General features: G+C 72.4%; 194 protein-coding genes and 3 pseudogenes (2 of these 197 running past the window's edge). 93 read left to right on the top strand and 104 right to left on the bottom strand.

The window, feature by feature from the left end:
• On the top strand, window positions 1–450 hold the 3' portion of the coding sequence (locus tag ACWDRB_RS08710) for an amino acid ABC transporter permease (RefSeq protein ID WP_449892504.1). Its footprint begins 360 nt before the window's first position; the window shows 450 of its 810 coding nt (coding positions 361–810); its start codon lies off the left edge, out of view; its stop codon occupies window positions 448–450.
• 192 nt (window positions 451–642) lie between these two features.
• On the opposite strand, the gene ACWDRB_RS08715 is transcribed toward ACWDRB_RS08710, so the two are convergent.
• On the bottom strand, window positions 643–1,908 hold the full coding sequence (locus ACWDRB_RS08715; RefSeq protein ID WP_449892506.1) for a hypothetical protein: 1,266 nt from the start codon (window positions 1,906–1,908) through the stop codon (window positions 643–645).
• A gap of 101 nt (window positions 1,909–2,009) precedes the next feature.
• Here ACWDRB_RS08715 and ACWDRB_RS08720 point away from each other — a divergent pair, with 101 nt between their 5' ends.
• On the top strand, window positions 2,010–3,338 hold the full coding sequence (locus ACWDRB_RS08720) for an amidase (protein ID WP_449892507.1): 1,329 nt from the start codon (window positions 2,010–2,012) through the stop codon (window positions 3,336–3,338).
• A 52-nt stretch (window positions 3,339–3,390) separates the two neighbouring features.
• On the opposite strand, the gene ACWDRB_RS08725 is transcribed toward ACWDRB_RS08720, so the two are convergent.
• Window positions 3,391–4,761: a 6-phospho-beta-glucosidase gene (locus ACWDRB_RS08725; RefSeq protein WP_449892508.1), complete on the bottom strand. Its 1,371-nt coding sequence runs from the start codon at window positions 4,759–4,761 to the stop codon at window positions 3,391–3,393.
• A gap of 10 nt (window positions 4,762–4,771) precedes the next feature.
• Window positions 4,772–5,560 (bottom strand): DeoR/GlpR family DNA-binding transcription regulator, encoded by a 789-nt coding sequence (locus ACWDRB_RS08730; protein WP_350727803.1) that lies wholly within the window; start codon window positions 5,558–5,560, stop codon window positions 4,772–4,774.
• A gap of 135 nt (window positions 5,561–5,695) precedes the next feature.
• Here ACWDRB_RS08730 and ACWDRB_RS08735 point away from each other — a divergent pair, with 135 nt between their 5' ends.
• The 7 genes from ACWDRB_RS08735 (at window position 5,696) to ACWDRB_RS08765 (ending at window position 15,447) form a co-directional block, all read left to right on the top strand.
• Window positions 5,696–6,892, top strand: a complete 1,197-nt coding sequence (locus ACWDRB_RS08735) for a carbohydrate kinase family protein (protein ID WP_350727802.1) — start codon at window positions 5,696–5,698, stop codon at window positions 6,890–6,892.
• 4 nt (window positions 6,893–6,896) lie between these two features.
• Window positions 6,897–8,261, top strand: coding sequence for an extracellular solute-binding protein (locus ACWDRB_RS08740; RefSeq protein WP_449892509.1), 1,365 nt, complete (start codon window positions 6,897–6,899; stop codon window positions 8,259–8,261).
• A complete protein-coding gene (locus ACWDRB_RS08745) occupies window positions 8,258–9,154 on the top strand; it encodes a carbohydrate ABC transporter permease (RefSeq protein WP_357739964.1) in 897 nt (298 codons plus the stop codon). Before ACWDRB_RS08740 ends, ACWDRB_RS08745 begins: the two co-directional genes overlap by 4 nt.
• A complete protein-coding gene (locus ACWDRB_RS08750; protein ID WP_449892510.1) occupies window positions 9,151–9,951 on the top strand; it encodes a carbohydrate ABC transporter permease in 801 nt (266 codons plus the stop codon). Before ACWDRB_RS08745 ends, ACWDRB_RS08750 begins: the two co-directional genes overlap by 4 nt.
• Before the next feature lie 16 nt (window positions 9,952–9,967).
• On the top strand, window positions 9,968–12,634 hold the full coding sequence (locus tag ACWDRB_RS08755; protein ID WP_449892511.1) for a sugar-binding protein: 2,667 nt from the start codon (window positions 9,968–9,970) through the stop codon (window positions 12,632–12,634).
• Between the two features lie 69 nt (window positions 12,635–12,703).
• A complete protein-coding gene (locus ACWDRB_RS08760) occupies window positions 12,704–13,432 on the top strand; it encodes a DUF6882 domain-containing protein (RefSeq protein ID WP_449892512.1) in 729 nt (242 codons plus the stop codon).
• Between the two features lie 77 nt (window positions 13,433–13,509).
• Window positions 13,510–15,447: an alpha-glucuronidase gene (locus ACWDRB_RS08765; protein WP_449892513.1), complete on the top strand. Its 1,938-nt coding sequence runs from the start codon at window positions 13,510–13,512 to the stop codon at window positions 15,445–15,447.
• Here the strand turns inward: ACWDRB_RS08765 and ACWDRB_RS08770 are convergent.
• From ACWDRB_RS08770 to ACWDRB_RS08810, 9 genes are all read right to left on the bottom strand, one after another.
• Window positions 15,409–17,952 (bottom strand): hypothetical protein, encoded by a 2,544-nt coding sequence (locus tag ACWDRB_RS08770; protein ID WP_449892514.1) that lies wholly within the window; start codon window positions 17,950–17,952, stop codon window positions 15,409–15,411. The genes ACWDRB_RS08765 and ACWDRB_RS08770 overlap by 39 nt on opposite strands.
• A gap of 87 nt (window positions 17,953–18,039) precedes the next feature.
• Window positions 18,040–18,726 carry a hypothetical protein gene (locus tag ACWDRB_RS08775; protein WP_449892515.1) on the bottom strand — a complete coding sequence of 229 codons (687 nt, stop codon included), beginning with the start codon at window positions 18,724–18,726 and terminating at the stop codon, window positions 18,040–18,042.
• Complete coding sequence (locus ACWDRB_RS08780) at window positions 18,723–19,703, bottom strand: GH39 family glycosyl hydrolase (RefSeq protein ID WP_449892516.1); 981 nt, start codon at window positions 19,701–19,703, stop codon at window positions 18,723–18,725. Before ACWDRB_RS08780 ends, ACWDRB_RS08775 begins: the two co-directional genes overlap by 4 nt.
• The gene (locus ACWDRB_RS08785) at window positions 19,700–20,098 is read right to left on the bottom strand and encodes a GH39 family glycosyl hydrolase (RefSeq protein WP_449892517.1); all 399 of its coding nucleotides are present in this window, start codon (window positions 20,096–20,098) and stop codon (window positions 19,700–19,702) included. The genes ACWDRB_RS08780 and ACWDRB_RS08785 overlap by 4 nt, the downstream gene beginning before the upstream one ends.
• A complete protein-coding gene (locus tag ACWDRB_RS08790) occupies window positions 20,098–21,735 on the bottom strand; it encodes an ABC transporter substrate-binding protein (RefSeq protein WP_449892519.1) in 1,638 nt (545 codons plus the stop codon). Before ACWDRB_RS08790 ends, ACWDRB_RS08785 begins: the two co-directional genes overlap by 1 nt.
• Window positions 21,736–21,762: 27 nt before the next feature.
• Window positions 21,763–22,638 (bottom strand): carbohydrate ABC transporter permease, encoded by an 876-nt coding sequence (locus tag ACWDRB_RS08795; protein WP_449892520.1) that lies wholly within the window; start codon window positions 22,636–22,638, stop codon window positions 21,763–21,765.
• Window positions 22,635–23,618, bottom strand: coding sequence for an ABC transporter permease (locus tag ACWDRB_RS08800; protein WP_449892521.1), 984 nt, complete (start codon window positions 23,616–23,618; stop codon window positions 22,635–22,637). Before ACWDRB_RS08800 ends, ACWDRB_RS08795 begins: the two co-directional genes overlap by 4 nt.
• Entirely contained in the window at window positions 23,615–25,981 is a 2,367-nt protein-coding gene (locus tag ACWDRB_RS08805) for a beta-xylosidase/alpha-l-arabinosidase (RefSeq protein ID WP_449892522.1), read from the bottom strand. Before ACWDRB_RS08805 ends, ACWDRB_RS08800 begins: the two co-directional genes overlap by 4 nt.
• Before the next feature lie 212 nt (window positions 25,982–26,193).
• Window positions 26,194–26,904, bottom strand: a complete 711-nt coding sequence (locus ACWDRB_RS08810; protein WP_449892523.1) for an IclR family transcriptional regulator — start codon at window positions 26,902–26,904, stop codon at window positions 26,194–26,196.
• Between the two features lie 200 nt (window positions 26,905–27,104).
• Here ACWDRB_RS08810 and ACWDRB_RS08815 point away from each other — a divergent pair, with 200 nt between their 5' ends.
• Genes ACWDRB_RS08815 through ACWDRB_RS08825 form a run of 3 tightly spaced genes read left to right on the top strand, consistent with a single transcriptional unit; the run spans window position 27,105 to window position 32,507 of the window.
• Entirely contained in the window at window positions 27,105–28,247 is a 1,143-nt protein-coding gene (locus ACWDRB_RS08815) for a pyridoxal-phosphate-dependent aminotransferase family protein (protein WP_397366796.1), read from the top strand.
• Window positions 28,244–31,027 (top strand): FAD-binding and (Fe-S)-binding domain-containing protein, encoded by a 2,784-nt coding sequence (locus ACWDRB_RS08820; RefSeq protein ID WP_449892524.1) that lies wholly within the window; start codon window positions 28,244–28,246, stop codon window positions 31,025–31,027. The genes ACWDRB_RS08815 and ACWDRB_RS08820 overlap by 4 nt, the downstream gene beginning before the upstream one ends.
• Window positions 31,028–31,052: 25 nt before the next feature.
• Window positions 31,053–32,507, top strand: a complete 1,455-nt coding sequence (locus ACWDRB_RS08825; protein WP_449892525.1) for an SLC13 family permease — start codon at window positions 31,053–31,055, stop codon at window positions 32,505–32,507.
• Window positions 32,508–32,579: 72 nt separating this feature from the next.
• Here the strand turns inward: ACWDRB_RS08825 and ACWDRB_RS08830 are convergent, their stop codons facing one another.
• Entirely contained in the window at window positions 32,580–33,773 is a 1,194-nt protein-coding gene (locus ACWDRB_RS08830) for an aminotransferase class I/II-fold pyridoxal phosphate-dependent enzyme (RefSeq protein ID WP_449892526.1), read from the bottom strand.
• A 204-nt stretch (window positions 33,774–33,977) separates the two neighbouring features.
• Here ACWDRB_RS08830 and ACWDRB_RS08835 point away from each other — a divergent pair, with 204 nt between their 5' ends.
• The 4 genes from ACWDRB_RS08835 to ACWDRB_RS08850 are packed head-to-tail and all read left to right on the top strand — an operon-like array spanning window position 33,978 to window position 37,052.
• Window positions 33,978–34,520: an LGFP repeat-containing protein gene (locus tag ACWDRB_RS08835; protein WP_449892527.1), complete on the top strand. Its 543-nt coding sequence runs from the start codon at window positions 33,978–33,980 to the stop codon at window positions 34,518–34,520.
• A gap of 51 nt (window positions 34,521–34,571) precedes the next feature.
• A complete protein-coding gene (locus ACWDRB_RS08840) occupies window positions 34,572–35,510 on the top strand; it encodes an ABC transporter ATP-binding protein (protein ID WP_449892528.1) in 939 nt (312 codons plus the stop codon).
• Window positions 35,507–36,262 carry an ABC transporter permease gene (locus ACWDRB_RS08845; RefSeq protein WP_449892529.1) on the top strand — a complete coding sequence of 252 codons (756 nt, stop codon included), beginning with the start codon at window positions 35,507–35,509 and terminating at the stop codon, window positions 36,260–36,262. Before ACWDRB_RS08840 ends, ACWDRB_RS08845 begins: the two co-directional genes overlap by 4 nt.
• On the top strand, window positions 36,255–37,052 hold the full coding sequence (locus tag ACWDRB_RS08850) for an ABC transporter permease (protein WP_449892530.1): 798 nt from the start codon (window positions 36,255–36,257) through the stop codon (window positions 37,050–37,052). The genes ACWDRB_RS08845 and ACWDRB_RS08850 overlap by 8 nt, the downstream gene beginning before the upstream one ends.
• Before the next feature lie 21 nt (window positions 37,053–37,073).
• Here the strand turns inward: ACWDRB_RS08850 and ACWDRB_RS08855 are convergent, their stop codons facing one another.
• Window positions 37,074–38,240, bottom strand: a complete 1,167-nt coding sequence (locus tag ACWDRB_RS08855; protein ID WP_449892531.1) for a globin domain-containing protein — start codon at window positions 38,238–38,240, stop codon at window positions 37,074–37,076.
• A gap of 44 nt (window positions 38,241–38,284) precedes the next feature.
• A complete protein-coding gene (locus ACWDRB_RS08860) occupies window positions 38,285–38,746 on the bottom strand; it encodes an RrF2 family transcriptional regulator (RefSeq protein WP_449892532.1) in 462 nt (153 codons plus the stop codon).
• Between the two features lie 74 nt (window positions 38,747–38,820).
• Between ACWDRB_RS08860 and ACWDRB_RS08865 the strand changes: the two genes are divergently transcribed.
• Both ACWDRB_RS08865 and ACWDRB_RS08870 read left to right on the top strand, forming a co-directional pair.
• Window positions 38,821–40,746, top strand: a complete 1,926-nt coding sequence (locus tag ACWDRB_RS08865) for a hypothetical protein (RefSeq protein ID WP_449892533.1) — start codon at window positions 38,821–38,823, stop codon at window positions 40,744–40,746.
• 149 nt (window positions 40,747–40,895) lie between these two features.
• On the top strand, window positions 40,896–41,762 hold the full coding sequence (locus ACWDRB_RS08870) for an alpha/beta fold hydrolase (protein WP_449892534.1): 867 nt from the start codon (window positions 40,896–40,898) through the stop codon (window positions 41,760–41,762).
• On the opposite strand, the gene ACWDRB_RS08875 is transcribed toward ACWDRB_RS08870, so the two are convergent.
• Together ACWDRB_RS08875 and ACWDRB_RS08880 are read right to left on the bottom strand one after the other, a co-directional pair.
• Complete coding sequence (locus ACWDRB_RS08875) at window positions 41,733–41,951, bottom strand: ATP-binding protein (protein WP_449892535.1); 219 nt, start codon at window positions 41,949–41,951, stop codon at window positions 41,733–41,735. The genes ACWDRB_RS08870 and ACWDRB_RS08875 overlap by 30 nt on opposite strands.
• A 144-nt stretch (window positions 41,952–42,095) precedes the next feature.
• The gene (locus ACWDRB_RS08880) at window positions 42,096–42,674 is read right to left on the bottom strand and encodes a TetR/AcrR family transcriptional regulator (RefSeq protein WP_449892536.1); all 579 of its coding nucleotides are present in this window, start codon (window positions 42,672–42,674) and stop codon (window positions 42,096–42,098) included.
• A 123-nt stretch (window positions 42,675–42,797) separates the two neighbouring features.
• Between ACWDRB_RS08880 and ACWDRB_RS08885 the strand changes: the two genes are divergently transcribed.
• Window positions 42,798–43,376, top strand: a complete 579-nt coding sequence (locus tag ACWDRB_RS08885) for a TIGR03086 family metal-binding protein (RefSeq protein ID WP_449892537.1) — start codon at window positions 42,798–42,800, stop codon at window positions 43,374–43,376.
• A gap of 55 nt (window positions 43,377–43,431) precedes the next feature.
• Here the strand turns inward: ACWDRB_RS08885 and ACWDRB_RS08890 are convergent, their stop codons facing one another.
• From ACWDRB_RS08890 to ACWDRB_RS08905, 4 genes are read right to left on the bottom strand one after another with little or no spacing between them, the layout of a single operon-like run.
• Window positions 43,432–44,136, bottom strand: coding sequence for a crotonase/enoyl-CoA hydratase family protein (locus ACWDRB_RS08890; RefSeq protein ID WP_449892538.1), 705 nt, complete (start codon window positions 44,134–44,136; stop codon window positions 43,432–43,434).
• Between the two features lie 25 nt (window positions 44,137–44,161).
• The gene (locus tag ACWDRB_RS08895) at window positions 44,162–44,989 is read right to left on the bottom strand and encodes a PIG-L family deacetylase (protein ID WP_449892539.1); all 828 of its coding nucleotides are present in this window, start codon (window positions 44,987–44,989) and stop codon (window positions 44,162–44,164) included.
• A 39-nt stretch (window positions 44,990–45,028) separates the two neighbouring features.
• Window positions 45,029–46,462, bottom strand: coding sequence for a tetratricopeptide repeat protein (locus ACWDRB_RS08900; RefSeq protein WP_449892540.1), 1,434 nt, complete (start codon window positions 46,460–46,462; stop codon window positions 45,029–45,031).
• Window positions 46,463–46,517: 55 nt separating this feature from the next.
• On the bottom strand, window positions 46,518–47,612 hold the full coding sequence (locus ACWDRB_RS08905; protein WP_397366781.1) for a glycerophosphodiester phosphodiesterase: 1,095 nt from the start codon (window positions 47,610–47,612) through the stop codon (window positions 46,518–46,520).
• Between the two features lie 122 nt (window positions 47,613–47,734).
• Between ACWDRB_RS08905 and ACWDRB_RS08910 the strand changes: the two genes are divergently transcribed.
• Window positions 47,735–48,463, top strand: coding sequence for an SDR family NAD(P)-dependent oxidoreductase (locus ACWDRB_RS08910; protein ID WP_449892541.1), 729 nt, complete (start codon window positions 47,735–47,737; stop codon window positions 48,461–48,463).
• Here the strand turns inward: ACWDRB_RS08910 and ACWDRB_RS08915 are convergent, their stop codons facing one another.
• The 4 genes from ACWDRB_RS08915 to ACWDRB_RS08930 are packed head-to-tail and all read right to left on the bottom strand — an operon-like array spanning window position 48,464 to window position 52,273.
• Window positions 48,464–49,474 (bottom strand): LacI family DNA-binding transcriptional regulator, encoded by a 1,011-nt coding sequence (locus tag ACWDRB_RS08915; RefSeq protein WP_350727768.1) that lies wholly within the window; start codon window positions 49,472–49,474, stop codon window positions 48,464–48,466.
• Between the two features lie 24 nt (window positions 49,475–49,498).
• Window positions 49,499–50,311, bottom strand: coding sequence for an ATP-binding cassette domain-containing protein (locus ACWDRB_RS08920; protein ID WP_397366779.1), 813 nt, complete (start codon window positions 50,309–50,311; stop codon window positions 49,499–49,501).
• The gene (locus ACWDRB_RS08925) at window positions 50,308–51,270 is read right to left on the bottom strand and encodes an ABC transporter permease (RefSeq protein WP_449892542.1); all 963 of its coding nucleotides are present in this window, start codon (window positions 51,268–51,270) and stop codon (window positions 50,308–50,310) included. The genes ACWDRB_RS08920 and ACWDRB_RS08925 overlap by 4 nt, the downstream gene beginning before the upstream one ends.
• A 10-nt stretch (window positions 51,271–51,280) precedes the next feature.
• The gene (locus tag ACWDRB_RS08930) at window positions 51,281–52,273 is read right to left on the bottom strand and encodes a sugar ABC transporter substrate-binding protein (RefSeq protein ID WP_355195768.1); all 993 of its coding nucleotides are present in this window, start codon (window positions 52,271–52,273) and stop codon (window positions 51,281–51,283) included.
• Between the two features lie 148 nt (window positions 52,274–52,421).
• Between ACWDRB_RS08930 and ACWDRB_RS08935 the strand changes: the two genes are divergently transcribed.
• Window positions 52,422–53,378 carry a carbohydrate kinase family protein gene (locus tag ACWDRB_RS08935; protein WP_449892543.1) on the top strand — a complete coding sequence of 319 codons (957 nt, stop codon included), beginning with the start codon at window positions 52,422–52,424 and terminating at the stop codon, window positions 53,376–53,378.
• Between the two features lie 59 nt (window positions 53,379–53,437).
• On the top strand, window positions 53,438–56,623 hold the full coding sequence (locus tag ACWDRB_RS08940) for an NACHT domain-containing protein (RefSeq protein WP_449892544.1): 3,186 nt from the start codon (window positions 53,438–53,440) through the stop codon (window positions 56,621–56,623).
• A 15-nt stretch (window positions 56,624–56,638) separates the two neighbouring features.
• Here the strand turns inward: ACWDRB_RS08940 and ACWDRB_RS08945 are convergent, their stop codons facing one another.
• The 3 genes from ACWDRB_RS08945 to ACWDRB_RS08955 are packed head-to-tail and all read right to left on the bottom strand — an operon-like array spanning window position 56,639 to window position 63,518.
• The gene (locus tag ACWDRB_RS08945; protein WP_449892545.1) at window positions 56,639–60,715 is read right to left on the bottom strand and encodes a TIGR02680 family protein; all 4,077 of its coding nucleotides are present in this window, start codon (window positions 60,713–60,715) and stop codon (window positions 56,639–56,641) included.
• Window positions 60,712–61,920, bottom strand: a complete 1,209-nt coding sequence (locus ACWDRB_RS08950; protein WP_449892546.1) for a TIGR02678 family protein — start codon at window positions 61,918–61,920, stop codon at window positions 60,712–60,714. Before ACWDRB_RS08950 ends, ACWDRB_RS08945 begins: the two co-directional genes overlap by 4 nt.
• On the bottom strand, window positions 61,917–63,518 hold the full coding sequence (locus ACWDRB_RS08955; RefSeq protein WP_449892547.1) for a TIGR02677 family protein: 1,602 nt from the start codon (window positions 63,516–63,518) through the stop codon (window positions 61,917–61,919). Before ACWDRB_RS08955 ends, ACWDRB_RS08950 begins: the two co-directional genes overlap by 4 nt.
• 310 nt (window positions 63,519–63,828) lie before the next feature.
• Between ACWDRB_RS08955 and ACWDRB_RS08960 the strand changes: the two genes are divergently transcribed.
• The 7 genes from ACWDRB_RS08960 (at window position 63,829) to ACWDRB_RS08990 (ending at window position 71,615) form a co-directional block, all read left to right on the top strand.
• Window positions 63,829–65,235 (top strand): alpha/beta hydrolase, encoded by a 1,407-nt coding sequence (locus tag ACWDRB_RS08960; protein WP_449892548.1) that lies wholly within the window; start codon window positions 63,829–63,831, stop codon window positions 65,233–65,235.
• A gap of 138 nt (window positions 65,236–65,373) precedes the next feature.
• Window positions 65,374–68,100, top strand: coding sequence for a Na+/H+ antiporter subunit A (locus ACWDRB_RS08965; RefSeq protein ID WP_449892549.1), 2,727 nt, complete (start codon window positions 65,374–65,376; stop codon window positions 68,098–68,100).
• Complete coding sequence (locus ACWDRB_RS08970; protein ID WP_363974616.1) at window positions 68,097–68,906, top strand: Na(+)/H(+) antiporter subunit C; 810 nt, start codon at window positions 68,097–68,099, stop codon at window positions 68,904–68,906. Before ACWDRB_RS08965 ends, ACWDRB_RS08970 begins: the two co-directional genes overlap by 4 nt.
• A gap of 87 nt (window positions 68,907–68,993) precedes the next feature.
• Window positions 68,994–70,544 (top strand): Na+/H+ antiporter subunit D, encoded by a 1,551-nt coding sequence (locus ACWDRB_RS08975; RefSeq protein ID WP_355195753.1) that lies wholly within the window; start codon window positions 68,994–68,996, stop codon window positions 70,542–70,544.
• The gene (locus tag ACWDRB_RS08980) at window positions 70,541–71,044 is read left to right on the top strand and encodes a Na+/H+ antiporter subunit E (RefSeq protein WP_449892550.1); all 504 of its coding nucleotides are present in this window, start codon (window positions 70,541–70,543) and stop codon (window positions 71,042–71,044) included. Before ACWDRB_RS08975 ends, ACWDRB_RS08980 begins: the two co-directional genes overlap by 4 nt.
• On the top strand, window positions 71,041–71,301 hold the full coding sequence (locus ACWDRB_RS08985; protein WP_350727755.1) for a monovalent cation/H+ antiporter complex subunit F: 261 nt from the start codon (window positions 71,041–71,043) through the stop codon (window positions 71,299–71,301). Before ACWDRB_RS08980 ends, ACWDRB_RS08985 begins: the two co-directional genes overlap by 4 nt.
• Window positions 71,298–71,615, top strand: coding sequence for a cation:proton antiporter (locus ACWDRB_RS08990; RefSeq protein ID WP_350727754.1), 318 nt, complete (start codon window positions 71,298–71,300; stop codon window positions 71,613–71,615). The genes ACWDRB_RS08985 and ACWDRB_RS08990 overlap by 4 nt, the downstream gene beginning before the upstream one ends.
• Here the strand turns inward: ACWDRB_RS08990 and ACWDRB_RS08995 are convergent.
• From ACWDRB_RS08995 to ACWDRB_RS09010, 4 genes are read right to left on the bottom strand one after another with little or no spacing between them, the layout of a single operon-like run.
• Entirely contained in the window at window positions 71,564–72,064 is a 501-nt protein-coding gene (locus tag ACWDRB_RS08995; RefSeq protein WP_357739825.1) for a DUF6328 family protein, read from the bottom strand. The two genes, ACWDRB_RS08990 and ACWDRB_RS08995, sit on opposite strands and share 52 nt — an antisense overlap.
• A 51-nt stretch (window positions 72,065–72,115) precedes the next feature.
• Window positions 72,116–74,146 carry a xanthine dehydrogenase family protein molybdopterin-binding subunit gene (locus ACWDRB_RS09000; protein ID WP_449892551.1) on the bottom strand — a complete coding sequence of 677 codons (2,031 nt, stop codon included), beginning with the start codon at window positions 74,144–74,146 and terminating at the stop codon, window positions 72,116–72,118.
• A complete protein-coding gene (locus ACWDRB_RS09005) occupies window positions 74,143–75,111 on the bottom strand; it encodes an FAD binding domain-containing protein (RefSeq protein WP_350727751.1) in 969 nt (322 codons plus the stop codon). The genes ACWDRB_RS09000 and ACWDRB_RS09005 overlap by 4 nt, the downstream gene beginning before the upstream one ends.
• Window positions 75,108–75,596 (bottom strand): (2Fe-2S)-binding protein, encoded by a 489-nt coding sequence (locus tag ACWDRB_RS09010; protein ID WP_350727750.1) that lies wholly within the window; start codon window positions 75,594–75,596, stop codon window positions 75,108–75,110. The genes ACWDRB_RS09005 and ACWDRB_RS09010 overlap by 4 nt, the downstream gene beginning before the upstream one ends.
• A gap of 96 nt (window positions 75,597–75,692) precedes the next feature.
• On the opposite strand from ACWDRB_RS09010, the gene ACWDRB_RS09015 reads away from it, so the two are divergent.
• The 3 genes from ACWDRB_RS09015 to recD2 are packed head-to-tail and all read left to right on the top strand — an operon-like array spanning window position 75,693 to window position 80,274.
• Window positions 75,693–76,838 carry an acetate/propionate family kinase gene (locus ACWDRB_RS09015; protein ID WP_449892552.1) on the top strand — a complete coding sequence of 382 codons (1,146 nt, stop codon included), beginning with the start codon at window positions 75,693–75,695 and terminating at the stop codon, window positions 76,836–76,838.
• A complete protein-coding gene (locus ACWDRB_RS09020) occupies window positions 76,835–78,100 on the top strand; it encodes an erythromycin esterase family protein (protein ID WP_449892553.1) in 1,266 nt (421 codons plus the stop codon). Before ACWDRB_RS09015 ends, ACWDRB_RS09020 begins: the two co-directional genes overlap by 4 nt.
• 32 nt (window positions 78,101–78,132) lie before the next feature.
• Window positions 78,133–80,274, top strand: coding sequence for an SF1B family DNA helicase RecD2 (gene recD2, locus ACWDRB_RS09025; RefSeq protein WP_449892554.1), 2,142 nt, complete (start codon window positions 78,133–78,135; stop codon window positions 80,272–80,274).
• An 84-nt stretch (window positions 80,275–80,358) separates the two neighbouring features.
• Here recD2 and ACWDRB_RS09030 read toward each other — a convergent pair whose 3' ends face one another.
• The 5 genes from ACWDRB_RS09030 to ACWDRB_RS09050 form a co-directional block, all read right to left on the bottom strand.
• Window positions 80,359–80,709, bottom strand: coding sequence for a hypothetical protein (locus ACWDRB_RS09030; RefSeq protein ID WP_449892555.1), 351 nt, complete (start codon window positions 80,707–80,709; stop codon window positions 80,359–80,361).
• Window positions 80,709–84,557, bottom strand: coding sequence for a hypothetical protein (locus tag ACWDRB_RS09035; RefSeq protein ID WP_449892556.1), 3,849 nt, complete (start codon window positions 84,555–84,557; stop codon window positions 80,709–80,711). The genes ACWDRB_RS09030 and ACWDRB_RS09035 overlap by 1 nt, the downstream gene beginning before the upstream one ends.
• A gap of 122 nt (window positions 84,558–84,679) precedes the next feature.
• A complete protein-coding gene (locus tag ACWDRB_RS09040) occupies window positions 84,680–85,540 on the bottom strand; it encodes an FG-GAP-like repeat-containing protein (RefSeq protein WP_449892558.1) in 861 nt (286 codons plus the stop codon).
• 145 nt (window positions 85,541–85,685) lie between these two features.
• On the bottom strand, window positions 85,686–88,613 hold the full coding sequence (locus ACWDRB_RS09045; RefSeq protein WP_449892559.1) for an FAD-binding and (Fe-S)-binding domain-containing protein: 2,928 nt from the start codon (window positions 88,611–88,613) through the stop codon (window positions 85,686–85,688).
• A 31-nt stretch (window positions 88,614–88,644) separates the two neighbouring features.
• Window positions 88,645–89,184, bottom strand: coding sequence for a DUF892 family protein (locus tag ACWDRB_RS09050; protein ID WP_449892560.1), 540 nt, complete (start codon window positions 89,182–89,184; stop codon window positions 88,645–88,647).
• A 133-nt stretch (window positions 89,185–89,317) separates the two neighbouring features.
• Between ACWDRB_RS09050 and ACWDRB_RS09055 the strand changes: the two genes are divergently transcribed.
• Complete coding sequence (locus ACWDRB_RS09055; RefSeq protein WP_350727740.1) at window positions 89,318–89,860, top strand: RNA 2'-phosphotransferase; 543 nt, start codon at window positions 89,318–89,320, stop codon at window positions 89,858–89,860.
• On the opposite strand, the gene ACWDRB_RS09060 is transcribed toward ACWDRB_RS09055, so the two are convergent.
• Together ACWDRB_RS09060 and ACWDRB_RS09065 are read right to left on the bottom strand one after the other, a co-directional pair.
• Window positions 89,839–90,423 carry an NADAR family protein gene (locus ACWDRB_RS09060; RefSeq protein ID WP_449892562.1) on the bottom strand — a complete coding sequence of 195 codons (585 nt, stop codon included), beginning with the start codon at window positions 90,421–90,423 and terminating at the stop codon, window positions 89,839–89,841. The two genes, ACWDRB_RS09055 and ACWDRB_RS09060, sit on opposite strands and share 22 nt — an antisense overlap.
• Window positions 90,424–90,434: 11 nt before the next feature.
• A complete protein-coding gene (locus tag ACWDRB_RS09065) occupies window positions 90,435–91,397 on the bottom strand; it encodes a helix-turn-helix transcriptional regulator (protein WP_449892563.1) in 963 nt (320 codons plus the stop codon).
• A gap of 63 nt (window positions 91,398–91,460) precedes the next feature.
• Between ACWDRB_RS09065 and ACWDRB_RS09070 the strand changes: the two genes are divergently transcribed.
• The gene (locus ACWDRB_RS09070; RefSeq protein WP_449892564.1) at window positions 91,461–92,609 is read left to right on the top strand and encodes an epoxide hydrolase family protein; all 1,149 of its coding nucleotides are present in this window, start codon (window positions 91,461–91,463) and stop codon (window positions 92,607–92,609) included.
• Here the strand turns inward: ACWDRB_RS09070 and ACWDRB_RS09075 are convergent.
• Together ACWDRB_RS09075 and ACWDRB_RS09080 are read right to left on the bottom strand one after the other, a co-directional pair.
• Complete coding sequence (locus tag ACWDRB_RS09075; RefSeq protein WP_449892565.1) at window positions 92,606–93,262, bottom strand: potassium channel family protein; 657 nt, start codon at window positions 93,260–93,262, stop codon at window positions 92,606–92,608. The two genes, ACWDRB_RS09070 and ACWDRB_RS09075, sit on opposite strands and share 4 nt — an antisense overlap.
• A complete protein-coding gene (locus ACWDRB_RS09080; RefSeq protein WP_449892857.1) occupies window positions 93,255–94,595 on the bottom strand; it encodes a TrkH family potassium uptake protein in 1,341 nt (446 codons plus the stop codon). Before ACWDRB_RS09080 ends, ACWDRB_RS09075 begins: the two co-directional genes overlap by 8 nt.
• 224 nt (window positions 94,596–94,819) lie before the next feature.
• Here ACWDRB_RS09080 and ACWDRB_RS09085 point away from each other — a divergent pair, with 224 nt between their 5' ends.
• The 4 genes from ACWDRB_RS09085 (at window position 94,820) to ACWDRB_RS09100 (ending at window position 97,869) form a co-directional block, all read left to right on the top strand.
• Entirely contained in the window at window positions 94,820–95,263 is a 444-nt protein-coding gene (locus ACWDRB_RS09085; protein ID WP_350727734.1) for a CBS domain-containing protein, read from the top strand.
• Between the two features lie 26 nt (window positions 95,264–95,289).
• The gene (locus ACWDRB_RS09090) at window positions 95,290–95,889 is read left to right on the top strand and encodes a TetR/AcrR family transcriptional regulator (RefSeq protein ID WP_397366751.1); all 600 of its coding nucleotides are present in this window, start codon (window positions 95,290–95,292) and stop codon (window positions 95,887–95,889) included.
• A gap of 109 nt (window positions 95,890–95,998) precedes the next feature.
• Window positions 95,999–97,432, top strand: coding sequence for an MFS transporter (locus tag ACWDRB_RS09095; protein WP_449892566.1), 1,434 nt, complete (start codon window positions 95,999–96,001; stop codon window positions 97,430–97,432).
• An 86-nt stretch (window positions 97,433–97,518) separates the two neighbouring features.
• Window positions 97,519–97,869, top strand: coding sequence for an STAS domain-containing protein (locus ACWDRB_RS09100; RefSeq protein ID WP_363974675.1), 351 nt, complete (start codon window positions 97,519–97,521; stop codon window positions 97,867–97,869).
• A 49-nt stretch (window positions 97,870–97,918) separates the two neighbouring features.
• Here the strand turns inward: ACWDRB_RS09100 and ACWDRB_RS09105 are convergent, their stop codons facing one another.
• The 5 genes from ACWDRB_RS09105 to ACWDRB_RS09125 all read right to left on the bottom strand — a co-directional run bounded on the left by ACWDRB_RS09105 (window position 97,919) and on the right by ACWDRB_RS09125 (window position 104,044).
• Window positions 97,919–100,471: a CHAT domain-containing protein gene (locus ACWDRB_RS09105; RefSeq protein WP_449892567.1), complete on the bottom strand. Its 2,553-nt coding sequence runs from the start codon at window positions 100,469–100,471 to the stop codon at window positions 97,919–97,921.
• A gap of 55 nt (window positions 100,472–100,526) precedes the next feature.
• Window positions 100,527–101,030, bottom strand: coding sequence for a hypothetical protein (locus ACWDRB_RS09110; RefSeq protein WP_355195705.1), 504 nt, complete (start codon window positions 101,028–101,030; stop codon window positions 100,527–100,529).
• A complete protein-coding gene (locus tag ACWDRB_RS09115; protein ID WP_449892568.1) occupies window positions 101,027–101,632 on the bottom strand; it encodes an RNA polymerase sigma factor in 606 nt (201 codons plus the stop codon). The genes ACWDRB_RS09110 and ACWDRB_RS09115 overlap by 4 nt, the downstream gene beginning before the upstream one ends.
• Window positions 101,632–103,227: a S8 family peptidase gene (locus ACWDRB_RS09120; RefSeq protein WP_449892570.1), complete on the bottom strand. Its 1,596-nt coding sequence runs from the start codon at window positions 103,225–103,227 to the stop codon at window positions 101,632–101,634. Before ACWDRB_RS09120 ends, ACWDRB_RS09115 begins: the two co-directional genes overlap by 1 nt.
• 79 nt (window positions 103,228–103,306) lie before the next feature.
• Complete coding sequence (locus tag ACWDRB_RS09125; RefSeq protein ID WP_449892571.1) at window positions 103,307–104,044, bottom strand: phytanoyl-CoA dioxygenase family protein; 738 nt, start codon at window positions 104,042–104,044, stop codon at window positions 103,307–103,309.
• 102 nt (window positions 104,045–104,146) lie between these two features.
• On the opposite strand from ACWDRB_RS09125, the gene ACWDRB_RS09130 reads away from it, so the two are divergent.
• Window positions 104,147–104,623 (top strand): MarR family winged helix-turn-helix transcriptional regulator, encoded by a 477-nt coding sequence (locus ACWDRB_RS09130; RefSeq protein WP_355195699.1) that lies wholly within the window; start codon window positions 104,147–104,149, stop codon window positions 104,621–104,623.
• On the opposite strand, the gene ACWDRB_RS09135 is transcribed toward ACWDRB_RS09130, so the two are convergent.
• From ACWDRB_RS09135 to ACWDRB_RS09150, 4 genes are all read right to left on the bottom strand, one after another.
• A complete protein-coding gene (locus tag ACWDRB_RS09135; protein ID WP_449892572.1) occupies window positions 104,583–105,734 on the bottom strand; it encodes an MFS transporter in 1,152 nt (383 codons plus the stop codon). The two genes, ACWDRB_RS09130 and ACWDRB_RS09135, sit on opposite strands and share 41 nt — an antisense overlap.
• Window positions 105,735–105,818: 84 nt before the next feature.
• Window positions 105,819–106,397: a TetR/AcrR family transcriptional regulator gene (locus tag ACWDRB_RS09140; RefSeq protein ID WP_449892573.1), complete on the bottom strand. Its 579-nt coding sequence runs from the start codon at window positions 106,395–106,397 to the stop codon at window positions 105,819–105,821.
• Between the two features lie 48 nt (window positions 106,398–106,445).
• Complete coding sequence (locus tag ACWDRB_RS09145) at window positions 106,446–106,817, bottom strand: hypothetical protein (protein ID WP_449892574.1); 372 nt, start codon at window positions 106,815–106,817, stop codon at window positions 106,446–106,448.
• A 42-nt stretch (window positions 106,818–106,859) separates the two neighbouring features.
• Window positions 106,860–107,378, bottom strand: coding sequence for a hypothetical protein (locus ACWDRB_RS09150; protein ID WP_449892575.1), 519 nt, complete (start codon window positions 107,376–107,378; stop codon window positions 106,860–106,862).
• Window positions 107,379–107,464: 86 nt separating this feature from the next.
• Here ACWDRB_RS09150 and ACWDRB_RS09155 point away from each other — a divergent pair, with 86 nt between their 5' ends.
• From ACWDRB_RS09155 to ACWDRB_RS09170, 4 genes are all read left to right on the top strand, one after another.
• Entirely contained in the window at window positions 107,465–108,787 is a 1,323-nt protein-coding gene (locus ACWDRB_RS09155) for a cytochrome P450 (protein ID WP_449892858.1), read from the top strand.
• Window positions 108,780–112,322 carry an SDR family NAD(P)-dependent oxidoreductase gene (locus ACWDRB_RS09160; RefSeq protein ID WP_449892576.1) on the top strand — a complete coding sequence of 1,181 codons (3,543 nt, stop codon included), beginning with the start codon at window positions 108,780–108,782 and terminating at the stop codon, window positions 112,320–112,322. Before ACWDRB_RS09155 ends, ACWDRB_RS09160 begins: the two co-directional genes overlap by 8 nt.
• Before the next feature lie 107 nt (window positions 112,323–112,429).
• Window positions 112,430–112,687: an acyl carrier protein gene (locus tag ACWDRB_RS09165; protein WP_350727714.1), complete on the top strand. Its 258-nt coding sequence runs from the start codon at window positions 112,430–112,432 to the stop codon at window positions 112,685–112,687.
• 7 nt (window positions 112,688–112,694) lie between these two features.
• Window positions 112,695–113,909 carry a wax ester/triacylglycerol synthase domain-containing protein gene (locus ACWDRB_RS09170; protein ID WP_449892577.1) on the top strand — a complete coding sequence of 405 codons (1,215 nt, stop codon included), beginning with the start codon at window positions 112,695–112,697 and terminating at the stop codon, window positions 113,907–113,909.
• Window positions 113,910–113,931: 22 nt separating this feature from the next.
• On the opposite strand, the gene ACWDRB_RS09175 is transcribed toward ACWDRB_RS09170, so the two are convergent.
• Window positions 113,932–115,998 carry an alpha-galactosidase gene (locus ACWDRB_RS09175; protein ID WP_449892579.1) on the bottom strand — a complete coding sequence of 689 codons (2,067 nt, stop codon included), beginning with the start codon at window positions 115,996–115,998 and terminating at the stop codon, window positions 113,932–113,934.
• A gap of 72 nt (window positions 115,999–116,070) precedes the next feature.
• Between ACWDRB_RS09175 and ACWDRB_RS09180 the strand changes: the two genes are divergently transcribed.
• Together ACWDRB_RS09180 and ACWDRB_RS09185 are read left to right on the top strand one after the other, a co-directional pair.
• The gene (locus ACWDRB_RS09180; protein WP_449892580.1) at window positions 116,071–117,231 is read left to right on the top strand and encodes an ROK family protein; all 1,161 of its coding nucleotides are present in this window, start codon (window positions 116,071–116,073) and stop codon (window positions 117,229–117,231) included.
• Window positions 117,232–117,269: 38 nt separating this feature from the next.
• Window positions 117,270–119,024, top strand: a complete 1,755-nt coding sequence (locus tag ACWDRB_RS09185) for a glycoside hydrolase family 36 protein (RefSeq protein WP_449892581.1) — start codon at window positions 117,270–117,272, stop codon at window positions 119,022–119,024.
• A 57-nt stretch (window positions 119,025–119,081) separates the two neighbouring features.
• Here the strand turns inward: ACWDRB_RS09185 and ACWDRB_RS09190 are convergent, their stop codons facing one another.
• Genes ACWDRB_RS09190 through ACWDRB_RS09205 form a run of 4 tightly spaced genes read right to left on the bottom strand, consistent with a single transcriptional unit; the run spans window position 119,082 to window position 124,777 of the window.
• The gene (locus ACWDRB_RS09190; protein ID WP_449892582.1) at window positions 119,082–120,656 is read right to left on the bottom strand and encodes a hypothetical protein; all 1,575 of its coding nucleotides are present in this window, start codon (window positions 120,654–120,656) and stop codon (window positions 119,082–119,084) included.
• Window positions 120,657–120,663: 7 nt separating this feature from the next.
• Window positions 120,664–121,881, bottom strand: coding sequence for a hypothetical protein (locus ACWDRB_RS09195; protein ID WP_449892583.1), 1,218 nt, complete (start codon window positions 121,879–121,881; stop codon window positions 120,664–120,666).
• Window positions 121,878–123,035 (bottom strand): CBM35 domain-containing protein, encoded by a 1,158-nt coding sequence (locus ACWDRB_RS09200; protein ID WP_449892584.1) that lies wholly within the window; start codon window positions 123,033–123,035, stop codon window positions 121,878–121,880. The genes ACWDRB_RS09195 and ACWDRB_RS09200 overlap by 4 nt, the downstream gene beginning before the upstream one ends.
• Window positions 123,032–124,777, bottom strand: a complete 1,746-nt coding sequence (locus tag ACWDRB_RS09205) for a glycoside hydrolase family 97 catalytic domain-containing protein (protein ID WP_449892585.1) — start codon at window positions 124,775–124,777, stop codon at window positions 123,032–123,034. The genes ACWDRB_RS09200 and ACWDRB_RS09205 overlap by 4 nt, the downstream gene beginning before the upstream one ends.
• Before the next feature lie 270 nt (window positions 124,778–125,047).
• Here ACWDRB_RS09205 and ACWDRB_RS09210 point away from each other — a divergent pair, with 270 nt between their 5' ends.
• The 10 genes from ACWDRB_RS09210 to ACWDRB_RS09255 all read left to right on the top strand — a co-directional run bounded on the left by ACWDRB_RS09210 (window position 125,048) and on the right by ACWDRB_RS09255 (window position 134,083).
• Entirely contained in the window at window positions 125,048–126,469 is a 1,422-nt protein-coding gene (locus tag ACWDRB_RS09210) for an ABC transporter substrate-binding protein (RefSeq protein WP_449892586.1), read from the top strand.
• Window positions 126,466–127,365, top strand: a complete 900-nt coding sequence (locus ACWDRB_RS09215) for a carbohydrate ABC transporter permease (protein WP_350727704.1) — start codon at window positions 126,466–126,468, stop codon at window positions 127,363–127,365. Before ACWDRB_RS09210 ends, ACWDRB_RS09215 begins: the two co-directional genes overlap by 4 nt.
• Window positions 127,366–127,373: 8 nt before the next feature.
• A complete protein-coding gene (locus tag ACWDRB_RS09220) occupies window positions 127,374–128,282 on the top strand; it encodes a carbohydrate ABC transporter permease (RefSeq protein ID WP_350727703.1) in 909 nt (302 codons plus the stop codon).
• A gap of 3 nt (window positions 128,283–128,285) precedes the next feature.
• Window positions 128,286–129,260 carry an aldo/keto reductase gene (locus ACWDRB_RS09225; RefSeq protein WP_350727702.1) on the top strand — a complete coding sequence of 325 codons (975 nt, stop codon included), beginning with the start codon at window positions 128,286–128,288 and terminating at the stop codon, window positions 129,258–129,260.
• 82 nt (window positions 129,261–129,342) lie between these two features.
• On the top strand, window positions 129,343–129,798 hold the full coding sequence (locus tag ACWDRB_RS09230) for a hypothetical protein (protein WP_449892587.1): 456 nt from the start codon (window positions 129,343–129,345) through the stop codon (window positions 129,796–129,798).
• A gap of 46 nt (window positions 129,799–129,844) precedes the next feature.
• On the top strand, window positions 129,845–130,894 hold the full coding sequence (locus ACWDRB_RS09235) for an aldo/keto reductase (protein WP_449892588.1): 1,050 nt from the start codon (window positions 129,845–129,847) through the stop codon (window positions 130,892–130,894).
• A 123-nt stretch (window positions 130,895–131,017) separates the two neighbouring features.
• Complete coding sequence (locus ACWDRB_RS09240; protein WP_449892589.1) at window positions 131,018–132,151, top strand: sensor histidine kinase; 1,134 nt, start codon at window positions 131,018–131,020, stop codon at window positions 132,149–132,151.
• Window positions 132,152–132,212: 61 nt separating this feature from the next.
• Window positions 132,213–132,905, top strand: a complete 693-nt coding sequence (locus tag ACWDRB_RS09245; RefSeq protein WP_449892591.1) for a response regulator — start codon at window positions 132,213–132,215, stop codon at window positions 132,903–132,905.
• 42 nt (window positions 132,906–132,947) lie between these two features.
• The gene (locus ACWDRB_RS09250; protein ID WP_449892592.1) at window positions 132,948–133,661 is read left to right on the top strand and encodes an FkbM family methyltransferase; all 714 of its coding nucleotides are present in this window, start codon (window positions 132,948–132,950) and stop codon (window positions 133,659–133,661) included.
• Between the two features lie 173 nt (window positions 133,662–133,834).
• Complete coding sequence (locus ACWDRB_RS09255; protein WP_355195657.1) at window positions 133,835–134,083, top strand: hypothetical protein; 249 nt, start codon at window positions 133,835–133,837, stop codon at window positions 134,081–134,083.
• Here the strand turns inward: ACWDRB_RS09255 and ACWDRB_RS09260 are convergent.
• The 5 genes from ACWDRB_RS09260 to ACWDRB_RS09280 are packed head-to-tail and all read right to left on the bottom strand — an operon-like array spanning window position 134,056 to window position 141,836.
• Window positions 134,056–135,375 (bottom strand): hypothetical protein, encoded by a 1,320-nt coding sequence (locus tag ACWDRB_RS09260; protein WP_449892593.1) that lies wholly within the window; start codon window positions 135,373–135,375, stop codon window positions 134,056–134,058. The two genes, ACWDRB_RS09255 and ACWDRB_RS09260, sit on opposite strands and share 28 nt — an antisense overlap.
• A 47-nt stretch (window positions 135,376–135,422) precedes the next feature.
• On the bottom strand, window positions 135,423–138,815 hold the full coding sequence (locus tag ACWDRB_RS09265) for a hypothetical protein (protein ID WP_449892595.1): 3,393 nt from the start codon (window positions 138,813–138,815) through the stop codon (window positions 135,423–135,425).
• Window positions 138,812–139,624 (bottom strand): carbohydrate ABC transporter permease, encoded by an 813-nt coding sequence (locus ACWDRB_RS09270; RefSeq protein WP_449892596.1) that lies wholly within the window; start codon window positions 139,622–139,624, stop codon window positions 138,812–138,814. Before ACWDRB_RS09270 ends, ACWDRB_RS09265 begins: the two co-directional genes overlap by 4 nt.
• Entirely contained in the window at window positions 139,621–140,532 is a 912-nt protein-coding gene (locus tag ACWDRB_RS09275; protein ID WP_449892597.1) for a carbohydrate ABC transporter permease, read from the bottom strand. The genes ACWDRB_RS09270 and ACWDRB_RS09275 overlap by 4 nt, the downstream gene beginning before the upstream one ends.
• Window positions 140,529–141,836, bottom strand: coding sequence for an extracellular solute-binding protein (locus ACWDRB_RS09280; RefSeq protein WP_350727692.1), 1,308 nt, complete (start codon window positions 141,834–141,836; stop codon window positions 140,529–140,531). Before ACWDRB_RS09280 ends, ACWDRB_RS09275 begins: the two co-directional genes overlap by 4 nt.
• Window positions 141,837–142,008: 172 nt before the next feature.
• Here ACWDRB_RS09280 and ACWDRB_RS09285 point away from each other — a divergent pair, with 172 nt between their 5' ends.
• The 3 genes from ACWDRB_RS09285 (at window position 142,009) to ACWDRB_RS09295 (ending at window position 145,359) form a co-directional block, all read left to right on the top strand.
• Window positions 142,009–142,794 (top strand): DeoR/GlpR family DNA-binding transcription regulator, encoded by a 786-nt coding sequence (locus tag ACWDRB_RS09285; protein ID WP_350727691.1) that lies wholly within the window; start codon window positions 142,009–142,011, stop codon window positions 142,792–142,794.
• A gap of 93 nt (window positions 142,795–142,887) precedes the next feature.
• Window positions 142,888–144,444, top strand: coding sequence for an alkaline phosphatase D family protein (locus ACWDRB_RS09290; protein WP_449892598.1), 1,557 nt, complete (start codon window positions 142,888–142,890; stop codon window positions 144,442–144,444).
• A 15-nt stretch (window positions 144,445–144,459) separates the two neighbouring features.
• The gene (locus ACWDRB_RS09295; RefSeq protein ID WP_449892599.1) at window positions 144,460–145,359 is read left to right on the top strand and encodes a discoidin domain-containing protein; all 900 of its coding nucleotides are present in this window, start codon (window positions 144,460–144,462) and stop codon (window positions 145,357–145,359) included.
• A 43-nt stretch (window positions 145,360–145,402) separates the two neighbouring features.
• Here the strand turns inward: ACWDRB_RS09295 and ACWDRB_RS09300 are convergent, their stop codons facing one another.
• From ACWDRB_RS09300 to ACWDRB_RS09340, 9 genes are read right to left on the bottom strand one after another with little or no spacing between them, the layout of a single operon-like run.
• Window positions 145,403–146,128: an SDR family NAD(P)-dependent oxidoreductase gene (locus ACWDRB_RS09300; protein ID WP_449892600.1), complete on the bottom strand. Its 726-nt coding sequence runs from the start codon at window positions 146,126–146,128 to the stop codon at window positions 145,403–145,405.
• 1 nt (window position 146,129) lies between these two features.
• Window positions 146,130–147,365, bottom strand: coding sequence for a sialidase family protein (locus ACWDRB_RS09305; RefSeq protein WP_449892601.1), 1,236 nt, complete (start codon window positions 147,363–147,365; stop codon window positions 146,130–146,132).
• Entirely contained in the window at window positions 147,362–148,144 is a 783-nt protein-coding gene (locus ACWDRB_RS09310; RefSeq protein ID WP_449892603.1) for an HpcH/HpaI aldolase family protein, read from the bottom strand. The genes ACWDRB_RS09305 and ACWDRB_RS09310 overlap by 4 nt, the downstream gene beginning before the upstream one ends.
• A 28-nt stretch (window positions 148,145–148,172) precedes the next feature.
• Window positions 148,173–149,174: an aldo/keto reductase gene (locus ACWDRB_RS09315; protein WP_449892604.1), complete on the bottom strand. Its 1,002-nt coding sequence runs from the start codon at window positions 149,172–149,174 to the stop codon at window positions 148,173–148,175.
• On the bottom strand, window positions 149,171–150,046 hold the full coding sequence (locus tag ACWDRB_RS09320; protein ID WP_449892605.1) for an ATP-binding cassette domain-containing protein: 876 nt from the start codon (window positions 150,044–150,046) through the stop codon (window positions 149,171–149,173). The genes ACWDRB_RS09315 and ACWDRB_RS09320 overlap by 4 nt, the downstream gene beginning before the upstream one ends.
• Complete coding sequence (locus ACWDRB_RS09325; protein ID WP_449892606.1) at window positions 150,043–150,939, bottom strand: ABC transporter ATP-binding protein; 897 nt, start codon at window positions 150,937–150,939, stop codon at window positions 150,043–150,045. Before ACWDRB_RS09325 ends, ACWDRB_RS09320 begins: the two co-directional genes overlap by 4 nt.
• Window positions 150,936–151,883: an ABC transporter permease gene (locus ACWDRB_RS09330; RefSeq protein WP_449892607.1), complete on the bottom strand. Its 948-nt coding sequence runs from the start codon at window positions 151,881–151,883 to the stop codon at window positions 150,936–150,938. Before ACWDRB_RS09330 ends, ACWDRB_RS09325 begins: the two co-directional genes overlap by 4 nt.
• A complete protein-coding gene (locus ACWDRB_RS09335) occupies window positions 151,880–152,815 on the bottom strand; it encodes an ABC transporter permease (RefSeq protein WP_363974798.1) in 936 nt (311 codons plus the stop codon). Before ACWDRB_RS09335 ends, ACWDRB_RS09330 begins: the two co-directional genes overlap by 4 nt.
• Window positions 152,816–152,818: 3 nt before the next feature.
• Window positions 152,819–154,345, bottom strand: a complete 1,527-nt coding sequence (locus ACWDRB_RS09340) for an ABC transporter substrate-binding protein (protein WP_350727680.1) — start codon at window positions 154,343–154,345, stop codon at window positions 152,819–152,821.
• A gap of 291 nt (window positions 154,346–154,636) precedes the next feature.
• On the opposite strand from ACWDRB_RS09340, the gene pdxA reads away from it, so the two are divergent.
• Together pdxA and ACWDRB_RS09350 are read left to right on the top strand one after the other, a co-directional pair.
• Complete coding sequence (pdxA, locus tag ACWDRB_RS09345; protein ID WP_449892608.1) at window positions 154,637–157,072, top strand: 4-hydroxythreonine-4-phosphate dehydrogenase PdxA; 2,436 nt, start codon at window positions 154,637–154,639, stop codon at window positions 157,070–157,072.
• A 38-nt stretch (window positions 157,073–157,110) separates the two neighbouring features.
• Window positions 157,111–157,932, top strand: a complete 822-nt coding sequence (locus ACWDRB_RS09350) for a DeoR/GlpR family DNA-binding transcription regulator (RefSeq protein WP_350727678.1) — start codon at window positions 157,111–157,113, stop codon at window positions 157,930–157,932.
• A 51-nt stretch (window positions 157,933–157,983) separates the two neighbouring features.
• Here the strand turns inward: ACWDRB_RS09350 and ACWDRB_RS09355 are convergent, their stop codons facing one another.
• The 5 genes from ACWDRB_RS09355 to ACWDRB_RS09375 form a co-directional block, all read right to left on the bottom strand.
• Complete coding sequence (locus ACWDRB_RS09355; RefSeq protein ID WP_449892609.1) at window positions 157,984–158,349, bottom strand: hypothetical protein; 366 nt, start codon at window positions 158,347–158,349, stop codon at window positions 157,984–157,986.
• Window positions 158,350–158,389: 40 nt separating this feature from the next.
• Window positions 158,390–160,390 (bottom strand): zinc ribbon domain-containing protein, encoded by a 2,001-nt coding sequence (locus ACWDRB_RS09360; protein WP_449892610.1) that lies wholly within the window; start codon window positions 160,388–160,390, stop codon window positions 158,390–158,392.
• A 380-nt stretch (window positions 160,391–160,770) separates the two neighbouring features.
• A complete protein-coding gene (locus ACWDRB_RS09365; protein WP_449892611.1) occupies window positions 160,771–161,148 on the bottom strand; it encodes an SDR family NAD(P)-dependent oxidoreductase in 378 nt (125 codons plus the stop codon).
• A 1-nt stretch (window position 161,149) separates the two neighbouring features.
• A complete protein-coding gene (locus tag ACWDRB_RS09370; RefSeq protein WP_449892612.1) occupies window positions 161,150–161,329 on the bottom strand; it encodes a hypothetical protein in 180 nt (59 codons plus the stop codon).
• A gap of 219 nt (window positions 161,330–161,548) precedes the next feature.
• Complete coding sequence (locus tag ACWDRB_RS09375) at window positions 161,549–163,033, bottom strand: IclR family transcriptional regulator domain-containing protein (protein WP_449892613.1); 1,485 nt, start codon at window positions 163,031–163,033, stop codon at window positions 161,549–161,551.
• A gap of 99 nt (window positions 163,034–163,132) precedes the next feature.
• Here ACWDRB_RS09375 and ACWDRB_RS09380 point away from each other — a divergent pair, with 99 nt between their 5' ends.
• The 5 genes from ACWDRB_RS09380 to pcaG are packed head-to-tail and all read left to right on the top strand — an operon-like array spanning window position 163,133 to window position 166,933.
• A complete protein-coding gene (locus tag ACWDRB_RS09380) occupies window positions 163,133–163,882 on the top strand; it encodes a CoA transferase subunit A (protein ID WP_350727671.1) in 750 nt (249 codons plus the stop codon).
• The gene (locus tag ACWDRB_RS09385; protein ID WP_364249171.1) at window positions 163,879–164,508 is read left to right on the top strand and encodes a CoA transferase subunit B; all 630 of its coding nucleotides are present in this window, start codon (window positions 163,879–163,881) and stop codon (window positions 164,506–164,508) included. The genes ACWDRB_RS09380 and ACWDRB_RS09385 overlap by 4 nt, the downstream gene beginning before the upstream one ends.
• On the top strand, window positions 164,505–165,653 hold the full coding sequence (locus ACWDRB_RS09390) for a thiolase family protein (RefSeq protein ID WP_449892614.1): 1,149 nt from the start codon (window positions 164,505–164,507) through the stop codon (window positions 165,651–165,653). The genes ACWDRB_RS09385 and ACWDRB_RS09390 overlap by 4 nt, the downstream gene beginning before the upstream one ends.
• Window positions 165,654–165,659: 6 nt before the next feature.
• Window positions 165,660–166,412, top strand: coding sequence for a protocatechuate 3,4-dioxygenase subunit beta (gene pcaH, locus ACWDRB_RS09395; protein ID WP_449892615.1), 753 nt, complete (start codon window positions 165,660–165,662; stop codon window positions 166,410–166,412).
• Window positions 166,409–166,933, top strand: coding sequence for a protocatechuate 3,4-dioxygenase subunit alpha (pcaG, locus tag ACWDRB_RS09400; protein ID WP_449892616.1), 525 nt, complete (start codon window positions 166,409–166,411; stop codon window positions 166,931–166,933). The genes pcaH and pcaG overlap by 4 nt, the downstream gene beginning before the upstream one ends.
• A 5-nt stretch (window positions 166,934–166,938) precedes the next feature.
• On the opposite strand, the gene ACWDRB_RS09405 is transcribed toward pcaG, so the two are convergent.
• From ACWDRB_RS09405 to ACWDRB_RS09420, 4 genes are all read right to left on the bottom strand, one after another.
• On the bottom strand, window positions 166,939–167,604 hold the full coding sequence (locus tag ACWDRB_RS09405) for a hypothetical protein (RefSeq protein WP_449892617.1): 666 nt from the start codon (window positions 167,602–167,604) through the stop codon (window positions 166,939–166,941).
• 68 nt (window positions 167,605–167,672) lie between these two features.
• The gene (locus tag ACWDRB_RS09410; protein ID WP_449892618.1) at window positions 167,673–168,098 is read right to left on the bottom strand and encodes a hypothetical protein; all 426 of its coding nucleotides are present in this window, start codon (window positions 168,096–168,098) and stop codon (window positions 167,673–167,675) included.
• A gap of 76 nt (window positions 168,099–168,174) precedes the next feature.
• Window positions 168,175–169,869: a sensor histidine kinase gene (locus ACWDRB_RS09415; RefSeq protein ID WP_449892619.1), complete on the bottom strand. Its 1,695-nt coding sequence runs from the start codon at window positions 169,867–169,869 to the stop codon at window positions 168,175–168,177.
• A gap of 78 nt (window positions 169,870–169,947) precedes the next feature.
• Window positions 169,948–171,807 carry a serine hydrolase domain-containing protein gene (locus ACWDRB_RS09420; protein ID WP_449892621.1) on the bottom strand — a complete coding sequence of 620 codons (1,860 nt, stop codon included), beginning with the start codon at window positions 171,805–171,807 and terminating at the stop codon, window positions 169,948–169,950.
• Window positions 171,808–171,932: 125 nt separating this feature from the next.
• Here ACWDRB_RS09420 and ACWDRB_RS09425 point away from each other — a divergent pair, with 125 nt between their 5' ends.
• Window positions 171,933–172,538, top strand: coding sequence for a response regulator transcription factor (locus ACWDRB_RS09425; RefSeq protein ID WP_449892622.1), 606 nt, complete (start codon window positions 171,933–171,935; stop codon window positions 172,536–172,538).
• A 7-nt stretch (window positions 172,539–172,545) separates the two neighbouring features.
• Here ACWDRB_RS09425 and ACWDRB_RS09430 read toward each other — a convergent pair whose 3' ends face one another.
• On the bottom strand, window positions 172,546–172,737 hold the full coding sequence (locus tag ACWDRB_RS09430; protein WP_449892623.1) for a DUF5708 family protein: 192 nt from the start codon (window positions 172,735–172,737) through the stop codon (window positions 172,546–172,548).
• A gap of 123 nt (window positions 172,738–172,860) precedes the next feature.
• Window positions 172,861–173,280: a DUF7144 family membrane protein gene (locus ACWDRB_RS09435; RefSeq protein WP_449892624.1), complete on the bottom strand. Its 420-nt coding sequence runs from the start codon at window positions 173,278–173,280 to the stop codon at window positions 172,861–172,863.
• Window positions 173,281–173,570: 290 nt separating this feature from the next.
• Between ACWDRB_RS09435 and ACWDRB_RS09440 the strand changes: the two genes are divergently transcribed.
• Together ACWDRB_RS09440 and ACWDRB_RS09445 are read left to right on the top strand one after the other, a co-directional pair.
• A complete protein-coding gene (locus tag ACWDRB_RS09440) occupies window positions 173,571–175,946 on the top strand; it encodes an ATP-binding protein (protein WP_449892625.1) in 2,376 nt (791 codons plus the stop codon).
• Complete coding sequence (locus ACWDRB_RS09445) at window positions 175,943–178,111, top strand: ATP-binding protein (protein ID WP_449892626.1); 2,169 nt, start codon at window positions 175,943–175,945, stop codon at window positions 178,109–178,111. The genes ACWDRB_RS09440 and ACWDRB_RS09445 overlap by 4 nt, the downstream gene beginning before the upstream one ends.
• Here the strand turns inward: ACWDRB_RS09445 and ACWDRB_RS09450 are convergent.
• Window positions 178,053–178,970: a LysR family transcriptional regulator gene (locus tag ACWDRB_RS09450; protein WP_449892627.1), complete on the bottom strand. Its 918-nt coding sequence runs from the start codon at window positions 178,968–178,970 to the stop codon at window positions 178,053–178,055. The two genes, ACWDRB_RS09445 and ACWDRB_RS09450, sit on opposite strands and share 59 nt — an antisense overlap.
• 101 nt (window positions 178,971–179,071) lie before the next feature.
• Here ACWDRB_RS09450 and ACWDRB_RS09455 point away from each other — a divergent pair, with 101 nt between their 5' ends.
• Window positions 179,072–180,157, top strand: coding sequence for a 1-aminocyclopropane-1-carboxylate deaminase/D-cysteine desulfhydrase (locus tag ACWDRB_RS09455; protein ID WP_449892628.1), 1,086 nt, complete (start codon window positions 179,072–179,074; stop codon window positions 180,155–180,157).
• A gap of 8 nt (window positions 180,158–180,165) precedes the next feature.
• Here ACWDRB_RS09455 and ACWDRB_RS09460 read toward each other — a convergent pair whose 3' ends face one another.
• The 3 genes from ACWDRB_RS09460 to ACWDRB_RS09470 all read right to left on the bottom strand — a co-directional run bounded on the left by ACWDRB_RS09460 (window position 180,166) and on the right by ACWDRB_RS09470 (window position 181,868).
• On the bottom strand, window positions 180,166–180,684 hold the full coding sequence (locus tag ACWDRB_RS09460; RefSeq protein ID WP_350727655.1) for a nitroreductase family deazaflavin-dependent oxidoreductase: 519 nt from the start codon (window positions 180,682–180,684) through the stop codon (window positions 180,166–180,168).
• Between the two features lie 66 nt (window positions 180,685–180,750).
• Window positions 180,751–181,296, bottom strand: a complete 546-nt coding sequence (locus tag ACWDRB_RS09465; protein WP_449892629.1) for a GNAT family N-acetyltransferase — start codon at window positions 181,294–181,296, stop codon at window positions 180,751–180,753.
• Window positions 181,296–181,868, bottom strand: a complete 573-nt coding sequence (locus ACWDRB_RS09470) for a CGNR zinc finger domain-containing protein (RefSeq protein ID WP_449892630.1) — start codon at window positions 181,866–181,868, stop codon at window positions 181,296–181,298. Before ACWDRB_RS09470 ends, ACWDRB_RS09465 begins: the two co-directional genes overlap by 1 nt.
• An 87-nt stretch (window positions 181,869–181,955) precedes the next feature.
• Here ACWDRB_RS09470 and ACWDRB_RS09475 point away from each other — a divergent pair, with 87 nt between their 5' ends.
• Complete coding sequence (locus ACWDRB_RS09475) at window positions 181,956–182,555, top strand: TetR/AcrR family transcriptional regulator (RefSeq protein WP_355195591.1); 600 nt, start codon at window positions 181,956–181,958, stop codon at window positions 182,553–182,555.
• A 13-nt stretch (window positions 182,556–182,568) separates the two neighbouring features.
• On the opposite strand, the gene ACWDRB_RS09480 is transcribed toward ACWDRB_RS09475, so the two are convergent.
• Together ACWDRB_RS09480 and ACWDRB_RS09485 are read right to left on the bottom strand one after the other, a co-directional pair.
• Complete coding sequence (locus tag ACWDRB_RS09480; protein WP_449892631.1) at window positions 182,569–183,738, bottom strand: hypothetical protein; 1,170 nt, start codon at window positions 183,736–183,738, stop codon at window positions 182,569–182,571.
• Between the two features lie 67 nt (window positions 183,739–183,805).
• Window positions 183,806–184,492: a DivIVA domain-containing protein gene (locus ACWDRB_RS09485; protein ID WP_350727650.1), complete on the bottom strand. Its 687-nt coding sequence runs from the start codon at window positions 184,490–184,492 to the stop codon at window positions 183,806–183,808.
• A 300-nt stretch (window positions 184,493–184,792) separates the two neighbouring features.
• On the opposite strand from ACWDRB_RS09485, the gene ACWDRB_RS09490 reads away from it, so the two are divergent.
• From ACWDRB_RS09490 to ACWDRB_RS09510, 5 genes are read left to right on the top strand one after another with little or no spacing between them, the layout of a single operon-like run.
• Window positions 184,793–185,362, top strand: a complete 570-nt coding sequence (locus tag ACWDRB_RS09490; protein WP_449892632.1) for a dihydrofolate reductase family protein — start codon at window positions 184,793–184,795, stop codon at window positions 185,360–185,362.
• Between the two features lie 11 nt (window positions 185,363–185,373).
• The gene (locus ACWDRB_RS09495; RefSeq protein ID WP_350727648.1) at window positions 185,374–185,712 is read left to right on the top strand and encodes a YciI family protein; all 339 of its coding nucleotides are present in this window, start codon (window positions 185,374–185,376) and stop codon (window positions 185,710–185,712) included.
• 3 nt (window positions 185,713–185,715) lie between these two features.
• Window positions 185,716–186,879: an RNA polymerase sigma factor gene (locus ACWDRB_RS09500; RefSeq protein WP_449892633.1), complete on the top strand. Its 1,164-nt coding sequence runs from the start codon at window positions 185,716–185,718 to the stop codon at window positions 186,877–186,879.
• 39 nt (window positions 186,880–186,918) lie between these two features.
• Window positions 186,919–187,341 (top strand): thioesterase family protein, encoded by a 423-nt coding sequence (locus ACWDRB_RS09505; RefSeq protein WP_364249129.1) that lies wholly within the window; start codon window positions 186,919–186,921, stop codon window positions 187,339–187,341.
• Window positions 187,338–187,460 (top strand): hypothetical protein, encoded by a 123-nt coding sequence (locus ACWDRB_RS09510; protein WP_449892634.1) that lies wholly within the window; start codon window positions 187,338–187,340, stop codon window positions 187,458–187,460. The genes ACWDRB_RS09505 and ACWDRB_RS09510 overlap by 4 nt, the downstream gene beginning before the upstream one ends.
• Window positions 187,461–187,689: 229 nt before the next feature.
• Here the strand turns inward: ACWDRB_RS09510 and ACWDRB_RS09515 are convergent, their stop codons facing one another.
• Window positions 187,690–188,331 (bottom strand): nucleoside/nucleotide kinase family protein, encoded by a 642-nt coding sequence (locus ACWDRB_RS09515; RefSeq protein ID WP_449892635.1) that lies wholly within the window; start codon window positions 188,329–188,331, stop codon window positions 187,690–187,692.
• 194 nt (window positions 188,332–188,525) lie between these two features.
• Between ACWDRB_RS09515 and ACWDRB_RS09520 the strand changes: the two genes are divergently transcribed.
• Window positions 188,526–189,014, top strand: a complete 489-nt coding sequence (locus ACWDRB_RS09520) for a DUF4396 domain-containing protein (RefSeq protein WP_350727644.1) — start codon at window positions 188,526–188,528, stop codon at window positions 189,012–189,014.
• A gap of 4 nt (window positions 189,015–189,018) precedes the next feature.
• On the opposite strand, the gene ACWDRB_RS09525 is transcribed toward ACWDRB_RS09520, so the two are convergent.
• Both ACWDRB_RS09525 and ACWDRB_RS09530 read right to left on the bottom strand, forming a co-directional pair.
• Entirely contained in the window at window positions 189,019–190,797 is a 1,779-nt protein-coding gene (locus ACWDRB_RS09525; RefSeq protein ID WP_449892636.1) for an ABC transporter ATP-binding protein, read from the bottom strand.
• A 28-nt stretch (window positions 190,798–190,825) separates the two neighbouring features.
• Entirely contained in the window at window positions 190,826–192,535 is a 1,710-nt protein-coding gene (locus ACWDRB_RS09530) for an ABC transporter transmembrane domain-containing protein (protein WP_449892637.1), read from the bottom strand.
• Between the two features lie 115 nt (window positions 192,536–192,650).
• Here ACWDRB_RS09530 and ACWDRB_RS09535 point away from each other — a divergent pair, with 115 nt between their 5' ends.
• Window positions 192,651–193,133, top strand: coding sequence for a hemerythrin domain-containing protein (locus ACWDRB_RS09535; RefSeq protein ID WP_449892638.1), 483 nt, complete (start codon window positions 192,651–192,653; stop codon window positions 193,131–193,133).
• Here the strand turns inward: ACWDRB_RS09535 and ACWDRB_RS09540 are convergent, their stop codons facing one another.
• From ACWDRB_RS09540 to ACWDRB_RS09550, 3 genes and pseudogenes are all read right to left on the bottom strand, one after another.
• Window positions 193,134–194,384 carry a cytochrome P450 gene (locus ACWDRB_RS09540; RefSeq protein ID WP_449892859.1) on the bottom strand — a complete coding sequence of 417 codons (1,251 nt, stop codon included), beginning with the start codon at window positions 194,382–194,384 and terminating at the stop codon, window positions 193,134–193,136. It lies immediately after the preceding gene.
• Window positions 194,381–194,983 (bottom strand): annotated as a pseudogene (locus tag ACWDRB_RS09545) (aldehyde dehydrogenase family protein); the annotation flags it as partial. The gene ACWDRB_RS09540 and the pseudogene ACWDRB_RS09545, both read right to left, overlap by 4 nt.
• A 58-nt stretch (window positions 194,984–195,041) precedes the next feature.
• Window positions 195,042–195,290 (bottom strand): annotated as a pseudogene (locus ACWDRB_RS09550) (alcohol dehydrogenase catalytic domain-containing protein); the annotation flags it as partial.
• Window positions 195,291–195,445: 155 nt separating this feature from the next.
• On the opposite strand from ACWDRB_RS09550, the gene ACWDRB_RS09555 reads away from it, so the two are divergent.
• Window positions 195,446–196,663 carry a CaiB/BaiF CoA transferase family protein gene (locus ACWDRB_RS09555; RefSeq protein WP_449892639.1) on the top strand — a complete coding sequence of 406 codons (1,218 nt, stop codon included), beginning with the start codon at window positions 195,446–195,448 and terminating at the stop codon, window positions 196,661–196,663.
• Window positions 196,664–196,697: 34 nt separating this feature from the next.
• Here the strand turns inward: ACWDRB_RS09555 and ACWDRB_RS09560 are convergent.
• Window positions 196,698–197,890: pseudogene (locus tag ACWDRB_RS09560) on the bottom strand (RNA-guided endonuclease InsQ/TnpB family protein); the annotation flags it as partial.
• Window positions 197,891–198,005: 115 nt separating this feature from the next.
• Here ACWDRB_RS09560 and ACWDRB_RS09565 point away from each other — a divergent pair.
• A complete protein-coding gene (locus ACWDRB_RS09565; protein ID WP_449892640.1) occupies window positions 198,006–198,866 on the top strand; it encodes a citryl-CoA lyase in 861 nt (286 codons plus the stop codon).
• Between the two features lie 67 nt (window positions 198,867–198,933).
• Window positions 198,934–199,689: a GntR family transcriptional regulator gene (locus tag ACWDRB_RS09570; RefSeq protein WP_449892641.1), complete on the top strand. Its 756-nt coding sequence runs from the start codon at window positions 198,934–198,936 to the stop codon at window positions 199,687–199,689.
• 37 nt (window positions 199,690–199,726) lie between these two features.
• On the opposite strand, the gene hglS is transcribed toward ACWDRB_RS09570, so the two are convergent.
• Window positions 199,727–201,133, bottom strand: coding sequence for a 2-oxoadipate dioxygenase/decarboxylase (gene hglS, locus ACWDRB_RS09575; RefSeq protein ID WP_449892642.1), 1,407 nt, complete (start codon window positions 201,131–201,133; stop codon window positions 199,727–199,729).
• 67 nt (window positions 201,134–201,200) lie between these two features.
• On the opposite strand from hglS, the gene ACWDRB_RS09580 reads away from it, so the two are divergent.
• The 4 genes from ACWDRB_RS09580 (at window position 201,201) to amaB (ending at window position 207,758) form a co-directional block, all read left to right on the top strand.
• The gene (locus ACWDRB_RS09580) at window positions 201,201–204,026 is read left to right on the top strand and encodes an FAD-binding and (Fe-S)-binding domain-containing protein (RefSeq protein WP_449892643.1); all 2,826 of its coding nucleotides are present in this window, start codon (window positions 201,201–201,203) and stop codon (window positions 204,024–204,026) included.
• Between the two features lie 9 nt (window positions 204,027–204,035).
• On the top strand, window positions 204,036–204,992 hold the full coding sequence (locus tag ACWDRB_RS09585) for a LysR family transcriptional regulator (RefSeq protein ID WP_449892644.1): 957 nt from the start codon (window positions 204,036–204,038) through the stop codon (window positions 204,990–204,992).
• Between the two features lie 65 nt (window positions 204,993–205,057).
• Window positions 205,058–206,212 carry an NAD(P)/FAD-dependent oxidoreductase gene (locus tag ACWDRB_RS09590; RefSeq protein ID WP_449892645.1) on the top strand — a complete coding sequence of 385 codons (1,155 nt, stop codon included), beginning with the start codon at window positions 205,058–205,060 and terminating at the stop codon, window positions 206,210–206,212.
• Window positions 206,213–206,225: 13 nt separating this feature from the next.
• Window positions 206,226–207,758 carry an L-piperidine-6-carboxylate dehydrogenase gene (gene amaB, locus ACWDRB_RS09595; RefSeq protein WP_449892646.1) on the top strand — a complete coding sequence of 511 codons (1,533 nt, stop codon included), beginning with the start codon at window positions 206,226–206,228 and terminating at the stop codon, window positions 207,756–207,758.
• Between the two features lie 112 nt (window positions 207,759–207,870).
• Here amaB and ACWDRB_RS09600 read toward each other — a convergent pair whose 3' ends face one another.
• Both ACWDRB_RS09600 and ACWDRB_RS09605 read right to left on the bottom strand, forming a co-directional pair.
• On the bottom strand, window positions 207,871–208,236 hold the full coding sequence (locus ACWDRB_RS09600; RefSeq protein WP_350727630.1) for a darcynin family protein: 366 nt from the start codon (window positions 208,234–208,236) through the stop codon (window positions 207,871–207,873).
• Window positions 208,226–209,143 carry an NAD(P)H-binding protein gene (locus tag ACWDRB_RS09605; protein ID WP_449892647.1) on the bottom strand — a complete coding sequence of 306 codons (918 nt, stop codon included), beginning with the start codon at window positions 209,141–209,143 and terminating at the stop codon, window positions 208,226–208,228. The genes ACWDRB_RS09600 and ACWDRB_RS09605 overlap by 11 nt, the downstream gene beginning before the upstream one ends.
• A 115-nt stretch (window positions 209,144–209,258) precedes the next feature.
• Between ACWDRB_RS09605 and ACWDRB_RS09610 the strand changes: the two genes are divergently transcribed.
• The 3 genes from ACWDRB_RS09610 (at window position 209,259) to ACWDRB_RS09620 (ending at window position 211,536) form a co-directional block, all read left to right on the top strand.
• Entirely contained in the window at window positions 209,259–210,197 is a 939-nt protein-coding gene (locus tag ACWDRB_RS09610) for a LysR family transcriptional regulator (RefSeq protein ID WP_449892648.1), read from the top strand.
• A 212-nt stretch (window positions 210,198–210,409) separates the two neighbouring features.
• Window positions 210,410–211,009 carry a TetR/AcrR family transcriptional regulator gene (locus tag ACWDRB_RS09615; RefSeq protein ID WP_397366658.1) on the top strand — a complete coding sequence of 200 codons (600 nt, stop codon included), beginning with the start codon at window positions 210,410–210,412 and terminating at the stop codon, window positions 211,007–211,009.
• A 23-nt stretch (window positions 211,010–211,032) separates the two neighbouring features.
• A complete protein-coding gene (locus tag ACWDRB_RS09620) occupies window positions 211,033–211,536 on the top strand; it encodes a cupin domain-containing protein (protein ID WP_350727626.1) in 504 nt (167 codons plus the stop codon).
• A gap of 3 nt (window positions 211,537–211,539) precedes the next feature.
• Here ACWDRB_RS09620 and ACWDRB_RS09625 read toward each other — a convergent pair whose 3' ends face one another.
• From ACWDRB_RS09625 to ACWDRB_RS09635, 3 genes are read right to left on the bottom strand one after another with little or no spacing between them, the layout of a single operon-like run.
• Window positions 211,540–212,328: an enoyl-CoA hydratase/isomerase family protein gene (locus ACWDRB_RS09625; RefSeq protein ID WP_449892649.1), complete on the bottom strand. Its 789-nt coding sequence runs from the start codon at window positions 212,326–212,328 to the stop codon at window positions 211,540–211,542.
• A 16-nt stretch (window positions 212,329–212,344) separates the two neighbouring features.
• Entirely contained in the window at window positions 212,345–213,376 is a 1,032-nt protein-coding gene (locus ACWDRB_RS09630) for an acyl-CoA dehydrogenase family protein (protein WP_449892650.1), read from the bottom strand.
• Window positions 213,373–214,518, bottom strand: a complete 1,146-nt coding sequence (locus ACWDRB_RS09635) for an acyl-CoA dehydrogenase family protein (protein WP_449892651.1) — start codon at window positions 214,516–214,518, stop codon at window positions 213,373–213,375. The genes ACWDRB_RS09630 and ACWDRB_RS09635 overlap by 4 nt, the downstream gene beginning before the upstream one ends.
• Window positions 214,519–214,648: 130 nt before the next feature.
• Here ACWDRB_RS09635 and ACWDRB_RS09640 point away from each other — a divergent pair, with 130 nt between their 5' ends.
• Window positions 214,649–215,479 (top strand): trypsin-like serine protease, encoded by an 831-nt coding sequence (locus tag ACWDRB_RS09640; protein ID WP_355195542.1) that lies wholly within the window; start codon window positions 214,649–214,651, stop codon window positions 215,477–215,479.
• A gap of 204 nt (window positions 215,480–215,683) precedes the next feature.
• On the opposite strand, the gene ACWDRB_RS09645 is transcribed toward ACWDRB_RS09640, so the two are convergent.
• Complete coding sequence (locus tag ACWDRB_RS09645) at window positions 215,684–217,906, bottom strand: arylsulfatase (RefSeq protein WP_449892652.1); 2,223 nt, start codon at window positions 217,904–217,906, stop codon at window positions 215,684–215,686.
• Complete coding sequence (locus ACWDRB_RS09650) at window positions 217,903–219,240, bottom strand: MFS transporter (RefSeq protein WP_449892654.1); 1,338 nt, start codon at window positions 219,238–219,240, stop codon at window positions 217,903–217,905. Before ACWDRB_RS09650 ends, ACWDRB_RS09645 begins: the two co-directional genes overlap by 4 nt.
• A gap of 73 nt (window positions 219,241–219,313) precedes the next feature.
• Between ACWDRB_RS09650 and ACWDRB_RS09655 the strand changes: the two genes are divergently transcribed.
• On the top strand, window positions 219,314–220,255 hold the full coding sequence (locus ACWDRB_RS09655; RefSeq protein ID WP_449892655.1) for a LysR family transcriptional regulator: 942 nt from the start codon (window positions 219,314–219,316) through the stop codon (window positions 220,253–220,255).
• Between the two features lie 7 nt (window positions 220,256–220,262).
• On the opposite strand, the gene ACWDRB_RS09660 is transcribed toward ACWDRB_RS09655, so the two are convergent.
• From ACWDRB_RS09660 to ACWDRB_RS09670, 3 genes are all read right to left on the bottom strand, one after another.
• Complete coding sequence (locus ACWDRB_RS09660; protein ID WP_363964984.1) at window positions 220,263–221,222, bottom strand: hypothetical protein; 960 nt, start codon at window positions 221,220–221,222, stop codon at window positions 220,263–220,265.
• Window positions 221,223–221,306: 84 nt separating this feature from the next.
• Window positions 221,307–222,725, bottom strand: coding sequence for an amidase (locus ACWDRB_RS09665; protein ID WP_449892656.1), 1,419 nt, complete (start codon window positions 222,723–222,725; stop codon window positions 221,307–221,309).
• Between the two features lie 251 nt (window positions 222,726–222,976).
• Window positions 222,977–224,380: an alkaline phosphatase PhoX gene (locus tag ACWDRB_RS09670; protein WP_449892657.1), complete on the bottom strand. Its 1,404-nt coding sequence runs from the start codon at window positions 224,378–224,380 to the stop codon at window positions 222,977–222,979.
• A gap of 224 nt (window positions 224,381–224,604) precedes the next feature.
• On the opposite strand from ACWDRB_RS09670, the gene ACWDRB_RS09675 reads away from it, so the two are divergent.
• The 4 genes from ACWDRB_RS09675 to ACWDRB_RS09690 all read left to right on the top strand — a co-directional run.
• Window positions 224,605–224,964: a luciferase domain-containing protein gene (locus tag ACWDRB_RS09675; protein WP_350742907.1), complete on the top strand. Its 360-nt coding sequence runs from the start codon at window positions 224,605–224,607 to the stop codon at window positions 224,962–224,964.
• A gap of 90 nt (window positions 224,965–225,054) precedes the next feature.
• Window positions 225,055–225,285, top strand: a complete 231-nt coding sequence (locus tag ACWDRB_RS09680) for a three-helix bundle dimerization domain-containing protein (RefSeq protein ID WP_449892658.1) — start codon at window positions 225,055–225,057, stop codon at window positions 225,283–225,285.
• Window positions 225,286–225,368: 83 nt separating this feature from the next.
• On the top strand, window positions 225,369–226,139 hold the full coding sequence (locus ACWDRB_RS09685) for a DUF2267 domain-containing protein (RefSeq protein ID WP_449892659.1): 771 nt from the start codon (window positions 225,369–225,371) through the stop codon (window positions 226,137–226,139).
• Window positions 226,140–226,190: 51 nt separating this feature from the next.
• Window positions 226,191–227,041: the 5' portion of an FkbM family methyltransferase gene (locus ACWDRB_RS09690; RefSeq protein ID WP_364249057.1), read on the top strand. 133 nt of this gene lie beyond the right edge of the window; the window shows 851 of its 984 coding nt (coding positions 1–851); it begins with the start codon at window positions 226,191–226,193; its stop codon lies off the right edge, out of view.

Raw genomic sequence — 227,041 nt, forward strand, 5'->3', positions numbered from 1 at the left:
TTCTTCGCCTTCTTCGGCTCGTACATGCTGATCGGCGTGAACATCTCGGCCTTCGCCGCCGTCGTCTTCGGGCTCACGCTCTACAACGGCTCGGTGATCGCGGAGATCATCCGGGCCGGGGTGCAGAGCCTGCCGCGCGGCCAGTCCGAGGCGGCCCACGCCATAGGCATGCGCAAGGGGCAGGTGATGCGCCTCGTCCTGCTGCCGCAGGCGTTCCGGACCATGATGCCCGCCATCGTCAGCCAGTTCGTGGTGCTGCTGAAGGACTCGGCGCTGGGGCTCATCGTGGGCTTCGACGAGCTGGTGAACCGGGGGTTGAACGGGATCGCCGCCAACTTCAAGAACACCATCCCGGCGGCGATCCTCATCGCGGCCATCTTCATCCTGATCAACATCTCCCTCGACCGCCTCGCCACCCGGCTCTCCACCCGCCTCGGCACCACCCGCTGACCCGCCACCCCTCCCCTTCAGCCCGGCCCCCGCACGGCCCACCCCCTCGCCGTGCCCGGCCGTCGCGCCCATCGCGCGCCTCGCCCACCGGCGAAGCGCGGGGCGCCCACCCGCGGCCCGGACGGTGAACCACCGTCCGGGCCGCGCTCCCATCACGGGCTACAGGTCCTCGGGCGCCCCCAAAGGGGGACCTCAGCCACGGTCGGAGGGACGGAGACGGCGGCGGAGGGCCGGGAGCCAGGGGGCCGCGGCGAGGGCGGCGAGCAGGATCAGCAGTGGCGTCCGCCACCACCACGAGACGGTCGCGGGCGGCGGCGACGGCGGCCGGGCCACCCACGGCCGGGCCGTCTTCGCCCAGGCCAGGAACGCGTCACCGATGGGCAGCAGCCCGAAGGCGTACCGCTTGGTCCAGGGGGTGTCCACGGGCAGCCCCGCCAGCTCCCCGTAGCCGGCCAGCGCCGAGGCCAGCGGAGCGTCGGAGTGCGCCTGCGCCGCGCCGAGGGTGACCACGGTCGCCGACAGGCTCACCCCGAGCGGCAGCGGCCCGGAGTCCACGTCGGCCGGTCCGTCCACGCCCTCCGGGTACTCGCGCACGGCGGGCCCGAGCCCGAGCGGGGTGGCGACGTACAGCTCGCGGAAGCGCGCGTACTGCTCGGCGGCGAAGGCCGGATCCACGTCCACCAGAAACCGCTGGATCATGCTCTGCGAGCTGCCCCGCGCCACCTCGGCCGGCGCGCCGTCGCCGGGGTCGGCGCGGTGCGGAAGCAGCCCGGTACGCGGGTCGAGCCGCCGCCTGACCTCCCGCAGCCAGCGTTCGACGGTCCCGCCGAACCGGGGCGGGAGGATCGCGTCGTGCAGCCGCAGCGACGCCACCGCCACGGTCGAGTCCACCGGCCAGGCCTGCCCCGGGTACGCCGCCAGGTACGGCGAGGCCGACGCGTCGAACGCGGCCCCGAGCGCGGCGGAGTCCTCCGCGAACCGGCGCACCTCGGCCGGATCACGCTGCCCGGCCGGCTCCAGGCTCAGCGCCCCGCCGCGCAGCCAGTTGGACCATCCCCGGTAGAAGACGCCGTAGGGCGGGGTGAGGCCGGGGCTGAACGGGGCCCGCCCGGCGGGCGAGTCCAGCCGGCTCAACGCCCAGCGCACCTCGCGCAGCGCCCGCGACCGTTCGCCCGCCGGCGCGCGCATCCCGAGCTCGACCCAGCTCAGCCCGTACAGGGCGTGCAGGAAGAAGTACCCCTCGGGGAACAGCGCCTGGGCCTCGTCGCCCGCGCCCGCGTCCAGGGCCGCGCGCAGGAACGCCAGCTGCCGCCGCACCCCGGGCGGCTCCCCCGACGTGCCCGCGGTGGCGGGCACGGTCAGCCGTACGACGCCGGCCAGCGCGCACGCGCTCACCACGACGGCGAGGACCAGCCGCGCCCACTTCCATGCCCGGCGGGCGGCTGACGGCTGGGACATCCGACGATCTTAGCCCCGTGAGGGGGAGCCCTGCGGTGGAAGGTCCGATGTGCGTGGTGTTCAGTGGGATCCGTCAGCCGACGACCGCTCGAAAGGACCCCATGCCGCTCTCCCCCGGCCCCTTCACCGGCCGTACCATCACGAGCCTCGCCCAGGACCTGCGCGAAGGCCGGACCACCGCCGTCGAGCTCGTCGAGCAGGCGCTCGAAGCCATCGCCGAGCGCGACCCCGCGCTCGGCGCGTTCGTCACCGTGGACGCCGACGGGGCGCTGGCGGCGGCGCGGCGGGCGGACGCCGAGCTGGACACGGGCACCTACCGGGGTCCGCTGCACGGCGTGCCGGTGGGCGTGAAGGACCTCTTCATGGTCGCGGGGCTGCCCGCGACCATGGGTTCGCGGCATTTCGCGGGGTACGTCGCGGACTCCGACGCCGAGTCCGTGACCCGGCTGCGCCGCGCGGGCGCCGTCGTCGTGGGCAAGACGACCACCCACGAGTTCGCGTACGGCCCCACGGGCGACCGCTCGGCCAACGGCCCCTCGCGCAACCCGTGGGACCCCGAGCGCATGTCGGGCGGCTCCAGCGGCGGCAGCGCGGCGGCCGTGGCGGCGGGCCTGGTGCCGCTCGCGCTCGGCACCGACACGGGCGGATCCGTCCGCATCCCGGCGGCTCTGTGCGGGATCGCCGGGTTCAAGCCGAGCTATGGGGCGATCTCGGCCGAAGGCGTGTTCCCCCTGGCACGCAGCTTCGACCACGTCGGCGTCCTGGCCGGTGACGAGCAGGACTGCCTGCTCGCCTACCGCTGCCTGGCCTCCGCCCAGTTGCGCGAGGACCCCGGTCCCGCGCGGGTGGCCTGGCTCGATCCGTCCGAGCTGTTCGACGGAGATCCGCACGTGGTGGACGCGGTACGCGCGACCGCGGAGTCCCGCCTGGCCCGCTCGGAGTTGGAGGAGGTGCGGCTGCGGGCGGGGCTGGGCGAGGAGTTCCGCGAGACGTACACGGTGATCCAGAGCTGCGAGGCGGTGGCCGTGCACGCGGCCCGGATCGCGCAGGCGCCCGAGCTGTTCGACCCCGAGTTGCTCGAACGCCTCCGCACGGCCGCCGAGATACCCGGCTGGCAGTATGTCGCGGCCGTGGCCGCGCGCTCCCGGCTCGCCGAGGCCGCGGCGACGCTGTTCGAACGGCACGACGTGCTGGCGCTGCCCACCGTGCCGATCATCGCCCCGCTGCTCCTGGAGCGCGAGACGGAGGTGGAGGGCCGGACCGTCGCCGTGCGGCCCGCGCTGCTGTCCATGACGAGCCTGTGGAACGTGCTGGGCCTGCCCGCGCTGACCGTGCCCGCGGGCACGGTGGACGGGCTGCCGGTGGGGCTGCAGCTCGTGTGCCGCCCCGGGCGCGAGCTGCGGCTCTTCGAGGCGGCCGGCATGGCGTGAAAGCGACCTCAAGGCGGGGGCGCGGCGTGGAAGCGCCCCCGAGGAGAGCACGCTAGATCGTCGTGCCCCCGCCCGCGTCGGAGGAGCCCGGGATGGCGGCGGCCAGCTCGGGGATGCGCGCCCGGTAGCCGTCGAGCAGCTTGCGGGCCGTCGCGACCGAGTCGACCAGCGGGTGCAGCGCGAACGCCTCGACCGCCAGCCGGGCCGAGCCGGACCTGGCGGCCTCGATGGCGGCCTGCTCCACGGCCTTCACCTGCTGCACGAGACCGAGGAAGCGGCCCGGCAAGGGGCGGGTGGCCAGCGGCCGGACGCCGGCCCCGTCCACCGCGCACGGGATCTCGACGACCGCGTCCGCGGGCAGGCCGGGCACCGCGGCGCCGTTGCGCACGTTGAGGATCATGGAGGTGGGCTCGCCGCGGGCGATGGCGGCCATGAGGGCCAGGGCGATGCCCTCGTACCCACCGGCCTCCAGGTCGGCGGCGTCGCGCGCGCCCGCGGCGGTGGGTTCGCGGGCCTCGGCCATGTACGACTCGTCGCGCAGCCTGCGCGCCCTGACCCACTCCGCCAGCGCCTCCTCGGGACGCGCCCGCACGGCGGCGTAGAAGTCGTCCTGCTGCCGGACCAGCGACTCCCCGCGGGTCTGCCCGGAGATCGCGGCCACGGACTCCCGGGTGAAGTAGTAGTAGTACAGGTATTCGTTGGGCAGCGCGCCCAGCGTGCGCACCCAGTCGCCGCCGAAGATGCGCGCCTCCTCGACCTGCCGCAGCGCCGCGTCGTCGGCCAGCAGGTCGGGCAGCACGTCGCGCCCCTGATAGGTGAGGCCACGCAGCCAGCCGAGGTGGTTGAGGCCCACGTAGTCGGGCGACACGCGCGCCGGGTCGAGCCCGAGCGCGACGGCGGCCCGGCGGATCAGGCCGATCGGGGAGTCGCAGATGCCGATCACGCGGTCGCCGAGCACGTGCCGCATGGCCTCGGTGATCATGCCGGCGGGGTTGGTGAAGTTGATGACCCACGCCTGGGGCGCGAGCGCGGCCACCCGCTCGGCGACGTGGAGCGCGACCGGGATGGTGCGCAGGCCGTAGGAGATGCCGCCGGGACCGGTCGTCTCCTGGCCGAGCAGGCCCAGGTCGAGCGCGACCCGCTCGTCGGCGGTGCGCCCGGCCAGGCCGCCGACGCGGATGGCGGAGAAGACGAACGAGCTGTCGCGCAGCGCGGTGTCCAGATCGGTGGTGGTCAGGACCTCCGGCGGGTCGTCGTGCCCGGCGGCGAGCTGGCCGAGCACGTGCCGGATGGCCTCCAGCCGGTCCTGCGACACGTCGTACAGGACCACTTGCTCCACACGCGGCTTCGCGGTCTCGCGCAGCAGCGCGCCGTACACGAGCGGGACCCGGAAGCCGCCGCCCCCGAGAACGGCCAGTCTCATCGATACCCTTTCACGTGAGCAGGATCTCGGCGCCTGCGGCGGCGCAGTTGCGCAGCGTCGCCTCGTCGGCGCCCTGGTTGGTGACGATCACGTCGATGTCGTCGGGCCCGCACACCCGCAGCGCGCCGGTGCCCGGGAACTTGTGCCGGTCGACGAGCAGCACCACCTGGCCCGCCGCCGCGATCATGGCGCGCTTCAGCGGCACCTCGGCGAGCGTGGTGTCCACGAGCTGCCCGTCCGGCCGCAGGCCGCTGGCGCCCAGGAAGACGCGGTCGGCGACCACCTGGCTCAGGGCCGCCTCGGTCAGCACCCCGACCAGCGAGTGGTACGGCCGCCGCAGCGCGCCGCCGAGCAGCAGCAGCTCGACCTCCGGGTCGGAGCGCAGCACGTCGAGCACGGCGAGGCTGGAGGTGACCACGGTGACGCGGCGCCCGCGCAGCCGCCGGGCCAGCCGCATCGTCGTCGTGCCGATGTCGAGCAGGACCACGTCGCCGTCGCGGACCAGCTCGGCGGCGCGGACCGCGACCGCCTCCTTGTCCTGCTCGTCCACCGCAGCGACCTCGGCGAACGGCCGGTCGGCGTCGGCGTCGACGCTGACCCCGCTGTCGAGGAGCCCGCCGTCGAGGAGCAGGGCCCCGCCGCGGACGCGCCGCAGCGTGCCGTCGCGGTCGAGCACCTCGAGGTCCCTGCGGATGGTGGACGGGCTCACGCCGAGCTGGCTGGCGAGATCGCTGACGCTGGTGGCGCCTGAGAGTCGGACCCGGCGCATGATCTCGGCATGCCTGAGGCGCTGAAGCACGGCGCGAGTGTATCAGTCAAAATCGCGCAGGAGTAGGCAGCTTCAGCCAAAAACTCCCAGAAGAAGACTTGAAGTGCGTGAGCAAACGTGCAAGATTGCGCAGAGCTGGATACGTGTCGGGGAGGACTCATTCCCGTGTCTAATCAGGTGTACGACCCTCTCGCCGCCGAGCGCACCCCGGACGGGCCGCAGTTCGATGTCTTCCTGGCGGGCACGGTCTTTCTGGACATCATCTTCACCGGTCTGCCCGCGATGCCCGCGGCCGGAACCGAGATCTGGGCCGAGGGCATGGGATCGTGCCCCGGCGGCATCGCCAACCTCGCCATCGCGACCAGCCGGCTGGGCCTGCGCACCTCGCTGGCCGCCGCGTTCGGCGACGACGACTACGGCGACTTCTGCTGGCGCACGCTCGAGGAGCAGGAGTCGGTGGACCTGTCCAGGTCGCGGCGGTTCGAACACTGGCACTCGCCGGTGACGGTCTCCATGGCGGTCGACCGCGACCGCAGCATGGTGACGCACGGCCACCCCTCGCCCATGCCGGCCTCGGAGATGATCGGCAACCCGCCGCGGTCCAAGGCGGTGATCGTGTCGCTGTCCACCGATGATCCGCTCGACTCGCCGGACAGCCCGTGCAACTGGGCCGAGCTGGCGCGCCGCGACGGCGCGCTCATCTTCGCCGACGTGGGCTGGGACCCGTCGGGTTCCTGGTCGGCCTCCTTGCTGGACCAGCTCGCGCTCTGCCACGCGTTCATGCCCAACGCGGTCGAGGCGATGGCCTACACCGGCGCCGACACCCCGCGCGACGCGCTCTACGCGATCGCCGACAAGGTCCCCGTGGCCGTGGTGACCGACGGGGCCAACGGCGCCATGGCCATCGACTCCACCAACGGCGAGGAGGCGTTCGTGCCCGCGCCGCGGGTGACGGCGCTCGACCCGACCGGCGCGGGCGACGTCTTCGGCGCGGGGTTCGTGCTCGGCACGCTGTCGCGCTGGCCGCTGGCCGACCGCCTGGCATTCGCGCAGCTGTGCGCGGCGCTGGCGGTGCAGCAGTTCGGCGGCTCGCTCGCGGCGCCCGGCTGGGGCGACATCGCCGACTGGTGGCACGAGGTCCGCGACTCGGCCGACCACAGCGGCGCCTACGGCAACTCGCTGGCCCGCCGCTACGCCTTCCTCGACAAGCTGGTGCCCGCCGTGCCGGTGGGCGCCGTGCGCCGCGCGGCCGCGACCATCGCCCGGTACGCCGACGTCGGCCCCAAGGTTCCCACCACGCGGCCGAACCCACCCGAGGACGAGGGCCCCGACACGCCTCGCGTGCCCGCGCAAAAGGAGTAACACCATGAACCCCCCGCTCCGAGCGCTCGCCGTGCTCGCCGCCAGCGCCCTTGCCATCACGGCGTGCGCCCCCGGATCCTCCGCCCCGCCCGCGGCCACCTCCGCGCAGCCCTCCGCCTCGGCGGTGCGCACCGACGCCGCCGCGCTCGGCAACGTCACCCTGACGATCTGGGACCAGGAGGTACGCGGCGGGCAGGCCGCCCAGATGAAGCAGCTCAACGACGCCTTCCAGGCGAAGTACCCGAACATCAAGATCAACCGGGTGAGCCGCTCCTTCGACGACCTCAACACGACCCTGCGCCTGGCCCTGAGCGGAAACGAGCCGCCCGACATCGTGGAGGCCAACAACGGCCGCTCGTCGATGGGCGCGTTCGTCAAGGCCGGGCAGTTGCGCCCGCTGGACGCCTACGCCGAGGCGTACGGGTGGAAGAAGCGCTACCCGCAGTCGGTGCTGCGCTATTCGAGCTACAGCGCCGACGGCAAGGCCTTCGGCGAGGGCAACCTGTACGGCCTGCCGCAGGTCGGCGAGGTCGTCGGCATCTTCTTCAACAAGGCCAAGCTGACCAAACTCGGCCTGCAGCCGCCCGCGACGTGGGCCGACTTCGACGCCGCGCTGGCCAAGGCCAAGGCCGCCGGCGAGGTGCCGATGCAGCTGGGCAACCTCGACAAGTGGCCGGCCATCCACGTGTTCGGCACGGTGCAGAGCCGCGGCGTGCCCGCCGACCAGATCAGCACGCTGGCCTTCGGCCGCAAGGGCGCCTCGTGGAACACGCCGGAGAACACCAAGGCCGCCGAGGAGCTCGTCGGCTGGGTGGACAAGGGCTACTTCAACAAGGGCTTCAACGGCCAGGGCTACGACCCGGCGTGGCAGGCGTTCGGCAAGGGTGCGGGCGTCTTCCTGATCGGGGGCACCTGGCTGCTGGCCGACGTGCAGAAGGCGCTGGGCAAGGACCTGGGCTTCATGCTGCCGCCGGGCGCCACGGCCGACGCGCCGCCCGTCGCGACCGGCGGGACCGGGCTGCCGTTCGCGATCACGGCCAAGAGCCCCAACCCCGACGCCGCGGCGGCGTACATCGACTTCATCACCAACGCCGACGCGATGAAGGTGCTCACCACCACCGGCAACCTGCCGGTCGCCGACACCGCGCAGCAGAGCGTCCCGGCGGGGCCGCAGCAGGACGTCTTCACCGCGTTCGGCACGGTCACGGCGAAGGACGGGCTGGTGCCGTACCTCGACTACGCCACCCCGACGTTCGCCGACACGCTGGGCGCGGCGCTGCAGGACCTGCTGGCCAAGAAGCAGACCCCGCAGGAGTTCCTGGCCACGTTGGAGAAGGACTACAAGACCTTCGTCGAGAGCAACGGGTGAGCCGACCGATGACCGGGGGCCGGCCTCCGGGAGAGCCTCGCCGCGTCGCCTACCTCTACCTGCTGCCGGCCTTCGCCGTCTACGCGGTGTTCCTGCTCTATCCGATCGGGCGCGCGGTGCAGCTGTCGCTGTACGACTGGGACGGGCTGTCGCTCGGCCGCTGGGTCGGCCTGGACAACTACCTCGCGATCGTCTCCGACGAGGGGCTGCGGGCGGCCTTCGGCCACGCGCTGGTGCTGGTCGTGTTCTACGCGGCCGCGCCGCTGGCCATCGGGCTGGGGCTGGCCGCGATCCTCAACCACGCCAAGGTGCGCGGCCTCGGCTTCTTCCGCACGGTCGTGTTCCTGCCGCAGGTGGTGGCCATGGTCGTGGTGGCCGTGGCCTGGCGGCGGGTCTACGCGCCCGACGGCACGCTCAACACCCTGCTCGGCGCGCTCGGGCTCGACTCGCTGACGCGGGGCTGGCTGGGCGACTACACGTTCGCGCTGCCCGCGGTCGGGGTGGTGGGCACGTGGTTCGAGACCGGGCTGGTGACCGTGCTGCTGCTGGCCGGGATGAGCCGCATCCCCGGCGAGCTGTACGAGGCGGCGCGGCTGGACGGGGCGGGCGCGGTCAGGGAGTTCTTCGCGGTCACGCTGCCGTCGGTGCGCGGGGAGATCGCCGTCGCGCTGACGCTGACCGTGATCGCCGCGCTGCGCACGTTCGACCTGGTGTACGTCACGACGCGCGGCGGGCCGGGCGACTCGACGTCGGTGCCGTCGTACGAGGTCTACCACCGGGCCTTCGGGCTCAGCCAGATCGGCTCGGCCGCGGCCATCGGCGTCACGCTCACCGTGGTCATCTTCGTGATCTCGTTCGGGATCAACCGGTTCGCCGACAGGAGGGTGTCGTGATCTCGCGGGGCGAGCGGGTGGGCAACTACGTGATCCTGTCGGCGTTCGCCGCCTTCGCGCTCTTCCCCATCGTGACGATCCTGGCCGCCGCGCTCGGCCCCGCCGACAGCGGGGAGACCTCCGGGCTGGGCAACTTCGCGGCGGCGTGGGAGATCGGGCGGTTCGGCACGTACCTGCGCACCAGCCTGGCGGTGTCGTCGTTCGTCGTGGTCGTGAGCGTGGTGCTGTCGATCCTGAGCGGGTACGCGTTCGGCACCATGCGCTTCCGCGGCCAGTCGGTGCTGTTCTACCTGTTCATGCTCGGGATCATGATGCCGAGCGAGGCCATCGCGGTGCCGCTCTACTTCGACCTGCGCTCGCTCGGCCTGATCGACACGTTCTGGTCGGTGGCGCTGCCGCAGGTGGCGCTGTCGGTGGCGTTCGGCACGTTCTGGATGCGGGCCTACTTCCGGGCCTCCAACCGGGCCATCGTCGAGGCCGCCCGCATCGACGGCGCCTCGACGTGGCGCATCCTGTGGCAGGTGCTGGTGCCGCCGGCCCGGCCCGCCGTCGTCACGCTGACCGTGCTGGTCTTCATGTGGACGTGGAACGAGTTCCTCATCCCGCTGATCATGGTCACCAGCGAGTCGCTGCGGACCGCGCCGCTGGGGCTGGCCTTCTTCCAGGGCCAGTACACCTCCGGCTTCACCCTGCTGGCCGCCGGGTCCGTCATCGTCGCGACCCCGGTCGTGATCTTCTACTTGTTCCTCCAGCGTCACTTCGTCCGCGGCCTGCTCCAAGGGGCGGTCCGCGAGTAACTGTTCCGGAGGTTCCATGCGTAAACGCCTGTCATTGGTGCTGGCCGCCACGGTCGCGCTCGCCCTCTCACCCGCCGTTCCCTCCGAAGCCTCCACAGCCTCCACCGCCGGCGCCCCCGTGGACCTCGACGCGCTGTTCGTCGGGGCCCACCCCGACGACGAGGCGTTCAGCCTGTCCACGCTCGGCCAGTGGAACGAGGACCACCGCGTACGCACCGGCGTCGTCACCGTCAGCCGCGGCGAGGGCGGCGGCAACGCCGTCGGACCCGAGGAGGGCCCGGCGCTCGGGCTGCTGCGCGAGTCCGAGGAGCGGGCGGCGGTCGGCAAGGCGGGCGTGCGCGAGGTGTTCAACCTCGACGACGTCGACTTCTACTACACGGTGAGCGCGCCGCTGACCGACCAGATCTGGGGCGCGGACACCCTCGAGAAGGTCGTGCGGGTGGTCCGCCAGACCAGGCCCGAGGTCATCCTGACCATGGACCCGGCGCCCTCCCCCGGCAACCACGGCAACCACCAGCAGGCGGCGCGGCTGGCCGTGCAGGCGTTCTACGCGGCGGCCGACCCCAAGGTGTTCCCCGAGCAGATCACCCGCGAGGGGCTCCGCCCGTTCGCGCCGGCCCGGCTGCTGCTCGGCGGCGGGCGCGGCACCTCGCAGACCGGCCCGTCCTGCGCCTCGACCTTCCGCCCGAACAACCCCGCGCAGAACGTGTACGGCGTGTGGAGCGGGCGCCCCTCCCAGGCCCAGGGCAAGACGTGGGCCGCGATCGAGCGCGACGCCCAGCGCGCGTACGCCTCCCAGGGCTGGGCCGTCTTCCCCGACGTGCCGTCGGACCCGAACCAGCTCGGCTGCGACTTCTTCACGCAGGTGGACTCGCGGGTGCCGTTCCCCGAGCCGGGCAGCGCGGCGGCGGTCGCGCCCACGGCGATCCTCGACGGCGCGCTGACCAGGGCGAGCGGGGCGGTCCCGCTGGGCACCCTGTTCGAGCTGCGCGCCGGCACGTTCGACGTGCGGCCCGGCACGCCGTTCACCGTCAAGGTCAGCGCGACCGCGCCGGCCCGCGAGCCGCTGGGCCGCTCGTCGGTGACGCTGGGCGTGCCCGCGGGCTGGCAGGTCAGCGGCTCGGGTGACCTGGGCAGGCTCTCCGCCGGGCGCACCGGGACGGCGACGTTCACCGTGACCCCCGCCGCGGGCACCGGGCGGGCGCGCGTGTCGGCCGCGCTGACCACCGAGCGGGGCCGCGGCTACACCGACCGGCAGGTCGAGATCAGCCCGCCCGTACGGGCCGGGCAGCAGCTCCTCCCCCAGGTCGCCCAGTACGAGAAGTGGACCTCCGAGGTCGGCGTGCCGCAGCTGCGCGGCATCGTCACCCCCGTGCTCACCCTGCCCTCCGGCGGCTCCCGGCAGGTCGGCGTCGTGGTGACCAACGTCAGCGACGCCGCCAAGTCGGGGACCGTGCGCGTGGACCTGCCCGCCGGGTTCACCGCGGACCGCGTGGAGGCGCCCTACAGCGACCTGGCCGCCGGGGCCTCGACGACGGTGCCGTTCACCGTCACGAACTCCGACCCCTCGTTGAAGACGTCCAACCAGGGCGGCGACTACGCGTACACCATCAGCGTGGACGGCGCGGTCGCGAGCAAGCCGGCGCTCGAACTGGTCCCGGCGGCCTCCGTGCCGCAGGCGTCGCCCACCGTGGACGGCGTGGCGGGCGACGGCGAGTATCCCGGGCCCGCCCTCGACATCTCGCGGCTGTGGGAGGGCACGGCCTGCTCGTCCGCGGCCGACTGCTCCGGCACCGCCAAGCTCGCGTGGCACGACGACACCCTCTACCTGCTGGTCCAGGTGCAGGACGACGTGCTCGGCACCCGGCTGGCCGCCGCCGACTGCAAGCGGCACTGGCGTACCGACTCGGTGGAGGTCACGCTCGACCCGCGTGGCACGTCCGAGAACACCTCGACGACCTTCAAGACCGCGGTGCTGCCGGTGACTGCCGAGGGACCGCCGTGCTTCCTGCGCGACGCCGACAACCGCCAGGGCCCGGGCGAGCAGACCGCTCCCGGCATGCGGGTGGCCTCCAAGGTCGCCTCGGGCGGATACACCGTGGAGATGTCGATCCCCCTGGAGCTCCTGCCCGGCTCCATCGATCCCGCCCACCTCGGGCTGAACATCCTCGTGTACGACTCCGACACCCAGGACAAGACTGGCCAGACCCGGATCGGCTGGTCGACGTGGGGCGGCGTGCAGGGCGACCCGTACCGGTGGGGCGTCGCGGCCCTGACCGGCTACCAGCCGCCCGCGGACCGGCCGGTGCCCGACCCGGTGATCCCCGACACGGCCCTGTCCAGCCTGGACTCGCCGCAGTCGCTGGAGCAGGCGGTCCGGGTGCACGTCCCGCTCGCGGGTGGCCCGGCGGCCAAGGAGTCGGAGAGCGGCCAGGCCGTCTCCGCCGCCGCCGGCCAGAAGGAGGTGAAGGTGACGCTGCGGGCGGAGGCGCCCGGTAAGGCCCACCTGTTCGTCCGCGACGACCAGGGGACGGCGGGCAGCCGCGTCGTCACGGTGTCCCGCAAGGGCGTCACGACCGTCACCGTGCCTGTGACCCGCGCCCTGGCCGCCCACCCGGCGGTGGTGGCGGGCTGGGAGGCGCCCGGCGGCGGCACGGCGGCCTCGCAGGTGAAGGTGCGCTGAAGCCGGGCTGCCCGCCCTCCTCCCCGGAGGGCGGGCAGCCCTGTCGGACGCATCCCGTAGTCTGCCGGGATGCCGGAATCCCTCACACTCACGAACCTGCTCGACGACGCGGCCATCCTCTCCCTCGAGCACCAGATCCACCTCGAAGAGGTCCTCGGCGAGCACAGCTGGAGCGTCGACCTGCGGGAGCAGCGCTTCCAGTTCACCGGGAGCCGCACGATCACCTGCACCCGCTTCCACCTGCTCGGCAGCGCCGCCCCAGGGCCGGAGTCGTGGCTGTGGGCCTGGGCCAACCCGTCCGGCTTCCCGGAGCCGGTGACCGCCCTGTCGGGGACGCTGCGGGACTTCGGGCAGCGGTTCGGCATCGCGGAGCTGGCCTCCGCGGAGGTCCCGTTCGCCGCGCTGCCCACCTCCCCCGCCGAGCCGCACTTCGCCGCCGCGATCCTCACCGAGGCCGCCAAGGCGGTGACCGGCCACTGGACGTCCTACAGCGGCGACGCGGGCGGCGGCACCCGGGCCGCGTTCCTCGTCGAGCACCCGGACTTCCAGCTGCCGCCCCCCGAGCCGGTCCGCGTCATGCGCGTCCTGCAGCAGGCGCTCTCCCTGCCGCTGCTGACGGACCACCGGCGCGCGATGCACGGCTACGCCGCCCGCCGCGGGCTCGGCGCGTCCTACGGCGACGCGGGCGGCGACCGGCTCATGCTCACGGGCCCCGGTTTCGAGGCGGCCGTCGACTTCGACGGGCACGGCCGCGTCGGCAACATCAGCGCGACCCTGTCGGCACCCCGCGGCGCCTGAGCAGCGCCACCCCTGATCGCTCGCGGCGGGTGCCGTTTCGATAGATTCATCCCTCGGTGACCGACCGAAGGAGCCTCGTGACCATTCCCGAACTGACCGACGTCCACGCGGCGTGGCTGCCGCCCGAGGCGTTCCGGGCGATCGGTTCCCGCCGTACCCTCGTGCGGGCCGACGGGCCGCTCGCCGAGACCGTGCGGGCGGAGGTCACGCGGGCCCGCGCCCGGTACGGCGACGGCGCGGAGGGCCCGTACGACCTGGTGCTGGGCCTGGACGCGGCCGAGGGCGCGGACGGGTACGCGATCGCGCGGCGGGACGGCGTCACGACCGTGACCGGCGGCGATGAGGCCGGCATGCTGTACGGGTTCTTCCACGTCGTGCGGCTCGGCGAGGCCGCGTTCGGGGCCGACAGGGAGACGGAGCACCACCGGCCCGCGATGCGCCGGCGCATGCTCGACCACTGGGACAACATCGACGTGCACCCGGTGATGGGCCAGGTCGAGCGCGGTTACGCGGGCGGCTCGATCTTCTGGGACAAGGGGGCGCCGCGCCCGGATCTGACGCGGGTGCGCGCCTACGGGCGGCTGCTGGCCGCCTCCGGCGTCAACGCGGTCGCGATCAACAACGTGAACGTGCACGCCACCGAGGCCCACCTGCTGACCGACCGGCTCGGCGAGGTGGCCGCGATCGCGGCCGAGCTGCGCCCGTACGGGATCCGCGTGCACCTGTCGGTCAACTTCGCCTCCCCGATCGCGCTCGGCGGCCTGCCCACCGCCGACCCGCTCGACGAGGGGGTGCGGGCGTGGTGGGCGCGGACCACCGAGCAGGTGTACGCGACGATCCCCGATTTCGGCGGGTACGTGGTGAAGGCCGACTCGGAGGGCCAGCCGGGCCCGTTCGCGTACGGGCGCACCCACGCCGACGGCGCCAACATGCTCGCCGAGGCCCTGGCCCCCTTCGGCGGGGTCGTGCACTGGCGGGCCTTCGTCTACAACCACCGCCAGGACTGGCGCGACCGCTCGACCGACCGCGCCCGCGCCTCCTACGACCACTTCGCCCCGCTCGACGGCCGGTTCCTGGACAATGCGATCCTGCAGGTCAAGCACGGCCCCATGGACTTCCAGACACGCGAGCCGGTCTCCCCGGTGATCCTGGAGATGCGGGGGACCCGCCTGGCGGTGGAGCTGCAGGTGACGCAGGAGTACACCGGCCAGCAGCGGCACGTCTGCTACCTGGCCCCCATGTGGAGCGAGATCCTCGCGTTCGAGAACGTCGCCGAGGCGGGCGACCTGGTCGCGGTCTCCAACGCGGGCGACGACCGCTACTGGACCGGTCACCCGCTCGCGCAGGCCAACCTGTACGCGTTCGGCCGCCTCGCCTGGGACCCGGGCCTCGACCCGGCCGCCGTCCTCGACGAGTGGATCGACCTCACCTTCGCGTGGCCCGGCGAGTCGCTGCGGCGCACCCTGCACGCCATGATGGACGGGTCGTGGCGCACGTACGAGCGCTACACCGCGCCGCTCGGCGTCGGCTTCATGGTGCGCCCCGGCCATCACTACGGCCCGGACGTGGACGGCTACGAGTACACGCCGTGGGGCACGTACCACTTCGCCGACCGTGACGGCGTGGGCGTGGACCGCACGCGCGCCACCGGCACCGGCTTCACCGGCCAGTACCCGCAGCCGTGGTCGGACGTCTACGAGTCGCTGGAGCGCTGCCCCGACGAGCTGCTGCTGTTCTTCCACCACGTCCCGTACGGGCACGTGCTGCACAGCGGCTCGACGGTCATCCAGCACATCTACGACACGCACTTCGCGGGGGCGGAGGAGGCGGCCGAGACGCGGCTGCACTGGGAGAAGCTGGCCGACACCGGCGCGGTCGACCCGGACCTGTACGCCCGGGTCAAGGAGCGGCTCGACGAGCAGGTCCGCTGCGCCGAGGAGTGGCGCGACCAGATCAACGCCTATTTCTTCCGCAAGTCAGGCGTCCCCGACGCGCGCGGCAGGCGCATCCCCTAGGGAGCGCCCGGCGAACGACCGCGCGACGGCGATCACAGCCGCCACCAGCACGGGCAGGGCGACGATCGCGGGCCACGGCACGTCCGGCACGACGTCGGGCGTGACGGGCCCGCCCTGCCAGGCACGCACGAGCCGGGGCATCAGGACATAGCAGAGCCCCAGCCCCAGCAAGGCGCCCGCGGCGGCGTGCCACAGGGCCGCCCAACGGCCCGCGGCGGCGGCGCGGAGCAGGAGGCCGGACGCGGCCACCAGCCCCAGCGCGATCGCTCCGCCCAGCAGAACGGGCGATGGGACCGCCAGATCCGGCGAGCCGATCACTGTGACGTCCCACCGGGATCCGGCCACCGCCGCGCGGGCCGCGTTCCCGTCGCCGTCCACGGCGAGCCACCAGTCGGTGGCGGGCAACGGCGGCCGTGCCGCGGCCAGGTTCCAGGCCTGCAAGGTCTGCCAGTCCATGAGGACGGCGGCGGAGTCGAGAGCGACGCCGGGCATGCGCTCGACGACACCGGCGAGCTCGACCTGGAGCGGTCGCCGTCCGAGCGAGATGGAGCCGGTCCGGCCCGTGGCGAGCTTCGCCGAGGCGGCCAGCTCGGGGGTGAGCACGATCGGCACCGGCCGGGCGGGGGCGGCGCTCAGCGGTACGGGCCGCACGACGGAGGCACCGTCCTTCACCTTCAGCGAGAAGATGCCGCCTCCCGTCCCTTCCGACCATCGCTGACCCGCAGGCAGGGCCAGTTCCCCGCCGTCGGCGCGCAGCGCGGTCACGGTGATCACGTGCGCGGAGTCGTCGGTGGCGTCGCCCAGGAAACCCCGGACGGCAAGCGGGTAGGCGATCTTCCCGTCCGGGCCGGCCAGGCCGGCGAGGTCCACGTCCACCTTCGCGGAGCCTTCGCGCAGTGGCGCGACCGGCAGGTCGTGCCAGACTCCGAGGGCGTCGGAGACCACCACGCGCAGCCGCACGGAGCCGTCGGGCCGCTCGACCTCGACGGTGAGCGTGCGCGGCTGACCGGGCAGCGGCAGGGCGCCGAGCTGGGGACGGCCGGCGACCATCGCGGCCGCCAGCTGCGCAACCGTCCGGTCCGACAGATCGGGCCGCAGCCGGAACACCTCGCCGAGGCGGTTCGCGTCGACGCCGAGGAGGGTGCTGTAGCGGAGGTCGACATCGACGCGATCGCGGTGTCCGGGCACCGCGGCGGTGACACCGGGCAGCGCGGTGAAGGCGGTGCCACGGCCGAGGACGCCCGGCTCGCCTCCCGCCGGCGGGCCGGTCAGCCGCACGTCGGCACCGGCCTGGTGACGGGCCTGGTCCGCCTGCGAGGAGCGCCAGGTCGTGGCGCCACCGAGCGCGAGAACGGCGACCGCGGCGGCGATCCCCGCGGAGAGCGCCCGTATCCCCGGCCTCGGTGCCTCGGCGACCAGGCACGCCACCGCGACCAGCGCCATCGGGATCGCCACCAGGAGTGTTCCCGACAGGTCCGGCAGCCGTAGTCCCGCGGCCCGCCACCACGGCGTGGCCTCCGCCAGGGACAGCAGCAGGCGGGCCACGAAGGGGGCCAGGAACGCGCAGCCCATGACCACCGCCGCCGTGCCCAGGACCCGGCCGGTCCGCCTGGGCCCGGGCGTGAGGAGCAGCGCCAGGGCCAGGAGCGCCGCCAGCCCCAGGACGGTCCAGCGGGCCGCCTGCGCGGCGGCCTCGATCCGGGCCAGTGTGCCGGGGAGAGCACTGGCGGGCGTGCAGTCGGGGCAGCCGTTCGCCTTGAGCCGTTCCCGCAGGTCCGGCAGCCGGGCGGCCGCCGTACGCAGCCGCTCGACCGGCATGCCGCGCAGGTCGGGCACGACGGTCCAGGTGGCGTCGACCGTTTCGGCGAAGCGGTCGAGGAAGGTGGCCTGATCCACCATGAGCGGGCCGTAGGTGGTGTATCCCTCCCTCTCGACGCCACGGCCGAGCATCAGGTCGCCGGCCCAGCGCGGCCCGTAGGGGTCGTCGGGCACGAACACCCCGGTGATCTTGACCTTTACCGGCTCGGCATCGATACGGCCGATCGTGGTGAACACCTGTCCGGCCGTGAAGCCGGTGAACGAGGCGGCGGCCTGGGAGATCGCCGCCTCGACCGGCTCGGTGCGCGACCGGGGCCAGGACCCGCTGACCAGTCTCGCGTGCTGCTGGAATCCGTCGAGACTGCCGAACCTGAGCCGCTCCGGCCGCCGGTACCTCAGCTTCTCCTGGCCCGGCATCGTGTAGCCGTCCGAGCGGAGCAAGGTGGTCACTTCGGTAGGCGCACCGCCGAAGGCCAGGGCCGTCTGTTCCCGTACGGCCCGGTCGAACCCGGCGAAGTTCCCGGCGTTGATCACGCCGGCGACCGTGACGCCGACGGCCTGAGGCGGAGCCGTCTCCACGGCATGCCGCACTTCCGCGTCGCCCAGAGCCGCGGCACACATGCCGAGCCCGGCGAACACGGTGGCGACCAGCAGGCTCACCACGCCCAGCCTCAGCACTGACGGCATGCCCCGCCACCTTCCGCAGCTCTCATCTCCCGGTGATCACCGGGAGATCATGCTGAGGATAGTGGCTCGATCCGCGCCCGCGACTCCTCAGGCGGTGAAGCGCTCGCGGACCTCGGCGATCACCGGGCGGCTGTTCCACAGCAGGGCCGCGGCGAACGCCGAGGCCAGCAGGGCGGGCGCCAGCTCGGTGGCGACCATCGTGATGCCGCCCGCCACGATCAGCAGCGACGCGTTGCCGAGGGCGGCCTTCGGGTGGCGCATGAGGAAGTACGACGCCAGCCGCGCCACGTCCACCGCCCGGAACGCGAACAGCGACGTGATCACCAGCGCGTTGGCGGCCCACAGCAGCGCCGCCAGCGCGACGAGCACGAGCAGCACCGCCCACCACCCCGGGACGCCGGCGACGGCGAAGTTCGCCAGGTTCGTCCCGACGACGGCCAGCGCGACGAGCCACGGCACCCAGATCTTCAGCACGCCGCGCACGTTGGCCTGGTAACCGCGCCAGAACGCCGCCGCCGGACGCAGGTCCGTCATGTCCCGGCTGCGATGGCGCAGCGCGTAGAGGGCTGCGGACAGCGCGGGGCCGAGCGGCAGCGCGCAGGCCGCCACCAGCGGCACGTTGGCGGCGTCGCCGCCGAGCAGGGTCAGCGCGATCAGGCCGGGCGCGGTCGCGACGAGGAACAGGCCCTCGACCACCAGCAGGCTGTAGATCAGCGTGGCGGCGCGCGAGAGCGGGCCCTCGCCGAACCGCCGCCCCGCCGACACCTCGCTCATGGGCTCTCCTCTCCCAGGCCGAGCAGCCGCCTGTCGTCCCACCACGCCGGCGTCCGGTCCACCACCGGTGTGAGCTCGACCAGCGTAACCTCGTGGCGGTCGAGCCGGAGATCCAGGTCCACGCGACCGTCCGCGACGGGCAGGCTCCGGTGGGAGCGCACAGGCTCGGCCGCCTCCCGCAGCGCGTCGAGCTCCCTGGGCCGGGGCGAGCGCGGGCGGCCCAGCTCGCGCCACGCCGCCCACGCGTTGCCCTTCTCCTCGCTCACCGACGAGCGCAGCTCGAACGCCGAGGCGGCCTCCCCGATGGGGATCGACAGCCGCAAGGCGTGCCCGTCCACTGGGGTTGCGCCGGTCACGTCCGCCGGGGCCCAGGCCAGCACGGTGACCCGGCCGTCGCCGTCCCGGGTGACCAGGTGGTCCTCCCCGCGCGCCAGGACCTGGTCACCCATCCGGGCCATGAACGCGTACAGGTGGTAGGTGGGCTTCTTGATCTGCCGGTGGGTCAGCAGGCCGAAACCGCCGTGGAAGAGCGAGGTCGGGATCCCCTGCTCCTCGAACATGTCGCTGAAGGTCCAGTAGGAGAAGGAGTCGACCAGGTCTCCCCCGGCCGCCAGCACCGGGGCGAGGTAGGCGGCGTGGAAGGCCGTGTCGTGGACGGGGTTGTCGGGCCGGTAGGAGGAGTTGAACTCCGTGATGTGCACCGGCAGCCCCTCCAGCGAGCCGCCCGTGAGCTGCCGCCGCGGCGTGGCGAACTGCTCCAGCAGCTTCGACGCCGGCGCGAGCGTCTGGTGCACGCCGAACGGCACGTGCTGGGCCGGGCCGGAGGTGTACGCGTGCCGGCTGACGAAGTCGATGGGCAGCGAATGCTCGGCCACGAAGTCGGCGAAGCGCACGAGGAACTCGTCGGAGCCGGGCGAGATGGCCGGGCCGCCGACCTGGAGCGAGGCGTCCACCTCCTTGACCGCGTGCGCGCTCACCGCACCGGCTCCGCCCACTCCCGCCAGGAGCGGGGCGGAGTGACGTTGCCCTGCCACCAGAACACGGTCTGGTCGCCGGGGGCCAGCCCGGAGGGCATGAACCCCAGCTCCACGAAAGGGCGGATGCCGAGTTCGAGGTAGGCGTCGATCACCTGGTCCACGTACGTGAACGAGTGGCGCACGTGCCGCGCGCCCGCGTACTCGTACGGCTGGTGGACGCCCACCCCGTCGCTCAGCAGCCCGTGCCCCCGGATGTGCCGGAAGCCGATCTCCCGCTGGATCAGCGCCGGCGAGTCCTGGTAGTCGCGGCGCAGCGCCAGCTCGAAGCGGCCGGTGCCGACACAGAACCGCCAGGCGTCGGACAGCCGCCCCCAGGCCTCCGAGGGCACTCGCATCAGCCGTGGTCCTTCTTGAAGCGCTCGTAGGCGGAGTTGACGAGGTTCATGTAGGAGGTCATGTTCTTGGCCTCCAGCTCCTTGACGTAGGCGTCCCACTCGCTCAGGTCACGCTCGCCGAGGACGAACTTGAGCGTCTGCTGGGTGACGTAGTCCTTCAGCGGCGTCTCCCACAGCGTGGCCTGCTCGCGCTCCTCGTCGTTGAACGGGTGCGGCGGCTCGACCGGCCAGTCCTTCCTGGCGTTCATCACGTCCTGGAAGGCCACCTCCTCCTCGGAGAAGGTGGAGTTCAGCAGCTTGGTGGTGCCGCCGTAGGCGAACACGCCGTTGGAGAAGCCGAAGTCCTTCTGCAGGTGCTTGGGCGCGCCGGGGTTGAGGCCGACGAAGTCGATGTCCTTGGCGATCTTGTAGTCGCCCGAGGCGTCCTTGGTGTACGTCGTGCCCTCGACGCCCCACTTGGCGAACTCCTCGCCCTGGTCGGAGTACCAGAGCCAGTCGACGAACTGCATCATGGCGACGAAGTTCTTGTTCTCCAGCGCCTTCTTGGAGATCATGATGCCGTTCTCGAGCCGAGTGTCGATCTTGTACTCGCCGACCGGGCCCACGGGCACCGGGATCTTGGCGACCTTGGCGCCGGGGACGAGCTTGCTCAGCGTCGGGCGGTAGTCGTTGACGATCGACTGCGCGTTCGCGCTGATCACGAACGACTTGCCGGAGTTGAACTTCTGCTTGGCCTGCTCGTCCTGCTGGGTGAAGCTCTCCGGGTCGAGCAGCTTCTCCTTCACCAGCTTGTTCAGGTACTCCAGCATCTGCTTGTACTGCGGCATCGCGCCGGTGTAGACGAACTTGCCGGCCGTGGCGTCGAAGGTCGCGTGCTGGTACTGCCAGCCGCCCTTGGCGCCGTAGGCCTGGGCGACGAGCTTGAACAGGTTGCCGCCGGGCGTGGGGACGCCGAACCGGTCGGTCATCGGGTAGAGGTCGGGGTATTCCTTCTTCAGCGCCTTGAGCAGGGTGTAGAGATCATCCCAGGTCTTCGGGACCTCCAGCTTGTGCTTCTCGAGGATGTCGGTCCGCACGGCCAGGGAGTAGTCGATCCAGATCTCCTCGTGGAGGCCGGGCAGCAGGTAGATGCGGCCGTCGGCCTGGCGCAGCGTGTCCAGCTCCGGCTCCATCTTCCACTTGGCGACCTTGTCCTTGAAGTTGGGCATCAGGTCGAAGTAGTCGCTGACCGGCAGGATGGCGCCGGAGGAGACGAACGCCTCCTCGGCCGGGTGGTAGGTCTTCGGGATGATGAGCGGGGCCTGGCCGGAGCCCACCAGCAGGCCGCGCTTCTTCTCGTAGTCGCTGAGCGGCACCTCCACCGGCTTGATCGTCACGTTGGTCCGCTTGGTCAGCTCCTGCCAGAACAGCCAGTCGCTCTTGTCCGGGTAGAACGGGTGGTTGTTGTAGAGCGCGTCGAACGAGACCGGCTCGGTGGCCTTGAACTGCTGGTTGACTCCGTAGTTGGCCATCGCGCCCGCCTTGTTCGCGGACACGTCGGCGGCCTTCTTCGGAGCCTCGTCCTCGCCGCAGCCGGCGACGGCAAGAGTGAGCGCACCCAGCCCGAGGAGTGCCTGACGGCGGGAGATGTGCTGCATGGGGGGATCCTTTCGGGAGGACAGTGGTTAACCCTTGACCGCGCCGAGCATGACGCCCGAGACGAAGTACCTCTGCACGAAGGGGTAGACCGCCAGGATGGGGAGGACGGTGAGCATGATCGTCACCGACTGGATGTTGGCCGCCGCCGCCGACGCCTCGCTGAGCGACGCGCCCGCGGACTCGGCGCCGGTGGCGCCCGCGATGAGGTTGCGCAGGTAGATGGTCACGGGGAACAACTCGGTCTTGTTCAGGTAGAGGAACGCCGTGAACCACGAGTTCCAGAACGAGACCGCGTAGAACAGCACCATCGTGGCGATGACCGCCTTCGACAGCGGCAGCACCACTCGCCACAGGACGCCGTAGGTGTTCAGGCCGTCGATGGCGGCGGCCTCCTCCAGCTCCTGCGGCAGGCCCTCGAAGAACGCCTTCATGACCAGGAGGTTGAAGACGCTGATGGCGTTGGGCAGGACGATGGCCCAGATGGAGTTGGTCAGCCCGAGGCCGTTGACCAGCACGTAGTTGGGGATCAGGCCGCCGGAGAAGATCATGGTGAAGACGGCGACCCAGATCAGGAACGTGCGGCCCCTGAGGTGCTTCTTGGACAGCACGTACGCGTAGCACGTCGTCAGCAGCATGGCGATCGCCGTGGCCACGACGGTGTAGACAATCGTGTTGCCGTAGTTCGTCCAGAACATCGAGTCCGACACCACGAGCTTGTAGGTCGTGATGTTGAACCCGCGCGGGATGAGGTTGACCTGCCCGCCGACGATGTAGCGCTCCTCGCTGAACGAGCGGGCGAGGATGTTGAGGAAGGGGTAGAGCGTCACGATCACGACGCCGCTCAGGATGACGGCGTTGACCGCCTGGAAGGCGCGGTAGCCACGGGTCTTCTCGAGGGTCACCACAGGCTCGTCCCTACTGTGCGGCGGGAGATCAGGTTCGCCGAGAGGATCAGCACCACGCCGACCAGGGCCTCGAACAGGCCGATCGCGGCGGCGTAGCTCAGGTTGCTGGACTCCACGCCCATCCGGTACAGGTACGTGGAGATCACGTCCGCCGTCGGGTAGGTCAGCGGGTTGTACAGCAGCAGGACCTTCTCGAAGCCCACGGCCATGAACGTGCCGATGTTGAGGATCAGCAGCGTGATCGCCGTCGGCCGGATGCCCGGCAGGGTGACGTGCCAGATCTGCCGCCACCGGCCGGCGCCGTCCATCCGGGCCGCCTCGTAGAGCTGCTCGTCGATGGTGGTCAACGCGGCCAGGTAGAGGATGGTGCCCCAGCCGACGGTCTGCCAGACCTCCGACGAGACGAAGATCGTGCGGAACCACTCGGGTTTCTGCAGGAACGCGGTGGGCTCCCCGCCGAACACCTTGACGATCTGGTTCACCGGCCCGTCGATGGCCAGCATCTGCATGACGATGCCGGCCACGATGACCATCGACAGGAAGTGCGGCAGGTACGACACCGACTGCAGGAACCGCTTCACGCGCCGGTTGCGCACCTCGTTGAGCAGCAGCGCCAGCACGATCGGCAGCGGAAAGCAGAACAGCAGGGTCAGCGCGCCGAGGATGAGCGTGTTGGCGAACACGGTCCAGAACGACGGGTCGTTCAGGAACATCTTCACGTACCGCAGGCCCACCCAGGTCTCGCCGAAGATGCTCCCGCCGGGCTCGAACTTGCGGAAGGCGATCACGTTGCCGAGCATCGGGAGGTACCGGAAGATCGCGAAGAACAGCAGCGGCAGGATCGCCAGCGAGTACAGCTGCCAGTCGCGGCGGATCGCGTGCCGCCAGGTGCCGGGTTTGGCCCGTCTGCGCCGGCTGGGCGCCGACCCCGCCGCCCGCGCGTCTCGCGGCGGATTGTCCAACGACGTTGTGCTCATCCCGCTCCTTCCCGTGTGATACGAGCCGTGACCAGCAGGTTCCTGTCGTGCCCTAGCTCGCGCTCGGCGCCGGTCAGGCGCAGCGGCACGGCCGCCACCATGCCCGCCACCATGCCCGCCACCGTGCCCGTCGCCGGGTCCGTCGCGGCGTCCCCGCTGGAGCGCGCGAAGCGCAGCTCGACGTCGCCGGGCTCGACGATGCGCCGGCCGCGCACGCCGGTGAACGACGCGGCGTCGGCCGGGACGGTGAACTCCACGCGGGCGGCCTGCCCGGCCTCCAGCGGGACGCGGGCGTAGCCGACCAGCCGCACCACCGGCCTGGTGGTCTGCGCGACCGGGTCGTGCAGGTAGAGCTGGACGACCTCGGCGCCGGCCCGCGATCCGGTGTTGCGGACGCTCACCCCGACGGTGACCTCGCCGTCCACCGGCCACTCGGCCGCGCCCGTGTCGAGGAGCTCCCACTCGAACGTGGTGTAGCTCAGCCCGTGCCCGAACGAGTACGCGGGCGTCGGGTCCACCGACGACACCTGCGTACGGCGCCCGAGCCACGGCGACAGGTAGGTGGCGGGCAGGCCGCCGGCGTCGCGCGGCACGCTGACCGGCAGGCGACCGGTCGGGTTGACGGCGCCGGTGAGCACCTCCGCCAGCGCCTGGCCGCCCCGCTGGCCGGGGAAGAAGCCGTAGACGACGGCCGCGGCCGCGTCGAACTCGGGGCCCAGCGCGTACGGCCGCCCGGCCAGCAGCACCAGGACCACCGGAGTGCCGGTCGCCAGCACCGCCCGGACCAGCTCGGACTGCACGCCCGGCAGGCGCAGGTCGGCGGCGTCACAGCCCTCGCCGGAGGTGCCGCGCCCGAAGAGCCCCGCCCGGTCGCCGACGGCGAGCACGCACACGTCGCTCTCCGCCGCCGCGGCGACGGCCGCCGCGATCCCGGAGGTGTCGTCGCCGGTGATCTCGCAGCCCGGCTCGTACGCGAGATCGGGGACCAGCGCGCCGAGCGCCTCGCGCAGCGACGGGAGGTCGAGCCCCAGCCCGTGCTCGGGGTGCGGGCCCACGTGCGCGGGGAAGGCGTAGCAGCCGAGCATCGCCATCGGGTCGTCGGCCACCGGCCCCACGAGCGCCACCCGCCGGCCCGGCGCGAGCGGCAGGACGCCGCCGGTGTTGCGCACCAGCACGATCGACTCGCGCGCCAGGCGCAGGGCGAGCTCCTGGCTCTCCTCGTCGTCGAGCCGCACGTCGGCGGCGTCGCCGGGAAGCGGCCGCCAGTCCTCGTCGAGCAGCCCCAGCTCGGCCTTCTGCGCCAGCACCCGGGCCAGCGCGCGGTCGATGAGCGCCTCGTTCACCTGTCCCGACTTCACGGCCTCGATCAGCGGGGGGCCGAAGGTGTCCACCGTGGGCAGCTCGACGTCGATCCCGGCCCGCAGCGCGAGCCCGGCCGCGTCCGCGGCCTCCGCCGCGACGCCGTGCAGCTTGTGCAGGAACCGGATGGAGAAGTAGTCGGCGACCACCGTGCCCGCGAACCCCCACTCCTCGCGCAGCAGCCCGGTCAGCAGCTCCTCGTCGGCCGCGACGGGGACACCGTCGATCTCGGCGTAGGAGTTCATCACCGACCGGGCGCCGCCCAGGCGCAGGGCCATCTCGAACGGCGGCAGGATCACGTCCGCCAGTTCCCTGCCTCCCATGTGGGCGGGGGCGAGGTTACGGCCGCCCCGGGAGGCGGAGTAGCCGGCGAAGTGCTTCAGGGTGGCGACGAGGCCCGCGCCCTCAAGCCCGCGCACGTAGGCCGCGCCGACCGTCCCGACCAGGTAGGGGTCCTCGCCGATCGTCTCCTCGGTGCGGCCCCAGCGGTAGTCGCGGGTGACGTCGAGGACCGGGGCCAGGCCCTGGTGGACGCCGGCGGCCCGCATGGACCGGCCGATCCGCCCGGCCACCTCCTCGATCAGCTCGGGGTCGAAGGAGGCGCCCCAGCTCAGCGGCGCCGGGTACACCGTCGCCCGCCAGGCGGCGAAGCCGGTCAGGCACTCCTCGTGGACCTGCGCCGGGATCCCGAACCTGCCGGCGGCCACGATCTGGGCCTGCGAGGCGGCCAGCGAGCGCGCGCCGGCGACGGGATCGACCGGCGCCGTGCCGAACGGGCGGGTCAGCTGGCCCAGCCCGTGGGCGATGACGTCGCTCCACTCCACGCCCGCCATGTCGGCCTGGTGCGGGGCGACGCCTCCCCCTGACGCGTCGGCGCCGACCCAGACGCCCACGAGCTGGGCGATCTTCTCCTCCAGCGTCATGAGCGGGATGAGCACCTCGGCCCGCTCGGCGGCAGTCAGCCGCGTGTCCCGCCACTTGTCGATTGGTACCTGGCCCCTCATGCCACCCTTTCGGCTCTTAGCCGGCCTGCCGCCGAAACTTTCGAGGAATTCCCGTTAATATTGCGGCAACTTATGGGTCCAGGTTTCGGCGTGTCAAGAGGGTGCAAACTGTTATATTCGTGCTGATCACCGCAGGGTCAGGCCAGCATTCGACGCCCGCATTTCCAGAAAGTTTCCGGATGCTCAGATGACAAGTTGCCGTTCAGCCACGCTCAGGTCAGGGACTCCGTCAGAGTGCGGGCCGCCTGGGTGACCAACTTGCCGTACTCCCCGCGCAGTTCCTCCGGCATGCGGCTGGCGGGGGTGGAGATGCTGACGCTGGCGACCGGGCCGTCCGGGCCCAGCACGGCGGCGGCGACGGCCGCGATGTCGGAGCGCCACTCACCGCGGTTGTCCGCGTAACCCCGCGCCCGGACCGCAGCCAGCTCGGCGGCCAGCGCCTCGGGGTCGATGATCGTCGTGTCCGTGTACGACGCGAGCTCCGGCAGCGGGGCGGACCTGTGCGCGAGCACGGCCTTGCCGTTGGCCGAGGCGTGCAGCGGGAGCCTGATGCCGAGCGGCAGCACGATGCGCAGCGGCTTGTCGGTCTCCAGCCGCTCGATCAGGACGACCGCGTCGCCCTCCGGCACCATCAGGTGGATCGTCTCCCCGGTGCGCTGCCGCAACTGCTCCATGACCGGCATCGCCGCGTCCCGCAGGCCCAGCTCCGTCCTGCGGCCGACCTGGAACGCCTTGCTCGTCACCTGCCAGCGCGTGATCTCGCCCGCGGCGGGCCTGATCCACCCGGCCTCGTGCAGCGTCCTCAGCGAGCGCTGCACCGTGCTCTTGGGCAGCCCGAGCACCCGGGCCAGCTCCCCGACTCCGGCGGGCTGGCGGGCGGCGACCTCTTCGAGCACCCGGAGGGCGTTGATCACGTTCTGCATCCATTGACTCCTCTGCGGACCGATTTTAATGTTAGTGAACCGCAACACGGCACACCGTGCCGTGACACGGCACGCGTGAGGGAGCGCCTGTGTCTGGACTGAGGAACGCAGGGAGCGAAGCGACCGGAGAGACGAGGGAAGACACAGGACCCCAGCGACCGAACCGCGATCCGAAGGATCGCCATGAGGCGCGTCAAGACGTGGGGCGTCATTTCCTGCAGATCCCAGGACCGACCAACGTTCCCGACCGGGTGCTGCGCGCCATCGCCCAGCCCACCGTCGATCACCGCGGCCCCGCCTTCGCCCGCCTGGCCGGCGAGGTCCTGGAGCGGCTGAAGGCGGTCTTCCGGACCCGCCATCACGTGATCGTCTACCCGTCGTCGGGGACGGGCGCGTGGGAGGCGGCGCTGGTCAACACGCTCTCGCCCGGGGACAGGGTACTGGCGTACGAGACCGGGCACTTCTCCGCGCTGTGGTGCGAGATGGCCGCCCGGCTGGGGCTGGTCGTGGACCTGGTGCCCGGCGACTGGCGGCACGGCGCCGACCCCGACGCGATCGCCGGCCGCCTCACCGCCGAGCACGCCGCCGTCATGGTCGTGCACAACGAGACCTCGACCGGCGTGCGCAGCCGGATCCCGGAGATCCGCGCGGCCGTCGACCGGACCGGGCACTCCCCGCTGCTGCTGGTGGACACGATCTCGTCGCTGGGCTCCATGGACTACCGCCACGACGAATGGGGCGTGGACGTGACCGTCGGCTGCTCGCAGAAGGGGCTCATGCTGCCGCCCGGCATCGGGCTCAACGCGGTCAGCCCGAAGGCGCTGGCCCACCGGGGGCGGCTGCCCCGCTCGTACTGGGACTGGGAGCCGATCATCGCGGCCAACCGCGGCGGCTTCTACCCGTACACGCCGCCGACCAACCTGCTCTACGGGCTGCGCGAGGCGCTCGTCATGCTGCTGGAGGAGGAAGGGCTGGCGGAGGTCTTCCGCCGCCACGACCGGCACGCCGAGGCGACGCGGCGCGCCGTACGGGCGTGGGGGCTCGAGGTGCTCTGCGCCGACGAGCGGGAGCACTCGAGCTCGCTCACCGCGGTGCTGATGCCGGACGGGCACGACGCCGACGCGGTCAGGAAGCTCATCCTCGATCGGTACGACATGTCGCTCGGCACCGGGCTCGGGCGGCTCGCGGGGCGCGTCTTCCGGATCGGCCACCTCGGCCACTTCAACGACCTGACGCTGGCCGGCACGCTGAGCGGCGTCGAGATGGGGCTGAGCGCGGCCGGGGTGCCGATCAAGGAAGGCGGGACGCGCGCGGCGCTGGCGTACCTGGAGGGGGCCGAATGACCCTGGCCCGGACCCTGTCCCGGCTGCTCGAAGGAGACGTCAGGGACGATCCGTACACCAGGCATCTGTACGCCTCCGACGCCAGCATGTACGCCATCGAGCCGCTCGCCGTCGCCTTCCCCCGGCACGCCGGCGACGTCCAGGCGCTGGTCGCGGCCTGCGGCGAGCTGGGGGTGCCGGTGCTGCCGCGCGGGGCGGGCACCAGCCTGGCCGGGCAGACGGTCGGGGCGGCGGTGATCGTCGACTTCTCCCGCCACATGAACCGCATCCTGGAGATCGACGGCAGGAGCGCCCGCGTGCAGCCGGGCGTCGTGCAGGACCAGCTCAACCGGGCGGCCCGCAAACACGGGCTGATGTTCGGGCCCGACACCTCGACCAGCAACCGGGCCACGATCGGCGGCATGATCGGCAACAACTCGGCGGGCAGCCACTCCGTGCTCTACGGGTCCACCGTGGACCACGTCGAGTCGCTGCGGGTGGTGCTCGCCGACGCCACCACTCCCGACCTGCGCTCCGACGCCCGCCTGGGCGCGGCCGTGGCCGGGGCGCTGCAGGGGGTGGACCTGTCCGGGTTCCCGCGCTTCTGGCGGCACTCGGGCGGCTACCGCCTGGACCTGGCCGCCCGTGACCTGCCCGACCTCACCAAGCTGGTCGTCGGCTCCGAGGGCACGCTGGCCGTGGTGACCGAGGCCACGGTCGGGCTCGTGGACCGGCCCCGGGCCAAGGCCATCGCCGTCGGCCACTTCACCTCCACGCCGTCCGCCATCGCCGCCACCGCGGACGCGCTCTCCTTCGAGGCCGCCTCGGTCGAGCTGATCGACAAGGCCATCCTCGACCTGTCCAGGCGGCGCGTGGACTACGCCGGGCTCGGCGACATCCTGTCCGGCGACCCCGAGGCGCTGCTGTTCGTCGAGTTCTTCGGCGACAGCCCGGCCGAGGTGGCCGACCGCGTGGACAAGCTCGCCGCCACCTGGAAGGCGAACGGCCACGGCTACCACACCCTGCGGGCCGTCACCGCCGGGCAGCAGGCCGCCGTGCTCAAGGTCCGCAAGGCGGGGCTCGGGCTGCTGATGGCCTCCAGCGTGGGCAGCCGCAGGCCGCTGGCGTTCGTGGAGGACACGGCCGTGCCGCCGGAGCGGCTGCTGCCGTACGTCGAGGAGTTCGCGGAGATCCTCTCCCGGCACGGGCTCTCCGCGGGGTTCTACGGCCACTGCTCGGTCGGCTGCCTGCACATCCGCCCCTTCGTCGACCTGCGCGTGCCCGACGAGATCGGCACCATGCGCGCGGTCGCCGAGGAGATCGCCGAGCTGGCCGCCCGGCACGGCGGCGTCAACTCCAGCGAGCACGGCGACGGGCTGGCGCGCTCCGAGTTCAACCGGCGGCTGTTCGGCGACGCGGTCTACGAGGCGATGCGGCGCATCAAGCACGCCTTCGACCCGCGCGGGCTGCTGAACCCCGGCAAGATCGTGGACGCGCCCCCGATGACGGAGCACCTGCGCGATCCCGCGATGCCCGCGCCGCGCCCGCTGCGCACCACTCTGTCGTTCGCGGACGGCATGCACGCCGCCGCCGACCGGTGCATGAACGTCGGGGTCTGCCGCAAGGACGACACGGGCGTCATGTGCCCGTCGTACATGGCCACCCGCGAGGAGGAGCACTCCACCCGCGGCCGCGCCAACGCCCTGGTCAAGGCCCTGTCCTCGGACGACCCCCGGCAGGCCCTCGGCGACGAGAGGCTGCACGGGATCCTCGACCTCTGCCTGGAGTGCAAGGCCTGCCAGTCGGAGTGCCCGCTGGGCGTGGACATGGCGGCGATGAAGAGCGAGTTCCTGCACCAGTACCAGGAGACCCACGGCGTGCCGCCGCGGTCGCGGCTGTTCGGGGCGATCCGGACGCTCAACCGGCTCGGCTCGGCCACCGCGCCCCTGTCGAACTGGCTGGCCGCCCCCCTGCGCGGGCCGCTCGGGCTGAGCACCCGGCGGCCGCTGCCCCGCTTCCGCCGCGACAACCTGCTCCGCTGGTTCGCCCGCCGGCCGCCCGCCGCCGGGCGGCGTTCCGGGCGGCGGGAGGTGATCCTGCTCGCGGACTCCTTCACCTCCTTCAGCGAGCCCGGCATCGGGCGGGCCGCCGTCGAACTGCTGGAGCGCGCCGGCTATCAGGTGCGCCTGGAGTCCGAGGGCTGCTGCGGCCGATCCAGCATCTCCAAGGGGCTGCTGGACCGGGCCCGCTCGATGGCCGAGGCCCTGGTCGGCCGGCTCGCCGGCTCGGACGCGCCGATCGTCGGGCTGGAGCCGTCCTGCCTGCTCACGCTCAAGGACGAGTACGCCGCGCTGCTCCCCGGCGACCCCCGGGTGGCGGCGGTGGCGGCGCGGGCCAGGCTCATCCCCGAGCTGCTGGCGGAGGCCGTCGACGACGGCTCGCTGCCGCTGAACGGCGGGCTGAGCGGGCGACGGATCCTCCTGCACGGCCACTGCCACGAGAAGGCCGTCGTCGGCACCGCGGCCACGCGCGAGCTGCTGTCCAGGATCCCGGGAGCGGAGGTGGAAGAGATCGACGCCGGCTGCTGCGGCATGGCCGGATCGTTCGGATTCGAGAGCGAGCACTACGACCTGTCCATGAAGATCGGCGGCCTCCGGCTCTTCCCGGCGATCGCCGCATCCTCGCCCGACACCCTGCTGGCGGCCACGGGGGTCTCGTGCCGCCAGCAGATCGCCCACGGCGCGGGACGCGCTGCCCGCCATCCGGTCGAGCTCCTTCACCAGGTGGTCGACCTGCCATAACGCTCGGGGGAGATCGGAGTACGCAGTGTCCGCAGAGCTCCTGTCCATTCTCGCCCTCATCGTCATGTTCGTCATCGCGACCGTCTTCCCCGTGAACCTGGGTGCGCTGGCCCTGGTCGGCGCCTTCCTCGTCGGCACGCTGGCCGCCGGGATGAGCACGGACGACATCCTGGGGGCCTTCCCCGGCAGCCTGTTCGTGATCCTGGTCGGGGTGACGCTGCTGTTCGCGATCGCCACCAACAACGGCACGGTCGACTGGCTCGTACGGGCCGCCGTGCACCTGGTACGCGGCCGGCTGGCCGCCATCCCGATCGTGGTGTTCGCCATCTCGGCGCTGCTGACGGCCGTGGGCGCGCCGGCCCCGGCGGTGGCGGCGATCCTGGCGCCCATCGCTTTCGGGTTCGCGGCCGACTACCGGATCCATCCGATGCTGATCGGGCTCATGGTGGCGCACGGCACGCAGGCGGGCGCGTTCTCGCCGATCAGCGTGCTGGGCGGGATCGTGAACGGGGTGACCAGGGACGCGAAGCTGCCCGTCGACGACCTGGTGCTGTTCCTGTCGAGCTTCGCGTTCAACGCGGGCGCGGCGGCGGTCGTGTTCTTCATCTTCGGCGGCCGTCACCTGGTCAATCGCGGCGCCGTCTCCCCCGACGCGCCCGCCCCTTCGCCCGCCACCTCCTCGCCCGCCGCCTCTTTGGCCGCCTCGCCTTCGGGTGGGGCCGCTACCGGCCCGTCGTCCGGCGCGTCCGCCGCCGGTTCGTCGTCCGGCGGGTCCGCCCCCGGAGCCGCGGCCACGTCCGTCTCCGTGGAGACCGCCGACGATGCCGCGGCTCCGGAACCGGTCCCCGACGCCTCCGACGCGGGGTCCGGCGGCCTGCGCCTCACCCCGCACCAGGCGCTGACCCTGACCGGCATCGTCGCCCTCTGCCTGGCGGTGCTGGTGTTCAAGCTGGACGTCGGCCTGACCGCCGTCACCGTCGCCGTCGTCCTGTCCCTCACCTCCCCCAGGACGAACAAGGGCGCCGTCGAGCGGGTGGCCTGGCCGACCGTGCTGCTGATCTGCGGCGTCGTCACATACGTGGGCGTGCTCCAGGAGATCGGCACCGTCGACTACGTGGGCTCGGCGGTGGCGGCGATCGGCATCCCGCTGCTGGTCGCGCTGCTCATCTGCTACGTCGGAGGCGTGGTGTCGGCGTTCGCCTCGACGGTGGGCATCCTGGGTGCGCTGGTCCCGCTGGCCGTGCCGCTGCTCAACCAGGGCACCCTGGGCCCGGTCGCGATGATCGCGGCGCTGTCGGTGTCGTCGGCCATCGTGGACGTCAGCCCGTTCTCGACGACGGGGGCGCTGCTGGTGGCCAACGTCAGGGGCATGGAGCGGGACGCCTTCTACCGCAAGCTCCTGGCGTACGGCGCGGCGATCGTCGTGGTGGGCCCTCTGGCGGCCTGGGCCGTCCTGGTGGCGCCGGGCTGGCTCGGCTGACCCCGCCTCATGCAAGCCCCGCAACCCGGGGAGCGCGGGCCTCTTCGGGTTGCGGGCCGCTCACTCCTGGCGCTACCCCTCACGGACGAGCCGCAGGCGGCGTCCGGCCGTGGCGAACGCCGACACGATGCGTTCCTCCTGGGCCTCGGTGTGGGCGGCGGTGATGCTGACCCGGATGAGCGCCTCGCCGGGCGGGACTCCGGGCGAGATCATGGCGGTGGTGAAGACGCCTTCGTCGAACAGCTCCCGCCACAGCCGGAAGCACAGGAGGTCGTCGCCGACCGGCACCGCGATGACCGGCCGATCGGAGGGGACGACCGCGTAGCCCATCGCGGCCAGTTCCCCGCTCAACCGCTGTGCCGCCGCCCGCAGCCGGTGACGGCGCTCCGGCTCCGCGATGATGATCTCCAGAGCGGCCAGCGCGGCCGCGGCGCACGCCGGGGACAACGCGGCCGTGAACACCATGGACCGCGCGTAGTGCCGCAGGTAAGCGATGATCTCCTCGGGGCCGGCCACCGCGCCCCCGAGGGTGCCCAGTGCCTTGGAGAAGGTGATGGTCTGCAGATCGACCGCGCCCTCCAGCCCGTGCTGCTCGGCCGCCCCTCGCCCGGTCGCACCGAGCAGGCCGACGTCGTGGGCGCTGTCCATGACCACGCGGGCGCCGTACGCGCGGGCGAGCTTGGCGATGCCCGGCAGGTCGCACACGCTGCCGGAGGTGGAGAACATGCCCTCGGTGATGACCAGCCGCCCGGCGCCGGGGTCGGAGGCGTCGAGCAGCCGCTCCAGATGGTCCATGTCGTTGTGCCGGTAGCGCCGTAACCGTGCTCCGCCCAAGCGTACGGCGTCGATCAGGCAAGCGTGGACCAGCCGGTCTCCGATCACCGTGTCACCGTGCCCGATCAGCGCCCCGAGGGCGAGATTGGCCAGATAGCCCGCGCTGGTCACCATGACCGCCGCCCGCCCCAAGAAGGCCGCCAGTCGCGCTTCGAGCTCCTCGTGCAGCGCGAGCGAGCCGTTGCTGAGGCGTGAGCCACCGCTGCCGGCGCCCAGCCGCCGCGTCGCCCGGACCGCGGCCTCCTTCACACGTTCGTCGCCCGACAGGCCGAGGTAGTCGTTGGAGCCCGCCTGCACGAGCACCCGCCCGTCGATCACGACCTCGCCCCTGTCCGACCGCTCCTCGATCGCCTGATAATAGGGATAGACGCCGAGGTCCTTCACGAACTGATACGTCTCGGGCAGCCGGCATTTCGCGAACACATCGACCATGGCTTCTCGCCTTCCGAGCGGTTTCGTTGCACGGGCTCTCGTGAAAAAGTCTGCTCGATCGGCTGCCGTCGCCGTCCGCGTTGCGGCCCAGGACATGGCGGGAAATGGACCGCCGGCGGGAGGGGGTCCGGCGGTCAGCCGCACCTCAGCACATGAGTAGGCCCTACTCATGTCCCCCTGCCCGGTCCTGCCTACCTTCAAGGCATGAACAAGACACTGCGCATGACGGCGACCGCGGTGATGGTCGTGGCCGGGGCGGCCTTCGCCGCCCAGCCGGCCTCCGCGAGCTCGTGCCAGATCCAGCCGTACGGGCTGATCGGCGACTACTGGAGCTCGCTCGGCGGGGAGAACGCCATCATCGGCTGCCCCACCGACGAGGAGCGGGGCGTGCCGAACCGCAACGGCCGCAGGCAGAACTTCGACGACGGCCAGATCGCCTGGTCTCCGGACCAGGGCCCGAAAATGATCGTCGCGGCCTACTCCGTCAGGATCAACGGCAGGAACGGGCTGGTCTTCCGCTGGGGGCCGAGCACGCCCTTCAACTACGACTACTACCGGGTGACGCTCAGCGGCGGGCTGAAGGGCGAGCTGAAGCTGAAGGACCAGCCGCGTACGCGCGGCCGTCTCGTGGTCTACCCCGGTGCGGGCAAGCGGGTCAGTTTCAGCGTCATGGGCTGCGACAACAAGTTCCCCTCCGACACCTGCCGCCAGGGATGGACCATCTGGGTCTCGGCCACCTCCAGCTAGGTGCCGTGAAAACAAGTTGCAGCGTGCGCGCCCCGAAGAAAGTATTCGTGCATGATCCGGGTCGAGGGATTGACCAAGGTATTCCGCCGGCCACGCACCTTCCCCGGCCCCTTCGGGGCGTTACGCACACTGGTCACCCGGCAGTACGAGCACAAGACCGCCGTCGACGACGTCAGCTTCGCGATCGACGAGGGCGAGGTCATCGGCTACCTCGGACCGAACGGCGCGGGCAAGTCCACCACCATCAAGATCCTCACCGGCATCCTCACCCCGACGAGCGGCACCGTGCGGGTCAACGGTCTGGTGCCCTGGCGCAGCCGCTCGGCCAACGCGCGCAACGTCGGCGTGGTCTTCGGCCAGCGCAGCCAGCTGTGGTGGGACCTGCCGCTGATCGAGTCGTTACGGCTGGTGGGCTCGCTCTATGACGTTCCCGCCGCGCGCTTCGAGACGTCGCTGAAGAAGGTGCGCGACCTGCTCGGGCTCGACGAGTTCCTCGACACCCCGGTGCGCCAGCTCAGCCTGGGCCAGCGGATGCGGGGCGACCTGGCCGCGGCCGTGCTGTACGAACCTCCGCTGCTCTATCTCGACGAGCCGACCGTCGGGCTGGACGTGGTGGCCAAGGAGGCCGTACGCGAGTTCATCGTGGAGACCAACCGCGCCGGCCGCACCACCGTCATCCTGACCACGCACGATCTGGCCGACGTCGAGGCGTTGTGCAAGCGGATCATCCTCATCGACCACGGCCGGGTGCTGTTCGACGGTGCCATCGACGCGCTGGTGAACCAGCCCCGGCGGCTGGTGGTGCTGCTCGAGTCCGGGCCGGAGGAGGTGCGTGGCGTGCCGCGGGACGCCGAGGGGCGCTACGTCTTCGAGATCCACGACGACCTGCCGGGCATGATCGCCTCGATCTCCGCCGAACACACCATCCGCGACCTGTCGATCGAGGAACCCGACCTGGAGAGCGTGATCAAAGGGATCTACACCCGATGACGCGCATCGGCTTCCTCCTCGCCCTCGCCTACCGCAGCAACATCATCATGACCTGCGTGACGATGGTCGCCCAGGTGTTCCTGCTGCGCATGATCTGGACCGCCGTGTACGGCTCGCGCCCCGTGGCCGCCGGGCTCACGCTGGAGGCGCTGCTGGCCTACCTCACCTTGGTCAACCTGCAGGCCTTCGCCACCCAGACGCTCGTCTCCCGCACCGTCCATCACCGCATCCGTACCGGGATGGTCTTCTTCGACCTGGCCCGCCCGGCCGGCTACCTCCGGCAGATGGCCGCCTTCCAGGTCGGGAACACCGCCGGCGGGCTGCTGCTGCTCGCCCCGGTCGTCCCCGTGGTCCTGCTGGTCGGCTCGATCACCGTGCCGGTCAACGGCCCGGGCTATGTGATCACGCTGGTGCTCGGGTACGTGATCGCCGTGCAAATGGCGCTGCTGATCAGCCTGATCGGCTTCTGGACCATGGAGACCGGGGCCATCTCGTTGCTCTACCGGCTGGTCAGTCAGTTCTTCGCCGGGACGATGGTGCCGCTCGCCTTCTTCCCCGGCTTCCTGGGCGATCTGGCCGAGGTCCTGCCCTTCAAGTACATGGGCTACGTGCCCGCCGCGATCTACATCGGCCACATTTCCGATATTTCAGGACCTGTGGTGGTTGAGGTCGCCTGGGTCGCCGGACTGTGGGGCCTGCTCGAACTGACCTGGTCCCGGGCCCACCGAAGGGTGGTGATCCAGGGTGGCTGAGCTCCTCCGCGGCCTGCGGCTGTACGTCCTGCTCCAGCGCGCCTCCGCCCGCGGCGCCCTGCAGTACCGCATGAACACCGTGATCGGCATCCTCAGCGGCGCGATCTGGCAGGGCACCGGGTTCGCCTTCGTCTGGGTGGTGATGCACACCTTCCCGTCACTGGCGGGCTGGGGCCTGGCGGAGATCGCCTTCCTGTACGGCCTGCGCCTGACCGCCCACGCCCTGGCCATGATCCCCCTGATGAGCGTGAACGACATCCAGGGGCTCGTCCTCAACGGAGAGTTCGACCGCTTCCTGCTGCGCCCCCTCAACCCCCTCGTCCAGCTCATGGGCAACAGAATGGGCATCGCCCAGTTCGGCGACCTGCTCGTGGGCCTGACGCTGTTCGCCGTGGCCGGCCAGAACGCGCAGGTCCGGTGGAACGCCTGGCTGATCGTCTTCTGCCTGATGGCGATCGTCGGCGGCGCCCTCATCGAGGCCGCCTTCTTCCTCGCCCTCTGCTCCCTGTCGCTGCGCATGATCGACACCTTCGCGCTGCGGGTCTTCGTCGACGACGTCTTCAGCAAGTTCGGCTCGTACCCGATGAGGATCTTCGGCGGCGTGGTGGAGTGGCTGCTCACGTTCGTGCTGCCGGTCGCGTTCGTGGCGTACGTGCCGGCGAGCGTCGTACTGGGCAAGCTCGGCAACCCTTGGGCACTGGCCGCCCCGCTGGTGGGAGCGATCCTGATCGTGCTGGCGTACCTCGTGTGGCGGCGTCAGCTCGACCACTACCAGAGCGTCGGCCATTGAGCCCCGCCCCGAGAGCCGCTTTCAGGCCGCGCCGAGCCACAGGTCCGGGCCGAACACCTCGTAGTGGATGTCGCGCGGGGCGACCCCGGCCGTGATGAGCTCGCCGCGTGCCGTCCGCATGAACGGCACAGGCCCGCACATGTAGACGACCGCGCCCGCCGGGATGTCCACCTCGTCCAGGGACATCCTCCCGGTACGGGGGTGGCCTTCCTCGTACCAGAAGATCCGCTCCCCGCCGGGCAGGGCGTCGGCCAGGCGTTCCATGTCCGAGCGCAGGGCGTGGGCGGCCGGAGAACGGTCGGCGTGCAGCACCAGGACCCGGCGGGTGTCGCCGGTGAGCGCCAGGTGCTCCAGCATCGCGGTGATCGGGGTGCAGCCGATGCCCGCCGAGACGAGCACGAGCGGGGCTTGGCCGCCGTCGAGCGCCACGTCGCCGAACGGCGCGGACAGGGTCAGTTCGTCCCCCTCCTTGGCGGTGGCGTGCAGGAGGCTCGACACCTCGCCGTCGCCGACATGCTTGACCGTGATGCGGCGCAGGCCGTCCGCGCCGTTCCCCGAGAGCGTGTACTGGCGGAGCTGGCGGACGCCGTCGGGCATCCGTACCCGTACGCTGACGTACTGGCCGGGCCGGGCGGGCGGGGCCGGTGCGTCGCCGACCGGCCGCAGCACCAGCGACATGGCGTCCGCGGTCTCCTCGCGCCGCTCGACCACCTGCCACTGCCGCCAGGTGTCGCCGTGCCGGGCACCCGCGTCGGCGTACAGGCGGGCCTCGATGGCGATGAGCGCGCCGGCCATCAGCCAGTACACCTCGTCCCAGGCCGCCGCGACCGCGGGCGTGACGGCGTCGCCGAGCACCTCGGCGATCGCGCCGAACAGGTACTTCTGGACGATCACGTACTGATCGTCGGTCACCCCCACCGCCGCGTGCTTGTGCGCGACGCGCGCCAGCAGCGCGTCGGGGCGCTCGTCCGGGTTCGCGACCAGCGCGGCCGCGAACGCCGCGAAGGCGCCCGCCAGGGCCTGCCGCTGCTCGCCGTTGCGCTGGTTGCCGCGGTTGAACAGCCCGTCGAGCAGTTCGGGGCGGTCGGCGAACATGGACTCGTAGAACCTGGCCGTGATCGTCTCGAGCCGCGCCTTCACGACGGGCAGGGTTTCGCCGACGATCGCCGCGCTCTCAGCGGACAGCATGAGACCTCCCAGAAAGGACCATAAATTGGTATCTGGGATTCATATTATGCAAGGGCGGGGTCGGTCCCCTTTCCGGGGGGCGTCAACGACAGCAAAAGCGGCCCGGTCGGCGCGTCCACCAGGGAAGCGACCGTGATCGTGTCGAGCGAGGCGTAGAAGGCCTCCTGTGCCTGGCGCAGCGCGGACCGCAGCCGGCAGGCCGCCCGCAACGGGCACGGCGGGTCGTCCTCGCACCCCACCACGTCACCCGCGGCTTCGAGGGCGCGGACCAGGCCCCCGACCGTCGCCTCGCGCCCGGCCGCGGTGAGCTGCAACCCGCCGCCCCGCCCGCGCCTGGCCTCCACCACACCCAGCTCGCTCAGCCTCGCGACGGCCTTGGCGGCGTGGGTGTAGGGGACGGCGAGCAGGTCGGCGGCGGCCCGCGTGGTCAGCAGGTCGTCCGGATCCGCCACGGCCAGCCGCATCACGACGCGCAGGGAGATGTCGGTGAAGGCGGTCAGGCGCATGCACCCACGGTAGGCGCTGTCCCGCAGTGGTACGGCAGCCTGCTCGGCTTCGACTTCGTCTATCCTCGCCAGCTATGGATCTTCGAGGCAGAACCGTGGTCGTGGCGGGCAGCTTCCGTACCGAGTCCGTCGCGAAGCTGAAGGCGCGGCTCGAGGCGGCCGGGGCGAGCGTCGTGGACGAGGTGTCGCGTTCGGTGGACGTCGTGTTCGACGGGTACGACGGCGGTTACCCGAACGAGCACGTCCGCGCTGCGGAGCGACTGGGCGTGCCGGTGTTGCCGGTGACGGAACTCCTGGCGCCGGCCCCGCGTAGCGGGTCCGGGGAGTTCCCCGATCTGGAAGCGGCGCGGGACGATCCTGCTGCCCTGCTCGAACTGCTGGAGGACGCCGACTGGTCGGCGTTCGAGCCGGAGCGGGACCTGCTCCCGCTGCGTGACCTGCTGGCCGGGGTGGAAGAGCGGCACGGCGTCACCGGCGCGCACCTGCTGGCCACCGAGCGCCTGCGCGAGCGGGGGGCGCGGCTGCGGCACCCGTACACCATGTTCGGGGGCGGCTTTCAGGACTACGCGCTCAGCCCGTGCGGCCGCTACCTCGCCACGGGCCGGGGCCTGACGAAGGACAACTACGACGGCACCGGTCCCCTGCAGGTGTGGGAGATGGCCACGGGGCGCCTCGTCAACACGATCGACATCATGTACGGCGTCGGCTGGCCCGGCCGCCGCGACACCGTGCAGTGGTCGGCGGACGGCACCCGGGTCGCGCTGGCGTTCTGCACGAACAACGTCGGAGTGTGGGACCCGTTCGGCGCGCGTACCAATCCGTACGGGAGCGCGGACGTGACGGACGGGTACGACGCCGCGGCGATCTTCACCCTGGCCCCCGACGGCCGCCGGGCCTACGTCTCGATGAGCAGCGAGCACGAGATGATGGGCTGCGTCGCGGCGCTGGACGAGGGCAAGGTCTTCTACAACGACTACCGCCACCACAACACGGGCCCCGAGCCGGCCATGCTGACCGAACCGCTGCCGGAGGAGGCGAAGGAGCGGCTCAAGGACGACTACTTCTCCTTCCGCCGGGTGCGCTGGTCCCGCGACGGCGGGCGGCTGCTCGGGGACAACGACACGTGGGCCGCCGTGGTCGATCTCCCGGGCGGGCGGATGCGCTGGCTGGCGCTGACCGCCGGCCCGGTCGCGTGGAGCCCGGACGACCGGTACGCCGCCGCGCTGACGCCGGGTCGCCCGCGCCGGCTGACCGTCTTCGACGCAGACACCGGGCGGCCGGTGGGCGACCCCGTGGCCCAGGCCGAGGGGTCGCTGCACTGGGGCATGCGCGGGGCCGAGGCCCGGCTGGCGGTCGTGGTGGAGGACGGCGGCGGTGTCGACGTTCACGACGCGCACGGCCGCCCCCGGTACCACCTGCCCATCGCCACCACGAGGCGCGTCGGCCGGTACTTCTACGACGGCCAGGAGCGCCCCTGGGCCTGGGAGAGCGCCGGGGACTTCGGCGCCTGCCTGACCGCGGACGGGCGGGCGGAGGTGTGGTCGCTGGGCGACGAACCGGCCCGGGTCGGGTCGATCGAGGCGCCGGACGGGACGGAGGCGGTGCTGTGGGGCGCGGACGGGGTGCTCGCGCTGATCGGCGCGCAGACGCTCCGCTTCGTCGGCGCCTTCACCGGTGCCGTGCTGGGCGACTTCGTGTTCGGCCGTTACTTCGACAGTGAACGGAGTCCGCTCGACGACGATTACGCGACCTTGCACGGGATGTTCCGGTCGGACGCCTTTCCCCTGGCGGACTCCTCGTGGTGCGCCATCGCCGACCCCGCAGTCGGCCCTGCCGCGGCCCTGGTGATCGCCGACGAGGACCGCCTGAACTCCCCGGGCGACCTCGACGCCGTCCTGGCCTGGACCGTCGACCGCCGCTTCTCCTGGCCTGTCCGCTGGGGCCGGCTCGACGTCGTCGCGAGCGTCGAGGCGGCGTCCGCGCTCCTTCGCCGGACCTGAAGAACGGCAGGCAGGCCCCGCTGAGCCGGCCGCGTCCGCCACTACGTGCCCTGTGCGGTTCGCGCGGACGCCTGCCCGGCGGGGCCCGCCGATGCCGGACCGGTGAAGTCGCGGATGCGAGCCGGCGGCGTCCCGGGCAGGATTGCCCGATGCGGCATGACGAGACGGTGTGCACGGTGTCCGGTTCGCTCGTCCGGGCCTACAGAGCGGGCGACGGCCCCGAACTGGTGCTCCTGCACGGCGGCGGGCTGGACAGCGCCCGCCTCACCTGGGAGCCGGTCTGGACGGCGCTCGCCGCGCACGCCCGGGTGACCGCACCCGACCTGCCCGGTTTCGGCGGCACCCCGCTGGGGACGACCGAGCCCACCTTGATCGGGTACGCGGCCTGGCTCCGGGAGTTCCTCGACACGTGCACCACCGGCCAGGTCGCCATCGCCGGGCTGTCCCTCGGCGGGGGGATCGCCCTGCGGGTGGCGCTCGACCAGCCGGACCGGGTCGCCAAGCTGGCACTCTGCGCGCCGTACGGGGTGAGCCCGTCCGTGGCCGGCGGCCGGGCCGGCTACCTCGCCGTGCACGCCCCGTACGCGCCGGCCGTGTCCAACGCGCTCATGCGACGCAGCGACCGGCTGCTCCGCGCCGGCCTCCGGGCGGTGCTCCACCGCCGGGACGCGGTGACGGCCGGCCTTCTGGCCGACGTACGAGCGGCGTTGTCCGGCCCGGACGCCGGTGTCGCGTGGTCGGCGTTCCAGCGGGACGAGGTGCGCTGGAACGGCCCGCGTACGTGCTTCGGCGACGAGCTGACCCACCTCGCCTGCCCGGCGCTGCTGCTGTGCGGGGGGAAGGACACGCTGGTGCCGCCCGGCGACGTACGCGCGGCGGCGGCCCTCATCCCGGCCGCCCGCTTCGCCCTGGTCCCCGATGCCGGCCACTGGCTGCCCCGCGACGCGCCGGAGCGGGTCGCGAAGGAACTGGTGTCCTTCCTGACCTCAACCGCACCGACACCTCCCGCCCCGTGACCCGTCACCCTGGAAAGACCCACCCCTCAACACCCGCAGGTCGGACGCCTGCGTGGCGGCGAAGTCGAGCAGTGCCGACTTGCCGATCCCCGCCTCACCGCGAATGACCAGCGCCCCGCTGCGGCGCGCCCGCGCGTCGTCCAGCAGCCGCGCGACGAGCCCGCACTCCCGTTCCCGGCCATGCAGCATGAGCCGATCGTACGACCCGGCTCCGGAGCGGGATCCGGGTCAGTGCTCGGCGATGTCCCTCAGGTGCTCCGCCGGGCGCCCAGCGATCCGGCCGGCGCGGCGCTCATGCCCTCGACGCCGGCGCGCACGCACCTGTAGGAATCATCACTTGTGGGACAGGAGGCGGTCGACCAGCGTGCCGGCGTAGTCGGGGGTGAGCGGGCCCGCTCCGAACAGGATCCGGATGTACATCGGGGCCAGGATGTGGTCGAGGACGTCCAGGACGTCCGGCGGGTGTTCGCCCCGGTCGCGGGCCCGGTCGAGCATGACCTGGAGTTGGCGGGAACGTTCGGCGAGGAACGCGTCGCGCGCCCGCAGGCCGTCCTGCCCCGCCGTGGACAGGGCGATGACCAGGCGCAGCACCGCCGGCCCGTCGGGGCCGGTGACGTCGCGGGCCACGTTGGCGGCGTAGGCGCGCAGGTCGCCCGCCAGGCTGCCGGTGTCGGGGATCGGCGACTGCGTGGTCAGCCAGGTGATCGCCACGTCCATGAGCAGGGCCTCGAGGTTGCCCCAGCGGCGGTAGACGCTGGTGTCGGCCACGCCGGCGCGGGCCGCGACCTCGCCGACCGTGAAGTTCCCGTAGCCGCGTTCGGCGATGAGGTCGGTGACGGCCTGGTGCACCGCTGCCCGGACGCGGGCGCTGCGACCACCGGGCCGGCGGGCCGCCTGTCGCTCTTCCTCCATGCCGCCACCTTAACGCAGTTGCGACTTGCGTTTGCGGCTTCTGCGGCTCTAGATTGCGCTTTAACGCAGTCGCGGCCTGCTTTAGAGCGCGACGGTAGGCCCCCGCATCCCTTGGAGAACGGCATGAGCAGCGTCATCGAGCAGATCGACCGGGCCATCGACATGACGGCCGCCATCGTCAAGGGAATCGGGCCCGACCGGCTCGGAGCCGGCACGCCGTGCCCGGAGTGGGACGTACGCACCGAGCTCAACCACCTGGTGGGCGGCATGCGGATCTTCGCCGCCGAGCTCACCGGGACCGAGGCTGGGGCCGATCACGAGTCCGACTGGCTGGGCACCGATCCGCAGGGGGCCTTCGCCGTCGCGGCCGACCTCGACCGCGCGGCCTGGCACCGGCCCGGCGTCCTGGAGACGAGCGTGCGTCTGGGGTTCGGCACCGTACCCGGGCCGATGGCGGCGCTCATCCACCTCACCGAGGTGCTCGTGCACGGCGTCGACCTGGCACTCGCCACCCGCCAGGAGCACCTCGTCGACCAGCGCTCCTGCGAGGAACTGCTGGCGGTCATGCGCGGCATGGACTTCGACGCCTTCCGCCGGCCGGGCATGTTCGGCCCCGAACTGCCCGCCCCGGCCGACGCCACCACTCACCAGCGGCTCCTCGCCTTCCTCGGCCGCGCCGTCACTTCCGAGGCCGCGCGCTGATCACCCCACTGGCCCACCCGCGCTGACAAAGGGCCTCGCAAACAAGAGCGTCCCATTACGCTGGCGGCCAGCTTGCCCCCGGGCCCAGCTCCTCCGCGATCCCGGCCCGCATCGCCTCCAACGTCCGCCGCCGCGCCCGCGCCTTCGTAGCCGCATGCGCCCTCATGTTCAGGCCGGTCAGCGCCTCGGCCGTCTCGCGGGCCACGTCGGACACCCGGGCCGGCTCCACCACCCGGTCCAGGAACCCGGCCGCCACCCCGTCGTCGGGCGAGAACGTTTCGGCCAGCAGCACCGCCCGCGTGAAGCACGCGGGCGTGAGCCGCTGCCGGAGGATCTCGACCGCCGCGTACGGCATCGTGATGCCCAGCGCCACCTCGTTGGCCACCAGCCGGTACGGCCCGGCCGCGCCCACCCGGTAGTCGGTCGACAGCAGCAGGAACGCGCCCATCGCCACCGCGTGCCCCGTGCAGGCGGCCACCACCGGCGTCGGGAACGACAGCAGCCGCTCCGCCAGCTCGAACCCGCCCCGCACCAGCGCCAGGGCCCCGTCGCCGCCCGCCGCGAGCGCCTTCAGGTCGAACCCGGCCGAGAAGACCCCCTCCCGGCCCTCCAGCAGCACGACCGCCGAGTCGGCGGCCGCCCGGTCGAGGGCGGCGCCGAGCTCGGTCAGCATCTGGACCGAGACCGCGTTCACTTTGCCGTCGTCCATGGTGATGGTGGCGACGGAGTCCTTGAGCTGATAACTGACGAGGGTGCCCATAGGGCTCAGAATAATGTTCTGGAGGCTAGCCGTCACGCAGTCCCGCGAACAGGTCCTCCTCATGATCGGGCGCGTCCACCTTGCACAGCTTCCGCTCGAACGCCTCGTGCGAGAACGCCTGCTGCTGCACCTCCTCGGGCATGCGGAGCAGGAAGATGTTCTCGCCCTGGCTCTCGTGCGCCCTGAGCGCCTTGAGCTTGCGTTCGACGAACGGCGCGATGTCGACGATGCTGGTGACCCGCTCGTCGGGGGTGCCGAAGTCGTCGGACGGCTGGAAGTCGCCGAGATCGACCCCGTTGGCCCGCATCATCTCGAACATCTGCTTGATGCCGGACCGAGGCATGGCCGTGTAATAGAACTTGTCGGGAATGCCGGTCTGCTCGACGGCCGCCACCGTGACGCGGTGGGCCTGGACGTGGTCGGGATGGCCGTAGCCGCCACCGCCGGTCTCGTCATAGGTCACCACCACCTGGGGCCGGTAGTGCTCCATCAACGCGGCCAGCTTGGCGGCGGCCGTCTCGACCGGCACGTTGGCGAACGCGTCGGGGTGGGCGTTGGCGTCCCAGCCCTCCATGCCGGAGTCACGGTAGCCGAGCAGCTCCAGGTGGTCGATGCCCAGGTGGGACACCGACTCGCGCAGCTCGGCCAGCCGCTGCTCGGCCACCGCCGCGTCGTCGTGGCCGTCCTCGCCCGGCTTCACGCCGCCCTGGCCATCACCCTGCTCACCGTTGGTGCAGGTGACCAGGACCGTGCGGATGCCCTCGTCGGAGTAGCGTGCCAAGATGCCGCCGGTGCTGAGGCACTCGTCGTCGGGGTGTGCGTGTACGACCATCAGGGTGAGTTGGCGTTCCATGGCCGGAAACACTACCCGCCGGCTCCGACAGTTCCGCAGCTAGGACCGGCCGCCGTCCGAGGCAGGATCGCCGACACGCAGGCCGCCGTTGCGGGCCAGCTCCCCGGCGCGCAGGCGGGCGGCCGCGGCGGCGCCCCGTTCGCCCAGCTCATCGGCGAGGGCGGCCTGCTTGAGCCAGTTGTACGGGCTGCACGGCCGGACGTTGACGCGCTCGCTCACCAGCACCCGCGCGACATCCCGCCGCCCCGCCCGCAGGGCCGCCTCCAGCAGGGTCTTCTGCACGGCGTCCCGCTGTGCGTGGCTGCCGCCGAACTCGTTCACCCGGTGCCTGATCGGATGGAGCAGGTCCACGACCGCGTCGTAGTCGCCCCGTCCGAAGGCCACCAGCGAGCGGCACACCGGCAGGCCCACCCTGAGCGTCATGTCCCGGTTGGTGACGCCCGGACGCGGCTCCAGCACGTACGCCTCGCGCGTCGCGATCAGCTTCTCCGCCTCCCCGATCCGCCCGGCGCCCACGTACGACATGACCGCGTGCATGTCGTTGAACGCGTAGAACGGCTCGGCCACCCTGACCGGCCACGCGTCGGCCAGAGCGCGCCAGCGCTCGTGCTGCTCGGAGCCCTCCAGGTGGAGCCGCCAGAGCAGGGCGGCGGCGTCCAGCAGCTCCATGCAGGTCTCCCCGCCCGCGAGCACCGAGTCGTAGATCGCCAGCGCCCGCGCCTCGTCACCGGACTCCAGCGCGAAAAGGCAGTAGTGCCACCAGTTGTGGATGTTGAAGAACGTTCCGGTGGACCAGTCCGGGACCCGCGCGTCGAAGTAACGCAGCCCCTCCCCGAACCGCCCCTGCATCTCGTACGTGTGCACGACCGCGTGAATGCCCCACACGTCGCGCGCGTTCAGCTCGACCGCCCGCAGCCCGGCCTCCTCCGACCGGTCGTAGTGCCCCGCCTCCTCCAGGCCGAAGGCGTACATCCCCAGCACGTGGCCGAAGTGCGGGTCGTCCTCCCGCCAGGCGTTCAGGGCCCCGCCGATCCGGTCGCGCAGTGAGCGCGCGTCGCCGGTGAAGAAGTCGACCTGGTGCCCGGCCGCCAGCGCCAGGGCGTCGCGCGGGTGCTCCACGGTGATCTCGCCGAGCAGCCGCCCGCACGTCAGCCAGTCACCGTCGAGCAGCGCCTGCACGGCCGCCACGTGGGCGCGCTCGCGGGGCAGCAGCGACGACTCGTCGATCCTGTCCCGGAACGCCCCGAACCGCGCCCGCGCCTTCCGCGCGTCATCGACCTCGGTGGTGAGCAGCCCGAGGTACGCGCTCAGGACGTTGCCCATCGGGAAGCCGGGCGACTCGGCCAGCGCCGCCTTGGTCTCGGTGGCGACCTCCACCCGCAGGTGCAGCAGTTCGTCGATCGCGCGGTCGTAGTGCCGCGCCGCGGCGGCGCCGGCCCCGGTCATCGCCAGGCCGTGCTGGTCGTTCCTCACCGGACCAATGTACCCACTGATCCGGTGGGGAATAGGGCCGACGCCCCACGAGTCCCTACGCCTGCCGTCCGCTCACCACGGCCCTGCCCATGGCGGGGTCGTCGCAGAAGGCGCCGTCGATGCCCAGGTCGATCAGCTTCGACAGCCACCCCATCACGTTCCCGGTGGCCCGGGGGTAGACGGGGCTGGCCGGGTTGCCGAGCCGGTAGTCGGCGGGCAGCTGCGAGTTCTCGTTGCGTACCGTCCAGACGTGCACGTCCAGCCGGCGCCGGTGCGCGTCGGCGACCAGCGTGGTGGGTTCGAGGGTCTTGCCCGAGGCGTCCTGGGGCACCACGCGCCGGGTGTCCACCCCGATCCCGTTCGCGTACGAGGCCACCTCGCGCAGCCCGTCCGGCTTGACCATGTCGTCGTACGTGCGGGTGCTCCCGGAGGCGACCCAGTCGTACGGCGCGCCCCCGAACGTGATCAGCTGGATCAGCGGCAGGCGGGTCTTGCCGCGCAGCTCGCGCAGGTTCGCGGTCTCGAAGGACTGGATGTACGCCTTGCGTACGCGATACCGGTTGAGCACGTCCAGCAGCGGCTCCTCCAGCGACAGGCCGATGGAGTCGAAGTACGTCGGGTGCTTGGTCTCGGGGTAGACGCCGACGCCGTGCTCCTGCGCCAGCTTCACGACCTCCTCGAACGTCGGGATCTCCGGCAGCCCGTCGAACGCGGTGTTGTCCGGCCGCAGGTCGGGGACGCGCTCCTTGGCGCGCAGCGTCTTCAGCTCGGCCAGCGTGAAGTCCTCGGTGAACCAGCCGGTGATCGGCCGGCCGTCCACGGTCTTGGTGGTGCGCCGGTCGGCGAACTCCGGGTGCGCGGACACGTCGGTCGTCCCGGAGATCTCGTTCTCGTGCCTGGCGACCAGCACGTGATCCTTGGTCGAGACGAGGTCGGGCTCGATGTAGTCGGCGCCCATGGCGATGGCGGTCTCGTACGACAGGAGCGTGTGCTCGGGCCGGTGGGCGCTCGCGCCCCGGTGGCCGATCACGATGGGTGCCTGGCCGCGGCGCTCGGCCGTGGCGGGAGTCGTCTGGGTCAGCACGACCGCGACGGTACCGCCGGCGACGACTCCGGCCAGCACACTCGCGAGTAACCTGCGCATTCTCATGCGCGCACCGTAGACCGCCCAGGTGGACCGCGAGTTACGCGTGAGCACACAGTGGAAGACGTACGGAAACGCCCCATTCCAACGTGCCGTCAACGCCTCTGTCACGGGGAAGATTGGGTGACATGACCCAACTCACTGGCCGCGTTGCCCTGCTGACCGGCGCGTCGGGCGGCATCGGGCAGGCGATCGGGCGCCGCCTCATCGCCGCGGGAGTCAGAACCGCCTTCACGTACGGCACCCGCTCCGAGCACGCCGACGACCTGGTGGCGCGGGCGCGGGCCGCCGGCGTGGACGCGATCGCGCTCCCGGGCGACCTGGCCGACCCGCAGGTCCCGGTCGCCCTGCTGCGCGCCACGACCGAGGCGCTTGGCCCCGTCGACCTGCTGATCTCCAACGCAGGCTACGCCATCCAGCAGGAGTACACGGCGGTGAACGCGGTGACGTGGGACCGCACGATGGCGGTCAACCTGCGCGCCCCGTTCCTGCTGGCGCAGCACGCTCTGCCGGGGATGGCGCAGCGGGGGTTCGGGCGGGTGCTGTTCATGTCGTCGATCGCGGCCTTCACCGGCGGCATCGTCGGCCCGCACTACGCCGCGTCCAAGGCGGGCCTGCACGGCATGCTGCACTTCCTGGCCGCCCACGTGGCCTCCCACGGCGTGACGGTCAACGCCCTGGCGCCCGCCCTGATCGAGGACACCGCCATGCTCCCGGCCACGGCGAGCCCCAGCCACCTGCCTGTCGGCCGCTTCGGGCGTCCGGAGGAGGTCGCCGACCTGGCCCTGGCCGTCCTCCGGAACGGCTACCTGACCAGCCAGGTCCTCAGCCTGGACGGCGGCGCCTACCCCCGCTAGCTACCTGGGGGCGGGCAGCTCGCCCGAGCCCCGGACGACCAGCCGGGTGGGCACCAGCGTCCTGCGGGCCTTGGAGCGGTCGCCGTCCAGCCGCGCCAGCACCTGCTCGGCCGCCGCGGCCCCCATCCGCGCCGGGTCCTGGGCCACGACCGTCAGCGGCGGGTCCAGGCACTCGGCCAGGGGCAGGTCGTCGAAGCCCACCAGCGCCACGTCCCTGCGGCGGGCCCGTGACAGCGCCACCACCGCGCCCGTGGAGGCGAGGTTGTTGCCCGCGAACAGGGCGGTCGGCGGATCGCCGAGGGCTAACAGCCGCATCGTGGCCCGGGCCGCGGCCTCCTGGTCGTGACCCGTCTCCACCAGGCCCCGGTCGAACGGCAGCCCCGCGCCTTCGAGCGCGTCGCGGTAGCCCTGGAAGCGTTCGCGGCGCGTGTAGAGGGCGGCGGGCACGTCGCCGACGAAGCCGATCCTGCGGTGGCCGTGGGCGATCAGGTGGGCGACGCCGGCCCTGGCGCCCTCCCGGTTGGCGCTGACCACGCTGTCGGCGGTCAGGCCGACGGCCGGCCGGTCGAGGAAGACGATGGGCAGGCCGGCCACGCGTTCGTTGCGCAGGTGGCGGTGGTCGCTGGTGGCCGAGGGGACCACCATGAGCGCGCTCACCCTGCGGGCCAGGAACGTCGCGATCAGCGACTGCTCCAGGTCGGCGGTCTCGCTGGAGTTGCCGACGATGAGGGTGAGGCCGCGGGCGCGGACGGCGCTCTCGATGCCGCCCGCGACCGTGCCGAAGAACGGGTTGCCCATCTCGGGGATGACCAGGCCGATCGCGGCGTCGCGCGCGCCGACCCGCATGTTGCGGGCCATCAGGTTGGGCTGGTAGCCCAGCTTCCTGACGGCCTCCATGACGCGCTCGCGGGTCTCGACGGCGACCGGGCCGTCGTCGTTGAGCACCCGCGAGACCGTCTTCGCCGTGACGCCGACCTCACGCGCCACATCTGTCATCGTCGGACGCCGCATTGCGCCCATGTTAGTGGCCGCTCATCAGGTCAACCCGATAGCCTCCGCCGCGCCCTGGTCCGCCACCACCGCCTTGCCTTCCGAGACCTGGAGGGCGCCGGTCATGATGGCCACCACCTCGGCCATGCTGTGGTCGCCCGGCTTGATCTGGGCGACCCGGCGGCCGAGGCGCTGGACGTGGATGCGGTCGGCGATCTCGAACACGTGCGGCATGTTGTGGCTGATCAGCACGACCGGCGTGCCCCCGTCGCGGACCCGTTTGATCATGTCGAGCACCTGGCCGGACTCCTTGACACCGAGCGCGGCGGTGGGCTCGTCCATGACCACGACGTGCGTGGCCCACGCCACCGCCCTGGCCACGGCCACACCCTGCCGCTGGCCGCCGGACAGCGACTCGACCGGCTGGGTGAGCGAGCGCAGCCCGATCTTGAGCTCGGCCATGTGCCGGGCGGACTCCTCGCGCATGCGCTTCTTGTCGAGCATGCGGAAGACGCTGCCGAGGATGCCGGGCTTGCGGATCTCGCGGCCGAGGAACATGTTCGTGGCGATGTCGAGCGAGGCCGCCACCGCGAGGTCCTGGTAGACGGTCTCGATGCCCTGGCGGCGCGCCTCCAGCGGGTCGCGGAAGCGCACCGGCTTGCCGTCGAGCAGGATCTCGCCGGTGTCGGGCTGGAGCGCGCCCGTGAGCGCCTTGATGAGGCTGGTCTTGCCGGCGCCGTTGTCGCCGATGACGGCGAGCACCTCGCCGGGCATCAGCTCGAAGTCGGCGCCGTCGAGCGCGGTCACGTGGCCGTAGCGCTTCACCAGGCCGCGGGCCTGGAGCACGGGGGTCGTCATCGGTTCCTCCTGCGGGAGAGCTGGTCGACCGCGACGGCGAGGATCACCAGGATGCCGGTGATGAGCGTCTGATAGATCGACGGTACGCCCATCAGCTGCAGCCCGTTGCGGAACACCCCTACGATGAGCGCTCCGACGAGCGTGCCGATCACCAGTCCGCGGCCGCCGAACAGGCTCGTCCCGCCCAGGACGACCGCGGTGATGCTGTCCAGGTTGTCGGTCTGGCCGGCCTGCGGGTCGCCCACTCCGGTACGCGAGACCAGCAGCAGGGCGGCGATGCCGTACACGAAGCCGGCCAGCGTGTAGACGCCGATGGTCAGCCGGCTCGTCCTGATGCCGGTCAGGCGGGCCACCTCGGGGCTGTTGCCGAGCGCGTACACGTGGCGGCCCCATGCCGTGGAGCCGAGCAGGTACGCGAACAGCAGGAACAGCAGGATCGTCAGCAGCGAGCCGTAGGTGACGTTCGTCTGCCCGACCTGGAACGTCTGGCCGAGGAACGTGAGCACCGGCGGCAGGTCCGTGACCGTCTGCTCGTTGGAGTAGATGTGGGTCAGGGCGAAGACCACGTTCAGCATGCCGAGCGTCACGATGAACGGCGGCAACGAGATCCGTGTCACCAGCAACCCGTTGACCAGCCCGAACAGCGAGCAGACGACGAGCCCGGCGGCGACCGCGAGGACCGGCGGCAGGCCGCTGTCCACGGCCAGCTTGGTCATCACGATGCCGCCGAACGCCATGATCGCGCCGTTGGACAGGTCGATGCCCGCGGTCAGGATGATCAGCGTCTGGCCGATGGCCAGCGTGCCGACCACCATGACCTGCTGGATGATCAGCGAGAAGTTCGGGCCGGTGAAGAACTGGTCGGTCCTGAGCGCGAAGAACACGCAGGCCAGGACGAGCGCGGCCAGCGGGCCCGCGACGGGTGTGGAGATCAGGCGGCGCGGCAGCGTCGCTTCCATGACGGCCATGTCAGCCCCAGCAGTTGGCCAGGCCGAAGGCCGTGTCCTTGGCCTCGACGCCGGAGACGGACTTGTCGGTGATCAGGGTGACGCCGGTGTCGGTGTAGCCGGAGGCCTTCTTGCCGGTCTTGGCGAACTCCGACACCGCCTTGACGCCGTCCTCGGCCATCTTCAGCGGGTACTGCTGGCTCGTGGCGGCGATCTCGCCCGACTTCACGGCCTTGGTGCCGGTGCAGCCGCCGTCCACGGAGACGATCAGCACGTCCTTCTCGCGGCCCTTGGCCTTCAGCGCCGTGTACGCGCCCAGCGCCGCGGGCTCGTTGATCGTGTAGACGAGGTTGATGTCGGGGGCCTTCTGCAGGCAGTTCTCCATGGCGGTCTGGCCCTTGGCCTGGTCGCCCCTGGTGTCCTGGGAGCAGACGACGGACGGGTCGCCCTCAGCGATCCCGTACCCCTTCAGGAAGCCGTCGTGCCTGAGCTGGCCGACGGTGATGCCAGGGGCCAGGTCGAGGGTGGCGATCTTGGCGGGCTTGCCGGCCATCGCGGCCTTGGCGTACTGGCCGATCAGCTCGCCGGCCTTGAGGTTGTCGGTGGCGAACAGCGCGTCCGTGGCGTCCTGCGGGTCCGTCGGCGTGTCCAGCGCGATGACGAGCACGCCCGCGTCGCGGGCCTTCTTGACGGCGGGCACGATGGCCTTGGTGTCGCTCGGCGTGATGAGGATGCCCTTCACACCGGCGGCGACCATGTTCTCGATGGCCGTGATCTGGGAGGCGTTGTCGCCGTCGAACTTGCCGGCGGCGGTCATCAGCTCCATGCCGTTGGCCTGGGCCGACTTCTGGGCGCCCTCCTTCATCTTCACGAAGAACGGGTTCGTCTCGGTCTTGGTGATGAGGCCGACCTTGGGCGTCGCGGAGGAGCTCTGCCCGGCGCCTCCGCCCCCGCCGCCACATCCGGTGACGAGAAGGGCGGTGACCAGGAGTCCGGCCGAAATCTTTGCATTCATGGGCGGTTCCTATCAGGGGGGACCCGATGTCATCGTTGACATATGTCAACGTTGACATCCGCTGTGCTGCGATGATGGACTCCCATCCGAGAAACGTCAATGCCCCCCTGCCGTAACAAATCGGCAACGTGCCTGAAAGGCAGGCTCGATGATCGCTGTCCTGGGCGAGTGCGTCGCCGACGGCTTCACCTCCCGCTCCCCCGGCGACCACCCCCCGACCGAGAACGGCGGGGAGGCGATGGAGCTGGGGTTGCGGGTGCTGCCGGGCGGCGGGCCCGCGAACACGGCGGTGGCGCTGGCCCGGCTCGGGACCCCCACGCGCTTCCTCGGCCGCGTCTCCGGCGACGTGTTCGGCGAGCTGTTCCGCCGCCACCTCGCCTCCTCGGGCGTGGACCTCTCGGCCTCCGTCGACGCCAAGGAGCCCAGCACGCTCGCCGTCGCCGCCCTCGACGCCGGCGGCCAGGCCGAGTACACCTTCTACGCCGACGGCACCGCCGACTGGCAGTGGACCCCGTACGAGCTGGACCTGGACCGCCTCGGCCCGGTCTCTTGCCTGCACACCGGATCGCTCGCCCTGGCCAGGGAGCCGGGCCGGACGGCGGTGGAGGCCTTCGCGCGGGAGGCCGCCGGGCGCGCCACGATCTCGATCGACCCGAACGTCCGCCCCAGCCTCGCCTCCCTGGCCGACTACCCGGTGTCGCGCTGGTGCGAGTGGACCGACATCCTCAAGCTCAGCGCGGACGACCTCGACTTCCTGCTGCCCGGCGTGCCGATGGAGCGTGCCTGCGACACCTGGCACGCCGCCGGCGCCCGGCTGATCGTCGTCACGAGGGGCGCGGCGGGCGCACTGGTGTCCCTGGACGGCGAGCGCGCTTCGGTGCCGGCGCCGGAGGTGAACGTGGTGGACACGGTCGGCGCGGGCGACTCCTTCACGGCGGGCCTCCTGCACAGCCTCGCCGCCAAGGACCTCCTGGGCGGCCGCCTGGACGGCCTGGATCTGGGGACGGCGGTGGAGGCGGCCGAGTTCGCGGTAAGGGTGGCGGCACTGACGTGCTCGGTCGCGGGCGCCAACCCGCCCTGGACCGATGCTCTCCGAGCAACCTGAGGGGCGAGGCAGGCGGCGATCGGCCACACTTGGCCCATACACGCAGCAGTGGAGGTGTCATGCGCCGCGACCCGGACCTGACCTATCGCGGCGCGCTGGCGATCCTCGGCCATCATGACCGCCCCCGGATAGACCGACTGAACAAGCTCCTGGGCGGCGCCATCCTGGCCGCCGGAGCCGTGGCTCTCGGCGGGGCGGCGCTGCCGCCGCTGGCGGCGTTCGCGGCGGTCTGGGGCTGGGTGGACCAGAAGAACGAGGCGGTCTCGCTGCTTCGTGCGGCCCTGGACAGCGCCGCTGACCGACTGCTGAGGCTCTCCGGCTACGAACGGCATCGGCTGATCTGCGCCGCCCACACCACGATCGTCGCGGCGGCGGTCTTCGAGGCGTGGCGCGAGCACCTGAGGGCGCCGCTCGCCAAGCGGCCCCGCCTCACGGACGCCGAAAAGCTCCAGCTCATCACGCCTACCGCCCGCGACGCCCACGAGCACCTGATCGACGCCCTTTATGACATCGAGGTGCCCGCGCCCTCTCCCGCCCGGGGATTCGAGGAGAACATCCCAGCACTGCGGGATTGGATGATCGCGCCTCACCTGCGCTTCCTGGGGCTCCTCACCGCGCAGGCCGGCACCTCGCTGCAGGTGAACCTGGAGACGGTCCTCGATGCCGCGATCGAGCGTTACCGGTCCCACTACCTGTCGCTCTGCGCGACCGTGCCGGAGTTCCTCGTCTGGGCGAGCCTGGGCGAGCACGCCGCCACGAGGACCGCGGTCACCGGCGTCCGCGAAGACGTCCGCACCGCGTTCGACAGCCACTCCGCCGCCCTCTCCCGTCTGGAGCAGGTGCTGGAGTCGATGGCCGGCGACCGCCGGGAGGAGCCCGACCTGTGCGCCGTCATGAGCCGGGCCAACCGGGGCGCGTTACGCGAGCACATCGTCGCGGAGGACGCGGTGCTGGCCACCCCCGAGCTCACCTTCCCCGCGCTCGAGGAGTCCTTCGTCGATCCCCGCTACCGGATCAGTCTGGGCGGCAAGGACCAGAAGCTGGCCGACGAGAGCTGGTGGCGTGAGCAGCCGGTGTTCGGCGACCTCGACCTCCGCTTCGCGGCGCACCTCACCTCGCCCCAGGCCACCCGAGCGCCGTTGCTGCTGCTCGGGCACCCGGGAGCGGGCAAGAGCTCCCTGACCAAGATGCTCGCCGGACGACTGCCCGCCTCCGCCTTCACCGCGGTGCGGGTCCCGCTGCGCCGGGTCGGCGCCGAGGCACCGGTGCACGACCAGATCCAGGAAGCGCTCGACCTGGCCACCCATCGCCGGGTCGACTGGTGGGAGCTGGCCCACCAGAGCCGCGACACCATCCGCGTCGTCCTCCTGGACGGCCTCGACGAGTTGCTCCAGGCGGCCGGTCACCGAGGCGGCTACCTGCAGGAGGTCATGGCGTTCCAGCGTCAGGAGGCCGATCAGGATCGCCCGGTCGTGGTGATCGTGACGTCCCGGACGGTGGTCGCCGACCGGATCACCGTTCCGGACGGGACGGTGGCCGTCAAGCTCGAGGAGTTCGACGAGGACCAGATCTCGGCCTGGTTGCGGGTGTGGAACTTCGCCAACAGGGGCGGCACCTCGCGTGCGCTGACCCACGGGGCGGCCATGCGCCATCCGGAGCTGGCCGGACAGCCGCTCCTGCTGCTCATGCTCGCTCTGTACTGCGCCGATCCCGGGGCGCCCGCGCTCGACGACGGGCTCTCGACCGCCGACCTCTACAGAAGGCTGCTGGACACCTTCGCCCGCCGGGAGATCGAACGCACCAACAAGAAGCTCTCCGGCCATCGGCGTGAGGAGCTCGTCCGCGAACAGCTGTGGAGACTGGCCGTGGCGGCGTTCGCGATGTTCAACCGTGGCAGGCAGAACGTGACGGACGCCGAGCTGGGGGCGGACCTCCTGGCGATGGACGAGCAGGCCTCCTCGTCGAGTCGCACCGACGAGGTCGGCAGCCGGCTGATCGGACAGTTCTTCTTCGTCCACACCGCCGAGGCCCGCGCGCCCGGTGCCGACCCGCGGCAGAGCTACGAGTTCATGCACGCCACCTTCGGCGAGTACCTGATGGCCGCACAGACCATCGAGCTGCTCGGCGAGCTGGCAGCCGAGTCCCCGGTCCGGCGTGGAGCCCGCGACCTGAACGACAACCTCCTCTTCGCGCTGCTGTCGCACCAGCCGCTGTCGAACCGGCGGACCATCCTGACGTTCGTGGAGGAGTTGGCCGACGAGTTGCCGGCGGAGCAGCGGGGGCGGATCGCCGGCGCTCTCACGGCACTCATCGCGGGCCATCGCAGAAGGTTCGGCTCGGAGCGGTACGCCGACTACCGGCCGACCCCGACGGACCGGGTGCGGCAGCTGGCGGCCTACTCGGCCAACCTGGTCACGCTGCTCGTCCTGGTGCGGAATTTCGTGTTGCTCGACGATCTCTGGCCGGAAGGAGAGAACGAGCGGGCCCGGTGGCGATCCATGGTGATGCTGTGGATGTCGGGCCTCGACACGGCCGGAAGGCAGTCGATCCTCAGCACGTTGAGGTTCGACGGCGACTCGGTCGAGATTTCGGCGCAGCCGAATGCACAGCTGGTAGCCGATGCCCCGGATGTCATGTACGCACGCCTCATCGGGGACACCGCCCTGGAGAGGCGGCTTCGGTTCGGCCACAGCTCGGTCGGGGGCCTTCAGTACTCCAGTCCCGGCGACTCGTGGGCCGACATCGTCAAGAGCTCCATCAGCGCGCTGCTCACCAGCCCCGGCCGGCAGGGACACCTGGTTCTGGTCGACCCAGGCGACGATGTCGGCGACGAAGAGCTGGAGAAGGTGCTGGATCAGCTGGCGACGCTGCTCAAACAGTGCAGCCGCCTGCTGACGACCGCGTCGGCGGCGGACGTCGTCCGGTGGACGGACCGGGTCGGCCGCGGCAGGAGACCGGACCCGTACGCGATGGCGGCCGTGCTGTGCGCGCATCCGGCGCTTGCCGACGAGATCCCCTGGCTCGCCGAACCCGAGACCTATGCCGACGCGGCCGGCGTCGCCTTGCTGTTCAGGCTGGCAGGGCCGGAATCTCCGGCCCTGGCCTCGCTCGGCGCACAGCTCGATCCCGGGGTTGCGGGCGCCGACGACGCACTCCGGCAGTTGCTCGCGGCCTACCGGTTGGACGGCACGCTCGACGGCGCCGACCTCGAGCAGACCCAGAGCGTGATCATTCAGAATGATTAGCACCCTCGGGAACGGTCATTCCGTCGGGACCGTACGGTAGCCGTTCCAGACGAAGCGGGCGGTCGTCACCGCGTCGTCACCGTCGCCGGTGATGAGCTGGTGGACGGCGATCCCGTCGAGCTCGCGGTACTCGCACCACTCGTGGTCGGACGTGAGCACCAGGTCCAGCCCCAGGTTCACCAGCAGGTCGAACACCTGCCCCCGGTTCGTCCTGTCCACCCCCACGAACACCTCGTCCAGCAGGATGAACCGGGGACAGCCCGGGTCGCTCTGGTAGTGCGCGGCCACGGCGGCGAACAGTGGCAGGTGCAGCGCGATCGCCTTCTCCCCGCCGGACAGCGCCCCGTGCAGCTTCCTGGTGAGGTCCTGCCAGCCCTGCCCGTCGCCGCGGTCCAGCCTGACCACGAACCGGTGCCAGGCCGTGTAGTCGAGCACCTTCATGAGCTGGTCCTCCCAGCTCGCCGACGAGTTGTCGGCCCGCGCCTCCTCCACCCGGTCCCTGAAGAAGACGTACAGGGCCTCCCTGTCGGCCTCGTCCAGCCCGGCCGGGTCGCGCAGCAGCAGGTCGCGGGCGGCCCGGGTGCCGGGCGACTGCGTGGGATCGACCTGCCACACCAGGCGGACGGCCACCCGGGAGGCGGTGCGGACGCGTTCGAGGCGCTGGTTCATGCCCTCCACCAGCGCGGTCGCCTGCCTGATCCGGTCGGCGAGGTGCCGCCGCGTGTCGCCGGCCAGCGTCCGGTCGAACAGGTCCCGCTCCGCCTCCGTGATGTCCGAGCGCCGCTCGTCGCGCTCCTTGCGCAGCGCCTCGTTGAGGGCGGCGGCCCCAGCCCGGACGCCGGCGACGGTGGCGGTCAGCAGCTGGACGTCCTCGTCGGGCGTCAGCTCCAGGTCCGCGCGGTCGGCGAGGATCTCCCTGGCGTGGTGGAAGGCGTCCAGCAGCCGCGCCTCCGCCTCCTTGACGTTCTTCTGCTCGTACGGCACCGCCGCGAGCTGCTCGGCGACGTCCCTGGCCGAGACCAGCACGGCCCGCACCCCGGCGTCGCGCGCCAGCTCGATCGTCGCCCGCGCGTCCGCCGCCAGATGCCCGGCCGTCAGGCCGCGGAAGCGTTCGGACACCTCGTCCCGCACCCGCCCCGCCTCGGCGTGCTTCTCCTCGGCCGTGCCCAGCTCGCCCCTGAGCTCGCCGAGCCGGGCGTGCATGCGGGCCAGGTCGTCGTTGACCGAGCGGATGAGGCGGCGGCAGGTCTGGTACGCGGCCTGCGTCTCCTGGAGACGCTCCAGCACGCGCAGGTGCTCGGCGCCGACCGTGGACTCGACGGCCGCGAGCTTCTCCGCCAGCGTGACGGCGCCCGCCGCGGCGTCCTCGGCGCGTTCGACGGCCCTGACGGCCAGGTCCTGGTATTCGCCGGCGGTCTCGGCGGTGTGCTGGGCGCGCTCGGCGGCGGCGCGGGCGTCGGCGCGCCGGTCGTGCCAGGCGGTGCCGGTCGTCTCGGCGGTGCGCAAAGCCTCTTCGAGGTTGTCGAGCGCGGGCGGCGCGGTGGGCAGGGCGTGGCCGGCCGCCAGCTCGGTGAGCCGCCGCAGCGTCCTGCCGACCTCCTTCTCCCGGTCGTGCAGGCGCTGCTCGTAGGCCCTGAGCTGGTCCTCGAGCAGCGCGACCTTCTTCACCGCCCCGTCGAGCGCGTCGAGCGCGTCCGCGTACGGCCGCCGGGCGGGCCGGCGCCGCAGCTCGGCGGCCAGCGTGTCGCGGTCGGCGTCGACCACGGCGAGCAGGTGGTCGCACTCGGCGACCGTGCCCGCGAGCTCGCCGAGCCGGTCGTCCAGCTCGGCGACGCGGCGGCGCCTGGCACGCTCGCGGGCGGTGGCGCCGATGTAGGAGGGTTCGGGCTTGACCCAGCGGCCCGCGGCGGGTCCGAGCCGCCAGGTGCCGTCGGCGCCGACGACCGCGGGGTGGTCGACGCCGATCGCGCTGGGCGCGAACGCGATGCCCGCCAGCACCGTGTCGGCCTTGACCGGGGAGTCCGCCTCCGTGAGCAGCACGTGGGCCAGGCTGTAGCCGGGCGCGGGCTTGGCCAGCGCGGCCACCGCGAACGCGTCGTGCTCCCCCGCGTCGAACCCGCCGTCCGGACGCAGCCACAGGTCCAGCAGGCCCGCCGCCTCCAGCGCCGCCTCCACGCCCGCCTGGGCGACGGGGTCGAGGCCCGACCTGAACGCCACGGCCCGCCACAGCGGGGCCCCCGGGCGTCCCTTCCTGGCGGCCATGTCGCGGGCGTGCGTGGCGCGCGGGTCGAGGACGGTCCGGTCATTGAGGCGTTCGCGTTCGCGGATCAGCTCGCCGCGCTCGGCCAGCAGCTTGTCGCGCAGGCCGGTCAGGTGCTGCTCGCGGGCGGCCAGCTTGACGGCCGCCGCCGTACGCGCGGCGCCCACCAGCTCGTCGGCCTGCTCGAACCGCTCCGCCAGACCCGCCGGCTCGTCCGCGTCGAGCTTGAGCTGCGCGCAGCCGGCCGCCCATTCGGACAGGGCCGCGGCCAGGTTGGCGGCCCGCTCGTCGCGCAGGCTCTCGGCCGCGTCGTGGGCGGCCTGGGCGGCGGCGAGGTCGTCGCGGGCGCGGTCGCGGTCCTGCTCGGCCGCCGTGCGGCGGTTGATGGCCTCCTGATGCTCGACGGCTCCGGCGCGTACCTCCCGGATCTGGGCGGCGCGGCTGGTGACGGCGGCCCGCAGCAGCTCCCGGGCCCTGTGCACGGCGCCGGCCCCGTCAGCGGCGCGGACGGCCTGATCACCCTCGTCCGGCTCCGGGCCGGATCCGGCCCGGTCGGACTCCTCGTGGGCGGCCAGCAGCCCGGCGCGTTCGGCCGCGTGGCGGGCCTCCGTCCTGGAACGTTCCGACAGCGCGGCGGCGGTGCGGGCGGCGGCCTCGGCCAGCGCCGACAGCTCCTGCTTGGCGGCGGCCGAGCGGGCCGCCGCCCCCGCCTGGTCGCGGAGCAGGGCAGCCGTCTCGTGGGCGGCCTGCGCCTCCATGCGGAGCCGGTGCAGCTCGGACCCCGCCCGGTACGCCTCGCTCTCCTTGAGCCCGTCGATCTGCGCCGCCAGCGCCAGCTCCTGCGCCTCCTCCTCCCCGAGCCGCACGGTCGTGGCGTTCAGCTCGCCCTCGACCTCCTTGAGCGCCTCGCGCTTGGCCTTGGCCTCGGCCGCCAGCGAGTCGAGGGTGTGGCCCGCGGACGTCACCGCGGCCGCGGCGGCGCGCAGGACGCGCTGCGCGTAGCCGCGCTGGCGGCCCGCCAGCCGGTCGGCCTCCTCGACGTCGCGGTCGAGCAGGCGCAGCTCCTCGCGCTGCCGGTCGAGCCGCTCGAACCCCTCGGCGATCTCGTGGATCTCCCCCTCGCCGAGCGGCGGCAGAGCGCTCGACAGCAGGTCGGACAGCAGGCCCGGGTCGAGGCGTTCGGAGAGCTTGGGGGTGCGCAGCTGGCGCAGGGCGGTGAGGAGCGAGTCGTAACGCTGCTCGTTGAGCGCGCGGTAGAGCGTCTGGCGCACGACGGCGCGGTAGGCGTCGGCGGACTCGTGGACCTGGCCCGACGTGCCGAGCTCCTCGGCGAGCTGGGCCTTGGTCAGGGGCTGGCCGCCTTCGCCGGTGAGCCGGATGCCGTCGGGGGCGTCGACGCGGGCCTCGGTCGTGAAGTATGTGGCGGTGACGTTCTTGGTGTGGACGGTGGCCTGAAGCCGGGCGCCGCACGTGAACCAGCGCCCGTCGGCATGCCGGAACTCCAGCCACACGTACCCGACCCGGGTGGTGCCGGTGGCGCCGTCGCCCATGAGGTTCCAGTGCATGGTGCGCTCGGTGCCGCCGAACGTGGACAGCCTGCTCGGCTTGAGGCTGGCGTCGAGCACGTACGGGAGCAGCAGCTCCAGCACCTTGGACTTGCCGCTGCCGTTGGGCCCGCGCAGCAGCAGCCTGCCCCGGTGGAACTCGAACACCTCGTCGTAGTAGCGCCACACGTTCAGGATCCCCGCGCGTACGGGCACCCAGCGGGCGTCCATGCCCTGCGCGGCACGCGTGCCGGTGGTGAGTGCGGCGGTGAGCTCCGTGACTGTCATGAATCCTCCTGGACGGCCGAGCCGCGATCGACCCGGTAGCGGGCCGCGGCAGGCAGGGCGGCGACCCGGTCACCCGTGCGGCGGGCCAGCCCGAACAGTTCGAGCACCTCCAGCGCGTCGGCGGCCAGCCGCGGCCCGCCGCCGTCGGACTGGTACGCCTTGGCCCACTGCGGGAAGCGGCGCAGCAGCTCCGTGGCCTCGGCGTCGACCCGGGCGGCCCGGACGGGACCGGCGGAGACGAGCAGGTCGAGCAGGAGCAGGGCGGCCACCTTGGCGTGGCTTCCGTCGTCGGGGAACTTGGTGTCCGTGGCGGTGGCGTCGGCGTCGATGAGCAGGAAGCCCTCGGACCGTTCCTCCAGCACGAACCCGGCCTCCTCCGCGGCGCGGCGGATGATCCGGCGGCCGGTGAGCGAGGCGGCGTAGGCCGACTGCTCGGGGGTCAGCTCGTCGCGGTAGACGACGGGCTCGTCGAGGAGGCGGCGCATGAGGGAGTGCCTGGCCCACAGGTTGCGCTGGGTCTCGGTCGGCTCGTCGCCGCCGTAGCGGGGCTCGGTGGTGAGCGTGCCGAGCACCCGGCCCATCGGGTCGTCGCCCTCGGCGGCGATGCGGGACGGGGGCACCGGGGCGGCGAGGAGCCTGATCACGCGGGTGGTGTCGACGCGGTAGAGCACCTTGGCGTCCTCGTCGTCGAGGTAGGAGTCGGTCGCGCCGTCCATGGCCGTGATCACGCCGTAGTGCTCCAGCTGTTTGAGCGCGTCCACGAACGCGGCCCGCTCCTCGCTCCTGACCGGGTCGAACGCGGGCACCCCCGCCTCCACGGCGGCGGCCTGGACCACGCGCTGGGCGAGCATGCCGATCGTGGTGACCGGCGAGGTGAGCAGCTCGGCGGCGCAGAGGCAGAGCAGCGTGTAGCGGCGGCGGTCGAACGGGGCCCTGGTGGTGCGGCGGCGCCGGGCGGGCCGGGTGGCGCTCGCCTCGGATCTGACCTTGACGAGGCGGGCGTACCCCTGGCGCGGCTCCACCACGAGCCGCCAGCCGCAGAAGTAGTCGAACCACTGGATCAGCGGCTGCCGCCGCTTCCTGATCAGGTCGAAGGCGGCGGCGTCGTCGTGCAGGGACACGAGCGGCCGGCCGAGCAGGGTCCTGATCGCCCGCGCGATCTCCTCCTTCTCGGCTCTGACGAGCTGGTTGGCCAGGCTGCTCATGCGCCCGCCGCCTGCTCGTGGTAGGCGGGGGAGCCGCCCACGCGGGCGAGCCCCAGGGAACGCACGTCGATGAGGTAGTCGGGCCCGCGGAACCAGCCGTCCGACGTACGCAGCACCGCCACCGCGCCGTCCTCCGGGGCCCGCAGCACGATCTCCACCCGCCCGTCCGAGGTCACGGCCCGCCGGAACCCGGTCGAGTCGGGCCGCTCGGCCAGGGCCCTGCCGAGCAGGTCGAGCAGGCGTCCGAAGGTGTCGTGGTCGAGCTCCCCCAGCTGCGACAGCCGGGTCGCCCCGGTGGTGGCCAGCGCCGACCAGGCGGCCTCCAGTTCGGCCCGCTCCTTCCCTGCCAGTTCCTGGCGCTCGGCCCGCAGGGCGATGACGTCGCGCACCTTGCCCGTGCGGCCCATCCGCTCGGTGCGCCCGCGCGAGCGCAGCAGCGCCGACACCTCCACGGGCTCGGCCTCCCGCCACGGCACCCCGGCCGGGATCAGCTCCGCGTCCGCGTGCCCCAGGTGCGCGTGCCGGGCGGGACCGAGCCCGAACGCCGCGTCCCACAGCCGGTGGGCGTCATCCTCGCTCGGGGCGCCGGCGAACCAGCGGGCCAGCGTACGGAAGTCGGCGGCGGCGCTGGAGGAGCGTCGGCGGGAGTCGGTGATCCGGTCGAGCACCTGCAGCAGCGACACGATGGCCTGCCGCGCCACGTCATGGAGCCGGCGGATCCGCGGCTCCCCCCAGTCGTCCGGCCCGCCGTCCGATCCGTCGGTCGGCCTGTCCTCGGGCGCGAACCACCGGCACAGGCCCTCCCACCTGGCCGCCCGCGCCGCCAGCCACGGCGTGACGTGATCCGTGCCCGGCGCCTCCGGCAGGTCGGCCCCGTCGAGCGCCCGCGCGTGCAGCACGGCGACCCCGTGCCCGGCCACTCCGCGCAGGGCCGCGGCGATGGTGTCGCCGCGCTGCTCCAGATTGCTCACGAACTCCTGCAGGTAGGCCACGGTGGCCCCCTTGACCTCGTGGAACGTGGTGAGGTCGGTCCCCTCGACGCGCAGCAGCCGCTGCAGCTCGCCGTTGAACTGCCTGGTGTTGTCGCGCAGCCCGTCGAGGTGGCCTTCGAGCTCCCGCAGGCTCGCGAAGATCCGCCGGTTGCGCCCGGGGTCCGGATCACGCAGCAGCGACTCCAACTCCCCCAGCCGGTCGGCGATGGCGTCGAGCACCGCGGTCTGCAGCGCGCCGGCGGAGGCCAGCACCGCCATCGCGTGCCGTACGCCGGCGAAGGCCGCCTCGCCGCGCCTGGTCAGCGAGTACTGCAGGTTCTTGCGCTCGTACTCCTCGGCGGTCGCGAAGCTCCCGGCGTGGTTGAAGATGACGTCGAGCAGCCCCCACCCCGCGAGCTGCTTGAGCGTCGCGGTCAGCTCCTGCTCGCCGACCGGCGCGTACCAGCCCACCGCCCGCAGCCGCTCCCGCGCCGCCTCCACGGTGAGCGCCGTCTCCAGCCGCTCGCCGGCCTCGCCGAAGGCGTAGAGGACCGCGGTGTTCAGGTCTGCCCGGTCGGTGGTGGCGAACCGGAACATCTCCGGCGGCACCCGTGGCGGCTCAGCCATCGCCCCGCTCCCCTCGCCGCACGATTTCCACGCGCGCAACCGTAGCGGGAAGCCCTCATGACCCGACCCCGGTTTGCGCGAGGATCACCGAGGGCACGGCGCGCGCATGGGAACGGGGGCCGGGATGGCGGAGTTCGGTACGACACGTCCCCGCGCCTGACGCGGGATCGGCGCGTTTCGGCGCCCGAGCACTACCATCCGATTACCTTGTCGAGGGCGGCGCATGGGCGAGCCCCGGATTCGCGCTTGCAGACGATCTATTCCAGCGCCCTTAAAGGCCGCCGCAAGCTTTCACATTCACGTTCTATTCATGCGACGTCTAATCACCATCATTTCGCCCGCCATCGCAGGCTTGATCGCCGCCGCCGGTCTCGCCGGGCCGGCGCGGGCGACCGGGCCCGGCGGGCTCGACGCTTATTACGGTCAGCGGGTGGCCTGGTCCTCCTGTGGCAACGGATATGAATGCGGGAAATTGCGGGTCCCGCTCGACTATTCGAAGCCCGGCGGCAGGCAGATCAAGATCAGCCTGGTCCGGTTGCGCGCCACCGGAAAGAAGATCGGGTCGATCGTGCTCAACTTCGGCGGCCCGGGCATCTCCGGCGTCGATTCGTTGAAGGCCGCCAAGACCATGGTGTCCCCTTCTCTCAGGCAGCGGTTCGACGTGGTCAGCTTCGACCCGCGGGGCGTGGGCGCCTCGGCTCCCGTGCGCTGCCTCGGCACGCTGGGCCTCGACGCGCTCTTCGCCACCGACCCGACGCCCGACAACCGCACCGAGGTCAAGCAGGCCAAGCAGTGGGCCAAGGCGTTCGCCGGCGCCTGCGCGAAGAACGCGGGCAAGCAGCTCCTCGCGCACGTCGGCACCGGCGAGGCCGCCAGGGACATGGACGTGATGCGGGCCGCGCTGGGCGAGCGGCGGCTGACGTACCTCGGCTGGTCGTACGGCACCTACCTCGGCGCCAGGTACGCCGACCTGTTCCCCACGAGGATCCGCGCCATGGTGCTCGACGGCGCCGAGAACCCGAACCAGACCGGCATCGAGTTCGCCCGGTCACAGGCCAAGGGCTTCCAGGTGGCGACCGAGTCGTTCATGCGCGACTGCTTCAAGGCCAAGGACTGCCCGTTCAAGAAGCACTCCGTCAGCGCGGCCTGGAAGCGGCTGGACGCGCTGTACAAGCGGGCCGACCAGGCGCCGCTGCGCAACACCTACGACGGCCGGCAGGTCAGCGAGGCCGTCGCGCGGACCGGCGTCATGAACGCCCTCTACGCGGTGGCCTACTGGCCGACGCTGCGGGTCGCGCTGGCGGACGCGTTCAAGGGCGACGGCACGAAGCTGCTGCTGCTCGCCGACGACTACAACGGCCGGCGGGCCGACGGCAGCTACGACAACCGGTACGAGGCGCTCATGGCGATCAACTGCCTCGACCACCCCGAGTCGCGCTGCCCGTACTGGCCGGTCAAGGGCACCAGGTTCGCCAAGAAGGTGCGGGCCCAGGGCTCGCCGCCGATCGTGGTGGTGGGCACGACCCGCGACCCGGCCACGCCGTACGGCCTGGCGAAGGCGCTGGCGTCCCAGCTGTCGAAGGGCGTGCTGCTGACCAACGACGCCGACGGGCACACCGCGTACAGCGGCGGTTCGAGCTGCGTGGAGAAGCAGATCGACCGCTACCTGATAACGGTCGTCCCGCCACGGCCGGGGGCGTGCTCCGCCAAGGTGTGAGTCCGCTGTTCCTCCAGTCCCACACCACGGTGTGGGACTGGTGTCGTTCGGGTCAACCACGGCCGCGCCTGCGGGGCGCGCGTGCCGTGCCGGGAGAGATTGGCGGACGTAGCCGGAAAAGTCCCTCCCGAGGAGCCCATGGAGTCGCTGCTGGTCCTGCACGCGGTGGCGGCGGTGTGCGCTCCCTGGCTGGTCAGGCGCACGTCCCTGGCCGTGCTCGCCCTTCCCCCGGGCATCGCCTTCCTCGCCGTCCTGCTGTGGCTGCCCCCGCGGGAGAGCGCGGTCTGGGCGCCCGTGCTGGGGCTGGAGCTGTCCTTCCGCGCCGACGCATTGGCCGTGCTGATGATGTCGCTGGTCACCGGCGTGGGCGCACTGGTCATGATCTACAGCTCCCGCTACTTCAGCCGGGACGACAAGGGGCTCGGGCGCTACGGCTGCTTCATGACGGGCTTCGCCGGGTCGATGCTGGGGCTGGTGGCGGCCGACGACCTGCTCCTGCTGTACGTCTTCTGGGAACTGACCACCGTCTTCTCCTACCTGCTCATCGGGTACGACCCCGAGAGCAGGCTGAGCAGGCAGGCCGCCATGAAGGCGCTGATGGTCACCACGTTCGGCGGCCTGGCCATGCTGGCGGGGTTCGTCCTGCTCGGGCAGGCCGCGGGCACGTACCGCGTCTCGGACATCGTCGCGCACCCGCCCCACGCGGGCCCCGTCGCCGTCGTGCTCATCCTGGCCGGCGCGCTGTCGAAGTCGGCGATCTTCCCGTTCAGCATGTGGCTGCCGGCCGCCATGGCCGCCCCCACCCCTGTCTCGGCCTACCTGCACGCGGCCGCCATGGTGAAGGCCGGCGTGTACCTGCTGGCCAGGCTCGGCCCCGCGCTCGGGGACCTGACGGTCTGGCGGGCGGTGGCGGTGCCGCTCGGCCTGGTCACGATGGTGCTGGGCGGGTGGCGGGCGCTGCGCGAGACGGATCTCAAGCGGCTGCTCGCCTACGGCACGGTCGGCCAGCTCGGCTTCCTCACGGTGCTGTTCGGCTCGGGCGACGGGGGCGCGGCGCTGGCCGGCGTGGGCATGCTGCTGGCGCACGCGCTGTTCAAGGCCGCGCTGTTCCTGGTGGTGGGCATCGTCGATCACGCGGCGGGCACCCGCGACCTGCGCGAGCTGAGCGGGGTCGGCCGGGCGATGCCGTGGGTGTGCGGGGTCGCGGTGCTGGCGGGGGCGTCGATGGCGGGGCTGCCGCCGCTGGCGGGGTTCGCGGGCAAGGAGGCCGCGCTGGAGGCGCTCATGGGCGCGCCGGTCGTGCCGGCGGGCGTGGTGGCCGGGTCGGCGTTGACGGCGGCGTACACGCTGCGGTTCCTGTGGGGCGCGTTCTGCGACAAGCCGGGGGTGGCGGCGCGGCGGACGCATCGCATGCCCGCGGCCATGACGGGACCTGCCGCGCTGCTGTCGCTGCTCGGGCTGGTCCTGACGCCGTTCGCCGGATGGTTCGCCTCCGCCTTTTCTGGATATATCGGGACATTTCGCATTAAGGGGCATGACGTCCATCTGGCGGCGTGGGGCGGCTTCACCCTGCCGCTCCTGCTGTCGGCGGTGTCGGTGGCGGCCGGGGTGGCGCTGTTCCTGTCCAGGGAGCCCGTGGCCAGGGCGGGGGCGGCGCTGCACGTGGTCGACTCCGGGCAGGTCTTCTGGGCGCTCGTGCAGCGGCTCGACCGCTTCGCCATCCAGCTCACCGGCTTCATCCAGCGCGGGTCCGTGCCCGACTACCTGACGCTCACCCTGCTGGCCGCGGTCGGCGTCGGCGTGTTCTCCCTCGCCTCCGGCGGCCCGCCACACCTCGGCGTGCCCGTCGTCCTCTGGCAGCGCCCCGAGCAGCCCGTCGTCGCCGTCCTGACGGTGGCGGCGGCCGTGCTGGCGCTGTTCGCCCGCGCGTTCATCCTGCTGGCCCTGGTCGTCGGCCTCACCGGGTACGGCACGGCGCTGCTGTTCCTCGCGCACGGCTCGCCCGACCTGGCGCTCACCCAGTTCCTGGCCGAGACGGTGAGCCTGGTCATGTTCGCGCTGGTGCTGCGGCGGCTGCCGCTCGGCCCGGTCAGGGGGCGGCTGCCGTTCCCGTTCAGGATGGCGCTCGGGCTGGCCGTGGGGGTGGTGGTCACGGGCGCGGGCATGCTCGCGATGGGCGCGCGGACCGCCGAGCCGGTCGGCGCGCACCTGGAGGCGGCCGCCGGGGAGGCCGGCGCCAGGAACATCGTCAGCGCCCTCATCGTCGACCTGCGCGCCTGGGACACCATGGGCGAGAGCACGGTGCTCGTCGTGCTGACCCTGGGCGTGACGAGCCTGGTGTTCCTGCGGCGCAGGTCGTACCACATCGAGCCGGTCGCGGGGCCGCCCGCCGAGCGGACCCGCTGGCTGTCGGCCACGCTGCCGCGCGGGCAGCGGGCGCTGGCGTTCGAGGTGGTGGCCCGGCTGACGTTCCACACGGTCCTGGTGCTCTCGGTGTTCCTGCTGTTCATCGGGCACAGCGAGGTCGGCGGCGGGTTCGCCGGCGGCATCGTGGCCGGGCTGGCGATCACCGTGCGCTACCTGGCGGGCGGGCGGAACGAGCTGGCCGCCGCGCTCCCGGTGCACGCCGGGGTGCTCATGGGCGCCGGGCTCACGCTGTCGGCGGGCACGGCGCTGATCGGGCTGCTGTTCGGGCGGGCGGCGCTCGACCTGCTGACCGTGGACGTGAGCGTGCCCCTGGCCGGGCACCTGCACGTGTCCACGGGGCTGCTGTTCGACCTCGGCGTGTACGTGTCCGTCGTCGGCATGGTCCAGGACATCCTGCGCTCCCTCGGCGCCGAGCTGGACCGGCAGGAGAGCATGTGACCGTCACCCTGCTGCCCTTCCTGGCCTGCTTCGCGATGGTCGCCACCGGGGTCACGCTCCTGCTGGAGCGGAGCCTGGTACGGGTGCTGGCCGGCGTCGTCCTCCTGGGCAACGGCGTCAACCTGCTGATCGTCACCGCGGGCGGCGACCCGGGCGGCCCGCCCTTCGTGGACGTCCGCGGGCGGGCCGACCCGCTGCCGCAGGCCATGGTGCTCACCGCGATCGTGATCACCCTGGGGGTGACGGCGTTCCTGCTGGCCCTGGCGCACCGGTCGTGGCAGCTGTCCGGGAGCGACGAGGTCCAGGACGACACCGAGGACCGCCGCGTACGGCTGCGCGCCCGGCGCGGCGAGCTGAGCGACGCCGTGCGCGCCCGGCGGGACGCCTACCGGCGGCTGGTCGCCGAGCAGCGCGCCGAGCTGGCCAAGCTCGCGGCCGAGCAGGCCGAGCGCGAGCGGCTGCAGGAGGCCGACCTGGAGCAGCGCATCTCCAGGGTGCACGACGAGCTCGAACGGTGGATGCACGAGCGGCGGCAGGAGGGGCTGACCGAGGAGGAGGTGCACCTGCGCTTCGAGGAGGCGGGGCGGCGCGAGGACGCGGCCGCCCTGGACAACGCCGAGCGCATCGAGCAGCTGCGCGAGCAGCACACGCGGGGGCGGGAGGAGCAGGCGGCCAGGGAGCGGGCGATGCGGAGAAAGCTCAAGGCACGGCAGCGGGAGGCGCGCAGGCAGATGCGGGCGGCCATCAGGGAGGAGCGGGAGCGCCAGGCCCTCGCGCAGGACCCCGAGCTGGAAGGCGAGGACTGACCATGAGGAGCCGCGTGCCCGGATCGGAAGGCGAGGGCTGACCGTGGAGAGCCGCGTGCCCGAGCCGGAAGGCGAGGGCTGATCCCGGTGGAGAGGCTGATCTGCGTGCCCGTGCTGCTGCCGCTCCTGGCCGCCGGCGTGAAGCTGGCGATCGGCGGGCGGCTGCGCCGGCTGCAGTCGCTCATCAGCCTGGTCACGCTCGCCATCTCGGTCGTCGTCTCGGCGCTGCTGCTGGTCGCCGCCGACACCCGCGGCCCGCTGGTCACCGAGCTGGGCGGCTGGCCGGCGCCCGTCGGCATCTGCCTGGTGGCCGACCGCCTGTCCACGCTGGTGCTGCTGGTGTCGTCGGCGGTGACGTTCTGCGTCATGGTGTACTCGGTCGCCAACGCCTACGCCGCGCAGGAGCACGACGCCCCCATGGCGATCTTCCATCCAGCGTTCCTGGTCATGGTGGCCGGGGTGGCGGACGCGTTCCTGTCGGGTGACCTGTTCAACCTGTACGTGGCGTTCGAGCTGCTGCTGAGCGGCTCGTACGTGCTGCTCACCTTCGGCGGCACCGAGTCCAGGATCCGGGCGGGCGCCACGTACACGCTGATGGCCCTGGCCTCGTCGATGTTGTTCCTGATCGCGCTGGGAGTCACGTACGCGGCCACCGGGACGCTGTCGATGGCGCAGCTCGCCGAGCGGTTCGCCACGTTGCCCGTGCAGGTGGCGCTGCTGGTGGAGCTGACGCTGCTGCTGGCGTTCGGCATCAAGGCGGCGATCTTCCCCATGTCGGCCTGGCTGCCGGACTCCTATCCCACCGCGCCCGCCCCGGCCACGGCCGTGTTCGCGGGCCTGCTGACCAAGGTCGGCGTCTACTCGATCATCCGTCTGGAGGCGCTGCTGTTCCCGGGCGGGCCGGTGTCGACGCTGCTCATGTGGGTGGCGCTGGCCACGATGCTGACGGGCGTGCTGGGCGCGGTCGCGCAGACCGACCTCAAGCGCATGCTCTCGTTCACGCTGGTCAGCCACATCGGCTACATGGTGTTCGGCGTCGGCCTGTCCACGGTGGCCGGGCTGGCCGGGGCGATCTTCTACGTGGTGCACCACATCACCGTGCAGACGACCCTGTTCCTGGTGACCGGGCTGGTGGAGCGGCGCACCGGCACCACCTCGGTGAACGGGCTCGGCGGCCTGATGACGACCGCGCCGCTGCTGGCCGTGCTGTTCTTCGTGCCCGCCATGAACCTGTCGGGCATCCCGCCCATGTCCGGTTTCCTCGGCAAGCTGATGCTGGTGCAGGCGGGCCTGGCCGACGGCCGCCCGCTGCCCGTCGCCCTCGTGGCCGGGGGCCTGGTGACGAGCCTGCTCACCCTGTACGCCGTGGCCCAGACGTGGAGCAAGGCCTTCTGGCGGGGCCCGCGGGCCGTGCGGGCGGGCACGGTCGTGGAGAGCGAGGAGTACACCGGCGAGGACCCGACCGTCACGACGACTGCCGTCCCGGGGGCGCTGACGGCGGCGGTGGCGGCGCTGGTCGCGATGGGGCTGTCGTTCACGGTGCTGGCCGGGCCGCTGTCGGCGTTCACGCACCGGGCCGCCGCCGAGCTGATGGCCCGCGAGCCGTACGTCACGGCCGTCCTCGGAGGGCGGCCGTGAAGCCGCGGCTGGCGCTGATCGCCTGGCTGGCGGTGGTGTGGGTGACGTTGTGGGGCGAGCTGTCGGCGGGCAACGTGCTGGGCGGGCTGGCGGTCGCGCTGGTGGTGACGTGGCTGCTGCCGCTGCCCGTCCTCGACCCGGGCATCAGGGTCCATCCGGTGGCGCTGGTGGACTTCCTGCTCTGGTTCGGCCGGGACCTGGTGGTCTCGACCGTGCGGGTGGTGGTCTGGGTGGTGCGGCCCGGCGTGCCGCCCACCCAGATCGTCCGGGTACGGCTGCGCACGTCGTCGGAGTCCATGACCGTGATGATCATGGTGGCGCTGTCGACCGTGCCCGGCAGCCTCGTCGTGGAGGCCTACCCCGAGGAGCGCGAGCTGGTCCTGCACGTGCTGGGGCGTCCGGGAGACGTCGCCGAGGCGGTGCGGGCGGACGTGGCCGGGCTGGAGTCGCGCATCGTGGCGGCGTTCGGCACCCGGCGGGACCGGGAGGAGCTGCCGTGACCGCGGTGTACCTCGTGACACTGGGGCTGCTCGGATGCGCGGCGGCGGCCACGCTCTACCGGGTGGCGCGCGGTCCCACGATGCTGGACCGGGCGGTCGCGGTCGACGTGATGACGTCGCTGTGCATGTGCGTCGTCGGGGCGTTCGCCGTGGTCAGGGACGACTATTCGGACCTGCCGATCCTGCTGGTGCTGTCGCTGCTGGGGTTCGTCGGGTCCGTGTCGCTGGCCCGCTTCTTCTCGGGGAGGTCCCGATGAGCTGGCTCGACATTGCGGCGGCGGCCTGCCTGCTGCTGGGCGCGACGCTGGCGCTGTCGGCCGGGGCCGGGCTCGTCCGGTTCCGCACCACGCTCGACCGTATGCACGCGGGCACCAAACCGCAGGTGCTCGGCGTGCTGCTGGTGCTGCTGGCCATGTGGCTGCACCGGCCCACCTGGGCGAACGCCGGGCCGCTGCTGCTGGCGGGCATCTCCCAGGTGATCACCGTGTCGGTCGCGGCGTACATGGTGGGGCGGGGTGCCTACTCGCGCGAGCGCGCGGACGACGACACCGAGCTCCCCTCGGAGGACTGATCGTCCGAGCGGTTGAGCGCCGCCTGGCCGAACCAGGTCCACAGGGCCAGCGCGGCCAGGATCCCGCCCGTGGTCCAGCCCAGCGCGGGGCCGAACAGGTAGTCGATCACGAGCATGGTGGCCGTCGCCATGGACACGGCCAGCGCGAGCGCGCCCACGATGCCGTAGAGGTTGGAGCGCCGTACCAGGGTCTCCTTGCGCCCCTGCCGGAACAGCACGCGGTGCTGGGCGGTCGGCGCGATGTAACAGATGGACGCGACCGCCGCGCTGACCAGCGCCAGGTAGAACAGCCACCGGTCGGGCGGGTCCAGCCTGCCGAAACCGACCGAGAAGGGCACCGTGAGCAGGAACGCGAACAGCACCTGCACCCCGGTCACCGCCACGCGCGCGCCCTGTAAGAGCTCCACGAAGTTCCGATCCGCGCGCTCCTGATCCGACTCGTTCTTCACGCCGCCTCCCGACTCCGGAACGAGAGACTTCTCCTTCCTTGGCGGGGCGCGCTAAAACCTCGCCCGCAGGATCTTGGCCGGGGTGATGGGCAGATCGCGCACGCGCTGGCCGATGGCGTGGTGCACGGCGTTGCCGACGGCGGCGGCCGTGCCGACGATGCCGATCTCGCCGATGCCCTTGCTGCCCATGGGGTTGAGGTCGTCGTCCTCCTCCTCCAGCCAGACCGCCTCGATCCGCTCCACGTCGGCGCAGGCGGGCACGTGGTACTGGGCCAGGTCGCGCCGGAGGAAGCCGCCGAACTCCTCGTCGGTGTACGTCTCCTCCATCAACGCCATCCCCATGCCCATCGTCATGCCCCCGATGAACTGCGACCTGGCCAGCTCGGCGTCCAGGATGTGCCCGGCGGCGAAGACGCCGAGCAGGCGCGACACCCGTACCTCGCCCGTCACGGAGTTGACCCGCACCTCGGCGAACTGGGCGCCGAACGCGTGCCTGGCCAGCTCCGCGTCCCGCGCGACCTCCTCGGTGGTGTCGGCGCGGCCCGCCGTGCCGTTCACCTTGAGGTGCTCGCAGGCGCGCACGACCGCCGAACCCCACGAGGCCGTGCCCATGGAGCCGCCCGCGAGCGGGGCCTCCGGCAGGTCGCTGTCGCCCAGCTCGACATGCACCCGGTCCGGCGCGACGCCCAGCACGCCGGCCGCGATCCCGGCCAGCGCGGTACGCGCGCCCGTGCCGATGTCGGCGGCGGCCACCTGGACGAGGAAGTCGCCCTCCCGCATGGTGACGACGGCCTTCGACGGGCTGCGCCTGGCCGGGTAGGTGGAGGAGGCCACGCCGGTGCCGACCAGCCACTCGCCCTCCTGGTGGCGCCCGGGCTCGGGGTCGCGCCGGTCCCAGCCGAAGCGGCGGGCGCCCTCGCGCAGGCAGGCGACCAGGTTGCGGGAGCTGAACGGCAGGCCGCTGTCCGGCTCCGTCTCCGGCTCGTTGCGGACGCGCAGCTCGATCGGGTCGATGCCGGCGGCGCAGGCCAGCTCGTCCATGGCGGACTCCAGCGCGTACATGCCGGGGCACTCGCCGGGGGCGCGCATCCACGACGGGGTGGCGACGTCCAGCCGGACCAGCCGGTGGGCCGTGCGCAGCGCGGGCGTGGCGTACATGACGCGGGTCGGGGTCGTGGTCTGCTCGGCGAACTCCACCAGCGTCGAGCTCTGCTCGTAGGCCACGTGCTCCAGCGCCGTGAGCCGGCCGTCGGCGTCCGCGCCGAGCCGCAGCCGCTGGATCGTGGGCGTGCGGTAGCCGGTGACGTCGAACATCTGCTGCCTGGTCAGCACGATCTTGACGGGCCGGCCGACGGCCCTGGCGGCCAGGGCGGCCAGCACGGCCTGGGGCCTGGAGGTGCCTTTCGAGCCGAAGCCGCCGCCGACATGCCGGGACACCACCCGCACCTGCTCACTGGACACGCCGAGGGTCTGGGCAAGGAGGTCGCGGCTCGCGGACGTGCCCTGCGTGGTGTCGTACACCAGCAGCCTGCCCTCGCCGTCCCACAGCGCCAGGGCGGCGTGCGGCTCCATCGGGTTGTTGTGCAGGACGGGGGTCGTGTAGGTCACGTCGATGACGGTCTCGGCCGCGTTGAGCCCGGCTTCGACGTCGCCCTTCACGGTGTCGGACGGGAAGCCGGGGTTCACGGTCTCCGGCTGGTACAGGTTGGGGTGGTCGGCGCGCAGGGCCACGTCGTGGATGTCCTGCTCGTACTCGACGACGATCGCGTCGGCGGCGGCGCGGGCGTTCTCGTAGGTGTCGGCCACGGCGGCGGCCACGAACTGGCCGCGGTAGGCGATCTCCCTGCTCTGGAACAGCGCCAGCTCGCCCTCGGCGGCCGGGCCCAACTGGGGCGGGTCCTCGCTGGACAGCACGGCCAGCACGCCGGGCATGGCGAGCGCGTCACGGACGTCGATGCGCCGGATGCGGCCCTTGGCGATCCGCGACTGCACGGGGTAGGCGTAGGTGACGCCCTCGACCGGGTATTCGGCGGCGTACGTGGCCAGCCCGGCGACTTTGACGCGGCCCTCGACGCGGTTCACGGCGTCAGCTCCTCAAGCGTGCGGACGATCAGATTGCGGGTCAGCGGCACCTTGAAGTCGTTGCGCGGGAGCGGACGGGCCTGTTCCAGCTCGGCCTCGGCGGCGGTGCGGAACGCCTCACCGGTCGCCGGGCCGCCGACGAGGACCTGCTCGGCGCGTTCGGCCCGCCACGGCGCGTGGGCCACGCCGCCGAGCGCGATGCGGCAGCCGGTGACGGTGCCGTCGCGGACGTCGAGCACGGCGGCGATGGACACGAGGGCGAAGGCGAACGACGCCCGCTCGCGTACCTTGCGGTAGAGCGAGGCGCCCGGCGGCGGCGCGGGCAGCTCCACGGCGGTGATCAGGTCGCCCGGCTCCAGCACGGTGTCCCGCTCGGGCGCGTCGGCCGGCAGCCGGTGCAGCCCCGGCATCGGGACGATCTTGTCACCGCCCTGTCCGGTGACGTGCACCTCGGCCTCCAGCGCGGCCAGCGCGACCGCCATGTCCGACGGATGGGTGGCCACGCAGGCGTGCGAGGTGCCGAGGATCGCCAGGTTCGTGTGGTCGCCCTCGATCGCCGGGCAGCCGGAGCCGGGCTGGCGCTTGTTGCACGGCCGGGTCACGTCCTGGAAGTACGGGCAGCGGGTGCGCTGCAGCAGGTTGCCGGCCACCGTGGCCATGTTGCGCACCTGGCCGGAGGCGCCGGACAGCACCGCCCGGGCCAGCATCGGGTAACGGGAGCGCACCAGGGGGTGGAGCGCCAGATCGCTGTTGCGCACGGCGGCGCCGACGCGGAGCCGGTCGCCGGTCTGCTCGATGGCGTCGAGCGGCAGCTTGCCGACGTCCACCAGGCGGTCCGGTTCGGCCACGCCCAGCCGCATGAGGTCCACCAGGTTGGTGCCGCCGCCCAGGTACATGGCGCCCGGCCCGAACCTGCGCACCGCGTCCGCCGCGCTGCCCGCCCTGGTGTATTCGAAGAGTTTCACGGCGCGACCTCGGCGATGGCGCTGACGATGTTGACGTAGGCGCCGCAGCGGCACAGGTTGCCGCTCATGCGCTCCCTGATCTCCTCCGGCGTCAGGCCGGGGTCCTCGCGGAGATCGCCGGTGATCGCGCTCGGGCCCTGCTCGCCCAGCATCCCCACCGCCGAGCAGAGCTGCCCCGGCGTGCAGTAGCCGCACTGGAAGGCGTCGTGCTCGATGAACGCGGCCTGCAGCGGATGCAGCTCGTCACCCTCCATCAGCCCTTCGACGGTGACGATCTCCGAGCCGTCCATCGCCACCGCCAGCGCCAGGCAGGAGTTGGCCCGCCGCCCGTCGATCAGCACCGTGCAGGCCCCGCACTGGCCGTGGTCGCAGCCCTTCTTGGCGCCGATCAGCCCCAGCCGTTCCCGGAGCAGGTCGAGCAGCGACATCCGAGGGTCCACGTGCACAGAATGTGACGATCCGTTCACCTTCAGGGTGATGTCCATGGCGCACGACTACCCGACCTCCAGACGAGGCAATCTCTGAGGGCGGTAAAGCGCGGTGTCCGTTTTGCGCCTGGGATGAGGGGTAGCCGAGCGGGCATGGGCGTGTCGATCGACGAGCAGGTGACGGAGTCGGCGGCGATACTCACCGTCAACGCCGGGTCGTCGAGCCTCCGCCTGGACCTGGTGGAGGGCGGTTGCGTGCTGGACTGCGTGCGCACCGAGCGCGCCGTCGACCCCGGCTCGGCCAGGAGGGAGCTGTCGTCGTTCCTCGGCGGGCACTTCGGGCGCGACATCCGCGCCGTGGCGCACCGCCTCGTGCACGGCGGCGATCTCGTCCGCACCCCGACCGTGGCCGACGACGAGACGGCCGAGGGGCTGCGGGGCCTGACGAGCCTGGCACCGTTGCACCTGCCGCCGGCGCTGGCCCTGCTGGACGCGGCCCGCGCGGAGCTGCCTGCCCTGCCGCACGTGCTCTGCCCGGACACCGCCTTCCACGCCGGCCTGCCGGAGGAGGCCGCGGTCTACGCGCTGCCGCTGTCCTGGCGGGAGAAGTACGGGCTGCGCCGCTACGGCTTCCACGGCCTGTCGTACGCGTGGGCGGCCGACCGGGCGGCCGAGCTGCTCGGCCGGCCGCCGGCGGAGCTGGACCTCGTGCTGACGCACCTGGGCGGCGGCTGCTCGGTGTGCGCGGTGTCGGGCGGGCGCAGCCTGGACACCTCGATGGGCTTCACCCCGCTGGAGGGGCTGCCCATGTCCCGGCGCTCGGGCAGCGTGGATCCCGGGATGCTGATGTGGCTGCTGGGGCCGGGCCATCTCACGGTGGATGAGCTGAGCGAGGGGCTGGAGCGCCGCTCCGGCCTGCTGGGGCTGTCGGGCGGCTTCTCGGGGGACACGCGCGAGCTGGTGGCGGCCGCGCGGGAGGGCGACTCGGCCGCGGAGCTGGCGCTGGAGGTGTTCAGCCACCGGGTGGCCAGGGAGATCGCCGCCGCGGCCACCTCGCTGCGGCGGATCGACGCACTGGTGTTCACCGGGGAGATCGGCTGGGACCAGCCCGAGGTGCGCGAGGCCGTCTGCGCCCGCCTCGGGCTGCTCGGCATCGAGCCTCCCTCGCTCGGTAACCGCCACGACGACGGGTCGGTCAGCGCGTACGACGCGGCCGTCCCCGTCATGGTGGTGCAGGTGCGCGAGGAGCTCCAGCTGGCCCGCGAATGCCTGCGCGTGCTCGCGGAGGAGGACGAATGACGGTTCTCGACGAGGTACGCCGCTCGGCGCTGCCGCTGACCGGCCCGGGGGACCTCGACCCGCTGATGGAACGCGTGGGCGAGGCGAGGTTCGTGCTGATCGGCGAGGCCAGCCACGGGACGCATGACTTCTACACCTGGCGGGCGGAGCTGACCCGCCGGCTGATCGCCGAGAAGGGATTCGGTTTCGTCGGGGTCGAGGGCGACTGGCCCGACTGCGAACGGGTGCATCGGGCCGTGACCGGCGACACCGATCCCTTCGAGGCCCTCTACACGTTCGAGCACTGGCCGACGTTCATGTGGGCCAACGAGGAGGTCGTGCAGTTCTGCCGGTGGCTGCGGCGCTACAACGCCGCGCTGCCGCGCGAGGAGCGCTGCGGCTTCCACGGCCTGGACGTCTACAGCCTGTGGGACTCGCTGCGCGCCGTGCGCCGCTACGCCGCCGCCCGGCTGCCGCACGAGATGGAGCCGGTCATCGACGCATTGTACTGCTTCGAGTCCTACGGCCACGACCCGCAGCAGTACGGCCTGGCCACCCGGCTGGTCCCGGAGGGCTGCGAGGACGAGGTCGTGCAGCTGCTCCAGGCCGTGGTCCGCGCGGCGCCCGGGGACGAGCAGGGCTTCAGCGCGCGCCAGAACGCCGAGGTCGTGGCCGGGGCCGAGCGCTACTACCGCTCCATGATGCGCGGCGGCCCCGAGTCCTGGAACGTCAGGGACGTCCACATGGCCGACACCATGGCCCGGCTCGCGGACTTCTCCGACGCCAAGGGCGTGGTGTGGGCGCACAACACCCACGTGGGCGACGCCCGTGCCACGGACATGGCCGCCGCGGGCATGACCAACCTCGGGCAGCTGGCCCGGGAGCGGTACGGTGACGACGCGGTGCTGGTGGGGTTCGGCACCCACCGCGGGTCCGTGGTGGCCGCGACCGCCTGGGGCTCGCAGCACCACGTCATGCGGGTGCCGCCGGCGCGGCCCGCGTCGCTGGAGGCGCTGCTGCACGAGGCCGTCGTCGAGCCCGAGGTGCTGTTCGTGGTCCCGCCCAAGTGGTCGAGACCCGCCTGGTACGACGAGCCGATGGGGCACCGGGCGGTCGGCGTCGTGTACCACCCCGAGCGGGAGCTCAGGGGCAACTACGTGCCCACGGTGGTGGGCGGCCGCTACGACGCGTTCATCTGGCTGGACGAGACCAGGGCGCTGCACCCGCTGCACGGCGAGCCGTGGGGCGACGCCGAACCTGCGACCTATCCGACCGCCATGTGACCTTGTCGGTGTCAGGTGGTTGGATCTGCGGTGTGGAGGCGTCGGTCGAGCAGCTCGTCTACGTCCGGGAGGACGAATACACCGTCGCGCGCATGAGCGCCGACGGCGAGCCCGACTTCGTGGCCACCGGACGGGCGCTGGCGGGGGCGCAGCCCGGCGAGACGCTGCGGATCCTCGGCGAGTGGGGCCGCCATCCGCGCTACGGGCGGCGCTTCGCGGTCAGCGGGTGCGAGCGCATCGTGCCCTCGTCGGTCCGGGCCATCCGGATCTACCTGGGGTCGGGGCTGATCAGGGGCATCGGGCCGCGCCTGGCGTACGCGATCGTCGACCACTTCGGCGAGGCCACGCTCAAGGTGATCGACAGCGAGCCCGAGCGGCTCACCGAGGTCGTCAACATCGGGCCGCTGCGGCAGGGGCAGATCGTCCAGGCGTGGCAGGAGCAGAAGGCGATCGCCGCGCTGATGGTGACGCTGCAGGGGCTGGGGGTCAGCCCGCTGCTGGCGGCCAAGATCTACCAGGTGTTCGGGCAGGACGCCGACGAGGTGCTGGCCACCGACCCGTACCGGCTGATCGGGCGGGTGCGGGGGATCGCGTTCCGGATCGCCGACAAGATCGCGCTGCAGTCGGGGGTGCCCGAGCGCAGCCCGCAGCGGGTCAAGGCGGCGCTGCTCGACCGGCTGGAGGCGGCGGGCAGCCGCGACGGCCACTGCTTCGTGCCGGTGCCCGCGCTGGTGCGGGAGACGGCGGAGCTGATCGAGCAGGACCAGGAGCTGGTGCGCCCGATGATCGACGCGCTCGTGGCCGACCGCCGGGTGGTCGTGGAGGCCGCGCCGGGCCAGCCGGGCCAGCCGGGCCAGCCGGTGGCGTACGCCAAGCACGTGCACGGCCGGGAGGCGGCGCTGACCGAGCAGATCGCCCGGCTCATGCGGGCCCGCTCGACGCTCCCCCTGCGCGCCTTCCCCGACGACCCCGGGCTCCACGAGGACCAGCAGGCCGCCGTCAACATGGCCCTGACCAGCACCGTCTCCATCATCACGGGTGGCCCCGGGTGCGGCAAGAGCCACACGGTGAAGGCCATCGCGACCACGGTCAGGGCCGCGGGCGGCACGGTCACGCTCACCGCGCCCACGGGCAAGGCGGCCAAGCGCCTGTCGGAGCTGACCGGGCTGCCGGCGATGACCATCCACCGGATGCTCGCCCGCCAGCCCGATCCCGACCCGGAGACGCTGTTCGACGAGACGCCGTCGCAGGCCGACCTGATCGTGGTGGACGAGGCGTCCATGCTCGACCTCCACCTGGCCACCCGGCTGACCGCCGCGGTGCCGTCCGGGAGCCATCTGCTGCTCATCGGCGACGGTGACCAGCTGCCCAGCATCGGGCCCGGCGACGTGCTCGCCGACCTGCTGCGCGTGGAGGCGGTCCCGCGGGTCCAGCTCACCCACGTCTTCCGGCAGGCGGGCGGCAGCGGCATCATCGACGCCGCCCACCGCATCCGCGCCGGCCGGCTCCCGGTCAGGACGGCCGGCGGCGGGTTCTGGTTCGAGGAGCTCGACGACCCCGCCCAGGTGGCGCGGCGGGTGGCCCATCTGGCGATGGTGGCGATCCCGCGCAAGCAGAACGTCGAGCCCGACCAGGTGCAGGTGCTGTGCCCGATGCGCAAGGGCGAGACGGGCGCCACCGCGCTCGGCCGCCTGATCCAGGACCAGCTCAACCCGGCCGCCGACGACAAGCCGGAGCACTGGTCGGGCGCGTCGGTGTTCCGGGTGGGCGACCGGGTCATGCCGATCCGCAACAACTACGACAAGGGCGTCTTCAACGGGGAGACCGCCACGGTGACGGCGGTCGTGCAGGAGGAGCGCACGATCGAGATCCTGACCGACGACGGTGAGCGGGTGCGCTACGGCTTCGACGAGCTCGACGACCTGACCCACGCCTACGCGATCAGCGTGCACCGGTCGCAGGGCAGCGAATACCCGTTCGTGGTGGCGCCCGTCGTGGCCGAGTCGGGCGGGATCATGCTGCGCCGCAAGCTCCTCTACACGCTGGTGACCAGGGCGAAGGCGTGGGTGGTGCTGGTGGGCCAGCGGGAGGCGCTGGAGCTGGCCGTCCACCGGATCGGCCAGCGGCGCAACACCGGCCTGGCCCGCCGCCTGGCCCTCGCCCTGGAAAGCTAGCCGGCGGCGGTGCCTGACCCTCACCCTGGACGGCCGGCCCGGCGGCCGCCCTCGTCCGGGACGAGGACGGCCGCCGGTCTCAGCTCAGGTGGCTCCCTTTCCGCCGGCGGAGCCGGCCACGTCCTCGGCCATGAGGGCCAGGACTTTGACGTGGCCGATGGTGAAACGCCGAGCACCTTCGGGCTGGGTGAGCGCGAGGCTCGACTCGGCAGCCGGCACCAGTGGCCCGCGCAGGGCTCGCAGGATCTGCGCGCGCCCGGCGTCCGGCAGCCCTCTCAGGTCGACGCTTCCGAGACCGGCGCTGAGGACCAGCGAGAGGTGCTCTTTGGTGGCCGCGTCCTCGATGGTTTCCAGCAGGAATTCGACCACCCACTCGAACACCCCGAACGACGCGGTCCACGCGTACTCGTCGGAGACGAAGATGTCGTTCGCCATCAACCACCCACGATGAAGACGTTGCGTCCCAGCGGTTCGATGAACGCCTTCACCGTCGCGATCTGGGCGGACGAGAGCAGAGAGACGTCGACCGGCACGAACTGCGCCTTCCCCAGATGCGACTGAATCTGACTCTGCAGGCTCGGCCAGCTCCGCTCGAAGAACTCCGCGCTGAGACCGCTGCCCACCGCGTCGTAGGACCGCCCGTACTGGTCGAACCAGTCCTCGCTCGTGCCGTTGGACCGGCTGAGCCGCACGCCGCGCTCGGACTCGATGCGGAGTGCGGTTTCCATCTCGGCTTTCCTGAATCCCTTCTGCGCCGCGTCCCAACCTAGCGCCCTGCGGCGTACCAACTCCACGAACTCGGCTCTGAGGCTGCCGAGCGAGACCTTGGCGCCCTCGAGCGCCTCGAGCTCGCGCACCGCCTGCGCTTCGAGCCCGAGCACGGTCGCCTGGTCGAGGCCGGCCTCGGCCTCCAGGCCCGCCACGGCCTCCTCGGCGCCGACTCCCGTGCGGATGGAGTTCCGGAAGGCGAACACGCTCTTCGCGATCTTGCCGATGATCACCGGGCCCAGGATCTCGCCGGCCACCCAGGCACAGCCCGAAGCCTTGAAGTTGGCGCAGTCGATGAAGTCGCCGAGCACGGCGTGCACCAGGTTGTTGAACGACTCCTGGATCACCTTCCGCACGTCCATGTGCAGCGTGCGGTGCTCGATGAAGTCGACGTCCTTGACGAGCAGGTTGTAGCGGGTGCACTCCGCTTCGGTCGCGCTCGTCATCTGGCACGTCGCTAGGTTGTAGTACACCGTCCCGTGGATGTGCAGCGGGATGTCGATGTCGCAGGTCCCGTCGCCGCCCCAGCCGGTGGTGCACGACCCGTTCCAGGAGTCCACGGTCAGGTCGGTCGCCACCTCCGTCAGCGCGAAGCCGCCGTCCCAGGTGGCGATGCGCTGGGTGTCCCGGGTCTGCTGGCGGGCCTGCGCCTCGGCCCTGATCGCCGCGGCCTGCGCCTCCTCGGCGCTCTGCCGCGCGTTCTTGGCGGCTTCCTCCGCGGCGGTCGCGTCCGCTTCCGCCTTGGAGGCGACGTCGCGGGCGGTGGCGGCGTCCTGTTCCGCGGCGCTGGCGGCGTCGCGGGCCGAGGCGGCGTCCCGTTCGGCCTCGTCGGCCGAGTCGCGGGCGTCGCCGGCGTAGCCTTCGGCGGCGGTGGCGGCCTTGTCGGCGGCCGCGGCGTCGGCGGTGGCGCGGCGGTCGTACTCGACGGTGTTGGCCTCGGCCTTCACCGCCGCCTTGGCCGCCGCTGCCGCCTCGTCCGCCGAGGCCCGCGCCTGGGCGAGGGAGGCCACGGCCTTGGCCGCGGAATCCGCCGCGTCGGCCGCCGCGATGGCGGCCGCCTTGGCGTCGGCGTCGGCCTGGGCCGCCAGCGCCGCGGCCTCGGCGGCGGCCTTCTTCGCCTGGGTGGCCTTGGCCTGGGCGACGGCGGCCTGCTGGGCGGCCAGCGTCTTGGACGCCTGCGCGGTCAGCACGGCCAGGCCCGCCGAGGCGTCGGTCTCCTTGTACGGGGAGCCGAGCTCGATGGCGTCGTTGGCCGGCTTGATGACCTGGACGGACGAGTCGCGGGCGGCCAGCGCCGCCTGGGCGGTGGCGTAGGCGAACCCGGCGGTCTTGACCGCGCTGACGTGCGCGGCGTCGGCCTCCTTGCGGGCGACGACGGCGTCCATCTTGGCCCGCACCGCGTTGGCCATGGCGGTCTTCGCGTACTGCTCGGCGTCACGGACGTTGATGGACGCGTCCCACGACGCCTTGATGGCGTCGGCCGCCGCGGCGTGGGCCTTCTTGACCGCCGCGTTGGTGATCGTCACGTCGCGCTGGGCCGCGTCGGAGGCGGACCTGGCCCGGGCCGCGGAGGCCTCGGCCCGCGTGGCCGCCTCGCGGGCGGCGGACGCGGCCGCGGTGGCCTGGTCGGCGGCGGCGCGGGCGTTGGTCGCGGCGGTGGTCGCCCGGTCGGCCGCGGAACGCGCCTGGGTGGCGGCGGTCCTGGCCCCCTCTGCGGCATCGGTGCCTTCGGCGGCCGCGGCGTACGCCTCGCGGGCGGATGCCTTGGCCTGCAGGGTGTCCCGGGTGCTCTCGGCCTCCAGGGCGGTGGTACGGGCCGCGGCCGCCTTACGCTCGGCCTCCAGCGCCACTTCCTTCTTGTCTGCCGCCGTGGCGCCGGCGCCCTGGGCGGCGCTCAGCGCGTTGGCGGCGTTGGCGCGTTCGCTCACGGCCCTGGCCTCGGCGGCGGCGGCGTTGGCGCGCTGCTCGGCGGCGATGTTCTTCTGCCGCTCCGCGTTGTCGCGCTCGGACTCGGCGATCTCCCGCTTGGCGCGGGCGTCGTCGGCCGCCGCCTTCGCCGTCTGCTCGGCGGCCTCGGCCCTGGCCTGCGCGTTCTTGGCCTTGGTCGCGTTCTCGGCCGCGAGAGCCGCCTGCGTGGCGGCGCCGTCGGCGGCGGCCTTGGCCTGCGCGGCGGCCTCCTCGGCGGCCATCCGCCGGAACTCCGCCCGCGAGGCGTGCGCCTGCGTCTCGGCCAGCGCCATCAGCGTCTTGCTGTCGGCGGCCGAGGCGCGAGTGGCGTTGCCCGCGGTCTCGGTGGCCTTGGAAACGGCCTGCGTGGCGGCGGCCGAGGCGCGGGCTACCTGGACGGCCTGCTGTCCGTAGAGCAGGCCGCGCCCCCGTGGCAGCCCGGCGGCGTCGGCGATCGCGTACGCGGCCTGCTGGGCCGTGACGGCGGCGGTGGCGTGCCGCTGGGCCGACTGCGCGGCCCGCGAGGCGACGAACACCCGGCCCAGAGCCATGGCCTGGGCCTTGACGATGTCGTTCTTGACCTTGGCGAACTCCGCCGCGCTCGGGTAGGACAGGTCGTCCGGCGACTGCTTGAGCCAGTACGCCTGCCATTCGGTCAGCCGGCTCGCGATGATCGACTGGCCCAGCGCCTCGCCCAATGCCTGGGAGGCGACCTGGAGGTCGGCGGCGGCCCCGGCCTCCTCGTTGAGGATGGTGTCACGCTGGGCGCGCTGGCCGTCGACCTCCTGCTGCCACTCCTGCGAAGCGGCGGCGAACTCGGCGCCCAGCACCTCGTGCGGGTCCGGCGGGTTGGCGGTGGTGCAGGAGGCGTAGCGGGCCTTGAGGTTCTCGACGTCGACCCGGAACTCCATGCTGTCCGGATCGGGCGCGCCGGTCGGGAAGCCGCCACGCTCCAGGAAGGCCCGCGCGTCGTCGGCGTACATGGGGTGGTCGGCGGTCAGGTCCTTCCACGCCTGCCGCCCCTCCTCGTCCTCGCCGCCGGCGGGGTAACGCTCCTCGGCGATCTTGTTGACCGCGTCCACGGACTCCTTGGCGGCCCGCGGGGTCTGATCGGCGTAGAAGTCGTCCTCGTGCTGCCAGTACTGGTTGGAGATCCAGGTGGACAGGCCCACTTTGGTGAACGGGTTGTCCTTCTGGTCGATCCGCTGGAACTGGACGTCCGTATAACCCTTCGGGGGCGGGACGGCGAGCGACCCCTCCCAGACGTAGTGCCGGTCGTTGAGCTCGTTCAGCTTGGCCCCGGTCCGCTCCTCGTCCTTGTCGAAGGCGGCGTGCAGCGGGGTCGGCGGGTCGGCCCAGTAGTCATCGGCGGCGTTGCGCAGCAGGACGTCGTCGGTGCCGCCCAGCCCGGCGCGGGCGACGGATTTGAGGTCCTGGCCGCCCCTGCGTTGCGCGGTGGTGAGCAGGCACTGGGCCGCGCGGACCGACGCGGCGCGCGCGAGGTCGTACTCGGCGGCGTCGGCGAAGGCGGCCGCCGGGGCGGCGCCGGGCAGGGGTACGACCTGCAAGGAGAGGACGGTGATGGAGGCGAGGGTCGCGGCGGCAGCGCGCAGCCATCCCGATAAAGGGCGCCGTGATGTGGTGGTGAACATGGTCAGCTTTCAGCCGTTGGTTACGGGGACGGGTGCGCTCAGAAGAAGGCGTTGAAGGCGTTCCAGCCCGCGTTGCCGATCTTCTCCTTGGCGGCGAAGGGGGCCGAGGAGACGCCGGTGCCCTTGAAGAGCCAGAGCGCGCCGGCGGAGTCGCGGGCGATCAGGTCGGCCTTGCCGTCCCCGTTGTTGTCGCCGGTCGAGACCAGCGCGGTGTAGGCGTCCCAGCCGGTGCCCGCGCTGACGCGGGCGCCCAGGATCTGGTTCTCGGTGACGCCGCCCGTTCCCGGATAGAGGTAGAGGGTGCCGGCGGTGGTCCTGGCGAGCAGGTCGTTCTTGCCGTCGCCGGTGTAGTCGCCGTATCCGGCCAGGGCGTCCATGCCGTTCCAGCCGGCGGTCCCGGCCTGGACCCGGGCCGCGAGACCGCCGTCGGAGCGGCCCGGGTACAGCCACAGGGCACCGGCCGCATCCCGCGCGATGATCTCGGGCGAGGCGCTGCTGCCCATGTTGCCCGGGGTCATGATCAGGTTGTACTGGTCCATGGTCGAGGCGACCGGCATGGTCGAGGTGCCGCGTTCGGCGGTGTAGTAGAGCTCGCCGCCCAGGCGGAAGAACAGGTCGTTGCCGGTGCCGTTCTCGGAGGTGGTGGCGCGCAGGATCGCGGTCGCCGCGGAGAAGCCGCCGCCGAGGTCGACGGGACTCTGGAGGCCGCCGGTGCCCTTGGGCTCGTAGGCGAGCAGGTGGCCGTCGCTCGCCCTGCGTACGAACAGGGGCAGCATCGGCGCGCCCGCCGCGGTGGCGGACGCGGCGGGCGCGGTGAGCAGCGAGCCCAGGACGGTGAGCAGAGCCAGCGCCGCCAGCGTTCTGGTACGGACTGGTGCCCAGCGTAAGAATGTGGACATTCGACGTGACCTCGTATGAGGAAGAGGAGAAAGGATCTTTCAGGACGGACCCGACCGTTGCGCAAAGCGCTACCGGATCGCTTCCGTTGTGCTTCCCGCGGGCGGCGTACTCGCTCTGCCCGCAGGAAGCACCACGGAGGGTGGCTCAGCCGGGTTCCGGGCGGGACAGCGACGTGGCCAGGAGCTCGGCCAGGTGGCGGGCCTGGCGGCCGCTGCGGGAGGCGGCGATCTGGGTGCGGCAGGAGAAGCCGTCCGCGAGGATCGCCTGGTCAGGGCCCGCCGCCCGGACGGCGGGCCAGACGGACTCCTCCGCGCAGGCCACCGAGACGTCGTAGTGCGAGCGTTCGAACCCGAAGTTCCCGGCCAGGCCGCAGCAGCCCGCGTCCAGGACCTCCGTGCGGATGCCGAAGCGGTCGAGAACGGCGCGGTCGGCGTCGTACCCCATGATGGCGCTCTGGTGGCAGTGCACCTGCGCCACCGCTTCCCCGCCCGGGGAGGCCGGGCGCCAGTCGGGCGCCCGCGACTCCAGCAGCTCGGCGAGCGTCAGCGTGCGCTCCGACAGCAGCCGCGTGTCCGGCGTGTTCAGCAGCTCCGGCCCGTCGGCGCGGAACACGGCGGTGCAGCTCGGCTCCAGCCCCACCACCGGGATCCCGGACTCCGCCCACGGCCGCAGCGCGCGCACGCTGCGGGCCAGCACCCGCCGCGCGACCCCGAGCTGTCCCGTGGAGATCCAGGTCAGCCCGCAGCACAGCGCCACCGGCGGCACGTGCACCTCGAACCCGGCCGCCTCCAGCACGCTCACCGCCGCCTGCCCGATGTGCGGGTCGAAGTTGTTCGTGAACGTGTCCGCCCACAGCACCACCTTGCCCCGCGTGCCGGGCCGCGCCGGGCCCCGCCGCTTGAACCAGTCGATGAAGCGCTCGTTCGCGAAGCGGGGCAGCTCCCGCTCGGCCGCGACCCCCGCGACGGCCTTGAGCAGCCGCGACAGGCCCGGCGTGTGGGCCAGGACGTTGAGCGGGGCGGGCATGGCGGAGGCGAGCGCCGCCCACATCGGCAGCCAGCCCATGGAGTAGTGCTCGCGGGGCCGGATCCGGCGCCGGTAGTGGTGGGACAGGAACTCGGCCTTGTACGTGGCCATGTCGACGTTCACCGGGCACTCGGACCGGCAGCCCTTGCAGGCCAGGCACAGGTCGAGCGCGTCGCGCACGGCGGCCGAGCGCCAGCCGTCCGTGATCAGCTCGCCGCGCACCATCTCCCCCAGCAGCCGGGCCCGCCCCCGCGTGGAGTGCTCCTCCTCGCGTGTCACCCGGTAGCTGGGGCACATCACCCCGCCCTCGAAGGTGTCCTGGCGGCACTTGCCGATCCCGACGCACCGGGTGGCGGCGTGCCCGAACCGGCCGTGGTCGCCCTGGTAGTCGAAGGACTTCTGCCGGGGCTCCAGCGGGTAGAAGTGCCGCTGGGCGAGGTCCCGGTCGAGGCGGTTGGGGCGGACGACCTTGCCGGGGTTCATCCGGTTGCGCGGGTCGAAGACGGCCTTGAACCGGCCGAACGCCTCCACCACCTCGTCGCCGTACATGCGCGGCAGCAGCTCGGCCAGCGCCTGCCCGTCGCCGTGCTCCCCCGACAGCGAGCCGCCGAAGGCGGCCACCAGGTCGGCCGCCTCCTCCGCGAACGCCCGGTATCGGGCGATCCCGTCATCGGTGTGCAGGTCGAGCGGGAGCCTCCCGTGCACGCATCCCTGTCCGAAGTGCCCGTACAGGGCCGAGTCCGCGTAGCCGTGGCGGCGCAGCAGTTGCTCGTAGTCGCGCAGGTACGTGCCCAGCCGCTCGGGCGGCACGGCCGCGTCCGACCAGCCCTCGTACGTCTCCCGCCCCTCCGGCGGGTACGCCTCCACGCCCAGGCTGGCCTCGCGCCAGCGCCACAGCTCGTCCTCCTTGGCCGGGTCGCCGAGGAAGGTGTGGGTCGCGTGCTGCCCCACGTCGCGCATCAGCCCGTGCGCCCGTTCGAGCGCCTCCTCGGCGGTGTCGCCGCCGAACTGCACCAGCAGCCACCCCCGCCCCTCCGGCAGGTCGCGCAACGCGAGATCGCCGGGGCGCTCCTGGCGGGCGAGCCGGCACATCCGGTCGTCCATGGCCTCCAGCGCCAGCGGCCGGTGCCCGGCCACGGCGGGGACGGCGTCGGCCGCCGCGAAGATGTCCTCGAAGCCGAGCACCGCCAGCGACCGCGCGGCCGGCCTCGGCACCACGGCCAGCTCGGCGCGCAGCACGGTCACCAGCGTGCCCTCGCTCCCGACGAGGGCGCGGGCCAGGTTGAAGCCGTTCTCGGGCAGGAGCTGGTCGAGGTTGTAGCCGGAGATGCGCCGCTCCAGCTTGGGGAAGCGGGTGCGCACCAGCTCCATGGTGTCGTCGCGCAGCTCGCGCAGCTGCCGGTAGAGCTGGGCCGGCCGCCCGCCCTCGGCCTGGATCCTGGCGTACTCGTCGTCGTCGGTCGGGCCGACCCACATGCGCACGCCGTCGTAGGTGAGGATCTCCAGCCGCAGCACCGACTCCGACATCTTCCCGTACGCCTGCGCGGACGCCCCGCACGAGTTGTTGCCGATCATGCCGCCGATGGTGCAGGTCGGATGGCTGGACGGCCGGGGCCCGACCATCAGGCCCTCCGGCTCCAGCACGTGGTTGACCGCGTCCAGCACCGCGCCGGCCTGCACCGTGATCCGCCTGCCCGCGACGTCCACGGACTCGACCGCGCCGCAGTGCTTGGACCAGTCGATCACCACGGCCACGTTGCAGCACTGCCCGGCCAGGCTGGTGCCGCCGCCCCGCGACAGCACCGGCACGTCGCGGGAGCGGCACGCGGCCACCGCCGCCACCCCGGCGTCGAGCGTGTAGGGCACCACGACGCCGATGGGCACCTGCCGGTAGTTGGAGGCGTCCCGCGCGTAGGCGGCGCGGCTGCCGGTGTCGAACCGGATCTCGCCGTCGACCGTCTCCTCCAGCCGCCGCTGCAGCGGCTCCACATCGATCTCGAGCGGCCGGCGCGGGCGCGCGGCCGGTGTTCTGATCAGGCTGTCCATAGCTTCGCCCGCCATCGTCCGCCGCCCGGCCCTAGACGCCGAGCAGATCGGTGAGGTCGTCGGCGTGCTCTTCTTCCTCTTCGAGGATCGACTCCATGAGCCGCCGCGTCGTCGGATCGCCCTCGCCCAGCCAGCGGATGATCTCCTGGTAGGTGGAGATGACGATGCGCTCGGCCCAGAGGTTCGCCTCCAGCAGGCCGCGCAGGTCGGTGTCGGCGGGGACCTGGTAGTCGGTGTGGGAGCGCTGCACGAGGCTGGCGGGGTCGAAGTCGGGCTCCCCGCCGAGCTGGCTCACGCGCTCGGCGGCGCGCAGCGCGTGCTGCAGCTCCTCCTGGGCGTGCTCGGTGAACTCCGCCGACACCTGCGCCCGGTCGATCCCCTTGGCCGAGATGGCGTGCCTGGTGTACCTGAGCCAGCACACCACCTCGGTCGCGATGACGTCGTTGAGGATGTTGATGACCTTCTGCGGGTCGTGCCCGAAGGTGCCGGTGATCGGACCTTCGTTCATCTTCTGGCGCACCTGGTCACGGATCCTGGTGACGTCCAGCGCGAAGTCGTCGGTGTGGCTCATGTCTGTCCTGTCCTTCCCCCGGCAAGGAGTTCCCCCAGGTCAAAGGTAACTTTGCGGGACGTCGCAGGCGGGCTGCGACACCCGGGGACAGTCACGTCGAAACCCGGTTGACGGGCGCGGGATCATGACGGTGATGGACGAACGACGCTTGATACGCGTTTCCAAATATCTGGCCAGGCACCTGCGGCACGACCCGGGGCGCATCGGCCTCACGCTGGACCCGAACGGGTGGGTGCCGGTGGACACGCTGCTGCGGGCGGCGGCCGAGCACGGGTTCCCGATCACCGCCGCGGAGTTGTGGAAGGTCGTCGAGGCCAACGACAAGCGGCGCTACGCGATCGAGGACGGCCGGATCCGGGCGAGCCAGGGGCATTCGGTGCCGGTGGATCTCGACCTGCCCGCCGTGCGGCCACCCGAGGTGCTCTACCACGGCACCGTGGGCCGGTTCCTGGCGGCGATCAAGGAGGAGGGGCTGCGGCCCATGAACCGGCACCACGTGCACCTGTCGCCCGACCGGGAGACGGCGACGCGGGTGGGGGCCCGGCGGGGCGTGCCCGTGGTGCTGGTGGTCGCGGCCGGGGCGATGCACGCCGGCGGGCACGAGTTCCGGGTCAGCGCCAACGGGGTGTGGCTGGCCGACCACGTGCCGCCCGGCTACCTGCGGTTTCCCTCCTGACGGCGGGCGCGCAGGGTGTCGCGGGCGGCCATCAGCGCGAAGCCGAGCAGGTTGGGACCCTGCCACGCGGCCGGTGACGCGGCCCGCTCGTCCGAGGCCGCCAGCCCGATGCCCCACACCCGGTCCAGCGGGCTCGCCTCCACCAGGACCCGGCCCGACGTGCCGAGCAGGAACTCCGCCAGGTCGTCGTGCGCCCCGAACTTGGCGACGTTGCCGCGCACCACGATGCCGAAGCGGTGGGCGTCCCACGTGGGCTCGTCGAAGCCCCGTACGGTCCGGCCCAGCGCCTTGGCCTCGCCCGGGTGGCCGGCCTCGAGGATCTTGTCCGCGCTCTCCCCGTCGCCGAACAGCCACGCCTTGTGCGCCATCATGTAGTGCTCGGCCGAGGCGTACCTGTGGCCGTCCTCCGTGAAGGTGACCGGCCACCACTGGCTGAGGCAGCCCGGTCCGACGCCGCCGTCGCGGGCGGGCTGGTGGCCCCAGAAGTACAGATATTTGACGCGACGGCCGGACCGCTCGGCGGCGATGGCCTCGTCCACGGTCATGGGAAGTTCGTCGGACATGTCCCCATACCTTACGCTCGCGAGCCCGCTCTCATGAGGCGGTCGGCGACCTCGCGCAGCACCGGAACCAGCTCGGGCGGGTCGAGCACCTCGAAGTCGAAGCCCTTGGCCGCGACGTGGATCGCCAGCTCCTCCAGCGAGTTGGAGCCGGCCTCGAACAGGCACGTGCGCTCGTCCACCGCCGCCAGCCGCCCGGCCCCCGGCGAGGTGCGCGGCGCGACCGCCTCCATGGGCGCGTGGAAGAGGATGCGCGCCCGGTAGCGGTAGGGCGCGGAGGTGATGGCGCGCGAGACGTACGCGGCCGCGTCCTCCTGGGGCATCGCACGCGGTGTGAACCGGGCTCCCGGCTCCCCCAGGGGATCCTCGATCCGGTCCACCCGGAACGTCCGCCAGTCCTCCTTGGCCACGTCCCACGCCAGCAGGTACCAGCGGCGCGGCGTGTGCACGAGCCGGTGCGGCTCCACCTCGCGCGCCGTGACGCCGTCCCGCCCCCGGTAGCGCAGCCGCAGGCGCCGGTGGTCGCGGCAGGCGGCGGCGAGCCCGGCCAGCACGTCGGCGTTCACCTCCGGGGCCGCCGCGCCCGCGAGCGGCACCGTCGCCGCCTGGAACGCGCTCACCCGGTGCCGCAGCCGCGACGGCAGCACCTGGTGGAGCTTGGCCAGCGCCCGCAGCGCGACCTCCTCCAGCCCGGCGACGCTGCCGGTCGCGGCCGTACGCAGGCTGATCGCCACGGCCACCGCCTCCTCGTCGTCCAGCAGCAGCGGCGGCAGCGCGGCGCCCACGCCGAGCCGGTAGCCGCCGGCCACTCCGGGGGTGGCGTCCACGGGATAGCCGAGCTCGCGCAGCCGCTCGATGTCGCGCCGCACGGTGCGCAGGCCGACCTCCAGCCGTCCGGCCAGCTCGGCGCCGCTCCAATCCATGCGCGACTGGAGCAGGGACAGCAGGCGGAGCAGCCGCGCCGAGGTCTCCAACATGAGGATGATTCTGCCGGACATCGGTGCCAGAACCTGTCACCAATCCCTCCTACTGTCGCAGACATGACGAACAACGGCATCGCCCCCTATCGCATCGACATCCCGCAGGCCGACCTCGACGACCTGCGCGAGCGCCTCCGGCGTACGCGCTGGGCCCCCGAGCTGCCCGGCACCGGCTGGGAGCGCGGCGTGCCCACCGGCTACCTGCGCGACCTGGCCGCGTACTGGGCCGACGGCTTCGACTGGCGCGCCCAGGAGGCGGCGCTGAACGCGTACCCGCAGTTCACGACCACGGTCGGCGGCGCGGACGTGCACTTCCTGCACGTCCGCTCCGCCGAGCCGGACGCCACCCCGCTGCTGCTCCTGCACGGCTGGCCCGGCTCGGTCGTCGAGTTCCTCGACGTCATCGGCCCGCTCACCGACCCGGTCGCGCACGGCGGCGCCGCCGAGGACGCCTTCCACCTGGTCATCCCGTCGCTGCCCGGCTACGGCTTCTCCGGCCCGCTGCCCGGCGCCGGCTGGACGGACGGCCGCACGGCGGCCGCGCTCGTGGAGCTGATGTCCCGGATCGGGTACGAGCGGTACGGCGTCCAGGGCGGCGACGTGAGCGCCTTCATCGCTCCCCTGATGGGCCGGGCCGCGCCTGCCCACGTCATCGGCGTGCACGTCAACGGGCTGCTCACCTTCCCCGACCCGGCCGTGATGGGCTCGCTGAACGAGGCCGAGCAGGCACGGATGGCCGGGATGCGGGAGTGGCAGGACAAGCTCGGGGCGTACATGCAGCTGCACGGCACCCGGCCGCAGACCATCGCCGCCGCGCTGCACGACTCGCCGGCCGGGCAGCTCGCCTGGATCGTGGAGAAGTTCAAGGACTGGACGGATCCCGAGGCGAAGCTGCCCGAGGACGCCGTGGACCGCGACCGGATCCTCACCGACGTCAGCATCTACTGGTTCACGCAGACGGCGGGGTCGACGGCGCACACGTACTACGAGCGCTTCAACGACTTCAGCGCGTGGGCGCCCAAGGAGCGGGGCACGGTGCCCACCGCGGCGGCCGTCTTCCCGACGGACTTCTCGGTGCGCCCGCTGGCCGATCGGGTGCACAACGTGGTGCGCTGGACGGAGTTCGGCCGCGGGGGCCACTTCGCGGCGCTGGAGACCCCGGACCTGCTGGTGACAGACCTGCGCGACTTCTTCGGCCGGCTCCGTTAGGGCAGCTCGGCGAAGCGCTCGACCTGCTCGGTCCGGCCGGAGACGAGGACGACGTCGCCGTAGGACAGCTCGGTCTCGGCGGTGGCGTAGGTGAACTCCTCGCCCGGCGCCTTGACCGCCACGATGGTGACGCCGTACTTGCGGCGCAGGTTGGAGCGGCCGAGCGGGACGCCGACGTATTCCTTGGGCGGGGTGGTCTTGGCCAGCGCGAAGTCCTCGTCCACCTGCATGTAGTCGAGCATGCGCCCGCTCACCAGGTGGGCCACCCGCTCGCCCATGTCGTGCTCGGGGAAGACGACGTGGTGGGCGCCGATGCGGCTCAGGATCCGGCCGTGCTGGGTGCTGATCGCCTTGGCCCAGATGTCGTTGATCTCCAGCTCGACCAGCAGCGACGTGGTGAGGATGCTGGCCTCGATGTCGCTGCCGACGCCCACCACCGCCTGGTAGAAGTCGGCCACGCCGAGCTGGCGCAGCGCCTCCAGGTCGGTGGCGTCCGCGGTCGCGATCTGCGTGATCCGCCCGGCCAGGCTCTGCGTGACCTTGGGCCGGTGGTCGATGGCCAGGACCTCGGTGCCGCGCCGGGTCAGCTCCAGCGCCAGCGACGTGCCGAACCGGCCGAGGCCGATGACCACGACGGGGTTGTTGTCAGCCAACGATGACTCGCTCCTCGGGTAGCTCGTAATGTCGGGAGCGCTGGTTGAGCGCCAGCGCGGAGCCCATGGTGAGCGGGCCGATCCTGCCGATGAACATCAGCACCGTCAGCAGCAGGTGACCGGCCACGCCCAGGCTCGGGGTGATGCCGGTGCTCAGCCCCGCCGTGCCGAACGCCGCGACCACCTCGAACAGCACCTGGTCCAGGCCGTGCGGGGTGAGCGCGAGCAGCACGTACGTGGACGCGGCGACCAGCGTGACGCCCAGCACCGTGATCGTGACGGCCTGGCGCTGCGTGGCCTCGGGGAGCCTGCGATGGCCGATGTTGACCCGGCTCTCGCCGCGCACCTCGGCCCAGACGACGAACGCCAGCAGCCCGAACGTGGTCACCTTGAGCCCGCCCGCCGTGCCCGCGCTGCCGCCGCCGATGAACATCAGCACGTCGGTGGCCAGCCAGCTCGACGGGTACATCTGGGAGATGTCCAGGGTGTTGAACCCGGCCGAGCGCGGCATGACCGCGGCGAAGAACGCGGCCAGCAGCTTGCCGGGATCGTCGAGCGCGCCCAGCGTGCGGGGGTTGCGCCACTCGGTCATCAGGAAGACCAGGGTGCCCAGCACCAGCAGGGTGACGCTCACGCCCACGGTGACCCGGGTCAGCACGCTCCACTTGCGCGGGTGGCGCCAGGAGCGAGCCAGCTCGAACACCACGGGGAAGCCGAGCCCGCCGACGATGACCGCGAGCGCGATGGTCAGGCAGATCCACGGGTCGGCGACGAACCGCATGAGGTTGTCCGGCCAGAGCGCGAACCCGGCGTTGTTGAAGGCCGTGACCGAGTGGAAGGCGCCCAGGTAGGCGGCCCGGCCCAGCGGCTCGCCGTACCCGATGGCGAACCGGGCGGTGAGGACGACGGCGGCGACGACCTCGCACACGAGGCTGAACAGGACCACCTTGCGCACGACGCGGCGCACGTCGCTCATGCTCAGCGTCTTGGTCTCCGCCTGCGCCGCGATCCTGGCCCGCAGCCCGAGCCGGCCGGAGACGAGCAGGGTGAACAGGGTGGCCATCGTCATGATCCCCAGCCCGCCCACCTGCACGAGCCCCGCGATCACCACCTCCCCGAACACCGACCAGTGCGACTCGGTGTCCACGATCACCAGCCCGGTGACGCAGACGGCCGAGGTGGCGGTGAACAGGGCCACGACCCAGTCGGCGGGCGCGCGCTCGGTGGTGGCGATCGGGAGGGTCAGCAGCACGGTGCCGATCCCGATGGCCAGCACGAACCCGGCGGCCACGACCTGCGCCGGGTGCCGGAAACGGGTCAAGAACGACGGCATCATGCTCATCACCTGGCCCCGCCACACAGGTCACGCATCGAGAGCGCCTCCCCCGTCGAACCCCAGTCGAAATCCGAGCCGACCAGACTTCCCGGCGCACCGCGCACTACCGTAACAGGCCCGGGTGACGCCGGCGCACTTACGCGTCCTTGACGCGAACCCCACGCGTCCTTGACGACCCGACGGAGGCGGGGGCGACGTAGGGTGGGCGCCGGAGGCCACTGATGCGCGCACGCGATCTCGCCGTCGACTTCCCGACGGTCACCCTGGACACCCCGGCGCTGGAAGCCGCGAAGCTCCTGGCGGAGCAGGACCTGCCGGGGCTCATCCTCGTCGACCCCGACGGGCGCCCCCTCAGCATCCTGCCCGGCACCCAGGTGCTGCGGCTGGCGGTGCCCGCCTACTGCCAGGACGACCCGGCGCTGGCCCGGGTGGTGGACGAGGCCCACGCCGACCTGTTCCTGCGGCGGCTCGGGGGCAGGACCGTGCGGGAGTGCCTGCCCGAGCAGCCGAAGGAGCTGCCGGTCGCCGACCTGAAGGCGACCGTGCTGGAGCTGGCGGCGTTGATGGCGCGGACGCGCAGCCCGCTGGTCGCCGTGGTCGACGGGGGCCGGCTGGTGGGGGCGGTCACGCTGCAGTCGCTGCTGGACCACGTCCTGGAGCTGTGACCCGCGCGGCGTCGTAGGCTGGTCGCATGGCCAAGACCGCGGCACGACAGCCCGTACCCGCCCGGCGCGCGGACGCCGAGCGCAACATCGCCGCGATCCTCGAAGCCGGCACCAGGTTGCTCAGCGCCGACCCCACGGCCAGCGTGGCGGACGTCGCCAAGGCCGCCGGGGTGGGCAGGGTGACGCTGTACGGCCACTTCCCGTCGCGGGAGGCGCTCGTGGACGCGGTGCTCGACCACGCGGTCGAGGTGGCGGACGCGGTGCTGGCGGACGACTCGCTCGACACGGCCCCCGCGCCCGAGGCCATGGCGCGGCTGCTGCGCTCGTCGTGGGAGGTGCTCGACCGGCACCGCCGGCTGTTCCTGGCCGCCGACCGGGTGCTGGCCACGGAGCGGATCAGGGAGCACCACGAAAGACCGCTGCGGCGGGTGGAGCGGCTCATCGTGCGCGGGCAGCGCACGGGCGAGTTCCGTACGGACCTGCCGTCGGGGTGGCTGGTGACGACGTTCTTCTCGATCATCCACGCCGCCGCGCAGGAGCGTGAGGCGGGGCGGCTCGCGCCCGAGGAGGTCGAGCTGGTGCTGACCAGGACGATGCTCTCGCTGCTCGCCCCCACCCGGCCGTAACCCTACCGGCCCTGACCGCGGGCTCTCGCGGCCCTTCAGCATGCCCTACCCACGTATGGTTCATGCGTGCTAACTTGAACATCAGTGTTCAAGTTAAGGAGGGTATCCGATGAGCCTTGATACGGCTCCCGCCGGGCGGCGCACCGGCGGATGGGGTGTGCTGGTGCTGCTGTGCCTGGCCCAGTTCATGCTGATCGTGGACATCACGGTCGTACAGGTGGCCTTGCCGACCATCGGCGTGGACCTCGGGCTCGACCGCGAGTCCCTCACCTGGGTCGTGACCACGTACACGCTCTGCTTCGGCGGGCTGATGGTGCTCGGCGGGCGGCTCGCGGACGCGCTGGGCGCCCGCCGCACGCTCCTGGCGGGCCTGGGGCTGTTCACGGCGGCCTCGCTGCTGTGCGGGCTGGCCGGCAGCGGCGCCGCGCTCATCGCCGGACGGGCGCTGCAGGGGGTCGGCGCGTCGCTGCTCTCCCCCGCCGCGCTGGCCGTGATCACCACCACCTTCACGGGTGAGCGGCGCGGCCGGGCGCTCGGCGTCTGGGCGGCCATCGGCGGCACCGGGGCGGCCCTGGGCGTGCTGGTCGGCGGCGTGCTGACCGCCGGGCCGGGGTGGTCGTGGGTGTTCTTCGTCAACGTCCCGATCGGGCTGGTGGTGCTGGCGGCCGTGCCCGCCCTGGTGCCGCCCGCGCGCGGGCGGGGCGAGCGGGTCGACGTGCCCGGCGCGCTGGTGGTCACGCTGGCGACGGCGCTGCTGATCTACGGGCTGGTGACGGCGGGCGACGCCGGCTGGGGCGCGGCGGGCACGGTGCTGCCGCTGGCCGGGTCGGTGCTGCTGTACGTCCTGTTCGTGGTGGTCGAGCGGTCGGTACGGTCACCGCTGATGCGCGCCGAGACCCTGGCCAGGCGGCCGGTGATCTCGGGGACGTTCGTCATGCTGATGGCGACGGGGCTGATGCTGGGGCTGTTCTTCCTCAGCTCGCTCTACCTCCAGCACGTGCTGAGGTTCAGCGCGCTGGCGACGGGCCTGCTCTTCCTGCCCGTGGCGATCGCGATCACCATAGGGGCGCAGCTCGGCGGGCATCTCATCGGCAGGATCGGCGGGCGGCCGGTGGCGGTGGCGTCCTTCGTGCTGACCGCGGCGGGGGCGGCGCTGATGACGCGCATCTCACCGGACGCGAGCGCGTACACCACGCTGCTGCCGGGCTTCGTCCTGGCGGCGCTGGGCATCGGGCCGGCGTTCGTGACGGCCACCACGACGACCATGGCGAACATCCCGCCCGGCGAGAACGGCGTGGCGTCCGGCGTCATCAACACCTTCCACGAGCTCGGCGGCTCGATCGGCGTGGCCGCCGTCTCGACGGTCGCCGCGTCGAGCCTCGCGCCCGGCTCGGCGGGAGGCGTCGGAGGTTTCGTCGCGGGGCTCACGCTGTGCGCCGTCGTCGCGGTGGTCGCGGCGGCCGTCTCGCTGGGGCTGGTGCCGCCGGGCCGACCGGCCGCGGCGTTCGTCGGCCACGGCCACGGTCACGGTCACGGTCACTGAAGAAAACCGGGATATCGCCAACGTCTCCGGCGCATTATCCTTCATTGATGGTCAACTTAAGCCGGGCGAGAGCGGTGAAGGCATAGATGCCGCGACTGAGGCTGGCGCACCAGCAACTGCCCGGCGTGACCGTGATCGCCGTGATCGGTGAGATGGACGCCGCCAACCGCGCCCAGCTCGAGGCGTACATCGCGCAGGTCCAGCCGGCGCCCGCGGGGAGGCTGGTGTTCGACCTGTCGGAGGTGCCGTTCATGGACAGCTCGGGTCTGCACGTGCTGCTGACCTGCGCCACCAACTGCCTCAAGGACGGCGGCGCGGTCCACCTGGCCGCCGTCCAGCGCATGCCTGCCCGGCTCTTCGAGTTGACCGGCGTCATCGCCCACGTGCCCGTGCACGACACGGTCGAGGGCGCCATCACCGCCGCCCTGGCCTCCTAGGAACGCTCCATCCGGGCGGGCTCCGGCCGCCCGGCCGAACCTCTTGTGATCAGCCGGCGCCGAAGCACATGAAAGTGGCGGCGGGCTCCCCCGCCGACGCGGCCGCCAGCGCGTCGGCCGGGGCCGCGCCCTCGGCCACGCCCCGGTGGTAGGCCGTCATGACCGCCTCGGCGACGTGGTCCGGCACCCGGGTGGGGCTGGAGATGACGGTGGACGTGCCCAGATGGAGCAGCGCCGCGGTGAAGCCGAGCAGCTCGTCCCCCGCCCGCACCACCGCCTGGCCCACGTCGCACGCCGACAGGACGACGTGCCCGGGGGCCCTGCCGAGCCGCTGCAGGTCGTACGCCATGAGCGGCCCGTCGGCCAGGTCCAGGCGGGAGAAGAACACGTTCTCGCGCTCGTGGTGTCCGTGCGCGGCGAAATGGGCGAGGGACGCGCCGTCCAGCGCCTCCAGCGTGGCCGACACGGTGGCCGGCCCGCCGCTGAGCCGGCGCGCCTTGGGGTGCACGGCCGCGAGCCGCTCGACCTCCGTCTCGGCGTGGTCCAGGCCGGGCCCGGCGACCAGGACGGGCGGGCCGTCAGGCCCGTACGGCGCCCGCCCGCGCCCGGCCGACAGCCACACCAGCGCGGACGGCGCCACCACCAGGGGCCGGCCGCGCAGGTCGGGCAGCAGGCCCCAGGGCACGGCGGACAGGCCCATCGTCGGGATGACGACGATCCCCCGCGCGCCGGACAACACCTGGCGCAGGGGCGCCATGACCGCGTCGGTGATGGTCGCCAGCTGCCGCCGGACGGACGCCTCGATCACCTCTCTCAGCGCGGGCCGCAGGGTGCGCCCGGCCTGCGCGTTGAGGTCTCCGGCGAGCCGGCGGGCGGCCTCGGCGACCGGTTCGTACGCGCTGAGCTCGTACAGGTGGCACCGGCCGCGCACGAGCACCAGCGCCAGCAGCCTGCCCCCGACGTTGAGCAGGCTGACCATGGCATCGTCGCCGGCCGCCAGCGCCTCCTCGACCGCGCCGACGGGGGCGGGGGCCAGGCCGGGGCCGACGCCGGGGAGCTGCCAGCCGCGTTCCCTGATCACCTGCTCCAGCTCCAGGCAGCGCCTGCGCAGCCCGGGCCGCCGGCGTCCCGCGGCCTCGTCGGCGCGCATCCGCTCGGCGAGCTGGCGCAGCTCGGCCAGCGCCTCGGCGGTCGCGGGATCCTCGGGGGCGCGCGTCGGCCGGTGGCGGAACGCCTGCGCCCGGCACCGCTCCGACCAGGCGAACACCTGCCTGGCCGACCCGCCGGCCAGCGCCGTGGTGAGCCCGTACGCGGCCAGGTCCGCGCCGAGCGCGGCCACGCCGGTCAGCAGGTCGAGGCTGCCCAGCCGGCCGCGGTGCGAGTGCACGAGCGCCAGCCCGGCCCGCACCCAGCGCAGCGCCGGGCCCCGCTCCCCGTGCGCGCCCGCCAGCTCGGCGGCGGCGAGATGCCGCATCAGCCGCACCTCCAACGACGCCCTCCGCGACCCCGCACCACCTCCCGACGCGGCGGCTGTTGCGTCGGAGAGACGGCCGGCGGCGATCAGGGCCCTGACCGAGACCAGCCGGGCCAGCTCGGCGTCGTCCGCCATGTCGAACGCCGCGAACCCCGCCGACAGCTCCGCCGCCCGCCTGGCCACCCGCCCCGCCGCGCCCGCCTCCTCGCCGCGCAGGCGCATGAGTGCCGCGCGCAGCGCCCACGCCGTGCTCCCCCGGCGCCTGAAGTGCGTCTCCGCCCGCCGCGCCCGGGCGCGCGCCTCGGCGAACCGGCCCGCGTCCAGCGCGCACTGGGCCCGGGCCAGCTCGGCCTCGGCGTAGTCCTGCATCAGGCGCTGCCTGCGGAACCCGTCGATGGCCCGGTCGAGCACGCGCCCCGCCTCGTCCGTCAGGCCGACCGCCAGCAGCGCCCTGGCGCGGTCGAGCGCGAGCACCGGGCGGAAGCCGGGGTTGACGTCCTCGTAGAGCCGGTCCACGCGGGCGAACACGGCCAGCGCCGCCGGCACGTCGCCGAGCAGCAGGTCGCAGTAGCCGTCGTTGTGCAGGGCCTTGGCGGCGATCACCTCGTGCCCGTGGGCGTGCGCGAGCTGCGCGCTGCGGCGCGCGTCGTCCCTGGCCAGGCGGATCCGGCCGGCCATGAGGTGGATGACCGACCGGTTGAGCAGCACCCTGGCCAGCTCGACCCGGTCGCCGTCGGCGAGCAGGGGCGCGGCGATGTCCAGCTCCCGGAGCGCCTCGGTGCCGGCGCCCATGCGCAGGTGCATCAGGCCGCGCTGGGCGTGCACGATGGCCAGCTCGGCCGGTGGCGCGCGGCGCTGGGCCCGGTCGAGCAGCTCCATCCCGAGCTCGGTCCGCCCTTGCTCGGCCTCGGCGTGCGCGAGGCTGGTGAGCACCCGGGCGACCAGGCCGTCAGACCCGCCGCGGTCCTCGGCCGCAGGTCCGCCGTCGGACGCCGATCCGCCGTCGGTCGCCGGTCCGCCTTCGGGCGCGGATTCGAGCAGGGCGAGGGCTCGGCGGAGTCTGCGGGCGGCCAGGGCCGGGCGGCCGTTGTCGGTCGCCTCGACGCTGAGCCGGTGCAGGCGTTCCACTCGCTCCCGGAGCGACGCTGCACGCCCGCTGTCCCGCAATCGCGCCTCGCGGTGGTCAGAGAATGAGTGAGGGCGTCACCGCCAGTATCGTCGCCCGCGCCGGATCGTCCAGTCCCTGGCGCACCACGAGTTGCGACAGGCCACGCGGCACCGCGTCCAGGACGAAGCGGCCCTGGTCGTCGGCCCTGACCGTGCGCGGGCCCTCGCCGGTGCGCAGCTCGACCAGGTGGTCGCCCGGCGGCGCGAGCCAGCCGTCCACGCGGACGGCGTCCTCGTCCCGCGCGGTCACGCTGATCATGATCGTGAGGACCTCGCTGTCGAAGGTGATCGTACGGCTGTCCTCGCCGCCCCGGACGCCCGCCGGCAGCGGGGCTTCCTCCTGCGGGCGGAGGATCTCGAAGTCCAGCTCGGGGGATTCGAGGGCCAGGGCGAACTGCAGGCGTTCGACCAGCGTGGCGGGGACCGGGTCGACGGTGCGGTAGACGTCGGCGATGTCCTCGATGAGGAGCTGGTCCTCGGCGGTGAAGGGGGGAGGGTCGGTCCCGTCGGCCGTGTTCATCGGGGGCTCCAATCGGGGTCCTTCGCGAGCAGGCGGCGTAGCTTCGCGAAGCACCGGCCGCGCGTGGGTCCGATGCTGCCCATCGGCATGCCCAGAGCGGCGGCCACGGCGTCGTAGTGCGGACGAGGCACGAAGGCGATGATCCTGAGCAGCTCGGCGCACCGTTGGGGCAGGCTCTCGACGGCCTGCCAGAGCGCGCGCCGCCGTTCGTCGTGCACGAGGAGCTCGTCCGGCGTCAGCACGGGGTCGGGCAGCTCCTCGAACGCGTCGTCGCCCGGCAGGTCGTCCTTGCGCGAGGAGGCGCTGACCCGCCACGCCTCGCGCCGGGCGGTGGTGACGAGCCATTCGATCAGCGCGCCCGGCGCCGAGATGGTGTGCAGGTGGCGCAGCAGGATCAACCAGGTCGTCTGGACGACGTCCTCGGCCGCCTGCGGACTGAGGCCCTGGTTCCTGGCGGTGTGCCAGAGCACGGGCGTGAGCTCGGCGACGATGGCGTCCAGCGCGCCGCTCTTGCCCTCCCTGGCCTCAACCAGCAGGGCGGCCAGCCGGTCGCGGCGCCGGCCGGGAGCGGGCGCGCTTTCGAGTGCGGGGTCGCCGGTCATCAGATGGGGACGATTTCCGGCCGTACGGCCTTGTCGTCGACCATCGCGTCGACGACCTGCCTGGCCCGCTGGACGGGATCGACGCCGACCTGGCCGAGGGTCTTGGTGAGCTCGGCGGCGATGGTGCCGGCGACGATCGGGGCGGCGAACGACGTACCGCTCCAGCCGCAGAACGGCCCCACGGCGTCGCAGTCGAGCGAGGCGCGCTCGCCCGTGGTGAGCATCGCGTTCTGGGCGCCCCTGAACTTCGGCGGGAACGTGCTGACCACCATCGCGCCCGGAGCGCGCCACCGGACGGCGGGGTGCTCGTTGCTGAAGATGGCGATCGTGCCGTCGGGGTTCTTGGCGGCGACGCCCAGCATCGGTGCCAGCGGCGGGCCGGGCACGGCCGTCTCGGACAGCGCGGCGAGGTAGAACGGCCTGGTCGTGGCGTAGTTGCCGGCGGCGTTGACCACGATGACGCCGCGTGCCCGCAGCTGGTTGACCTTGTCGAACAGCGCCTGCATGGCCGGGTCGCCCGCCTCGGAGAAGCCGCCGAAGGAGCAGCACAGCACGTCCACGGCGGTGCCGGCGGCCATGAGCGCCAGCAGCCGGTCGAGCGCCGCGTGCACGGCCTCGAGGGGGACCACGCCGTCGCTGTGCATGACCTTGTACATGAGCACGCGGGCGTCCGGCGCGATCTGCGCGATGAGGCCGGCGAGCATGAGGCCGTGCCCGGTGTGGGAGTTCAGTACGCCGATGAGCGGGTTGGGCAGCTCGCCGAGGTCCTCGTAGCCGATGAGCTTGGCGACGTCGCGGCCCTGGTAGGCGGGGTGGGAGTCCTCGATGAGCTGCTGCCCGGCCGGATCGACGGTGAGGAAGGCGTCGGGGTCGGTCACCGGCCTGAACCAGGGATGCTCCGTCACGCCGGTGTCCAGCGTGACCACCGTGATCCTGCGCCCGCCGAGCTGGGCGAGCGACCTGCGGCGCGGCGGCCCGGCCACCACGGTCACGGGCACGCGCCCGTACCCCGGCCGGGCGCTCGTCTGCGGCTCCTCGATCACGGCGTGGCCGCTGGTGGCGGGCTCGCCGCCCAGGCTGAGCGAGCCGATGCCGCTCGTGGCCGAGCCCACGAACAGGTGGTCCAGCGAGATCGTGGCGAGCACCGCCTTGAACGGCCACCCGTCGGACTCGGCGCGCAGCGCCCTGCGCACGACGCGGAGGGCGCGCCAGGCGTCGACATCGATGTCGTGCGCCTCCTTCTGGATCTCCAGCACGCCGGGCAGCCAGACGGTCTCGCGCCCGTAATCCCGCTCGCGGGCGCGCCTGACGCTGACCGGCGACAGCTCCAGCCGGATCCCGGACAGCGCCCGGTTGATCCAGGAGACCACCTCGTCGGAGCGGAGCGCCTGCCCGGGAAAGAGCAGCACGTCCGAACGGTAGACCGTGGAGTCGGGGCGGCGCTCGCCCGGGTCGAGGGGGACGCCCCAGGGGTCGAGGATCCTGGCGCCGTGCCGGTCCAGGACCTCGCGGGGAAGCGTGATGCCCTGCCAGGGCGGCCCGAATCGTTCGGAGCCGCCCGATGTAGCTGGTTCGCGGATGTAGTCGATGCTCATCTCACCGTCTCCGTTCTTCCCTCTGTGGCGTACGAGAGCGGCGCCCCCGCCTCGATACGAGAGGTCGATAACGGAATGGTCACGATCCCGTCGGGTCGATCCCGCGGAGCATCATGCCCTGGCCCCGGGAGCGGTGGACGTCGTCGGCGGGCTGGTCCTCGGGGTCGCGGTACTGGATGAGCAGGGTCGTACGCGCCTCTTCCGCCCGGTTGACCCCGGACCCGTGCACGGTGAGATAGCTGAGGAACAGCACGTCCCCGGCCTCCGCCTCGACCGGGATCGCGGCCTCCAGCGGCCACTCCGCGAGCGGCAGGTGCCACCCGCCCGCCTCGAGGTGCGGCAGCGGCCCGTACCGGTGGCTGCCCGGCACCACGCGCACACACCCCTTCTCCTCGGGCGCGGCGTCGAAGTGGAAGATCGCCGCGCCCATGGTGTGGCGGGTGTGCGGGAAGTGCGCGGCGTCCTGGTGCATGGGGAACGGCGAGCCCTTCTCGGCGGGCTTGACGAAGATCTTGGTGTGGTGGAGCTGCACGTTCTCCGAGCCCATCAGGGCCGCGGCGACGTCGGTGAAGCGCGGATCCACCATGAGCCGGGCGAAGGCGGCCGAGTGGAACTGCGCGTCGTGGCAGTGCCGCAGCTCGGTCCCCGCCCCGCCGATCTCCCGCGCGCTCCCCCACGTGGGGTCCGTCGGGCGCAGCCGCCCGAGCACCGCGTGACACTCCTCCCGGTACGCCCGCGCCTCCGCCGCGCCGAGCAGCCCTTTGACCAGCAGGTAGCCGTTGTCCTGGTAGAACCGCACCATCGCCGAATCGGTCATCGCACTCTCCCGCGCGTCCGCCCCGTGCCGTCCCTCCGAGTGATTCCCACTCCCGCGGGTGCGCTCGCAGCCGTGGCCGCGCGGGTGCGGGAGACTGGTGGGGTGACCACCGAGAACGCCGATCGCCCCGGTCCGCCCGTGACCAGCCCCTCGATCGTCCTGCTCACGCTGGCCCGCCGCATCGAGACCGAGCTGGCCGCCGCCCTGGCCCCGCTCGACCTCACGGTCAGCCGGCTGGGCCTGCTCGGTCACATATCCGGAGTGCCCGGGGTGTCGTTCAGCGAGCTGGCGCGGATGTCGGGGACGACGGTCCAGAGCGTGCACACCGCGGTGAAGGCGCTGGTCGCGGCGGGGCTGGCGCGCGACAGCACGGCCCGCGCCGGGTCGGCGTCGACGATCGAGCTGACGCCCGAGGGCGCGCGCCTGCTCGAGGCGGCCACAGGCGCGGTGTCCCGGGTGGACGACCTGCTGTTCGGGCCGGAGGCCGACCCGATCCAGCGCCAGATCGCCGACGCCGTCCACGCCGCCTTCGCGGGGGTCAGGCCGGTACGCGGGAGCGACGCCAGGCGTACGAGCTGACCGCGATGCCCGCCACCGTGACCACGGCGGCCACGACGTAGAGGGAGCGCAGCCCGAGCCCGCCGTCGATGACGCGCCCGCCGAGCCAGGCGGCGAACGCGGCGGCCAGCTGGTAGGCGGAGGCGTTCACCGCCATCGCCAGGGTGGGCGCCGCCGAGGCGGTGGCCAGCACGCGCGCCTGCATGCCGGGGATGACCGCGAACCCCGCCGCGCCCAGCACGAACACCATGACCGCCGTCACCGCCGTGCTGCCGCTCCCGGCCCACATGAGGACGAGCACCGCCGCGAGCACGCCCAGCAGCCCGAGCTGCGCGGCCATCGGCGCCCGGTCCGACAGCCGGCCGCCGAGGAGGTTGCCCACGGCCGCGCCCACCCCGTACACCAGCAGCAGGACCGCCACCGCGCCGCCGGCGAAGCCGGTGACGTCCGTGACCAGGGGCGCGAAGAAGGTGAACACCATGAGCAGCCCCGCGTTGCCCACGGCCGTGACCGCGATGGCGAGCCGCACGTCCCGGTCGCGGAAGACGCGCAGCTCGCTCACGGCCGAGCCCCCGCCGGACGGCTCGCGCACGTCCGGCACCAGCCGCGCGACCAGCGCGAACCCGGCCGCGCAGCACGCCGCGACCACCAGGAACGTGGCCCGCCAGCCGTGGGCGTTCCCGATGAACGTGCCGATCGGCGCGCCCAGGATCATCGACAGGTTCATGCCGAAGACGAGCTTGGAGACGGTGGACGCCTGCTTGCCCGGCGCGGCGGTGGAGACCGCGATGACGATCGCGTTGGCGAAGAACGTGGACGTCACCAGCGACGTGACGACCCTGGCCGCGAAGAGCACGCCGTACGCGGGGGCGAGCGCGGAGGCCAGGTTCCCGGCGATCGTGATCCCGAGCAGCACCAGGATGAGCCGCTTGCGCGGGAAGCGGGCGGTGAGGGCCGTCAGCACGGGCCCGCCGACGATCATCCCGATGGCGTACGCCGTCACCAGCAGCCCGGCGGCCGGGATCGAGACGGCCAGGTCGGTGGCGATGCCCGGGAGGATGCCGGCGATGACGAACTCGCCGGTCGTTATCCCGAACACGCACCACATCAGCGACGGCACACTGAGCCTCATCGATCTTCGCTCTCTTTCTTTACAGATCAGTACAGAACTAGGGCGGCAAAAAGGCCGCGGCTCCATGAACCGCGGCCGGGGCTGCTACAGGGCGGCGACGGCCCCGTCGACGACGTCGAGGAGGGCGGCCCGGTCGTCGGTGACCTTGGCGAGCACGCGCAGGCCGTAGTAGGCGCTCTGGAACGCCCGCGCCACCTGCCGCGGCGGCCGGTCCGACGACAGCTCGCCAGTGCTCTGGCCGATCTCGACCAGCCGTTGAAGCGCCTGCTCCAGGTCGGCGAACTGCCGCCGCACCAGCCCTGCGACCGCCTCGGTGCGCCCGCCGGCCTCGGTGGCGGCGTTGAGCGCCAGGCAGCCGCGCCGGCCCGGGTCCGCCATGTCGGCGTCGATCACGCCGAGCATGAGGTCCCTGAGCCGCGCGCGCACCGACCCGGGCTCGGCCAGCATCGCCAGCTGCGCCTCGGCCTTGGTCTCGGCGTAGCGGCGGATCGCCTCCTCGTAGAGGCGGTGCTTGCTGCCGAAGGCGTTGTAGAGGCTGCCGCGGCCGAGCCCGGTGCGCTCGCACAGGTCCTGGGTGGAGGTCGCCTCGTACCCCTTCTCCCAGAAGACCTCCATCGCGGCGTCGACGACCGCCCGATCACTGAACTCCCGTGGCCTGCCCATGGGAGGAGGCTACCGGATTTTGTACAGACCAGTAAAGAACCGTCCGGGCTAGGGCGTGGTGGCGCAGAACTCGCCGCTCAGGGTGCTGACGCGCATGCATACCTCGTCTCCGCTGACCAGCACCACAGCGGGCCGGAAGTCCCCTTCGAGCGCCGTGCCGGAGGTGGACGTCGTGAGAGAGCCGGGGGTCAGGACATCGTTCACAATGAAGGTGAAGACGGCCGTGGCCGGCGCGGGCTGGATCTCGAACCAGTAGAAGCGGTCGCCGGGCACCCCGCGGACTTCCTGGCAGACAGGCGTTTCCGGCAGGCAGGTGATCGCCGCCTGAGCCGGAGGCGATCCCCCGAGCGAGAGGATCCCGGCGGCCACCGATACGGCGAGGGCGCGGAGCATGTTCGTCACCTTTTCTTCAGAGATCATCGAAGCCTTCCAGCCGATGATCTCTGAAGAGGAGGCGGCGGGCTACCGGGCGTCGATCCGCTGGCAGAGGCCGTAGACGAACCGGGCGCGGTAGGTGGCGCCGCCGTGGGCGAAGTCGACCGCCCAATGGTGCGGGGCCTGGCCCTCCTGATGGACGGCGCCGGGGAAGCTCGCGGCGACGTCGGCGACCACGCAGCTCCAGGGCGCCAGCTCGGCGAAGGACAGCGTCCTGGGGTCCCCGGGGCGGACGAACCACTGGTTCCACGTCTCGCCGCCGGGACCGTACAGGACCTCGAACTCCAGGCCGGGCCAGGACGGCAGGGCCCAGCGGGACACGCCGCAGGTCAGGCTGCCCACGGCGGTCGTGCCCTCGTACACGGGGCGGCCGAGCAGGGGCCGGAGCGTCTTCGGCGCCCTCGGCGAGTGGAGCATCCTCGTCCATTGGGCGTGCGCGGCCCGCAGCTCCGCCCTGGTCGCGCCCATGCCCCGGAGCGCGTCCTCGACCCGCGCGGGGTTGAGATCGCGCATCCGGTGCATCAGGGACAGTTCAAACTGCCGCACGCCGAATCGCACACCCCCGTTTTACCTGCTCCCGGCGTTGCACGAGGCATCGGGCGGGCGCCCTTTCCTACCATCGGCGGGTGACCATGGCGCGCCCCGTCCCAGGCCCCGGCCGGCTGACCCCGTTGGCGTTGCCCGCGTACCTCGTGCGGGGGGAGCACCTCCTCGACCGGGCCTTCGAACGCTACGGCGACGTGTTCGCGTTCTGGGCGCCGGGCATCGGGCGGGTCGCGCTCATGCGCGATCCCGCGCTGATCGGCGAGGTCATGGCGGCGCCGCTGGACCCGTTCGAGGGCCGGCCCACGGCGGCGGCGTGGGGGCCGCGGTCGATCTTCGCGCAGCACGGGGCCGACCACCACCGGATGCGCAAGCTGGTGCTGCCCCTGCTGGGCGGCAGGGCGGTGCGGCGCCACCGCGAGATCGTGGCCGACGTGGCCGGGCGGACGGTGGACGGGTTCCCGGCCGGGATGCCGTTCGAGCTGCTGCCGCTGCTGTGGGAGGCGCTGCTGGAGATCGCGCTGCGCGCGCTGCTCGGGCTGGACCGGCGGCGCCTGGAGGTGTGGCGGCCGCTGGTGCGCGAGCTCCTGAACGTGGCGCTGACGGAGGAGCTCATGGTCCGTTTCGCGCTGCGCGGGCTGGGCGCCATCCGGCTCTGGCCGTCCGCGCAACGGCTCCGCGCCCGCTGCGTCCGGCTGGTCAGGGGCGAGATCGCCCGCCGCCACGACGGCGACACCGGTGACGACGTCCTGAGCCTGCTGATGGCCTCGCGAACCGCCGAAGGGTGGCGGCTCAACGACGAGGCGCTGGTCGACCAGGTCCTGACCATGTTGCTGGCGGGGCACACCACGACCGCGCTGGGCGTGGCCTGGGCGGTCGAGCGGCTCGTACGGCACCCGTCCGCGCTCCACCGGCTGACCGCGGAGGCCCTGCACGGCGAGGACGACCGGTTCGCCACCGCGGTCGCCTGCGAGACGCTGCGCCTGCGGCCCTCGACCTCGACCGTGCCGCTGGGCGTGGCGCGCGAGCGGCTCACGTTCGGCGGCTACCGGGTCGAACCCGGCACCAACCTGCTGGTGGCGCTGCGGGCGCTGCACCGCCATCCCCGGCATTTCGCCGACCCGTCGGCCTTCCGGCCCGAACGGTTCCTGGAGGGACGGCCCGCCCCGTACAGCTGGCTGCCGTTCGGGACGGGGCCGCACGTGTGCGTGGGCAAGCACTTCGCGCTGCTGCAGATCTCGACGTTCCTGCACGTCGTGACCCGCCGCGTGATCCTCTCCGCCGCCGACCCGCGCGACGAGGGGATGAACCGCGTCGCCATCACCCACCAGCCCGACCGGGGCTGCACGGTGGTCGCGGTGCCCCGCGGCCCGATCACCCCGCGGCCTTTCGGGGGCCGGCCCGATGCCTGACACCCGCCGATCACCCCGCGACCCTTCGACGGCCGGCGCGATGCCTGCGGCCCGCCCGCCGATCACCCTGCACCACGCCCGGCTCCGCGCCGCCCCGCACGGGCCGGACCAGCCGCTGCCCGATCCTGGGGTTGTCGTGGCCCAGCCCGATCCCGAGGTGATCGTGGCCCGCGCGAGCGAGCGGATCGAGCGGCTGCGCGAGGCGTGGCGCGAGCTCCGCTACGAACGGTTCCTCCCGGAGGCGTGGCAGGCCCAGCTCCACCGGTTCGCGACCGCCCTCGACGAGCTGGCCCGCCCCGGCCGCCTGGGTGCCGTCGTCCTCGAGCTGCTGCGGGAGCACGGGCTCGCGGAGCCCGGGCCGGACGGCCGGTGGCGGTTGGCCGGTCCGGCCAGGCCGTACGAGCTGACCCGGAGTCTGCTGCTGCGGCACCCGGCCTTCGTCACGGAGGTCGCGCTGAACAGCCGCATGTACCACCACCTGCCGGCGGTCCTGCGCGGCGAACGGGACCCGCTGGAGCTGCTGAGCCGCGACGGCGGCGGCGAGCTGACCCGCCAGCTCTACGACATCGCCCCGCTCTGCCGCTTCGCCAACCAGGTGGCCGGCGCGCTGCTCGACGAGATCGTGGCCGCCTGGCCGCCGGACCGGCCGCTCCGGGTGCTGGAGGTCGGCGCGGGCACGGGCGGCACGACGGCGGCGCTCCTGCCGCGCCTGCCGTCCGATCGCACCCGCTACACCTTCACCGACGTCTGGCCGTTCTTCTGCACCGCGGCCCGCCGCCGCTTCGCCGCCCACGACTTCCTCGACTACCGGCAGCTCGACCTGAACGCCGACCCCGCTGCCCAGGGCTTCGCGGCGGGCGGCTATGACGTGGTGGTCGCCGCCAACGCCCTGCACACCGCGCGGGACCTGGCCCGGGCCCTGCGCCGGGTCGGGCGCCTGCTCGCTCCCGGCGGTCACCTGCTGGCCGTCGAGACCCACGATCCGCGTCTGCTGATCGGCACCTTCGGCCTGCTGGAGAGCTTCTGGCAGGTCGACGACCGCGACCTGCGCCCGCACGGCCTGCTGCTGTCCCGGGACCGGTGGCCGTCGTTGCTGCGCGAGTGCGGGTTCGCCCAGGTGGTGCAGACCGGCGACGACCGGCCGCCTGCCCGGGACGGCTTCTCCGTCATGCTGGCCGCTCGTCTCCCGAGTACCGAAGCCCGGCGGCGGCTGCTGCCCGCGGCTGCCGGCGACACCCGATGGGTCGTCGCCGCGGAGACGGACTCCGAGCTGCCGCTCGCCGACGCGGTCGCCCGGTTGCTGACCTCCGGCATCGAGGGCGAGGCGACGAGCGACCAGGCCGTGGCGGCGTCGGCCCCGGCTGGGGCGGCGGGCGGTGAGGCCGTGGCGGTGCTCGCGGATGGGGATCCGGCTCGCTGGCGCGAGTGGGTGTGCGGCAGCGGGCCATCGAGCGGGCCGGAGAGCGGGCGGGTGCGCGGTGGTGGGCCGGGGAGCGGGCGGGTGTGCGTCGTGTTCGTGCTGGCCGAGCATGGTGAATGCGCCGGCACCGATGACGAGCCGCGTCTGAGGGTGCAGCAGGCCGTCGCGCGGATGGGGGTGCTGCGGGCCGTCGTGACCGCGTGCGACGAGCTGCCACCGGCCGTCGAGCGCACCCTGTACGTGGTGACGCGGCCCAGCGGCGCGTTGCCCGCTCCGGAGCTGCCTCTCGTGCCCGCCGACGCGGCGATCTGGGGAGCCGCCCGGGCCATCGCCAACGACCGGCCCGGCCTGCGCCTGCCCAGGATCAGCCTGCACCGCGAGGGGACGGTCGCCGTGGACGCCCGCCGGCTGGCCCGCGAGCTGCTGGCCGCCTCCGGGGAGAGCGAGGTCGCGTTGACCCCGGGTGGCCGCTTCGTCGCCCGGGAGGTGCCGTACGAGGGGGTCGGCGACCGGGTACGGCACTACGTCCTGGACCTCGGCCGGTCGGGGCGGCGCGGAGAGCCCGCCTGGGCGGAGGCCGACCCTCCACCACCACCCGGCCCCGGCACCGTCACCGTCGAGGTCCGGGCCGTCGGCCTGCCCGATCGCCCGCTCCCGTCCGCCGTTGATGCCCGGGCTGCCGGTGATGCCCGGGAGGCCAGGGACGCCGGGGATGTCAGGGAGGCTGGGTGGGCGTTCGCCGGGGTGGTCAGGGCGGTCGGGACGGGTGTGCGTGATGTCGGGGCCGGTCGGCGGGTGGTCGGGGTGGCGGCGGGCGTGCCGGCCTCCCACCTGCTCGCCGACGCCCGGCTCGTCGGCGCGATCCCCGACGGCATGAGCTTCGCCGAGGCCGCCACTCTGCCGATCCCGTTCATCGCCCTCGCCCGCCACGAGGCGCGCGGTGGCGCCACAGCGCTCGGGCTCGCGGCGCTGCAGGACGCGTGGCACCGCGGAACGCCGATCGCCGCCACCGCGAGGACGGCGGCGCAGCGCGAGCTCCTGCACGGCCTCGGCGTGCCGGAGGTGCTCGACGGCCCACACCCCGGGGACGGCGTGCCGGAGGTGCTCGACGCAACGCACCCCGGGGACGGCGGGCCGGGGCGGGCGGTCGAGCCCGAGGTGTTCCGTGAGGTCATGGAGCGCGTCCACGCGGGCGTTCACCGCCCGCTCCCGCACACCCTCTATCCCGCCGCCCGGGTCCGGGAGGCGGTCGCGTCCATGCGGCACGACCGGCACCTCGGCGCGGTCGTGCTCTCCTTCGACCCCCTGGACGGCCCGGTCCCGGTCAGGACGCGACCCGGACGGCTCAGGCCGGATCCCGGGGGCACGTACCTCGTGGTGGGTGGCGTGGGCGGGTTCGGGGCCGCGGCCGCGTACCGGCTGGCGGAGCGGGGCGCCCGGCACTTCACGCTGGTCTCGCGCCGGGGCGGCGACGCGCCGGAGGCGGCCGCCACGGTGGCCGGGCTCCGGTCCCGGGGCGCGCGGGCGTCCGTCCACGCCGCCGACGTCACCGACCTGGCCGCGATGGCGTCGGTGCTCAAGGAGATCGACGCCGGGGAGCATCCCCTGCGCGGCGTGGTGCACGCCGCGATGGAGCCGGACTCGGGCGACCTGCTGCGCCTGGACCCCGCGCGGCTGGCCCGCGTGCTGGGCGGCAAGATGGCCGGCGCCCTGGTGCTGGAACGGCTCACCGAGGGGCGGGAGCTGGAGCTGTTCTGGCTGTTCTCCTCGGTCAGCGGCACGTACGGAGGCACGCGCCAGTCCGCGTACGCGGCCGCCAACGTCTTCCTCGACGCCCTGGTCCGGCGGCGGCGCGCCCGTGGCCTGCCCGGGCACGCCACCGCGTGGGGCACGATCGGCGACGCCGGGTTCGTCGCCCGCCACGGCATCGCGGAGGTGTTCGGCCGCAACGGCTTCCTGCCCATGACGTCCGGGGAGGCGCTGACGGCGGCCGAGGGCCTCATCGCGGCGGGCGTCGAGGCCGGCGCCGTGTCCCGCTACGACTGGGCCCGCTGCCGGGCCGCCCTCAAGGCCGAAGCGGACGTCGCGACCCGGCTCGGCCCGCTGATCGACTAGTCCGGGGCCGTTCTTGACCGGACACGAGGAATCCGGCGCCGCACCGGCCTCCCGCGCGGCGACATGCTGGGACCCCCGACAGACCCCCGACGGAGAGGCGAGGACCCTTGTCCGAGGAAGACATCCTGCGGCTCGTACGCCAGTACTGCGCCGAGATCTACGTCGTCGACCCGGCGGCCGTCACCCCGCAGACGACGTTCGTGGACGATCTCGAGTCCGACAGCATGAGCGTGCTCGAACTGCGGGCGGCGCTGGGCGGCCACGGGCTGGACATCGACCCGTCCGACTTCACGATGGAGATGACGGTCGGGGACGTCGCCCGGCTGGCGCACCGTTCGTACCTCGCGCGGCGAACGGCCGGTTAGCCCGGTCATGCGAGCTGCTGGGGCCGTACCGCTGACCGGGTCGGACCGGCTCTTTCTCGGCGAGGTCGGCTCGGCCCGAGACCACCGGCTGCACATCGCCCTCGCGGCGCGGATGCCCGGCCCGGCCCCCGACTCCTGGGAGTTGCGGCGGCGGGTCGCCGAGGCGGCCGCGCGGGCGCCGGTCCTGACCTACCGGCTGGCCCGCGAGGGGTGGGAGCCGGATCCCGCCTTCGACCCGGCCTGTCACGTCGTGGAGTACCGGGTGGCGCCGGGCCGTGACGTGGGCGCGGCCGTGGTGGACGCCGTCAGGGAGAACCGGCTGCTGCCCGAGCACCCGCTGTGGAGCCTGATGGTCGTGCACGGGTACGCCGCGGACGAGCACATCCTGTGCTACCGCGTGCACCACGCCTTCCAGGACGGCGTGGGGGCGGCCCGGATCGCGACGCGGGCCGTGCTGCTCGGCAGGACCGTCCCGGCGCCCGATCCGAACGTGGCGGTGCGGGCGCCGGCCATGGCCTGGATGCGGCTGCTCGCCACGGCGGCCCGGCTGGCGGCCCCGTCGGCGCGGCTCAGACCGCCCCCGGGCAGGACCGGCAGGTCGGGGGCGCGGACGTTCTTCCTGCGGCTCGACCTCGCCGCCTTCCGCGAGATCGCCGCCGCGACCGGCGCGAGCATCCCGCAGGTCGGCCTGGCCGTGCTGGCCGGCGCCCTGCGGGCCTGGAACCCGGCCCACTGGCGGAAGGCGGGCCGCCGGGGCACGACCGTCTCCTTCCCGCTCAACCTGAACGGCCGCCTGCGCGACGGCGGCCTGGGCAACGGCGCGACCACCATGCCGGTCGACCTGCCCTGCGCCGAGCCCGCGGCGCACGAGCGGCTGCGCGGGGTCATGGAGCAGACGAGCTTCGAGCGGATGGCCGTCTACCGGCGCGACCGCTACCCCGTCAAGGCCCCGGCGGTGGTGTTCCGGCTGCTCAGGTGGCTCGTGCCGAAGGCGTTCCCGGGCCGGATGACGGTGAGCGTCATCGGGGTGAACCTGCCCCTGGACGGCTGCTTCGCCGTCCCGCCCACGTACGACACGGGCGGCGGGGCCGTGTCGATGGTCTACAGCGACACGACCGTGGTCGTCTCCTGCGTCCTGTCCGCCGCGCTCGCGCACGGCGACCGGCTCCCGCGCCTGATGGAGGAGGCCCTGGAGGAGCTGCGGCGGGAGGTCACCCGGTGATCCTGCCCAGTGATCCGACGGGTCAGCAGGCGCGCAGGCGGAGGAGGGCGCTGGTGTAGCCGCCCCTGGGCGTCAGCGGCGGCAGGCCGCGGGACATCAGCACCGCGCCGTGGTGCACCGCGCCGGTGTCCTCGTCCCGGTAGCGGCCGTCCGGGTCGAGCCCGGCCAGGCGGAGCGGGGCGATCGGCGTGCCGAACGCGACGGGCCCGTGCCAGGCGAGCACCACCACCCGGTCCCCGTGCACGTACTGCACCCCGTACGGAAGCCGCCACAACCGCCCGAACTGCACGACGGGCCGGATGTCCTTGTAGACGGCCACCAGCTCGGCCGCCTCCGACAGCTCGGCCTCACTCCAGCGGGCGAGGTCGCCGCCGAGCCCGAGCGCCCCGGCCATGGCCACGTGGAAGCGGAAGCGGAGCGGGACGGCCCGCCCGGTGAGGGGGTTCGGGCTGTCGGTGACCCAGGCGGCCATGGCCCGGGCCGGGTACACCTGGCTGAACCCGCGCTGGATCGCGATGCGGTCGTGGGCGTCGGTGTTGTCGGAGGTCCACACCTGGTCGGTGCGGGCCAGGATGCCCAGGTCGGTACGGCCGCCGCCGCCCGCGCACGCCTCGATGCGCAGGTGCGGGTGGTCGGCGCGGAGCCGGTCCATGATCGAGTAGACGGCCCTGACGTGGTCGATCCAGAGCCGGTCCTGGTCCGGGTCGCCGGGCCGGCCCGCCTCGGTGAAGGCGCGGTTGAAGTCCCACTTCAGGAAGTCGACGGCGTGCTCGGAGACCAGCTTGTGCAGCCATTTGTGCGCCCAGTCGGCGACGTCGGGCCGGGCGAAGTTCAGCACGAGCTGGTTGCGCAGCAGCGTGCGGGAGCGGCCCGGCATGTGCAGGACCCAGTCGGGGTTGGCGCGGTAGAGGTCGCTGTCGGGGTTGACCATCTCGGGCTCGACCCACAGGCCGAAGCGCATGCCGAGCCGGTGCACCTCGTCGATGAGCGGGCTCAGCCCGTCGGGGAAGCGCTCCTCGTTGACCCACCAGTCGCCGAGCCCCGCGCTGTCGCCGGTGCGGCCGCCGAACCACGCGTCGTCCATCACGAACAGCTCCGCGCCCGCCCGGGCGGCCAGCCGCGCGAGGTCGCGCTGGTTGGCCTCGTTCACGTCGAACCCGACGGCCTCCCAGGCGTTGTAGACGACCGGGCGCGGCTCGTCCGGCCGGGGCAGCACGTGCCTGGCGATGTGGTCGTGCCAGCGCCGGCTGACCTCGCCGTACCCGTCGGGCGCGTACACGCCGGCGAACACCGGCGTCACCCACTCCTCGCCCGGCTCCAGCCGCCAGGTGAGGCCCTCGTGGCCGAACCCGCCGGTCCAGCTCGCCCGCCCGGAGGGCGTGCGGGTGAGCGTGACGCGCCAGCTCCCGCTCCAGGCCAGCGCGCAGCTCCACACCTCGCCGTGCCGCTCGCCCGCGTCGCCGCCGTCGATCATGAGCCAGGGGTTCGCGTGGTGGCTGGTCACCCCACGCCTGCTGGTCAGCGTCGTCTCCCCCACGGCCAGCTCGGTACGGCCCAGCGCGTGCTCCGAGCTCCAGCCGCCCGTGACGTGGCTGAGCCGGTAGCCCTCCAGCGCCGGAACGCTCCAGGCCGCCGAGTCGCACCGCAGCACGGTCACCGGCACCCGCGGCCGCAGCACGGTCCAGCGCTCGATCACGTCGCTGTCCTCGTGCACCCGGTAGTGCAGCTCGACCAGGAGCGGATGGCGGCGGTCGGAGAAGCGCAGCGTCAGGTGGCCCCCGTCAATGTCATGGCCGTCGTGCCGCCACTCGATCCCCCGGTCGCCGCCCGGGAGGACGACCTGCAGCGACGGCGTCTCGAACCGCGCCCCCACCTCGGAGGCCAGCTCCTCCTCGCCCGCCGTGCTGTCGAAGCTGCTGGCCCCGGACGCGGCGGGGCCGGGGAGGCTGGCGGCCTGCTCGGCGGTCAGCGCGGGGCCCCAGTGCAGGCAGCGGGGGGCGTCGTCGTCCGCGAGGGCCACGACGTAGCTCGTGCCCGGGGTACGCAGCAGCCACCTGCGGCTGGAGGCGTCGAAAGTCACCGATCGCATGCCCCGGAGCCTAGGCACGACCCCGCTCGAATTCAATTCTTGACGAAGTTAATTACTGCTACTATCGCACTCATGCACCCTCGGCTCACCTCGACCCCCGCGGCGGCGACCGTGTTCACCATGGTGCTGACACAGGGGCCGGTCTCCCGGGTGGAGATCGCCAAGCGGAGCGGGCTGTCGTCCGCCGCCGTCACCAAGGCCGCCCGGCCGTTCATCGAGGCGGGCTACCTGGAGGAGCTGGAGGCCACCGAGCGCACGGCGCCGGGTGCGGGCCGCCCGGCCAGCCCGCTCTCCATCAGGCCGGAGCGGGAGTTCTTCTGCGGGGTGAAGATCACCCACGAGGAGCTCATCGGCGTGGTCACCGACCTGCGCGCGCAGCCGCTGGTCTCGGCGCACCGCCCGCTGGCCACGACGTCGGCCGAGGGTGTGGTCTCGGCGCTGGCCGAGCTGGTCGCCGAGCTGCTGGCCGCGGACCCGGCCTACGGCGAGCGCTGCCACGCGCTGGGCCTGGCCGTGTCGGGCGACGTCGACAAGGCCCACGGGGTGGTGCGCTACTCCCCTTTCCTGCAGTGGCACCAGGTGCCGCTGGCGCGGCTGGCCGCCGAGGCCACGGGCCTGGTCGTCACGATCGACAACGACGTCAAGTCGCTCACCGTGGCCGAGCAGTGGTTCGGCGACGGGGTGGGCACGTCGTCGTTCGCCCTGGTCACGGTGGGGGTGGGGATAGGGTGCGGGCTGGTGGTCAACGACCGGGTGGTGGCCGGCGCGCACGGGGTGGCCGGGGAGATCGGCCACATCCCCGTCGGGGGTGACGAGCCCGAGTGCCACTGCGGCGGGCGCGGCTGCGTCGAGGCCATCGCCGGCACGGCGCCCCTGCTGGCGGCCGCGCGCACGGCGTCCGGCGACGCGTCGCTGACCGTGGACGCGGCCATCGACGCCGCCCACGCGGGCGATCCGGCGGTGCGGGAGGTGTTCGCCCGCGCGGGGCACGCCATCGGGCTGGCCATGGCCGCGATGGCCAACCTGTTCGGGCCCGAGCGGATCATCGTGACCGGGGACGTGCCGGGGCTGGCCTCGTACGGGCTGTTCGAGGAGCAGCTCAACCGGTCGTTCGCGGCCCAGGCGTTCGGCGCGGCCGCCGACTGCCGCCTGCTGCTGCGCCCGCGATCGTTCGAGCAGTGGGCCCGCGGCGCCGCCGCGGTCGCCATCCAGCAGCACTTCACCCTCGAGTGAGACGCCTCACGAAGTGAGGCCATGAACAGGGAGACTCAGTGACCGCAGCGCCCGGCATTTGGCAGCCGCACGATCGAGCGTTCGAGCAGCCGGAGGAGGTGCGGATCGAGGCCGCGGGGCTCGCGTTCGAGTGCTCGGCGGCGGCCGTGCTCACCTGCACGGCCGCCGAGCCGTCCCCGGGCGTCCTGGAGCTGCGCGTCGTCCCCGACCGGACCGCGGACGTGCGGGTGGCCTGGCGGGTGCCGTGCGTGGACGCGACCGCGTTCTGGGCCGCCGACGGCGGCGAGCACCGGGGGCTGCCGCCGTTCTGGCGCCGTCCCCGCGTGGCGGCGCTGGAGAAGAACGCGCCCGTCGGCTGCCTGGTGGGCGCCGGTGACGTGGCGCTGTGCGCCTACGCCGCGGGCGAGGTGGTCAGGCCCGTGCGGACGCGTACCGGGGTGGTGGAGGAGACCGGTGAGTTCGGGTTCTGGGTGGAGCACGAGGCCGAGCCGGACACGGGGCTCGTGCTGCGGCTCGACCTCACCCGGCGGCACTTCGCGACCACGCTGGCGGACGTGGCGGACTGGTGGCGCGCGCTGCACGGACCGGTCGCCGAGGTGCCGCGGGCGGCGCGGATGCCCGCGTACTCGACCTGGTACGCCATGCAGCAGCACGTCAGCGCCGAGAGCGTGGAGCGGCAGGCGGGGCCGGCGGCCGAGCTGGGCTGCGAGGCGATCATCGTGGACGACGGCTGGCACAGCGACGACCGGGGGCGCGGGTACGGCTATGTCGGCGAGTGGGAGCCGTCCCCCACCACATTCCCCGATATTTCGGGACACGTGGCCAAGGTGCGGGGCGAAGGGCTGGCCTACCTGCTCTGGTACGCCCTGCCGTTCGTCGGCCGCCACACGGCGCTCTGGGAGCAGGTGCGGGGGTACACGCTGGCGTACAAGGAGCACATGAACGCCGCCGTCGTCGACCCCCGCTACCCGCACGTCCGCGACCTGATCGCCGGCCACCTCACCCGGGCGGTCACGGAGTGGGGCATGGACGGCCTCAAGATCGACTTCATCGACCAGTTCGCCGTGGAGGACCCGCCCGAGCCCGGCCCCGAGGCCGACTGCCGGACGGTGAACGAGGGCGTGCGCCGGCTTCTGGCGCAGCTGCCGCGCGACTGCCTGGTCGAGCTGCGGCAGCCGTACGTGAGCCCGGGCCTGTGGCCGTACGCCACGATGGTGCGCGCCTCCGACTGCCCGCTCAGCCCGGCGCACAACCGGCAGCGCACGGTGGACCTGCGGCTGATCGCGGGACCTCTGGCCGTGCACGCGGACATGCTGATGTGGCACCCGGACGAGCGGCCCGAGCACGTCGCCACGCAGCTCGTCAACGTGCTCTTCTCGGTGCCGCAGATCTCGGTGGACCTGACCGCGCAGACGCCTGAGCAGCGCGAGGTGCTGCGGTTCTGGCTGGGCTTCTTCCGGGAGCACGCCGAGGTGCTGCAGCGCGGCTCCTTCGAGCCCGCCCGGCCCGACCTGGGCTACCCGCAGGTCACGGCCCGCTCGGGCGACACGGTGATCACGGCCCGGTACGCGCCGATGCCGGTGGCCGCGCCCGCCACCGGCACGCTCTGGCTGGCCAACGGCGACGCCTCCACCGACGTGCTGCTGCGGGTGCCCGACTCGGGTACGGCCCACGCCATGATCCTCGACTGCCGCGGCCGCACCGTCACCGAGGGCAACCTGCCCCTGCGCCCGGGCATCGCCCAGGTCAACGTCCCCGAGGGCGGCCTGCTCCGCCTGACCCGCCAGTTGTGAGGTTGCAGGCGCAGCCGCTCCAGCGCCCGGACAGTCGGCGGCTGCGCCTGGTCCGCGTTACCGGCGCAGCCGGTCCAGCAGCTGGGCCTGGTAGAGGGAGGGCGGCAGGAGGCCGGGCTGGTTGGCGCCCTCGATGTACCCGGCCGGCTGCGCGAACGGCCCGTCGCCGGTGATCGTGCCCTGGCAGCCGATCGCGTAGTTCTGGGCGGTCGGCGGTTTCTGCACGATGAGCCTGCTGGTCGAAACGTCGCAGTTCCACGCCACCGAGTGGGCCGCCGACCACCCGTGCGAGGTGCCGTACCGGCCGCGGTTGTACAGCCCGAGCGTGTAGTCGTAGTGCGGGTCGACGTCCTTGTGGCCGTCGAACAGCAGCGCCTGCGACCACCGGCGGTGGCCCTCGCTGGAGTTGAGCGCGTACTCCGAGGTGCCGCGCAGGAACACCACGCCCGACACCGTGCTGTGGCCGTTGGAGACGAACGCGTGCCTGGCCTTGTACGCGTAGCAGTCGCGGAAGAGCACCTGCTGCGAGTAGACGTAGGTGTTGAAGTTGTAGCGCCTGCTCCCCGTCACGATGCTGACCGGGTCGACGGCCCGGCAGTTCTCGACCGTGGCGCGGGTGGTCTCCTGGGTGGCGACCCCGGCCTGGGTGAAGTGGAGCATCGTGCAGTCGCGCACCCACGAGTCCTCGGTGCGCAGCAGGACGATCGCGTTGTAGGCGTGGTCCTCGTCCTGCTCCGGGTCCCCCTGGTACTCGATGTCGACGCGCAGCCGCTCCACGCCCACCTGGGTGACCAGCCCGGCCCGGTCCCACTTGTAGAGGAAGGATGGGGACAGCGCGCGGTTGAGGTGGTTGAAGACCGGGACATCGATTTTCACGACATTTCCGGAAACTTCGCGTACGTACCGGTTGTAGATGAGGGGGTGCTCGCCCACCTTCCACGCCGGTCCCACGTCGTGGCCGCCGTAGTCGACGGCCTTCAGCCACTCCTCGGTGCAGGGATGGGTGATCACGATGTTGTCGCCGGGCCGCAGCGAGCCCGCGTCGGCCACCGCGAACTCGCGCGCGCCCACCTGCACGAAGTCGGTGGTGATGTCGGTGCGGGTGCCGGGCACCTCGCCCGTCCAGCCGCCGCCCGCCGCGCCGCCGGCCACGATCACGTCGCGGTCCTTCGGGTTGTTCCCGGTGGCCTTGATGATCGTGTTACCGGCCGGGTCCTCGCCGTCGCCGGAGCCGCGCAGGACCGTGCCGCTCGCCCGTACGTACAGGGTGCCCGCCACCGGGTAGAGGCCGGGCAGCAGGAGCAGGGCGCCGCGCCGCACGCGGGGCAGCGCGGCCACCTCGTCGAGCGCCGCCTGGATATGGGCGGTGTTGTCGCCCTCGATCGGGCGGATCGTCTTGACGACGGGCACGTGCGGGATCGGCCGCTCGCCGTTGCGGTAGCCGGCATGGCTGAAGTCGGGGATGCGGTTGCCCTCCGCGTCCTGCTCGTACGCCAGCCGCCCCTGCCGGTCGTAACGCACCAGGCGGGACTGCCAGATCGTCGAAGCGCTCGCGGAGACCGCTCCCGCGGCGGACAGCGCCAGCGCGCCGCCCGCCGCGAGCACGGCCCGCCTGCTGAGGTCATGTGCCATGGTCCACCTATCTGATGACGATCTTGTCGAGCTCGGGCCCGCGGGCGGTGAGACCGAAGAACCGGATCGTGTTGACCCCGGCCACCAGGTCCACCGGCACCGTCGTGGTGGTCACCGTGTCCTTGGTGCCGGTCATCGGCACCTGGATCGCGTCGCCGCCGTTGACGCTGACCGAGAACGACTGGGAGCCGTCCACCAGCGCGTGCACGGTCAGCTGCCGGGTCCCGGTGGTCTCCGACAGCACGCCCCTGACCACGGTGTAGTCGTAGACGTTGCCGCCGACGAGGATGACCTTCCGCCCGCCGGAGCAGACGGCGCAGTAGGCGGGCTCGGCGGCGCCCTCGAAGACGTTGCCGGCCCGCTCGGCCTCGTACGTCCCCGGGCCGCGGTCCGGCGGCGGCAGCTTCACCGGCGGCGTCGCGGGCCCGAGCTGCTCCGCCTTCAGATCCTTGACCAGCAGGTACGTCTCCTGCAGCCCGGCGCTCTTGATGCTGCGGTAGATGCCCCACTTGGGCCGGTTGTACTGCTCCTGCGTCCACCACAGGTCGATGTTCTCGACCTTCTGGTCCACGATCGTCCGCGAGCCGTTCTTCGGGCCGTCACGCAGCACCCACCGCATGTATCCGGCGTCGCCGGACTTGAACTCGATGGTCGTCGTGACCCACTTGTTCTGGATCGGCTCCAGGTCGGCCGTGGCGAAGTCGTGCGACTTGTTGTCCTCCAGCGTCCAGTAGCGGGCCGCGATCTTCTGCACGCCGTTCACGACCGGCAGCGAGATCTGCGCGATCGGCGTGCCGACGTCGGAGTTCTTCAGCTGCCAGATGTGGGTGAAGTTCGTGGTCGCGTCCAGCGTGTCCGGAATGTACATCTGGTACGTGATCCGCCAGGTCTCGTCCTTGCGGATCTCCAACGGGCTGCCGTCGGCCGCCCGCATGCCGCGTACCTCGTTGCGCATGCGGTCGGAGCCGTCGCGGTCCTCCAGGTGCGCGTCGAACCGCCACACACCCTTCTCGGCGCGCACGTGCGGCAGGCCCTCGGGATGGGAGCCGCGCCGGTCGTCCTCCAGCGCCTCGAACGCGTTGACGCCGTCGCGCCACGGGCTGGGGTTCCACCGGGTCTCCCATCGGGGAGCCCCATTGGGAGACGCTGTGGCGACGGCGTGGGCCGGGGCCGTCTGCAGGAGCAGCGCCATCGCCGCCAGGGCTCCCACCAGGTGCCTTCTCACTGAATCGTCACCCTGTCGAGGTCGGGCGCGCTGGCGCCGTCGTTGAAGAAGCGGACGCTGTTGGCGCCCGCGGCGAGCTGCACCGGGACCGTCGTGGAGACGGGCGTGCTCCAGTCCGTGCCGGTCAGCGAGACGGTCTGGGCGGCGCCGCCGTTCACGCTGACCTGGAAACTGCGCGTGCCGCTCACCAGGCCGTGCACCGTCAGCTGCCGGGCGCCGGCGGAGGAGGACTGCACGTTCAGCGTGACCGCGTTGCCGGAGCCGCCGCCGATCCAGCCGACCTTGGTGCCGCCCGAGCAGCCGGAGCAGGACGCGGTGCGGGCGGTGCCGCTGAAGGAGCCCTGCTCGGCCTCGTACGCGGACGGGTCGGTGCTGCCGCCGCCGGTGAGCTGGTAGGCCTGCAGGTTGCGGACCAGGAGGTAGGTGTTCTGCAGGCCGGAGCTGTTGATGCTGCGGTAGATGCCCCACTTGGGCCGCAGGTACTCGTCGTCGCCCCGCCACAGGTCGGTGTTGTCCAGGCGCTTGTCGACGAGCGTGGTGGAGCCGTCCTTGAGCGTCCAGCGCAGGTAGCCGCTGTCGGAGGCCTTGAACTCGAACGTCGTGTCCACCCACTTGCCCTGGATCGGCTCCAGGTTGGTGTTGCCGACCTCGTGGGTCTGCTCGGCCTCGTCCCAGTAGCGGACGTTGATCTTGGGGGTGCCGCCCGAGATCGGCAGCGACATCGTGTAGAGCGGCGCGCCGGAGCCGGGCACCTTCATCTGCGCGATGTGGGTGAAGCTGCTGGTCGCGTCCAGCGAGGTCGGGATGTACAGCTGGTAGCTGATGCGCCAGGTCTCGTTCTCGAGGATCTTGAGGTACGAGCTGCCGCCGGTCCGCATGCCCTTGACCTCGTTGCGCTGGCGGTCGTCGCCGTCGCGGTCCTGGGTGTGCATGTCGAAGCGGTACGCGCCGCCGGAGACGTAGATGTGCGTGACGCCGGAGTGCGAGTCGGCGCGGTCGTCCTCGATGCCCTCGAACGCCTCGGCGACGGTGTCGTCCGCCGGATCCGGGCTCCAGCGCAGCGTCCAGGCGGCCGCCGCGGCGGGAGCGGCGGCGGGCAGTGCGGCGGCGGTGACCACCAGGGCGGCTAAGACGCCGCCGATGCGCTTGTTCATTGGTCTTCTCTCCTCAGGTGAAGCGTGAACCCGCCGTTGGGGGGAACGGCGAGGTCGAGCTTGCCCCCGGCGGAGACGGTGACCGTCTCGGCGAGGATCCGGTCGCCTGGGGCGTCCCGGTAGATCTCGGCCGCCCATTCCCCCTGGTCGAGGAAGTCGAGCGGCACGGTGAGCGTGCGGGCCTCGCCCGACACGCCCGCGCCGACGTACCATTCGCCGCCGTTCCTCCTGGCCAGCAGGATGTGGTCGGCGGGGTCGCCGGACAGCAGCCGTGTCTCGTCCCACGCGGTGGGGACGGCCGACAGCAGCCGCAGGGCCTCCGGCCGGGCTTCGTAGGCCTCGATGCCGTCGGCGAAGTGCTGGACGCCGGACTCGAAGATCACCGACAGCGCGAGTTCGAACCCGGCCGAGATCGTGCGCACGCCGGTGAACGTGCACGGCGTGAAGTCCATCGGGCCCTGCACGTTGCGGGTGAAGGCCAGCGACAGGTAGTGGGCGGGCTGGTAGAGCGGCTGCTTGCCGGGCTTCGGCTTGATCCACTCGGCGCCCTTGACGGCTTCGGCGGTCATGAACTGCGGCCACGTCCGCTCGGTGCCGCGCGGGATCGTGCCGCCGTGGAAGACCACCATGAGCTCGAGCCGGGCGGTGGCGGCCAGGATGGCGTCGAACCAGCGCATCCGGTCCTGGCCGTCGGACTCGGTGAAGTCGATCTTCACGCCGACCGCGCCCCACTCCTTCCAGAGCGCGAGCTTCTCGCGGTGCTCCAGCTCGGTGTCCACGTGCTGCCAGTGCGACCAGAGCCAGACGCCGACGCCCTTCTCCTTGGCGTAGGCGATCAGCTCGGGCATCCATTCCTTGTTCCAGCCCGCGTCGGCCAGCAGGTACGGCCAGCCGTTCGCGGCGGCGAAGTCGGTCCAGCGCTTCTGGGCGTCGAGGTCGCGCGTCGAGGGCCCGTCGGACCACCACGACCAGGCGGCTGCCCCGGGCTTGATCCAGGAGGTGTCCTCGACCCTGGACGGCTCCGCGAGGCTGGTGACCAGGTCGCTCTCCACGATCGTGGCCAGGTCGCCGACGATCATCGTGCGCCAGGGGGTGGTGAGCGGGCTGGCGGCGGTCACGTACGGGTCGGGCAGGTCGAGCCGGAACGTGTTGCCGTCGAGGAGCAGGCGGGAGCCGGCGTAGCCGCTGTCCAGGTTCGACTCGGTCACGAACATCCAGGAGCCGCCGGTCTCGAAGAGCGAGGGGTAGCCGTACAGGATGGGCTCGGCGTCGGCGACGGTGCCGTGCCGGTGGATCTCCTCGTAGTCGCAGCGGCCGTTCTCGTACGGGAGCAGCACCGCGCGGGCCTCGGGCGGCAGGACGTACTCGGAGGCCTCCTCCACGACGGTGACCGGGCCCGTCCACGGCACCACGTACCGATAGGCCACGCCGTGCCCGCCTACGCGGACCTGCACGTCGAGCCGGTGCCCGTCCTTGGTGAACGACAGCGTCCACTCGCCGGCCTCGTAGCCGTGCTCGCGCCGCTTGCCGGTGACCGTCCGGTAGGTCTCCTCGACCCGCCGCTCGGACATCCCGGACAGGGTGAGCCCCTTGCTCAGGTCGGCGTGGGCGGTCCTGATGCCCAGCCTGGACGGCTCAAGCACCGTCCGCTCGCGGTGGCGCACCTCCAGCGTGAGCACGCCCTCGGCGGAGAGGGTCAGCCCCGCTTCCAGGTCCTCGTCACTGAACGTCCAGCTTGGCACGTGCCCTCCAGGGAAAGGAAGAGATAGGAGGAGTCGATCGCGGCTCACCAGCCGTCCCCACACCTGGCACGGCCGCCGGTCAAGGCGTCCGGAACTCCTCACAGTGCGCTAGAGCCTAGGTTGCAAGCGCTTTCAATTCAATTCTTGACGAAGTTAATTACCGGGTCTACGGTACGGCCATGCCTCACGGACTGCCACAGGTCCAGCTCATCAACGCGCTGATACATCCGACCTCTATCGAGCTCTTCCTTTGAGAGGCCCACCATGGAGATGAACCGTCGCCAGATGCTGGCCCTGGCGGTGGCGGCCGCGACGGCGCCCGTGCTGTCCGCCTGCGCGGACACCAGGCAGCAGAAGCAGGCCGCGGCTCCGGTCAAGTCCGGGGCGCAGCTGATCGACCCCAACCGGCCGGGCAGCGACGCCTGGCCGTTCGAGGCGGCCGAGCAGCTCAACAACTCGCTGACGTGGCCGAAGACCGACGTGGCCGACCCGGCGTCCAAAGTGACGATCACGGTGGCGATGACCACGGACGCGGTCACCGAGGTGCGCAACGCCCAGTTCGACTTCTTCTTCAAGAAGCGCCACCCGAACATCGAGATCAAGCGCGAGTCGTCGCCCTTCGACCAGTTCCTGACGAAGTACATGACGCAGGCCGCCGGCGGCACGCTGCCCGACGTGCTCTACAACCACTACTCCTGGACGCAGAACCTCATCTCCAACCAGGTGCTGCATCCGGTGGACGAGTACATCGCCAAGACGCCCGAGTTCGACATGGACGACATCCCGCAGAGCGGGCTCGGCTACTTCAAACGCGACGGCAAGCTGTACGGCCTGCCCACCGACATGGCGCCCAAGCTGCTCTTCTACAACAAGGACCTGTTCGACAAGGCCGGGATCGACCACCCGGACGAGAGCTGGACGTTCGACAAGCTCTTCGAGACGGCGAAGAAGATGACCAGCGGGTCGGGCGCGGAGAAGATCTACGGCTTCTCCCCCATGCCGACGGCGGCTCCCGACCTCAGCGCCGTCTTCCTGATGCCGTTCGGCGGCCGCTTCCTCGACGCCGCCGAGTCGAAGGTGCTGATCAACGAGCCCAAGGCGAAGGAAGCCATGGGTCGCTGGCTGGACCTGCTGGTCAAGGACAAGGCGGTGCCCAGCCTGGCCGAGCTGCAACTGCTGGAGAAGGTCGACCCGTTCAAGACCGGCCATGCGGCCATGCTCATCAACGGCGCCTGGCTGATGCTGGAGCTGTCCAAGCAGACGGCGTTCAAGTGGGGCGCCACGCACATCCCCAAGGGCCCGGCCGGCCGCTTCACCCCGGCCGTGGGCAGCGCGCTGGTGATGACGGCCTCCTCGCAGAACAAGGACGCCGCCTGGATCTACATGCACGAGTTCCTGTCGTCCTCCGGCTACAAGTTCCGCCAGATCACCGCGCCCGCCCGGCAGTCCGCCTGGGACGCCAACGCCAAGGCGGTCGGCATCCCCGACGAGACGGCGAAGCTGGTCAAGGAGGTCCTGGCCGACTACGCCTCCGACGACGGCGTGCTGCGGCTGCCGGCCAACAAGAAGGTCGTCGACACGGCCAAGCCCATCTGGGAGCGCGCGATGCTCGGCAAGGTCAGCGTGGACGACGCGCTGAAGGAGATCGCCGACAAGGTCACGCCCGTACTGGTCGAGAACAAGATCGCATGACCGCCGTCAGCGCCCGCAGCACGCTGGCGCGCCGCGAGGCGCGGCGCTTCCACCTGTTCGTCTCGCCGTGGGTGATCGGGTTCGTGCTCTTCAGCGCGGGCCCGATCCTGGGCGCCGTCGTGCTGAGCTTCATGGACTGGAACCTGCTGAAGCCGCCGACGTGGGTGGGGCTCGCCAACTACGAGCGCATGCTCAACGACCCCGAGTTCTGGGAGTCGATCGAGAACACCGTGCAGTACGGCCTCGGCTCGGTGGCGCTCGGCGTGTCGTTCACGTTCCTGCTGGCGCTGCTGCTCAACCAGCCGCTGCGCTTCCAGGGGCTGTTCCGCACCGTGATGTACCTGCCGTCGGTGGTGTCGGGCCTGGCCACGGCGCTGCTGTGGCTGAACATCCTGCACCCCGACTACGGCCTGATCAACAAGGTGCTGGCGTCGGTCGGCATCGAGGGGCCTGGCTGGCTGGCCTCGCAGGAGTGGGCCATCCCCGGGCTCGTGCTGATGAGCGTGTGGGGCGCGGGCAACACGATCGTCATCTACCTGGCCGGGCTGCAGGGCATCCCGAAGACGCTCTACGAGGCCGCCGAGATCGACGGGGCGGGGTGGTGGCGCCGCTTCTGGAGCGTGACCGTGCCGATGATGTCGCCGGTCATCTTCTTCAACGTGGTGACCGGGTTCATCGCGGCGCTGCAGAGCTACGTGCTCATCCTGGTCATGACCGAGGGCGGGCCCGGCAACGCCACGATGGTGCTGGGGCTCTACATCTACCGGCACGCGTTCGTCTACTTCGACATGGGGTACGCGGCCACGCTGTCGTGGGCGATGTTCGTGCTGGTCATCGCCGTGACCGCGATCCAGTTCGGCCTGGCCAGGCGCTGGGTGCACTACGAGTTCAAGTGAGGTCGCCGATGCTCGTCGAGACCGCGGTGAAACCCGCGCGCTCCCCCCGCACGGGCGGCAAGCCCTTGAGCTCGGAGCAGGCCGAACGTGTCAGACGGATCCGGCGCTCCGGCGCGTACATCCTGCTGGCCATCAGCTCGGCGGTGTTCCTGCTGCCGTTCCTGTGGATGGTGACGACCTCGCTCAAGTCGGACGCCGAGAACCTGGCCTTCCCGCCGCAGTGGCTGCCCGACTCCTTCAACTTCGACAACTACGCCAAGGGCTGGTCCGGGTCGCTGCCGTTCACCAGGTTCCTGATGAACACGATCGTGATCACCGCGCTGTCCATGGTGGGCAACCTCGTCTCGTGCATCCTGCCGGCGTACGCGTTCGCCCGGCTGCGGGCGCGGGCGGCGGGCTTCATGTTCGCGGCGCTGCTGGCGACCATGATGATCCCGCGCGAGATCACGCTGGTGCCGAAGTTCGTGATGTTCTCCAAGCTCGGCTGGGTCGACACGTATCTGCCGCTCGTCGTGCCGGAGTTCTTCGGCGTCGCGCTGTACATCTTCCTGCTGCGCCAGTTCTTCACCACGATCCCGCAGGAGCTCATCGACGCGGCCCGCATCGACGGGGCCTCGGAGCTGCGCATCCTGTGGAGCGTCATGCTGCCGCTGGCCAAGCCGGCCATCGCGGCGATCTGCCTGTTCTCCTTCGTGGGCAACTGGAACCAGTATCTGGAGAACTCCATCTACCTGCGCTCGATGGAGAAGATCACCCTCGCCCAGGGGCTCGGCATGTTCAACGGTCAGTATGTGACCCAGTACAACCAGATGATGGCCGTCGCGCTAGTGTCGATGCTGCCCATCCTCGTCATCTTTTTCCTGGCGCAGAAGACGTTCATCCGGGGCGTCACGCTCACCGGAATCGCAGGAAGGTAATCCTTGGACTACGAACGCCAGCCGTACAGAAGGTGCGGCCGCAGCGGTCTCCTCCTCCCCGCCGTGTCGCTCGGCCTTTGGCACAACTTCGGCGGGGGCAAATCCCTCGACAGCCAGCGCGCCATCTTCAACAAGGCGCTCGACCTCGGCATCACCCACTTCGACATCGCCGACCGTTACGGCCCGCCGTTCGGCGCCGCCGAGGCGACGTTCAACCGGCTCCTGCCGCGGTCGCTGCGTGACGAGGTGGTCGTCACCACCAAGGGCAGCAACCCCATGTGGGACGGCCCGTACGGCAAGGGCAACTCGCGCAAGCACCTGCTCGCCACGCTCGACCGCTCGCTGGCCCGGCTCGGCCTCGACTTCGTGGACATCTTCTACCTGCACCGCGACGACGAGGAGACGCCGCTGGAGGAGCAGGTCGCCACGCTGGACTACATGGTCCGCACGGGACGCACCCTCTACGTGGGCGTATCGAACTTCTCGCCCGAGCGCACGGCGCAGGCCGCCCGGCTGCTGCGCGAGCTGGGCACGCCGCTGCTGATCCACCAGCCGTCGTACTCGCTGCTCAACCGGAAGATCGAGCACGGCCTGCTGGGCGTGCTGGAGCAGGAGGGCGTCGGCTGCGTGGTCTACTCGCCGCTGGCCCAGGGCCTGCTCACCGACCGCTACCTCGACGGCATCCCCGCCGACTCGCGGGCCGCCGAGGCGCGCTTCCTCACCCCTGACCGGGTGACGCCCGAGGTGCTGGCGTTCGTGCGGTCGCTGTCGGAGCTGGCCGCCTCCCGCGGGCAGACGGTGGCGCAGCTCTCCCTGGCCTGGGCGCTCAGGGACCCACGCGTCACGTCGGTGCTGGTCGGCGCCTCCAGCCCCGAGCAGCTCGAGGCGAACGTGGCCGCCGTCGACCGGCTCGACTTCTCCGACGACGAGCTGGCCGCCATCGACCGCGCCGCCAAGGAGGCCGGTATCGAGGCGTAAGGAGCCGTCTCCCCCGTGAGAGTGAGGGCGCTCGCTCGTCACGGGGATCCGCCGCTGCCCGGGCGACCGGCACGATCGTGACATGATCACCTGGACCGGCCGATGGGCCGTCTGGGCAGCGGCCTCCTGGACGCTGCTCTACGTCGCGTCCAAGATTCACTTCGCCCTCGCCGAGCGCATCGGCGTGACCGGCGGCCCGCGCGTGGCCCCGGAGACCTATCTGGAGTACGGGCCCGGCGAGGTCGCGCGGGCCCAGTGGGCCAACGCCGCCGCGGGCCTGCTCATGGCCGCCGTCGTGCTGGCCTCCCTCATTCCTTTCCGGCGGCCGCTGCCGCGCCGGACGCTGGCGGCGCTGCTGTGGTCGTGCGCGGCGATGGCCGCGGCGGGCGCGATCGGCATGACCGCCGGCGCCCTGTTCACCGAGCGCGGTGGCGCTCTCTTCGGTGGCTACTGCGCGGTGTGGGCCGCGCTGCTCTGCCTCGCCTCCCTCTCCTTCCATCGACGCCGCCGTTCCATAATGAAACAACTTTCCCGTTAGAGTGCTACCTTAAGGGGACGACAGACCCATTAAGGAGTGATTTTTCATGGAATATCGGCAGTTGGGGGCGTCCGGGCTCAAGGTTCCGGCGTTGAGCTTCGGCGCCGGCACGTTCGCCGGGAAGGGCGAGCTGTTCAGCGCGTGGGGCGACACCGACGTGGCGCAGGCCCGGCGGCTGGTGGACATCTGCCTCGACGCGGGGGTGACGATGTTCGACACGGCCGACGTCTACTCCGACGGCGCGTCCGAGGAGGTGCTGGGCCAGGCGCTCAAGGGGCGGCGCGACCGGGCGCTCATCTCCACCAAGGCCGGGCTGCCCATGGGCGACGGCCCCGGTGACGCGGGGACCTCCCGGCACCGCCTGATCAAGGCGGTCGACGACGCGCTGCGCCGCCTCGGCACCGGCCACATCGACCTGTTCCAGCTGCACGCCTTCGACGCGGCGACCCCGGTGGAGGAGGTGCTGTCCACGCTCGACGACCTGGTCAGGGCGGGCAAGCTGCGCTACGTGGGCGTCTCCAACTTCTCCGGCTGGCAGCTCATGAAGTCGCTGGCGACCGCCGAGCGGTACGGCTACCCGCGCTACGTGGCGCACCAGGTCTACTACTCCCTGGTCGGGCGCGACTACGAGTGGGAGCTGATGCCGCTCGGCCACGACCAGGGCGTCGGCGCGGTGGTGTGGAGCCCGCTCGGCTGGGGCCGCCTCACCGGCCGCATCCGCCGGGGCCGGCCTCTTCCCGAGGGCAGCCGCCTGCACAGGACCGCCGCCTTCGGACCGCCTGTGGCCGACGAGTTGCTGTACGCGGTGGTGGACGCCCTGGACGAGATCGCCGCGGAGACCGGCAGGTCGGTCCCCCAGGTCGCGCTGAACTGGCTGCTCCGGCGCCCGACCGTCTCCTCGGTCATCGTCGGCGCCCGCGACGAGTCGCAGCTCCAGGAGAACCTGGGGGCGATCGGCTGGGCACTGACGCCGGACCAGGTGGCCCGGCTGGACGCGGCGAGCGCGACCACGGCGGCGTACCCCTACTTCCCGTACCGGCGTCAGGAGGGTTTCGCCCGGCTCAACCCGCCGATCGCCGGCGGCGTGGAGTTCTGAGGCCCAGGCGGCGGACCGCGGCCACGGCTTCGCCCGCCTGCAGCCCATAAGGTGGGATTCATGGGGGTGCTCAGGGAGGCGTGGCACGTCCGAGTGCCTCCGGCGCCGGGTACAGGCCGGCCGATGCTCCGCCGCCTGACGTTCGCCGTGCTGGCCGCGGCGGTCCTGATCTTCAACCTGCTGTTCTACGCCGTGGACGCCGGGTTCGGGGTGCTCGCCGTCCCGGCCGCCGTCCTGCTCGCCGGGCCCGTGCTCATGGCGTGGTACCGGCCGCTGCCCGCCTGGTCGGCCACGGTGGTGGCCACGCCCCTGCTGACCGGTCTCGGGCTGGCGCTGGGCAGCTCGATGGTGCCGCAGCCGTGGCTGCTCAACCAGACGCTGGCCCAGCTCCCCGTCATGTACGTGCTGGCGCTGTCGTCCACCCTGCGCGTGACGACCGTCGCTGTCGCCGTCACGCTGGCGGCCGGGATCGCCACCACCGTGCCGCAGGACATGCCGTCGGACCGCGCGGCCACAGGGCTGCTGGCCTGGGCGCTGACCCTGCTGCTGGCCGCGGTCCTCGGCCAGGCGAGGCGCATGGGGCGGCTGGCCACCTTACGCGTCGCCGACGAGCTCGGGCGGCGCCGGATCCTCGAGGAACGGGCGCGGATCGCCAGGGAACTGCACGACGTGGTGGCCCACCACATGTCGGTGATCGCCGTACAGGCCGCCAGCGCGCCCTATCGGATCGGCGGAGGGGTGAGCGAGGAGGTCGCGGAGGAGTTCGCGGCCATCAACGCGGCCGCCCGCGAGTCCCTGCACGACATGCGGCACCTGCTCGGCGCGCTGCGGGGCTCGGACGACGGACCGGGGACCGCGCCGCAGCCCGGGCTGGAGGATCTCGGCGCACTGGCCGAATCGGTGCGCCGGGCGGGCGTGCCCGTCCAGCTCACCGTCTCCGGCCCCGCCCCGTCACTCTCTCCCGTGGAGTCCGTCACCGTCTACCGGATCGTCCAGGAGGCGCTGAGCAACGTCGTACGGCACGCGCCCGGAGCCAGGACCACCGTGTCCGTCCGCACCGAGGCGGACGCGGTGTCGCTCGCCGTGGACAACGAGCCTCCTCGGCACGTGTCCGGCACGACGCAGCCAGGCTCGCGACTCGGGTTGATCGGGATGCGCGAGCGCGTGGCGGTGCTCGGCGGCGACCTCACGGCGGCGGCGACGGACGAGGGCGGCTTCGCCGTACAGGCGCGGCTGCCGCGGCAGGCGGCCGGATGAACCACGAGGTCGCCGCAGGGCGAAGACGAACGTTCCGCGACGTCGCCGAAGGAGGCGCTGGATGATCACGGTGCTGGTCGCCGACGACCAGGCGATGATCAGGGCCGGATTCGCGGCCCTGATCTCCGCGCAGCCCGACCTGCAGGTGGTGGGAGAGGCCGCGGACGGCCTGGAGGCGGTGACGGCGGCGCGCGATCTGCGACCGGACGTCGTGCTCATGGACGTGCGCATGCCCCACCTCGACGGTCTGGAGGCCACCCGGCGCATCGCCGGAGCGGGCGGCTCGAAGGTGCTCATCCTCACCACCTTCGACATCGACGACTACGTCTACGCCGCGCTGCGTGGCGGGGCCAGCGGCTTCCTGCTCAAGGACGCGCCGCCGGCCGACCTCATCACCGCCGTACGCGTGATCGCCGCCGGCGAGGCGCTGCTCGCGCCGTCCGTCACCCGCAGGCTCATCGAGGAGTTCGCGACCCGGCAGCCCGTCGACGAGCGGCAGGCCCTGCGGCTGAACGCGCTGACCCCGCGGGAGCTGGACGTGCTCAGGCTCGTGGCGGCCGGGCTGGCCAACGCCGAGATCGCCGGAGAGCTGACGATCGCGGAGGAGACCGTGAAGTCACACGTCGGCCGGATCTTCACCAAACTGGGCCTGCGCGATCGGGCACAGGCGGTGATGCTCGCCTACGAGAGCGGTCTGGTCGTACCCGGCAATCCCTCTCCAGCGGCACGCCGCGGCCCGCGACTGCGCTCCTGAGAGGGATCCGCCGCTCCCCACCCCGTCTCTACCGTCACCGGCATGATGAGAGTGGAAGCCGTGGCCGCGATGCTGCGGGCGGGGGCGGCGGTGTCGCTCAGCGAGCCGGAACTGCGGGGCCTGGCCGAGTTCGTCCGGCCGGGCGCGGTCTGCTTCGACATCGGGGCCGCCTACGGGATGTACACCTACCCGCTGGCCAGGCTCGCCGGGCCGGCCGGGCAGGTGCACAGCTTCGAGCCGCTGCCGGTGCCGTACCGGATCCTGGAGGCCGGGCGGCGGGCGAGCGGGGCCCGCAACGTGCGGGTGACCAACGCCGCGCTGAGCTCGTCCACCGGATACCGGCGGCTGCGGCTGCCATACCGGTTCGGCCTGCCCGTCCACGGCTGGGCGCACCTGGAGGAGGGGTTGAAGCATCCCGGCCCCTTCGCCGCCACCAGGACGCTCGAGGTCCCCGTGTACACCGTGGACCGCGTGTGCGAGCTACGGGAGATCCCCCGCGTCGACTTCATCAAGATGGACGTCGAGGGGTGCGAGACGGAGGTGCTGAAGGGCGCGGAGCGGACCATCGAGCAGCACCGGCCCGCTCTGCTGCTGGAGATCGAGGACCGCCACCTCGGCAGGTACGGCAGGGACGCCGCCGAGGTGGCGGGCTCACTGATCGCGCGCGGCTACCGCATGCACGTCTGGCACCGGGGCCGCTGGAACCGGGCGGACCGGGTGAGCACGCACCGGCGCAACTACCTGTTCGCCCGCTGAGCCGCTTCGGGTCGCGCGCCGGGTGCGAGGCCGCCGGACGCCCGCTGAAAATTTCACCGCGGCGACGGGCGTTCGCGCTGGTCGCCGGAAGGGCGGGGGCGGCGCCGTTGCGGCGGCGGATCACCGCGTCGTGCAATTTACGGTGATCCGCCCCCTTCGAGATGGGAGACCTGGTGCGTCACCGACTCGCCGCCCTGTCACTGCTCGCCGCCACCGCCCTGGTGCCCGCCGTGGCCGTGGCCGCACCCGCGCACGCGGACCTGACCCTGCAGAAGGTCTACTCGAGCCTGCCCTACGACATCTGCATCTCGTTCGGCCAGTCCGGCCAGCAGAACGGCCGGTGGAGCACCTGGTGGTGCAGCACCACCCAGCCGCAGAACCCGCAATATCCCACCTACGACCTGTGGGCGTACGTGAACTGAGGCCGAGCGTCCAGGACCGTGCCGTTCCAGACCAGAGCCGGCGGCTCGGGGGACGAGGGGCGCAGCCAGGCCACCTCCACCCCCGTGCCGACCAGCTCGAAGACGTGGGCGTCCGGGCGCTCCGGCACCTCCACGCGGCGCACGTCCGTCGCGCCCGCCAGCCGCGACGACAGCTCGGCGAACGCGTCCGCGCCGGGATGCCGCATGGACATGGTGCCGCCCTCGAAGGCCATGAGCTGGAACTTGGAGAACATCAGCTGGAGGAGGTTGTACGGATCGGGCGGCGCCGGCATGTCGGGGCCGAGCTGCCAGCAGACGGTCAGCCGGAGGCCGGACGACAGGGCCAGCAGGTTCCTGATGAGGATGTCGTCGGCGTTGATCCGGTGCCGCTCGGCCTCCAGCTCCGGCGGGCAGCCGGTCATGAACATCTGGAGCGTGGGCGGCAGCTCCGCCATCCGGTCGTAGAGCCGTTTCATGGCGGCGCGCACCGGTTCGGTGGTGAGCCGCCCTTCGTGGAGGTCCTCGACGGTCAGGCGGTACCACGGCTGCATGCCCCCGGCCTCGATCACCTCCGCCAGGTGCTCGAACACCTCGGGGTACTGCGTCGGCACCGGCCCGTTGTACTCGCCGGCCACGATCGGCTTGTCCCCCACGGCCGCGCGCACGTCCTCGATCGCGCGGGGGATCAGGTACGGGTCCCCGTACAGGTGGACGTCGAAGACGTCGTAGACGTCCCGGCCCTCCTCGATGACCTGGAGGAAGAAGTCCCGTTCGTCGTCGGGCTCGTCCGACGCGGAGAAGACGCCGGGCGGGCAGCCGCCCAGCACCACGGCGGCGTCCGGGTCGGCGCTCTTGACCGCCTGGTGGAAGGCGGCGAGGTGGGCCACGTAGTCGGCGGCCGTGCCGGCCCAGAACAGGGGGATGCAGGGCTCGTTCTCACACTGCCAGTAGCGCACGCGGCCCCGGCAGTGCGTCACGAGGGCGCGCAGCGTGGCCGCGTAGGCGGCCGGGTCGAGCGGCGGCGAGGCGGGCAGCAGGTCGGTGGAGCGGGTCGAGCCCCACGGCGAGGCCGCGCCGAGCGTGAACCAGAGCTCGGTGTCGTCGTCGAACTGGTCGAGCACGGCGTCCACCGCCGACCAGTCGTGGCGGCCGGGCTCGGGTTCGAGCTGCGACCAGTAGAAGAACACGCGCACCAGCCCGGCGCCCAGCTCCCTGGCCTGCGGGGCGAACGTGTCGGGCTTTTCGACGAGGCCGTACTGGAGGCCTCGTACCACTCCGAGTCGGATGTCCATGACCTCACGGTCCCCGGCCGGCCTGGCAAAAGGCTGGCAGAACGCTGTCAGTCCGTACGCAGGCGGACGGGGCCGAACAGGCCGGTGCTGCGCTGGCCGGGGAAGACGAAGTGGGTGGGGCTGATCTCGTCCATGAACGGGCCGAGGGTGCCGAGGACCAGGATCTCGATCATGTTCTCGCCCTCCTCCAGCCGGACGTCGAAGGTGTAGGGGGAGCACACCCGGATCCCGCAGGGCCGGCCGTTCACGGTGACCTCGGCCGTGCCGCGCACCCTGCCGAGGTCGAGCGCGCCGGGCCCGGCGGCGGCGGTGATCGTGGTGCGGTAGCGGACGCCGCCGCTGTAGCCGGACAGGCCGCGTTCCTCCCAGTCGCCGAGCCGCATCCGGCCGGGGCCGCAGGTGAAGCGGACCGGGCCGGTGAGCGACCCGGTGACCTCCAGCTCCGTTCCGTGGATCCGTACGGGACCCGTCGCGTCCACCTCGATGCCGGTCACGCCGGGCGGCGGGTCCAGCAGGAGGCGGCCGGGGCCGGGGTGCCCGCCCGGGACCTGCCCGCCCGGGACCGCGAACCCGGCGGGCAGCGCGCTCGCGCGCCCGTCGAGCCAGCCCGCCTCGGGCAGTGGATGCGGCCGGGGCCGCAGGTGGAGCGCGGCGGGGTCGCCCTGCTGGCGCCGCCGTACGCGGGGCCGCGACGGCCAGCCGGGACCGGAGACCGCGAGCCCGTCCACCAGCACCCAGCCGTCCGACTCCACGCTGATCGTGTTGCCGCCCGGCCGGAGCAGGCCGGACACGTCGTAGCGGCGCACCCGGGGGATGTCCGCCTCCTCGTACGGGTCGAACCCGCCCTGCCTGCCCGCTTCCGCCCCGTTCACCAGCACCCGGCAGTACGCGGTCGAGGCCACCTGCAGCAGCTCGTACGGCGGTGCGCCGACGTGCACGGTGGTCTCCATGGCCCCGCCGATCCACTCGGGCAGGGCGGCGTCGCGGGGGTCGGCGACCAGGCAGGCGTACGCCCGCAGGTCGAGCTCCTCGTCGGGGACGAACCGCAGCTCCAGGAGGTAGGTGCCGGGCGCGAGCGGCGCACGCGAGACCGCCGCGTATCCGGAGTCGTCCAGCGGCAGCTCCTCGCCGTCCAGCCAGGCGGTCTTGGCCGCGCCCGCCCCGATCGCCAGCCGGCCGCCCTCGGGCATGTCGGCGGGCATGTCGGCGGGCACGGTGAGCAGGCTGCGGAAGCGGGCCTCCTCCCCCGCCCCGACCGTCCCGAACGCCAGGAACTCCACGGGCACGTGCCCCTTGGGGCCGAGGGTCTCCCGGTGGATCGGGTCCTTGCGCAGCCCGCGCGACGGCGACCACACCGACGGCGTCCACGGCCCGGCCCCGACCCGCTGCTCGCCCCTGGGCTCGAACGTGACGTGCACCGGCTCGCCGTCCGGCGTGCGCAGCGTCCAGCGTTCGACGACGGCGCGGCTGCCGAAGTCCGACCAGGTGTCGTCCAGCGTCGGCACGAGCTCGACGTCCCACTCCTCGCCCAGCTCCACCTCATGCGGGAAGCTCGGGCGCGGTTCCGGGACCCGGGAGGTCCCGTCGAAGATCAGCAGCGCGGCGGGCCCGTCGTCGAAAGGCACGACGACCTCCAGCGCATCCCCGTCCGTGGTGCACGGCAGCGCCCGGGGCTCCCCGCCGAACGGGCTCGCCAGCAGCGGCGTCCCGGAGACGCCCCGCACCTTCACCCGCATCTCGCGGGCGTACCGGGACGGGTCGAAGTCGATGGCGGCGTCCAGCCAGCCCAGTTCGACGCCGCGCTCCTCGGGCCGTCCCACGCCGATCCTGCTGGCCATGGGGAACGCGGCGGTCAGGAACACCAGCGTGGTCTCGCCGATCTCGCGTACCAATGGAGGCACCGGCGCCTCGACCCGCCGTTCGAGCCCGGCCAGCGCCGCCCCGATCCCTTCGGCGCTCTCCACGGACACGGCCGGGAGCCCGTCGGGGACCGCCCCCACCGCGACCAGCAGCCCGCCGCCGGCGGCGAACTCCTTCAGCCGCGCGGCCACGTCCTCGTCGAGCACGGTCACGGCGGGCAGCACGACGGCCCGGTACGCCTCGGTGGAGACGGCCAGCCGCCCGTCGCGCACGTCCGCGCGCCGCACCGAGTCCTCGTCGATCACGTCGGCGTCGAGGCCGAGCCGGTCGAGCGCCCCCGGCACGGTCGCGAACCAGGCCATGTCGCCCACGAGCTCCCGGTAGACCTCCTGCGCCCGCGCGGCCTGCGCGCCGACGCCGTCCAGCCGGGTTCCGGCCTGCGACGTCGCGGTGGGCAGGAGCACCGCGACGTCGCAGGCGTGGCGGCCCAGGGACAGGGCCGCGCACAGGCGGGTCACCGCGTCCGCGAAGACCCGGTGGTGCCGCCAGTAGGGTTGGCGCCAGTCGGTGGACGGCGGCGCCCACTCCCACCAGCCGCGCCGGGTCGTGTAGTAGACGGCGTGCGGGTTGTAAAGGTTGGCACCGGCGCGCAACCAGGGCAGCAGCCAGTCGAAGGTCTCCTCCAGGGTGCCGCCCCAGCCGCTGGAGTGGAACGCCTCGATCCAGGTGCGCGGCCGGCCGTACAGGTGGGCGAGGGAGGAGTGCAGGCGCGCGTCGCCGTGGTGGTCGGAGCCGGGCGCGCCGAACCAGCGATGAGTGCGCGCGTAGTCGGCGTAGAGCCGGACCCCGTCCACGGGATGCCCGGCGCGGGCCGGGTCCTGCTGGTCGCAGCCGTTGAGCAGGCCGTGGCGCTCGTGCCAGGCGGCCAGCGGCCGGAAGAACGCCTCCTCGGCCAGCTCGGCCCGGGTCTGCTGGTAGGCGTGCCAGTCGGGCGCGTCGAGGGTGAAGGGCCGGCCGCGCCGGGCCGCGTACTCCTCGGCGAACGTCGCCGACCAGGTGGGCACGGTCGGCAGCTCGTCCTGGAACGACCCGGCGATCACCGTGCCGAACCAGTGGCCGACCCGCCGCTCGAACTCGCCGTGCACCCGGTCGAGCAGCACCGCGCACGCCTCGCGGGACAGGTAGTCGAAGCCGCGCGTCGAGACCGTCCCGTCGGGGGCCAGCCACTGCCCGGCGAACTCCGGGCGTTCCTGGACGAGACGGGCCTGCAGGTCGGCGCCGGAGAAGCCGAGCTGGTCGTAGAACCACAGGTACGCGCCCAGCTCGCAGGCGTCGGCGCAGACGCCGTCCAGCAGCTCCCACCACGCCTCCGACAGGAACGGCGGGTCGTCGGCGTCGGAGCCGAACAGCGGCCCCGACGGCGCCAGGTTGAGGATGACGAGGTTGCGCACTCCCCCGGCGACGAGCCGCTCCATCTGCCAGCGCAGCCGGTCGCGGCGCAGCGGCTCGCCGCTCCACCACCAGATGGCCGCCGGGGAGAACTCCCGTGGCGGCTCGCGGAGCACGTCGAGAACGGTCATCCCTTGAGCCCGCTGGAGAAGCCCTTGATGACGTAGCGCTGCAGCACCAGGAAGACCGCCACGATCGGCAGCGCCCCCAGGACGAGCCCGGCGAAGACGAGGCCGTGGTCGGAGACGTACTGGCCGACGAAGGCGAAGACGCTGACCGGGACCGTCTCGAACCCGGAGCCGCCCAGGTAGAGCAGCGGGGTGAAGAAGTCGTTCCAGATGAAGACGGCGTTGAGGATCAGCACGGTGCCGGTGATGGGCCGCAGCAGCGGGAAGACCACCCGGGTGAACGCCGTCAGGTGGGAGGCGCCGTCGATCTGGGCGGCGCTGGCGTACTCGCGGGGCAGCGCGCGGATGAAGCCGGTGTAGAGGAAGACCGTGAAGGGCAGCTGGATGCCGGTGTAGAAGAGGATCATCCCGGCGTGCGTGCCGATCAGCCCCAGGTCGGTCACCAGCTCGTAGAGCGGGATCATGCCGAGCTGGAACGGCAGCACGATGCCCAGCAGGAAGAGGATGTACAGGCCGTAGCCGAGCCTGCTGTGCACGCGGGCCAGGAAGTAGGAGGCGAACGAGCCGAGCGCGATCAGCAGGACCAGGCTGGCCACGGTGATCACCGTGCTGTTGACCAGCGACGGGCCGAGCGCGGCGGCCGACCACGCCTTGCCGAAGTTGTCCAGCGTGGGCGGGTCGGGCAGCGCCAGCGGCGTCTGGGAGATCTGCGCCGGGTCCTTCAGCGACAGCGAGATCAGCGTGTAGACGGGGAACAGGAACGCCACCGCCGCCGCGATCATCACGATCTCCAGCAGGAACGTCCTTCTCATGCGGACACCTCCCGGTTGCGCAGGTAGTAGACCTGGACGAGGGAGACGGCCGCCACGAACAGGGCGAGCACCAGCGCGATCGCGGTGCTGTAGCCGAACTTGCCGAACACGAACGCCTGCTTGTAGAGCACCGTGGACAGGGTCTCCGTGGCGTAGCCTGGGCCGCCGTTGGTGGCGGCGAAGATCTGGTCGAAGAGCTTGAGCCCGCCGATCGTGGAGAGCATGAGGTTGATCGTCACGGCGGGGGCCAGCAGCGGCCAGGTGACGTAGCGGAAGCGCTGGAAGGTGCCCGCCCCGTCGATCATGGCCGCCTCGTGCAGCTCCTTCGGCACGCCTTCGAGCCCGGCCAGGAAGATGACCATGGAGTATCCGGCGTACTGCCACACGACCATGCCGGCGATCGACCACAGCGCCACCGACGGGTCGCCCAGCCAGTCCACGCTCAGGCCGAGCAGCCCGTTCAGGCCCGCCGACGGGTCGGGGTTGTAGACGTACTTCCACAGGAACGCCACCATGACCGGGCTGACGACCACGGGCGCGAAGAAGATCACCCGTAGGAGCGCCCGGCTCTTCAGCTTCGCGTTGACGCCCAGGGCCAGCAGCAGGCCGAGCCCGTTCTGGACGGCCACGATGGCCACGGTGAGCAGCAGCGTGTTGCCGATCGAGCCCATGGCCTGCTCGTCGCCCAGGAGCGCGCCGAAGTTGGCCAGGCCGACGAAGGACATGTCCTGGCCGATGCCGCTCCAGTCCGTGAAGGCGTACACCACGCCGGCCGCGGCCGGGTAGAGCACGACCAGCGCGTAGACGACGAGGGCGGGCGCGGCGAACAGCCAGGACGGCGAGTTGGCGCTGAAGCGCCGCCTGCGCCGCGAGACGGCCGAGCGCCGCTGGACAGTCAGGGAAGTCACTTCTTGTACGCCTCGTCCATCTTCTTCAGTGCCTCGTCGATGGTCGACTTGCCGGCCAGCAGCTCCTGGATCACCGCGAAGTGCACCGGCTGCACCTCGGCGTTGGGCCAGCGCTGGTCCATGAACGGCACCGCCCGGTCCTTGGTGAACGGCAGGAACGACTGGACGGCCGGGTCGATGGTCGAGGAGGAGTCCTGGGTGAGCGGGATGGCGGCGATGGCCTTGGCCCAGGCGTTGATGCTCTCCTGCTTGCCGAGGAAGTCGATGAACGCCTTGGCCTCCTCGACGTGCTGGCCCTTGGCGCTGGCGCCGAGGCCGACGACCACGCCGGCGGGGATCCACACCTGGTTGGCGTCGTCCGCGCCCGGTACGGGGAACATCGACAGGTCGTCGGGCGAGGAGGCCGCCTTGCGGAAGTCGGGCAGCACGGCCGACACCTGGATCGCCATGCCGGCCTTGCCGGTGGCCACCATGGAGATCTGCTGCTCGAACGTGGTGCCGTTCGGCTTGTCGTTGAAGAAGCCGCGCTTCTGCAGCTCCAGGTACATCTCCATGGCCTGGCGCCAGCCCGACTGGGCGAAGGAGGTCTGCCCGGCGAGCTGCTTGTCGTCGAACGTCGGGTCCTTGGCGTAGACGGTGGAGGGCACCAGCGCGTACGTGATGAGCTGGGTGACCCACGGCGTCTGCGCGCCCAGCGCGATCGGCGTGATGCCGGCCTTCTTCAGCTTGTCGCAGACCGCGAGGAACTCCGTCCACGTGGTGGGCGGCGCTTCCACGCCGGCCTTCTCGAACGCCTTCTTGTTGTAGACGGCGCCGATGACCGACGAGCCGGCGGAGTAGATGTAGGTCTTGCCGTCGAGCTGGAAGGCGGGCTTGAACCCGGCGGGGATCGTCTGCGTCCACGCCTGGGAGGACAGGTCGGCCAGCAGCCCGGCCTTGGCGATCTGGCTCATGGACATCGCGCTGCCGTTGCCCGGGTAGACCACGTGCAGGTCGGGGGCGTTGCCCGCGCCGAGCTGGGTGCGGACCGAGGTCTGCACCTGGTCGGTGGGGGCGAAGGAGGCGGTGAGCCGCACCTCCGGCTTCACCTTCTGGTAGGCGGCGAGCAGCGCGTCCATCGGCGCCTTCTGGTCGGCCACGCCGAGGAACTTCAGGTCGACCCCGGCGGCGGCGGTCCCTCCGCCCGTGGTGGCGGTGGTCTCGGGCTTGGTCGAGCAGGCGGTGGCGGCCGCGGCCACGGCGAGGCCACCCATCATGCGGAAGAACTGGACCCGGCTCAGTCGGGCGTCACGCAGATCGGTCATGTCATGTCTCCTCGCCCGGCACTGGGGGGGCCGATACGAACGTTTTAATGACGGGCCTGTTAAGTTAACAGCCGATTTTGTTAAAAATGAGGGATGTCGGGAGAGTACGAGTCGCCCGAGAAGAGTGTCAAGAGTAGGATCCGCAACCGTTCAGGCGAGGGTGAGGGCTCAGGTGAATTCGCGGCAGCACACCTCCGGCAAGTCCGCTCGGTGGCGGGACATGGCCGAGCACATCGTGCGGCGTGGCTCGGCCACGGTGACGGAGCTCGCGGAGAGCTTCGACGTGAGCGTGATGACCGTGCACCGCGACCTCGACGAACTGGAGCGCCAGGGCATGGTGCGCAAGGTTCGCGGCGGCGCCACCGCCCAGGCCTCCAACGTCTGGGAGAGCAACATCGCCTACCGGCTCACGGCGCACACCGCGGAGAAGGACGCGATCGCCAGGGTGGTGGCCGGGCTCATCGAGCCGGGCAGCTCCGTGATGCTCGACGACTCCACGACGGCCCTGGCCGTGGCCCGCCACCTGGGCGAGCTCGCGCCGCTGACCGTGCTGACGAACTTCCTCGAGGCGATCAGGCTGCTCGCGGCCACCCCCGACATCCGGCTCATCGCGCTCGGCGGTGAGTACCATGCCACACACGACTCTTTCCTCGGACTGGGCTGCGTGGACGCGGTCGAGGCGGTCAGCACGGACGTGGTCGTGGTCTCCACCTCCGCGGTCTCCGACCAGTACGCCTTCCACCAGGAGCAGGAGATCGTGCTGGTCAAGCGGGCGATGCTGGGCTCGGGCACCCGCCGGATCCTGGCCGTGGACGGCTCGAAGCTGGCCAGGGTGGCGCTGCACCGGGTCGCGCCGCTCGACGACTTCGACGTCATCGTGGTCGACGCCAACGCCCCCGCCGAGATGCTGCAGCGCCTGCGCGACCGGCACCGGCGGGTGGAGGTCGCCCAGTTGTAACACGTTTGTGTGTGATTTTTAACTTCAGTCTTGTTACAAGCTTGCCTGCTTGCTACAAAGTGAGGGCTTTCGCCCCCCATCTGAGGAAGCAGCATGCACACGCGCCGTTCGTTCCTCGGTCTGAGCGCATTAGCCCTGGCGTTCAGCACCGACCTCGCCGACCCGTGGACCGCAGCCGCCACGGTGAGCGGCGACTACCCCTTCCAGCTCGGCGTCGCCTCCGGCGATCCGCTGCCCGACCGGGTGATCCTCTGGACCCGGCTGGCGGTCAGGCCGCTCGAACCGCTGGGCGGGCTGCCGTACAACAAGATCAAGGTCGAGTGGGAGATCGCCGAGGACGAGGCGTTCACCCGGCGCGCGGGGTACGGCTCCACGTGGGCCACCCCCGAGTACGGCCACTCGGTCCACGTGGACGCGAAGGGGCTGCGCCCCGGCCGCGACTACTTCTACCGCTTCCGCACCGGCGGCGAGCTCAGCCCGGTCGGCAGGACCAGGACGGCGCCCGCGCCGCGCAGCAGCCCCGAGTCGCTGCATCTGGCCTTCGCCTCGTGCGCGTCGTGGCAGGACGGCTACTACGCCGCCTACCGCCACCTCGCCGAGGAGCGTCCCGACGTCGTCTTCCACCTTGGGGACTACATCTACGAGTACGGCATCGTGCCTTCCGGCGGGAACCGCAACACGCCGGTGCCCGAGCAGTTCCGGGTGCAGTGCGACACGCTCGACCGCTACCGCGTCCAGTACGGCCTCTACAAGAGCGACCCCGACCTGCAGGCCGCGCACCAGGCGGCGCCGTGGGTCGTCACCTGGGACGACCACGAGGTGCTCGACAACTGGGCGGGCCGCTTCGGCCCCGGCGGCGAGGTGTCCGAGCAGGACTACCTGGTGATCCGCGCCAACGCCTTCCGCGCGTACTGGGAGAACATGCCCATCAGGGTGCCCGCCGTGCAGGGGCCCGACGCCCGGATCTACCGCAGGTTCTCCTTCGGCGACCTGGCCGAGTTCAACGTGCTGGACACCCGCCAGTACCGCGACGACCAGGTCTGCGGCGACGGGCAGCAGATCGACTGCGCCGAGCGGCTCGACCCGGCCCGCCAGATGCTCGGGGCCGAGCAGGAGAAGTGGCTGCTCGACGGCCTGGGCGGGTCCCGCGCCAAGTGGAACGTGCTGGCCCAGCAGATCGCCATGATCCAGCTCGACTACGACGCCGGGCCCGCGCAGAAGCTCAGCATGGATCTCTGGGACGGCTACAAGGCCGCCAAGGACCGCGTGCTGAACGGCATGGTGGAGCGGCAGGTCAGCAACCCCGTCGTGCTGACCGGCGACATCCACTACAACCTGGCCGGGGAGCTCAAGGCGAACTTCGACGACCCCTCCTCGCAGACTGTCGGCGTGGAGTTCGTCGGGACCTCCGTCAGCAGCGGCGGCAACGGCAACCCGAACACCGGCCTGCCGGCCGGCGGCACCGACCCGGTCAACCCGCATCTCCGCTTCTCCAGCTACCAGCGCGGCTACGTCTCCTGCGAGGTCACCAGGAGCCAGTGGCGGGCGGACTTCAAGGTGGTGCCGTACGTGGACCGGCCCGGCGCGCCGGTCTCCACCAGGGCCAGCCTCGTGACCCTCGACGGCGTGCCCGGCCTGCACGCGCTCTGACAGGAAGGACCGATCATGCGACTCCTCACCGCCGCGCTGGCCGCCACCGCCGTCGTCCTGACCGCCCCGGCCGCCGCCTATGCACAGGATCCCTCCGAGCCCCCGTCGAACCCGTCGCTCACCGTCAAATCGGGCGCCTCCAAGGGCACCGGCAGGCTGACCCCCATCGCGGGCGCCGACCGGGTCGTGGCCCCGCTCGGCGTGGACCCGGCCTGCCCGGCCAAGCTCGAGATCGGCATGCGCAGCGACGCCAGGAAGCCGTTGTACGCGACCATGTCCGTCGAGGTGACAGCGCCGCTGTCCGCCTCCCGCTCGATGCTGACCAGCTACCTGCCGCCCGGCTACGAGCTCGGCGCGAAGCTGCTGATCGCCGTGCCGCCCGCCACGCCGCAGGGCGAGTACGCGCTGCGCCTGAAGACGCCGGACCGCACCCTGTCGGTCCCCGTCCAGGTCGTCACCCTGGACCAGCTCGACAACGGCGGCAATCTCGCCCTGCGCCGCCCCGTCACCGCCTCGTCCCAGCACACCAACGCGAACTACCCGCCGTGCAGCGTCGCCGACGGCGACGCCGGCTCGAACGGCTGGGCCGGGGGCAACGGCTGGAACGACGCCACGGCCAGGACCTGGCCGGACACGGTGTCGATCGCGCTGGGCGGCCCCAAGCAGATCTCCCGCGTCGACCTCTACACCCTGAACACCGAGCGCTACCCGTCCTCGAGCGTCGGGCTGCGCGACTGGGACGTCCAGGCGGGGCTGAACGGCCAGTGGCAGACGGTCGCGCAGGTCCGCGGCAACACCGCGGGCAGCGTGCGCTCGGACTTCGCCGCTGTGACGGCGGACGCGGTCCGCATCGTCGCCCTGGCCTCGAACGGCGCCAACGACTACACCCGCATCACGGAGGTGGAGGTCCGCTAGCCCAGGAGACGGAGCGGCTAGCCCAGGAGACGGAGCCGCCGGCTCACAGGGACGCGCCGCCGCACATCACCAGGTGCTGGCCGGTGACCGCGCCTCCTTCCGGGCCGAGGAGGAAGGCCGTCAGTCCCGCGACCTCCTCGGGTCTGATGAACCGGCCCAGCGGCGGAACCCGTGGCGGCGTGGCGGCACGTCCGGGATCCCGCAGCATGGGGGTGTCCGTCGGGCCGGGGGCGACCACGTTGACGGTGATGCCACGCGGGGCCAGTTCCATGGCCCAGGAACGGGACAAGCCCACGAGCGCGGCCTTGGTCGCCGCGTACTGGCTCTTGCCCACCGCGCCCGCCATCGTGCGGCTTCCGATCAGCACGACGCGGCCACCTGGGCGGATCGCGCCGGCGAGGGCGTTCACCAGAACGGTCGCGGCCTCGACGTGGACGCGCCACATGAGGGCGCCGTCCGGTGCCGAGAGGCGTCCGAGCGGTGCGGAGCGTTGCAGGCCCGCCGCGTGAACGACGGCGTCGACGGTGCCCACCGCGGCCGATGCGTCGGCCAACTGGTCGAGGTCGGTCAGGTCGGCCTGGATCCACGAGTAGGCCGGGCTGTCCTGGCGGTGCTCCGGAGGGCGGGTACGGCTCATCCCGGTGACTTTCCAGCCCTCGCGGAGCAGGCGCGCGGCGATGGCCTGGCCGATGCCGGAGCTGGCCCCGGTCACCACCGCGTGCTGCGGCTGCTCCGCGGTGTGGCGGTCTGGCGTGGTGTCCGTCGACACGTCAGACGCCCGCGGCGCGGGCGGCCCACTCGGGTCGTACCCGTACGTACTTGATGACGCGGCGGTGGTAGGTGAAGGCGATGTGCAGGTCGCCGTCGGCGGTTTCCTGGATGGACGGGTAGGAGTACTCCCGGTTGAGACCCTCGCGGGAGTTGTTGGTCAGGCAGTAGCCGTCGCCCACCTCCAGATCGCGGCGGATCGGCCACGTGCGCCCACCATCGTCGGACAGCGCGAGGGTCATGGGCGCGCGCGGAGCGCCCCAGAACGCGGTCCGCTCATCGCTCCCGGCGGGTGCCGGACTCGCCGGGGTCGCCGGACTCGCCGGGGTCTCGGCCAGGCCGTCGTCGTCGACCTCGTCGTACAGGGAGACTCTCCGCTCGGTGGCGTCGGCCGCGCTGCTGGCGTTGAACACCAGCGCGAGCCGGCCGTCACGCAGTATGACGTACTGGATGGAGGAGTTGTTGTTGGGCAGTTCGGTGGCGGCGGGAGCGCTCCAGGTCACGCCCTCGTCCTCCGACCGGCTGGCGTGGATCGAATCCGCCCAGCGGCTGCGGAACAGCGCGAGCAGCGTGCCGCCGGCCAGGAGGTGGACGTTCATGTGGACGCAGCCGGTGCTGTCGGGGACGAGCTGTTCGCGCCAGGTTCGTCCCTCGTCGTCGGAGATCATGAGGGAGCTGGTGTCACGGTCGCCGACCCAGCGCCTGCCCGGCGTGGTGACGCAGTTGAAGACGGGCAGGAGCCATCGGCCGGAGGGCAGCACGAGCACGGGCTGCCGGACGAAGACGCCGCCGCGGCTCGTGGCGGGGAAGAGGGTGTGCACAGGCCCCCAGGTCTGACCGTCGTCTCGGGAGATGCGACGGCGGACTTCGGCGGTGTCCTGGTTGCCGGCGTGCTGGGCGGTGTACAGCAGCCACAGCTCTCCGGCGGGCGTGGGGAACAGGACCGGGTTCTGCTCGGAACGGGTCATGTCGTCGGACAGCCGCGTGGGCGTGGACCAGGTGTCCGCGCCCTTCCGCAGCCGGGAGAACCAGATGGAGATGTCCGAGACGCCTTCCTGCGTGCCGCCGAACCACACGCACCCGAGGTCACCGTCGTGCAGCGACATGAGGTTGGCCGCGTGGTTCTGCACGGCGGGCGCGATCAGGTACGCGTCATGGCGGTCCGGATCGTCGTCGCGAACCCGGATCAGGCCGTCCATGGGCAGGTGATCGGGGACGGAGGTCGGGGACTGGCTCACTGTTCTCCTTGGCGAGACTGGGCTCGGGCGTCGGTCAGGTGGGACTTCGCGGCCTGTTCGAGGTGGACGAGGTCGCAGGCGATGGTGGCGAAGGTGTATCCCTCGGCCAGGCGCTTGGCGGCCGTCCCGCCGTCGGGGGTGTGAATGCCGGCGGCGATACCGGCGGACCTGGCGGCTTCACGCACCGTGACCAGCGCGTCCTCGAACTGGGAGGCGATCGCGGGGTCGCCGGGGAAGGCGCCGCCCAGGGCCAGGCACAGATCGGACGGGCCGACGTAGACGCCGTCCAGGTCGGGGGTGGCGCAGATCGCTTCGACGTTCGCCAGCCCCTGTGCCGTCTCGATCATGGCAAAGACCAGCACGGTGGCGTCGCTGTCCGCGGGGCGGGGTCCGATGCGGAGCGCGGAGCGCATCGGGCCGTACGAGCGGCGCCCTTTCGGTGGATAGCGGGTCGCGGAGACAGCGGCCGCGGCGTCCTCGGCGGTGTCGATGAGAGGCACGATGACGCCTGCGGCGCCCGCGTCGAGGGCACGGCCGATGGGGGCGGGGTTGTTCGCCTCGACTCTGACCAGGCCCGCGGACTCGCCGCCCGCGTCGATCGCGGTCAGGCCGCTCAGCAACCCCGAGTAGCCCAGCAGTCCGTGCTGGGCGTCCAGGCACACGTAGTCGTATCCGAGGCGCGCGATGCGCTCGGTGGACACGGGCGAATCGAGCACCGCCCAGTAGCCCAGTGCGGGTTGCCGGGCGCGGATCCTGGCGGTGAAGTCGGTGATGCTCACGGCTGGCCTTCTCCTCGGTGGTCGGCTCTCATCGGTTGTAGGCGGGCATGGGGCCGCGCAGCGCCGCGCCCACGCGGTCACAGGCTGCCACGACGTCCTCGGGAAGGGGTCCCGCCGCGGCGGTCGCGATGTTCGCGCGGAGGTGTTCGACCTTGGAACCGCCGAGCAGGAGGGCCCCCACGCCGTCGCGATGGAGCAGCCACCGCAGAGACAACTCGACGAGGGGGGTGCCCGACTGCGCGGCGATCTCACCGAGGGCGGTGACGGCCTCGAACAGCGCCGGGTTCCAGTACCGCTGCCGGTACATGGGGGCGAGCTTGGAGTCGCCGAAGCGGCCGGCGGAAGGGTCCTGCTCGAAGGTGTGCCGGCCGGTGAGCAGGCCCCCGCCGAGCGGGTTGTAGACCATGGTCGTCAGGCCGGTGCTCTGCGCGAACTCCAGGTATTCCTCCTCCACCCTGCGGGCCAGGAGGTTGTAGAGCTGCTGGGCGACGACCGGGCGCGGCGCGCCGACGGCGTCGGCGGTGTGGTTGAGCTCGGCGATCTGCCAGGCCGCGTAGTTGGAGACGCCGAGCGCGCCGATCTTGCCCTCGGCGACGAACTCGGCGACGGCGCCGAGCGTCTCGGCCGGCGGCGTGCGGCGGTCGGGCTGGTGCAGGTAGAACAGGTCGACGTGGTCGACCCGCAGGCGGCGCAGGCTGCCTTCGAGGCTCGCCCGCAACGCCTTGGCGGACAACGGCGCGTCATCGCCCGCGTCCGGATGGGGCATGCCGGCCTTGGTGGCGAGGACGACCCGGTCGCGCCGGGTGGCGAGCAGCGGTCCCAGGATGGACTCGGTCGCGCCGCCCGCGTAGACGTTCGCGGTGTCCACCCCGGTGATGCCGGCGTCGAGCGCCGCGTCCAGCATGCGCGCGGCCTCTTTCGCGTCGGCCGTGTCGCCGAACGTCATGGTGCCCAGCACCAGCCTGGACAGCCCGATGCGCGCCCCGGACGGTGTCGCTGCCGGTGTCGCCGCCGGTACAGAAGGTGTCATCGGTCGGTTCCTTGCTGAACGGGTGTCCCGGGGGACTGCTTGGTGGACTGCTGGGCGGACGGGGCCCGCACCAGATCGCGCGGCTTGCGCCCGCGTATGGCGGACGGGTCCAGCGCGGCCCTGCGGAGGGCGCGGGTGTAGGGGTGGGCCGGCGCGGCCAGCACCTTCCGGGTCGGGCCGGACTCGACCAGGCGCCCTTTGCTCATGACGATGATGTCCTCGCTGATCTCCCTGACCACACCGAGGTTGTGGGAGATCACGACATAGGTGAGACCGGTCTCGGCCTGGATCCTCATCAGCAGGGCGATGACCTGCGCCTGGACGGACACGTCCAGAGCGCTCGTCGCCTCGTCGCAGACCAGCAGATCGGGTTGGGAAGCCAGGGCTCTGGCGATGCCGATGCGCTGGCGCTGGCCGCCGGAGAACTCCGGCGGGCGGCGCTCGAGGGCCGTGGCGGGCAGGCCCACCTGGTCGATGAGCCTGGCCGCCTCCTTGGCCCGTGCGCGTCTGTCGCGCATTCCGCGCACCCGCAGCGGTTCCGCGACGATCTCCTCCGCCGACAGGTGCGGGTCGAGCGATCCGTACGGGTCCTGGAAGATCATTTGCACCCGGCTGCGCATCGGGCGCAGCTGTTTCTCGCTCAGCCCCGCGATGTCGGTGCCGCCCACCACGATGCGGCCCGCGGTGGGCTTGACCAGCCGTACGATCGACCGGGCGATCGTGGACTTGCCGCAGCCCGACTCCCCCACGATGGCCAGGGTGCCGCCCTGCCGGACGGTGAAGCTGACGTCGTCGACCGCGCGGAACAAGCCGTGCGCGACGGGATAGTCCACGACGAGGCCGTCGACCTCGAGGAACGCGTCATCGGTCATCGGGATTCTCCCAGTGCCACCGGGTCGGCGGGCGACCCGTCGTCGAGGGGCGCCTCCGGGGACTCACCGTCCTCGTCCCACGGGCCGAGCCGCGGGACCGCCGTCAGCAATTTCCTGGTGTACGGGTTGCCCGGCGCGTCGACGATCTGTTCGGCCTCGCCGGACTCGACGAATCGCCCGTCCTTCATGACATGGATGCGGTCGGAGACGAGCCGGGCCACGCCGATGTCGTGAGTGATCATGAGGATGCCGATGCCGGTGTTCTCCTGTACTTCGAGCAGCAGGTCGAGGATGCCTGCCTGGACGGTGACGTCCAGGGCGGAGGTCGGTTCGTCGGCGACGAGCAGCACGGGCGACCCGGCGAGCGCGAGCGCGATGAGCACGCGCTGCAGCATGCCGCCTGACAGCTGATGCGGATATTTGCGGAGCTGGGACTCCGGATCGGGGATGTGCATCTTGGCCAGCAGGTCGACGGATCGCGCGATGGTCTCCGACTTGGACAGGCCGCGGTGCCGCAGCCGAACGGCCTCACGGAGCTGCTGCCCGATGGTGTGGACGGGGCTGAGCGCCGTCATCGGATCCTGCGGGATGAGGGAGACGGTACGCCCGCGTACCTTGCGCACCGCGCGCGGGTCGGCGATGACGTCGACGCCCTGGAAGCGGGCTCTGCCGGACAGGACCGCCAGCTCCGGCGGGAGCAGCCGCAGGATGCCCATGGCCGTGGTGGACTTGCCGGATCCGGACTCACCGATGATCGTCACGGTTTCGCCCTGGCGGATGAGGAAGCTGACGCCGTCGACCGCGCGGACGATACCGGCTTCGGTGATCAGCTCGATCTGCAGGTCCTCGACCTCCAGCAGGGGACGATCAGCCTCGTCGAACTCGGCTGTCATGCCCGGCTCACCTTCCCTTTCCGCCTGCGTACGCGGTCCCGAAGCCCGTCTCCGAGCAGGTTGACGCCGACGACGAGCAGCACGATGACCAGTCCGGGCAGCGTGACCAGCCACCACGACGTCGTGATGTAGTCCTGGCCGTCGGAGATGATGCGGCCCCAGGTGGCGAACGGGCGCTGCGGACCGGCGCCCAGGTAGCTCAGCGCGCTCTCCAGCAGCACGGCCTGGGCCAGCAGCAGCAGGATCACGAGTGTGGCCTGCTTGACGACGTTGGGCAGCACGTGCCGGAGCAGGGTGGTGACGCGGCGCAGGCCGAGCACCCTGGCCGCGGCCACATAGGGTTTCTCCCGCTCGACGAGCACCAGGGAACGGGTCAGGCGGGCCACCTCCGGCCACTGCGCGATCGCGATCACGAAGGTGATGACCGGGATGGAGGGGCCGAAGAGCGCGACGACCAGCAGCAGCATCAACAGCAGAGGCAGCGAGAGCTGGGCTTCCAGCAGGCGGGAGACCACGGTGTCGACCCAGCCGCCGAAGAATCCGGCCGCGGCGCCGGCGATGAGGCCGATGATGCCGGACACGACGATGGCCAGCACCCCGACGGTGAGCGAGACCTGGCCTCCGTGCAGGACCCGGGAGAGAAGGTCCCTGCCGAGCTGGTCGGTTCCGAACAGGTGCCCGCCGGTCAGCGGTGGCAGGCGGCGCAGGCCTAGGCTCTGCTCGTCCGGCCCGGGGATCGGCAGCACGTTGGCCAGGACGACGGGCACGACGACCAGGGCCACGCACACCGAGCCGATCCACAGCTTCAGCCGCGCGCCCTTGCGGCGGCGGACCGCCGCGGATCGCGCGAGATCCTTGGCGGTCACCGCGCTGGGCCGCGCGGGGGGCTCCGGGACGTCCCGGCCCCTGAAGCCGTCGGCGGGGCCGGCCTCCATGGCGGTCATGAGGCCACCGCCTTCCCGAGTCGTACCCGCGGGTCGAGCAGCGGGTAGGCCAGATCGATGAGGAGTTGGACGGCCACCGTCAGGATGGCCGTGACCAGGACGGTCGCCTGGATCAGCGGATAGTCCCTGGTTTCCAGCGCGCGCACGACGAGCGATCCGACACCCGGCCAGGCGAAGACGACCTCGACCACCACCACGCCGTTGAGCATGGCGGCGAACCGGGTGCCGAGCGCGGTCACCACCGGGACGGCCGAGTTGCCCATGGCGTAGCGCCAGGTCAGGCCGCGCTCGGAGATGCCGCGGGAGCGGGCGATCGTCAGGTAGGGAGCCGCGAAGCCGGTCCCCATCTCCCGGCGCACCAAGCGGGAGATCAGCGCGATCTGCAGGATGCCGACCGTCACGGTCGGCAGCACCAGGCCGCCCCAGCTGGTGAAACCGGATGCCGGCAGCACGGGGACGAGCACCGCGAAGATGGTCAGGAGCATGATGCCGCTCCAGAACTCCGGCATCGACTGGCCGGCGATCATGGCCACGTTGGCCCCCAGCTCGCGGGCGGTGTCGGCGTGCCGCGCCATCCAGACGCCGAGCGGGATGGCCACGACCGCGGCGAACAGGATGGAGGACACCGCGAGCATGACGGTGTACGGCATCCGGCTGAGGACGACGTCCAGGGCGGGGGCCTGGAAGGAGAAGGACGTGCCGAGGTTGCCGCTGAACAGGTCACGAACGAAGATTCCGTACTGCTGTATCAGCGGTTTGTCCAGGCCGAACTGGACGCGGATGCGTTCGAGCTCCGCCGTGGTGGCCAGGGGGCTGGCGTAGGCGGCGGCCGGATCCCCTGGCGCCAGCCGTACGAGGACGAAGACTGTGGAGACGGTCAGGAAGATCGCCAGCAGGCTCTGCCCGACACGTTGGGCGACATATCGGACCACGAGTCATCCATTCAGCCGGACAGATGCCAGGTCGTAGGAGTTGGTGGGACTGAGCAGTACGTTCTGCACGCGCTTGCGCCGGGCGATGACGGTCTTGGGGACGAAGGCCCACATGCAGGGCCAGGTGTTCCAGATCTCCTTCTGGGCGGTGGCGAGCAGGGCGTCCCGGGCCGTCTTGTCGGTTTCCCGGGAGGCCTTCTGGAGCATTTCGGTGATCTTGGGGAACACGTAGCCGTGGTAGGTGTCCCGGGTGGCCTCCTTCTCCTTCGTGCCGGCGAACATGCCCTGCAGCGGAGTCAGCGCCAGCCCGGTCGGGCCGGGGTAGCCGTTGCCGAGGACGTCCCAGTCGCCGCCCCGGCCCTGCCGCCACTTGGAGATGTCGCCGCCCGGCTGGAACTGCTGGAGTTCGGCCTGCACGCCGACCGCCTTGAGCATCTCCACCACGGCCTCCATGACGCTCGTGTCGTTGGCGAACTCCCCGGTCTCCCAGATGATCTTGATCTTGAGATCCTTCACCCCGGCGGCCTCGAGCATCTGCTTGGCCTTCTGCGGGTCGTAGACGTACTCGCCGGTCTGCACCGCCCCGGTCAGGGTGTCGGCCACCACGCCCCGGGCCTGGGTCACCGAATCGGCGAAGACGTCCTTGATCAGGGAGGGGCCGTTGATGGCGTAGCTGAGCGCCTCGCGCACGCGCGCGTCGGCGAGGGGGTGCCCGGAGGGCTTGCGGAAGTTGTAGAAGAGCTGCGTGATGCGGGTGCTCGGCACCTGCTGGATCTCCACGTCGCCGAGACCGGAGAGCTGGCTGATCGCATCGGGGGAGATCGCGTCGATCACGTCGACCTCGCCGCTGCGCAGGGCGACGACGCGGTTGGCCTCCTCTGGGAGGAACCTGACCTGTACGGTCTTGATCCCGGGCGCGGGGCCCCAGTACTTGTCGTTGACCTGCAGCGTGTACTCGCCGGTGCCCCGGTTCGCGGAGGTGACGACGTAGGGGCCCGAGCCGATGCCGCCCTGGAGTTCCTCCGCCTTGTTCGCGGCGGCGGGGGTGATCAGGATGTTCGCCATCAGGTAGTCGAGGGTCGGCACCGGGTTCTCGGTCACGAGCTTGAAGGTGCTCGCGTCGACGGGGGTGACCGTCGGCCATTCGGGGAACAGGCCGGCCAGGAACGATCCGGGGACCTTCTGGTACATCTGCAGGGCCGTTGAGACGTCTTCGACCTTGACCGGGCTGCCGTCGGAGTAGCGGACGCCGTCCCGCAGCTTGACCGTCCACTCGGTGGGAGCCGTCAGCTCGAACCTCTCGGCCAGGACGTGCTGCACGGTGAGCTTCGGATCGATGAAGGTCAGCGCCTGGCGGACGCCGCGCTGGACGCTGACGGCGGCATCGAACTGGTTGAGCTTGTTGTCCAGCGACACGAGCGAGCGGTTGAGCGCCAGCGTGAGGCCAGGACCGGCGGTGGAACCGGCACCAGAGCCGGCGCCGGGGACGGGCCCCGGTCCCGCGCAGGCGGCGAGGGGACTCAACGTCATGGCCGCGCCGGTGAGAGCACCGAGACGGAGAAGACTTCGGCGGGAGTACTGGGGGCCGCTTCCGAGATGAGTCACTGGGCTTCTCGCTTTCTGGACCGTCCTCAGCGGTGCGCTTCTCAGCGGCCGCCTGCCAGGACCGGATGTTTCCCACGTCACAACGACGTTGCTGCACCATTACACGCATGCGCGCTTCGCGCAAGAGCTCTAGCGCATTTTGTGCAAGCTGTGACATCATCCAGTCAAGACGAAGGCTGCGCCGACGTGCATGCCTCACTCCGGAGCGGATCGCGCATGAGGGTTCGCAGGGATAGTGAAAGCCTGTTTGAGGTGCATAGATCGAACACATCGGGGGATTCCTTGACGCCCAGGAGAAGCACGGCCGCGCACGATGTCCTCATCGTGGCCGACGACCTCTCGGGCGCGGCCGAGTCGGCAGCGCGAATAGTTATGCGCGGAACACGCACGAGGATTGTTCTCACACACCAGGCCGTGCGGGACGAGTGCGATCCCGCCGACATCCTGGTGGTCGATACCGACTCCCGGCACCGGCATCCCGCCGAGGCCGCCGCGGCGGTGCGTTCCGCGGTCGCCCTGGCCTCGGCCGGGCGTCCGCGGCTGGTCTTCAAGAAGATCGACTCTCTGCTGCGCGGCAACGTCGCGGCGGAGGTGGCCGCGCTCAGGGCGCCTGGGGCCGGCATCGTCGTCGCCCCTGCCCTGCCCGGTCTGGATCGGGTGGTACGCGGCGGCGTGCTTTACCTGGCCGGGGTGGCCCTCCACCGTGCGAACGCCTGGGCGGTGGACGGCGTCTCCCCTCCGGCGTCGGTCGAGGCGGCCCTGGCGCCGCTTCCGGCCCGCGTGCTGGACCTCGCGACCGTGCGATCTGATCGCCTTTCCGACGCGATCGCCTCCTGCGCCGAAGACTCGCACATCGCGCTGTGCGACGCCGAGACGGATGCCGATCTGGACGCCGTGCTGCGTGCCGCGCTGGCCGTGCCGTCGGTGCGGCTGGTCGGATCCGGCGGACTCGCCGACGCGCTCGGGCGTCATCTGCGGAGTCTCGGCACGGCCATCGGGCAGACGGCCATCGGGCAGACGGCCATCGAGGAGCATGAGCCCGTCCCTGCGCATACCGCGCGGCACGGCGACGTGGCCCGCCCGGCGCCGCTCGTCGTGGTGGGCAGCGCCGAGCCGGTCGCGGCCGAGCAGGTCCGCCGACTGGTCGAGGCGGGAGCCGTACCCGTGGCCCTGCCCTTGACGGCGCTCCTCGGCGCACCCTCCGGACGGGACCCCCTCCCCCGCATCCCGATCGGCGAGCGGGCGGTCGTGGCCTTCATCGACTCCGGCGGCGCCGTCCTGCCGGCGGCCTCTCGTGACATCGCGCGGCGGCTGGCCGAGGTCGTCGCGGACGCGGTGCGCGCGTCCCCGCGGACGGTGGACCTCGTGCTGACCGGCGGCGAGACCGCCCGGCGCGTCCTTGACGCCCTTCAGGTGCGGGAACTGACACCGGTCGGACAGGTGCACCCGGGAGCCGTCCACTCCCGGACGCCCGACGGCCGTTCCGTGGTCACCCGCCCGGGCAGCTTCGGGGGAGCCGACTCGCTCGTCGAGATCGTCAGGGCCCTGGCCGCGCGCTCCCTCGCAACCCATGACCCCGCCCCTCCCCAGAACCAAGCGAAAGGTCCCCAAGTGAGCATCACCACCGCCGCCGTCGGCGCACAGCCGCGCACCGCGGCCACCCCGATCATCGCCGTCACCATGGGTGACGGAGCCGGCGTAGGCCCGGAGGTCATCGTCGGCGCCCTCCAAGACCCCCACGTCGCCGAGCTCTGCCGTCCCGTCGTCATCGGCGACGCCGTACGGCTGCGCCAGGCGGCCGACATCCTCGGGATCGACACCGAGATCGTGGCGGTCGACACCGTGGCCGATGCCGTGTTCGAGCCGGGACGCGTCAACGTCATCGATCTCGCGCTGCTGCCGGAGGATCTGCCCTGGGGAAAGGTCTCCCCCGTGGCGGGGGCGGCCGCGTACCACTACGTACGCGTCGCCAGCGGACTGGCGATGGCCGGGGAGGTGCAGGCGATCTGCACGGCACCGCTGAACAAGGAGGCCCTGCACGCGGGCGGCCACATCTTCCCGGGACACACCGAGCTCCTCGCGCACCTGACCGGGATCGACGAGGTGTCCATGATGTTGTCCTCACCGAAGATCCGGGTCATCCACGTCACCACGCACATCGGGCTGATCGACGCGATCGCGAAGATCGAACCCGGCCTGGTGGAACGGACCGTTCGCCGCGGCCACGAGGCGCTGCGGCGGGCCGGGATCGACAACCCGCGCATCGGCGTGTGCGGCATCAACCCGCACGCCGGGGAGAACGGCCTGTTCGGGTACGGGGAGGAGGCCGAGAAGATCGTTCCCGCCATCGAGGTCCTGAAGGCCGACGGCATCGACGTGCAGGGACCGCTGCCCGCCGACACGGCGTTCTTCGTCGCGGGGCGCGGAGACTACGACCTCATCGTGGCGATGTACCACGACCAGGGCCACGGCCCGGTGAAGATCCTCGGCATCGAGGCCGGCGTGAACATCACCGTGGGACTGCCCGTCATCCGCACGTCCGTGGACCACGGAACCGCCTTCGACATCGCCGGAAAGGGCCTCGCCGAGGTCGGTAGCATGATCGAGGCGCTGCGGCAGGCCGCCCAGATGTCTCCCAGCCCGGCCGTCTGACCCCGGGGCGTTGAACGACAAGCCGAGAAGGAGGAGCGTTGTCCAGTAACTCTGAGCGTCGGCGCGCCGAGATCGTGCGTCTGGCCACGACCAGTGGTCTGGCCAGCGTCGAGGAGCTGTCCTCGACGTTCGACGTGACGTCCTCGACCATCCGGCGTGACCTCGCCCGGCTGACCGCGCAGGGGCTGCTGGCCCGCACGTACGGCGGTGCGATGGCCGTCGTCGCGCACCCCGAGGACTCGTTGCGCCAGCGCGTCGGTGACGCCTTCGAGGCCAAGCGCGGAATCGCCCGGTGGGCGGCCCAGCAGATCGGAGCCGGGGAGTCCGTGTTGCTCGACGCCGGCTCGACCGTCGCGGCGCTGGCTCACGAACTGCGCTCCAGCACCCAGCTCCTGATCGCCACCACGAGCCTGACGGTGCTGAAAGAGCTCGACGACGTCGAGGGCCTCCATGTGGAGTGTCTCGGCGGCAGGCTGCGCCACCTCAGCCAGGGATTCGTCGGCCCCGTCACCGAGACCGCCCTGGAGCGGATGTCGTTCGACCGCGTCTTTCTCGGGGCTGACGGAGTCACCGCCGACCGCGGGATCTGCGAGGCCGACCTCCAGCAGACCCGGCTCAAGGAGCTCATGGCGCGCAGTTCCCATAGGACCTACGTCCTGGCGCATGCGGCCAAGCTCGGGCGACGTCCGTTCCACGCCTGGGTCCGGCTCCCCCGGCCCTGGACGCTGGTGACCGACGCCGGAGCCTCGGAGGACGCGCTGGCCCCGTTCTCGGCTGAGGGAGTCGAGGTGGTCGTGGTCGACGCCGAAGGACAGATCAGCAAGCCGAAGCCGGCCGCGGGTCAGCCGATCGCCCCATAACGCGGGTGCCCGAGGTGACCCGCTCCGGCCTTGGTGCAGCGGGGTCCGCGGTCAGACGAGCGGGACGCCCGTGTGCCTCTCCAAGGCGCGAATGAGGCGATCTTGGAAATCTTCGTCCTGCGACGCGGGGTGTGGCGTCTGCACCTGCCGGTGATGCCAGTAGCCGCCGGTGCCCGGGCGCACGTCATGGTGAGTGGCGAGCCACACTTGTGTCTGGTGTCCGGCTGCCAGGTCATCCGGTGCGCCGGCGCCGCCCATGCGTGTGGGGACCCATCCGGGGTCGACCGCATGGCTCGAGGTTCCCTCCCACCGCGACGCGACCGCCAGCGCGAGCGTGGTGACCCACAGCTTGCTGTCGCTGTAGGAAGCGGTGCCGGTGGCCAGCCGTCGCAGGTCGGTGGAACCGCTTCGGTGCATGGAGCTGCTGAGGTAGATGAGCGTCTGCGATTCTCTGTATTTACCTGAGCATTTCGGGCAAGTCGGGCGGGCGTGGCCGTGGCGGGCCGTTTGCGTACTGTCCCAGGGGGAGTACGGGGGTGGCCGCGACGCGGTGGAAGCCGGTCCGGTGGTGAGGATCGCGTACAAGCCCTGTGCGTCCCGCTGGTGGGTGGGCCGCCTGGGGTGCTTGGCCCGCCGGACGCTGTCCCGCCCCGGGCGTGCCGGGGACGGGGGCGGGCACCGTACGCCGGTCGGGCACACGGCTGGATGTCATGGATTTGTCTGAGGTGCGGGTGGGTCGTTTCGGGGTGGGCCGGTTCTTGGACCGGTTGCGAGCCTCTGGGCGGGGGTGCGGGTCGGTTCGGGTGCGACGGGCGCGGCGGGCGGCCCGGGTGGGCCTGCGGGGCCGGCGGGCGCGGGCCACGTTGCCCTCCACCACCGTGCGGATGCTGCGGGCGCCGGTGGTGCGGTCGGTGCGGGTGGCGTGCTGGCCGAGCAGGCCGCGGGCGAGGATGCGTTCGGCCGCTGCCCAGTCTCGACCACAGGACAGGCCGCAGGCCGGACAGTACGCCCACGCCCAGCCTTTCTCGGTGAGCCGGTCGGGAGCCGGGCAATGCTGGAGGATGGAGGTGCCCTGGCCGCAGCGGGAGCAGTACCGGGAGGTGCCGCGGGCCGGGACGGTGACCACGGCAATCGCGCTCTTGGCCGCCAGATGCCGGATCGCCTCCACGACCTGCCCGCGCACCTGCCCCGACAGGCGCGCGTTCGCGCGTCCCCGGCGCCCGCGCGCTTCCAGAGTGGCCAGGTCTTCCAGATAGATCACCGTCGCCCGGGCGGCGAGGGCTTGGTCGAGGGCCCAGCGGGCCGCCGACCAGGCCAGCGCCTTGTTCAGATGCCGGATCTTCGCGCACACCCGCTCGTGCTCCACCGCGATGACCTCATACGCCGTGGCCAGTGCGGCGAAGCGCGGGTCGGCGGGCGTGATGCCCGCCAGCAGCCTTTCCAGGTGGGTCTTCTTGGCGGCCAGGTGCTCGCGCTCGGCCCGCAGCCGGTGCAGCTTGGCCGACACGCCGCTGGCGTCGTAGGCCAGCGGCCGCCCATCCGAGACGACCCGCCCCTCGCCCGTCAGATGTCCGATCGTGCCGGTGAGCAGGGTATTCAGCCCCCAGTCGAAGCCGCACCCGGCCACGTGGCCGGTGGCGGGCGCGACGCCGATCGGGATCTGGAACGGCAGATCGACCCGCACCCGGCCCCTCTTCACGCGCAGAGTGGGCGAGCACAGTTTCGCCTCCGGCGGCACGGTCGGTGGCAGGACGATGGGCAGCAGGTGCCAGGCCCAGTCCCTGGCGGAGGCGGGGCAGGCGGTCAGGGGCAGCTTCACCCGCAGGCGGGCGCTGCGGGTGCCGGTGCGCTCCAGAGCGGCCAGTTGCCGGTCGGCCGCGGCCAGCACGATCTGCGCCGCACACGCGGGAGGCTCCTCCAGCTCGGTCAGATCGTCCGGCAGTACGCCGTCGTGGGCGTCGCGGTAGGCGCGGATCTGCCGCGTGCGGTTGCGGATCTCCGTCGCGCCCACCCCGCCCGGCAACACCGCCCGCAACGCCGCCCATTCGGCATCGGTGCGCTTGCCCGCCTCGCGCGGCCAGGCCGCCACGATCGCCGCCACCACCGCGCGACGGTGCAGCGCCAGCCGCAACAGACGCGCCGCCTGCTCTTGGGCGCACCGCAGCACCCGATCACACACCTGCACGCCCGAAGCCGGGCCCACACTCCAGCCCAGCCTGCGCAGAGCCATCCAGCCCTTGGCCGGCAACGCCCGCCCGTCCAGCCCCACCCCAAAGGCCAGCGCATCCAGATCCGCCGCACTCCACCGGGCGGCCACGATATCGGCGCTCAGGTCCCCCGCCAGGCCGGTCAGCCAGGCCACCCGCTGCACCAGCAGCGCCTGCGCAACGACCTCGCCGGTCTTGTCCACGATGGCGCCATAGGCGGTACAGGTCGCGGTCGCGGTGAGCTTACTCATTCATCCACCGCCCCCCGGTTGCCGGGGCAGGGCCAAAAGCTGACGAGAAGCGATCGGGCGCCATCTCCGCCGTGCTTGACGACCGGCACGCCCGCAATGCTGGCACCCCCGCCCCGGCTCCGAGTTTTACTGTCAGTGACCGTTAGACTACCAACATTTGGCCATGTCGGGTAGAACATATGAACGACATGACGCCCGCCTCACTCCGACCCGCCTGGCCAGAACCGGCCACCACCCGTCACGCCACCAGGGCCTGAAGGCTCGGGCGGCGTCGCGAGACAACCAGATCGCCAGACGCCTCACCTACGCCTACAGCCGGGCAGGATGATCCAACCCGGGGGTCGGCCGTCGCCGCCAACCCGAAGAGCGCCACTACGAGATCAGAGCAGACGCTGAGGTTTCCATAGCGAACATGAGGAGCAGCCCATACCCTGCCCGGTTTGTCCATCAGGACCGTCAAGCATGTACGGCGCGACGGTGTTGACGATGCTCGCTTCGGGAGAGGGCATGGTGCCGGCGTTGTGGATGACGGCGTCGAAGCGGCCGAACCTGCGGGCTTGCCGGGCAACGTCGTGGATCTCGTTCAGCTCGGCGAGATCGCCGATGACGACGTCTTTCCACCGGGCGGTGTCGTCCGCGCCGGTGAGACGGGCCTGGTTGCGGACGTGGATGACCACGTCGTGCCCGCCGTCGGCCAGCGCGTTCGCCGTATCGTGCCCGAGCCCGGTGGATGCCCCGGTTACCAGGATCAGTGCCATGTCAGTCCTCTCGCGCCTGTGTGGCAGGCGCGGTCACGCGCTGCCGGCTCCCGAACCCCTGGGTGGCTGCCCAGCCGGCCAGGAGGGCGAACCTGTCAGCGGACGGTGAGCCCTCTTCGACCGGATCCTCGCGCTCCTCCACGCGGACGTCTCCGGCGGTGTGCATCACCACTTGCCGCATGACCGTTCTCCTTGCTGTTTCTCGCATCGACACTCGCGCAGGCCGACAACGACTTCGTCAATGGCGCGCCATCCGCACCTTTCGCGATCCATCGAACCCGGTGAACGCGCTCACTGGCAGGGGCTGACAGCACCCCCCAGCCGGACCATCCGTTCCCGGCCGAACGGCGTCCTGTCCCGGCCCGGCATCTGACCGCCGCCGTCACCAGACGGGTACGTCCTAAGTCGTCCAGGGCGTCACGGGGATGTGCCGCAGGTCGGCGGACATTTTGGCGGCCGTCTCGGCCAGCGCGGGCAGGACGTCGCGGAGCAGGTCGGCGCGGGTGGCCCGGCTTGCGTGGGTGGCGACGTTGACGGCCGCGACCACCCGCCCGTCCCGGCCCCGGACCGGCACCGCGATGGACCGGACCCCCTCCTCCAGCTCCTGGTCGACCAGCGCGTAGCCGTCCTCGGCGGCCTGCCGGACGGCGGCCCGCAGCCGGTCGGGCGCCGTGATGGTGTGGCGGGTCAGCGGCTCGGGCGCGATGGCGGCCACCCGTTCTTCGGGCTGGTCGGCCAGGAGCACCCGGCCCATCGAGGTGGCGTACGCGGGGAAGCGGGTGCCGACCGTGATGTTGACGGTCATGATGCTCACGGTGGGCACGCGGGCCACGTACAGGACGTCGTCGCCCGACAGCACCCCGACCGAGGCGGACTCGTGGACGCGGGCCACCAGGTCGGCCAGGTGCGGCTGGACGACCTCGCCGAACGTGCGCTCGGACAGGGCGGCGTAGCCCAGCTCCATCGCCTTGGGGAGCACGGCGAAGCGGGAGTCGTCGCAGGCCACGTAACCCAGCCGGGCCAGCACCTGCAACGATCGCCGCACGGTGGCGCGCGGGAGCCCGGTGGTCTTGGCGGCGTCGGCCAGGCTCAGCCCGCCGCAGGCCGAGCCGAGCGCCACCAGCACGGCCAGGCCGCGAGCCAGCGACTGCAGGTATCCCGCGCCCAACTCCTCCTTCGCGGCGCGAGAAGGGTCCGCGGGGGCGGGTGCCAGAGGGGGCCGGGGCGCCGGCTCGGTCAGGGCCGCCTCCATGGCCGCGACCGTCTCGCGCAGCCGGGGCAGCGCGTAGTCGCGCAGGCTGGCGGCGGTGTGCCGGCTGGTGTGGCTGACGACGCTCACCGCGCAGACCGCCTCCCCCCGCGGGTCGCGTACGGGCACCGCGACCGCGACCAGGCCCGGCTCGATGAGCTGGTCGTCCTCGGCCCACGGCGCGGCGGGGTCGCGCAGGGCCAGGCCCGCCGCGCAGCGGTCGGCGGGCAGCAGGTCGCCGACCCGGAAGGCCACCGACATGGTGCGCCTGCGGGTGAACTGGCCGATGAAGCGCACCCCGTCGCCGTCCGGGACGGCCAGCGACACGGACTCGTCCAGCTCCGCCGCGAGCCGCTCGGCCGGCGGCGCGAGGGGGTCGCGCAGGCCACCGCAGGCGAGGTACGCCTCGCCCAGCTCCATCAGGCGCGGCGCGGGCAGCAGGTCACGCCCCTCCGCGCGGACGTAGCCGAGGTGGACCAGCGTGGCCAGCACGCGGTCGACCGTGGACCTGGCCAGGCCGGTGGCGCGTACGAGGTCGGTGGCGCGCACCCGCATGGGGCGCGAGCGCCCGGCGGCATCCGCCGTCAGCGCCCGAAGCACGGCCAGGCCGCGTTCGAGGGTCCCCGCAGGCTCCATCGGCCCTCCTTTGACACGGGCGCGGTCACGTACGCATACTCGACATCACAATAGTGAACTAAAGTTCACTATGCGAACACTCCCGATGAATGGAGCGTCGTGCGGAGAGACAAAGTGGTCGCGACCGCGGAGGAGGCGCTGGCCGGCGTGTCGGACGGCGCGTCGTTCGCGGTCGGCGGCTTCGGGCTCAGCGGCATCCCCAACGTCCTGATCCAGGCCCTCTACACCACCGGCGTGACGGGGATCGGCGTGGTGTCGAACAACTGCGGGGTGGACGGCGGCGGCCTCGGCATCCTGCTGGCGGCCGGCCGCATCGCCCGCGTGACGGCCTCCTACATCGGCGACAACAAGGAGTTCGCCCGCCAGTACCTCGCCGGGGAGCTGGAGGTGGAGCTGACCCCGCAGGGCAGCCTGGCCGAGCGGCTGCGGGCGGGCGGCGCCGGCATCCCCGCCTTCTACACCCCCGCCGGGGTCGGCACGCCGATCGCCGACGGCGGCCTGCCCTTGCGCCACAACCCGGACGGGTCGATCGCGGTGGCCTCGCCGCCGAAGGAGGTCCGCGAGTTCGACGGCCGCTCCTACGTGCTGGAGCGCAGCATCACCACCGACTTCGCGCTGGTGCGGGCCGCCAAGGGTGACCGCTTCGGCAACCTGGTCTTCAACAAGGCCGCCCGCAACTTCAACCCCCTCGCCGCGATGGCCGGGCGGGTCACGGTCGCCGAGGTCGAGGAGCTGACCGAGCTGGAGCCGGACGAGGTGCACCTGCCCGGTGTGTTCGTCCAGCGCGTCCTGGTCCTGACCCCCGAGCAGGCGACCGACAAGAGCATCGAGAAGAGGACCACCTCGTGAGCTGGACCAGGGACGAGATGGTCGCGCGGGCGGCGGCCGAGCTGCGCGACGGCGACTACGTCAACCTCGGCATCGGGCTGCCCACCCGCATCCCGTCGTTCCTGCCGCCCGACGTGGACGTGATCCTGCACTCCGAGAACGGCATCCTCGGCGTCGGCCCCTACCCCGCCCCCGACGCGCTGGACCCCGACCTGATCAACGCCGGCAAGGAGACCGTGACCGTGCTCCCGGGCGCGTCGTTCTTCGACTCCTCGCTGTCGTTCGGGATGATCCGGGGCGGCCACATCGACGTGGCGGTGCTGGGCGCGATGCAGGTCTCGGCACGGGGCGACCTGGCCAACTGGATGGTGCCCGGGAAGCTGGTCAAGGGCATGGGCGGGGCGATGGACCTGGTCCACGGCGCGGGCCGGGTCATCGTGATCATGGATCACACCGCCAAGGACGGCACGCCGAAGATCGTCAAGGAGTGCTCGCTGCCCCTCACGGGGAAGGAGTGCGTGCACCGGATCATCACCGACCTCGGCGTCCTCGACGTCACCGGGGACGGGCTGAGGCTGGTCGAGACCGCGCCCGGGGTGAGCGTGGCCGACCTGCGCGACCGCACGGAAGCGGAGGTAGCCGTATGAACACCGTCTACATCGTGGACGCCGTCCGCACTCCCTTCGGCCGCCACGGCGGGGCGCTGGCCGGCATCCGCCCCGACGACCTGGCCGCCCACGTCGTCAGGGCCGTCGCCGAGCGCAACGGCGTGGCGGCCCCCGACGAGGTGATCCTCGGCAACGCCAACGGCGCCGGCGAGGAGAACCGCAACGTCGCCCGCATGGCCGCGCTGCTCGCCGGCCTGCCCGTGACCACTCCGGGCGTGACCGTGAACCGGCTGTGCGGGTCCGGCATGGAGGCCGTCATCCAGGCGTACCGCATGATCGCCCTCGGCGACGCCTCCACCGTGATCGCCGGCGGTGTGGAGTCGATGACCCGCGCGCCGTGGGTGCTGCCCAAGCCGGACCGGGCGTTCCCGGCCGGCGGGCAGGAGCTGGTCTCCACGACGCTCGGCTGGCGGCTGGTCAACCCGAGGATGCCCGCCGAGCACACCGTGCCGCTGGGCGAGGGCGCCGAGCTGATCGCCGACCGGCACGGCATCGCCAGGGCGGAGCAGGACGCCTACGCGCTGGCCAGCCACCAGAAGGCGGCCAAGGCGTCGTTCGAGCGCGAGATCGTCCCCATCGGCGGCCTGACCAGGGACGAGAGCATCCGCGAGGACACCGGCCCCGACCAGCTCGCCCGGCTCAAACCGGTGTTCAGAAAGGACGGCGGCACGGTCACCGCGGGCAACTCCTCCCCGCTCAACGACGGCGCGGCCGCCCTGCTGCTGACCGACGAGGCGGGGCTGCGCGGCCGCGAGCCCCTGGCCAGGATCGTCGCCGGCGCGGCCGGTGCGCTCGAACCCCGCTACTTCGGGCTCGGCCCGGTCGAGGCGTCGCGCAGGGCCCTGGCCAGGGCGGGCAAGGGGTTCGGCGACCTGGCCTCAGCCGAGCTGAACGAGGCGTTCGCCGCGCAGGTGCTCGGCTGCCTGGCCGAGCTGCCCGACCTCGACCCCGCCATCGTCAACCCCGACGGCGGCGCCATCGCCCTGGGCCACCCGCTCGGGGCCTCCGGCGCCCGCATCACCGGCACCCTGGCCCACCGGCTCGCCGCCGCCGGCTCCGGCACCGGGCTCGCGTCCCTCTGTATCGGCGTCGGCCAGGGCCTGGCCGTCGTCCTGGAAAGGTAGCCGCAGATGACCCCGCCCCTCACCCAAGCCGACATCGACCGCGAGATCGCCGAAGTCCACAAGGCCCGCGAAGGCGCGGAGGCCGACCATCCCGATCGCGACTTCGCCCCCTACCGCAGCAGCGTGCTGCGCCACCCCAAGCAGCCGCTCGTCACGCTGAAGGACCCGGAGGCGGCGGAGCTGGCCGGGCCGGTCTTCGGCGTCGCCGACGTCGCGCCGTTCGACGCGGACCTGACCAGGCAGCACGCCGGCGAGCCGCTCGGCGAGCGGATCACCGTCCAGGGGCGGGTCCTGGACCGCGACGGCCGCCCGGTACGCGGCCAGCTCGTGGAGGTCTGGCAGGCCAACGCCTCGGGCCGCTACCTCCACCAGCGTGACGACCATCCCGCGCCGCTCGACCCCAACTTCTCCGGCGTGGGCCGCTGCCTGACCGACGACGAGGGCCGCTACGCCTTCACCACGATCAAGCCCGGCGCGTACCCGTGGCGCAACCATGTCAACGCCTGGCGGCCCGCGCACATCCACTTCTCGGTGTTCGGCACGGCCTTCACGCAGCGGCTGGTGACCCAGATGTACTTCCCGAACGACCCGCTGTTCCGATACGACCCCGTGCTCAACTCCGTCACCGACGAGCGGGCCCGGCAGCGGCTGGTCTCCGCCTACGACCACGACCTGTCCGTGCCGGAGTGGTCGCTGGGCTACCGGTGGGACATCGTGCTGGACGGCCCCGCCGCGACCTGGATGGAGGAGGGCCGATGAACCCCACCCCCTCGCAGACCGTGGGCCCGTTCTACGGCTACGCGCTGCCGATCCCCCGCGGCGGCGACGTCGCCGACGGCGGGATCACCGTCCACGGCCACGTCTACGACGGCGCGGGCGAGCCGGTGCCCGACGCGCTGCTGGAGTTCTGGCAGGCCGACCCGTCCGGCGGCCTCGCGGGCGCGCCGGGCACGCTCCGGCGCGACCAGGTCACCGGCGTGCTGCTGGGCCGGCGCGGGGTCGACTTCACCGGGTTCGGCCGGGTGGCCACCGACGCCGACGGCGGCTGGGCCCTGCGCACGCTCCCGCCCGGCAACGGCTACATCAGCGTCTGCCTGTTCGCCCGCGGCCTGCTCCACCACCTCTACACCCGCATCTACTTCACCCAGGACGCCTTCCTCGGCTCGCTGCCGCCGGAGCGCGGGCGGACGCTGGTGCCCGTGGAGGAGCGTACGGGCGTCTACCGGTTCGACATCCACCTGCAGGGCGACGAGGAGACCGTCTTCCTGGACTTCGGCTGATCTCCTCAGACCAGGCCCACCATGAAGCCCTCGTCGCGGATGCCCAGGTAGATGGCCGGGCGGTACTGCCGCATGGCGTGCTCGATGACCGGGATGTACTTGGGGTTCGAGCCCAGCGGGAGCCGGTAGCCGTTCTTGACCGTGTGGAACTCCCACAGGTGCTCCATGTCCGGGTGGCGCGCGCGGAAGCCCGGGTCGGCCGGGAAGAGGTCGAGGCGGACCATCGTCTTGCGCATGATGTAGTCGGCCAGCTTGACGCGGCGCTGCTGCGTGCGCGAGATGCCCACCCCGGACAGCTCGGCCCACGGGGCCGCCCACGGGCGGCCTTGGGGGTCGTCCCAGCGCACGCCGTGAACGTCGAAGACGAGCTTGCGCGGCCGGCTGAGCTTGCGCCAGGTGATGATCGGCAGCAGCCCGATGAACAGGAAGATCAGCCCGAGGACCAGGACGGCGACCGCGGAGCCCGCGCCGCCCGTCGTCTGCCCGGTGAGCGCCGAGAAGACCGCCATGAGCCCGAGGGCCCCCGCGACGGAGCCGCCGATCAGCGCCTTCACCTTGGCGTCGCCGCCGACGTCGATCACCACGGGAGGCGGCGCGAAGGCGGGCTGCTGCTGCGGGGGGTAGGGGGCGTTGAAGTGCTGCGGTGGCTGCTGCTGGGGGCCGTACATCATGAGACGGCAGGTTAGCCGGGATCGCCCGTTGTGCCGTGACGCTTCGTACATTTGCGAAGCATCCAGAGTCACCCGGACTCGGCGGGGCGGATCTCGGTGAACAGGCGCAGCGTCACCGGCCGCAGCCGCCACCTGGGCCAGCGCAACCGCAGGGGCGAGAACCTGGCCGTGAGGACGATCTTCAGGTACGAGCTCCCGGTCCATCCCACGGGCACCCGCGCGCAGAGCCCCGACACCTCGGCGCGGGCCGCCCGCCCGTCCAGCAGCAGCCGGCTGCTCCCGCGGACCTCGGATCCGCCCTCCAGGCTCACCGACTCCCACAGGAGCTCCGGCGCCCCGGGCAGGGAGAGCCGCAGCGTGAAGCCCGCCAGCGACCCGGCCGGGCTCAGGTAGAAGGAGCCGTCGAAGTCGCCGCTCCCGAGACCGGCCGAGAGCGTCGCCTCGCTGGCGTCCATGGCGATCCGCCAGGCGTTGGGATCGGTATAGGGGATCAAGGGGCTCACCTCGCTGTCCGGTAAGACGCGTCTACACAGACAAGACGTCGTAGCCCCCGCGAATGTGACAATCGGGTCAGCGTCGCGCGGGCACGGTCGCGTCGAGCCGGAAGCGGTGATCCCGGGAGGCGGTCGTGAGGCGGCCGCCCCGGGCGGCGAGGCGGGCGGTGAGGTTGGCGACGCCCTGGCCGGGCTCGGCGGGGCGGCCGGTGACGCCGTCGTTGTCCATGCGCAGCCGTACGAGGTCGTCGCCGGTGGTCAGGGCGATCGTCACGTGGCGGGCCTCGCTGTGCCGCAGCACGTTGGTGGCCGCCTCGCGGACCACGACGGCGAGCAGGGCGTCGACGCCGGCGGGCAGGGATGCGGGATCGGGGTCGATCTCCACGGTCGCGCCGGTCGCCTCGAGGACCTCGCGGGCCGAGGCCAGCTCGGCGCGCAGGCTGAGCCCGGGTTCGCCGTCCCCGGGGATGGCGCGCAGGTCGGCCAGCGCGGTGCGGGCCACGGTGACGATGCCGGCCAGCTCGGCCTCGGCGCGGGCGGGGTCGCGGGCGGCCAGCTCGGCCTTGACGGTGATCGCGGACAGGCCGTACCCGATCAGGTCGTGGACGTCCTGGTCGATCCTGCGCCGCTCCCGGGCCGCGGCCAGCCCGGCGAGCGCCAGCCGCGACTCGCGTACCTGGTAGACCAGCCGCGTCACGGCGGTCAGCCCGTAGAACATCGCCGACAGGCCGACCACCTCCACCAGGGCCGCCGGGACGCCCGCGGCCGAGCCGGACCGGGCCAGCAGCACCGCGGGCACGCTCGCCACCACCGCCGCGTACAGCGCCCACGCCAGGCGCGGCGCGGGGATCACGATCAGCAGGGCGGCGGCGGCCCAGCCGACGAGCTGGTAGTAGGGACGGTCCGGTTCGAGCAGCGGCAGCCACGCGAGCAGCAGTTGCGCGGGCAGCGTCCAGGCGGCGTGCCTCGGCCGGACGCCGGGAGGCCGTGGCAGCGCGTGGTACGCCTGCAGCGCGACCACCGCGATGACCGCGGCCCAGTACGCCACCCGCAGTCCGGCCGGCACCGGCGCGCGGGCGATGACGATGATCGCGGCGACGGGGACCCACAGGTAGACCACCGTCAGGATGGGCAGCGCGAGCCGCGGGGTCAGGTCGCCGGGCGGCGGGATCGGCGGCGGTTCGGGGCGCTGCCTGACCTGCCGCGCGGCCCGCCGGGTCAGCGGCGGGATCTCCCCGGCCCGCCCGGCGGCGGCCAGCTCGATGACGCGGGACAGCGTGGACCCGAGCACCGCGTCCAGGTCGTGGCCGGCCCGCTCGCGCTCCTCGGCCACCGAGCGCGCGGCCAGCTCGGCCCGGGTGGCGTGGAGCTCGTCGCGCAGGTCGCTGAGCCGCGTGAGGGCGAACACGACCAGCCCCTGCGTGGCCGTGTTGCCCACCGCGTTGACCCAGACGTAGGCGTCGGCGCCGAGGTTCACGGCGCCCGCGGCGGCCGTCACGCCGCCGAAGAGCACCCACCGCAGCGGCCCGCGGGCGACCAGGAGGACGGAGGCGGCGAAGAACGCCGACGGCCCGCCGAACGGCACCGGCCCCATCCAGGCGAACAGCGCTGCCTGACCGGCCACCAGCCACCAGCCCCGCAGCCGCCGGGTCCGCGGGAGCGAGCACAGCAGTTGCAGAGCGAGGGAGAGCAGCGCCGGCACGCCCGGCAGTCCTGCGGCCGGGGGGATCACCAGGAGGAGGAGCACGACCAGGATGATGAGCGTGGACACTCGATCCCCACCGCGAGACGACCTTCACCGTTTCGCGGCCAAGCATCCCACAGCGCGGGTCCGGGTCCCGGGCGGGGATCAGCCGAACACACCCCCGACCATGTGGTATGCGTACGCGACGGCCATGAAGCCCGCAGAGACGAGCGCGAAGGCCGTGTAGGAGATCCGCCCGGCCGGGCCCCACCAGCCCTTCCACCAGGCGCCCGCCGAGCAGGCCAGGACCCCGCCGCTGAGCACGAACGCCGTGGACGAGGCGATCAGGGCGGCCGTGAGCAGCGGGGACCCGAGGAAGATGGCGTCGGTCGGCGCGATGACGATCGTGACGGCGAGGCCGTACGCGAAGACCAGGACGAGCACGCCGGTCAGCCAGGCGAGCCACCACGCGGCCCGGTGCCGGGCGGGCCTGCCCCGGAGCCTGCGGACGAGCGCCGCGACCGGCATCCCGAGCCCGGCGAGCACGAACGCGGCCAGGCCCGCATACACCAGCCACACGTGCAGGCCGGCGGCCGAGCGTTCGAACGTGGCCGCCTCCTCCTGGTGGCCGCCCGCGAGCAGGCCGTGGCCGTCGAAGGCGATGCGCTCCTGTCCGCCCCGCTCGGCGAACAGCCCCGGCCCGACGAGCTGCCACGTCTGCACGGGTCTGGCGGGGTCGCGGGACAGGCCCGTCGTGGTGATCGTCCCGTCCCCCGCCGCCTCCACGCTCACGTTGCTGAACAGCGCGCCGAACCTCAGCAGGTCGCCGCGGATCCGGGTCGAGGTGTACGTCCCCGCGTACGCCGAGGTGTCCCCGCGCACCGGCCGCGGCTGCTCCGGCCTGCCGGGGAAGTAGCGGTCGACGATCCGGTCGACCAGCTCGGCGGCGGCGGCCGCGGAGTCCTCGCCGTTGTAGACGGCGTACACGCCGGTCCTCTGGTCGGGCAGCAGGGCCAGGACGTGGTGGAAGCCGTTGATGTCGCCGCCCTTGGAGAAGATCCGGCGCCCGTTCCTGGACGTCTCCTCCAGGCCGTACCCCATGCCGGGGAGCCGGTCGTCCTGCGTGTAGTGGCGGGTCATCATGGTCGTGCCGACGTTCCTGCCCAGGCGGGGGTCGTCGCCCAGCAGCGCGATCATCAGCCGACCCATGTCGGCCGCGGTGGTGACGGGCCCGGCCCCGGAGGCGGGCGACCCGTAGTAGCGCTTGTACGGAACGTCCCCGTTGTATCCCCGGGCCAGGGTGCCGAGCAGGGCGGCGGGCAGCGGCGCCTTGAACGACGTCCCCTCCATGCCCAGCGGCCCGAGGATGCGCGAGCGCACGTACTCGGAAAACGGCCGGCCCGAGGCCACCTCGACCAGGTAGCCCGCGAGGTTGTAGGCGTAGTTGTCGTAGGCGAGGACGGTCCCCGGCGGGCGCACCCGCTCCGGCCGGCCGTTCTTGACGACCTCGGCCAGGGGCTCGGCGGCGCCGGGGTCCTCCCAGGACGAGCCGAGCACGCTGTCCGCGAAGCCGGCCGTATGGGTCAGCAGGTGCTCCAGGGTGACCGGCCGCCCGGGGAAGGTGTTCTCGATCTTGAAGGTCCTCAGGTACGTGTTGACGTCGGCGCGCAGGTCGAGCTTGCCCTCCTGGACGAGCTGGAGCGCGGCGATCGCGGTGAACGTCTTGGCCGTCGAGGCGGTGAAGAACCCCGTGCGGGCCGCGTCCACCGGAACGCGCCCGGCCAGGTCGGCGTAGCCGTACCCGCGGGAGAAGATCTGCCGGCCGCCCGACACCACCGTGACCGCCGCGCCGGGGATCCCGTGCGCGGCGAGCTGGGCGGGCACCACCTGGCCGACCAGCGTTCCGACGTCCTCCAGGTCGGTGGAGGCGGCGGCGGCCCCGCCGGACAGGCCGCACACCAGCAGCCCGGTCGTCAGTGCGGTCGTCAGTACGGTCGCCAGGCCGAGGAACAGGGCTTTCTGCATGCCTCCCAAGATCGCGAACCCGGCCGGTCCCGGACCAGTGCCAGGCACCTCGATCCGGCAGGTGAAACGCACGAACCGGACATCGGAAATATCATGGTCCCCAAGCTTCGGGGGGGGAGTCGAGAGTGATCCGGGTGCTGCTGGCCGAGGACCTGCATCTCATCCGCGGGGCGCTCGCCTCGCTCCTGCGCCTGGAGCCCGACATCGAGGTCGTCGCCGAGGCGGCGGACGGGGACGCGGTGCTGCCCGCGGCGCTGGCGCACCGGCCCGACGTGGCCGTGCTGGACGTGCAGATGCCCGGCATCGACGGCATCGAGGCCGCCGCCGCGCTCCGCGAACGGGTCCCCGGCTGCCGCGTGCTCGTCCTCACCCAACTGGGCCGCCCGGAGGTGCTGCGCAGGGCGCTGGCGACCGGCGTCCAGGGGTTCATGCTGAAGGACGCGCCGCCCGCCGACCTCGCCGCGGCCGTGCGCCGCGTCCACGCGGGCGAGACGGTGGTCGACCCCGCCCTCGCCGCGGCCACCATCGCGGCCAGGGCGAACCCGCTGTCACCGCGCGAGGTGGACGTGCTGCGCCGGGCCGCCGGCGGCGACGACCTCCCGGAGATCGCCGCCGCGCTCCACCTGACCAGGGGCACGGTACGCAACTACCTGGGGGCGATCGTCACCAAGCTCGACGCCCGCAACCGGCTGGACGCGGTCCGCATCGCCACCGAGGCCGGCTGGCTCTGACCCGCCGTCAGGCGCGCTCGCTCCGGGCCATCCGGTAGAGCCCGTACGCGGCCTCGATCGCGCCGAGCACCATCATGACCACGCCGATCTTCGACGGGGTGAACACGACGATCTCGACGTCGAGCCCGAACAGCCACAGCGCGAGCCCGATGACGAAGACCGCCAGTCCGGTGAGGAACGTCTTGCGGGCAGGAGCCATGGGGACCTCTTTCGATCAGGACCGTTTCCAGCAACGCTAGCGACGGCCCGGGTCTCCAGGCTTCCTGCCCGCTGAGGAGATCGGCGTACATCCTTCGGGTGACGCCACGGGACCTCGTGATCGTCACGCGGGAACGCCGGTGGCCCCCTTGGGCGGCGCGATGAGGCCGTACATGACCAGGGCGCAGAGCGCGATCGCGATCACCGACCAGAGCGGGAAGGCCACCATGAAGGCGAAGTGGCCGATCATCGCCAGCCCGGCCAGGACGACCCCGGTCCACCGGGCCCAGGTCTGCCCGGCCAGCACGCCGAGCCCCACCGCGAACATCAGGACGCCGATCGCCAGCCAGATCACGCCCCAGGCGGTGTAGTTCCACACCAGGAGGCGGCCTCCGGGCGTGACGAAGAAGTACGTCTTGAACAGGGCTATGACGCCCTCGATGATGTTGAAGATACCCAGCACCATCGAGAGGGTGCCGGCGAATCCGAGCCAGCCCGAGTAACCACCACGGTGGAATGCGAACGGTGACGTTGACGTCGCCATGATCGTCTCCTTCCCGGCGAGTTGATACTCCGGGTCGCCGTCTGCATCCATGCCCGAGATGTCTAAAGGCAAAATCCCGCCGGGCAAAGCTATGTCCTCGCATCGGTAAAGTACGCCGCCATTTAGCCACCGACTTTTCCCAATTTTTCCGGAAAATGGGGATTTGCTTGGCCGACTGCACCCGCGCGGAAACGACAAAGTGCGAGGGGTACCTTCACCGAATAATCTGGGAGTGGAAGCTCGGGCACCGGAGGCGCGGTGATCCGAGCACCGGAGCCGTTGGAGCATTCATGACCACAACCGCACCGAACGTTTCGTGCCACCTGCCCGCGGAGCTCAACAGCTTCATCGGCAGGCGGCACGAAATCGCCGAGGTCAAGCGGCTGCTGTCCGATGCCAGGCTGGTGACCCTGATCGGCGTCGGTGGCGTCGGCAAGACCCGCCTCGCCATGCGGGTCGGCTTCGACCTGCGGCGCAGCTACCCCGACGGCGTGTGGCTGGTCGAGCTCGCGGGGCTGGAGAGCCCCGAATTGCTGGTGCAGACGGTGATGGAATGCCTGGAAATCCAGGACCGTTCGGTGCGGCCCTCCATAGAGGTGCTCACGGATCATCTGCGTGACAAGAGAATGCTCCTCATCCTGGACAACTGCGAGCACCTGCTGGACGAATGCGCCGCGGTGGCCGAAACGCTCATGCGCGCCGCCCCCGGTCTGCGGATCCTGGCCACGAGCCGGCAGATGCTCGGCGTCGTGGGCGAGCAGATGATGCCTGTCCCGCCGATGCCCATGCCGGATTTCGACGGTTCGCGGTCGTCCACGGATTCGCTGAAACAGTTCGACGCGGTCCGGCTGTTCGCCGACCGGTCCCAGTCCGTGCTGCCGGGGTTCGAGGTCACCGACGACAACCAGGACAGCGTGGCGCGGATCGTACGGCGGCTGGACGGCATCCCGCTGGCGATCGAGCTGGCGGCCGTCCGGCTGCGGGCGATCTCCGTGGAGCAGCTGCTGGCCCGGCTGGACGACCGGTTCCGGCTGCTCACGATGGGGGCGCGCACCGCGATGCCCCGCCAGCAGACGCTGCGGGCGCTGATCGACTGGAGCTACGGCCTCTGCACCGAGCAGGAGCGGCTGCTCTGGGCCCGGCTGTCGGTGTTCTCCGGCGGTCTGGACCTGGAGGCGGCCGAGCACGTGTGCGCCGGCGACGGCATCGAGCCGGACGAGGTCGTCGATCTGGTGGTCGGCCTGGTGGGCAAGTCGGTGCTGGCCCGCGAGGGCGACCAGACCACGGTGCGCTACCGGCTGCTGGAGACGATCCGCCAGTACGGCCGCGACCGGCTGCGCGAGTCGGGCGACGAGGCGGCGCTGCGGGCGCGGCACCGCGAATGGTTCGCGGACCTCGCGAGCCGCGGGCAGCGGGAGTGGTTCGGCCCCGACCAGGTGGCCTGGTTCAACCGCCTGCGCGCCGAGCACGGCAACTTCCGCAGCGCCCTCGACTACTGCCTCACGACGCCGGGCGAGGCGGTGCGCGGCCTGGCCATCGCCACGGCGCTGCGGTTCTACTGGATCGCGACCGGGTCGCTGCGGGAGCCCCGCGACTGGCTCGACCGCCTGCTCGCGACGGGCGACGCAGCGGCCTCTCCGGCGGGTCCGGCGGCAGGTCCGGCGGCGGATGACGCGGCGGCGACCGGGCGCGCCAACGCGCTGTGCGTCAACGCGCGGCTGGCGGTGCTGCAGAGCGACTTCGCGCTGGCGGCGGACATGCTCGAGGAGGCCCGCGAGCTGGCGAAGCGGCTCGACGGCGCGGCGATCCCCGCCGAGATCTCCTACGTCTCCGGCCTGGCGACCCTGCTCCAGCGCGACATCACCGGCGCGGCGGCCCTGCTGGAGGAGGCGGTGGCGGGCTACCGCGAGGCGGACGCCCCGATGGGGGTGGTGAACACGCTGCTGTACCTGGCCACCGCCCACTCGCTCCTCGGCCATCCCGACGAGGCGGTCACGCGTTTCAAGGAGGGCCTGGAGGCCTGCGAGGCCCGCGCGGACCACTGGTTCAGGTCGTACACGCTGTGGGTGTACGGGATCGAGGTGTGGCGGGAGGGCGACGTGTCCAGGGCGGTCGAGATGGAGCGCGAGGCCATCCGGCTCAAGCGGCCCTTCGACGACCGGCTGGGCACCGCCCTGTGCATCGAGGCGCTGGCGTGGATGGCCGCCCACGGCACGCCCGAGCGCGCCGCCGTGCTGTTCGGGGCCTCGCAGGAGCGCTGGCGCTCGTTCGGCGCTCCCCCGTTCGGCTACCTGTCCGGCCACCACGACGCCTCCGAGGCGCTGGCGCGCGAGCGCCTCGGAGAGGAGCAGTTCGAGGCCGCCTTCCGCAGAGGCACCGAGCTCACCCCGGCCGACGCGCTCGCGTACGCGATGTGCGAGAGCGTGAAACCGGCCAAGCCCGCGGCGGCGGCCCAGCCCTCGCCGCTCACCCGGAGGGAGATGGAGATCGCCCGGCTCGTCGCCCAGGGCATGACCAACAAGGCCATCGCCTCCGCGCTCGTGATCGCCCAGCGCACGGCCGAGGGACACGTCGAGCACATCCTGACCAAGCTCGGGTTCAACTCGCGCTCCCAGATCGCGGCCTGGGTCGGCGAGCAGGGCCTGCTTCCCGGGGGCGCCCCATGAGGTCCGGCGCCGGCGTTCTGACCGACAAGTCCACCTTCGTCGGGCGGGCCCAGGAGCTGTCCACGGTGCGGAAGCTGCTGGGCAGGTCCCGGCTGCTCACCTTGACGGGCGCGGGCGGCGTCGGCAAGACCCGGCTGGCGCTCAGGGCCGCGGAGCTGCTGCGGGACACCTACCAGGACGGGGTCGAGGTGGTCGAGCTGGCCACTTTGGAGACGGGCGACCTGCTGGAGTCGGAGGTCGCCATGGCGCTGGGGTTGCGTGACGTGCGCCGCGACCCCATGGGCGTGCTGGTGGACTACCTGTCCCGCAAGCGGATGCTGCTGGTCCTGGACAACTGCGAGCATCTGAGCGCGGTCTGCGCCCGGTTCGTGGACCGGCTGCTGCGCTCCGCGCCCCGGCTGCAGGTCCTGGCGACCAGCAGGCAGACGCTGCGGGTCTCCGGCGAGCAGGTGCTGACGGTCGCTCCGCTGTCCACTCCCGAGCCCGGCCCGGGTTGCGGCCACACGGTCAGGGAGGTCGGCCGCCACGACTCCGTCCGGCTGTTCGTGGCGCGCGCGGCGGGCGCCGTGCCCGGCTTCCGGCTGAACGCGCGCAACGTGGCGCCCGTGGCGGAGCTGGTCCGGCGCCTGGAGGGCATCCCGCTGGCGATCGAGCTGGCGGCGGTCCGGCTGCGTTCCATGCCGCTCGAACGCCTGGCGCGGGAGCTGGAGGAGCGCTTCGACGTGCTGGTCGCGAAGACGCCCACCGCCCTGCCCCGCCACCAGACGATGCGCGCGACCATGGACTGGAGCTTCCGCCTCTGCTCGGCCGGGGAGCGGCGGCTGTGGGCGCGGCTGGGGCTGTTCCCCTCCGGGGCCGACCTGGAGACCGCCGAGGCGGTGTGCTCCGGCGACGGCATCGACCGGATCGACGTGCTCGACCACCTGACCGGGCTGGTGGACAAGTCGGTCCTGATCAGGGAGGGCTCCAGATACCGCATGCCGGAGGCCCTGCGTGCGTACGGCTGCGAGCAGCTGCCGCCTCCCGAGGAGCGGCGGCTGCGCCGGCGTTACGCCGAGCACTACCGGGACCTGGTGACGGAGCACCGGATCGACCGGATGGTCCCCGAGCAGCTGGACCGCTACCTGCTCCTGCAGCGGGAGCTGCCCAACATCCGCGTCGCCCTGGAGATGTGCCTGGGCGACCCCGCGCTGGCGCCGATGGAGTTGGAGGCCGCGTCGGCGATGTGGTGCTTCTGGCTCCTGGCCGGATCGTTCGTGGAGGGCCGCTACTGGCTGGGACGCGGCCTGGAACTGGTGCCGGAGGGCAGCCGGTGCCGTGCGTTGGCGGTCTGGGCCGACAGCCTGCTCTCCCTGCGCCAGGGTCAGGCCATGACCGCCACGCGGCGGCTGGAGGAATTCATCGCCTTCGCCCGGCGGGAGGGTGACGAGCAGCTCGTGGCGCACGGCATCCGCAGTTCGGGCGTCGCGGCGTTCTACACCGGCGACGCCCGGCGCGGCCTGGCGCTGATCCGGGAGTCCCTCGCCCTCCACGAGGCCATGGGCGACATCGACGGCATCATGTTCAACCTCTACGTCGGGGCCGCGTACGGCTCGACCGAGGATCCCCGCCAGGCGAGCGAGTTCGGCGAGCGGCTCCTGACCCTGTGCGAGAGCCGGCGGGCCCTGGTCTTCCGCGCGTACGCGCAGCTCGCGCTCGGTGTCGCGCACTGGAATCTGGGCGAGCGCGGGCGCGCGGAGGCGTTGCTGACGGCGGCCACCGAGTTCACCGGGCGGATCAACGACCGGTGGTGCCTGACCCAGTGCCTGGAGGTGCTGGCCTGGCTCGCGGGCGCGCGGGACGAGCACGACCGGGCCGCCGCGCTGCTGGGGGCGGCGCACGCGATGTGGCAGGCGGTGGGGACCTCGCCCGAGTGGATCAGCTACCACGCGGCCTCGCACGAGCGCTGCACGAAGCAGGCCCGCGCGGCGCTGGGCCGGTCGGCGTTCGCGACGGCGTTCCGCCAGGGGTCGCGGCTCGGGCCGCAGCGGGCCGCGGCCTACGCGGTGAGCGGCGCGCCGCGGAAGCGGTCGGGGCGGCGGGGCGTCCGGGGTTCGAAACCGCCCGTCACGACGGGTGCGGGAGGCCGGCGGCGGCCTCGGTCAGGCACGTCTCCAGCCGGGTGACGATGGCCGGCGCCCCGGCCGTGTCGATCCGGCAGCAGTACAGGAAGCGTACGAGGGGCTCCTCGGCGATGGGGCGGGCGACGACGCCGTCCACCGTGTCCGTGAGCGCCAGCGCGGGCAGCACGGCGATGCCGAGCTCGTGGGCGACGAGTTGCAGCACCGTCCTGAAGTCGTCGCCCTCGAAGGCGAGCCGGGGATGGAAGCCCGCGGAGCGGGCCAGCTCCGCGAGGGGGCCGAGATTGGGGCCGGTGACGGGGGTGCCGATCCACACCTCGCCGGCCAGGTCGGCCAGGCTCAGCGACGTGCGCCCGGCCAGGGCGTGGCGGGCGGGGAGCGCGACCATGACCGGGTCGCGGCCGATGAGCGAGCGCCGCAGGCCCGGTGGCGGCGGCAGGGGGAACCAGCTGTAGTCGAAGGTGACCGCGAGGTCGAGGTCGCCGCGGAGCAGCCGCTGGTAGGCGTCCTCGGTCTCGTACTGGCTCAGCGTGACCCGCACACCCGGGCAGGCCCGGCGGAACGCGGCCAGGGCCGGCGGGACGAGGCCGGCCGCAGCCGAGACGAAGGCGCCCAGCCGCACCTCGCCCGACAGCCCGGCGTTCAGGGCCTCCAGCTCCGTCCAGGCCCGGGTCATCGCCGCCCGGACCGCCTCTTCGGCCCGCAGGAGGACGGTGCCGGCGGCGGTGGGGCGTACGGGACGGCGGCCCAGGAGCCGCAGCCCCGCCCGCCGTTCGAGGTCGGCGATCTGCTGGGAGACGGCCCCCTGCGTGTAGCCGAGCTCCTCGGCGGCCGCCGCGAACGAGCCCAGCCGGACGACGGCCTCCAGCGTGGCCAGGAGGCGGGGCTCCAGTTGTCCGGGCACGAGCATTAGCCTACCTAATGCCAGGCTTAGCAGACTTTGCTGGTGCTTATGGTCGGGCTGATGGAGCATGGAGGCACGTCGCCTGAAGAAGGGTTTCCACCATGGACCTCGCCGCCCTCGACGCGCTGGTCGACCGGCTGCCCCGCAGGCGGATCGGCTTCTACCCGACGCCCTTCCACCGCCTGGACAATCTGTCGGCCGCCTACGGGGCCGGCTTCTTCCTCAAGCGGGAGGACCTGGCGGGGCCCGGCACCATCAGCGGAAGCAAGACCCGCCTGGCCGAGTTCATCATCGGCCAGGCCCTGGAGGACGGCGTCACGCACCTCATCACGCAAGGCGTCTACCTGACGAACTCCGGCATGCAGTTCGCCGCAGCCTGCCGGGCGGCCGGGCTCACGCCGGTCCTCTTCCTCACCCGGGACGAAGGACGCCACGGCGAGCTCGCGGAGTACCGCGGCAACCTGCTGCTGAGCAAGATCATGGACGTGGAGACACACTACCTGCCCACCCGGGGCGGCGCCTACTGGGACACGGCCGACGAGCAGCAGCGCATCGCCGACGCGATGACCGCCCGCAAGGCCGAACTGGAGGCTCAGGGGCACAAGGCGCTGATCGTGCCCACCGGCGGCGCGCATCCGTACGGCTTCGTGGCGCACACGCTGACGTTCACGGAGATGATCCAGCAGGCCGAGGCCTCCGGGGCCCGGCTCGACTACCTCTACCACACCGCGGGGACGGGCACGGCGCTGCCGGGCCTGATCGCGGCGAAGCTGGTGACGGGGAGCCCGGTCGTCGTGCGCTCCATCGCGATCTGCGACTACCGGCCCGGGAACTGGATCAACGTCGAGGTGATCGTCGACCGCGTGAAGCACATCCTCAAGCTGCTCGAGGTCCCGGTCCCCGCCGACGAGGTCATCCGCGCCGAGATCGACGTCGACGAACGGTTCATCGGCGAGGACTACGCGGTGCCCTCGCCGGAAGGCGTCGCCGCCATCAAGGAGCTGGCCCGGTCGGACGGCGTGTTCATGGGCCCCGTCTACACGGGCAAGGGCTTCGCGGGGCTGCTCGACCACGTGCGCTCCGGGCGGGTCGAGCCGGGCCGGAACGTGGCGTTCCTGCACACCGGGGACACCGCCAACCTGTTCGAGATCCCGCAGGTCGTCGGCGACGTGGCCGGCGGCCGGTAAGCGGGCGGTCAGGAGCGCGGGGACAGGCGGAAGACGCGCAGCTCGCGGCCGGAGCGCTCGGTGTAGCCGTCGTACAGCGGCCAGAAGCCGGTGAGCGCCTGCCAGGCCTGCTCGCGGTCGGCTCCGGCGAGCAGGGCGGCCGTGACGGGGATGACCCGCCCGCGGAAGGTCACGGTGGCCTGCGGGGTCTTGAGCAGGTTGCCGCTCCAGGCCGGGTGGTGCTCCCTGCCGAAGTTGCTGCCGACCACCAGGAACGTGCCGCCGTCCTCCGGCAGGCAGGCCAGCGGGCTCTGGCGCTCCTGCCCTGACTTGCTGCCGGTCGTGGTGAGCAGCAGGTGGGGGATCATCTGGTCCCCCATGAGCACGCGGCCGCCCGTCACCCGATTGACGAAGCGATCAAGAGGCGGGACGATCTTGGGCGCGACCCGCGCGAAGCCCCTCGTGCCCGCGAGCCACTGGAAGAACGGGCGGAGCGCGGTGCTGACGCGTGCCATGAAACCGCCGCTGGACTGCTGCTGCTCGACCACGGTGCCCTCACGTCCTCGTTGCGCTGCCGACGGGGGCCAAGAATACTTCCCAACCAAGCGATTGGTCTACTCAGGGTCGGCCGGCCGGTCGATCCGGTAGACGTAGTGGGCGCGATCGTGGATCGGATTGTCGGGTTCGAGCTCGCCCTCGGCCACCCGGCGCATCCCGGCCTTCTCCAGCGCCCGCCACGACGCGCGGTTGGCCGCCGAGACGGGGACCAGCACGCAGGACGAGCCGGGGATCTCCGTCCAGGTCCGCTCGATCACCGAGCGGATCATCTCCGGGCCCAGGCCCCGGCCGACCTGGCCGGGATCGCCGATCAGGTAGTCGATGCTCACCGCGCCGTCGGGGACGGAGGTGAGCGTCGCCAGTTCGGCCAGGTAGTCGGGGTAGTCCGCGTACCGCGACCGCTGGACCAGGCCGAGCGGCCGGCCGTCGAGGAACACGAGCAGGTCCTCCGACGGCTCCTCCCCGCGGGCGGCGGGGCCGAAGTCGCGGGTCACCGCCTCCATCGAGGTCTCGTGGTTCCACCACAGCGCCACGTGCGGCTGCTCCAGCCACGTACGCAGCAGGGGGAAGTCCTCCTGGCCGAGCCGACGCCATGTGATCATCAGGACGCTCCGGGGGTGTGCTGCCGGCGGTAATAGCGGGCCTGGCGGTCGCGGTGACCGCACGAGGGGTGGCACCAGCGCCGGCGGGGGTGGTTCTGGACGAAGAACAGCGAGCAGCCGGGGCCCTGGCAGCGGCGTACCCGATCCGCCTGGGGGCCGGTCAGCAGCTCGACGCAGCAGGTGGCGATGCTCCCGAGCACGGCGGCCGGGCCGGTGACGGTATCGGCCCAGCGCGAGGCCGGCGCGGCGCCGCTCCAGTCGAGCCACAGGTACGTTGGCGCCGCCGCCGTGAAGTCGTTGACCCGCCGGACCGGCGCCGCGTCGGGAACGCGCCCCTCGACGGCGGCCGACAGCAGGGCGTGCACGCAGTCGCGCAACATCCGCACCCGGGCCGCGTGCGGACCCATCGGGACCGCGACCCCATGGCGCTCGGAGACCTGGGCGAACCACTCGCCGACCCGCCGGGCGTCCGGCAGGAAGTCGATCCGCGCCTCCCCCGCGCCGTACAGCGTGTTGGCCAGCTCCACCGCGAGAGGTTCCGTCCCGAGGATCGGGAACTCGGCTGCCGTCACGATGCTGACGCTAACAGAGCACTGTAACCGTCAGCATCTGATTTATAGGGGTAGCAAGTCCCTGTACGGGGATATAACTTGGCGGCCGTGGAGGAACGCACAGGCAGGACCGGGCGGCGGCCGGGGGCCTCGACCACCAGGGAAGAGATCGTCGCGGCGGCGGCCAGGGCCTTCAGCGCGGGCGGCTACGAGGCCACCAGCATGCGCCAGGTGGCCGCGGACGCCGGCGTGGACCCGGCGCTCGTGCGCCGGTTCTTCGGCGGCAAGGAGCAGTTGTTCAGCGCGGTCGTGACGTCGGTGTTCCAGCCCGAGCAGGCCGTGGCCATGCTGCTGGACGGGCCCCGCGGCAAGCTCGGGGAGCGGCTGGCCGGATACGTCCTCGGCCTGCTCGGCGCGGTGGACCGGCCCGGCCCGGTGCTGGGCCTGATGCGCTCGGCCGCCACGAACGCGCACGCGGCCGCCCTGATCAGGGAGTTCCTCGCCAACGACATGCTCGGCAAGGTCACCAGGAAGCTCGGCGTGGACCAGCCCGAGCTGCGCGCGGCGCTCGCGGCCGGCCAGCTCGTGGGGCTGGCCATCACCCGCTACGCCGTACGGGTGGACGCGCTGGTCTCGTCCTCGCCCGACGAGCTCATCGCCTGGATGGCGCCGACGCTGCAGCGCTACCTCACCGGCCGGGCCCCCTGATAGGCGCTGCGGCTCATCCGGCCGGGCTCGCCGGGATGGCGCCGAGGGCGAGGAGGAGGTAGTGGCGCTGGCGCAGGGTGAGGTCCCCGATGCTGGCGCCGCTGAGGATCCTGCCCCTGCGCAGCACGCGCGTGATCTCCGTGGCGCTGCGCCCCGGCAGAGCCCGCAGCACCGTCTCCACGTCGGCCCCGATGGTGGCCAGGTCGGTGCGCGACAGCAGGGCCTCGAGACCGAGCCGCCCGGCCGCGACGGCGGTGCGCAGCTCCCCGGCCGTCATCGGTTCGGGTCTGGGCAACGGCTTGGGCCGCGGGGACGGCGGGCGCGGCTGCGGGGTGGGCGGCCCGCCCAGGCGGGCGGCGGCGACCGGGACGGCCGGGGCGGGGAGCGCGCCGGGGAGCATGGTCTGGGCGGTGACCAGCAGGCCGCCCACGGCCAGCACGCCGGTCGCCACGACGACGACCTGGCGGCGCGGCAGCCGGCCGCTGGCGCGGGCCATCTGCAGCCCGACCATCGCGGTACGCAGCAGCACGCCGGTGAGCACGCCCAGCAGGATCGGCACACTCTGCGGCGGCAGCGGCGCCACGCTGGCCAGCACGACGCCGGCCGCCGGGCTGAGGCAGGCCAGCGCCAGCCAGGGAGCCAGCGGCTTGCGGGCCAGGTCGAGCATGGCCGTCAGGGCCACCCCTTCACCGGCCGAGTGGATCATGAGCGCGGCCACGACGATGATCGAGGCGGCCAGCACCAGGGTGGCGCCCTCGATCATGCGATGCAGGCTCAGCGCGACGGCGGTGCCCACTCCCCCGTACACGGCGGCGCTGACGGCCTGCTCGACCCGCCGGTGCATGCCGGGGGCGTGCCGGGCACGCCGGCCCACGTCGTGCTGGTGAGCGCACCCGTGGCGGGTGAAGTGCGTGATGACGACGTACCCGAACAGCCCGGCCAGCGCCACCAGCCACACGGGCACATGGGTCGCGACGGCCTCCCGCCAGGCGTCGGGCATCACGTCGGTCAGGGCGGTGATGAGCATGAGCGCCGAGGCGACGGCCAGCCAGACGCTGATCCGGTCGGCCTTGCGCTGCGCCAGGTGGGCGCCGGCCAGCGTGGACAGGGCCACCAGGCCCACGGCGGCCCACACCGTCCAGACCGGCATGGCGGCGCCCATGGCCGCGTCGCGCGCCGGCAACGGCAGTACTGACCCCCCGAGCGGCAAGAACATGTGACGGCCTTTCTGGCTGGTGGACGGTGATCGATCACTGAGCCGCGAGAGGGCCGGTGTGCGTGCCGTGGCCGGGCGTCGCGACGTCCTCCAGGACCGTGCGCAACCGGCCGAGCTGGGTGTGCAGGCTGTCCTGCAGTTGCCTGCCGTGGTCGGCGAGGACGGCGTCGAATTCGTTGAACTGCTCCTCGATGGCCTCCTGATAGGCCAGGCGGGCGGTCCTGGTCAGCGCCTCGGCCGCGGCGGCGGCATCGAGCCGCACCCGTTCGGCGCCGGCGCGGGCCTCGGTCAGCATGTGGCGTGCCTCCTGCCTGGCGGCCTCGACGGTCTCTCGCGCCTCCTCTCGGGCGGCCTCGACGGTCTGCCGAGCCTCGTGCCGGGCGACCTCGACGGTCTCCCGCGCGCTCTCCTCCGCGGCGGCCAGCATGTCGGCCGGGGCGGGGGTGGCGGCGGCGAGACGCTCGCGCAGGTGGGCGTTGTCCTGCCAGAGCAGGCTGATCGTGGTCTCCACGGTGGACAGGAACGCGTCCACCTCGGCCAGGTCGTAGCCGGCCCGCAACCGGACCACGGTGAAGACCTGGTGGTGCACGGCGGTGGGGGTCAGCAGCGTGAGCTGGCCGGGGCCGGCGGCCTGGGCCGGCACGGTGACGAAGCCGTCGCCGACGGCGTGGCCGTGCGGGATCGGGAGGCCGTAGACGTGGTCTTCGTGCTCGATGTGCATGACGGAGTTTCACCGAACCTTTCACCGTCAGCGCTGGAGCGGCCGGGCGCGCCCGCACCGGCCCCGGGGCATGGAGGGGTGCCCCGGATCGGGGGGAACCGGTGCGAAACCTTGACCGTCCAACCAGGCATTCTATACGCACAGTAGTTGACACGTTACCGTGTGCTTAAACATGTGAGCAGCCGCTCACGGGTAAAGGCCGCTTCGGATGTGACCAGGGTCACATCGACGACCTGTCCCCCGGGGCCCGGCCCGTCCGTCCTCCTGCCGAGCAACCGGCTACGAGGAAGGTTCAAGGACATGGGCAAGCTGATCGTCATCGAGTTCGTCTCCCTCGACATGGTCATCGAGGACCCGGACGGGGCGGACGGGACGCCGTGGGGAGGCTGGGCCTTCCGGTACGGGCCCGAGTCGGTGGCCGGTGACAAGTTCGCGCTCGGCGAGGTGCTGGACACCGGGGCCATGCTGCTGGGCCGCGCCACCTGGCAACGCTTCTCCCGCATCTGGCCCGGCAGGGACGACGAGTTCTCCCGGAAGATGAACGCCATCCCCAAGCTCGTCGCCTCGCGCTCGTCGGACGGCGTCGAGGCGTGGAGCAACTCCTCCCTCCTGCGGGGCGACCTGATCGAGGAGGTGGCCGGGCGCAGGCGGGAACGGGATATCGTGGTCGCCGGCAGCGGCAGCGTCGTCGCCGCGCTGCGGGCGCATGACCTGGTCGACGAGTATCGGCTGCTGGTGTTCCCGACCGTGCTGGGCCGGGGACGCCGCCTGTTCGATCAGGATGACCGGCCCCTCGGCCTGGCTCTGGAGTCCGCCGAACGCATGGGCCAGGCCGTCCGCCTCATCTACGGCCGCGACGCGGCGGCGTGAAGGAGACCACCGTGAGATACGCACTGCTGATCAACGAGCGGCCCGGAGCGTACGACGGGCTCACCGCCGACGAGCGCGCCGCCATCACCGCCGAGTACGTCGCGCTGATGCAGGACGAGCGCATGATCTCGGGCGAGCGGCTCCAACCGGCCGAGACCGCGACCACCGTCCGGGTCCAGGGCGGCCGGACGCTGATGACCGACGGGCCGTTCGCCGACACCAAGGAGATCTTCGGCGGGTTCTACATCGTCGAGGCGGACGACCTCGACGACGCGCTGGAGCTGGCCGCCCGCGTCCCCGCCGCCCGCCTCGGCGGATCGGTCGAGGTGCGGCCGCTGGTGGAGCGGTAGCCGGTGCTCGAGGAGATCTTCCGCGACCAGTGGGCCCGCGTGTTCGCCGCCCTGGTGAGCTACACCGGCGACGTCGATGTGGCCGAGGAGGCCGCGCAGGAGGCGTTCGCCGTCGCGGCCGAGCGCTGGGCCCGCGACGGGGTCCCGGACAATCCCGGGGCCTGGCTCGTGGTAACCGGGCGCCGCCGGGCGATCGATCGCCTTCGCCGGGACCGTACGTATGCGGACAAGCTCCGCCTGCTGGACCGGCCGGAGCCGGGCGAGGAGGTGACGATGGACGAGTCGGCGGTCCCCGACGAACGGCTCGAACTGTTCTTCCTGTGCTGCCATCCGGCCCTGGCGGACGAGGCCCAGGTCGCGCTCACCCTGCGGGCCCTGGGCGGCCTGTCCACCCCGGAGATCGCCCGGGCGTTCCTGGTGAGCGACGAGACGATGAAGCGGCGGCTCTCCCGGGTGCGCGACAAGATCAGCGCGGCCGGGATCCCGTTCGGGATCCCCCGGGAGCACCTGCTGCCCGCCCGCCTGGAGGCGGTGCTCTCCGTGCTCTACCTCATCTTCAACCAGGGGTACGGCGACGGCCGGGCCGATCTGGCGGCCGAGGCCGTCCGGCTGGCCCGGATCCTGGTCGAGCTCGTGCCCGGCGAGCCCGAGGCCGCCGGACTGCTGGCGCTGATGCTGCTGCACGACTCGCGGCGCGCCGCCCGGGTCCGCGACGGCGAGATCGTCCTGCTGCACGAGCAGGATCGCAGCCTGTGGGACGCGGCTCAGATCGAGGAGGGGCAGGCGCTGCTCGACCGCGCCCTCGCGCTCGGCGCCCGCGGCGCCTACGTGGTGCAGGCGGCCATCGCGGCGCTGCAGACCGAGGAGCGGATCGACTGGCGGGCCGTCGCCGCGCTCTATGACCGGCTGCGGGACCTGACGGGCTCGGCCGTGGTCGAGCTCAACCGCGCGGTGGCGGTCGCCGAGGTCGACGGGCCGCGGGCGGCGCTGGCGATCGTGGACGGGCTCGGTCTCGACGGCTATCGGTACTTCCACTCCACCCGGGCCGAGCTGCTGCGGCGCCTGGACGACTCCGCGGGGGCGCGGGCGGCGTACCGGAGGGCGCTCGACCTGGCCACGACGGAGGCCGAGCGCCGCTTCCTCACCCGCCGCCTCGGCGAGCTCTGACCTCTTGTCCCGGGTTTACAGACCTGTCAGTGTAGGACCATGCGTGAGCTGAAGCCCGGACTGGAGCACACCTTCCGTTTCCGCGTCCCGGAGAGCAAGATCGTGGCGGGGCTTTATCCGGAGTCGCCGGAGTTCGCGGTCATGCCGCCCGTCTTCGCCACCGGGTTCCTGGTGGGGCTGATCGAGTGGACGTGCGTTCAGGCGGTCGTGCCGTACCTGGACTGGCCGCGCGAGCAGACGGTCGGGACGCACGTCGACCTCAGCCACGAGGCCCCCACGCCGCCGGGCCTGGAGGTCACCTGCCGGGTGCGGCTGACGGGGGTGGAGGGGCGGCGACTGCGGTTCGAGGTGAGCGCCGAGGACGGGGCTGACGTGATCAGCACCGGCACCCACGAACGCACCGTCATCGACGCCACCCGCTTCACCGCCCGCGCCCACGCCAAAGCCACCCCGGCCCCATGACCAACCCACCCCACCACCCACCCGCCGCCGACCGCGCCGACCGACTGGGCACGGCGAGCGCACCGGGCACGGCGGGCGCGGGGTCACGGCGGGCGGCGGGCGAGGCGGGCGCGCTATAGCGCTGATCGGGCACGGACCGCACCCACCGCACGACCCTCGCACCACCGGCGCCGGGTCGGCGGGATGCGACGCGGAGGAGACCGGCGCAACACGAACGGCGCCCAGCCCGGCACTCTGAGGCGGCCCTCCCCTGCGCGCCGGGGCGGTGGGCTGCGGGCGGGCCAGGGGTGCGGGCAGGCCGGGGTGCCGATGGGCCAGGCGGCGCCCGAGGTCAGGCGAGATCGTGGGTCAGGGGGACGGCGTGAGGGTGTCGGGGTTGAGCAGGAGGTCGGCGCGGTCGCGGGTGGTGCGGATGGCGGCGGCGTTGGGCTCGTCGACCTCGGCGACCCAGCGGGCGGCCTGGGAGGGCGTCTTGCCGAACTGGACGTGCCGCCTGGTGAGCCGGTCCAGGCGGACGCGGTCGTCGATCTCCGCGTACCAGACCTCGGTCATGGCCCCCCGCACCCGCCGCCACGTCTCGTCGTCGGCGAGGAGGTAGTTGCCCTCGCTGACCACGACCCGCGCGGCCGGCGGCACCGGGATGGCGCCGGCGATCGGCTGCTCGATCTCGCGGTCGAAGGACGGGGCGTAGACGACGGTGCCGGTCTCGGCGCGGAGGCGGTGGAGCAGCGCCAGGTAGCCGTGGGCGTCGAAGGTGTCCATGGCGCCCTTGCGGCGCAGCCGCCCGAGGCGTTCGAGCTCGACGTCGGCCAGGTGGAAGCCGTCCATCGGCACCCACACCGCCGGCAGCCCGGCGGAGGTGAGGTTCTCGGCCAGCCAGCCGGCCAGCGTGGACTTGCCCGCGCCCGGGCATCCCGCGATGCCCACCACGACGCGCTCGCCGGACGCGGCCAGCCCGCGCACGCGCTCGATCAGCTGCGTGCCGGTCACCGGACGCCTCCGGCGAGCGGGACCGCCGGGAAGCGGTGGGCGCCGGGTGGCTGGGTAGGGCTCAAGATTCTCCTCGAATACGGATTTAGCGCGATATGTCGCCAATGAGCCGCAAGCTTATCCACGCCCGTCCCCCGGCTATCGATATACCCCATACCCCTACAATGTGTCTCCCCTCTACTAAGGAGCATCGTATGGATCACAGCGAGCACCACCACGCACACCATGAGGCCCCGCCCGCGGCCACGTGGGGAATGGCCGCGCAGGCGACCCTGCACTGCCTGACCGGTTGCGCCATCGGCGAGGTGCTGGGCATGGTCATCGGCACCGCCGCCGGCCTGTCCAACCTGACCACCGTGGTGTTGTCCGTCGCGCTGGCCTTCGTGTTCGGCTACGCGCTGACCATGCGGGGCGTGCTGCGGGCCGGTGTCGACTTCCGCACCGCGCTGAGGGTGGCGCTGGCCGCCGACACCATCTCCATCGCGATGATGGAGATCCTGGACAACGCGGTGATGCTGCTCGTGCCCGGCGCGATGGACGCGGGCCTGTCGAACTGGCTGTTCTGGGTGGCACTGGCCGGTTCGCTGCTGGTGGCGTTCGTGCTGACCACGCCGGTGAACAAGTGGCTCATCTCACGGGGCAAGGGCCATGCGGTGACGCACCAGTACCACCAGGGCCACTGAGCGTTCACTCCCCGTGCCACGAGCGCCAGAGCTCGGCGTACGTGCCCCCGGCCGCGACGAGGTCGTGGTGCGTGCCGAGCTCGGTGAGGCGGCCCTCCTGCATGACCGCCACCCGGTCGGCGTCGTGGGCCGTCTGGAGGCGGTGGGCGATGGCGATGACGGTACGGCCGTCCAGCACGGCGGCCAGGGCGCGCTCGGTGTGGCGGGCGGTCCTCGGGTCCAGCAGCGCGGTGGCCTCGTCGAGGATCAGCGTGTGGGGGTCGGCCAGTACGACGCGGGCCAGGGCCAGCTGCTGGGCCTGCGCGCCGTCGGGCCGGTGGCCCCCGGGGCCGAGATCGGCGCCGAGGCCGTCCGGGAGGTCGTCGATCCAGTCGGCGCCGACGGTGGCGAGGGCCGCGCGCAGCTCGGCGTCGGTGGCGGAAGGGGCGGCGATGCGCAGGTTGTCGCGTACCGTGCCGAGGAACACATGGTGTTCCTGGGTGACCAGGACGACGCGTTCGCGCAGGCGGCCGGGGTCGAGGGCGGCGACGGGAACGCCGCCGACGGTGACCGTGCCGGTGCGCGGGGCGTCCACGCCCGCCAGCAGCCTGCCCAGCGTGGTCTTGCCCGCGCCCGAGGGCCCGACGATCGCCAGACGCTCGCCGGGGCGGACGGTCAGGTCAACCCCGCGCAGGACGTCGGGGCCGCCGTCGTAGGCGTAGTGCACGCCGGCGGCCACGAGCCGGTCGCCGTCCGGTACGAGCTCCGGCCCGGCGGCCGGCGCCGGCCGCGGGACCAGGACGAGGCCCTCGACCCTGGCGAACGAGGCGCCGCTGCTCTGCATGCCCTCCAGGTGCAGGAGGATCGTGTCGAGGGGCTGGCCGAGCTGGCGGAGGTAGAGGGCGGCGGCGACGACCGTTCCGAGGGTCATGGAGCCGTTCGCCATGAGGCCGCCGACCAGCAGCACGCCGGCCACCGGGATCGCGTACGAGATGTCCACGACGGGGAAGAGGACGCTGCGCAGGAACAGGGTCCGGACGCGGGTCCGGCGGCACTCGCCGATCGCCGCCTGGCAGGCCGTGATGCGGCGGTGTTCGAGGCGCAGGGCCGCGACGGTGCGGGCGCCGGCGGTGGTGGCGGCGAGCTGCTCGGCCAGCGCGGAGTTGGCCTCACCCTCGGCCAGGTACGCCGGGATCGCGCGGCGCAGATACCAGCGGGCGGCGAACCAGATGCCCAGCAGGCCGAGCACCCCGCAGGCGCCCAGCAGCGGATCGAGCACGAAGACCGCGGCCAGGATGAACGCCGCCTGGACCGCGGCGATGAGGACGTCCGGCCCGGCGTCGCGCAGCGTGGCGCCGAGCGCGGCCACGTCGGTCGTCCCCCGGGTGGTCAGGTCGCCCGTGCCGGCCCGCTCGACCACCGAGACGGGCAGGTCGAGGGCGCGTTCGGTGAACCGCTCGCGGATGCGCGCCAGGGTGCGCTCGCCGAAGCGGTGGCCGACGTGGCCCGCGTAGCGGGACAGGACGAGCTGGACCAGGGCGGCGGCCAGGATGGCCAGGGCCAGCCGGTCCACGGCGGCGGCCCCGGCGCCGGACTTGACCGCGTCGACGATCCGGCCGAGCAGCCACGGTCCGGCCAGCCCCGCGACGGCGGCCAGGGCGTTGAGGGCGATCATGGCGGCGAAGGCGCGGCCGTCCAGGCGGATCAGGCGCAACGCCGCCCGCCGCACCCGGGCCGGCTCGGCGACCGGCAGGGACCCGGTCATCGCACGGGCCGGCTGGGCGACGGGCTGCGGCTCGGTCATCGCGCGGCCTCCTCGGGCGGGGATCCGGTCATCGGGCGGCCCGCTCGGGTGGTGTGCTGGGCTCGTCGTCGCGTGACACCAGCAGGCGGTAGCCCGGGTGCTCGTGCAGCAGGTCGCGATGCTCGCCGGCCGCCGCGACCGAGCCGTCCACGAGGTAGTACACCGTGTCCGCCCGGTCCAGCAGCAGCGGCGAGGTCGTGGTGACCACCGTGGTACGGCCCCTTCGCGCCTCGCGCAGCCGGGCGGCGATGGTCGCCTCGGTGTGGGCGTCCACGGCGGAGGTGGGCTCGGCCGCCAGCAGGATCTCCGGGTCGGCCAGCAGGGCCCGGGCCAGGCGGACGCGCTGGCGCTGCCCGCCGGACAGGTTGCGGGCCTGGGGGTCGACGGCGGAGTCCAGCCCGTGCGGCAGCCCCCGGACGACGTCCTCGGCCATGGCCGCGTGGACCGCCCGGCCCACGGCCTCGTCGCCGGGATCGTGCCGGCCGGCGACGACGTCCCGCAGCATGCCGGCGAACAGGTCCGCCTCGTTGTCGGCCAGCAGGATCCGCTCGCGGACCCGTACCGGGTCAATGGTGTCGAGCCGGATCCCGCCCCAGGTCGCGGCCGACGCGGTGAACCCGCCCAACCGGTCGAGCACCGCGGCCGAGTCCCCCGGCCGGGCGCTGACCAGCGCGGTCAGCCTCCCCGGCGCGATCTCGACGCCCGAGGCCGGGTCGCGCAGCGGCGCGGGCGACGCGGGCGGATCCGCGTCGCCGCCGGTGACGTCCGGTTCGAGGGTGAGGAAGTGGATGACCCGGCGGGCGGCCACGAGGCCGCGGCTGAAGCCGTACCCGGTCTCGATGAGGTTCGTGACCGGCACCACCAGCACACCGGCGTACCCGTACACCGCGACCAGCTCGCCGGTGGTGATGTCGCCCTGCGCGGCCATCCGGGCCGCCAGCCACGTCACGGCGCCGAGGAACACCGTGGGCAGGCCGACCCCGAGGGCGTGGATCCAGCTGGTGACCGCGCCCACCTGGTAGCCCTTCTGCCGGAGCTCCTGGGAGCCGCGCCGGTAGCGCTCGGCGTACACGTCCTTGCCGCCGATGCCGTTCAGGACCCGCAGCCCTCCGGCGATGTCCCCGAACCGGGCGGCGAGTTCGCCCTGCCGCAGCCGGTACGCCGTCTCGGCGCCGCGCAGCCGTCCCAGCAGCGGCCCGACCAGCATGACCAGCAACGGCACGCCCAGCAGCACCACCGCGGCCAGCAGCGGCGAGACGGCCAGCAGCAGCCCGGCCACGACGACATAGGCGAGCACCGCGCCGACGCCGGGGCCGGTGATGGTCAGCGCGTGGGCGATCAGGCCGGCGTCGCCGAACCCGATCGTCACCACCTCCCCGGCCGTGACCTTGCGCGGGAGCGCCGCGCCCAGCCGCGTCGCGTGCAGCAGCACCACCTGTACGGTGCGGAACGCGCCGTCCATCCGGACCCTGGTCATGGTGCGATGGCGCATGATGGCCAGCCAGGCGTTCAGGACGCCGACGCCGAGCACGGCGGCGGTCCAGCCGGCCAGCGCGGGCTTGTCTCCCGGAGCCAGGCCGTCGTCGATGGCGCGGGACAGGAAGTACGGCGGCAGCGTCAGGCAGACCATCCAGGCGGAGCCCAGCAACGCGCCGACGGCGATGCGGCCGGGCTGACTCCTGACCAGCCACCACAGGTATCGTCCAGCGCTTCGGCGGTCGGGAGTCCCGGGTTCCACGAACTTCACCCTATTTGACCGATCTCCGGAACGATGATGGGGTACGTCCCAGCGTCGCGGTGCACCCGGCAAACAGATCGCCGAGGGCATGGAGGCGCCGAAACATGGGACGACCATGGAAACACCCGACGGGCGCCTGACGGCGTTCGGCAACCAGTTGATCGACGTGCACCTCTGGCTCCGCGAGCAGCTCGACGCGCTGCGCGAGGACGTCGAGGCCTATCTCGCGGGCGGCGCGCTCCCCCGCGACCTGCGTACCCACTGCCTGACCTTCTGCTCCGCGCTGGAGCGGCACCACACCGGCGAGGACGGCGGCGCCTTCCCCGAGCTCGCCCGGAGCTTCCCCGAGCTGCGACCGGTGCTGGAGGAGCTGCGCCGCGACCACCGGCTGGTGGACGATTCCCTGCGGCGGTTGCAGGCGCTCCTCGACGGACTCGGCCGGGACCACGACCCGCTCCTGGTGCGCGGCGAGCTGGACACTCTCGCCGCGCTGATGGAGACGCACTTCGTCTACGAGGAGAAACGGATCGTCGCGGCGCTCAACGCGCTGGACGCCCCGGAGTGGCGCCGGGCCAGGCCCGACTTCCTCATGTCCTGATCAGCGGCGGAGCTTGTACCGGATGGGCAGGTGCTTGATGCCGCCGACGAAGGTCGTGGCGCTCCATTCGGGCCGACCGGTGAGCTCGACGCTCTCCAGGCGCGGCAGCAGCTCGGCGAACAGGGCCTTCAGCTCCATCCGGGCCAGCGCCGCGCCGAGGCAGTAGTGCACGCCGAACCCGAAGGCCAGGTGGCGGTTGGGGTCGCGGCCGGCGTCGAAGGCGAACGGGTCGGTGAACACCTCCTCGTCGCGGTTGGCCGACGGGTACGACAGCAGCACCGACTCGCCCGCCTTGATGTCCACGCCGTTGAGGCTGGTGTCGGCCGAGGCCGTGCGCATGAACTCCTTGACCGGGGTGACCCAGCGGATCATCTCGTCGACCGCGAGCGGCAGCAGGCCGGGGTCCTCGCGCAGCCGGGCGAGCTGGTCGGGGTGTTCGATGAGGGCGTGCAGGCCGCCGGCGACGGTGGAGCTGGTGGTGTCGTGGCCGGCGGAGGCGATGATGACGTAGTAGGAGGCCGTCTCCATGTCGTTGAGCGGCTTGCCGTCCACCTGGGCGTTGGCGATGGCGGAGGCCAGGTCCTCGGTGGGGTGGGCGCGGCGGGCAGCGGTGAGCTGCTGGAAGTAGGCGAAGAAGTCGAGGAGCACCGCGAACTGGTCCTCGGCGGTGTCTCCGCGCCTGGTCTCCGCGTCCGCGCCGCCGAACAGCTCCTGGGTGAGCTTGAGCATGCGGGGGAAGTCTGACTCGGGCAGCCCGAGCAGGGAGAGGATCACGTACAGCGGGTAGTGCACCGCGACCTGGGTGGCGAAGTCGCATTCGCCGCCGTACTCGGCCAGCCGGTCCACGTAGCGGCGGGCGAGCTCCTGGATCCGGCTCTCCATGGCGCGCATGGCCTTGGGGCGGAACCAGTCGGCGCCGATCGCCCGGACCACCCTGTGGTCGGGGTCGTCCATGTGGACCAGCGTCTTCAACTGGATGCCCTGCGCCGCCTGCTGCCTGGCGTGCTCCTCGAACGCCTTCTTGCCCAGGACCGGGCGTGGCGCGCTGAGCCAGAGGGCGTTGTCGCGTTCGACCCGCATGATGTCGGCGTGCCGGGTGACGGCGTAGAAGGGCGTGTACTCGGGCGCCTCCACGAGATGGACCGGGGCCTCCCGGCGCAGCAGGGTGAGCGCCTGGTGCAGCCGCGGCTCGTCGGCGTAGGCGAGGGGGTCGGCCAGCATGAGCCCCGCCTGCTCGATGGTCATGTTCATGATTGATTCCCTACCAGGACTTGGAGCTCGGTGTAGCCGTACAGGCCCCAAGGGCCGTTCTCGACGCCGAGGCCGCTCCACTTGTGGCCGCCGAAGGGCAGGTCGGGGCGGACACCGCGGCCGTGGGCGTTGATCGAGACCTGGCCGCAGTCCAGCTCGGCCGCCACCCGCGCGGCCCGGTCCAGGTCGGGCGACCACACCGACGCCGTCAGCCCGTAGGCGGTGCCGTTGGCGCGCTCGACGGCCTGGCCGAGGTCGCGGTACGCGATGACGGGCAGCGCCGGGCCGAACTGCTCCTCGTCGACGACGCGCTCGTACTGCGGGCGGTTGTTGATCGGGCCGAGCTGGGCGCCGTCGGCGGTGCCCGCGTCCACCCGCACCGACCGGGCCCGTACGGCCAGGGCCTCGACGAGGTCGTCGTACAGCCGCTCCGGCGCATAGACCCGCTTGACCGCCAGGCAGACCTGACCGTTGTTGGCGAACGCGCTCCAGAACAGGCTGTCGGCGATCCGCTCGGGGTCGGCGTCGTCGAGGACGATGGCCCGGTCGTTGCCGCCGAGCTCCAGGGTGACCCGTTTGAGGCCCTCGGCGGCGGCCGCGGCGACGCGCCGCGCCGGTCACGCACCGCCCGCACCAGCCGCAGGAGTCGTAGCTCATCACGACGTGGTCGCCGGGCGCCACGCGGGTCACCCCGGGGCCGACCGCCTCGACGACCCCCGAGCCCTCGTGCCCGAAGACCATCGGCATCGGCAGCTCCGCCAGCCCCCGGAACAGCACGTCGGTGTGGCACATGCCCGCGCCCGCCACGCGGACCAGCGCCTCGCCGGGGCCGGGCGCGGCGAGCGAGACGTCCTCGACGGTGAACGGCCTGCCAGGATCGCGCAGGACCGCCGCTCGAGCTCGCATCACTCTCCCCGGGAGGCGATCGCTTTTTTGGACGGAGCCATCCAATTCAAAGGCCGTTCCCTGGACGTGTCAAGCATGCGGCGCGGTCATCGACACGTCAGCCTGAACCGCTGTACGGTATTTTTGGACCACATAGCGGTACGGACAGGGGTTCGATGACCGACAACTCATCACCGCGGCTGCTCGACGGCGTACGCGTGCTCGACATGACGAACGTCCTGTCCGGCCCGTACGCCGGCTACCAGCTCGCCCTCATGGGCGCCGACGTGATCAAGCTGGAGATCCCCGGCACCGGAGACCTGGCCCGCCAGCTCGGCGCCGACCCCCGCCTCAGCGGCGAGAACCTCGGCGTCTCCTTCCTGGCGCAGAACGCGGGCAAGCGCTCGGTCACCGTCAACCTCAAGCACGCCTCCGGCCGCGAGGTCTTCACCAGGCTGCTGGGCGAGGCCGACGTGCTGCTGGAGAACTTCCGCCCCGGCGTGCTGGACAAGCTCGGCTTCGGCTGGGAACGGCTGCGCGAGATCAACCCCGGCCTGGTCTACTGCGCGCTGTCCGGCTTCGGCGCCACCGGGCCCATGCGCGAGCGCCCCGCCTACGACCAGGTGATCCAGGGGCTGGCGGGCATCATGAGCGTCACCGGCACCCCGGACACCGCGCCCGTACGGGTGGGCTACCCGGTGTGCGACAGCGCCGGGGGCATCACCGCCGCCTTCGCCGTGGCCGCCGCCCTGCACCGCAAGCTCCGCACCGGCCAGGGCGCCCACCTGGACGTGTCCATGCTGGACGCCGCGCTCACGGGGATGGGCTGGGTGGTCTCCGACTACCTCGTCGCCGGGCGGGAGCCGGTGGCCATGGCCAACGAGAACCGTACGTCGGCGCCGTCGGGCACGTTCGAGACCGCCGACGGCCAGCTCAACATCGCCGCCAACAAGCAGGAGCAGTTCGAGACCCTCTGCCGGGTGCTGGGCCGGCCGGAGCTCATGAGCGATCCCCGCTTCCGCACCAGGGACGACCGCAAGGCCCACCGCGACGCCCTGCGCGAGGAGCTGGAGAAGACGCTGAAGACCAGGTCGGCGGCCGAGTGGGACGAGATCCTGCTGCCGACCGGCGTGCCCGCCGCGCCGGTGGTCACCGTCCCGCAGGCACTGCGCTCGCCGCAGGTCGAGCACCGCGGCCTGCTGCACCGCCTGCCCTCCCCCGCCTCCGGCGGCGGCGAGCTCGTGCTGCTGGGCGGTGCCGCCCACGTGGACGGCCGCCCCCTGGCCCCCGCCGGCCCGCCCCCGAGGCTCGGCGAGCACACCGACGCGGTGCTGCGCACCCTCGGCTACTCCGACACCGACATCGCCCGCCTGCACCAGGAAGGAGCCATTTGACTTCCTCCCTCTCGAAATCGAGAGGGATCCCCACGGTCGCCCATGGAAGTTCCTGTTTCACCGCCGGTCGCCCGCCCGAGAGGACTCTCGTTGAGGTCTTACACCAGCTCCGCAGGCGTTTTACTTGTCCGCCAGCCCAGCGGCCAAGAGGTTGCGGGCCGCGTTGACGTCCCGGTCGTGGATCGCGCCGCACGCGCAGGCCCACTTCCGGACGTTCAGCGGCATCCTGTCTTGCACGCCCCCGCAAGCCGAGCACAGCCTGGAGGAGGGGAACCAGCGGTCCACCGCGATCACGGCCCGGCCGTACCAGGCGGCCTTGTACTCCAGCATGCTCCGCAGCTCCCGCCACGAGGCGTCGGAGATGGCTCGGGCGAGTTTGCCGTTCTTGACCATGTTGCGGACGGTGAGGTCCTCGATCACGACCGTTTGGTTCTCACGGACAAGTCGAGTGGTGAGCTTGTGCAGGAAATCCCGGCGACGGTCGGCGATCCTGGCGTGAACGCGGGCCACTTTGAGCCGGGCCTTGGCCCGGTTGGCGCTCGCTTTGGCCGTGCGGGCGAGCGCCCGCTGAGCCCTGGCCAGTTTGCGCCGGTCGCGGCGTTCGTGGCGGGGATTGACGATCTTCTCTCCGGTGGACAGTGTGGCCAGGGCGGTGATGCCCGCATCCATCCCCACCGTCTGCTCCACCGGCGGGAATGGAGTGATCGTCTCTTCTGTCAGGAGGGAGACGAACCAACGGCCCGCCGCGTCCCGGGAAACGGTGACCGTGGACGGTTCGGCGCCCTCCGGCAGCGGACGCGACCAGCAAATGTCGAGTGGCACGTCCATCTTGGCCAGCCACAGCCGGCCCTCGCGCCAGCGGAAGGCCGAGCGGGTGTACTCGGCCGAGGCCCGCGCCTTCTTGCGCGATTTGAACGTAGGGTAGTTGGCCCGCTTGGCGAAGAAGTTCGCGAACGCGGCCTGGAGGTGGCGCAGCGCCTGCTGCAATGGCACGGAGGAGACCTGCGACAGGAAGTCGTAGTCGCCGCTGCGTTTCCATGCGGTCAGGGCCGCCGACGACTCCCCGTAGGAGACGCGACGCCCGTCGATGGTGTACGCGCGGGTGCGCTCCTCCAGCGCCTTGTTGTAGACGAGGCGGACGCAGCCGAACGTCCGGGCGAGCTCTTCAGCTTGCTCGGGGGTCGGGTAGAAGCGGTACTTGTAGGCCCGCTTCACGGTCTGCGCCACAGTTCACATTCTAGTACGCGATCAGTCACGCATCGTGCACATGTTCGATCCTGCCCCACTGTTCCACGTACCCTCCCTGCCCTTAAGAACGGGGTTTTCACGCCAAGGAGATTCGATGAGCACCACGACTGAGCAGGTGACCGGATGGTGGGCCACCGCTATATCCGACATCTCCCCCGGCGTCATCCGGCTGCACGGCTATCCCGTCGAGCAGCTCATCGGCCGGCTGTCGTTCGCCGACACGATCTGGCTCATGCTGCGCGGCGAGGTGCCCTCTCCCGGGCAGTCCGCGCTGTTCGAGGCCGCGCTGGTGTCCGGGGTCGACCACGGGCCGCAGGCGCCCTCGATCGCCGCCGCCCGCATGGCCGCCACCTGCGGCGTCGGCCTCAACACCGCCGTGGCCACGGGCGTCGGGCTGCTCGGCGACGTACACGGTGGCGCTGGTCAGGAGTGCATGGCCGTGCTGGCCGACATCCGTGTGCGCACCACCGCAGACCCGGCGGGGGCCGAGCCTGCGGGGACCGATCCGACGGAGGCCGGTCTGGCGGGGGCGGTCTCGGACGCGGTCTCGGGGGTGCTGGACGGGTATCGGGGTGCCAAGCGGTACTTTCCCGGGTTCGGTCACCGCTTCCACCCGCGCGATCCGCGCCGCGACCCCCTCGTGCGGGCGGTCGAGGACGCGGTCCGCGACGGCGTGGTCGAGGGTGCGTACCTGCGGATCGGGCTGGAGATCGAGCGGCAGCTGGCGCCGGTGCCGATGAACGTCGACGGCGCCACCGCCATCGTCTACAGCGAGCTCGGCTTCGCGCCCGAGCTGGGCAGGGGCCTGTTCGTCCTGTCACGCGCGGTCGGCGTCCTGGCGCACGCGTGGGAGGAGCACGGCGAGGGCCGCCGCATCAAAGGCCCCATACCGCCCCCACTGCTGCCCGCCTACCGGGGGCCGGAGCCACGCGATCTGCCCGCCGACCGGCACTGAAACAGCGCTGAAACGCCCGCCGGGCGGCGCATGATCGCCGCCGGTCCCGTACGGGTAACATGCCGACATGCCGCCGACCCGCGAACACGCCGAGCTGAAGCTGCAGCCGTTGCCGCACGCGGGCCGGTCGCTGGCCGAGCAGGTGATCTCCGAGGTGCGCCGGGCGGTGCACACGGGCGCGATGGTCCCTGGTCGGCTCTACTCCGTCTACCAGGTGGCCGAGCAGCTCAACGTCTCCAGGAGTCCGGTCCGCGAGGCGATGCTGCGCCTGGCCGAGGCGGGGCTGGTGCAGGTCGAGCGCAACCGCGGGTTCCGCGTCGTGCTGCCGCACCCCCGGGAGATCGTCGAGATCTTCGGGGTGCGGCTGGCTCTGGAGCTGCCCGCCGCGCGGCGGGCAGCCAGGGGCGACGCCACCGGGCTCGGCGCGGCGCTGCGGGCGACCATGGAGGAGATGGCGGCGGCGGTCGAGGCGGCCGACGAGGGGCTGTTCTTCCAGCTCGACCAGGCGCTGCACGACCGCCTCCTGGTCGCGGCGGGCAACGGCAGGGCCCGCGCGATCGTGGGCGGGCTGCGCGACACCATGCGCATCCTCGGCACGTCCACGGACGACCGCTCCCGCACGCTGCGGCAGGTGCACGAGGAGCACGAGCCGATCGTGGCGGCCGTCGCGGCGGCGGACGCCGAGGGCGCGGTGCGCGCGATGCGCGCCCACCTGACCAACACCGGCCTCATCCTGGCCCGGCAGGCGGCCAGGGCCCAGGGCGAGCCGGTCGACGTGGACGCGTTGTGGGCGTCCATCGTCGAAGAGCCGCAGCCGGGCTGACGGGCCATCGGGCCATCATCGACGAGCCGCAGCCGGGTTAGCGAGCCTGGGGCAGGGTGATCTTCCGGGCCAGGCCGAGCTCGTCGCGGACGCGGGCCAGCGAGGCCGCCCGGGTCGACGCGTACAGCTCGTAGGGGTCGTGCAGCGGGCGCCCGAGCACCGCGGCCAGCGCCTCCGGGCCGAAGTCCGCGCCCGCCGCCGTCACGTCCTTGGCGCCGTCGGAGGTCAGGTTGGACTGGAAGATGCCGGCGGCCGAGCGCGGCAGGAAGTCCTCGTACACGATGGGCCGGGCGCCGATCCACCCGTCGGCCAGGAGCGTCGCGAGGTCGGCGGGCGCGGCGCCGCCGGGGCGGGCGTCGAGGACGTGGAAGGTGAAGTACGCGAGGTCGCCCGCGGCCAGCTCGGCCTCGCCGCGCGGCACCCGGTCCGCCCACAGCTTGGCCCCGGCGGCGTTGCGCTCGTCCGCGGGGACCCGCTGCCCGGCGAGCAGCGCGTCCAGCTCGGCCGACAGCTCGTCGTAGAGCGCGCGTCCGGCGGGCGTCACGGCGATGCCGCGCGCCTCCACCTCCCCGAACCGCACCCGCAGGTCGTCCCGGACGACCCGGCCGTCGTCCTCCCTGAACAGCCGCGGCTCGGCCAGCGCGCGGAAGGAGGTCTGGCGCAGCAGGAGGTCGGGGCCGTCCCAGCGGGGCGGCCCCTGGATGGCGTCGATCATGGTGATGCCGCGCTCGCTCATGCGGGCGTAGAGGGCGTCGATGTCGAGCACGCGCGGGGTCAGGTGGTTGACGTGGGTGGAGGCCACGCCGCCGATGTCGGCGGCCACGGCGGACACGCGTTCGAGCTCGGCGTACCAGCTGCGGGAGACCGGCTCCGCGGACAGCTCGAACGCCCGCGTGGCGAGCGTCAGGAACTCCTCGGCCGCCTCGTCGTCCAGGCCGCCCTCGGCCTCGGCGCGGTCGGCCAGGTCGAGCAGGCGCGGCGGGAACAGCCGGCGCGCCCCCAGGAACTCGCCGAGCCGGCGCTCCAGGTCCGCGCCGAAGAACCGCCGGTCGCCCGTCACCAGCATGGAGGTGAACACGCGGAAGGGGTTGGCGGCCAGCTCGGCCTCGTCCACGGGGCGGAAGGCCGTGGAGACGACGGGCACGGAGCTGCCGGCCGCCTCGCGCAGGTCGTAGTAGCCGACGGGGTACATGCCCATCGCGCCGAAGATCCGCGCGACCTGTGCCAGCTCGGCCGGGGTGCCGACGCGGATCGCGCCGTGCCGCTCGGCGGTGACGCGGCCGATGGAGCCGAGGCGTTCGGCGCCGGCGCCCATCCGGGCCAGCACCTCGCGGTTCACCTCCTGGGCGACGTCGACGAGCGTGTTGTACGCGGGGACCTCGGTGCCGTACATCGCTGACAGGCGCCGGGCGAAAGCCGCCCGGAGTGCGGTCGCGTCGACCATCGTGCCTTCTCTCCTCGCCGCCGGAAGCGAGTAGCATGCTACACGGGTCGCATGTAGCATGCTACTCATGGACCGCGCAGCCGCTCTCGCGACCGACCTCCGCCGTCGCGGGGTCACCGACGTGCTGGACGACTCCACGTCGCGGGCGCTCCACTCCTCCGACGCCTCCCTCTACCGGGTGCCGCCGCTGCTGGTGGCCCGGCCCAGGTCCGCCGAGGACGTGGCGACGGCGATCGAGCTGTGCGCGCGCCACGAGATCCCCCTCACCGCGCGCGGTGGCGGCACGTCGGTCGCCGGGAACGCGATCGGCCCCGGCCTGGTGCTGGACTTCAGCCGCCACATGGACCAGGTGCTGCGGGTCGACGCCGAGGCCCGCACGGCGGTGGTGCAACCGGGCGTGGTCCAGGCGGCCCTGCAGCGGGCGGCGGCCCCGTACGGGCTCCGGTTCGGCCCCGACCCGTCCACCCACACCCGCTGCACGATCGGCGGCATGATCGGCAACAACGCCTGCGGCTCCCGGACGCTCGGCTACGGCCGCACGTCCGACAACATCGCCGGGCTCAAGGCCGTGGCCGGCGACGGGACCGCGCTCGACCTGCCCGCCCAGGGCGCGCTGGACCTGCCGGGCGCCTCCGACGCGCCGGGCCTGCGCGGCCAGGGCATCCCGGCCGCGCTGCGGGATCTCGCGATGGCCAACCTGGCCACGATCAGGACCGAGTTCGGCCGGTTCGGGCGGCAGATGTCGGGATACGCGCTGGAGCACCTGCTGCCGGAGCGCGGGTTCGACGTGGCCCGCCTGCTGGTCGGCAGCGAGGGCACGCTGGCGGTGCTCACGGAGGCGACGGTGCGGCTGGTGACCGATCCGGCGCACCGCGCCCTGGTCGTGCTCGGCTACGCCGACATCGCCGCCGCCGGGGACGCCGCGCCGGGAGTGCTGGAGCACCGGCCGACGGCCTGCGAGGGCATCGACGCGCGCATCGTCGACGTGGTGCGCCTGCGGCGGGGCCCCGGCGCGGTGCCGCCGCTGCCGCGCGGCGCCGCCTGGCTGTTCGTCGAGGTCGCGGGCGACGACGCGGCCGAGGTGCGGGAGCGGGCCGCCCGGGTGGCGGCCGGCGGCGAGGACGCCCTCGTCGTCACCGATCCGGCCGAGGCCGCGGCGCTCTGGCGCATCCGCGAGGACGGCGCGGGCCTGTCGGGGCGCAGTCCCGCCGGGCGGCCGGCGCACGCGGGCTGGGAGGACGCCGCCGTGCCGCCCGAGATGCTGGGCCGCTACCTGCGCGACTTCGAGGCGCTGCTGGCCGGGCACGGCCTGACCGGCCTGCCGTACGGGCACTTCGGCGACGGCTGCCTGCACATCCGGCTCGACGTGCCGCTGGACCGGCCGGGCGGGCGCGCGGAGTTCAGGGACTTCCTGGTGGCCGCGGCCACGCTGGTAGCCGGCTACGGCGGCTCGCTGTCCGGCGAGCACGGCGACGGCCGGGCCCGGAGCGAGCTGCTGCCGCTCATGTACTCGCAGGCGGCGATCGACCTGTTCGCCGGGGTCAAGGCGATCTTCGACCCGGGCGACGTGCTCAACCCCGGTGTGCTCGTACGCCCCCGCCCCCTCGACGCCGACCTGCGCGTCCCGGCCGCCCACCCGGTGCGCGAGGGCCTGGCCCTGGCCTACCGCCACGACGGCGGCGACTTCGGCCAGGCCGTGCACCGCTGCACGGGGGTCGGCAAGTGCCGGGCCGACAACACCGCGGCCGGCGGGGTGATGTGCCCCTCCTACCTGGCCACCAGGGAGGAGAAGGACTCCACCCGGGGCCGCGCCCGCGTGCTCCAGGAGATGATCAACGGCTCCGGCGTCACCGGCGGCTGGCGCTCTCCCGAGGTCCACGAGGCCCTCGACCTCTGCCTGTCCTGCAAGGGCTGCGCCTCGGACTGCCCGACGGGGATCGACATGGCCGCGTACAAGTCCGAGGTGCTCCACCAGACCTACAAGGGGCGCGTCCGCCCGCTCACGCACTACTCCCTGGGGCGGCTGCCGCGCTGGGCGCGGCTGGCGAGCCGGATGCCGCGGGCGGTGAACGCGCTCATGCGGGTGCCGGGGCTGCCGGCGCTGGCCGGGGTGGACCGGCGGCGCGGGCTCCCGGAGTTCGCGCGGGAGACGTTCCGGGCCTGGTTCGAGCGGCGGCGGCCGGCGGAGGGCAGGCCGGTGATGCTGTTCGTCGACACCTTCACCGACCATTTCGCGCCGGAGATCGGCCGCGCGACCGTGAAGGTGCTGGAGGCCGCCGGCTACCGCCCGCGGATCAGCGAGCGCCGCCAGTGCTGCGCGCTCACGTGGATCTCCACCGGGCAGCTGGACGCGGCCCGGGCCATCCTCGGCCGCACGGTCGCCGAGCTGGCCGAGGCCGCCGGGCAGGGCGTGCCGATCGTGGGGATGGAGCCGTCGTGCACGGCCGTGCTGCGCTCGGACGCGCTGGAGCTGCTGGACGAGTCGGTGGCCGGGCCGGTGGCGCGCATGACCCGCACGCTGGCCGAGCTGCTGTCCGGCACGCCCGGCTGGCGGCCGCCCGCGCTCGACGGGGTGACGGTGGTGGCCCAGCCGCACTGCCACCACCACGCCGTCATGGGCTGGGAGCAGGACCTGCGGCTGCTGCGGGAGGCGGGCGCGCGGGTGACCCGGCTGGGCGGGTGCTGCGGGCTTGCGGGCAACTTCGGCGTCGAGAAGGGGCATTACGACGTGTCCGTGGCGGTGGCCGAGCACCAGCTGCTCCCGGCGATCCGGGAGGCCGCACCGGGGACCGCCGTGCTCGCCGACGGGTTCTCCTGCCGTACCCAGATCGCCGATCTGTCGGCCCGGCGGGGCACCCACCTGGCCCAGCTCCTCGCCGACCGGCTGCCGTAAGGTCTGCTTATGCTCAACCCGCTCCACCTGCGGACGCTGACCGCCGTGCTGAACGCGGGCTCGTTCGCCGCCGCGGCCAGGCGGCTCGGCTACACGGGGTCCGCGGTCTCGCAGCAGATCGCGGCGCTGGAGCGGGCGGTCAGGATGCCGCTGTTCGAGCGCGGGGCCCAGACGATCACGCCCACGCCGGCCGCCCGGTATCTGGTGCTGCGGGCGTACGAGGTGCTGGCCGCGCTGGACGCGCTGGAGGACGACGTCCGCGGCATGTCCGAGGGCACGATCGGCCGGCTCAGGCTGGGCAGCTTCCCCACCGCGAGCCAGCGGCTGCTGCCGATCGCGCTGGCCGCGTACGCGCAGACGCACCCGGCGGTGGAGACCCTGCTCGACGAGGGGGAGCCCGACGAGCTGATCCCGCTGGTCCGGGCGGGCGAGCTCGACCTGGCCCTGGTCTACCGCTACGACCTGGTGCCCCGCGCCTGGCCGCGCGACCTGCGGGAGATCCCGCTGCTGGCGGAGGAGCTGCTGCTCCTGCTGCCCGCGGGGCACTCGCTGGCCGCCGCCGGGGCGGTCGCGCTCGACGACCTCAAGCACGAGACGTGGGTGTCCACCCGGGAGGGCACCTCCGGGGCCTCCTGCCTGCGCCGGCTGTGCGCGCGGGCGGGCTACGAACCGCAGGTCGACTACCGCAGCAACGACTACGGCGTCATCCACGGGTTCGTGCGCTCCGGCCTGGGGGTGGCGCTCGTCCCGGCGCTGGCGCACCTGCCCGGCGAGGGCGTGGTCGCGACCGGGCTCGACGGCGTCGAGGCCCGCCGGCGCATCGCCGCCGTGCACCGGACCGCCGCTGCCAACCCGGCGGTGACCGGCGCCGTGTGCTCCCTGCGGCTGGCCGCGGCCCAGCTGGAGGACGACCTCCCCCAGAGCATAAGAACTTCTTACGCCTCACCCACAGATGCCGAGGCTTGACCGCTTCCTCCGGCTCTGTCCGATCCCCGATCCTGAATGCGGTACGTGAGGAAGGAAGCCGATCAATGGGACGTGACCTGCCCGCGCGGGCCTCGGTGGTCATCATCGGAGGCGGCGCCATGGGCGTCAGCTCGGCGTACGCGCTGGCCGCGGCCGGCGTGAGCGACGTGGTCCTCATCGACAAGGGGCCGCTGGGCTCCGGCTCGACCTCCAAGGCGGCCGGCGGCGTGCGCGCGCAGTTCTCCGACCGGGTCAACATCGAGCTCGCCGTACGCAGCCTGGAGACGTTCGAGACCTTCGCCGAGCGCTTCGGGCAGGAGATCGACCTGCACAAGCCCGGCTACCTGTTCCTGCTCGACTCCCCCGAGTCGGTCGCGGAGTTCGAGAAGAACGTGGCGATCCAGAACGACCTCGGCGTCCCCAGCCGGATGATCCCGGTCGGGGAGGCCAAGGAGCTGTCGCCGCTGATCGACACCGACGGGCTGCTGGCCGCCGCCTACTCCCCCACCGACGGCCACTGCACGCCCGAGTCCGTGGTGCTCGGCTACGCGGGCGCGGCCCGGCGGCTGGGCGCGCGGCTGCTGCCGAACTGCGCCGCGACCGGCATCGAGGTCGTGGACGGCCGTATCGTCGCCGTCCGGACCGAGGGCGGCCGCGTCGAGACCGACACGGTGATCTGCGCGGCCGGCGCCTGGTCGCGGCCGGTCGGCGAGTGGGCGGGGGTCGACCTGCCGGTGGCCCCGCTGCGCCGCCAGATCCTGGTCACCGAGCCGGTCGCGGACCTGCCGCCGATGGCGTTCACCATCGACTTCGGCACCACGTTCTACTTCCACCGCGAGGGGCCCGGGCTGCTCCTCGGCATGTCCGACCCGGACGAGACGCCGGGGTTCAAGCTCGACCGCTCCGACGCCTGGCTGCCCAGGCTCGGCGAGGCCATGGCCCGCCGCGCCCCGGCGCTGATGGAGACCGGCATCGCCACCGGCTGGGCCGGGCTGTACGAGGTGACGCCGGACCACAACGCGCTCATCGGCACCGCCCGCGGCGTCGACCGGTTCATCTACGCCACCGGCTTCTCCGGCCATGGCTTCCTGATGAGCCCGGCCGTCGGCGAGGTGGTCCGCGACCTCTACCTGGGCCGGACGCCGTTCGTGGACGTCACCGGCTTCGACGCGGGCCGTTTCGCCCTGTCCGGGGCCAGGCCCGAGATCAACATCGTCTGACAAGGAGATCCTGATGGTGACCACGCTGCCCGGCGCCGACGAGCTGGCCGCGACGGCGCGAGAGACCGCCAAGCGCTGCGGTGTGGACGTGGACGCGCTCGGCGGCGGCGTCACGACCACCTCACCGATCAACGGCGGGCCGCTGTCCGCCGTGGCCTGGGTGGATCCCGGTGCCGTCGACACCGCCGTGGAGCGGGCCAGGCAGGCGTTCCTGGCCTGGCGAACCGTGCCCGCGCCGGCCCGGGGCGCGCTGGTCAAGCGGCTCGGCGAGCTGCTGTCCGCGCACAAGGCGGACCTCGCCACGCTGATCAGCCTGGAGGTCGGGAAGATCACCTCCGAGGCGCTCGGCGAGGTCCAGGAGATGATCGACATCTGCGACTACGCGGTGGGCCTGTCCCGCCAGCTGTACGGGCGCACGATCAGCTCCGAGCGTCCCGGTCACCGGCTCATGGAGACCTGGCACCCTCTGGGCGTCGTCGGGGTGATCAGCGCGTTCAACTTCCCGGCGGCCGTCTGGTCGTGGAACACGGCCATCGCCCTGGTGTGCGGCGACCCGGTCGTCTGGAAGCCGTCGGAGCTGGCGCCGCTGACCGCCCTGGCCTGCGCGGCCCTGCTCGACCGGGCCGCCGCCGAGCACGGCGCGCCCGCGTACCTGAGCCAGGTCCTCGTCGGCGGCCCCGAGGTCGGCGAGGCGCTCGTGGACCACCCCGGGGTCGCCCTGGTCAGCGCCACCGGCTCGACCCGCATGGGCCGCGCCGTGGGGCCGCGGGTCGCCGCCAGGTTCGGGCGGTCGCTGCTGGAGCTCGGCGGCAACAACGCGGCCGTGGTGTGCCCGTCCGCGGACCTCGGCCTGGCCACGCGCGGCATCGTGTTCTCGGCCGCCGGGACTGCGGGCCAGCGGTGCACGACCATGCGCCGCGTCATCGCCCACGCCGACATCGCCGACGCGCTGGCCGAGCGGCTCACCGACGCCTACGCGCGGCTGCCGATCGGCAACCCGATGGCGCCGGGCACCCTGGTCGGACCGCTCATCAACGGCCGCGCGCACGCCGCCATGCGCGCCGCGCTGGAGGCCGCCGTCGAGCAGGGCGGCACGCTGGTGGCCGGCGGCGGGCGCCGGCTCGCCGACCAGGCCCCGGACGCCTTCTACGCCGAGCCGGCGCTGGTCCGGATCGGGGAGCAGACCCCGATCGTGACCCAGGAGACGTTCGCGCCGATCCTCTACGTCATGCCGTACGAGACCCTGGAGCAGGCCATCGCACTCAACAACGCGGTCCCCCAGGGCCTGTCGTCCAGCATCTTCACCCGCGACCAGGCCGAGGCCGAGCTGTTCGTCTCGGCCGAGGGCTCCGACTGCGGGATCGTCAACGTGAACATCGGCACCTCCGGGGCCGAGATCGGTGGCGCGTTCGGCGGCGAGAAGGAGACCGGCGGCGGGCGCGAGTCCGGCTCGGACGCCTGGCGCGGCTACATGCGCCGGGCGACGAACACGATCAACTACTCCGGCGAGCTGCCGCTGGCCCAGGGGGTCGAGTTCACCGTCTGACCAACCCGATCTTCGCGAATGAAGATCTCAACGCCGTCACGGATGCGTTCCGGCGGAGCCCGGCCGGTGCTCGCGCAGGGTGGTGGCGGCACCGGCCGGTCAGGGAGGAGCGTCAGGTGGCGAGAGTGGCCACCGGCTCCAGGTCATAGGTGCGGGCGTAGCCGTTCTCGGTGCCCACGAGCAGGTCCACAATGTCGAAGTAGCGGTCCCAGAAGGGGGTTTCGCGCAGCGCGTCGATCAGCAACCGGTAGGCGTCGTGGTCGTCCGCCTCCCAGACCCAGATGTCGGTGACCCGCGCCGAGTAGAACTCCGTGTCGTAGAAGCGGGAGCGGACGCCTCGGGTGCGGGCCTCGATCACCGGGACGACCTGGGTGGTGAAGGCCTGGACGCGTTCGGCCACGGTCATCGCGAGCCACTCGGGCGTCGTCTTGACCAGCATGAACGCGGTGACCGGCGGCTCGGTTCGGTCAGTGGGCATCGACTGCCTCCGGTGTGGCGAGGACGGCGGGCTTGAGAGTCTGCGCGCACCACTGCGCGAATCCGGTGGCCGGGCCCGCCTGCGGCGAGCGGTCGACGCCCGAGTCCAGGCCCTGGTCCTTGGCGCGCTTCATGTCGACCATGCCCTCGACGAATGCCTCGTTGAGGCCGTAGCCGAGCAGGGTGGACCGCAGCTCGTCGAGCGGCTGGCGCTGGTAGCGGACCGGACGGCCCAGCTCCTCGGTCATGATGCGGGCCAGGTCGTCGGGCGACAGGTCCTGCGGGCCGAGCACCGGAACGCTGCCGACGCCGGTCCAGGAGCGGTCCAGCAGCAGCCCGGCCGCCGTCGCGGCGATGTCGGCGACGGCCACCAGCGGGGCCGGACGGTCCGCGGCGACGGTGTCGGTGAAGACGCCGTGCTCGCGGATCGAGTCGGCCTCCTCCAGCAGGTTCTCGTAGAAGGACGGGTTGGCCAGGGCGCGGTAGGCGACGCCGGAGCCGGCGATCAGGTCGTCCATGGCCAGGGAGGCGGTGACCAGCCCGGCCTGGGCCGCCTGCGGCGTGCCGCGGCCGAGCGCCGAGACGCCGACGACATGGCCGACGCCGTGGGCGGCGAACGCCCGCGCGGCGGGGCGGGTGAAGCCGCTGTACGCCTCGTCGGGCGTGGCCGAGGCGTCCGGCGGCACCAGCCAGAAGACGGCGTCGGCCCCGGTGAAGGCGCGCTCGACGGTCGCGGCGTCGCCGTGCGAGCCGGTGACCACCTCGACCCGTCCGCGCACGGCCTCGGGGAGCCGGGCAGGATCGCGGACCACGACGCGCAACTCCTCTCCGCGTGCGGGCGCGGCCTCGACCAGCAGCGACAGCAGCCGCCGGCCGATGTTCCCGGTGGGGGCGGTAATGACGATCATGAAAACCTCGCGGTCTATGTCGGATCGGTACAACCCCTTGATCGTGCAGACCCGGACCGCATTGCCACAATGGGAACTTCAGCATCCAATCATTGCCTGAAACGGAATAATGCCGGTGAGCAGCCCAGACCCGAACCTCGACGCCAACCTCGCCGTCGCCCTCGACGCCCTGCTGACCGAGCAGAGCGTCACCCGTGCCGCCGCGCGGCTGCACACCTCCCCCGCGGCGATGAGCCGTACCCTGGCCCGGCTGCGCCGGGTGCTCCAGGACCCGCTGCTGGTGCGGGCAGGACAGGCGATGGTGCCGACACCCCGCGCCGAGGCTCTGCGGGACGAGGCCGCCGCGGTGGTGCGCCGACTGGAGGCATTGCTCGCCCCGAGCGGCGGGATCGATCCCGCCACATTGCGGCGCACCTTCACCGTCCAGGCCTCGGACCTGGTCGGCGCGGCGCTGGCGCCGGGTCTGCTCGGGCTGGCCCGGCGCCGGGCGCCGGGCGTCTCGCTGCGGGTGCTGGCCGAGGAGTGGGAGGCGGGCCCCGCGCTGCGCGAGGGCCGGATCGATCTGGAGATCGGGGCCATCGACCACGTCGACCCGGAGACCCGCGTCGAAGAGCTGGTCACGCTGCGGATGGCGGCCGGCGTCAGGGCCGGGCACCCGCTCGCCGAAGGAACCCTGACGCCCGCCAGGCTGGCCGCGGCCGAGCATGTCACGGTCAGCCGCCGGGGACGCTTCACCGGCCCGCTGGACGCGGCCTTGGCCGAGCAAGGGCTCAGCCGGCGGGTCAGCGCCGTCCTGCCCGGACATCTGGCGGCAATGGCGCTGGCCGCAGTCGGCGACGTGGTCTGCCTGGTGCCGACCGCGCTGCCGGGCGAGCCCCCTTCACCGCTCAGCGACGCGGCGCACGCGCTGGGACTACGCCTGCTGGAAATCCCGCTGCCGCTGCCGCCCCTGACGATCGGCATGGCCTGGCACCCACGCCACACCGCGGACGGGGCCCACCAGTGGCTGCGTGGCGCCGTGCGCCGGGTGCTCCGTCCGGCCCGGGAGGAATAGCCCACGGCGCGGGTCCGCGCATGCCAGGGTTCGGCAGCCGGCACCGGATCGGCCAGGTCCTCCGGCTCGACTTACCTCCACAAGGTCATCGGGCGGTGGCGACAGCGCCGGTCAGGCGGCCTGAGGGCATATACGAAACTGCGGTTGCGTAAATGAGTGGCCCCGGTGTACCTTGAATTTCGCTACCTCAGTAGCGAAATGGAGGGATCCACATGAGGCCACGGGGGCGACCGCGCGACACCGAGGTCGACGAACGCGTCCTGCAGGCGGCCACCGAGCTGCTGCTGCGGCGCGGGTACGGCGGGCTGACCACCGACGAGGTGGCCGAGCGGGCCGGCATCGCCAAGACCACGCTGTACCGCCGCTGGCCCACCAAGGACCACCTCGCCCTGGCCGTCGTGGCCAGGCTGCAGGACCACGACGAGATCACCGACACCGGCGACATCCGGCGCGACCTCACCGACTACATGGAGAAGGTCGCCGCCGGGCTCAACCGGATGCGGGTCGCGGGCCTGCCGCCCGGCCAGGAGAGCCGCTCGGCGGGGACGGTGGCCGAGCTGGTCGCCGCCGCCGCGCGCCACGACGACGTCGGCGAGCTGGAGCGGGACGTCTACGCCCGCCGCAACGCGCTGGCCTGCCGCCTCATCGAACGCGCCCGCGACGAGGGCCGGCTCCGCCCCGACGTCGATCCCATGACGCTGCTGGAGCAGCTCGCCGGAGCCCTGTACTACCGCGTCCTGATCACCGGCGACCCGGTGGATCGCGCCTACGCCGCACGCCTGGTCGCCGCCGCCCTCGACGGCGCCCTGTAACTCCGCAGGAAGGACTTCTCACCATGTCGCTCATCACGCCCGAGACCGCAGTCGTACGCGCGGCCGACGCCGAGATCATCGGCGGCGGCGACGCCCCGGCCACCGGCCGGCTCCTGCTCGACTCCAGCGCCACCGGAGGCGCCCTGAGCAGCCTCCGCATGACCCTCACCCCGGGCGCCGACGGCGCGGTGCCCCACCTGCACACCTCCTCCAGCGAGCTGTTCTACGTCCTCGGCGGCGCCGCCCAGGTGCTGGCGGGCGACGAGGTGCTCACGCTGGAGGAGGGTGACATGGCCGTGGTGCCCCCGAACGTCGCCCACGCCTTCGCCGCCGCCCCCGGCTCCGAGGCCGACCTGCTGATCGTCATCACGCCGGGCGTGGAGCGCTTCGAGTACTTCCGCCTGCTGGCCCGCCTGCGCACCGGCGAGGCCACCCTCGAGGAGCTGCTCGATTCGCAGGAGCTGTACGACAACCACTTCCTCGACAGCCCGCGGTGGAAGGAGGCCCGCTCGCTCGGGCAGGGCTGACGATCAGGACTCCACGGGCGGCTTGGGCGGCTTCCGGTCCCACCCCTGGCTGCCCTTACGGCCCAGCGACCACATCTGCATCCCGCGTTCGATCTCCAGCGCCGACGGCCAGGACACCGCGGGCGGGCCGAGTTCGAGGATGGCGCTCTGCTTGATCCGCCGGGCCAGCTGGGGGTCGGCGGCGGCCATGGCCACGAGCCGGGTGGCGGCGTCCAGCATGGCGTGCGGCTCGGCCACGTCCCAGGCCAGGCCGCGGCGTACGGCCTCGGCTCCGGACAGCGCCGCGCCCAGGACTCCGAGCGCGATGGCGTGCTGATATCCGGCCGCGCGGCCGAGCAGGGCCAGGTGACCACCGCCCGGATGGATGCCGCGCGCCACGAACCCGCTGTCGAGCACCGCGTCATGGCTGACCAGCATCAGGTCGGTGGCCAGGGCGAGGTTGAGCCCGGCGCCGACCGCGCCGCCGGTCACCAGGGACACGCTGGGCACCGGGAGCCGCCCGACCTGCACGAACGCCGCGTACACGGCCGAGGTCCGCGCGACCGACTCGGGCGCGGCGGGATCGGCGGAGGAGGCGGCCAGGTCGCGGGTGTCGGCGCCGCTGCAGAAGTAGGCGCCCGCGCCGTCGACGAGGACGGCGCCGATGGTGTCGTCACCGTGGACGCGGGCGCAGAAGTCCTCGATGAGGGCGGCCATCTCCAGCGTGATGGCGTTCTTGCGCCGGGGGTTGTTCAGGGTGAGCCTGGCGATCCCGTCGCCGACGGTGGTGATGGCGGGCGGTTCGGCGGTCATGATGCTGCTCCTGTCGTCAAAGGGGCCTCGACCCCGGCTCGCCGGTGACGAGCTCCCACACGTCGCCCGATCCTCTCGCCAGGTCGGCGCATCTGCGCTGCCAGTGGAGCTCGTTGCCGTGTTCCTCGCGCCACGCCCACAGCCTCCTGGTGCAGGCGCCGAGCCGGTGCTCCATCGTGAACCCGATCGCGCCGTGCAACTGGTGGCCCGCGGCGGCCACCGACCGGGCCAGCGCGGACGCCTCGGCCTTGGCCGAGGCCACGGCGAGCTCCCGGTCCTCGGCGCCGTCCCGCAGCGCCGCGACCGCCGCGTCCGCCGCCACCTCGACGGTGACCACGTCCGCCGCCAGCCGCGCGAGCCGGTGCTGGACCGCCTGGAACCGGGCCAGCGGCTTGCCGAACTGCACCCGGTCGGTGACATGCCGCGTGGTGAGCGTCAGTACGGCGCGGGCGGCGCCGGCCAGCTGCAGCGCCCGCGCCGCGGCCCCGTGCAGCTCCAGCTCGTGGCGCCACGGGCCGGGCGGCAGGGGTGTGACCGCGGCCTCGGCGCCGTCGAGCACGGCGTTGTCGCGCTCCTCCCCCGCCAGGTTCTCGCCGGGGGAGAGCCCGGCAGGGGCGGGCAGCACGGCGGTGGCCGGCCCGTCCGGGGTGCTGACCAGGGCCACCAGGTGATCGGCGGATCTCAGCCAGGGCACGCGGATCAGCGGGCCGGTGACCCGCCACCGGCCGCGGGGGCCCGGCTCCGCCACCAGATCGCCGGTGTACGCGGTCACCGTCCCGGGCGGCAGGGCGGCTCCCGACGCGGCGAGCAGCGGGCCCGCGACGAACAGGGCTTCGGCCAGGGGCAGCGCCGCCCCGGCCGCGCCGGCTTCGCGGACCACCACGGCGCCGTCCGTGAGCGTGCCGCCGCTCCCGCCCTGAGGCTCGGGAACCGTGAGCGAGGTGAAACCCAGCTCCTCCAGCCGGGCCCATAGCGCCGGGCCTGGCAGCTCCGCGTCCAGCAGGCCCCGCACCGCCTCGGCCAGGTCGCGGAGATGGTCGGCGGTCATGGGGACAGATCCTTGGCCACGATCGAGCGCAGGATCTCGTTGGCGCCGCCGCGCAGGGTGAAGGCCGGGACATGCAGGACGGCCTTGGCCAGCATGGCCGCGAGCCCCCGGCCGCCCGGCTCCGGGCGGACGTGCCGCCGCACGGCGTCCACGACGTCACCCTCGAACTCCGTGCCCAGATCCTTGACCAGGGCCGCCGCCACGGCCGGGCTCTCCCCCGCGGCCAGCCGCGCGGCGACCGACAGGGACAGCCGGCGCAGCGCCACCAGCCGGGAGACCAGCCGGCCCAGCTCGGCGTGCGCGACCGGGTCGTCTCCGAGGTTCTCGGGCCGGGCCCACTCCCGCAGCAGCGGCAGCGTGCTGAGGATGCGCTCGGGGCCGGAACGTTCGTTGCCCAGCTCCGCGGTGACCTGGCGCCAGCCGTCCCCCCGGCGGCCCAGCAGGCCGCCCGCCGGGATCACCGCGTCGTCGAAGACCACCTCGTTGAAGTGGTGCGCCCCGTCGATGGTGATGATCGGCCGGATCGAGACCGCCGGGTGGGGCAGGTCCACGATGAACTGGGAGAGCCCGGCGTGCCGGTCGCCGGCGTCGTCGGTGCGCGCCAGGACGACCACCGCCGTGGCGATGTGCGCGACGCTGGTCCACACCTTGGTGCCGGTCAGCCGCCAGCCGTCCTCGACCTCTGCGGCCCGGGTCCGGACCGAGGCCAGGTCCGAACCCGAATCGGGCTCGGACATGCCGATCGCGAAGAAACCTTGGGCGCGGGCGATTTGCGGGAGATACGTGCGTTTCTGTTGTTCTGTGCCGTTACGCAGGATGCTGGGTGCGATCTGCCGGTCGGCTATCCAATGGGCCGCCACCGGCGCCCCGGCGGCCAGCAGCTCCTCGGTCACCACATAGCGCTCCAGCGCGGTCCGCCCGTGCCCGCCGTACGCCGCGGGGATCGTCATCCCCACCCAGCCGCGCCCGGCCAGGCGGCCGCTGAAGGCCGGATCGACGCCCGACATCCAGGCGTCGGCCTCGGGGGCGAAGCCGCCGGAGGCGATCTCGTCCTCGAGGAACCGCCTGACCCGCACCCGGAGCTCCCGTAACCCCTCCGGCAGCCCGGCGACCGCGCCGAGCGCCAGGGCCTGAGCATTCACGAGGGGATCTTATATACGCGATGCTTCCCACTCCGGGAAATGCGCGGCCAAACCGGCCGTTCCCAGGAAAACAAGTAGATCTTTTGCTCATATGTGCCATTCATCACCCCCCGACACCTAAACTTCGGGAATGCGTTATGTCCCTTTTGTCCTGGTTGCCGCTGCGACGCTGGCATACACCGCGACTCCGGCAGCGGCCATCACCAACGGTTTCACCGACGGTGACGCTCACCCGGAAGTAGGGGCTCTCATCTCCGATGAGGCGAATCCCGACGGCACGTGGTCGTACTGCACCGGAACGCTCATCTCGCCGACCGTCTTCCTCACCGCCGCCCACTGCGGTGAGCCGAAGCAGAAGACGGCCACCGTCTCCTTCACGGGCCACTACAAGCGCGGGGGCCAGGTCTACACCGGCCGTTACATCCCGGACCCCCGCTTCTCGAAGAAGTCCGACCTCCATGACATGGCCGTCGTCGTGTTCAGCAAGCCCGTCCCGAACATCACGCCCGCCCAGCTGCCGGCCGCGGGCCTGCTCGACCTCCTCAAGGCCCAGAACAAGCTGGAGTCCGCACGCTTCACCCCCGTCGGGTACGGCTCGCTCAAGCCCACCAAGAACAAGCCGCGCGGCCAGAGCTTCCACTACACCGACACGCGCCACCAGGCGACCATCTCGTACAAGAGCATGACCCCGAGATGGCTCAACCTCTCGCTGTCCACCAAGGGCGACGGGAGCACCTGCTTCGGCGACTCGGGCGGCCCGAACTTCCTGGGCGGGCTCACCTCGCACCTCCTCATCGCCACGACGATCTCCGGCGCGGACGACGCCTGCAGGAAGACCAACTACGACTACCGCCTGGACTCCGCCTCGGCGCGGCAGTTCCTCGGCAAGTACGTCACCCTTCCCGGAGATGCCTGGTCAGCGGCGATCGCGGCGCTTCCGGCCCGTCCGAGCGCGGGCTGAAGATGGGGCGGGGCATCGGGACCCGCTCCGCCGCCGGCGGCGGCGCCTGATCCACCAGCGCCTGGATCGCCGTCCTGCGCCTCTCGATGCCCGCTCCGTCGATGCTGATCCGCGGCCTGCTCCGGCTCTTGTCTTCCATCACGCACGGGAGCGTACTGAGACGGACGCCAAGAGCAGGTCACGAGCGCGCCCGGTTACTCCCCGTCAGTCGAACGTCTCGTGGACGGCGTCCGGGACATCCTCGTCCAGCCCCACGCGAACCCGCTCGATCGTGCCGGTGAAGGGGAAACCGCGCGGATAGTCCCAGCTCACCGGCGACAGCGCGTCGCGTCCCAGCACCAGGCCCTGCCAGCCGATCAGGTAGCGGGCGGTCGTGAGCGGCTCCTTGCCGCCGTCGGGGCGGCCGTCCACGGCCAGGGCGGCCACACCCTGGCAGGGGCCGGTCCTGGTGAAGATCATCGACAGGACGTGGTCGCCCGGCGGCAGCGGGCGCTCGCCGTGCACGCGGTAGCGGGTGCCCTGATGGTTGTACTCGTAGTGGAGCCGGCCCTCTGCCACGTACAGGACGTGACCGCCGTTCACGTCACCCTGGGAGATCAGCACGCCTTCGTCGCCCTCGCGCAGCCGTACCTCGGCGTCGATGCGGTACGAGCGGTCGTAGATCAGCGGCGTGACCCCGCCCGGGATGCGGCTCATCTCCGGGTAGAGCACGAAACTCCGCCGCCTCCTGGGCGAGGCCGCGCTGTGGTATTTCGCGGCGCGTTCGGCGAAGTTGCGGTCGTCCAGGGGGAAGACGCCGTACCGGTCGGCCTCGGACCACCAGCGGCCGATCAGCTCATGGAGCACGTCGGGGCGCTCGGCCGCCAGGTCGTGGCACTCGGAGAAGTCGTCGTCCAGGTGGTACAGCTCCCACCGGTCGTCGTCGTAGGAGGTGCCGCGCTCGTGGTAGGCCACGGCCTTCCAGCCCTCGTGCCAGATCGCGCGGTGCCCGTACATCTCGAAGTACTGGGTGGGGCGGCTGGTCGGAGCCGTGGCGCCGTCGAAGGTGTAGCGCATGGACACGCCGTGCACGGGCAGCTGCGCGAGCCCCCGGTACGTCTGCGGCATCTCGGCGCCGACGACGTCCAGGATCGTCGGGGTCACGTCGATGACGTGGTGGAACTGCGTCCGCACGCCTCCCTCGGGGACCCGCCCCGGCCACGAGACGATGAGCGGGGCCCGGACGCCCCCGGCGTGCGTGTTCTGCTTGTAGCGCTTGAGCGGGGTGTTGCCCGCCTGCGCCCAGCCCCAGGGGTAGTTGCCGTGGCAACGGAAGCCGCCGATCTCGTCGAGGCGGGCGAAGTTGTCGGCGTGGGAGACGGCGTCGCCGTTCTCGTAGGCGATCGAGTTGGTGTTGCCGAGCGCGCCGCCCTCCTGGCTGGCGCCGTTGTCCGAAAGGAGCACGATCAGCGTGTTCTCGCGGGTGCCGATGTGCTCCAGGTGGGCGACGAGCCGGGCGAGGTGGGCGTCGGTGTGCTCCAGCATCGCGGCGAACGCCTCCTGCAGCCGGGCGGCGACCGCGCGTTCCTCCTCGGGGAGCTCGGCCCAGGGTCGCACCCCGTCGTTGCGGGGCGCCAGCGCGGTGCCGGGCGGGATGATCCCGAGCTCGGCCTGCCGGGCGTGGCGGCGCTCCCTGATCACGTCCCAGCCCTCGTCGTAGCGGCCCCGGTAGCGCCGCAGGTACTCCTCGGGCGCCTGGTGCGGCGCGTGGCCCGCCCCCATGGCCAGGTAGAGGAGGTACGGCTTGTCCGGCCCCACCGACTTGTGGTCGGAGACGCAGGCGATGGCCCGGTCGACGAGGTCCTCGGTGAGGTGGTAGCCCTCCTCCGGCGTCCGCGGCGGCTCCACCCGGTGGTTGTCCTGGACCAGCTCGGGAAAGTACTGGTCGCTGATGCCCTCGAGGAAGCCGTAGTAGCGGTCGAACCCCCGGCCCAGCGGCCACTGGTCGTAGGGGCCGATCGCGCTGGTCCGGTCCATGGGCGCCAGGTGCCACTTGCCGAAGGCGTAGGTGTTGTAGCCGGTGTCGCGCAGCACCTCGGCGATCGTGGCCGCGCGGTGGGTCACGGTGCCGCGCTTGCCGGGGAAGCCGCTGTCGGCGTTGGACAGCAGAGACATGCCGACGGCGTGGTGGTTGCGGCCGGTGAGCAGCGAGGCCCGGGTGGGCGAGCACAGCGGCGTGACGTGGAAGTTGGTGTAGCGCAGCCCGCCGGCGGCCAGGGCGTCCATCGTGGGTGTGGCGATCTCGGATCCGTAGCAGCCGAGGCTGCCGAACCCGACGTCGTCGAGGACGACCACGATCACGTCCGGCGCGCCCTCCCGGGGCCTGGGCGGCTGCGGCCACCACGGCGTGGAGTCCTGGTAGGTACGTCCCACGTGCCCCGAGGTCATGCATGCATCCTTTCTTCGAGCTGGCGCAGGGTCAGGCCGCGGGTCTCCGGGGCCAGTTTGAAGGTCACCGCGGCGTTCAGCACGGCCAGGGCCGAGATGACCAGGAAGGAGACGGCGCCGAGCGCCTCGAACATGCTGGGCAGCGCCAGCGTGCCGACCACGCTGCCCGTCTTGCCGACCATGTTGACGATGCCGACGGCCCGCCCCCGCACCCCCGCCGGGAACAGCTCGGGCGCCCAGGAGTAGAAGGCCAGCGAGGTGCCGCCGTTGATCACCGCGATCGTGACGGCGAAGGCCGCCAGCACGAGCCACGAGGTGCCGAATCCGGCCCAGATGACGAACGTGCACACGGCGGCGACGGCCGTGCCGGTGATCGCGATGAAGCGGCGGCCGATCGACTCGATCACCCACAGGCAGACGATCAGGCCCAGGATCACGGCCAGCGCCGTCGTGCAGGCGGTGAACAGCAGCGAGGTGAACGTGCTCGGCGTGACGATGCGTTTGATCAGGCTGGGCTGGTAGAGCAGGATGGCCGAGCCGTACAGGTTGTTGCAGCCCCAGTACACGCAGAGCATGACCATCATGATCGCCAGCGGCCGGCGGAACAGCATCCGCAGCGGTGCCGGCTGCCCGCCGCCCGTCGCGGCGGGCTCGGGCGAGTCCGCCTCGCCGGAGGTGGCGTACCGCCAGGCGGCCACGGCCTCCTCGTGGCGGCCGTGGGCACGCAGCCAGTACGGCGACTCCGGCGTACGGCGGCGCAGGAAGAGCAGCAGCACCGCCGCGACGGCCCCGGTCGCCATCACCCAGCGCCAGTGCTCCACCCCGGAAGCGGTGAAGACCAGCAGCGTGACGGCGATGGCGGTCAGCGCGCCCAGCATCCAGGCCACCCCGCCCAGCCCGGTGAACGTCCCGCGTCTCCTGGACGGGATGAACTCCGTGATCAGGGCGGCCGAGGCCGGCATGTCCGCGCCGATCGCGAACCCGACGCAGAACCGCAGCGCGATGAGCTGCCACACGTCGTTCACGAGCAGGAAGCCGAGCGAGGCCAGCACGAAGACGGCCATCGAGGCGAAGAACACCGGCCGCCGGCCGAAGCGGTCGGTCAGCGGGCCGGTCAGCAGGGAGCCGAGGGCCATCCCGACGAACGCGGACGCGCCCACCAGGCCGAGGACGCCGGGGTCCGGGGAGAGCTCGGGCACGATGCCGAGCAGGGCGCCGGACAGGACCAGCAGGTCGTAGCCGTCCACGTAGTAGCCGCCGATGGCGGTCAGCGCGATCCTGCGCTGACCTCTGGTCATGCGTCCGGCATCGAACTCCACAATCTCGCTCGTCATATTCCGGGAATTTAGGACAGGCGCAACCATTCGTCTATTGCCATGGCCCGGCTCAAAACCATACGTTTTCCGGATGATCGAACGCCTGGACCTGCAGCTGGGCTGGCTGGCCACCTTCGTGGCGGTCGTGGACCACGGGGGCTTCACCGCCGCGGGGCGCGTCCTGGGCCGCTCGCAGCCCCGGGTCAGCGCGCACGTCGCCGCCCTGGAGCAGGCGCTCGGCGACACGCTGCTCATCCGTACCAGCAAGGAGGTCACGCTCACCGCCGCCGGCGCCAGGTTCCTGCCCAAGGCCCGCGCGGCGCTGGCCGCGATCCAGACCGGAGTGGACGAGGTGCGGACCCTGCGCGCCGAGCTCAAGGGCCGGGTCACGGTGGGCGGTTACCCGGGGCTGAGCGCGGTGCTCCTGGCGCCGCTGATGCAGCGGTTCAGGCGGCTGCACCCCGGGGTGACAGTGGTGCTGCGCGAGGGCGACCCGCCGCAATTGGAGGAAGCCATCGCCCGCGGCGAGCTCGACGTCGCGCTGCGCACCTCGGACGTGCCGCAGGTGTACCACAACGTCCCCTCCGCGCACCTGTTCCACGAGAAGATCGTGCTGGTGGCCCCGAAAGGCCACCCGCTGGCCACGGCCTCGCCGGTGGACCTCAGGCTGCTGTCCCAGGAGACCGTCATGGTCACCGGCGACCCGTACGCCGGCTGGGCCGACTACCGCGACCGGCTCGACCGCGTCGGCGCCGACCCCGTCGAGATCATGGTGATCGCGCAGGCCACCACGATCTCGGCCATGGTGGCGGCCGGTCTGGGGGTGGCGATCCTGGGCGCGTTCGCCGCGCAGGTCGCGGTGTTCGGGGACGACGTGGTGACCCGGCCGCTGCCGGCCCCCTTGTGGCAGCGGGAGATCCGCGTCTACCGGAAGGCCGGACGCGTGTCCACCAGGCCGGTGGACGCCTTCCTCGACCTCCTCCACCAGGAGGCTCCGGCCCTGACCGCCCGCACCGCCGTCTGGCCGCAGTGACCCGCCGCTAGGAACGGCGCCGGAAGTAGCAGATCGTGGCGGTGGCCAGGGCGGCGCCCCAGATCGGCCAGAAGCACTCCGGGAGCCAGGCGCCCCATTCGTCCAGGGTGAACCGGCCGGCGATCGTGGACCTGATGTAGGTCAGCCCGGCCACGGTGACGACGATCGAGACGAACCCGGCCGGGATGACCGCCAGCAGGGGCGGCACCCGCCTGCCGCGCAGGCCGGGGATCCAGCGCGGGAAGACCTCGCCCCACCGCTGGGTCAGCCCGAGCGTGAGCACGCCGCCGAACGCGCCGAAGGTCGCCAGGTACGCGCCGGCCAGCCACAGGCCGTCCTCTCCCTGGGCGAGGAACTCCGGGGTCACGCCGAGCGGGATGCCCAGGGCCCAGGCCCACCGGGTCAGGCAGTACACCAGCGGCACCGCGACCGCCACGTACACGGCCCGGCGTCCCCGCTCGGGGGTGAACCAGCGCGCGGCATCCCGGCCGCGGCCGTACGACAGCGCCGCGGCGGCAAGGAGCAGCCCGCCGAGCACGCAGACGAGCTGGTTGAGCACCGGCCACGGCCAGGCGTCGGCGAGGGTGACGCCGCCCAGGCTCCAGCCGAACAGCGGCGCGACCAGCAGGAGGGGCGTGTAGGCCAGGCCCATCATGAGCCGGGAGTCGGGGACGACCAGGATCAGGAGCACGGCGATCGGCCAGGCCAGGTAGAGCGGGGCTCGGCCGCCGTCGCCGCGGGCCAGCGCCAGCGCCGTCACCAGGGCGAGCAGCGCGACGGCGGCGATCCACCAGCCGAAGCTCGGCGTCGCGCCGGCCAGGACCGACAGCGCCCCGTCCGGGTCGGGGTCCGAGGCGCCCCAGGGGAAGCCGGGCGTCCCCAGCGCCCACGCCGCCCCGAGCAGGCCATAGCCCAGCGCCCACAGCGCCGCCGCGTAGCCGCGACGGCCGGAAGTGAGGGTTTCCATGCGATCAAGCCTCGCGGGGGCCCGGTCGCCGGGGCCAGATGCCGTTCGGCACCTCTTGACCCCGGCGACCGTGCCGTTCGGCACCTAGGAACGGTTTCCCACGAAGACCGGAGGAGTCCGGTCCTTCCAGGGCATCGCCTGTTCCAGGTGGGCGGCGATCCGGAACAGCAGATCCTCGCGACCGTAAGGGGCGACGATCTGCACGCCGACGGGCAGCCCGTCGGCGTGGCCGAGCGGCAGGCTGATCGCGGGCTGCCCGGTGACGTTGAACAGCACCGTGAACGGCCCGTAGCCGTCGAGCGACTCCAGCCAGCTCGTCAGCGTGTGTTCGGGATCGTCGTAGCGCAGCGTGCCGTGCGGCGCGGGCAGGCGGGCCAGCGTGGGGGTGACGAGCAGGTCGTGCTCGGTGAAGAACGCGCCCGCGGAGCGGGTGACCCGGTTCTGGACGTCGAAGGCGGCCAGCAGGTCCAGCCCGGTGTACTCCCGCGCCACCCGCAGGGCCTGCCGGGAGACGGCCTCCATCCGGGCCGGGTCCGGCTGTCTGGGTGCCAGGAGCAGCGTGGAGGCGATCGCCACGCTTTCGGCCACCAGGCTGCGCATGACCGCCTCCTGGTCCACGTCCGGGGCGGCCTCGGTGACGTGGTGCCCGGCCCGCTCCAGCGCGTGGCCCACGCGGAGCGCCGCCTCGGCCACCCGGCCGTCCACCTCGGCCCCCGACCAGGCCTTGGTGGTCACCGCCACCCTCAGCCGGCCGGGGTCGGCCCCGACCTCGTCGGCGTAGCGTCGCCGCGGGGGCGGCGCGGTGTACTTGTCGCCGATGCCGGGTCCCTGGACGGCGTCCAGGAGGTGCGCGGCGTCGCGGACGGTCCGCGTGAGCGCGAACTCGTACGACATGCCGAGCATCGCCTCGCCCGCGTCGGGCCCGCAGGTGATCCGGCCGCGGCTCGGCTTGAGCCCGACCAGCCCGCAGCATGAGGCCGGGACGCGGATGGACCCGGCTCCGTCGCTGGCGTGCGCGACGGGCACCGCGCCGGCGGCGACCAGGGCGGCCGCGCCGCCGCTCGACCCGCCCGCGCCCCTGTCCAGGTCCCAGGGGTTGCGGGTGGGCCCGTACCTGAGCGATTCGGTGGCGAAGCTGAGGCACAGCTCCGGGACGGTGGTCAGGCCCAGCGTGACCAGGCCGGCGGCCCGGAAGCGGGCCATCAGCTCGGTGTCGCGCCCGGGGACGATGCCCGGCAGGGCCCGGCTGCCGAGGGTGAACGGCACCCCCTCGGCCACCGGCCCGTGGTCCTTGATCAGGAACGGCACCCCGGCGAACGGCCCGTCCCCGGCGTGGTCCAGCGCCGGCCTAAAAATTGGCAGGGCCAGGCCGTTGACCTGCGCGTCCGCCTGCTCCAGGGCCCGCCTGGCGGTGGCCTCGACCTCGCCGGCGGTGACCTCGCCCGACCTGATCAGGTCGCGGATCCCGACGGCGTCGTACCTTGCGTATTCGTCAAGCTCCATGAAGAGCCTCTTTCTGGCGTCCTCGATCACATGTGGCGGTGGGCGGCGCCCGGGGCGCCGCCGATGACGAACAGCCTGAACAGCGGCGATGGCCGCGAATCGGGGGCCATCCCCTGCTGTGATCGAGGTGCTTCTACGCTCGGTACATCACGACCCATGGTGGCGGGTGCCGCCCAGGGCCGTCGAGCGGTTTTCCCCGCGACCGGGGTCCTCCCGGCGCACGGCTCGTGCGCCGGGAGGGCGGGCCGGCGTCAGTCGGCGGCGTGCCCGGAGCGCTTCCACGGGCCGGTGATGGCGAACACGTGGCCGGGCGACTGGATGTTGGCGAACAGGATGCGGCCGTCTGCGCTGAAGGTCGGGCCGGTGAACTCGCTGTCGTTGAGGTCGTTGCGGGCCAGCGGGTACGACTTGCCCTGCGCGCTGACGCCCACCAGGTGCTGGATGCCCTCGCCGTCTTCGGCGAGGATCACCCCGCCGTACGGGGAGACCGTGATGTTGTCGGGTCCGTCGTAGTCGGTGTCCTGGCTCGGGTCGGGGTTGACGCCGAAGATGACCTTGAGCGTGACCGTCTCGGTGCGCGGGTCGTAGAACCACACCTGGCCGTCGTGCTCGTTGACGCTGCCGTCGGTGTGCCGGGCGAAGCTGGCCACGAAGTACGCGCCGCCGTCGCCCCACCAGGCGCCCTCCAGCTTGCGGCTGCGGGTGACCTGGTCGTTGGCGAACTGCAGGCGCACCGACTGGATCTTCGCGTCACGGTCGGGCACCTCGACCCAGCGGGCCTTGAAGCGCGTGCCCGGCTCGGTTGCCTCCGACAGGTCGGCAATGTGCGTGTCGTCCCGGTAGCAGCTCAGCGCCTCCAGCTTGCCCGCGGTGTCGCCGCCCTCGGACAGCGCCAGCGCCCGCAGCGCGCCCTTGCGGCCGTGGAACCTCCTCGGCGGGGTCCACCGGTAGTAGAGCCCGTTCGGCCCGCCGGCGTCCTCGGTCAGGTAGATCGCCGACGTCCTCGGGTCGACGGCGACGGCCTCGTGCGAGTAGCGGCCGAGGAACTTCAGCGGCACCGGGTCCTGGTTGGCCTCGCGGTCGAACGGGTCGACCTCGAAGACGTAACCGTGGTCCTTCTGGTAGGCCCCGCCGGCGCGCTGCTCGGTCTCCTCGCAGGTCAGCCAGGTGTTCCACGGGGTCTTGCCGCCGGCGCAGTTGTTGTGGGTGCCGGCCAGGCTGACGTATTCGCGGATCCGCTCGCCGTGCGCGTCGACGTCGATGTTCGTGGTGCCACCCCCGGCGCCGGGGTCGTAGGTGAGGCCGGGCAGCGCCGGCACCCGATACGGCTCGCTCCCTCCGATCTCGTGGTTGTTGACCAGCGTGGCACCCCGGCCGTGCGGGAAGGCCGCGGTGCCGTCGGCGTCGCTCGGGGTCGGCTCGCCGCTCTCCAGCAGCGTCACCCCCGCCTCCGCGACGACGCGGTACGAGAATCCGGCGGGCAGGGCCAGGATGCCGGCCGGGTCGGGGACCAGCGGGCCGTAGCCGAGCGGGGGCCGGGTGGCGGCGAGCGCGGCCGGACCGGCGATGGTCTCGATGCTGCCGGCTAACGCGATGCCAAGGCTCCCCGCCGCGGTGCGGCCGAGGAAGGAACGACGAGAAACAGGTGAGGACACGGGACATCTCCTCTAGCGTCTGGGCGCTTGTACACCAGCCGACCCAACGATGCCACGGAGACGGCCGCCGCGCCGCCCGCAGTCCGCATGATGAACGCCGGATGAACAACCGGTTCCGTCCGGCGCGCTGGTGAGCGGGTCGGGGTTCGAAATTCTCACGACGCGGATAACAGTTGAAGAACGGACGATGGCGGGTCCGTGGTGCGGTGCATCAGCATGGAAACGTGACAGTCATTTCCGCCAGGCGGCGATCGACCGGGCGCCGGGGGCCGTACGTGGCCCGCGCGGTGGCCCAGCTGTTGTCCTGGCCGGCCCTGGAGCTGAGCGACACCAGGCGTGGCATGGCCTTCACCGTCCGCGGCACCGAGATCCTGCGCCTGACCGGCGCGGACGAGGTGCGCCTGTGCCTGACGGAGCCCGCGATCGAACGGCTGGAGCCGTACCTGCGCGACTGCGATCAGGTCCAGGTGGACGCCGACCACGCGTGGGTGACCCTGAGGGTCGAGGCCGAGCCGGACCTCGATCTGCTGCTGGCGCTGACCAGCGTGGCGATCAAGGCGCACGCCGCCTCGGAGGTCGCCTGATATCGGGCATGGGCCGCCCGCCCAAGGTGACTGATTTATACCGAAAAAGTGCTCTATGGTGCGGGCTTTGGAACGTGCTATGACAAAGTCATGGCGTACGACGAGCGCCTCGAACGTGAGGCGATCCAGGACGTGGTGACCAAGCTGGTCGCCAGATTCACCGGAACGCGTTCGGCCGAGCAGGTCGAGGCGGCAGTGCGGACGGCCTATGACCGATTCGCCGACAGCCCGGTGCGCGATTTCATCCCTGTGCTGGTGGAACACGATTCCAAGGAGCTGCTGCGCGGCTCCAGGGAGCTGCTGCGCGGCGGCACCGGCTGACGGGGCCGCCTGACGGGTGACGGTCTCCCTTTCCGGGGTAGCTGAGCCGGCGGGACACGACAGGCTCGGCGCGGGGAGCGGGGATGTACTACGACCAGTTGCTCAAGATCGTGGAGCAGCAGACCGGGGCGGGACCCCAGGCCGCCGAACGCGCCGTGCAGGCCACGCTCCGTACGCTCTCCGAGCGGCTCTCCAAGGACGAGAGCCGCGACCTGCTCAGGGAGCTGCCTCCGGAGGCGATGCCCTGGCTCTACACCGAACGGGACCCCGAGACCTTCGGCGTCGAGGAGTTCCTGCGGCGGGTGGCCGAGCGCGCCGGGGTCGACGTCGAGGCGGCCGGGCGGCACACCCGCGCGGTCTTCTGGGCGATGGGGCAGGCGGTGAGCCCCGAGGAGTTCGCCGACATGGCGGCCGACCTCCCGGACGACTTCGAGGCCCTGGTCGCGGAGGCCGGACGCGGGTACGTCGAGATCGTGCCGGCCGGGGAGTTCCTGGCCGGGGTCGCGGAACGGGCCGGGCTCGACTACTCGGGCGCCCGCCGGGCCACCGAGGCGGCGCTGGAGACGCTCGCCGAGCGCATCGCCCCGGGCAAGGTCGAGGACCTGGTCGGCCAGCTGCCCGTCCAGCTGCACGCGCCGCTGAAGCGCGGGGTGGGCGGAGGTTCCGGCCGGGAGCTCCCGCTGGAGGAGTTCGTCCGCCGGATCGCCACGCGCGAGGGCGTCTCCCCCGAGCGGGCTCGCGAGCACGCCAAGGCGGTCTTCACCATGCTGCGCGAGTCGATCGCCGGCGAGGAGTACGCCGACCTGGCGGGCCGGCTGCCCGACGAATACCGGACCCTGCTACCTCGTCCCTGACAATCACCAGTTACACGAATATTTGGCGGCTGTTCGAGCAGAATGCCTGTCATGGTCACCTTGATCAAGCGGCTACGGCAGGGGCTCGCCATCCGGGTGATGCGGGCGGCCAGGGCGGCGAACCGGAGTCCCCTGGCCCGCAGGCTCCTGCGCGGTCGCAGCATCCGGCGCTTCGCCCTGGTCAACCGGCTCTACCACACGGTGTTCCGGCTGGGCGTGGCCACCGGCGACCGCGACGCCGAGGCGCGTTACCGGGGTGTCGTGCTGACCGGCCCCGCGTGGGACGCGACGATCATGCCTTCGGTCTCGGCGGGGTACTACGAGGAGTTCGAGGTCGGCGTCTTCGAGCGGCTGGCCTCGATCAGCCGTTCCGTCCTCGACGTGGGGGCGAACATCGGCGTCTACACCTGCACCGGCGCGGCGCGCCTGCCCGAGGACGGCAGCCTGATCGCCTTCGAGCCGGTGCCGGAGAACCTCGGTTACCTGCGGCGCAACGTGGAGCGCAACGACCTGGCCGCCCGCGTGACCATCGAGCCCGTGGCCGTGGGGGCGGCGCCGGGCCGGCTGACCGTGCACCTGTCGGGCGAGCAGACGGGCAAGCACTCGGCCGCCGCGGCGAACGTCGGCACCGCCGCCGGCACCCTCACCATGCCCATGACCTCGATCGACGCCTACCTCGCCGACGGCGGCCTCGGCCCGCCCGACCTCATCAAGATCGACGTCGAGGGGTACGAGGGCTTCGTGCTGCGGGGCGCGGCCGAGAGCCTGGCCGCGCTGCCGGCGCTGCTGTTCGAGGTGCATCCCGAGCTCCAGGAGAACTGCGGCTGCGCCGCGGGCGAGCTGCTCGACCTCGTCTTCGACCGCTACCCCTGGGTCTTCGTGATCGACGAGCTCGAAAACGT

It is taken from the genome of Nonomuraea sp. NPDC003707 (assembly GCF_053587055.1).

Coding starts and splice junctions, on each gene's coding strand:
- ACWDRB_RS08715 (WP_449892506.1), bottom strand. CDS start 1,908: ATGTCCCAGCCGTCAGCCGCCCGCCGGGCATGGAAGTGGGCGCGGCTG.
- ACWDRB_RS08720 (WP_449892507.1), top strand. CDS start 2,010: ATGCCGCTCTCCCCCGGCCCCTTCACCGGCCGTACCATCACGAGCCTC.
- ACWDRB_RS08725 (WP_449892508.1), bottom strand. CDS start 4,761: ATGAGACTGGCCGTTCTCGGGGGCGGCGGCTTCCGGGTCCCGCTCGTG.
- ACWDRB_RS08740 (WP_449892509.1), top strand. CDS start 6,897: ATGAACCCCCCGCTCCGAGCGCTCGCCGTGCTCGCCGCCAGCGCCCTT.
- ACWDRB_RS08755 (WP_449892511.1), top strand. CDS start 9,968: ATGCGTAAACGCCTGTCATTGGTGCTGGCCGCCACGGTCGCGCTCGCC.
- ACWDRB_RS08760 (WP_449892512.1), top strand. CDS start 12,704: ATGCCGGAATCCCTCACACTCACGAACCTGCTCGACGACGCGGCCATC.
- ACWDRB_RS08770 (WP_449892514.1), bottom strand. CDS start 17,952: ATGCCGTCAGTGCTGAGGCTGGGCGTGGTGAGCCTGCTGGTCGCCACC.
- ACWDRB_RS08775 (WP_449892515.1), bottom strand. CDS start 18,726: ATGAGCGAGGTGTCGGCGGGGCGGCGGTTCGGCGAGGGCCCGCTCTCG.
- ACWDRB_RS08785 (WP_449892517.1), bottom strand. CDS start 20,098: ATGCGAGTGCCCTCGGAGGCCTGGGGGCGGCTGTCCGACGCCTGGCGG.
- ACWDRB_RS08790 (WP_449892519.1), bottom strand. CDS start 21,735: ATGCAGCACATCTCCCGCCGTCAGGCACTCCTCGGGCTGGGTGCGCTC.
- ACWDRB_RS08800 (WP_449892521.1), bottom strand. CDS start 23,618: ATGAGCACAACGTCGTTGGACAATCCGCCGCGAGACGCGCGGGCGGCG.
- ACWDRB_RS08805 (WP_449892522.1), bottom strand. CDS start 25,981: ATGAGGGGCCAGGTACCAATCGACAAGTGGCGGGACACGCGGCTGACT.
- ACWDRB_RS08810 (WP_449892523.1), bottom strand. CDS start 26,904: ATGCAGAACGTGATCAACGCCCTCCGGGTGCTCGAAGAGGTCGCCGCC.
- ACWDRB_RS08820 (WP_449892524.1), top strand. CDS start 28,244: ATGACCCTGGCCCGGACCCTGTCCCGGCTGCTCGAAGGAGACGTCAGG.
- ACWDRB_RS08830 (WP_449892526.1), bottom strand. CDS start 33,773: ATGGTCGATGTGTTCGCGAAATGCCGGCTGCCCGAGACGTATCAGTTC.
- ACWDRB_RS08835 (WP_449892527.1), top strand. CDS start 33,978: ATGAACAAGACACTGCGCATGACGGCGACCGCGGTGATGGTCGTGGCC.
- ACWDRB_RS08840 (WP_449892528.1), top strand. CDS start 34,572: ATGATCCGGGTCGAGGGATTGACCAAGGTATTCCGCCGGCCACGCACC.
- ACWDRB_RS08845 (WP_449892529.1), top strand. CDS start 35,507: ATGACGCGCATCGGCTTCCTCCTCGCCCTCGCCTACCGCAGCAACATC.
- ACWDRB_RS08855 (WP_449892531.1), bottom strand. CDS start 38,240: ATGCTGTCCGCTGAGAGCGCGGCGATCGTCGGCGAAACCCTGCCCGTC.
- ACWDRB_RS08860 (WP_449892532.1), bottom strand. CDS start 38,746: ATGCGCCTGACCGCCTTCACCGACATCTCCCTGCGCGTCGTGATGCGG.
- ACWDRB_RS08865 (WP_449892533.1), top strand. CDS start 38,821: ATGGATCTTCGAGGCAGAACCGTGGTCGTGGCGGGCAGCTTCCGTACC.
- ACWDRB_RS08870 (WP_449892534.1), top strand. CDS start 40,896: ATGCGGCATGACGAGACGGTGTGCACGGTGTCCGGTTCGCTCGTCCGG.
- ACWDRB_RS08875 (WP_449892535.1), bottom strand. CDS start 41,951: ATGCTGCATGGCCGGGAACGGGAGTGCGGGCTCGTCGCGCGGCTGCTG.
- ACWDRB_RS08880 (WP_449892536.1), bottom strand. CDS start 42,674: ATGGAGGAAGAGCGACAGGCGGCCCGCCGGCCCGGTGGTCGCAGCGCC.
- ACWDRB_RS08885 (WP_449892537.1), top strand. CDS start 42,798: ATGAGCAGCGTCATCGAGCAGATCGACCGGGCCATCGACATGACGGCC.
- ACWDRB_RS08890 (WP_449892538.1), bottom strand. CDS start 44,136: ATGGGCACCCTCGTCAGTTATCAGCTCAAGGACTCCGTCGCCACCATC.
- ACWDRB_RS08895 (WP_449892539.1), bottom strand. CDS start 44,989: ATGGAACGCCAACTCACCCTGATGGTCGTACACGCACACCCCGACGAC.
- ACWDRB_RS08905 (WP_397366781.1), bottom strand. CDS start 47,612: ATGAGAATGCGCAGGTTACTCGCGAGTGTGCTGGCCGGAGTCGTCGCC.
- ACWDRB_RS08910 (WP_449892541.1), top strand. CDS start 47,735: ATGACCCAACTCACTGGCCGCGTTGCCCTGCTGACCGGCGCGTCGGGC.
- ACWDRB_RS08915 (WP_350727768.1), bottom strand. CDS start 49,474: ATGCGGCGTCCGACGATGACAGATGTGGCGCGTGAGGTCGGCGTCACG.
- ACWDRB_RS08920 (WP_397366779.1), bottom strand. CDS start 50,311: ATGACGACCCCCGTGCTCCAGGCCCGCGGCCTGGTGAAGCGCTACGGC.
- ACWDRB_RS08925 (WP_449892542.1), bottom strand. CDS start 51,270: ATGGAAGCGACGCTGCCGCGCCGCCTGATCTCCACACCCGTCGCGGGC.
- ACWDRB_RS08930 (WP_355195768.1), bottom strand. CDS start 52,273: ATGAATGCAAAGATTTCGGCCGGACTCCTGGTCACCGCCCTTCTCGTC.
- ACWDRB_RS08935 (WP_449892543.1), top strand. CDS start 52,422: ATGATCGCTGTCCTGGGCGAGTGCGTCGCCGACGGCTTCACCTCCCGC.
- ACWDRB_RS08940 (WP_449892544.1), top strand. CDS start 53,438: ATGCGCCGCGACCCGGACCTGACCTATCGCGGCGCGCTGGCGATCCTC.
- ACWDRB_RS08945 (WP_449892545.1), bottom strand. CDS start 60,715: ATGACAGTCACGGAGCTCACCGCCGCACTCACCACCGGCACGCGTGCC.
- ACWDRB_RS08950 (WP_449892546.1), bottom strand. CDS start 61,920: ATGAGCAGCCTGGCCAACCAGCTCGTCAGAGCCGAGAAGGAGGAGATC.
- ACWDRB_RS08955 (WP_449892547.1), bottom strand. CDS start 63,518: ATGGCTGAGCCGCCACGGGTGCCGCCGGAGATGTTCCGGTTCGCCACC.
- ACWDRB_RS08960 (WP_449892548.1), top strand. CDS start 63,829: ATGCGACGTCTAATCACCATCATTTCGCCCGCCATCGCAGGCTTGATC.
- ACWDRB_RS08965 (WP_449892549.1), top strand. CDS start 65,374: ATGGAGTCGCTGCTGGTCCTGCACGCGGTGGCGGCGGTGTGCGCTCCC.
- ACWDRB_RS08990 (WP_350727754.1), top strand. CDS start 71,298: ATGAGCTGGCTCGACATTGCGGCGGCGGCCTGCCTGCTGCTGGGCGCG.
- ACWDRB_RS09010 (WP_350727750.1), bottom strand. CDS start 75,596: ATGGACATCACCCTGAAGGTGAACGGATCGTCACATTCTGTGCACGTG.
- ACWDRB_RS09015 (WP_449892552.1), top strand. CDS start 75,693: ATGGGCGTGTCGATCGACGAGCAGGTGACGGAGTCGGCGGCGATACTC.
- ACWDRB_RS09020 (WP_449892553.1), top strand. CDS start 76,835: ATGACGGTTCTCGACGAGGTACGCCGCTCGGCGCTGCCGCTGACCGGC.
- ACWDRB_RS09030 (WP_449892555.1), bottom strand. CDS start 80,709: ATGGCGAACGACATCTTCGTCTCCGACGAGTACGCGTGGACCGCGTCG.
- ACWDRB_RS09040 (WP_449892558.1), bottom strand. CDS start 85,540: ATGTCCACATTCTTACGCTGGGCACCAGTCCGTACCAGAACGCTGGCG.
- ACWDRB_RS09045 (WP_449892559.1), bottom strand. CDS start 88,613: ATGGACAGCCTGATCAGAACACCGGCCGCGCGCCCGCGCCGGCCGCTC.
- ACWDRB_RS09050 (WP_449892560.1), bottom strand. CDS start 89,184: ATGAGCCACACCGACGACTTCGCGCTGGACGTCACCAGGATCCGTGAC.
- ACWDRB_RS09055 (WP_350727740.1), top strand. CDS start 89,318: ATGGACGAACGACGCTTGATACGCGTTTCCAAATATCTGGCCAGGCAC.
- ACWDRB_RS09060 (WP_449892562.1), bottom strand. CDS start 90,423: ATGTCCGACGAACTTCCCATGACCGTGGACGAGGCCATCGCCGCCGAG.
- ACWDRB_RS09065 (WP_449892563.1), bottom strand. CDS start 91,397: ATGTTGGAGACCTCGGCGCGGCTGCTCCGCCTGCTGTCCCTGCTCCAG.
- ACWDRB_RS09070 (WP_449892564.1), top strand. CDS start 91,461: ATGACGAACAACGGCATCGCCCCCTATCGCATCGACATCCCGCAGGCC.
- ACWDRB_RS09080 (WP_449892857.1), bottom strand. CDS start 94,595: ATGCCGTCGTTCTTGACCCGTTTCCGGCACCCGGCGCAGGTCGTGGCC.
- ACWDRB_RS09085 (WP_350727734.1), top strand. CDS start 94,820: ATGCGCGCACGCGATCTCGCCGTCGACTTCCCGACGGTCACCCTGGAC.
- ACWDRB_RS09090 (WP_397366751.1), top strand. CDS start 95,290: ATGGCCAAGACCGCGGCACGACAGCCCGTACCCGCCCGGCGCGCGGAC.
- ACWDRB_RS09095 (WP_449892566.1), top strand. CDS start 95,999: ATGAGCCTTGATACGGCTCCCGCCGGGCGGCGCACCGGCGGATGGGGT.
- ACWDRB_RS09100 (WP_363974675.1), top strand. CDS start 97,519: ATGCCGCGACTGAGGCTGGCGCACCAGCAACTGCCCGGCGTGACCGTG.
- ACWDRB_RS09110 (WP_355195705.1), bottom strand. CDS start 101,030: ATGAACACGGCCGACGGGACCGACCCTCCCCCCTTCACCGCCGAGGAC.
- ACWDRB_RS09115 (WP_449892568.1), bottom strand. CDS start 101,632: ATGACCGGCGACCCCGCACTCGAAAGCGCGCCCGCTCCCGGCCGGCGC.
- ACWDRB_RS09120 (WP_449892570.1), bottom strand. CDS start 103,227: ATGAGCATCGACTACATCCGCGAACCAGCTACATCGGGCGGCTCCGAA.
- ACWDRB_RS09125 (WP_449892571.1), bottom strand. CDS start 104,044: ATGACCGATTCGGCGATGGTGCGGTTCTACCAGGACAACGGCTACCTG.
- ACWDRB_RS09135 (WP_449892572.1), bottom strand. CDS start 105,734: ATGAGGCTCAGTGTGCCGTCGCTGATGTGGTGCGTGTTCGGGATAACG.
- ACWDRB_RS09140 (WP_449892573.1), bottom strand. CDS start 106,397: ATGGGCAGGCCACGGGAGTTCAGTGATCGGGCGGTCGTCGACGCCGCG.
- ACWDRB_RS09145 (WP_449892574.1), bottom strand. CDS start 106,817: ATGATCTCTGAAGAAAAGGTGACGAACATGCTCCGCGCCCTCGCCGTA.
- ACWDRB_RS09155 (WP_449892858.1), top strand. CDS start 107,465: ATGGCGCGCCCCGTCCCAGGCCCCGGCCGGCTGACCCCGTTGGCGTTG.
- ACWDRB_RS09160 (WP_449892576.1), top strand. CDS start 108,780: ATGCCTGACACCCGCCGATCACCCCGCGACCCTTCGACGGCCGGCGCG.
- ACWDRB_RS09170 (WP_449892577.1), top strand. CDS start 112,695: ATGCGAGCTGCTGGGGCCGTACCGCTGACCGGGTCGGACCGGCTCTTT.
- ACWDRB_RS09175 (WP_449892579.1), bottom strand. CDS start 115,998: ATGCGATCGGTGACTTTCGACGCCTCCAGCCGCAGGTGGCTGCTGCGT.
- ACWDRB_RS09180 (WP_449892580.1), top strand. CDS start 116,071: ATGCACCCTCGGCTCACCTCGACCCCCGCGGCGGCGACCGTGTTCACC.
- ACWDRB_RS09190 (WP_449892582.1), bottom strand. CDS start 120,656: ATGGCACATGACCTCAGCAGGCGGGCCGTGCTCGCGGCGGGCGGCGCG.
- ACWDRB_RS09200 (WP_449892584.1), bottom strand. CDS start 123,035: ATGAACAAGCGCATCGGCGGCGTCTTAGCCGCCCTGGTGGTCACCGCC.
- ACWDRB_RS09210 (WP_449892586.1), top strand. CDS start 125,048: ATGAACCGTCGCCAGATGCTGGCCCTGGCGGTGGCGGCCGCGACGGCG.
- ACWDRB_RS09215 (WP_350727704.1), top strand. CDS start 126,466: ATGACCGCCGTCAGCGCCCGCAGCACGCTGGCGCGCCGCGAGGCGCGG.
- ACWDRB_RS09220 (WP_350727703.1), top strand. CDS start 127,374: ATGCTCGTCGAGACCGCGGTGAAACCCGCGCGCTCCCCCCGCACGGGC.
- ACWDRB_RS09230 (WP_449892587.1), top strand. CDS start 129,343: ATGATCACCTGGACCGGCCGATGGGCCGTCTGGGCAGCGGCCTCCTGG.
- ACWDRB_RS09235 (WP_449892588.1), top strand. CDS start 129,845: ATGGAATATCGGCAGTTGGGGGCGTCCGGGCTCAAGGTTCCGGCGTTG.
- ACWDRB_RS09240 (WP_449892589.1), top strand. CDS start 131,018: ATGCTCCGCCGCCTGACGTTCGCCGTGCTGGCCGCGGCGGTCCTGATC.
- ACWDRB_RS09245 (WP_449892591.1), top strand. CDS start 132,213: ATGATCACGGTGCTGGTCGCCGACGACCAGGCGATGATCAGGGCCGGA.
- ACWDRB_RS09250 (WP_449892592.1), top strand. CDS start 132,948: ATGATGAGAGTGGAAGCCGTGGCCGCGATGCTGCGGGCGGGGGCGGCG.
- ACWDRB_RS09260 (WP_449892593.1), bottom strand. CDS start 135,375: ATGGACATCCGACTCGGAGTGGTACGAGGCCTCCAGTACGGCCTCGTC.
- ACWDRB_RS09265 (WP_449892595.1), bottom strand. CDS start 138,815: ATGACCGTTCTCGACGTGCTCCGCGAGCCGCCACGGGAGTTCTCCCCG.
- ACWDRB_RS09270 (WP_449892596.1), bottom strand. CDS start 139,624: ATGAGAAGGACGTTCCTGCTGGAGATCGTGATGATCGCGGCGGCGGTG.
- ACWDRB_RS09280 (WP_350727692.1), bottom strand. CDS start 141,836: ATGACCGATCTGCGTGACGCCCGACTGAGCCGGGTCCAGTTCTTCCGC.
- ACWDRB_RS09290 (WP_449892598.1), top strand. CDS start 142,888: ATGCACACGCGCCGTTCGTTCCTCGGTCTGAGCGCATTAGCCCTGGCG.
- ACWDRB_RS09295 (WP_449892599.1), top strand. CDS start 144,460: ATGCGACTCCTCACCGCCGCGCTGGCCGCCACCGCCGTCGTCCTGACC.
- ACWDRB_RS09315 (WP_449892604.1), bottom strand. CDS start 149,174: ATGACACCTTCTGTACCGGCGGCGACACCGGCAGCGACACCGTCCGGG.
- ACWDRB_RS09320 (WP_449892605.1), bottom strand. CDS start 150,046: ATGACCGATGACGCGTTCCTCGAGGTCGACGGCCTCGTCGTGGACTAT.
- ACWDRB_RS09325 (WP_449892606.1), bottom strand. CDS start 150,939: ATGACAGCCGAGTTCGACGAGGCTGATCGTCCCCTGCTGGAGGTCGAG.
- ACWDRB_RS09330 (WP_449892607.1), bottom strand. CDS start 151,883: ATGACCGCCATGGAGGCCGGCCCCGCCGACGGCTTCAGGGGCCGGGAC.
- ACWDRB_RS09340 (WP_350727680.1), bottom strand. CDS start 154,345: ATGACGTTGAGTCCCCTCGCCGCCTGCGCGGGACCGGGGCCCGTCCCC.
- pdxA (WP_449892608.1), top strand. CDS start 154,637: ATGAGGGTTCGCAGGGATAGTGAAAGCCTGTTTGAGGTGCATAGATCG.
- ACWDRB_RS09355 (WP_449892609.1), bottom strand. CDS start 158,349: ATGCACCGAAGCGGTTCCACCGACCTGCGACGGCTGGCCACCGGCACC.
- ACWDRB_RS09360 (WP_449892610.1), bottom strand. CDS start 160,390: ATGAGTAAGCTCACCGCGACCGCGACCTGTACCGCCTATGGCGCCATC.
- ACWDRB_RS09365 (WP_449892611.1), bottom strand. CDS start 161,148: ATGGCACTGATCCTGGTAACCGGGGCATCCACCGGGCTCGGGCACGAT.
- ACWDRB_RS09370 (WP_449892612.1), bottom strand. CDS start 161,329: ATGCGGCAAGTGGTGATGCACACCGCCGGAGACGTCCGCGTGGAGGAG.
- ACWDRB_RS09375 (WP_449892613.1), bottom strand. CDS start 163,033: ATGGAGCCTGCGGGGACCCTCGAACGCGGCCTGGCCGTGCTTCGGGCG.
- ACWDRB_RS09390 (WP_449892614.1), top strand. CDS start 164,505: ATGAACACCGTCTACATCGTGGACGCCGTCCGCACTCCCTTCGGCCGC.
- pcaH (WP_449892615.1), top strand. CDS start 165,660: ATGACCCCGCCCCTCACCCAAGCCGACATCGACCGCGAGATCGCCGAA.
- pcaG (WP_449892616.1), top strand. CDS start 166,409: ATGAACCCCACCCCCTCGCAGACCGTGGGCCCGTTCTACGGCTACGCG.
- ACWDRB_RS09405 (WP_449892617.1), bottom strand. CDS start 167,604: ATGATGTACGGCCCCCAGCAGCAGCCACCGCAGCACTTCAACGCCCCC.
- ACWDRB_RS09420 (WP_449892621.1), bottom strand. CDS start 171,807: ATGCAGAAAGCCCTGTTCCTCGGCCTGGCGACCGTACTGACGACCGCA.
- ACWDRB_RS09430 (WP_449892623.1), bottom strand. CDS start 172,737: ATGGCTCCTGCCCGCAAGACGTTCCTCACCGGACTGGCGGTCTTCGTC.
- ACWDRB_RS09435 (WP_449892624.1), bottom strand. CDS start 173,280: ATGGCGACGTCAACGTCACCGTTCGCATTCCACCGTGGTGGTTACTCG.
- ACWDRB_RS09440 (WP_449892625.1), top strand. CDS start 173,571: ATGACCACAACCGCACCGAACGTTTCGTGCCACCTGCCCGCGGAGCTC.
- ACWDRB_RS09445 (WP_449892626.1), top strand. CDS start 175,943: ATGAGGTCCGGCGCCGGCGTTCTGACCGACAAGTCCACCTTCGTCGGG.
- ACWDRB_RS09455 (WP_449892628.1), top strand. CDS start 179,072: ATGGACCTCGCCGCCCTCGACGCGCTGGTCGACCGGCTGCCCCGCAGG.
- ACWDRB_RS09465 (WP_449892629.1), bottom strand. CDS start 181,296: ATGATCACATGGCGTCGGCTCGGCCAGGAGGACTTCCCCCTGCTGCGT.
- ACWDRB_RS09485 (WP_350727650.1), bottom strand. CDS start 184,492: ATGCACATCGAGCACGAAGACCACGTCTACGGCCTCCCGATCCCGCAC.
- ACWDRB_RS09490 (WP_449892632.1), top strand. CDS start 184,793: ATGGGCAAGCTGATCGTCATCGAGTTCGTCTCCCTCGACATGGTCATC.
- ACWDRB_RS09505 (WP_364249129.1), top strand. CDS start 186,919: ATGCGTGAGCTGAAGCCCGGACTGGAGCACACCTTCCGTTTCCGCGTC.
- ACWDRB_RS09510 (WP_449892634.1), top strand. CDS start 187,338: ATGACCAACCCACCCCACCACCCACCCGCCGCCGACCGCGCCGACCGA.
- ACWDRB_RS09520 (WP_350727644.1), top strand. CDS start 188,526: ATGGATCACAGCGAGCACCACCACGCACACCATGAGGCCCCGCCCGCG.
- ACWDRB_RS09525 (WP_449892636.1), bottom strand. CDS start 190,797: ATGACCGAGCCGCAGCCCGTCGCCCAGCCGGCCCGTGCGATGACCGGG.
- ACWDRB_RS09535 (WP_449892638.1), top strand. CDS start 192,651: ATGGAAACACCCGACGGGCGCCTGACGGCGTTCGGCAACCAGTTGATC.
- ACWDRB_RS09540 (WP_449892859.1), bottom strand. CDS start 194,384: ATGAACATGACCATCGAGCAGGCGGGGCTCATGCTGGCCGACCCCCTC.
- ACWDRB_RS09555 (WP_449892639.1), top strand. CDS start 195,446: ATGACCGACAACTCATCACCGCGGCTGCTCGACGGCGTACGCGTGCTC.
- ACWDRB_RS09565 (WP_449892640.1), top strand. CDS start 198,006: ATGAGCACCACGACTGAGCAGGTGACCGGATGGTGGGCCACCGCTATA.
- ACWDRB_RS09570 (WP_449892641.1), top strand. CDS start 198,934: ATGCCGCCGACCCGCGAACACGCCGAGCTGAAGCTGCAGCCGTTGCCG.
- hglS (WP_449892642.1), bottom strand. CDS start 201,133: ATGGTCGACGCGACCGCACTCCGGGCGGCTTTCGCCCGGCGCCTGTCA.
- ACWDRB_RS09580 (WP_449892643.1), top strand. CDS start 201,201: ATGGACCGCGCAGCCGCTCTCGCGACCGACCTCCGCCGTCGCGGGGTC.
- ACWDRB_RS09585 (WP_449892644.1), top strand. CDS start 204,036: ATGCTCAACCCGCTCCACCTGCGGACGCTGACCGCCGTGCTGAACGCG.
- ACWDRB_RS09590 (WP_449892645.1), top strand. CDS start 205,058: ATGGGACGTGACCTGCCCGCGCGGGCCTCGGTGGTCATCATCGGAGGC.
- amaB (WP_449892646.1), top strand. CDS start 206,226: ATGGTGACCACGCTGCCCGGCGCCGACGAGCTGGCCGCGACGGCGCGA.
- ACWDRB_RS09600 (WP_350727630.1), bottom strand. CDS start 208,236: ATGCCCACTGACCGAACCGAGCCGCCGGTCACCGCGTTCATGCTGGTC.
- ACWDRB_RS09605 (WP_449892647.1), bottom strand. CDS start 209,143: ATGATCGTCATTACCGCCCCCACCGGGAACATCGGCCGGCGGCTGCTG.
- ACWDRB_RS09615 (WP_397366658.1), top strand. CDS start 210,410: ATGAGGCCACGGGGGCGACCGCGCGACACCGAGGTCGACGAACGCGTC.
- ACWDRB_RS09620 (WP_350727626.1), top strand. CDS start 211,033: ATGTCGCTCATCACGCCCGAGACCGCAGTCGTACGCGCGGCCGACGCC.
- ACWDRB_RS09625 (WP_449892649.1), bottom strand. CDS start 212,328: ATGACCGCCGAACCGCCCGCCATCACCACCGTCGGCGACGGGATCGCC.
- ACWDRB_RS09630 (WP_449892650.1), bottom strand. CDS start 213,376: ATGACCGCCGACCATCTCCGCGACCTGGCCGAGGCGGTGCGGGGCCTG.
- ACWDRB_RS09640 (WP_355195542.1), top strand. CDS start 214,649: ATGCGTTATGTCCCTTTTGTCCTGGTTGCCGCTGCGACGCTGGCATAC.
- ACWDRB_RS09645 (WP_449892652.1), bottom strand. CDS start 217,906: ATGACCTCGGGGCACGTGGGACGTACCTACCAGGACTCCACGCCGTGG.
- ACWDRB_RS09650 (WP_449892654.1), bottom strand. CDS start 219,240: ATGACGAGCGAGATTGTGGAGTTCGATGCCGGACGCATGACCAGAGGT.
- ACWDRB_RS09655 (WP_449892655.1), top strand. CDS start 219,314: ATGATCGAACGCCTGGACCTGCAGCTGGGCTGGCTGGCCACCTTCGTG.
- ACWDRB_RS09660 (WP_363964984.1), bottom strand. CDS start 221,222: ATGGAAACCCTCACTTCCGGCCGTCGCGGCTACGCGGCGGCGCTGTGG.
- ACWDRB_RS09665 (WP_449892656.1), bottom strand. CDS start 222,725: ATGGAGCTTGACGAATACGCAAGGTACGACGCCGTCGGGATCCGCGAC.
- ACWDRB_RS09680 (WP_449892658.1), top strand. CDS start 225,055: ATGGCGTACGACGAGCGCCTCGAACGTGAGGCGATCCAGGACGTGGTG.
- ACWDRB_RS09685 (WP_449892659.1), top strand. CDS start 225,369: ATGTACTACGACCAGTTGCTCAAGATCGTGGAGCAGCAGACCGGGGCG.